Origin of the sequence: Myxococcus sp. CA051A (assembly GCF_013336705.1) — a bacterium.
GTDB lineage: Bacteria > Myxococcota > Myxococcia > Myxococcales > Myxococcaceae > Myxococcus > Myxococcus llanfairpwllgwyngyllgogerychwyrndrobwllllantysiliogogogochensis.
On sequence record NZ_JABUMS010000018.1, the window covers coordinates 1 to 163,521 of the forward strand.

The window sequence follows — 163,521 nt, forward strand, 5'->3', positions numbered from 1 at the left end:
CTCATGGTGCGAGTGCATGCCTACCTCAACGCGCGGAATGCACAGCGCTCTGCCTGTCCATCCCTGCGTCGAGCCGACCTCAGGCGTGCCTCCTGACGTCGTGCGGGAATCGAGATCGTTGGTTTAGGGCTTCCATGTCGGCCAATGCGTCGGCGGGGATGACCAGGAGGTCCGCTCCGGAGCGGAGCGCCGCGACGTCGAAGGCCTCCACGCGGCTGTCGGCGGGGTTCTCGGTGAGGGATTCGACGTGGAGCGTCTGCGTGATGCCCAGGGCGCGCGAAAGGGCCTGGAGGTGCGAGGTCTGCTCGGGCGCCGAGCCGGTGGTGAGGGCGATGAGCTCGGAGGGCAGGGCGCAGCGGGAGAGAAAGGTCGCCACCGAGCCGAGTCCCCGTCCATCTGGAGCGATGGCCACGGCCATGCGTGACGGGGCCCTGGGCGCGGTGGCGGGGGCCTTCCCGATGTTGAGCACGGGGACGTGCTCGCGCAGCGAGAGCGTGAGCATGGCGCTGACCCGGGCACGAGGGGACGTGTCGAGGTGGGGACCGAGGACGACGAGCTCGGCGCCGTGCTTCGTGGCGGCCTCGATGAGTGAGCGGGTATCGAGGTGGGTTTCGAGTGCGCCACTGACCTGGAGTGTGGGGCTCCAGGCGTGCAGGGCGTGTCGAAGCCGGTCCAGGACGGTGAGGCTCGCGGGAGGAGGGGCCTCCAACTCGCTGCGCTCGGGGACCAGGCCGTACAGATAGACGGCCTCGGGCGCGGCGCTCAGCCGTCGAACCGCGTGGAGCACCGCCTCGGACTCCGAGCCGGCATCGAAGACGACCACTAGACGACGGAACATGGCGCGCGCGGTTCCCAGGACAGCCTGTCGCCCGCCTTCACCGACTCACGGCTCCAGCGGTCGACCGAGGAACCATTATGCCGGGATTGAGCCGTGGTGGCGCCCTTCGATGGAGGGCGTCGAGGTTTTGGAGTGGGGGCCGGGGTTCGAACTCCCGATGCCGCGCTTTCCTGGGATTTGTCGTATGGAATTGCAGGCGGATTGGAATTGATTGCCTGAGGCAACGAGTCTGTGATTTGCGTGGGGATTTGTTGGTCTTCGGATTCATGGCCATTCCATCGCGTTGCAAGAGGCGTCCGTTGATGGCGCTCGTCGTGGCGAGTGTCATGCGTTGTGGAGACGGGGTGTTCGAGAAGGAGGTCCATGGGGAAGCGGGGACAGTCCCTCGCTCATTGGTGGACTTCGCGGTGGGCATCTCGGATTCGGATGCGGAGACGTTCACCCATCCGGCCTGGGGCGGGCTCAACGTGAAGCGGGCGCGAGTCGTCGTGCCCTATGACGTGGCGCAGCGACCTGTGAACGACGCCCGGAGACTGAAGTTCGAGGCGTGGTTGCAGGCGACGGCGGCGAAGGCCGTGGAGCCCTACGTGACGCTCGGACCGAGCGATCTGCGCAAGGCGGCGAATGGGAAGTTCCTGGCGCCCACGGACGTGGAGTTCCGCGCGGCCTTCGAGTCATTCCACGCGACGTACCCGGCCATCACCCTGGTGGGAGCCTGGAACGAGCCGAACTTCCCGAACTCCGTCCTGCAGAGCGGAGTCCCGTTGGATCAGCCCACGTGTGCCAGTGAGGACCTGGAGAACTGCGGGCCGCTGAGGGCGGCGTTCTACTACCGGCTCGTCGTGAGCATCTGTCCGGACTGCACGGTGGCGGCGGGGGAGTTCGACGCGACGCCGAACGACCCGTACTGGGATCGCTATCGCATCTTCCTGCGGAGCCACCGGCCCAACCTGTGGAGCATCCATCCGCACCATGATGCCAATCGCTATCAGGCGAGCGGTGCGCACTGCGTACCGGGAGACCAGGGCTGCACGACGCGGACGTTCGTGAACTGGCTCGGGGGGCTGGATGCGAGCTGGGACGTGGGGCACATCTGGCTGACAGAGGTGGGCGCATTCTACCGGAACGCGGATGGGCAGGTGTTCGGTGACGTGTCCCAACGAGACACCACGAAGTTCATCCTGCGACTGCCGAACCTGAGCGGGCGAATCACCCGCATCTACTATTACAACTCCGCGAACCAGTGCTCGACGGCGGCCAACTGCGCCATGCAGGACCGGGGCATCATCGCGCCAGAGCCCTGGGATGGAAGCCCCCTGGGGTATGACACCGCCGGCCGCATCCGACCGTCTTATGCCGTGCTGAGGGACAGGGACACCAACGGGCCCTGAACGCCAGCGTGACAAGGGGCTTGAAAGGCCACACAGCAAGGACAGTAGGGTGCCGCCTCCCCCGCGTCACCCCGGAGACTGTCCATGAAGCGATGTCAGTGGTTGGGTCTTGGCGTGGCCTTGGTCGCCCTGGTCCTGGCGGGCTGCAATGATACGCAGTCAGAAGAAGTCCAATCGTCAGGGATTGAGCAGTCCTCGGCCGTATTCGCCCTGGCGCCCGCGCGTGTGCCGAAGTCGGTGGGCAAGAAGGTCTACGCCCACTTGATGCCGTGGTTCGAGACCCAGGCCTCATCCGGCAATGGGTCCTGGGGCATCCACTGGACGATGGCGAACCAGAACCCCAACAACGTGGATGGCTCCGGCCGGCGGCAGATTGCCGCGCACTACTACCCGCTGATTGGCCCCTATGCCTCCGGGGACAAGGACGTCATCGAGTACCAGTTGCTGCTGATGAAGTACGCCGGTGTGGACGGCGTCCTCATCGACTGGCCCGGCACGGTGAATGCCTGGGACTATCCGAAGAACAAGCAGAACTCCGAGGCCCTCATCGCCCGCACCGCGGCGGTGGGCCTGGACTTCGCCATTGTCTACGAGGACCACAACATCCAGCTCGCGGCGAACGCGGGCATCATCACCGACAAGCTCGCTGCGGGGCGGGCGGACATGGGCTACCTGAGGGACCACTACTTCCCCCAGGGCAACTACATCCGGGTGAACAACGCACCGCTGCTGCTCGACTTCGGTCCGCAGACATTCCAGACGCCGTCGGACTGGACGAACCTCTTCGCCTCGCTGTCACCCAAGCCGGCGTTCCTCACGCTCTGGTACGAGTCCCAGGAGGCGGGCGCCAACGCGAGCGGCGAGTACGCGTGGATCTACTCGGACTTCATGGCGGGGCTGAATCACTTCTACGCCAACCGTCCCCTGGGCCTGAAGATGGGCGTGGCCTACCCGGGCTTCCACACGTTCTACAGCTCGGGCGGCTGGGATGGCCCCACCTGGAGCATTCCCCACAACGGGCTGGGCTCGTTCCAACAGACGCTGGACGCGGCCCTCGGGAGCAGTGTCGGCCATATCCAACTCGCGACGTGGAACGACTATGGCGAAGGCACCATGCTCGAACCAACGCGTGAATTCGGCTACGGCTTCCTCACCACACTCCAGCAGCGGCTGGGCGTGCCCTATTCACAGCGCGAGCTGGAGCTCATCAACACCCTCTACCAGCAGCGCAAGCAGCACGCCGGCAACGCGGCGAGGCAGGCTGAACTGGACCAGGCCTTCCAGCACCTCGTCGCGCTCCAGGTCGCCCAGGCGGAGGCCATCCTCAATGGTGGCTCCACGCCCACGACGGTTCCGCTCACCAACCCCAGCTTCGAGTCAGGCATGACGGGCTGGTCCACGTGGTCTCCCAATGGCACGGAGTGGGCGGCCTTCAGCGAGACGTACAACGGGGCTCAGTCCGGGGCCTATCACCTGACCCACTGGGGCACGGCGGCGTACGAGGCGTGGACGTACCAGGTCATCACCGGCCTTCCATCCGGCAGCTACAAGGTGAGCGCGTGGGTGCGAAAGGGCGGCGACTTCGGGCTCGCGCGCCTCCAGGCGAAGACGTGTGTCTCGTGCGAGCCGGTCTTCACCTCGCTCGGGACGTATGGCTCCTGGACGCGGGTGGAGACGCCGAGCATCTCCGTGACCGGAGGCACGCTGGAGCTGGGCTTCCACACCCAGGCCCCGGCGATGAACGGCGCCAACTTCATCCACATGGATTCCATCGAGCTGCGCAGGCAGTAGAGCGTGTACCTTGGCTTATCGGCATAGGCAGCAAGTCAAGAAATTGCTGGATGTGGTGCAACTCGGTGGCTAAAGTATCGACTCCCCCAAGGTTGAAGAGGAGTTGCCATGTCGATATCGCAGCGCATCTTGTTGGGCTGTGTCCTGTTCTTCGCGCAGGGCGCGTTGGCCGCGCAGGGGCAGATCCTCGCGCGACCCCAGGCGACGGTGCCGGGCATCAGCTACGGCTACTGGGAGTATCTGCCGCAGGGCTATGACGACAATGCAGGGGCGAGCTATCCGCTGGTGATCTTCCTGGGGGGCCAGGGGCAGGAGGGGGATGGAACGGCCTCGGTGGCGGGCTTGGAGAAGCTGATGGCGGTCACGGCGCCGCCTCGGCTCATCCGGAACGGCCGGCACTTCCCGTTCATCCTCATCTCGCCGCAGCGGTTCAATGCCTGGTGGGGCGACAATGAGATTGACGCCATCCTCGAGTTCGCGAAGACGCGCTATCGCGTGGACCCGAACCGCATCTATCTGACGGGGCTCTCGGCGGGGGCCATCGTCACCTGGTCCTACGCGGTGGCCTTCCCGCAGAAGCTCGCGGCGATTGTGCCTATCGCGGGGAACGGCAACGGGATTCCCATTTGCAACATGTGGAATGTCCCGGTGTGGGCCTTCCATGGCACGGCGGATGGGACGGTGTCTCAGTGGGGGTCCATCGACCCGGTGAACAAGCTGAACAACGTCTGCAATCCGGTGGCGAGCCCGCCCGCACAGCTCACGCTGTATCAGGGCGTGGGGCACGACTCGTGGTCCCAGACCTACAACGGTTCAGCGGGTCATGACATCTACACGTGGATGTTGAGTCACTCTCTCTGAGCGGTTGTCGGAGGCTCGTGGTTGGCGTCCGCTAGTCCTTCCACAGCATCTTCCACGGATGCTTGCGCAGGTCCGTCACCAGGGTGCGCAGCTCGTTGTAGAGCGTCGGGTCCTTGAGGACGGCGCCAGCGGTGCCTTCTCCAGCCTCTATCCTCGCCAGCACGCGGTCCGCCCGGGCCGCGATGCTGTCCAATTGCCCCACGGCGGCCGTGAGCTTCTCCAAGGCCAGTTTCACGCGCTTCCCATCCTCCGGGCCCAGCTCGCCCGTGACGGCCGCCAGTCCATCCAGCGTCGTCCCCGCGGACTTCGTCAGTCCCGGTAGTTCGCTGCGCAGCACCGCCGCCGAGGCCGCCGCGTCGTCCAGCAGCCGTGCCGCCTTGCCCCCCGGCTGGAGTGACTCCCTCGCGAGCTGAGCCAGCTGCCTCAAGTCCTTCGACGCCGCCGCCAGCTCCGAGGCCAGCACCTTCACGTCGCCCTTGTTCTCCGTGAGCAGCTCATCCAGCGTCTTGGAAAGCCGCGAGATGTTGGTCACCAACCCCGTCACCGCCTCCGGGTCCTTCTCCAGCATCCCAGACATCGTCTCCACGAACTTCGAGAGATGCTCCGCCAGCAAATCCAGACGCGGTGCATCCGTTCCCCGCAAGGCCTCGCCCTCGGGCCTGCCTCCCGGCTGGGTTCCTGGATTCAATTCCAGATAGGGCTCGCCCAGCAGGCCCACCGAGGCCACCGTCACCCGCGCATCCGAGCGCAGCGCCGCCAGCGACTCCGGTGTCACCGCCAGCTCCATGCGCACGGGCAAGGGCTGTCCGCTCGAATCCCTGCGCTCCGGCTGCAGTCGAATCGCCTGCACCCGGCCCACCTGGACGCCGCCCAGCTTCACCGGCGCGCCCTCCACCACGTTGCCCGTGTGCCCGAAGTCCACCGGGAGCACCGTGGACGACCCGAGGCTGAGCTCACCCATCAACCACAGCAACACCAGCACGCCCACCACCGCCGCCAGCACCAGGGCGCCCACCTTCAATTCCAACCGTCGCTCATCCATCCGTCGCACCCTCCATGAACGGCGCCGTCAACACCCGCAGCTCGGGCGCGGAGGACTCCAGGAAGCCCTCCGGCGGCCCCAGGTACGCACACCGACCTCCCGCCACCACCAACACCTGGTCCGCCAGCCCCTTGAGCTGTCGATAGTCGTGTGTCACCACCAGCCCTCCCAGTCCCCGCGTCTTCAGCGACGCGATGACCTCTTCCACCTGCGTGGCCGCTCGCCGGTCCAACCCGGTGGTCGGCTCGTCCAGCAAGAGATAGCGCGGCTTCAACACCAGCGCCCTCGCGATGGCGGCGCGCTTCTTCGCCCCAGGCCCCAGCTCCGGCGGCAACCGGTCCGCCCACTCCAAGAGCCCCACCTGCGCCAGCGCCGACTCCACCGCGTCCTCCGGGGCCTTCGGGTCCGCCAGCCGCACGTTCTCACGGAGGGTCCGCCAGTCGAGCAGGGCAGGGCCTTGCACCAGATAGGGCGCGCGGCGCCGCAGCCGGACCAGCTCCCGCTCCGGCTGCGTGTCCACCCGCTCGCCCCACAGCTCCACGCTGCCGGAGTCCGGTTGCAACAAGCCCACCGCCATCCGACACAACACGCTCTTGCCCGAGCCGCTCGCCCCCGCGATGAACGTCAGCTCGCGCGTCGACACCTCCGCCGTCACGCCGTCCAGCACGCGCCGACCTCCCTCGAACGCGACGCACACGTCCGTGAAGCGCAGCGTGTCCTCGGTGCGGGTGGGGGAGTCGTTCGCGCTCACAGGCGTAGCAGTTGGAATGCGAGGGAGACACCAAAGTCAATCAACAGACACCCCAGGCTCGCGGCCACCACGCCCTGCGTCGTGGCTTCTCCCACCGCCTCCGCGCCACCCCGGGCTCGCAGCCCCGCCACCGCCGCCGCCAGGGGAATGTACAGCCCACACGCCACGGCCTTCATGCCCGCCGCCAGCAAATCCCAGCCATCCACATACCTGGGGTCCATGAAGGCCCGACCGTCCACGCCGAAGACGAGGCTTGCCACCAGCGCCGCCGACAGCGTCGCGGCCACCGTCCCCAAGGTGCTCAACAGCGGAACGCCCAGGAGCCCCGCCACCACGCGCGGCGCCACCAGGTCCGCATATGGGTCCCCCGCGGACATCTCCAGCGCCTCCACCTGCTCGTTCACGCTCATGGTGGACAGCTCCGCCGCATGGCCCGCCCCCGCGCGCGACGCCGTCAGCAGCGCGGACACCACCGGCCCCAGCTCTCGAATCAGCAGCTCGAAGTACGCCGGTCCGAGCACCGCCACGTTGCCCACGAACCGCCGCGCCTGGCTGTTGGCGATGGTCACCAGCACCGCGCCGAAGAAGGCCATGCCCGACATCACCAGCCACACGCTGCGCCCCCCCAACTCGTGGAGCTGCACCGCGCACTCGCGCCAGGACACGCCCTCGCGAGCCCCAGCCCGCACCGTGCGCGCGAAGAGCACCACCGGGGCTCCGAAGAACGACAGCACCCGGTTCATGCCATCCACCCCGCGAGGACCAGCGTGAGCACGAAGTCGATGACGAAGATGGCGGCGCACCCTTGCACCACCGCGCTCGCCGCCGCGCGTCCCACCGCCTGGGCGCCCCCGCGCGCCGACAGCCCCACCGTGGTGGACACCAGCGAGATGGCCAGTCCGAAGGCGCCCGTCTTCACCACGCCTCCCAGGATGTCGAGCGGACTGAGCATCTGCGCGAACGTCCCGAAGAAGATTCGCAGTGGCAGGCCCAGCGTGAAGAGCGCCGCCACGGACTCGAAGAGGATGGCGACCAGGAACGTGAAGGTGCTCATCGCGAGCATGCTCAATTCCATCGCCACCACGCGCGGCGCCACGAGGATGGCGAAGGGGTCCAGGCCGATTCCGCGCAGGCCCTCTATCTGCCCACTCACCTGCATGGTGGCCAGCTCCGCCGCGTTCCTCGCGCCAATCCGCGCGGACATGATGAGGCCCAGCAGCAGCGGACCGAACTCCCACAGCACTCCATAGCCCGCGGCCCACCCGAGGAACGCCCGCGCGCCGAAGCGCTGGATGTAGAGCCCCGACTGCAACACGACGATGACGCCCGCGAGCGCCGCCGTGGCCAGCGCGAGGGGCAGGGAGTCGTACCCGAACTGCACCAGCGCTCGTGCCAGCTCGCGCCGCTCCAGTCGCGGGAGTCCGAGCACCGTGCGCGCCGCCACCAGCGCCAGCGCTCCGATGCCTCGCACTGCCCCCAGGCCCAGGCTCCCCGCGCCGCGCACCGTCTTCAGCCCGGGGCTCTCGACGCGCGGCGGTGGGCTCACGGGAGCACCTCGTCCTGTTCGCGCTCCAGCTCCGGCGCGGGAGGCCCGTCGTACACCAACCGCCCACCTCGGAGATACAGCCAGCGGGGCAGGGGAAGGTCCAGCGGCGCCTCGGGTGCGGCGACAATCAACGTGCCGCCCCGGGAGACCTCCAACAGCACGCGTGCCACCTGCCGGGCCGTCCCCGGGTCCAGGCCCGCGAAGGGGTCGTCCGCGAGCAGCACGGAGGGCCGCGCCGCCAGCGCCCGCCCGATGCCCGCGCGCTTCTTCATTCCACCGGACAGTCGCTCCGGTAGCGTGTCGGCCGCGTCCTGCAAGCCCACCGCGCGAAGCACCTCGTCCGCGCGCGCCTCGGCCTCGCGCTCCGGCACATGTCGCCGGACGAGCGGAAGCAACACGTTCTGCCGCACCGTCATCGAGTCGAACAGCGCGTCCGTCTGGAACACCATGCCGAAGGATGCCTGCCGCTCACGTCGCGCGGCGGAGGACAGCCGCGCCACGTCCTGCCCATCCCACAGCACCTGCCCGCGAAACGCGGGGACCAGGCCCGCCAGCGACTTCAGCAGCGTCGTCTTCCCCGCGCCAGAGCGCCCCAGCAGCAGCGCCTGGGTCCCCGGTGGCAGCGCACAGCGCACGTCCGAGAGGACCGTCCGCGCGCCGTGCCTCACTGTCAGGGCTTCAGCGCGCAGGTCCATGGGCTCGCTCTCTCACGGCGTCCAGCGCAGCAGGGTGCCGCGGTGCCCCGTGGCCCACACGTCCCCGGGCCCCGAGCCACCCAGCGCATTCAGCGTCGCCGGCGACTGCGTGGCGGTGCTCCAGGTCGACCCGTTGAAGAAGTGGACGTCGTTCACCTCCGAGGACACCGCGTAGAGGGCGGTGCGGCCGAAGGCCACCAGGGCCCGGAGATCAGGCGTGACCCCGCCCGTCACCGTCAGTGACGGCAGTCGCGTCCAGGTGTCTCGCGAGCGCTCCAACAGCAGCGCGCCGTCGCCCACCACATACGCCAGCCGAGGCGTCAGGACCCGGACATCGTTCAGGAAGCCGGTGGCATCCGAAACGCCCAGCTCTTCCTTCGTCCACGTCGTCCCGCTCGTCGGCGCACGAAAGGCCACGGGGCGGGGCTGTCCCTCCACCGTCTCCGCGCCCACCGCGAGCAGCGTCCGCTCATCCAGGCCATGAATGGCCCTCAGGTTGGAGGCCACCTCCGTGAGGACCGTGGGCTGCTCCTGCGTCGCGCCTCCGTCGTCGTAGCGCCAGCGCAGGACGCGGCCCTGGCTGGTGACGGCATACAGGGTGACGATGTTGTCCGTGGGGCTCTCGAAGCCGACCAGGCCGTTGATGGCGCCGGCATGGCCACTGGAGAAGCTTTCGCACGGCTCGGCCTCTTCACCGGGCCTCAGCGTCGCGAACCGACCCGCGCGGGAGCCCAGGAAGACGCGGCCATTGCTCGCGGCCCACGCCGACTTCCACTCGCCCTCACAGTTCGTCACGGGCGTGACGGCGTCGTCTTCCACGTGAAGCACACGGCTCGCCACGCCCGCCAGCCATCCGTGCCTCCTCGAATACACGGCCACCGCATCGAACCGCGCGCTCGCGTCACCCAGCTCCTCCCGCGCATCCCACGCCGTCGAGGCACAGCCCGTCACCCCGTCATCTGTCTGGCCATTGCAGTCGTTGTCCAGGCGGTCGCACTGCTCGGTGAGGCCCTGTCGCGCCAGGGCGGAGCCCTCGTCACAGTCGGTGTCCTCCCGCGTCGCGCCCGGCTCGGGCGGCATACAGCCGGGCCCCACCGACTGTCCGGCCTCTCCATCTCCGTCGTCGTCCGCGAAGTACGCCACCGGTTGCTCGCTGCTGGCGCACGCGGAGGCGGAGGGCCCCGCGCAGGCCAGCACCCCGGAGCAGCCCAGCGGCGTCGTGCACGCCATGCCCACGGAGAACCCATCGCTGTCCGCCACGCCGTCGCAGTTGTCGTCCCTGCCGTCGCAACGAAACTCCGCCTGCCCGGGGTGGATGTCGCCGGCCGTGTCGTCACAGTCCCCACCGCGCGTCGTGAAGCCCGTGGGTGTGATGCAGGCAAGGACCCGCGGGCCCCCGTCATCGCCATAGCCATCCGCGTCCGCGTCCGGCCAGAACGGAGTCTCGCGCGGGGCGTCGTTCTCTCCTGCAACACAGTTGTTGTCGACACCGTCACACAGTTCGGTGGCCCCGGGGTGGATGGCCGGGTCTGTGTCGTCGCAGTCCGTGCCAGGGTAGGGCGGCTTCGCGGCGAAGGCTCCATCGCCGTCCAGGTCCTCCGCGCGCAGGTCCAGGCCCAGGTCGGTGACATCCCGGGTCGGAAACCGGGCCTCCGCGGACTGGCTCGCGATGACGGGCCCGGCACACGAGCCCTCGTGCGCCACGGCGGTCACTCGCAGGTCACGACTCCATCCCGGATGATCCTGGATGACGCCGAGGCGCGTGTCGCTGAGTCGCTCCTCGTCCACTGGCACCGCGCCCGATGCGGTGTGCGACGCGTCGTGCACGTCCACCACCGTGAGCGTCAGGCACTTTGGCCGGAAGGTCGCATACGTGATGAAGACCCTCAGCGCGGGCGCGCTGGCGGGGGTCTCCGTCTTGCAACCCGACAACGCAAGTGTCAGCAGCAGTACACCCACCTGGAATAAACGCATCGCCCGTGCATTCCCCGCCGCGTCGCGGCGCCCGCTGTCGTGACGTACCGCCGTAGAACCCAAGGACATCCGGAACTCCCCCATAGACCGCCGCGCTGGCCATCGTCCAGAAGCCCCCGTCGCAGGGTGCATCCTTTCGCTCGTCGGGCCCCAGCGCGCGCCACCCCGTCACCCATCTGGCCCGAGCCCCGCCTCCTCGCTCATGTCCCCTGTTCGAACCGCCCTCTTCGCGCCCCTCTGTGCCTGGCTGGCCTTGTCTCCAGCCGAGTCCCAGGCGGCCCAGAGCGATGCACCCGTGGCACCCACTCCCTCGCGCGGCGCTGCGGATTCCGCACCCGAGGCTGCGAATTCCGCACGGCCCGCTGCGGAATCCGCACCCGTCGCGCCAGGCACGGCGGCGCCCGCGAGTCCTCCCGCGGACAGCGCGCCGCTGACGCTGGAGCGAGCGGTGTCGATGGCGGCCGAGCGCAACGAGTCCGCGCTCGCGGCCCAGCAGCGCGCCACCGCCGCCGACGCTCGCCTGTCGCGCGCCCGTGCGTTCTTCTTCCCGGAGCTGACGGCGACGGGCACCTATACGCGCCGCTCCAACCAGTCGACGCGCGAGGTGGGCGGGCAGCAGGTCGTCCTCCAGCGCTACAACGCCTTCGGCGCCAACATCGTCGCCCGCGTCACGGTCTTCGACGCGCGCGGCTTCCCGCTGTACCGGGCCGCGCGCCTGGACGGCGAGGCGGCGGGGCTGGAGGCCGTGGAGGCCCGACGTCAGATTTCGTTCGAGGCCGCCAACGCCTTCCTCATCACCCTCCAGGAGCAGCAGGTCTTCCAGGCCGCCGAGCAGCGCATCGCCTTCGCGAAGCAGTCGCACGCGGACGCGTCGGCCCGGGCGAAGGGGGGGCTCGCGAGCACCAACGACGTGACGCGCGCCGAGGTGGAGGTGGCCACCGCGGAGGTGGAGCTCATCAGCGCTCGCAACCTGGCGCAGACGAGCCGCCTGGAGCTCGGCTATCTGCTGGTGGAGTCGGTGGAGGGCGCGCTCGTCATGCCGCAGACCCTGCTCGACGACGCGGCCCGGCCGCTCGCGACCCACGACTCCATCATCCCTGGCGCGGTGGAGCGCCGCCCGGACATCCTCGCCTCGCGTCTGCGGGTGGAGTCGCTGGAGGCGAATGCGCTGGAGCCGCTGGCGCGACTGCTGCCCTCGCTGGGCGTGGCCGCGACGTACCGGCTCACCAATGAAGGCGGCCTGACGGGCCGCACCGGTGATGGCTTCCTGTCGGCCGACCTCGTCTGGAACCTCTTCGATGGCGGTGAGCGCTACGCGGAGCGCCGTGAGCGGGTGGCCCTGGCGCGCGCGGCGGAGCTGGAGCAGCAGGCGGGCACGCGGCGCGTGGACGTGGACATCCAGCGGGCCCGCGTGGCCCTGGAGAACGCGCGGGCGGCGCTCACCCAGAGCGAGCTGGCGACCCGCGCGGCGCGGCAGAACGCGGAGGAGCAGGGCATTCTCTACCGCCAGGGATTGTCCACGGCGTTGACATTGGCGGATGCCTCCCTCCGGTTGTTCGAGGCGGAGGTGGCCCTGGCGCGCAGCCGGTATGCGCTGGGCGTGGCCCTGCTGGGCCTGAGGGCGGCAGTCGGACTTGATCCCCTGGGGAAGGAACCGTGAAGGCGATGCGACGCGCAGGAACGCTGACGCTGGCCGTGGCCATGCTGGCCATGGGTGCATGCAAGAAGGACGCGGAGGCGTCGAAGGGCGCGGAAGCGGCCCCGGCCGGGAAGGCGGGCGGTCGTCCCGGCGGCGGAGGTCCGGGGGGCCGTGGGCCCATCCAGTTCCCCGTCGAGGTCGCTCCCGTGGAGGCCCGCGACGTCGAGTACGTCGTCAACGCGGTGGGCTCCGTGGAGGCCTTCGAGCGGGTGCAGATCACCGCGCGGGTGCCCGGCGCCGTGGAGCGCGTCCTCTTCATGGAGGGGCAGACGGTGAAGAAGGGCGATGTGCTCGCGGAGATCGAGCCCGCGCGCTACGCCATCGCCGTGCGCGCGGCCGAGGCCTCGTTCGCCAAGGCGCGTGCCTCGCTGGCGGAGGCCCAGTCCGGCGCTGCCCGTCGCACCGCCGTCAATGAGGCCAGCCCGGGCCTGTTGCCCGCCGAGCAGTTGGACACCTTCCAGGCGCGAGCGCGCACGGCGGAGGCGGACGTCGCCTCGGCGCGGGCGGCGTTGGACCAGGCCCAGCTCAACCAGCGCGACGCATACGTGCGCGCGCCCATGGACGGCGTGCTCCAGACTCGCACCGTGCAGACGGGCCAGTACGTGCAGCCCGGCATCGTGATGGCGACGCTCCTGCGCAAGGACCCGCTGCTCTTGCGCTTCACGGTGCCGGAGGCGGACGTGTCGCGGCTGAAGCCGGGCCTGCCCGCGCGGTTCTCGGTGCGCTCGGAGGGCGGCTCGTACATGGCGAAGATCACCCACGTGGCGGAGGCCGCCGACGAGGCCAGCCGCATGGTGCCGGTGACGGCCGAGGTGTCCGCCGAGGACGCGCACCGGTTGCGGCCGGGCGTGTTCGCCTCCGTCGCGGTGCCGGTGGAGACGCGCGGTGGCAGCCCGGTGGTGCCGCAGACGGCGGTGCGCGCCAGCGAGCGCGGCTTCATGGCGTTCGTGGTGGAGGGTGACAAGGCCCGCGAGCGCATCCTGGAATTGGGCATGCGCACGGCGGACGGCCGGGTGGAGGTCCGTGAGGGCCTCAAGGCGGGGGAGCGACTGGTGGTGCGCGGCGGCGAGGCCCTGCGCGACGGCGTGGTGGTTCGCGTGGCCGAGGAGAAGAAGCCCGCGCTGACGGCCGAGCCTCGCATCGAAGACGCCGGCGGCGGCGAGGGAGCTGGGCGATGAGCCTGACGGAAGCCTGCATCAAGAAGCCGGTCCTCGCCTGGATGATCATGGCGGCGACCATCGTCTTCGGCGTGGTGGCGTCGCAGCGCATCGGCATCAGCCAGTTCCCGGACGTCGACTTCCCCACCATCAACATCAGCGTGACGTGGGAGGGCGCCAACCCGGAAGCGGTGGAGAGCGACGTCATCGAGGCCATCGAGGAGGCGGTGACGCAGGTGGAAGGCGTCACCAGCATCACCTCCAACGCCCGGCAGGGCGGCGCCAACATCACGGTGGAGCTGGACCTGTCGCGCAACGTCGATACGGCGCTCGCGGACGTGCAGACGAAGGTGAGCCAGGCGCAGCGCCAGCTCCCCGAGGACATCGACCCGCCCATCGTCACCAAGACGAACCCGGAGGACCAGCCCATCATCCAGGTGGGTGTGTCCGGGCCCTTCTCGCAGCAGGTGGTGAGTGACTTCGCGCGCTACCGCGTGAAGGAGAAGCTCCAGACGGTGCCGGGCGTGGGTGAAGTCCAGATTGGCGGCTCGCTGGAGCGCAACGTCCGCATCTGGGTGGACTCCGGCAAGCTGGACTCGCTCGGCCTTACGGTGATGGACATCACCGCCGCGCTCCAGCGGGAGCACGTGGAGCTGCCGGCGGGTCGCATCGAGACGTCGGGCCGCGAAGTCAACGTGCGCGTGCTGGGCGAGGCGCTGGACCTGGAGACGCTGCGCAACATCGTCATCCGGGAGCAGGGCGGCCAGCCGGTGTACCTGCACGACGTGGCGTTGGTGGAGGACGGCTTCGAGGACATCCGGCGCATGGCGCGGGTGAATGGCATCCCCGCGCAGGGCCTGGGCATCAAGAAGCAGCGCGGGGCCAACGCGGTGTCGGTGGCGCAGGGCGTGCGCGCGGAACTGGCGCGCATCCAGAAGGAGGCCCCGGAGGGGATGGACGTGGCGGTGCGCTTCGACTCGACGCAGTTCATCGAGGAGAGCGTCCACGAAATCGAGTTCGAGCTGCTGCTGGCCTGCATCCTCACCGCGTTCGTGTGCTGGGTGTTCCTGGGCTCGCTGTCGAGCACGATGAACGTGGTGCTGGCCATTCCCATGTCGCTGTTGGGGACGGTGGCCGTCATCTACTTCCTGGGCTTCACGCTCAACACCTTCACGCTGCTGGGTCTGGCATTGGCGGTAGGCATCGTCGTGGACGACGCCATCATGGTGCTGGAGAACATCTTCCGGCACGCGGAGGAAGGGAAGGACCGGGTGCGCGCCGCGCGCGAGGGCACCGCGGAGATCACCTTCGCCGCGCTGGCGGCGACGATGGCCGTCATCGCCATCTTCCTGCCCGTCGTGTTCATGAAGGGCATCATCGGCCGGTTCTTCCTCCAGTTCGGCGTCACGCTCTGCGTGGCGGTGCTGCTGTCGTACGTGGAGGCCATCACCCTGGCGCCGGCGCGCTGCGCGCAGCTCTTGAAGACGTCCCGCGAGGGGCGCAGCAAGATGGGCGTGTGGGTGGACAAGGGCTTCAGCAAGCTGGAGCACGCGTATGGGCGGGTGCTGGGCTGGGGGCTGAAGCGGCCCTGGCGGGTGCTGGGCGGGGCGGTGGTGATTCTGGCCGCCAGCGTGTTCGCGTTCCGCGCGCTGCCGGGCGAGTTCGTCCCGTCGCAGGACCAGAGCCGGTTGATGGTCCGCCTGCAGACGGCGGTGGGCAGCAGCCTGGAGGAGTCGAATAAAATCTTCCAGCGGGCGGAGGCCTTCGCCTCGTCGCGCCCGGAGGTGCTCAGCGTCTTCGCGGTGGTGGGCGGAGGCGGTGGCAACACCAGCGCGAACGGAGGCTTCATGATGCTGACGCTGAAGCCACCCGACGAGCGCATGCCGCAGGCGGAGTTCCAGCAGATCCTCCGCAAGGAACTCAACAGCTACCCGGGTCTGCGCGCGGTGGTGCAGGACCTGTCGCAGGCGGGCTTCACCGCGCAGCGCGGGTTCCCGGTGGAGTTCAGCGTGCGCGGCTCGGACTGGGACCAGCTGGTCAAGGCGAGCCAGGAGATGCGCGAGAAGGTCCAGGCGAGCGGCAAGGTGGTGGACGTGGACACCGACTACCAGTTGGGCATGCCGGAGCTGCGCATCACCCCGGACCGGGCGCGCGCGGCGGACCTGGGCGTGCCGATTCAAGCGGTGGCGACGACCATCAACGCGCTGGTCGGCGGCGTTCGCGTGGGCAAGTACAGCACCGGAGGTCGGCGCATCGACGTGCGCATGCGCCTGTTGGCCGGGCAGCGCTCCAGGCCGGAAGACCTGGCGATGCTCAAGGTGCGCACGGCGAGTGGTGCGCTCGTCCCCCTGTCGTCGCTGGTGACGCAGGAGGAGCGGCCGGCGCTGCAGGCCATCACCCGCAGGGACCGAGAGCGCGCCATCAGCATCTTCGCCAACGTGGCGCCGGGCTCCAGTCAGGAAGAGGCGCTGGCCACGGTGGAGCGGCTCGCGAAGGACCTGCCTGGAGGCGTGCGCGTGGTGCCGGGCGGCGCGAGCGTGGCGTTCCGCGACTCGATGAGCAGCCTGTTCTTCGCGCTCTTCCTGGGGATTGGCGTCGCGTACATGGTGCTGGGAGCGCAGTTCAACTCGTTCCTGCACCCCGTCACGGTGCTCACGATTCTCCCACTGTCGGTGGCCGGCGCGTCCTTCGCGCTGCTGGGCACGGGCAGCACGCTGAACATCTTCAGCATGATTGGCTTGTTGCTGCTGATGGGCATCGTGAAGAAGAACTCCATCATCCTGGTGGACTACGCGCTCCAGCAGCGGGAGCTGGGGTTGGACGCGGTGGAGTCGATGCTGCGCGCCGGCCCCGTGCGTCTGCGGCCGATTCTCATGACGTCCACGGCGACGATGATGGCGGCGGTGCCGGCGGCGCTGGCGCTGGGAGCGGGCAGCGAGACGCGCGCGCCCATGTCCATCGCCGTGCTGGGTGGCCTCTCCGTCTCCACGGTGCTCAGCCTCGTCGTGGTGCCGGCCTTCTACGTGGTCGCCGACCGCATGAAGACGCGGCTGGCCACGTGGCGGGGCAAGCGTCCGGATGACGAGGTCGGCGGTCCCACGGCACAGGCGCGGCCCGGGGGCGAGGAGCCTCGCCCGGCGGCGCACGGCTGAGGTCAGGGGCTCGCGGTTTCACGCCGCGAGCCTCTTTCACCCAGGCGCTGGCGAGGGGGCAGGCGCCGTCACGGCGTCTGGCTGAAGCACGCGCGCACCGTGGACATCGTCAAGGGTACGTCGGTGGATGGGCAGGCGAGTCCACGGCGAGCAAGGAGATGACCCCATGGCGCACGAGACCGAGCTTCCTCCCTCCATCACCCCGGTGAAGGAGCGCGACGAGTCGCTGGACCTCCAGGCGTTCCTCGACGAAATCGGCAACAGCCGCGAGGTCAGCGTCAACAAGGTGGACGCGCGAGACGCGGCGCACGCGGTGCTCTGCACGCTGGCGCGCCGCCTGTCCGACGGCGAGGACGTGAAGCTGATGCGCGCGCTGGGCCCCGACATCGGCGACATCGTCGGGGAGTGCACCATCCTCCGGGGCCCGTCGCATGCGCGACGCATGCACCGCGACGAGTTCATCTCCGACGTGGCGGACCACCTGAAGATTCCGGTGGACCAGGCGGACCGGGTGATGAAGGTGGTGTTCACCGCGGTGAGAGACCGCATCCCGGAGGACGAGGTGTCCGCGGTGGCCTCCCAGCTCCCGGCGGACCTCGCGGACAGCTTCCGCCGGCCGGTGTAGCCAGCGGAGTCGCCGGTACCGGGCTTCCCGTCTCCAGGAAGCCCGGCGCGGCTCACGGTCTTCAGGCCGGCCTGGCGAGCGCCGCGTCGATGGCCTGGACCAGGCGCGGGTCCTCCGCCGTCACGTCCGGGGCGAAGCGCGCGGCGACGCGACCATCGCGGCCAATGAGGAACTTCTCGAAGTTCCACTGCACTTCCGGAATCGGATTCGCGTCGATGCCGTAGCCCTTGAGCTTCTGGCGCATCGGCCCTTCGCCCGTCGCGTCGGGGACCGCGCTCGTCAGCTCGCGGTACAGCGGGTGCTTGTTCTCGCCCACGACGGAGATCTTCGAGAACAGGGGGAACTTCACGGCGTAGGTCAGGTCGCAGAAGTCCTTGATCTCCGCCTCGGTGCCCGGCTCCTGGCCCAGGAAGTTGTTCGCGGGAAAGCCGAGCACCTCCAGCCCCTGGGCGTGCTTGTTCTCGTAGAGCTTCTCCAGGCCCTCGTACTGCGGGGTGAGGCCGCACTTGGAGGCGACGTTCACCACCAACAGCACCTTGCCCTTGAACTGGCCCAGCGTCAGGGCGGCGCCGTCGATGGACTTCAGCGGGATGTCGTAGAGGTTCTGGCTCATATGGGCGCAGAGCCTCTTACTTTGGCCCCGCGCCCGTCAATCGCCGCCGTGAGATGTGTCGCCCCGCCTATACGCGGGTGACGCTGAGTCGCGCGAAGTAGTGCCAGGTGGAGCTGACGCCCTGCGCGGTCGTCGACTTGTGCCTCTGGACGATTCGCTCCGCGGATTCTCCACTCTGGTGCTCCAGGATGAGCCGGGCCTCCACGGTGGTGGAGAACCAGGCGCGCACCATGCTGGGAATCGCGTTGGCCGTGCAGATGCTGCCGACGACGAGCACCCGGGGGTCGTCATTCGGGATGGTCTCCGAGTCGCCCCCAGCGAGGCGCAGCCGGCAGTACCCACCGTTCGCGGTGGGTGACTTGTTCGTCACCATTCCGTCCTCCTCCTGTCCGGTGAGGTAGACGACGCTCGAGTAGCCGGAGATGTCGTACGTCCCCGGGGGAACCGTGATGACCCCGGTCCCCAGGTCCAGCCGGATGGAGCGCTCGGGCGAACACGACTCCACGCGGGTGAACACCCGGGTGTTCATTCCGGGCTCCAGCGTCTTCGTGTCTGGCGAGTCCTCGGCGAAGACGGCGAACACGCGCGAGTAGTTCACCGGGGAGGAGGTCCACTGGTAGGTCTCCTCGGTCTTGCCTCCCTCTCCGTCCAGGGTGAGCACCTGGATGTTGTCGTCGCTCCGGCCGCCGGTGAGCCACCGGTCCTTCGCGCCGCCCACCTTCAAGTAGACCGCCCGGCCTCGTTTGACCTCGCCGCTGCCCACCGCCGTGCGACTCTGCATCACCGTCCACTGGTAGCTCGACTCCTTGTCGCCGCCCTCACCGTCGAGCGAGGAGACCTCTCTCTGGCCCTCGCTGCGTCCTCCCGTCAGCCAGCGGGGCTTGTCGCCGCCCACCTTGAGATAGACGATGTCGCCGTAGCGCAGGGGGCCGCTGCCCACGGTGTCGCGGGTCTTCATCAGGGTCCACCGGTAGCTGGACTCCAGGTCGCCGCCCTCGCCATCGCGGGTGTACACCCGCTTGTTGCCGTCGCTCCGGCCGCCGGTGAGCCACCGGTCCTTCGCGCCGCCCACTTGAAGATAAAGGGTCTCTCCATAGATGAGTGTGTCGGTGGTGGGGATGAGCTCCGGAGCGGGGAGGGGCTTCATGGGACCGATTCGTGGGGACTCAAGGCTGGCTTTCTCAGACACGGCATCCTCCTGTGGGTGCGCTGAACGATGACATACGCCATGAGGCAGCCCGCCCACTGATACGAAGCGATACAATGAGAGACGAAGCGGCTCGCTCGCCAACGGATGCAACGGAAGGGGTATGCTTCAGGGGACGCATTCCTGGCACGGGCACTCTCATGGAACTGAAAAGTCAGACGTCGACCCCGCGTGTCTTCATCGTGGATGACGATACGCAGCTCACGGCGATGGTCGCCGACTACCTGCGGATGCATGGCTTCACCGCGGAGTGTGAGGTCAGCGGTGACCGGGCGGTGCCACGGATTCTCGCCGCGCGGCCCGACCTGGTGGTGCTCGATGTGATGCTCCCAGGCAAGGATGGCTTCACCGTCTGCCGGGAGCTTCGGGGGGCCTATCCAGGCCCCATCCTCATGCTGACAGGGAGGGGCGCCGAGGTGGACGAAGTCGTGGGGCTGGAGAGCGGCGCCGACGACTACCTGCCGAAGCCAGTCAGCCCCCGCGTGCTCCTGGCGCGGCTGCGGGCGCTCTTGCGCCGCACGAGCACGGCGCCCGCGACGGAGCCTGGCCCCGTTCGCGTCGGCGAACTCACGGTCGACCCGGCTCGCAGAACGGCCCATCTGCGGGGGGCGGCGCTCGACCTGACCTCGGGCGAACTGGACGTGCTGTTCCTGCTGATGACGCATGCGGGGCAGGTCGTGAGCCGGCAGCTCATGTACCAGCGGCTTCGGGGCGTGGAGCAGGATGACATCGACCGCTCCGTGGATCTCCGCGTCTCGCGTCTGCGTCACAAGCTGCGCGAAGCCTCCGGCGAGGCGGACGTCATCAAGACGGTCCGTGGGGTCGGCTACCTCTTCACCGTGAGCTGACCCGTGGACCGACTCTTCCTTCGCGTCTATCTCCACATCTTCGCGGGCGTGCTCATCGCCGGACTCGCCGCCAGGGCGTTCGTGATTCCGAGGATCAACGCGCAGCTCGCGCGGAACCTCGAAGTCTCCCTGGCGGTGCCCGTCGGGCTGATGGCCGAGCTGTTCGAGGCGCGCTACCGCGAGCACGGCGACTTCGGAGGTCCCGCCGAGGAGGCCTCCAAGCGCTTCGGCGTGCCAGTCGCGCTCATCCCCCAGGCACGGACCCCGCTCGACGCCGAGGGAGCCGAGCGGCTCGCGCGCGGGCAGGTCATCCGGGAGGGGCCGGTGTTCGCGTCGATGCTCTATGCGCGCATCGAAGGGACGAACCACGTCCTCCAGGTGGGGCCGCTGCCGCTCATGTTCCCGCTGGGCGGTGCGCGAGGCGGCGCGCTCCTCCTGTTGTTCGTGGGCGGGCTCTCCCTGGGCATCTTCGCGCTCCTTCGCCCCGTGCGCCGTCAGCTCCTGGACCTGCGGCGAACCGCCGAGGCGCTCGGCAGGGGAGAGCTCGGCGCGCGAGCCCAGGTCGGCTCACGGGACGTCATCGGCGCCCTCTCGGCGGCGGTGAACCACATGGGCGCGGAGCTCCAGCGCTCCATCACCTTGCGAGACGAGCTCCTCCACAACACCTCCCACGAGCTTCGGGCCCCGAGCCAGCGGCTGCACTTCAGCCTCGCGCTCGCGAGAGAAGCGTCAGAGCCCGACGCGCGGGAACAGGCCTTCGACCGGGTGGAGCGCAGCCTGTCGGAGCTCGATGCGCTCATCGACGAGCTGCTGACCTATGCGCGCCTGAAGGCGCACGGCGCGCGCAAGGAGGCCCGGGTGGATGTGCGTCCTGTCCTCGCCGCGCTCTGCGAGACCCTGACCCTGCTGCCACACAAGGCGGTGCTGGCCGCCCCGGGGCCGGACGAGGAGCCGCTCGTCGTTCGTGTCGAGGCCCGGCTCATCGAGCGCGCGACGTCGAACCTGATTCTCAATGCCCTGCGCCATGCGAACTCCCGGGTCCAGGTCAGCCTGAGCCGGGAAGGGCGCGCGATTCACATCCATGTCGACGACGACGGGCCTGGGATTCCGCTCGCGGAGCGGGAGCGGATCTTCGAGCCGTTCCATCGACTCGACGACGAGCGCCACGGCTTCGGGCTCGGGCTCGCCATCGTGCACCGCATCGCGGAGGTGCATGGAGGGAGCGTCCGTGCCCTGGGCTCGGCGCTGGGGGGCGCACGCTTCACGCTGTCGTTTCCAGCGTGAAGCGCGGCCCGAACCCGGGGCGGAGCCTTGCCCCTACTTCTTCGCGCTGCTGCGCAGGTAGCGATAGAACTCGGAGTCGCTGCCCAGGAAGAGGGACGTGGAGCGGTCCACGACCTGGGGGTAGGCCTCCAGGGTGCGCATGAACTGGTAGAACTCCGGGTCCCTCCCGAAGGCGTCCGCGTAGATCTTCGTCGCCTCGGCGTCGGCGGTGCCGGTGATCTCCTGCGCCTTGCGGTACGCCTCCGAGCGGATCTCCTTCAAGTCCCGCTCCCGCTGTCCGCGCACTTCGGCCGCGCGGCCCATGCCCTCGGAGCGCGAGCGCTCGGCGGTGCGGCGCCGCTCGGAGATCATGCGCTCGAACACCTTCACCTGGACCTCGTCGACGTAGTTGATGCGGCGGATCTGCACGTCCACCAGCTCCACGCCGAACTCCTTGACGATCTCCGCGGCGCGGTCGCGAATCTGCCGGGTGAGCTTGTCGCGTCCCTGGGAGACCTGCTCCAGCGACTCTCCGCGCTCGGCCTCGGTGGTGTACTCGTCGTCCTCGAACGGCCGGTTGGTGGAGCGCACCGCCTCAATCAGCGCGAACGAGGCGATGGTGTTGCGCGTCTCGCCGTCGATGATGTCGTCGAGCCGGGACTGGGCATTGCGCTCGTCGCGCAGGCGCTGGAAGAAGCGCAGCGGGTCCACGATGCGCCAGCGGCCGAAGGTGTCCACCCAGATGTACTTCTTGTCCTTGGTGGGGATCTGGTTCGGGTCCCCGCGCCAGTCCAGCCAGCGCTTGTCGAAGCGGTTCACCGTGTCGACGAAGGGCTGCTTGAAATGCAGTCCCGGCTCGGTGATGGACTGGCCCCGGGGCTGGCCGAAGCGGGTGATGACGGCCTGCTCGTGCTCGCTCAACGTGTACGTGCTGGAGAAGCCCAGCACGACGGCGAGCGCGGCGACGACGACGAGAATCAGTGCGACGCGGCTCATTGCTGGGCCTCCTTCAGCTGCGCTGCACCCGCGGAGACGGAGTCCGCCCCGTCCATCCGCAAGAGGGGCGTGAAGCCCTTGAGGTTCTCATCCATGACCACCTTCTGCCCGGCGCCCTGGAGCACCTGGCTCACCGTCTCCAGGTACATCCGGCGACGGGTGACCTCTGGCGCCTTGCGGTACTCCTCGTAGACGCGGGTGAAGCGCTCGGCCTCGCCCTTGGCGCGGTTGACGCGTTCAATCGCGTAGCCCTCCGCGGAGCGCAGCGCCTCCTCGGCCTCGCCCTTGGCGCGGGGGATGGCGCGGTTGCGCTCGGCGTAGGCCTCGTTGATGGCGCGCTCCTTCTCCTGGATGGCCTGGTTGACCTCGTTGAAGGACGGCTTGACGGGGTCGGGCGGGTTCACGTCCTGGAGGACGACCTGCTGGATGTCCACGCCCGTCTCGTAGCGGTCCGCCAGGTCCTGGAGCAGCAGCTTGGACTGGGTGGCCACCGTCTGGCGGCCCGTGGTGAGGACCTCGTTGACGGAGTGGTCGCCGACCACCGCGCGCATCGACGCCTCGGAGATATCGCGGAGCATCCCCTCCACGTTCTTCACCTTGAAGAGGTACTTGTACGGGTCCTTGATCTTGTACTGGACGATCCACTCGACCACGGCGACGTTGAGGTCACCGGTGAGCATCAGGGACTCGCGCTTCAGGTCCGACGTGCTCGCCGAATACGACGTGGCGCGCGAGTTGACGGACTCGGTGCGGAAGCCGAACTCCGCCTTGAGCTGCCGCTGCACCGGAACCTTGACGATGCGATCCACCCAGAACGGCAGCCGGAAGTGGGGACCCGGCTCCACCGTGCCCACGAAGCGGCCGAGCCGGAGGATGACGCCAACCTCGTCCGGCTCCACCTGCGCGTAGCTGGTGAGCAGGCCCACCAACGTGACGAGCGCAATCGAGCCCAGCAGGAGCCGACGTCCGAGGCCGCGACTCAGCCTCTTCTGCAGCTCACGCAGGACGTCCGCGGGGTCCCGCCCGTTCGGGTCGGGGTTCAACACTCGAGGATCCCATGCCATCCCTCAGTCTTTGGACTGCAAAGAATCTACTTGCAAGGAGAACCGGGGCGGCGAGTGAAACGGGCCCGGAATCCTGGTTCATTCGTGACCCCTTGCCTGCCGAGCACCTATGGTCCGTCCCCGCGCCCATGGTCACCCTCGACGCCCCGGCTCCCGACTTCGAAGCCCTCACCACTCAGGGGCAGCGCCTGCGCCTCTCCGCGCTGCGAGGGCGCCCCGTGGTGCTCTTCTTCTTTCCGGCCGCCTTCACGCCCGTGTGTACCCAGGAGGCGAAGCATTTTGGCGAGGCGCTTCCGCAGCTGCGGGCTCTTGGCGCCGAGGTGGTGGGCGTGTCCACGGACACGCACCAGGTTCAGTGCGACTTCGCCGCGGCGACGGGCGCCGAGTATCCGATGGTGGGCGACCCGAGCGCGGGCATCGCGCGCGGCTACGACGTGGTGTGGCCGCTGCTCAAGCGCGTGCAGCGGGTGACCTTCGTCATCGATGCGCGGGGCATCATCCGAGGCATCTTCCACCACGAACTGCGCGTGGAGCACCACGTTCGCATGGTGGTGCGCGCCGTCCAGGGCCTCGCCACGGCGGGCTGAACCGCGCGGCGGCTCGGCCTTCGACTCCGGAAACGACACCGGCCTCGCGGCCGGGATGAACCCGGAGCCGCGAGGCCAGGAGCGGACAGGGCTCAGTAGTTGAGGTTGACCGCGAAGTGGAACGTGTCACCGGACGCGTTGTCCACGTCCGCGCGGAAGTCGAAGTTGGTGCCGCTGCGGTAGTACCAGAGGTAGCCGCCCGCGCCGACGTTGCGGATGACCTGGTCCCTGATGTTGAGCGTCACGTTGCCGGAGGTCGGGCACACGGCGGTCTTGTGGTAGTCCACTCCGCCGCGCTGGGCGTAGGCGCCACCGCCCCAGTTGGTCAGGCACATCTTCCAGTCGTAGGCCGCGTTGCAGAAGTTGTCCTGGAACCAGGTGATGTCGCACGGGCCGTAGGCCGCGGCGCTCGTGCTTCCGGCGGCCAGGCCGTCCTTGAAGATCGACTCACCGCGCTCGGTCGCACCCTCGGCGTCGCGGGGGGACGTGCGCATCAGCTCGTAGCGCTGCTGGGCGATGCCGAGCGCCTGGGGCACGTCGCTGCGGCCGGTCAGCTTGCTCCACGCCGCGGCGGGGCCAATGCCGTCGATGGCCGCCGGGGGGTTCGGGTAGACGCCGGCCTCCATGACCATCACCTCGCCGTCCGCCAGCTCGAGGAACTCGACCACGTTGCCGTTGTCGCGCTCCACGCGCGCCAGCACCGACGCGGGCGTCTCCGTCTTCTCGGTGGTGGTGGCGGCGTCCTCGATGCCGCAGCCGGCGGCGAGGACCATCATCATGACTCCAGGGACGATACGCTTCATGGGACTTCTCCCGAGCAACGCGCCTGGCGCCGCTCATGTTGTTGTGGGTGGGATGCAAGTGCGCGCCGCGAAACCGCATGCGGACCGTGTCGGCGTGCTCCCGGTCCATGAGCAATGGCCGTGCCGCACGTGCTCTCAGAGGGAAGCGCGAGGAATCAGGGGCACGTGAGCGCAACGCCGGCCGGCAAGTCCTGCCGTGTCAAAGGCAGTCCTTGCTCGTGCCTGTCGCTCCGCTGGAAATGCAGTGGTGGACAAGTGCGGGCGCGGGCATGGGGCGTCCCGGAGGGAAGTAGGGCAGACTTGGTGGGTGATGGCCCCGGCGCCACGGATGGCGCGGTGGGTGGACGGGCAGCGCCCGTACCAGGGGCCGGGAGTCAGGCCAATGAAGCACAAGGAAGCCAGGATGGTGTCCGTCAACGGCCCCGCGGGTCGGTTGATGGCGACAGTCGAGGGCGACGGCGGCATCCCCGCCATCTTCGTGCACGACATCGCCGGGGACCGGTCTCACTGGGCGGAGACGCAAGCGGGGCTCGCGACGCGCAGCGTGGCCTTCGACCTTCGCGGGCTGGGCGAGAGCAGCGGCTCCCACGGTCCCTTTGGCGTGGAGGCGGCGGTGGAGGACGTCGTCGCGGTCGCCGACGCGCTGTCCCCCGAGAAGTTCGTCCTGGTGGGGCATGGCTTCGGAGCCGCGGTGGCCGGTGCCTTCGCCGCGTACTACCCCGAGCGGCTGGCCGGGCTCCTCTATGTCGAAGCGCCGGGAGACCTGCGCCGCATGCCGAAGCCCGAGGCGGAGGCCTGGCTCGACAACTTCAGCGCCGCGAAGTACGGCGCCTTCCACGAGCACTGGCTCACGCCCCAGCTCCTCGCCGCGAAGGACTCCACGCGCGTGTTGGTGATGAAGACGATGCGCACCTCGCGTCGCGAGGCCATCGCCGGGAACCTGGAGTCGCTGCTCGCGCATGACCCGGACGCGGCGTTCGAGCAGTTCAAGGGCCCCACCCACGCGCTGGTGGCGGCCACGGGGCCGGAGACGCTGGTGGGCCAGCGGGCCGACCTGTCACGCACCGTGGCGCCGCACGCCAGTCACTGGCTGATGTTGGACTCGGCGAAGTGGTTCCACACGGAAGTGGTCCGCTTCCTCGGTCAGAGTCGGCACCACCCCTGAGCCACGCGGGGCCGGGCCCGCTCGTCTCGGGTGCGTCGTCGCTCTACACTGCCTCCCTCCTGGAGGAACGATGCACCTGAAGAGACTTCACCGGTCGGCCGTGAGCGCCGTGTTCTCGCTGGCCACGGGCTTCGCGCTCGCCAGCGTGGCGGGCTGTTCGAGCGAGGATGCGCCGGGCGTGGACGTGCCCAACCCGCTGACCAACCCCAAGGATGGCCCGCCCGCCGGCAATCCGAACGCGGAGGCCACCTGCACCGTACCCGCGGAAGCGGGGCTCGCTGACAGCTCCAGGCCGACCACCGTTGTCGGCACGGGAACGCCCGCGAGCTGTACCAGTGCCGCCTTTGTCGAGGCCGTGGCCCGGGGCGGGGTCATCACCTTCGACTGTGGCCCGGAGCCGGTGACGATCACGCTCGACAGGACGGCGAAGGTCTTCAACGACAAGGGGCCGGAGATCGTCATCGACGGCAAGGGGCTGGTGACGCTCAGCGGAGCGGGCAGGCACCGCATCCTGTACATGAACACCTGTGACCAGAAGCAGGTGTGGACGACCTCTCACTGCCAGAACCAGGACCACCCACGGCTGACGCTCCAGAACCTCACGTTCGTGGACGCCAGCTCCAAGAGTGAGTCGGAGTTCGACGGAGGCGGGGCGGTCTGGGGGCGCGGTGGGCGGGTGAAGGTCATCAACTCCCGCTTCTTCAACAACGCGTGCGCGGATGTCGGGCCCGACGTTGGAGGTGGCGCGCTCCGGGTGTTCAGCCAGTACGAAGGGCGGCCCGTCTACGTGGTGAACACGACCTTCGGCGGCAAGCAGGGCTTCGGCGGAGTCTGCTCCAACGGTGGTGGCATCAGCAGCATCGGTGTGTCGTGGACGGTCATCAACAGCCTCTTCTCCCACAACCGGGCCATCGGCAACGGCGCGAATCCCGCCACTCCAGGCACCCCGGGAGGGGGCAGCGGCGGCGCCATCTACAACGACGGCGACAGGATGACGCTGTCCCTGTGTGGCACGCGAATCGAGCACAACGAAGTCAACGCGCATGGAAGCGCCATCTTCTTTGTCAGCAATGACCATTCAGGCGACATCCGCATCGACCGCTCGGTCATCCAGAACAACCGGGGTGGCTCATGGTACGTGACGTATCCCCAGATATCGAATCACTCGGATACGCCGATCGCCGTCACGAACTCCACGATTGAGTGACGGAATGGCTGTCAAGGTGCGGGCGAGAGTGCGGGCAACCATTGACACCAGTGAGCAATTGACTGGGAGTGAACAGTGTGCTTTTTCTCGCACTGCCTCGAGGCCATCAAAGGCTCATCAAAGGATCGTCCCAAATGTCAGTGGTTTCGAAGCTGCCCGCTCCGGCTGCCCCGCCCCCGGCTCAACCTTCCGGTACCGTCACGCTCTACAAAGACGCGGGTTGGGTGGGCTCGCCCTACTCAGTCAATACCCGTGATTACCTCAAAGACACACGCCATTCCATCGCCGGGTCGAGCCTTCACGACGAAGCGACCTGGATTGCGTTCAATCTGCCGGTAGGCACCGTCATGACCCTGACGGATAACTACGTCGCCCCGGCCAACGGCAATGTCTATGACCTCATCAACTGCGGCAGGGTGGTCGACCTCGTGGGAACAGGCCAGACCGAGGCCGTGGATCTCACGAAGATCAACCTGAACGATTGCATTTCGGCGTTCTTCTGGCACACGCCCGACCTGAGCGCCGGCGCCATCGAACTCTACGAATCCGCCGCCTTCGCGGGGAACCGCACCGTCCTGTTCCTCTCGGAGTGGGGCGCGGGAAAGACCTACGCCCTGGATGGCTGGTACATCAAGGATCGCGCGAGTTCCGTGCGCTGGCCCGCGCTGGTGGACGCCCAGATGGCCTCGTTGTTCAACAACAACGACGGCTCGGGGGCGGCCTATGGGAACATCAAGGCGTGGGGCAGCTTCTCGGAGGTGAGCAATCTCAAGGAGGTCGGATTCAACGACGCCGTCTCCAGTTTCTCCTGGAACAACCTCCTCCCGAAGCAGTCGTTCGTCAAACCGGTGGACATCGTGGTCCCCGACTCCGTCGGGAAGAGGGTGTCGGACAGTCTGCATTGGCCAAACGACTCCTCCGCGGTCCAGAAGCAGACCCTCTCGGTCGACGTCACGGACGAGCAGACGACAACGGTGACGGCCACCAACCAGTACACGGCGGGCATGCAGTTGAGCTATTCGCTCTCGGCCAAGAAGACCCAGGGAACGAATGAGGTGACCAAGGAGTGGACACTCAGCGTCGGCTTTGTCTATTCGCATACTGATGAATCGTCGTTGACCAAGACGCAAAAAACGACGCTCGTGGTCACGGTTGAGTTGAATGTGCCCCCCTACTGCATCTTCGACGCGACGCTGTGGGTGCAGCTGGGGCAACTGCCCCCTGGCACGACCTACAAGACCACGGCCGAGCGCTGGTATGACCAGGAGCTCAAGGGAAGCGTGTACGATCCTGCGAACGGCTACTGGAAGCGCACGGAGTCCGTCACCTTGCAGATGGGCGGAACCCTGGCCGTCAGTCAGACCTGTGAAACCAAGGAGAGCGCTCTCCCCGAGAAGCCGCCGGTCACCGCGCCATAGCATGCAGGCGTCGTGAATGGCTGATGGCCGCGCCGCTCCGAGGAGGGGCGCGGTGGACTTCCCGGCATTGATTCGCTAGGAACCGTCAGTCCATGAACTCAAGAATAAGCAGTGCGACTGTTTTATGGGCAGGAGTGCTGGCCGCAATCGCGCTCACCGGATGTACGAAGGAGGGTGAGCGCGAGAGCCGCGTGGGGACCGTGTCGCAGGCCGCGACGTCACCGGTGAGCGTGTCGGAAGCGGTGGCGATCACCAGCCAGGGCATGACGCAGAACGGCTCGGCGCACCGCAACGAGGCGCTGCTCGGGGTGTTCCAGACCGAGGACTACGAGGTCGAGGCGCTGCTGCGCTTCCCTCAGCTCGGGGTGCCGCAACGGGCCGTGGTGCAGAGCGCGACGCTCCGGTTCGCCGTGGAGACCTATACCGACGACTTCGCGATTCGTGGCTCGTATGTGCAGGCGCCCTGGAACCTGGTGGCTGGAGACCTGGGGTGGCAGTTCCGGGATGAGGACCTGGCGTGGGACCGGCTGGGCGCGGTGGGGCAGGGGACGGACCTCGTCGCCGGCTCCTCGTTCCAGGTCACCACGTTTCCGAGCACGGTGAGCGTGCACAACGTGCCGCTCGATGTCGCGGTGGTGCAGTCGTGGGTCGATGACCCTTCGACGAACCAGGGTGTGATGCTGGCGAACTCGAAGGTTGGCAAGGTGGCCAAGCTGTTCACCAGCCTGGCGACCCAGCCGGAGCGCCGGCCGATCCTCACCATCGAGTACACCCCTCCCGTGCCGAACAGCGACACCACGCCACCGACGGTGGCAATCACCTCGCCCGCGGGAGGCGCGACGGTGGAGGGCGTGGTCGCAATCACCGTGGCCGCGAGCGACAACGTAGGCGTGGCGAACGTGCAACTGCGCATCGACGGCCGCAACCTCGCCTCATCGCAGCTCGACACCCGCTTGTTCCGCAATGGCGACCACGTGCTGACCGCGCACGCGCGAGATGCCGCTGGCAACCTCACCACCTCGGCCTCCGTGCGCATCACCATCGACAACGAGCTCGTCGACACGGGTCCTCCGCAGGTTCAGGTCACCGCGCCGGTCGCGAGTGAGACGGTGAGCGGGCCCTTCACGGTGCGGATGAGCGCGGTCGACGACATTGGCGTCACCCGGGTGCATGTCGAGCTGGATGGCACCCAGGTCGGTGAAGCGGACGTGGCCGCCCCCTGGTCGGTGACGCTCGACACCGAGACGCTCCAGCCCTATGGGCTTCGGCAGTTGACTGCGGTGGCGCGCGACGCCGCTGGCAACGTCGCCAGCTCGGCGCCGGTCGCAATTACCGTGAGCGCGCCTCCGCCCGATACCATTCCTCCCGAGGTGCAGATCGTCTCGCCCGCGAGTGGCGTGACAGTGGGCGGCACCATCCAGATCAAGATCGACGCCTACGACAACGTGAGGATCGCCGGCGTGCAGTTGAGGGTGAACGGCCAGAATGTGGGCCGCGAGGACCTCAGCTATCCGTATTGGATCAACGTCACCACCACGCAGGTGGGCGATGGCACCTTCCCGGTGACGGCGGTGGCGCGGGATCGCGCCGGCAACCTCACGACCTCCGCGCCCATCACGCTCACCATCGCCAACGGGCCTCCGGTAGTCCTCGCCATTCCCGTGGCGCACCCTCGCGTCTGGTTCACCGCGTCCCGGCTGGCCCGCGCCCAGGCGTACTTCGCGCAGCACCCGTACACCCCGGTGGCGAACGTGCAAGGCCCCGAGCAGGCCATCGACGCGGCGATGCATTCGCTCATCACCGGCACTCCGGCGTCGTGTCGTTCCGCGATCACCTGGGCGGTGCAGACCGAAATCCCCATCAGCGAGAACACGGTGTCGAGCGATCCGGCCCGTTGGTACGGCGAGGCGGTGATCCTCACCTATGACTGGTGCTTCGCGCACCTGTTGCCGGCGGAGCGCACGACCTTGATTGCGCGCTGGAACCTCGCGATCGAGGCGCTCAACGACAACCCGTGGGGCGGCATCGGCATGGAGGGCAACAACTACTACACGGGCTACTTCCGCAACTCGCTCCTGTGGGCGATTGCCAGCTGGCATGAGAACCAGCCGTACGCCAACAACCTCCTGCAGTACGCGATGAGCTCGCGCTGGGACTTCTCGCTCCGGCCCTACCTGGACGGCCCGGCCGCTGGCGGCGCGCCGCACGAGGGTTCGACGTACGGCCGCCGGACGTTCGGCTACATGACGGTGCCGTTCACCACGCTCGGCCTGTATGGGCACGACATGTGGAACCAGACGAACTACTTCATGGAGTCGGTCTTCTGGTCCATCTACTCGACCACGCCGGGGCGCAGCCGGATGGGACAGTTCCAGCTGTTCGAGACCTTCCCGTACAACGATGACGAGCGCTGGTTGACCCGGTGGGACTCCAGCAACACCGCGCAGACGCTGCTGGGCAGCTACTTCGCCCCACTCATCGAGGAGTGGTCAGCCCAGCCGATCGCCGGCTATGCCAAGCGCTTCCTCGAACTCACCGGTCACCCGATTGACGACCGTCTGATTCGATATGTCTACAGCGCCACCGTGGCGGCGGTGCCGTCGAGGGACCTCGCGGAGCTGCCGCTCGACTACCACGCGCCTGGCCTGGGCATGGTGTACGCGAAGACGGCGTGGGCGCCCGATGCGACCATGATCAACCTGCAGTTCGGCATGACGGCCAACGCGGGCCATGCCCACCGTGACGCCGGCAACTTCCAACTGTGGCGGGCCGGCGAGTTCCTGACCCGGGAGACAGTCGGCTACGCCAACTCGATTGTCGGCTACGCCGGGGGTGGCGCGGTCGACGTCGAATCGCCCGTCGCGCACAACACCCTCCTGTTCGAGGGGATGGGCACGGTCGGCTACTACCATCACGTGCCCCAGATGCTGCGGCTCCACTCGACGCCGGTGGTCAACTACGCCGCGGTCGACCTGACCGGTGTGTACGACTTGAACGACGAGTGGGCCCACCGCGAGGCCGAGGTCGGCAACCCGTACGCGGGCAGGGTGGTGCGGGAGACGCTGTTCGTCCGTCCGCTCGACACCTTGATTGTGTTCGACCGGCTGGAGAGCGCGAGCGACAACGCCGCGGTCGACAAGACCTTCGTCATCCACTTCCCGGAGAACCCGGTGCTCACGGGCAACACATGGTCGGCGAACAGTGGCGGTCAGTCGGTGAGGGTCAGCACCCTGGTTCCGGCCACTCCGACGCGGCGAATCGTGGACGAGCGCGGTCCGGTGCGCCCCAACGGCACCTACCCGTATCCCGTCGGCCAGTTCCGTGGGGAAATCGAGACCAGCGGGCAGGTGGTCAGCCACTTCCTGCATGTGGTGCAGGCCAGGGATGCGGCCAGTGGTGCGAACCTTCAGCTCACGCTCAACGAGACGTCCACCGCGTACACGGTGACGCTGGTCCATCCAACTCGGGGGAGCGCGGTGGTCACCTTCGAGAAGGGAATCGTGAGTACAGGCGGAAGCTTCGGCTTCGCCGCCACGGGCGCGGTCACCCAGTCGCCGCTGCGCGCTGGCGTCCAGGTGATGACCGTCACGCCGAGCGGGCCGGTCTGGGGACCGTGACCTGAAAAGAACCGGGCATGGAAGTGGCCGATACCTGTAGTTTCATCTCGATCGGAAACCAACATGGCCCGCAAATTCATGCCGTTCGCAATCATATCGATACTCGCGCTGTCATCCCTTGTGATGGCGGCGCCGAGTACCCCTCAAGCGCCCCCCGCTCCACAACAAGCCCCCAAAGCCCCCAGCAAGAGCCCGCAACAAAAGAAGCCCCCTCAAGCCACGGAGACAAAGGCCAAGGCAAGCCCGCCCCCTGCAACGGGCAGTGGCGACTATGACCCCCGGTGGGCGCAAGGAGCCATGCCCGCATGCCATGCGGCATGCCAGAGACAACACAGGACCTCCGCCAGAAAAGTCATTCCTGATATGACCGTGGTCGATGTGGAGAAGTGCGACAATGTCCAGTGCGAATGCGCGAACGATATGAATGTGCGCACCCATCTCCCGGATGGCTCATTCTGCGTCAGATATATGATTGTGACGCCGCCCCCCAAGCCACAGTATGGCGCTTGCAGGCAAGGCCAGTGCTACGTCAAATAGCGGATTCCCGATTCGCAGAAGGGGTCAAAGGCCATGCGTCACCATCAAGCCTTGTTCAGCTTGCTCATCCTACAGCCTCTCGTCGTTGCCAACGCATTCGGCCAACAGCCCTACCAGAACGCCGCGCTCTCCCTCCACAATCAGTACCGCGCGAAGCATGGCAGCCCCGCCTTGAAGTCGGATGCCACCCTGATTGCCAGCGCGGAGAAGTGCGCGAACTACTATGCGGCGAAAAAGACGATAGACCACACATGTCCTTTCAAGAACGGTGCGGGTGAAAACCTGAGTGGTGGCGCGGGTTCGTGGTCCCCGGGCGACTTCACAGCCATGGGTGTCAAGATGTGGTACGATGAAGTCAGGTATTACGACTTCACGAAGCCTGGTTTCTCCATGAACACCGGCCACTTCACGGCGGTGGTCTGGAAGAGCAGCACAAAGCTGGGGTGTGGCGTTGCGACGAAAGATGGCTATACGGCCATGGCTTGTTTGTATAGCCCTCCGGGAAACATGATGGGGCAATTCCCGGCCAACGTCCTTCGCTTGCGGTAGTCCAGCACCCATGCGGCGCGGTCACCGGGAGCGGAGGCCCACGCCTCCGCTCCCAGACACCGGACGTCATGACGTCACGAGGCCTCACCTCACCTCGCCTCACCCCAGCTGAACACGCGTCGGAGAGAACCCCGACCTGCCGTTTCCGAACTGTTCGTAGAGGTTGTAGCCCCACCCGCAGCCCAACCTCTCCCGGTCGGAACCGCTCTCGTCATCCGTGGGCTGGAGGATCCAAGCAGGTCCGCTCCTCTTTGGCCGGATTTCACGCGCCGCTTGAGGCCCTCAATCGTCAGGGGAGCTTCTTCCACACTCGTTGAATGTGCCAGTCAGTTGAGGCTCATTGCGCTGATAGCAATAGATCGCCTCGCTCGAGGCCTCATCGCATGCCGAGCTATGCGCAATCTCTCCTGACGGCAGCGTGACCGTTGACCCGCAGCTCTCGACCGACTCTTTCACCCGGAGCTTTCGCGGGAACTCCTTGCCCTCCGCGCTGACGCTCACGTTGGAGTTCGTGCTACCAGAAAAGTCACTGCCGCTACCCCACTCGATGCCGAAGATCTTCTTCAGGGAACCGTCCTGGGCCTCCCAGTAGGAGAACTCGGAGGTGCAGAAACGAGGACAAGCTACCAACTCGACCCTGATGACCTTTCGCACGGGGTCGGTGAGGTTCTCGAACGCAAAGACAATCTTGGTGGGCGCATAAGATATCGACGACTCTGGCTTTCCTGGCAAGAACGGCATGTTGATGGAACAATAGGCGTTCTTCTCCGCGAGAGGATGGAGCACTGCTCCAGCGATGAACTGCTCCTGGCCGCACATCGTTCCCCGAGCCTGGAGAACGACATCCTCAGTTTCCGCAGACACGATGCGGGCACGGAAGACATCGAGCACCACGGATGCAGGGTCGTCCGCATCGCATGAGGAGTACATGTCCCACCTGGTTTCGAGGTGAAGTGGTTCGAGAAGCTTCTTCACCTCGGCAGACCGCGTCGCGGCGCCCAGCTGCTTCTTCAACGCCTTGGGCAACACCGTGACTTGCTGCTCCAGGGGACAGCCCCAGGGCTTCGGTGGTGCCGCCACGACAGCGCCCGTTCCCGCATCCCCGCCGCCCGTGCCAGCAGCCATGGTCGGCGGCGTCTGGGCAAGCCCCGCCAGCGGGCTTGACGCGACAAGGAGAGGCAGCAGTCGCAGTCGCGCCTGATGACGCCCCCACGAGACTGCGGTCAGCACGCGAGCCGTCGGTGATGGACTCCAGTCACGACACTTCAATCCCAACATGACCCATCCTCCTGTGGAGTTGATGCCAGGGAGCTGACTCTATGACCACGTTCCGGTCCATGGAGCCCCTTCGAGATCCGCAGTGACGGTGCAGGCGCTGAATCTATTCAGTCTGGAGCTCCAGCTTGCTCCGCCCCAAGATTTCTTGAGACCTCTCACTGGGGGATGGCTCCCCCTGGCGGTGGATGCGCTCGGCGAGCCTTGAGCCTCCGTCGTGCTCGCGTCAGGCCCTCCTTGCGGTGCCTGAATCAGCTTCGTCATGGCCCTGCGTCTCATCCGCGACGAGTGGCTGTGGCTGGCCGGCGCGCGCCCTGGAGCGATTCCCAAACATCCGCGACGTCTGCGAGAAGAGGTAGAACGCTTCATCCTTCCGCTGCGGCGAAGCCACAGACGGTGTCCCCGTGCGGTGAAATTCAAGATGAGCAGCTGCCCTCGGAAGCGTCCCCGCTCGGTCCGTCGAGCACGCTCCCGCAGGCCCCTACGTCGCGGCCTTCCCTAAAGTGAACGGCATTGGGTTTAGGGTCGCGGAGTCAACGTTATGGGTGCATGCATCGATGATCTGGAAACCAGCCAGCGGGTAGCCGTACATGAAGGCTTGGTACGCAATCGTCGGTGCTTCTTTGGGGTGCAGAGGTGTCACGGTCGTTTGGACTCGCAGTGGAGGGGTGGACAATTCGAGCACCGTTCTTCGAGTCCTGGGCGCGCACGTTCCTCCCCGTTTGGCGTCAACCATCCCGCAGTGCTGAAGCGGAGGTCAACGCGGTGAGTGCCGGCGCCCTCCAAAGGGCGTGCAATGCCACTCGGCGCTACTTCCTGGGCTGCTTCTTCAAGAACCGGCTCAACCGCACCTTGCCCAGTCCGCGCCCGCCGAACAGGTACCAGGTGATGGCCGCGCCGAAGAGGCCCGCCGCCAGGGCGATGCCCACCGCGCCGAGCACCGGGATGTTCCCATACATCCACGGCTTCGGCGCGAAGGAGATGAACGCGCCCACGATGAAGCCACACGCGCACAGCCCCATGAAGGCAATCACCGCCGCGCTGCGCAGGTTCTCGTTCAGCTTCTCGAACTGGTCCGCGCGCACCGTCACGGTGAACTTGCCGGACTCCATGTCGAGAAGAATCTGCGACAGCTGCGTGGGCAGGTCCTGAGCCATCGACTGCAGCCGCAGGAGCGTGCGCATCAGCCCGCCCTGCAGCTGCGTCGGGTCATACCGCCCCGCCAGCAGCTCCTTCGCATACGGCAGCGCCACCTCGATGATGTTCATCTCCGGGTAGAGGCTGCGCAGCATTCCCTCGGTGGAGATGGAGGCGCGGCTGAGCAGCGCGTACTCCTTGGGAATCCGGATGCGGTACTTCACCGCCAGGTCCAGCAAGTCCCGCAGCAGCGTGCGCGCATCCACCTGGCCCAGCGTGGTGGGCAGGTGCGAGCCGAGGATGCTCTCGATGTCGTTGCGGAAGCCCACCAGGTTGGCTCGCGCGTCCGGCACGCCCACGCGGTAGAGGATGCGCGCCACCGAGTCGCTGTCCTTCAGCGCCACGGCCAGACACAACATCACCAGCGTCTCCTGCATCGGCCGCGTCAGCCGTCCCACCACGCCGAAGTCCAGCAGCGCCAGCCGGTTGCCCTCCAGGAGCAGGAGGTTCCCCGGGTGCGGGTCGCCGTGGAACAGCCCGTCGTCGAACAGCTGCCGGAAGCTCGCCTCCAGGATGTTCTGGGCAATGGCCTTCCGGTCCTCCTCGGCCAGCGTCTCCGGAGCAATCTTCACGCCCCGGATGAACTCCAGCGTCAGCACCGTGCGGCTGGAGAGGGACGCGTACACGCGCGGAATCTTGAGATAGGTCCGCTCCCGGTGGTTCTCCAGGAACGCGCGGACGTTCGTCGCCTCGTTGATGAAATCCAGCTCCTCGTGGATGGCCCGGTCGAACTCGTCGACGATGCCCGTGGGCGTGTAGATGCCCGTCTCCTCCACCACGGCCTCCAGCAGCCGCGCCAGGCTGCGCAGCACCCCGAGGTCGGAGTCGATGCTCGCGGCGATGCCCGGCCGCTGCACCTTCACCACGACTTCCTCTCCCTCCAGCGTCACCGCGCGGTGCACCTGGGCAATGGACGCCGCCGCCAGCGGCGTCTCGTCGATCTGCTTGAACAGCTCGCTGGCTTCCTTGCCCAGCGACTCGCGAATCTGGGAGAGCACCTGCTCCAGGGGAATCGGCTCCACGTTGTCCTGGAGCAGGGCCAGCTCCTCGACGAACTCGGCCGGCAGCAGGTCCGCGCGCGTGGACAACACCTGGCCCAGCTTCACGAAGGTGGGGCCCAAATCGTTCAGCAACATCCGGAAGCGGCGCGCGGTGGAGGCGCGCTGGGCCTCGGGAGAGACCTCCACCTTCTCCTGGCGACCCAGGATGCGCCACAGGCCCGCGCGCTCGAGCACCTCGCCAAAGCCATGCCGCGCCGCGATGACGGTGATCTGCCGCACACGGTTGAGGTCCTGGAGAATCACGGGAGGTTCTATCTCCTTGCTGCGACGGTACGACGTTATGCCTGTGCCACCGGCTTCGCCACGAAGCGCAACAGGACATAGCCCACCACCGCGGACAGCAGTGAGCCGACGAGGATGCCCAGCTTGGCCTCGTTCAACAGGTCTGGCTGCCCCGCGAAGGCCAGCCCCGCGACGAACAGGGCCACCGTGAAGCCGATGCCCGCCACCACCGACACGCCGTGGAGCTGCCCGAGTCCCGCGCCTCCAGGCAAGGTGGAGACCCGCAGCTTCACCGCCGCCAGGGTGAAGAGGAAGATGCCCACCTGCTTGCCCACGAAGAGGCCCGCGATGATGCCGAGCGGCAGGGGCGCGAGCAGGTCCTTCCACCCCATACCCTCCAGGGAGATGCCCGAGTTGGCCAGCGCGAACAGCGGGACGATGCCGTACGCCACCCACCCGTGCCACAGGTGCTCGAAGCGGTTGAGCGGCGGCTCCAGCTCCTCCAGCCGGTCCTCGATGTAGAGCAACTGCGCGCTCCGCATCGACTCATCCTCGGCGTTCTGGGTGCAATCGCGGATGTACGTGGAGAGCTCCTCCAGCACGTTCCGGCCCGGTCGGGTGGGGCGCGAGGGGATGCACAGGCCCACCACCACGCCGGCCAGCGTGGCGTGGATGCCGCCATGGTGCATCGTGTACCAGAGCGCCACGCCGCCCAGCAGCCAGACGATGCCGTTGCGGACATAGAAGCGGTTGAGCGCCATCAGCAGGGCAACCACCGCGGCGGCGGCGAGCAGCCACTCGACGTGCAGTCCCGTGCCGTAGAACAGGGCGATGACGAGGATGCCGCCAATGTCGTCGAAGATGGCGAGCGCCGTGAGGAAGACGATGAGCCCATGTCCCACGCGCGCCTTCACCAGGGTGAGGCAGCCGATGGCGAACGCGATGTCCGTGGCCATGGGGATGGCCCAGCCCGCCATGGCCGGGGTTCCCGCGTTGATGGCGACGTAGAGCGCGGCGGGCACCACCATGCCGCCCAGCGCGGCGATGAGCGGCAACATCGCGCGAGACATCGTGCGCAGCTCCCCCGCGCTCAGCTCGCGCTTCACCTCCATGCCCACGAGGAAGAAGAACAGCGTCATCAATCCGTCGTTGATGAGCTGCTGAAAGGTGAAGGACGCATGGGTGCCCGCCACCCCGAGCTCCAGGCGGGCGTCGAACAAGCCGACGTAGGACGAGGCCCACGGGGAGTTGGCCCACACCATGGCGACCACCGAGCACAGTGCCAGGAGGATGCCGCTGCTGGCCTGGAGGCGGAAGAAGGCCTGGAGTGGGGCGATGGCCACCCGGAAGAGCGCGGGCACGGGCGCCGGTGCGCGGGTCCGGGGAGAGGGCGTGGTCGAAGGTGTCTCCATGGTGGGGGGCAAGATGCCCGCGCCTTCCCGTGGGCGCACCCGTTTTCGGACGAGGGCCCGCCGAAATGTCACCCATGCGTGCTAGGGAACTCGGCGGGTAGGGTGAGCCGTTCGTTGATCCACGGGGCGGGGGCATGAGAGAAGGGCGGGGATGGCCGTGACGCAGCAGTTGAAGGCAGCCAAGGCAGCAGCAGTGGAGCTTCCCGTGGACCCGACGCCGGACGTCGGCTCGGAAGGGGAGAAGGCGAGCGACGGCTCGGGCGCGAGGGAGATCGCGTCCCTGACGCCGATGATGCGCCAGTACCTCGAGGTGAAGGCGCTGCACCCGGACTCGGTGCTCTTCTTCCGGCTCGGGGACTTCTACGAGATGTTCTTCGAGGACGCCGTGCGGGCCTCGGAGATCCTCCAGATCACCCTCACCGCCAGGGCCAAGGGCGCCGACAAGGTGCCCATGTGCGGCATCCCCTACCACTCGTCGCGCCGCTACATCGCGCGCCTCATTGGCGAGGGCCTGAAGGTCGCCATCTGCGAGCAGGTGGAGGAGGCCGGCACCGGGCCCGGCATCGTCCGCCGCGAGGTGACGCGGGTCATCACCCCCGGCATGGTGCTGGACGAGGAGGTGCTGGAGCCTCGGGACAGCAACTTCCTGGCCGCCGTGTGCTGGAGCGAGCGCGGGTGGGGGGGGGCGCTGCTGGAGGCGTCCACCGGTGAGTTCCTCGCCATGGAGGCGGCGTCGGCGGCGGAGCTGGCGGAGTCGCTGTCGCGCGTGGAGCCCCGGGAGCTGCTGGTGCCTGGCGGGCAGCGTGACTCGGCGGAGGTGGCGCAGCTGTGCGCGCGGCTGCCTCGCATGCCCGCCATCGCGGAGAGCGAGGCCGCGGCGTTCGAGCCCACGCGCGCGGCGGGGTTCCTGCGCACGCACTTCGCGGTGCAGTCGCTGTCCGCCTTTGGCCTGGATGACTCGCCCCTGGCCACGAGCGCCGCGGGCGCGGCGCTGCGCTACCTGAAGGACACGCAGAAGACGCCCGCGGCCCACGTGGACCGGCTCAGCCGCCAGGAGCGCTCCGGCAGCCTGCTGATGGACGAGTCCTCGCGCGCCAACCTGGAGGTGCTGCGCTCGCAGCGGGATGGGGGGCGCAAGGGCTCGCTGCTCGGCGTGTTGGATAGGACGGTGACGAGCATGGGGGCGCGCAAGCTGGCGCGCTGGCTGGCCTCGCCCCTGGGCTCGCTGCCGGAGATCCACGCGCGGCTGGACGCGGTGGAGGAGCTGTCCGCGCGCAGCGTGTGGCGCGAGGAGCTGACCGGCATCCTCAAGGAAGTGGCGGACCTGGAGCGGCTGACGGGCCGGCTGTCGCTGGGCGCGGGCAACGCCCGAGACTTGCGCGCGCTGGGATTGTCGCTGGCGCAGCTTCCCCGGCTGGGCAAGGCCCTGGCTCGGTGCCAGACGGCGCTGCTCCAGTCGCTCGCGGGGCCGCTGACGGCGCTGCCGGAGCTGGCGGACCTGCTGGCGCGCGCGGTGGTGGACGAGCCTCCCGTGGTGTTGAAGGAAGGCGGCCTCATCCGCCAGGGCTACCACGCGGAGCTGGACAAGCTGGTGGAGCTGTCCACGTCCGGCAAGGACATCCTGCTGAAGATCGAACAGCGCGAGAAGGAGCGGACCGGCATCGGCTCGCTGAAGATCCGCTACAACAAGGTCTTCGGGTACTACCTGGAGGTGACGAAGTCGAACCTGCACCTGGTGCCGGCGGACTACATCCGCAAGCAGACCACGGTGGGGGCGGAGCGCTTCGTCACCCCGGAGCTGAAGGAGCACGAGGAGCTGGTGCTCACCGCGGAGGAGAAGCGGTGCGCGCTGGAGCTCCAGCTGTTCGAGGAGCTTCGCGCGAAGGTCGCGTCGGCGGCGCCGCGCATCCGTTCCGCGGCGGAGGCGGTGGCGGCGGCGGACGCGCTGCTGTCCTTCGCGCGGTGTGCTTCCGAGTATGGCTATACGCGGCCGGAGGTCGACGCGTCGGAGGTGCTGAGCATCACCGCCGGGCGGCATCCGGTGGTGGAGCGGATGCTGGGGGCGGGGGAGTCCTTCGTTCCCAACGACGTGCGGATGGACCCGGAGGACGCGCAGCTGTTGGTCATCACCGGTCCGAACATGGCCGGCAAGAGCACGGTGATGCGGCAGGTGGCGCTCACGGCGCTGATGGCGCAGGCAGGCTCGTTCGTCCCCGCGAAGGCGGCGCGCATCGGCCTGTGTGATCGGATTTTCACGCGCGTGGGCGCGGCGGACAACCTGGCGCGCGGTCAGTCCACCTTCATGGTGGAGATGACGGAGACCAGCCACATCCTCCACCACGCCACGCGCAAGAGCCTCATCATCCTGGATGAGATTGGACGCGGGACGTCGACGTTCGACGGGCTCTCGATTGCGTGGGCGGTGGCGGAGCACCTGCATGACCACGTGAGCGCGCGCACGCTGTTCGCCACGCACTACCACGAGCTGGTGGACCTGGCGCGCGAGCGGACCCGGGTGAAGAACCTGTGCATCGCCGTGAAGGAGCAGGGCGGCAAGGTCATCTTCCTGCGCAAGCTGATTCCCGGCGGGGCCAGCCGCTCCTACGGCATCGAAGTGGCGAAGCTCGCGGGCCTGCCCTCGGAGGTCGTGGGGCGGGCGCGGGAGCTGCTCCAGAACCTGGAGTCAGGCGAACTGGACGAGGCGGGACGTCCCCGAGTGGCGGTGCGGCAGAACCCGAAGCGCGCGGTGTCCACGGCGCAGCTCGGACTCTTCGGAGAGCCGGCGCCCGTAGCCCCGGCCGCCCCGGCGCTGCCTGCCTCGCACCAGCAGGCGCTGGAGACGCTCAAGGCGGTGTCCGTCAACACGCTGACGCCGCTGGACGCGCTCAACCTGCTGGCGAAGCTCCAGCGCGAACTGGAGGGCTGAGCGACGCGCGGTCAGCCCATGATGTTCTTCTTGTTGTGAAAGAGCGGGTCGCCCAGGCGGCACACGTTCTTGCCTTCGAACTTCACGTCGAAGGAGTACATCATGAACTCGCAAGGCCCCTTGGTGGCGCTGCTGGCCACGCCGCCGCCCGCGGTGCCGGCCTCGTTGCCTGACGAGACGCTGTAGGTGGCCCCCTTCACCATGGGCATGTGCCCTTCGATGGTGACTGTCTTGGGGCCATCCGCCGCGTCCGCGGAGCGACCCACGTTCGGGTAGGGGATGGGGACCGGGCCGGCGGGAGACGGGGTCTTGCAGACGTCTGGCAGGACGATGCTCTGTCCCTTGCTTCCACCATGGGTGACGCCTCGACCGTTGACGAAGGTGGGCACGGAAAGGTCCTTTCTCGAAGGGGCGCGAGTGTCGTAAGCCGTCAGGCGCTCACGAATTCGTGGGGTTCCAGGAAGCGGAGATGGGGGAAGGCCTTTGACTCCAGCACGCGCTTGACGTCCTCGTGGACGAGGACCGCGCTGACGTTCTCCGCGAGCCGAAACAGCTTGAGGCCACGGGGCTTGTCACCATCAATGGCCAGGTGGTCGATGCTCGCGTCGATCAGGCGGGAGCTGTCAGGAGTGTGGAAGACGGTCTCCGCGAGGTTCGCGGCCCTCACCAGCCCGATGACATTGAAGACCTTGTAGCCCCGGTGGACGACGGTTCCATCCTCGCTCTGGATGACGGCGTCATAGACGTCGAGGCTGTCCACACCTGCCTCGAGCAGCGCCGCATGGAACGCATTGCTCATGAGGTTGGCCGTATTGAAGTAGTCCAGCAGTTCTCCCTGCTCATTGCCAGGGATGATTCCGACGACGATGAGTTGTGAGGGCGGACGCTGGAAGGGTTTGCCGGCCCACCATCGGTCTCGAAGACTCAGGTTTGGCACGGGATAGATGAGCATCATGTCGTGGCTGCTCGACTCGAGAATGTAATATTTCGGGATCGCTTGCATCGTGACGGCTCAGAGAATCCTGGTGACGCTGCCCTTGGCCTTGGACCTGGTGAACTTCCCGATGCCTACCATTTCATCCGCATAGTCTTGAGTGAGGGAGTCCGTATAAAGTGGGGGGCGCCAGACGGACTTCGTCAGGAGTCCGCGGAGGCTCTCGGAGAGCGAATTCAGGCGTGCGGTGAGTCCCAAGGGCGGCGCGAACCTGTCCTCGTTCTCAGCCTTGCTCTCCATCGCGATGGAGCACGACTCGGTGGCCATCACCGCCAGGCGCTCGCCAATCGACTGAAGAATCGCTCTTGCCTTGTCCGAGTATGGTTTGTGACGCATGTGGAACTGCCTGCCACCGGAGGCTTCGATGGCGGCCGCGACGTAGGCGGGTTTGAATGCTTCTGTCTCTTCGCCCAACACGTCATCCTTGCGCTTCTTGAGGTATTTGAGTCCCAGGTCCGCGGGCCATTCGTTGCAGTTGGAGAGAGCGTAGGGGCTTGGTAACCATTCCCCATTCTCGGCGGCGTTGACGTCGTAGCCAATGGAATATCCCTTCTTGATGTAGCTCGACATGGCTGGCCCTCCCTTGTCAGGGAGGTAGTCCGCGATGCAGTTGTCGTCTCCCATGAAAGGAACGACGGAGGACCCCTTGAGCGACTCGTTTCCCGGGATGAGGTGATGGGGTGCGTACTGGAGGGGGTATTCCTCCTCCTCCTTGTCCTCCGCGTAGGTCTGAATCAGCTTCGGGCGTTTGACCGTTCCATAGGTCACGACCTCCCCCTTCTTGAACAGCAGGGAGACCTTGTCCGCTGCGGGCTCGAGGTTCTTGGCTGCCTTCATCTTCCTGCCCAGCACGCCGCCGTCCGTCGCCGCCATTCCTCCCACGGCGTCATCATCGGGGTTCTGCAGCAACATCTTCTGGGAGTGCGCGTCGCCTTGCTCGTGCCAGGGGCAGGTCTTCTCGTTGTGCACCTCCTCCGAGACGAATTCCGAGACGGCCACTTCTTCACCGATCTCCATGGTCCTCCTCCTTCCAAGTTCCAGTTCAGGTGGGCTGCAGGAGCGCCGCCGCACGGCCCTCAAGGTCGGAGGTGCTCCAGACCAGGGTGGGGCCCTTCACGTGCCCGGCGCGCAGGCGCTCCGCGGCGAGCACCAGCATCAGAGGTCCCAACGCCGCGCCGGCGTCGCCCACGCAGTCCGCGGGATGTTCGATGCGATGTGCCTCCTGGAAGCGCTCCGCGTTTCGCAGGTAGGCCACGCCCCATTCCTTGCTGGGCAGGCTCTCGCCATTGAAGCCCGCGAACACGCACTGCACCTTGGGCGCGTTGCCCGGCATCCCCGCGAAGAGCGCTTGAACCGCGTGGGCCAGACCGTCTCCAAGATAGGGCTCCTCGGAGTAGCGGTGCCCCTGCTCCGCGCCGACTCCCACGTGGGTGATGCGGGCCACGGGCTCGAGGCCGGAGCGTCGCGCGCCACCAGGAGTCGACAGGAGCAGGAAGCTCGCGGCTTCTCCCGGAATGAAGCCGTCCGTGCCCCGGGGGCGCAGTCTGTCCTCCGAGTCCAGCACGGCCAGCCTCCGGGGATGGTTGAAGGTGTCCAGCCCACCGACGATGACGGTGGAGGCCTGTCCCGTGGACAGCAGTCGCATCGCGTCGCGCAGGGCCAGGAGGCCGCCCGCTCCGCCGTGCCTGTACACCCGGCTGCTGGCGACATCGAGCCGCACTCCCGATTGCCGGGCGAGCTGCTCCATCATCACCCGTGAGGAGGGGAGCTGAATCCCCCACCGGTCCTCGGGGAGGGCCAGGAGCAGGGGCGCCGCACCCGTGAGCCCCGCGCAGGCCTCGGCGAGCGCGTACGTGGACAGGCGCAACAGGCGAATCCAGGTGTTGGAGAGGCGCGTCCCGTCGACCTCCAGGGGCGGCAGGTAGTGCTCGGCGAGGAACGACACCACCTGCCGTTCATGGGCACGGTTCAAGAGGCCCGCCTCCGCGAACCGCACGAGCCCCGCGCGGACGGACGTCGCCGTGGTGGGCACATCGAGCCCCACCGGGGTGGTGGCTCCCAGCCCCACGACCTCCACGCCAGGCATGGCGCCGCTCACGAGCGCGCCCCCGTCATGCGCTTCACCGCGAGCGTCACCTGCTCGACCTTCAAGGCGCGCTTGTCGCAAGGAACGCATCCGCGCCACGTCAACGAGAAGCGGTGCTGGTCTGGCTCCAGGAGCAGGGTCTCGATGTGGAGGCGCGGCTTCTCCTCCTTGCCGGCGATGCGCACGGAGGCTTCCAGGTCCACCTCGGGCACATGGAAGCGCTGCACGCCTTCGGGCGCCGCGTTGATGAGCTCCACGGGCTCGCCGCCCTTCAGCCAGGTCGGGTAGATCTGTCCCTCGGGGGCGGCCTGGAAGAAACGCGTGTCGAAGTCTCGCGGGAGATAGGGCGCGCGATGCTTCTTCCAGGCTTCGTCATACGTCCCCGCGAACCCCATGCGCGGCTGCCAGGACGGAGCGACGAAACCCACGCCGTGTGGCGGTGTCTTGTCGGACAGGCTGGTGAGGGGGAAGCCGGGGTGCGTGAGGTTGGGCAGCGGCGTGCCGTTCATCTCCTTGACGGCGCGCTGTCCCCGAAAGCCCACGCCCACCGGGTTTCGCATCTCCGCGAGGAAGCCGTGAGGGCCCGTCTGGTGACGGCCTCCGTAGGCGCGCTCCCATGTCAGGGGCACCCGCGTCGTCGGAATGGGCGTCGTCGCTGATGCGCCCAGCAGGCCCGCCTTCCAGGTCCTGTCTCCGTGGACCTGCACCAGCTTCTTGAGAGTACCCACCGACATGGACAGGCCAAAGTCCGACGCCGGACGTCCCTTGGGTGCGTGGGCGTCTCCGACGAGGACGACGTCCGTGCCGCGCTTCATGAGGTGTGATTCGCCCGAGTACTTGAGGCTGGTCTCTCCGGGAGGGCCCCAGTGCTCGTCCACGTGCGCGACGGCCTGCTGTGTCTCGGCGACGTGGAGCCCACTGGAGGTCATGGCGAAGGTCGCCTTGAGGACCACGTACAGCGTGTCCACGCCCTTCTCGTCTGGAAACAGGTAGAGCGCCGACGCGAAGGGGGTGGTGTTCTCGAGTTGCAGCATGGCGGTGTTCCCCTGGCTGGCATGCTCATCGCGTCGTGAGTCGCGGGCGGCCCATCCTGGCGGCTGTCAGGCCCGTGGCCAGGGTCGCGGTCTGCCGGTTCGCCCACGTCCGCGTGTCGAAGCGCACGGCGCCCTGGGTCTGGACCGCCAGGTCGAGCGCGAGCTGTTCGCGCCCGCGCATGGGCTCGGTGGAGAGGGCCTTCCACGCGACCTCGGGGGAAAGGGGCTGGCCCCGCAGGTAGCGCGTCTTCGGGGAGAAGCGGTCCTTCTCCTTCACCCACCACCGGGCGACGGCGGCCGCGTCCGGGAGGGGCAGGGTGGCTTCAGGGGAAGGGACGAGGTCCGCGTCCAGGTCGTCCTCCTCGAGGGGCGGGAGGCCGTTCTCCTCGTCGTCCTTGGCGGGCCGTGCGAAGTCGCCTTCCAGCCGCAGCCCCGTCACGCGAGAGAAGGCTTCGCCCGCGAGGCGAGCGGTCCTGTCGTGCTTCATGGCCTCCAGACAGAGCTCCGCGGCGTGACGCCAGCCGGAGTGACCCAGCGCCCACAGGGCCGCTGACTCCAAGGCGGGCACGTCCAGCGCGGCGGCCATCCGGGACACGTCCTCGGCGTGACCCGCCGCCGCGAGCACCGCGAGGACCCGCGCGGCTTCGGGCGCCGTGCTCGCGACGGGCTTGCGGAGGGCCTGGAGCGCGGCGGGATATCCCAGGGCCAACGCCGTCTCACCGGCGGCGATGCGCACGTCGGAGCTTTGCGCGCCGAGGGCTGATTCCAGCAGGGGGCGCGCCGCTGGAAGGTCTTCACGGAGCGCTCTCAGGGCCGCTGTCTGGATTTCGGCGGACTCGCTGCGCAGCAGTGGCAACAAGGCCTCGGCCCCCAGCGCTTCGCCACGAAGACTCAGGAGGCCCACCGCCGCGGCCTGGAGTCCTGGTGTCGCTTGAAGCTCACGACGTCGCAGGAATTTCGAGACCTCGGCGGTGGGTGCCAGGCGCAGCGCCTTGAAGAGGGCTGTCTGTCGCGGACCTGGCGCCTCCGAGAAGAATGGGAGGAGCCAGTCCAGCGGCGCGCCCGTCGCCATCAGCGCGAGGGCCGCGACGAAGACCTCCTCGGGCCGGGTGCTCTCCAGCCAGGGAATGAAGAGTCGCTCGGGGGCTTCCGGGCCCGCGCACGCCAGCCCGTCCAGATGGGCCATCAAACGGGCCTCGGGCCCCTGCGCCACTTCGTGCAAGCGATAGTCAGGAGAATGGCGGGCCCGCTGCCATTGACTCGCGAGAAAGGCAGCCTCCTCCAGGTGTTCCTCCATGATGTCCCACATGACGGGGCATCGGCGTGGAGCCGCCATCAATTCACCTTCACCGCGGCACCCTTGATGCGCTGGACGCCTGACGCGTGCGATTCAATCTGGGTGCCTCGGATGACGACACGTCCATTCCGACGCAGGGTGATGCTGGCCTCGCCGCAGAGCAGCAAGATTTCGTCCTGGCCTTCGAGGACGATGCGCTGGCCATCCACGCTGGCGGAGACAGGCAGCGCGGGGACCTTGGCTTCCACCGAGCGCAGGAGGTTCTTCCTCGGCTCCAGGAGTCCCATGAGGATGGGGCGGCCGGGCAGTCCTCCCTCGAAGGTGAGGAGGACCTCCGTCTGAGGCGCCACCTCCTCCAGGTGTGTCGTGCTCGCGCCCGCGAGCGGGCACCGGGCCGGAGGGATTCCCCTCGAAGTCCACCAGCGGAAGGCCCTCCTCCGACATGCCCGTGAGGCGTCCCACGTGAGGGGTCGAAAAGAGGGCTGAGGACGGGCGAAGGATGACGACCTCCGCGGGGGCGGCGGATGCGTTTCGACGCTTCATGAAGACAAGCTATCAAAACCTGACAATGCAAAGTTGGACTTCCTGTAAAATCGAGCCTTTCTGGTGCTTGGCCTTGTTGGCATTCAGGGCTGTCTCGCGGCCCACATCGAGAGCAGGGGGGCTTCCCGGATGCGGGAGGCGTGACGAGATCTGGGGGTCTATGAGGCTGGCCTCCATCATCATCGGAATCGGTATCGCGGGCTGCGCGGCCCGGGGCGTCCAGGCAGGGCCGGAGAGCGTTCCGGCCGAGGGTGGTTCAGGGCGCGACGTGCTCGTGTTCGAGGGCATGTGCGACGCATCGGGCGCGGTGGCGCTGGGTGGCTCGTTGTTCGTGGTGGGCGACGACGAGGACAACGTCCTCCGCGTCTATGACGCCCGGCGCGGCGGCGCCCCGGTGCGCAGCGTGGACCTGTCACCGGAGTTGGAGCTGCCGGCCCACAAGAAGAAGGCCCCGGAGGCGGACATCGAGGCCGCCACGGGCCTGGGCTCGTACTCCTTCTGGCTCACGTCCCACGGCCGCAACAGCTCCGGGAAGAAGGCGCCCAGCCGCCTGCGCTTCTTCGCCACCGAGGAGAAGGAAGGCCTGCCCCAGCTCGTGGGCCGTCCCTACACGCAACTGCTGGATGACCTGCTCGCGGCGCCGCAGCTCGGCGCGTTCCGGCTCGCGGACGCCGAGGGCCTGGCCCCCAAGGCTCCAGGTGGGCTCAACATCGAGGGCATGACGGCGATGGCTGACGGCGCGTCCATCCTCATCGGCTTCCGCAGTCCCGTGCCACAAGGCAAGGCGCTGCTCGTTCCGCTCCTCAATCCGAAGGAGATGGTGCTGGAGGGCGCCTCCGCGCGCGTGGGTGAGCCTCGGCTGGTGGACCTGGGAGGAATGGGCGTCCGCTCCATGTCCTGGTGGCGCGGGCGCTATCTCATCATCAGCGGGGGCACGGATGGCGGGGGCACCTCGCACCTGTTCACCTGGGCTGGCGGAGACGATGCGCCCGTCCTGGCGAGCGACGTGGACCTGGCGGGCTTCAACCCGGAGGCCTTCTTCACACCCGAGGACGCGGAGGAGATTCTGCTGCTCAGTGACGATGGCTCGAGGCCGCTCGACGGCGTGGCGTGCAAGAAGCTCAAGGACCCCGCGCGCAAGCGCTTCCGCGGCATCTGGGTTCGCCCGGGGGAACAGGGCTGACGAGCGTCCTCCCTCATTGACGGGCCCACGGCGGCGTCGCGAGAATCACCGCTTTTCCGCCGGGGAGTCTCCGTGAATCGTGTCTCTGGTCTGCTGGCGTTGCTCTGCGTCTGTGTCTCGTCGGCCGCGCTCGCGCAACGCAAGGAACTCACCCCCGCCACACCGGAGGCGACGTGTGAACTCACCCCCGCGCTGCGCCTCACCATGCTGGGCGGCGGCTCTCTCGACCTCAAGGAGCCGGCCCTCTATTTCTTCTCACGCTCGCGCAGCCAGGTGCAGGTGTTGGTCTCCCAGCCGGAGGGCGCGACGGAGCCTCGGCTCGAAGCCGTGGGCTTCTGGCATTTGAAGTCGGAATGTCTCATCTCCGTCGACGCCAAAGGGGTCCAGTACGGCTCGAAGCTGGATTGCGAGGACGCGGAGATCGAGGCGAAGGTGAAGGGCTCGGAGGTCACCATCCAGACGCCCGAAAAGGACGTCTTCAAGGTGACCCTTCCGTCCAAGGAGAGCGCCTCGCTGGGCCTGCGCATCACCCTCGTCGCCGAGGGCAACTTCCGGCGTGTGTGGGGCAGCCTGTGTGGGGAGTACAAGAATCCCCCCGCCACGGTGCCTGGCAAGGCGGATGAGTTGCGTCAGCTCAAGCGCCACTCGACGTTGAGCCAGGACTACAAGACCGGTACCAACAGCATCTTCCACATGGTGGGGGAGGCCCAGAAGCGCGCCCGAGGCGAGTAGCGCGCGGATACGCGGATCACGTGTAGGCTGTCGGCCCAATGCAGCTGGCCATTCCTCATGCACCTCGAAAGGTGCGACTGACGCAGGTTCCCGGCGCGGTGGGTCGTCTCGCGCGAGATGCCGTGCTCGGGCTGGCCTTCATGGCGTTGCTCGGCGCCGGGGCCACCTGGGCGGGCCGCTTCTTCGTGGAGGAGCACGGCTTCAACGCGCGGGCGGAGGAAGTGGACGGGGTGCTGGTCGCCACGCGGCTCCCCCCGACGGACAAGCGCGACGGCGCCGAGGGCCTGCTCGAGGTCCTCTACACCTTCCAGAACGTGGAGCACTCCGTGTCGGACGTCCGCACCTTCGCGGAGTACGCGGAGGGGCTGGGCCATGGCGCGGTGGTGAAGCTGCTGGTGGACCCGGCCGCGCCGGGCCGTCCCCGTGAAGCCGGCTTCGCGCGGACCCGTGCCTCCCGCATGGGGTGGCTGCCGTTTGGGCTGGGGCTGGGCGCGCTCGGGGCGGCGGCCATGTTCACCCGCGAGGCCCGGCGACTGGTGCGCTCGGAAGTGGAGCCGCTGCGACTGGGCGCGCTGGTGTGGCTCACGCCGGATGCGCCCTTTCCGGAGGCTCGGGGCGAGGTGGTCTTCCCCGCCCACTACTTCCGGCAGGACGTCAAATTAGAGGTCCGCGCGCGGGTGCGTCCGGGCCGGGCGCCGGTGCGCAACGGGACGAAGGTGCTCGCGGCGGTGGTGCCTCGGGAGCCCGGCTGGGCGCGGGTCATCGACCAGGACCTGGCGGGCGTGCTCGGCTGGCTGCGCTGAGCTGACGGGTAGGGCCGAAAATTTGCCGGTGACGTGGGGCCGTGTGACACACGCCTGTAGCTCCCAGTTCGCCGGAGGTTCTTCATGTGCCCACGCCTTTTGCTCGCGCTGCCCATGCTGCTGTTGCTCGTCCCGGGCACGGTGGGGGCCGCGAAGCGGGATGAGGCGGAGGCCGCGTACCAGGGGGCTCGCCGCGCGTACTACGCGCTGAAGGACGACGCGGCCCGGCGCAAGCTGCGCCACCACTGGCTCAACGTGGTGCACAAGTTCGAGGCGGTGGCGAAGAGCCACCCCAAGTCCGAGCGCGCGCCCGACGCCCTCTTCACCGCGGGCGAGCTGCTCCAGGAACTCAGCCGCATCTCCTTCGTCGAAGAGGACCTGAAGTCGGCCATCGCCGACTACGACAAGCTGAGCCGCGACTACCCCAAGCACCGGCTGGCGGACGACGCCGCGCTGGCGCTGGCACGCATCCACGTCCACCGGATGGACCGGCCCGAGGACGCGCGCCGCGTCCTGGCGGACATGCTCGCCATCAACAGCAAGGGCGACCAGGCGAAGGAGATGAAGACGCTGCTGGCTTCGTTGCCGACGCCCAAGGGCGCTCCCGTCGCTCCCGCTCCGTCGCGCGGCAAGCCCGCCACGCCGGCGCCGAACAAGACGCCCGTGCAGGAGGAGAAGGCCACGGCGGTCGCTCGGGTGGAGACGCCTTCGGAGCGCCCGGCGTCCGCGCTGGTGGGTGCCATCGAGAAGCTGGCCCGCGAGCCGTCCCCGATGATTCCCCGCCTGGACCCCAGCACTCCCGTGGGCGGTGAGTCGTCCGGTGAGGGCAAGGGGCTGGATGAAGCCGTCGCCGCCGCGCTGGCCGCGAAGGAGCAGTCCTCCAAGGCCCCCGCTGTCGCCGTGGCGTCGAAGCCCGTGGTGGCTCCGGTCGAGGTGGCCTCGTCGAAGGTCTCCACGCCGCGTCCGCAGGAGCGTCGCCCGGAGGCCGAGCCCGTCCAGGCCATGTCGACCGTCGCGGAGAAGCCGAAGGCCGAGGTGGCGCCGAAGAGCATCGAGGTCGCCGCCGCCGCGGTGGTCGAGCCGCCCAAGCCCATTACCCGTCCCGTGGATGACGAGGTCGCGCAGGCGCGGCTCAAGGCGGTGGCGAAGCAGTCGCGCCGGGCGGAGCTGACGTTGGCGGAGCAGCTGGGCCTCAAGGTGCGGCGCGTGGTCATTGATCCGGGACACGGCGGTCACGACACGGGCGCCATCGGCAAGGAGGGGACGCGCGAGAAGGACGTGGCGCTCTCCATCTCCCTCAAGCTGGCGGACGAGCTGCGCGAGCGCGGGTTGGAAGTCGTCCTGACGCGAGAGGATGATCGCTTCATCCGCCTGGAGGACCGCGCGAAGTTCGCCAACACGGAGCGGGGTGACTTGTTCATCTCCGTCCACTGCAACGCGGCGACGAGCCGGAAGCTGCGCGGCATCGAGACGTACACGCTCAACACGTCGGCGGACCGGTACTCCATCCGGCTGGCCGCGCGGGAGAACGCGTCGTCCGAGAAGGGCATCAGCGACCTCCAGTTCATCCTGGCGGACCTGGCGACGAAGGCGAACACCGAGGAGTCCTCGCGGCTCGCCAACCAGGTGCAGCGCAGCCTGGTGACGTCCCTGTCGACCAAATACACGGACATCAAGGGGCTGGGCCACAAGGAGGCCCTGTTCTACGTGCTGCTCGGCGTGAAGATGCCGGCCATCCTCGTGGAGACGGCGTTCCTGTCCAACCTGGACGAGGAGAAGCGCCTGGCCACCAGCGCCTACCAGACGGACGTGGCCAAGGCGATTGCCCACGGTGTCGAGGAGTTCCTCGGCGACCGCAGCCGCGTGGCGAAGATCGACTGACGGTGCTGGCGACGGGGCGGGGTTCCCACGTCGCCAGCGCGCGAGTCGAGAGTCTTCAGCGGAGCGCGCGCGTCAGGAGCACCGTCGCCGCGAGGCACGCCACCGTCCGCACGTGATTCCACGCGGTCCAGCTGGACACATAGCGTGCCCAGTGGAGCGCGGCGTCCGCGCTGTCCGGGTTCAGCGCGGCCAGCGCGTCGTTGCGCGGCACGTTGAACGCGGCGGTCACCCCGAAGCAGCCGACGAGGAAGATGGCGCCTCCCAGGAGCCGCTCTCGCGAGTGAGGGTCACTCCAGGTGCCTGGCGAGGACAGCACCAATCCCGCGCAGGTCAGCGCGGTGCCGATGAACGCCGCGATGAACAGGCCCGACACCGCCGAGACGTTGATGGCCTGCATCGCGGCGATGCCCCGCGCCGCGGGCAACCGTGCCAGGCCGTTCATCACGAACGTCGAGAAGGCGAAGAACACGCCCGCCATCAGCCCGCAGCCGAGCACGGACACCCACGTCAGGATTCGCAGCACCGTCTCCATCATCCGTCCCGTCTCCATTCACTTCGTCGTGGCGGCGAGCGCGAGCTCTTCCACGAAGTCCTCGAACCGTGTCGGTGTCGTGTTGTGCGCGGTCCGCCCCGCACGAGGCCTGACGCGTCCTTCGTTGAAGGCGAGGGTCATCTCGACATAGAGCCCGGCGAACGTCTCTGACATTCCGGCCTGCACGAGCGCCTGGGTCATCTCCGCGGGGGCGAGCCGGACATACTCGAGCCCAGGCTTGCCCAGGCGCGCTCCGAGTATGTGGGTGGCCTCGCGATAGCTGAGGTCCCTGGGGCCCAGCAGCTCCCGAATGGTGAGGCCCTTCCAGTCCCGATGCAGCATCGCCTTCGCCGCGACGTCGGCGATGTCCCGGGTCGCAATCATCGGAACGGCGAGGTCCGGCTCGACGGAGTCCGCGTTGACGCCCTGGTGCTCGATGACGGCGAGCGCATCGAAGAAGTTCTCGAAGAAGGACACCGGACGCAGCAGCAGCACGTTCGTGTCCGCAAGCGTCTTCAGGCGCTCCTCCTGCGCATGGAGCGTGGCGAGCAGCCCCGTCCCCTCCCGTTGCTCCGCGCCCAGGCTGCTCAAGGCGACGACGTGTCGCACGCCGCTGTCCCGGAGGGCCTGGACAATGGCCTCGCCCTTGCGCCGCTGGTCCCCGTGGTAGTCCGGCGACTCCCGGTCCGCCGGCAGCAGCGTGTAGACGGCCTCAGCGCCGGCAAACGCCTTCGCCAGGAACGCGGCGTCGCCCGGGTCTCCCACGAGCACCTGCGCGCCGCGCGCGGCGAGCTCCGCCAGTCGACTCTCGGAGCGGCCCAATGCTCGGACGTCCTGCCCGGCCGCGAGCAGCAACTCCACCACCTTCTTGCCGGTGTTCCCGGTCGCTCCCATCACCGTCAACATGTGTGCTCCCTGGGGCCTTGAGCCCCGTGGCATTGGCTTGCCTGGAGTCCAATATCGGGGCACAGGAAAGGACTCTCAATGATGCGAAGTCGATGATTCATGCTCGTTCGTCCAGGTTGGGGTGGACGACGGGGAAGGTGGGGGCGGATACTCGGGACATGAAGAACCTGATGCCCTCGGTGGACTCGCTCGGCGAGGCCCTGCACTTCCTGCGGATGAGCGGCACGTTCTATTGCCGCTCGGAGCTGACGGCGCCGTGGGGGCTCGCGCTGCCGGTGATGAAGGGCAGCCTGATGTTCCATGTCGTGACGTCGGGACAGTGCTGGCTCGAGGTCGATGGTGTGGAAGACCAACTGCTCCAGCCGGGCACGTTCGTGCTCTTGCCCCATGGGGAGGGGCATCGTGTGTCGAGCGAGCGAGGGGGGCCGACGCGGAAGCTGGAGGAGCTCCCCGAGGAACTCGTGAGCGAGCGCTACTCCGTCCTGCGGCACGGTGGAGGAGGGGCACCCACGACGCTCATCTGTGGGGTCGTGCGGTTGGACCATCCCGCCGCCCGGCACCTCGTCACGCTGCTGCCGAGCGTGATCCGCGTGGAGCCTTCGGGCTCACCCCGCATGGACTGGCTCCAGAGCACGTTGCGCTTCATCGCCGACGAGGCGAAGGAGTTGAGGCCCGGAGGCGAGACGGTCATCACCCGGCTCGCGGACGTGCTGGTGGTCCAGGCGCTCCGAGAGTGGATGGCCCAGGGTTCCGGCGCGCGCACGGGCTGGTTGGGGGCGCTGCAGGACCCTGAACTGGGGCGCGCGCTCGCGCTCATCCACCGCGAGCCGACGAGTCCGTGGACGGTGGCCTCGCTGGCCTCGCGGGTCGCGATGTCCCGTTCGGCGTTCTCGGCGCGCTTCACGCGGATGGTGGGCGAGCCGCCCATGCACTACCTCGCGCGGTGGCGGATGTACGTCGCGCATACGGCGCTGAAGGAGGAGCGCCCCGGGCTGGCCGAGCTCGCGGAGCGCATGGGGTATCAGTCCGAAGCGGCCTTCAGTCGCGCGTTCAAGCGCTTCATGGGCGTGTCACCCGGAGCCGTGCGCAGGGGCGACGCGACGTCGCTCCCGTCCCTGGGCATGTCCGCGTGAGTCGCGCGCAGGTGGGACTCAACCCACGCGACGGATGCCGAGGTGGACGTGGTCGTTAGTGGTCGGGCACCTTCCAGACCAGCGGCACCGTTTCAGTCCCCGACATCATGCGGGCGGGACGACGTTGGACCGCCTCGCGTACCCTGGTGAGCCACTCACATCGAGCGCGACGACGTCGGACTCTTCCAACTGCCGCTCAAGCTGCTCAACAACACGTTCGCTTACAACCACTACACTCGCTGTTGCTCGGGCGAAATCGGTCGATGGTGGAACAGCCAGGCGCCGCCTCTCGGGCGGCGGAAGGACCCAGCTGGCACGTCCACAGGTCGTGCACGGCTTGTGGCGGTCCTCGCCAACCAGCTTGCCGCCCGGCATCACCTGCAACTCGAACAGTTCGCCGTCGCTCCGAGCACGCCGGAAAGTCGCTGGCACCGAAACAGCTCCGGTCAGTCCGTCGAGACACCGCACGACGTCCGGTCGCACCAGCAGTGTCCACGGCATGTGGACGCTCACGGGACCGAACCGTCCCTGTGCCCGCCCCGTCAACGGGCCAAAGCCCGACCCCGGCGTCACCACCGCGCCGCGCGGCACCAGCGGCAACACGCTCGCGCGCAGCGCCGTGAATTCGGCCCACGGGACGCACCGTGGGCGCTCAAGGGCCTTTGCTCCCCCACCGAGCTTCGACAAATCCACTGCTGGGTAGTCGTAGCCTCCTCCTCCCCACGTGTTGCCGCATGTGGGGCACGAAACGCCGGGCAGCTGCCAGCGCCTGCCCATGTCGTACCCCCCACTCCACCGCACCGTTTCGCGTTCCTGCAGTGTGTAGTACCGCATCACTCATTCTCCGGCGGAGTACAGCCGCAGGGTCTGCCAGTACGTCATTGGCATTCCGATGAGCCCATACTTTGAAATCATCCGCGCCCCCTGCTTGAAGTGGTCGTCGCGCGTGGCCGTAAACCTGTTTGCATCAATCCACTTCCTCCAGTCCCGATTCCACGGGCCACCATTCTCGCCCGCGTGGACTCGATGGTGTTCATCGACCGCGACCAGCAGAGTGTACTGGTGGATGTTGATGCCGACGAACTCGAAGTACCCAGCGAAGGCGCGGGGGAAGATGTGGTGACGTTCCTTCGGCCTCCTCGTCCACTCGGCGATGGCCTTCCGCGCCGCCTTGACGCTCGGCAGCTCCTCGCGCTGGTACCATGGGATGACGAAGACGGGCTGCCGCCCTGGTAACGGCACTGCGCCACCCCAGTACCGCTGAATGCGGGCTGTAGCGCCGCCAGTCTGCGCGGGTGGAAACCGCAGCGCGAGCGGAGGCGACGCGAGGTCCTCGCATCGGAACAGTCCACACGCCTCCTCGCCACAGGCGGGCGCATAGCACCCGCCTTCCTCCCCGGACGCTGCCGACCTGGCGCAGGAATCCGAGGAGTCCTCCACGCCATTGTCGAGCAACGCTGCGTCGCCGACCTGCTCCGGCATGGATGCGCATGCGGTCATCAGGACCGCCATCCACGTCACTGCCTTCAGACTCATGGGCTCCCCCGCGCCGATCCGAGGCCGCGCTTTGGCAGACGATGACGCAACCGCTTGCAATTGTGCAGCCGCGTCCACCTCGACTCCGTCCGACCTCCAACATTCTTTTTCGGGGCAGATGCGCGCGTGCTTGATTGAAGTTGCCCCGGTTCCGCAGGGCGTCCCGAGGTTTCGCCATCAAGCGGCGGCGCGGTGCCGTGCTCGATTCGACCCGGGCCTCGACCGCCAGCGCAATGTCATCGAGCGCGCTTTCGGGCACCTCAAGGACAAGCAAACCACTGGCACGCGCTACGGCAAGCTCGCCGTCAACAACCTTGCCATGGTGCAGATGGCGCTCATCTTCTCCTACTTACGCCGCTTGCATCCGTCAGACATGACCTGGCGCCCCACGGCTCGCGGTGAACGGGGGGACAGGGGGCCCTTGACGCGGAAGCTCCACCGTGAAGGTGGACCCATGTCCGGCCTCGCTCTCGACCCGAACCGACCCGCCCAGCCTTTCGACGAGTTGGCTCACGATGTGGAGGCCCAACCCCAGACCTCCGTAATGTCGCGACGACACCGCACGCTCGAAAGCCCGGAAGATTCGTGTCTGTCGCTCCGGTGGGATTCCAATTCCCTGGTCCCTCACTTCCAGCAGTGCTGTCGCGGCGTTGCCTTCGACCGCGATGTCGATGGGCCTTCCTTCGCCGTACTTGATGGCGTTGGCGAGCAGGTTGGTGACGATTTGATCGAGCCGTGAGCGGTCCCACACGCCAGGCATCGGCGTGTCGGCATGCACTCGAAGCCGGGCTCCCGAGGTGGCCAGCTCGGGGGCGAAGCGCGCCGCGATGTCGCGGACCAGCGCCGCGAGGTCCACCTCCTCGAGTTCGAGGTCGAGCCGCCCCGCATGGATGCGTGAGACATCAAGCAGCGTGGTGACGAGCTTGGCCATCCGCTTCGCCTGTCGCTCGATGGTTTCGAGCGAGTGGGCCACGGTTTCCATCGGCGCGGCCCGGAGCGTCCCCAGCCGGGCGAGGCGCAGCAGGCCCTGCACGGACAGTTGAAGGGACGTCACCGGGGTCTTCAGCTCGTGGGACGCAATGGAGAGGAACTCATCGCGCAGGCCGATCGCCGTCTGGGCCTGCTGATAGAGCCGGGCATTGTCCACGGCCATCGCCGCGCGGCGGGCAAGCTCCTGGGCGAGGACCAGCGACGCCGGGCCGTACTGGCAGCCCTCGCACTCGCGGGCGAGCGTGAGCGCGCCGAGCGTCCGGCCCCGGGCGAGCAGCGGCACTGAAATCCAGGACTGGAACGGGACGTCTCCCGAGGGCGCCGAGGTGTCTCCCATCGGGAAGAACGCCGGCTCACCGGTGCGCAGCACCTTGCCAGGGCCCTGCGCTGCCTTGAGGTCGGGTGGTGGCGGATAGACCTTCGCCGGAGACCTGGCGAGAAGCGCTTCGGATTGGGCCTGCGTGATTCGCCGGACCGTGTGATCCGGCTCCAGGAGATCGAACGCGCACCAGTCCGCGAACCGCTGGACGGTCAGCTCCGCCACGCTCCGCAAGGAGTCCTCGGGGGCCAGCGAGCCGGCGAGCATTCCGGAGGCCGTCGCCAGGAACGCGGATCTCCCTTCCTGCTCCTCGGCCCTGGCGCGTGCCTGCTGCTCGCGTTGGAACGTCTGGTCGCGCTCCTGCTCGGCCCGGCGCTGCTCGGTGATGTCGATGCCGGTGCCAATGACATACTCAATCTCTCCCGTCTCGCCACGCAGCACGTTGCTGGCCCAGGAGATGAGGCGCCGCTCTCCGTCCCGCGTCAGCCAGAAGCTCTCGTATTGTTCGTTCCCCATGCCCGAGGCCAGCACGGCGAAGTCCGTCTCGACGCGCGCGGCTTCCTCGGGAGGCTGGAGCCGCTTCCAGAAATACGCACCGCGGAGCTCCTCGAAGGAGAAGCCCGTCACCTCCTGGCACGCCCGGTTGAAGCGGACGATGCGCCCTTCTGGATCCAGCACAATCACCAGCGCGCGGGCCGTATCCAGGACCGTGGAGCTGAAGTCGCGCTCACGTTGGAGCTCCCGCTCCGTGCGCTGTCGAGCGGTGATGTCCCGGAAGTAGACGGCCCTCCCATAATAGACACCGTCCTCGCTCACCACCGGGGCGTTGTACTGCTCGAACACCCGGCCATCCTTGAGCCGCAGTTCGTCCTGTCCCGACGCGTTCTCGTGTTCGGAGAAGGCGCGGGAGCGCGCGGTGAACCGTGCGGGCTCTTCCACGCGCTCCGCCATCGCGCGGAGCAAGGCCTCGCGGGAGGCGGATTGGATGTCTTCTTCCAGTCCCCACATCTGCGCGAAGCGGCGGTTGTGCGTGAGCGTCCCGCCGCCAGGGGAGGAGATCAGGATGCCCTCGACGGAGGCTTCGCTCAGGGACTCCCACAGCGTCTTCTGCTGGTGGAGGTCGCGCTCGCTGTCCAGGGTGCGCGCGAAGAGTCGCCGGTGGACGAGCGCGGTGCGGAGGACGCCGCCGAGGCGCTCCACCATGCCCCGGTACTGACGCGGCAGCCGAGGCTCCTGGTCGAAGTACAGCAGGAGCACGCTGGTTCCGCGTCCCGCGTCTGTCGTTCCGGGGATGACGGGCACGGACCAGCACGCGAGTCCCGGCGAGGTCAGCTCCGGGTAGGGCAGGTCCACCGAGGCGGGGCATGGCGCCAGGGGCTGCTCCAGGGGCCCCGGAATCGGCAGGCGGCGGGAGGCGGCGGAGAGGCCGCTCGCGCCCAGCAGATGGACCCGCCCCCGCGCATCCTCCTGGAGCCAGAGGGCCACGGTGCAGCTCAAGCGCTCCGCGAGACGGTCCAGGAACGTGTCCGCGGACTTGTTCGGATCGAACAGGTCGAGCGCCGCGACGGTGAGCTCCTGGAGCACACTCAGGAGCGCGAGGCGTTCCTCGGTGAGCTTCTGGTCCGTGTTCGCCTCGTGGTCCACCATGTCCCGCATGGGTCCATCACCCCGGAAGGGCGAGCACCACCGCCGTCTTGTTGTGGAACTGTGGAACGCCTCCCCCCAGGGCCCCCACCTCGCCGAGCGTGAGGCAGCCCACGACCGGGGTGTCCTCCCCGAGTGCATCCTGGAAGCGCGCCAGTTCGTCGCGGAACTCCTCGCCCAGGATGTGGTACCGGGAGATGCAATCGAACACCACCGCGCCGCCCAGCGTGCCTGAGGTGGCTTCCCGCGCCAGGGTGGCGGCGCGGGCCGCGGCGTCGAGCAGGTCCGCGCGCTCGCCCTCCATCACCCGGACCAGCGAGCCGTCCGGAACCTCTGCGACGCAGCGGACAGCGCCGTCGGGCTCGACGGCGAGCGGGTCTCGAATCACGAACTCCCCATTGGCCTGGGGAATCCCCAGCGGGTGCGTCATCGCGAAGCGCGCGAAGCCCTTTTCGTCGAGCACGTCTCCTCGACTCGCGGCGGTGCGCCGGTAGACCTCGAACGCGCACTCGTACTCGAGCTCGACAGCGGTCGCTCCTCGGGCCTTCGTGACCTGGGTGGGTGGGCCGTACGGATGCCACCCATGCTGAATCCCGACGCCGATGGGGGCCAGGGTGTCGAGGGCAATCACCACCACCTGGTCCCGGTAGGCCTGGCCCTCGGTGAACTGGGCCGCCTTGACGAGCTGGAGGTTGTTGCCAGCGCCGCCACCCACCCAGCCGATGCCCGCGCCTGCTTCCTGCTGAGCCCCTCGTACGACCTCGGTGGGGTTTCCGCTGAGCGCGTCTGGGAGGATGATCAACGCGCGCCGATGTTCAGGGGGCTTGGGGGGCAGCTTTCCGACGGCTTGCGCCACCGCGGAGCGTCCGGCCAGCCTGGGGGCCTCGCTGACGGGCCCGCCCATTCCCACGCCCACCTGGAAGTCCTTCCCGCGGAAGAGCGCGACCACCAGCCCTTGGAGCAACAGCTCGGCTCCCGCGAAGACGCCCGCCGCGCTGCACCCGGCCCAGGGAATATCCCCCAGCTCCCGCTGAACCGCGGACGCCAGGGACGCCGCGTCGTACTGGTCCGTGCACAGGACGAGGGCGAAGCGCGCGTCATCCCCTTCGCGAAGCGCCTCCTGGATGGCTTCATGGGCGGCGGCTTCGCAATCGGGTGAGTTGCTCTTTCCGATCTGGATCCACATGGGCTCTGGAATCGATATTCATTCGCGAGCGCGCTTGCAGGACCCGGCGGCTTCGCATGCCTCGCCTGGAAGGCGGGTGCCGACCAGGGTGGTGCGGAGAACGCCAGCCGGCCAGTCGGGCCCGTGGTGGCACTCCCACTCTCCGGACGGTTCTGGTGGCGGACCGGCCTGCTGGAGCGTCATCCCTGTCGAGATGCATCTCAGAAACAGTTGGTATGCGCATGCTGTAAACATCGCGTCAGACGCAATTCGCGGTTCCGTGCGTGCCGGTGTCGCCGCCGGGGCAGAGAATGAGGGGACCACCCGGCAGTCTGGGGGGAGCAGTCCACCCCATGATCCTGTCGCACCGGGCATGAGCGACCTGTTTTCACAGGGGTGGGCTGCGCCCCCTGGTTGGTCTGACGCTTGCTTTGCGATTCAGGTTGCACAACCGGAGGGTCGCGCCGGGCATCCCGTCTCACGGCGGCAATTACAGTCATTCCGCAGAGTGAAACAACGCATATCTCATAATCCAAGAAAGACAGCTAAGACTTGAAGATCAGATTATTCACGAATAGTCTCGTCGAAGTTTCGAAGTTGAAACAACGAGGAGAACTCAACGTGAATCCTGATTCGAAGTGCAACGCGGTGGCGTTGGTGTGTCTCGCCTTGATGGGCTGCGGAGACGCGGTGCCTGAGGGCGGCGCACCTCCAGGCTCACCCCCTGAAGTGGTCGACTCGACACTCGCCCCGGAGGGATGGGAGACGGTCGCGAATCAGTATCAGTCGTTCACACTGACCCAGCCCTCGACTGTCCGGTTCGGACTCGGCGAGACCTGGGTGACGAAGGAGCTGGCCGCGGGCAGTGTGTATTGTTTCTTCAATCCGGACCCCGCGCCTGGCAAGTTCAAGACGTGCCAGCGCAAGACGCAGCAGAACCCGGTGCCGGAGCCGGCGCTCAGCCCCGCGTGTGCCACGTTCTACCCCTCGGGTTTCGCGCTCTCCAGCGTTCGTCAGGCCCCGGCGGTTCCCGCCTTGGCGAAGCCCGCGAAGGGTGTCGCGGTTTCGGAGCCGACCTACAAGACGTGTCTCGTACGCGCCACGGACCATACCGCTGACGGCGTCTCCGGCTTTGCCCGGAACGACTACTCCCGCCGTCAGGCCTTCAACTCGAACAGTACGAAGCAACTCGTGTATGCCCTCGACGGGTACTGGCATGTGTATGACGCGAACACCCGCGCGCGCCTGAAGCAACTGTCGGGGCCGGCCGGGGACGCGGAGCCGCAATGGCACCCGACAAACCCGGACCTGCTGTACTACCTGCCCACCAACGGCATCGGGATGAAGCTCCACGAGCTGAACATCGCGACCGGGGCGACCCGCGTCGTGGGTGACTTCGCCGCGAGGCTGAAGGCCCGGTGGCCGGCCGCGATGGCGGCCTGGACGAAGGCGGAAGGTTCCCCCTCGGCGGATGGTCGCTACTGGTGCTTCATGGTCGATGCGACGGACTGGGTGAGCGCGGGCGTGTTCACCTGGGACCGCGACACCAACACCATCCTGGGCATGTACGACACCCACGGCGACCGGCCCGACCACGTGAGCATGTCCCCCAGCGGGAACTACTGTGTGGTGTCCGGCGACGGGGCGGGGGGAACGGCGGCGTTCTCGCGTGACTTCAGCACGAGGACCCCGTTGCTCGGCATCTCCCAGCATTCGGACCTCGCGCTGGATGTCAATGGCGAGGATGTCTACGTGGCCATCGACTATGGCTCCAACGAGGGGGACGTGTTCATGGTGAACCTGCGCACGGGCGTGCGCACGGCGCTGTTCGCGACCTACCTGAGCGGCACCGCGACGGCGTTGCACGTCTCGGGCAAGGCGTTCGCCAGGCCGGGCTGGGTGGTGGTGAGCACCTATAGCGACGGTGGTGGCTCACTGCAGTGGCTGCACCGCAAGCTGCTGGCCGTGCAGCTCAAGGCCAATCCGACGGTCTACACGCTCGCGCACCACCGCTCCTCGCCGAACGGCTACTGGACGACGCCCGTCGCCAGCGTCAACCGCGACTTCACGCGGGTGGTCTTCAACTCCAACTGGGGCAACGGCAGCGATACGGACGTCGACACGTACGTGGTCGAGCTGCCGGCGAACGCGCTGCAGTAACGACGCGGCGCACTTGGGGCCCCCGCGCTCGAGCGGGTAGGGGGCCCGCTTCTTCAGTCCGAACCCTTGGCCCACGCGTGTCCGCGCGTGGCGCGGTGCCGTGGTCTCCACTCAACGAGGAGCGTTCAACATGAGTCCTGCATTGAAGCATGACGTGATGGCATTGGTGTGTCTGGCGTTGATGGGTTGCGGCGGCGGAGCGGACGAGGGCGGTGTGCCTCCTGGCTCACTCCCCGGGGCGGTCGACTCGACGCTCGCCCCGGAGGGATGGGAGACGGTCGCGAACCAGTATCAGTCGTTCACGTTGACCCAGCCGTCGACCGTCAGGTTTGGACTCGGCGAGACCTGGGTGACGAAGGAGCTGGCCGCGGGCAGTGTGTATTGTTTCTTCAATCCGGACCCGGCGCCCGGCAGGTTCAAGACGTGCCAGCGCAAGATTCAGCCGGTGCCGGAGCCGGCGCTCAGCCCCGCGTGTGCCACGTTCTATCCCTCGGGGTTCGCGCTCTCCAGCGTTCGTCAGGCCCACCCGATTCCCACCTTGGCGGAGCCCGCCAAGGGCGTCGCGGTGACGGAGCCCACGTACAAGACGTGTCTCGTACGGACCACCGACCACGCCGCGGATGGCGTCTCCGGCTTTGCCCGAAACGACTACTCGCGCCGTCAGGCCTTCAACGCGAACAACACGAAGCAGCTGGTGTACGCCCTGGACGGGGCCTGGCATGTGTACGACGCCAACACCCGTGCGCGGCTGAAGCAGCTGTCGGGTCCGGCTGGGGACGCGGAGCCGCAGTGGCACCCGACGAGCCCGGACCTGCTGTACTACCTGCCCACCAACGGCGTCGGCATGAAGCTCCACGAGCTGAACGTCACGACCGGGGCCACCCGCGTCGTGGGGGACTTCGCCGCGCGGTTGAAGGCCCGCTGGCCGACGGCGAACGCGGCCTGGACGAAGTCGGAGGGCTCTCCCTCCGCGGATGGTCGCTACTGGTGCTTCATGGTCGACACGAGCGAGTGGAGCAGTGTCGGCGTGTTCACCTGGGACCGCGACACGAACACCATCCTGGGCACGTATGACACGCTGGGCGAGCGTCCCGACCACGTGAGCATGTCCCCCAGCGGGAACTACTGCGTGGTGTCTGGCGACGGTGCGCGGGGCACGGCGGCGTTCTCGCGCGACTTCAGCGCGAAGACCCAACTTCTCTCGAAGTCCGAGCACTCGGACATCGCGCTGGATGCCAATGGCGATGACATCTTCGTGGCCGTCGACTACCAGTCGAACGCGGGCGACGTGTTCATGCTGAACATTCGCACGGGTGTTCGCACGGCGTTGTTCCCGACGTACGTGAGCGGCACCGCGACGGCGTTGCACATCTCCGGCAAGGCGTTCGCCAAACCCGGCTGGGTGGTGGTCAGCACCTATGCCGACTACGGTGGCGCCCAGCAGTGGCTGCACCGCAAGGTGATGGCCGTGCAGCTCAAGGCCAATCCGACGGTCTACACGCTCGCGCACCACCGCACCGCCTCGAACGGCTACTGGACGGAGCCGGTCGCCAGCGTCAACCGTGACTTCACGCGGGTGCTCTTCAACTCCAACTGGGGCAACGGCAGCGACACGGACATCGATTCGTACGTGGTCGAGCTGCCTGCGAGCGCGTTGCCGTAGGAATACGGCGCATGGCTGCGAGGCGGCTTCCTTCCGAGGAGGCCGCCTCATTCGTCAGTGCTTCGCCCAGGCCCATGCTCGAAGGACTGACCTACAGCCCCAGCTCGCTCATGGGGATGCGGTACATGTCCCCGGTGCCGCCCCCGATGCCTTTGAGCGAGCCCTCGTCCCGAGGCGTGTCGAAGCGCTCGCCGACGTCCCCCATGAAGGGGCGGGTGCTGCTGAAGTAGAGCCACTTCCCGTCGGGAGACACGCTGTGGTTGTACTCACTCGCGCGCGTGTTCAGCCCTTCACAGAGGCGCCGCGCGGGCTCCCAGTTGCCGTTCACCCGGTGGCTGAGGAACAAATCGTACCCTCCCAGCCCGTCCGCGCGGCGCAGGGCGCTGAAGAGCAGATAGCTCTCGTCCGGAGCAATCCAGGGCTCCAGCTCGTGGACCGTGGAGTTGATGGCCGCGCCCAGGTTCTCTGGCGGTTGGTATGCGCCGTCAACCCAACGGGAGACCCAGAGATCGCTCCCTCCGAGGGTGCCCACGCGCTCGCCTCCGAAGTAGAGATTGCCGTTGGCGGCGACCGCGGGTGACCACTCGTCGAGGCTCGCGTCATTGACGGGCGCGGGCAGTCTTCGTGCGTCTTCCCATTCGCCGTTCGTGCCCAGGGACGCGGCCCAGATGTCATACGACGCGCGCGGACCGGGCTCGCCGGGCTGGGGTCGATTGGAGATGAAGTACACGGTGCGCCCATCGGGCGACAGGTGGGGATCCGCGTTGCTCCACTGGTCCGCGAAGCGAGGGAGCACGGGTCGTGACCAGACCCCGTCCTCCCCGAGCCGCGTCTCGTACATCGTGTACCGCTCGAAGCTGTCGTCGGCCCTCCCGAAGAGGACGCGGCGCTGGTCTGGCGAGAAGGCCATGAAGAAGTCCCAGGCGCCCGTGGTGAAGAGGCCCGCGCCGTAGAGCTTGGGCGTACAGGCGGCGCGAGGCGTCGCCATGCTTCCCGAATGGGCGCCACATGCCAGCGTCGTGAGGCTCAGCACTCCGAGAACCCCTCGCATCCACTGCCTTCCGGTCATCGTCAGTCCCTCCTGGACGTGCATTCCGTCGTTGGGAGGTCAGCGGTAGCATCCGGGCATGAGGCGAAACTTTGGGAATCTTGCGTCGGCTCCGTCCACGCTGCCCGGGCGCCCTGGTGGCTATCACCTGCTCGGGCAGGGTGAGGCCTTCGACGTCAGGGACTGTGTCTGTCAGGAGGGCGCGGGGAGCCCTGCCTTCGGCGGTCAGCATCCTCGCGTCCGGATCAGCGTGGTGTTGTCAGGCGTCTTCCACGTCCGTGCTCGCGAGGGGGCCGCCGTGGTGGGTCCCGGAGCATTGCTGCTGGGAAACCGCTCCGCCCCGTACGAGTACCGACATGTCGATGATGGGGGAGACCGCTCCATCGTGTTCGACTGTTCGGAGTCGCTGTTGGAGGATGCGTTGCGTTCGCTGGGGCGCCACGCGCATGTCGAGCATCCCTTCGAGCGGGTCTGCATCCCCGCTTCGGTCGCCTCGGCGGAGGCCGTCCTGCTCACGCATCACGCCCTGGCGAGTGGAGAACCAGAGGCCCTGCGTGAGGCGGCGCTGACGGTGATGGGGACGGCGCTGACGCTGGGGTGTGAGCCGGGGGAGGCGTCGCTGGCGGTCTCGGAGCCGCAGGCGCGCCGGATTGCGCGGAGCCTGCGCTACATCGAGACCCACAGCGCGGAGGACTGTTCCCTGGAGACCCTGGCCCACGTCGCGGGGCTCGCGAGCTTCCACTTCCTGCGCGTGTTCCGGGCGATGACAGGGCAGACGCCGCGACAGTTCGTCATCGCCACGCGGCTTCGAGCGGCGGCGACGGCTCTGCGGATGACGCGCGCTCGAGTCACTGACGTCGCCCTGGAGGCCGGCTTCGGTGACCTGTCCCACTTCACGGCGAGCTTCACGCGAGCGTTCGGCGTCTCGCCTCGAGCCTATCGCTCGCGTGCAGGGGATTGACGGACAGTCCCGCCGCCGCCAGGGAACGGTTGGCACCCTCGGCGCACTCGCCCGTGGTACCACCCGGGTGATTCTCTTCGAGGAGCCTTGGTGAACCGTGTCCGTCCCCTGGATGAGTGGGTATCCCGCCTTTCCACCTCGAACCCGAAGGACGTGGCGGCGGCACTCGAAGTGCTGGGCGAGGCGCTCTGCGCGGACGATGAGGCGGTCCGGGAGCGAGCGGCACAACTGCTGGTGAAGGAGCTGGCCCGGGCTGGCTCGGCCGCCCACGGTCCCATCCTCCGCCTGCTCCAGACGTCCTGGTGGCCGCCGCAGGTGCAACTGGCCGAGCCCGCGCTGGAGGCGGTGCTGACCGCGGTGGCTCGAATCGACGTTGATGCGCCCGAGCTGGATGAAGCGGCGCTGCTCATCGCGAACCTCTACCGGGCAGCCCCGTTGCCGCTGAGCGCGCTGGAGGGAGCCCTGGGCCACGCGAAGGCCTCGGTCCGTCGAGTCGCCGCGGGCTGTGTGGGCCGCGTGGGCAAGGCGGCGGTGTCGTTGCTTCCTCGCCTGCTCACGGTGTTGGACGACTCGGAGTCCGTGGCGGGGGCCGCGCTGGAGTCGCTGGGCTCGCTCGCCTCCGCCGCGCCGGAGGTGGCCCTGCCCGCGTTGTTCGACCAGGTGAGCCGGGCGGAGGGGACGCGGCAGTACCTGGCGCTGACCTCGCTCCGGAGCCTGGTGGAAGAGGGCCGCCGAGAGGGCAAGCCCGCTCCGGAGCTGGCCTCCCTGGAGCCCGTCTTGCTGAAGACGGCCGAGGACCCCCAGCCGCCCGTCCGCCTGGAGGCGGTGTCCCTGCTGGGCCTGGGGCGCCTGTCCTCGCTGTCCACCGTGGCCGCGCTGCGCAAGCGCCTCCAGGATGAGAGCCCCGCGGTGGCTGCCTGCGCCGCCGTGGCCCTGCTGCGCGTCGGGGCGCCTCCCCAGGAGGCTGCCTCGCTCCTGGCAGCCCAACTGGCGTCCGCCGAGAACCCGGACAAGGTCGGCGCCGCGCTCAGCGCGCTGGAGGGCGTGGAGCCCGCCACCCTCGGCCGCATCCGCGACACGCTGGCGGCGGCGGCGCGGGGCGCGAAGGGGCTCGTCGCCGAGGCCCTCCATGAGCTGCTCCCGCGCAATACTTGATGGAAATGCCTTCCGGCGGAGAATGCATGAATTTCATGATAAAATGGAATTCAGGCGCTCGGGTTGGGATTGACTGAACGGGCGTCCTTCGCGTTCGCGCGGAAAGGCACCCATGTTCAAGTCCCTTGGCTGTGTCCTGTTGGCGTCTCTCCTGGTGGGCTGTGTCGGCACCGAGTCCAACCTGGAGGACGAGGCGTCCTTCGAGGAGAGCTCCGAGCAGGCCATCTGTGGCATTGGCTGTCCGCCCGGGCAGCATCCCACGGCCTATTACTGTGATCGCTTCGCCTGTGGCGCGCTGGCCTGCAACTTCAACAACTCGAACGCGACGACGTGCGCGGTGACGCCCAACTGCGGAACCATCACGCAATGCGGGCTGGGGTGCCCCGCGGGCTTCTCCGCCATCGCGTTCGTCTGCAACCTGAGCTGCGGCTTCTGCGGTGGGGGAACGGTCAACGCGACGCAGTGTCAGTCCAACACCAGTCCCCAGGGGTGTCCCTGTGCCGCCCTTCCGGTGGGGAGCGCGGTGGACCGGGGCGCGGCGGGAGGGCTGCACTACCTGGAGCTCTACTACTCCAACTTCACCAGCTCGAACCCGAGCATCGGGACGGCGAGCTTCAACTCGCTCAGCTGCGTCAACGGATTCTCGGTGGGGCAGATTGTCTGCAATGGCTCGCCGGTGAGCGCCACGGTGACGTACTCCGACACGCAGCAGCTCAACATCGCGATTCCCGCGTCGAGCGTGGCTCGGAGCTGCGTCGCCCATAGCTCCAGCACCAACTCGCAGTACATCCGCTTCGCCTTCACGGTGCCCGGAACTCCGTAGCCCGGCGCTGGCGCCAGGAAACACCGCGGGCCCGGGGCGTCCTGTTGGAGCGCCAGCCGGGCCCGCTTCCGCTTTCTATCGGCGCGTCGCGCGTCAGCGCAGCTCCTGGGAGAACCGCTCGCGATACCGCCCCTGGAGCGACTTCAGCGCTTCCGTCATCCCCACGGCACGGTACTGGTCCGCCAGGAGTCGCCACGCCTCCATGTGCTGGGGCTCCAGCGTCACGACGCGCTCCAGGTGTGTCCGTGCTTCCTCGCGAGGGCCGGACGTGGAGGCCAGCCAGCCGAGGATGAAGTGCGCCTGCACCGCCTCCTCGTGCGCGGCCACCGCCCGCCGACATGCCGCTCGCGCGGGCCCCGACCTGCCCGCGCGCATGTGGACCTCGCAGTCGAGTACGTGCTGCACCGCCGCGCGCGGGAACTCCCGCTTCAGCCAGGCGAGCCGCGCCTGCGCCTTCGTCGCCGGCCCCTTGTCCAGGTACACCTCGACGTCCTTCACCGCGCGGATGAGCTCTCCCTCCCGCTCCACCGCGACACCGCTCACGGTCGCATCGACCGGCAGCGCCATCCATCGTCGCGTCTGCAGGGCCCACGTCCGCAACGGCTCGGTCCGGGACCCATTGCCCATCTTCTGGGTGGCCTGCTCGGCCCAGGTGAGCGCGGAGGACTGCTTGAAGAGCGCCGCGAGGTCTCCCCAGGCTTCTGGCGGCGTTCCTGGGTTTGCCTCCATCCGCTGCCGCGCGCGCACGAGGTGGCCTTGCGCCTCCAGGTGCCGCTCCTGGTGGAGCTCCAGGACGGCGAGCTGAAGCAGGGCGGCGGCCTGGTCGGGGAACTTCTCGGCGGCGGACTCGCACTTCTCGCGGGTCGCCGGCAGCTTGGGGGCGACCCGCGTGTCCAGGTAGCAGGCAAGACCTTGGAGGTGGGCGTCCTCCGGGTATCGTCGAGCGAGGGGCTCCATCTGCTGGGCGGCGACCTCGACACGCCCCTCTTTTTCGAGCGCGAGGATTTCGTTGAGCCGACGCCGGTCCTCCGGCGACAGGGTCGTCTTGGGCTCGTGCTGGACCAGCGGCGCCTTGCCTTCGCGGACCTTCGCGAGCCAGTCGACCACGGCCTGCTTCTCCGGACCTTCCCAGTCCGGCGAGGTCGTCGAGGCCAGTTGCCCACCCAGCTCGGTCGCCCAGGCCCGCGCGGCTTCGTCATCTCGACGACCCGCGGACGCATGGCGAAGGCTGGTGGCGAGCAACGCCAGGGTCTGCGACGCGAAGGCCGCCTGATTCGGCGCGTAGCTCGGGAACATCATCCAGTGCGAGCTGCGCACGTGGAAGGCCCCCAGCGTGTGCGCCCACTCATGGAGGAAGACGGACGTCTCCTTGTGCGCCTTGCGCTGCTGGTAGAGCGTCTGCTGTTCGTCCGCCGGCAGGTGGATCAGCGCTTCCATCATGGCGCGGACCTCCTCCGGGTTTCCCATCTCGCGCAGCACACAGTGGCGCCCGAACATCCGGGCCATGCCCAGCTCATGCTGCGCGGAGGAGAAGAACTTGAGCGAGGAGACGAAGCCCACCACCAGGTCCACGTCCTCACCCGGGTCCGCCAGCTCCAGCGCGGCCAGGGAGCCCTCCAGCTCGCCCTCGACGCCGCGATGCGCCCACTCGCGCGTCGACTCGAGCTCGAAGACAACGCCCAGCGGCCCTCGCACCACCGCGCTCGCGCGTTGCAACTGGGACACGATGCTGCTTCGCCAGCGAATCACCTGTTCCCGGTAGTCCGCATCCGCGTAGACTCGGACCCGAACCTTCCGAACCGGACCCGCCGAGGACTGCGACGAAGTCTCCAGCTTCGCTGGAGCGAGGGTCTGTGCATGTTCCCGCGCGTAGTCCACGGGGCGCTTCACACACGACACCCCCAGGACACAGACCCATACCGCAAGCAGGGCGCAACGCGCCTTGAATCCCATCACACGACCTGTGCTCATTCAGTCCCCACCCTCGAAGCGCGCCAGGACCCCACCTGCCTCCCAGCGCCAGCTCACGACGCGGGAGGGAGTGCGAGCCTTGGCGGCGCGGCGGCGGCGGATGCTAGCACTCCATGAAAGTGACAGTCCCTCGTTCTCGCGGGGGTGCGCCCCGAGGCTCCGTCCGAGTCTTTCGAGCCCCCATGAACTCACCCACCGTCTCAGGCAGCCCTCACCGTCTTCGTGCCGAGGATGAGAACACCCCAGAGGGGCCCGACCCGGTCAGTGGATGCGGAGGGTATCCAGGAAGGGCAGGGAGATGGGCAATCACAGTCTTCGATTGAAGCCCGTGAGCGCACGCCTTTTGGCAGACAGCCCGTCACCGCTTGAGTCGGTTCCAGCCACCACTCCGAGAGGACCGGGGCCGCGGATGGCTCGTGGACTCCAGGTGTGTTCGGCCTGTGCCACCAGTCCGGCCCTCACCCTCGCTGCGCGCAGGTGCCACCGGCAGTGGGGGCTCGCGGGCCCTGTCGGAGTGCGTCGTGCGATGACGCCGCGCGCTGATTTCAACGCCGTGAGTCAAGTGCTCAGTGCGCCATGACAGAACCATGACAAAGGCATGGAGTCGCCATGGACCTTCCACCTAGACCGCCGCAGTAGGTTGGCTCCACTCGCTGACCTGCAACGGGGCTTCTTCCATGCGTGTCATCTCCCCAGGCCTCCTCGTGGCGGCCGTGACGGAACTCTCGCTGTCGAGGAGCGCGAAGCTGGTCCGGCTCAAGGACGTCATCGCCTGGTGTGAGTGGAACGGCGTGGACTACGAGGGGCCGGGCGGCAAGCAGCAGGCGCTCTGGGACGCGGACCGCGAGGAAGCCCAGGGGCACCGCCGCCTGCTCAAGTTCAAGAGTGGTGAGTGCAAGCAGTCACGCGCGGGCTGGGCGCTCATCGCGCACGGAGACAAGGCGCGCGAGGCCGCGGCACAGCTCACCTGGCGCGAGCAGCTCTGGGACGGAGAGAAGTGGGACTGGCTCGGCGGGAGCGCCCCTGTCGTGGCCCGCCGCCCCAACGCGAGGCGGGAGCGGTCGAGCAACGAGTCCAACACGGAGCACCTCGTCGATCAGCCTCGCCTCCTGGTCGGCTGACACGCCTCATCGGCGGGAACTCGCCACCTGCTGGTCCAGAGGCAGGCCCCCGGGACGAAAAGGGGAGGGTGCTCGCGGGCGTCGCGGCTACTTCGCGCGTCTCCACTTCACTTCGCCGACGGCGCCCGTTCCACCGGTCGTCGGCGCGGGGACGATGTACTTCAGCTCGTCGCCCGTCAGCGTGAAGGTGCGCCGCTGCTGCGTTCCCTCCCAGTTCGGGAACGAGGCGTGGTCGATGTGGAAGGTGACGGTGCGCTCCACCTCGTTCACCGAGTACCGACCGAAGTGGGAGTTGGTCCCGCGCACGGTGGCTTGATTCTCCTCCGGTGTCCCCTGGTTCTTGTCGCTGGATGCGAACCGGGCGCGTCCCGCTCGGAGGATCTGGATGGAGTAGCGCCCCTGGCCATCGAACATGAGGAGGCCCTGGGGCTCGGCACCGTAGAGCTGCACGCGTTTCCCATCCGGGAGCACGTTGTCGACCAGGACGAGCGTCCAGGACCCCACGAGCTGCTCCTTGAAGGACTTCTCCCCGGCGTCCGCCTCGCGTGAGGGGAGCAACACCGCCAGGAGCAGCAGGGACACGGTGGGGAGGGCGCGCAATGGGCTTCGAGTCATCGGGTTTCGTCCGTTCACATCAGCACCCCGCCGCCGTCCACGCTGAGGACGGTGCCGGTGAGGAAGGGGTTGGTCATGGCGAAGAGGGTGGCGGCGGCCAGGTCCTCCGTCCTCCCCACGCGGCGGGCAGGAGCCTTGCTGGCGTAGTCCGCGAAGAGCCGCTCGCGGGCCTCGGCGCCGAGCCGGTCCCAGAAGGAGCCGGAGTCCACCACGCCCGGAGAGATGGCGTTGAGCCGCACCGGTGCCAGCTCCACGGCCATGGCCTTGGTGAAGGCTTCGAGCCCTCCATTGACCAGGCTGGTGATGGAGGTACCGACCGCGGGCTTCCAGGCGCGGAACCCGGAGAAGAAGGTGAAGGAGCCCTCCGGGGAGATGCGCGGCGCGGCATGTTTCACCAGGAAGAGGGGAGCCCAGAGCTTCGCGGCGAAGGCTCGCTCGATGGCGGCGGCGCCCAGTCCGGAGAGGGGTCCGACGGCGCCCTGGCTCACGGTGCTCACCAGATGGTCGAAGGAGCCCACCCCTTCACAGAAGGCCGCCACCTCTGCTTCCACCGTGGCGTCCAGGACACGGACCTCACGGGGGCCCTTCATCAACTCCGAGGTGGCCTCCAGTGTCTCGCGCTTGCGGCCCGCCAGCACCACGTGGGCGCCTGCCTCGGATGCCACGATGGCCACGCCCCGGCCGATGCCTGAGCCAGCCCCAACGACAATCACCTTCCTGCCTTCCAACTGCATGGGTGCGCCTCCGCGTCGGATGAACTCCGTAACCCGATAAGAAGGTTACGGACGGAGGTATGTTCGAGAATCCGTAACCTGTCAATGGGGTTTCATGGCGCTCGTTTCGAGCGGCGCCGTGGCGCGGTCGCGGACTTCCGCCAGGGACAGGTACCCGTACGGGGAGTCGTTCTTGTGGCGTGCGTGGCCCGGCGCATGTCCTGGCCGGCCGCTCCCGTCAGAGGGCGGCTTTGTCACATCGCGGGAGGTGTGCGTCCTGGAGGAACGCCCTGCCTGCGCGCTGCGTCCCTCGCGCACGCGACGCGAGGACGTGCCTGCACGACACCTGACGGGAGGCCGCGTGGCGCTTCACTTGCACTGGGCCGCGGTTCCTCTCGCGAAAGACCTGCCTCGGTGCATCTCCTGCGACACGTCGTCGACTGCGCGCTGTATTCCCTCTGCCTCACGGGCCTCGCGCTGCTGTCGCCGAGCAACACGGGCTGTGGCGCGGCCCCCTCGGACTCATCGTCCCCAGGGGTCCACGCCTCGCCCGGCACTCAGAGGGTGGCGCTCGACACGGCGTCAGTCCTCACGGCCCTCGCCGATGTCCGTCCCTCCGCGTTCGCTCCGAGCACCCCCCGTGCGTGTCGCGGGAGGGTGCCTGCACACCAGACTTCCCTGCGCGCGGTTGTGAAGCGCGCGAATAGCGTACGACTGCGAAGGTCTGCTCAGTTGCAGCCCTGGCTGGTCAGCCAGTCCACGCCCCGGGTCCGCGTGGCCGTGCCGCTCGTACCGCCGCCGTCCGTGTTCGAAAAGGACAGGGACACGCTGGCGCCCGAGGACTGGTTCCTGAGTTCCATCGTCATGTTGTTGGGGATGAGCGTGGTGGAGTTCGGGTAGTTCGCGCCGATGGTGTAGCGGATACGGCCGCTCGGGAGGCTCCCGCACTTGGCCATCTTGTTCTCGAGCTGCACCCAGTTGCCACGGTTGAAGTTGGCATCCTGAGGCACCAGGTTCGCCCGCCCGCCCCAGCCCCCGAGCTGCGAGCCGATGAGGTGTCCCCCGTCATAGTCGTTGCTGGAGTTCTCCGCGTCGCCCCACTGCCCGACGGTCGTCTGACAGGAGTCGACGCGCGGCGCGGCGGTGATGGGCGGCAGGTTCTTGTACGCCCGGCTCGGCCGGCCCGCCGTGTCGATGAAGTAGTACTCGCCGTCGAAGTTGTGCCAGATGTTCCGGTCGGCCGACGGGAAGTACTTCGGGCAGTCGCGGATGGCTGCCTGTGAGACTTCCCCGTGGATGACGTAGCCGACGCCGTACTGCTTGAGCGCCTCCCGGATTTCCTCCTCCGTGTGGTGCTCGAAGAACTCCATGAGACCGCTCGGGCCGCCGAAGTCCTGCTCGAGCTGACGGGCGGCATCGTCGCCGCCCAGGTCCGTGTCAGTGACTCCGCAGCCGCCAGACATCAGGACAAACACCGCCGCAACGAAGAGCTTGTTCAGTGCGCGCATTCTCTTGGGTCCTTTCTGAGTCGGTTTCACTGTTTCGTTGACTTGTTTACCAAGAAAGGGAGAGTTGCAATACGTGAATTTCTTGCGAACTGCGGCCGCGTGGCTCCACGGAGAAGGGGGGGGCCGGCGAACTCCCGGCCCCCTCGGAGTCAGCGCACTACCAGATGCAGGACGGAATGCCGGGGAGCAGCGGGAACGAGGAGAGCGCGCCATCCGGCACGACGCCATCCGCGGTGACTCCGGTCACTTCGCCCTTCCACATGGTGGGAGAGCTGGAGCGATACCCCATGTAGTACACGGTGCTGCTCGAGCGCTCGCGGAGGAGCGTTCCGCAATACACCTCGTTGGTGTACTGACCCACCGTGCCCAGGGGAACGACCTTCACGGCGGACGAGCCGCCGAAGTAGGCGAGGTCCGCGGGGGTGGTGACGGGGAACACCGCGCCCGCGACGAAGAGATAGATGTCGCTCGACGTGCGGTCCTGGATCAGCGCGCTGTACACGAGCATGGGGAAGACGTCCCGCGACCCGGTCGGGACGTTGTTGACGCTCGTGGTGTCATCCCAGAAGCCCAGCTCCGTGGGATTCGGAACCCACCAGTCCTTCGCGCCCACCACGACGTAGATGGCTGTCTCGCTGAGCTCGCGGATCAGCGTGCCGTCTCTGGGAATCACTTCATAGGTGTTGATGGTGGCCTGGGGCTGCGTCACCGAGGGGGCGAAGACGTAGTGGATCCACTCCCCAGCGGGAATGAGGAATCTCGCGCCACCCGCCACCACATAGCGGTTCGTGGTGTCGGAGGCGCGAAGGACATGACCGTCAGCGTAGGGCGCATAGCCCGCGAGTGCCTGGGCACCGAAGAGGCCCAACCCCAGGGCGATCAAGCGAGGAATGAATGCAAGGAACGAGGCAACGCGCACAGGGATTCTCCGTTCAAGACGTGTGTGCCGCCGAGAGGGGCCGGCCCGACTCGATGACAAAGGGGATACGCCGCCAGCCTTTGGCTTCGGTCGTATCCCTTTCACGGTTTGTCGATGTGCGAGGTGCTTCCGCGATTGCTGAAAATTCGTCCCTGACGAGACCTGGCCGCTACTCGCCCACCGCGACGTAGCGCTCATCCTCGTCGTAGTTGCGCTGGTTGCCCGCCGCCACGGTGTCCGCCAGCTTCGCCCCCTCCGGGGTGAGCGTGTTCTCCGTCACGTCCAGGTGCTTGAGGTGTTTGAACGCCTCGGCATTGTCCGCGAGCACCTTCGCGCCCAGGTCAGACAGACAGCCCATGGACAGGTCCAGCTTCTCGAGCTGGGGGAGCACCTTCGCGGTGGGCAACGCCTTCGCCAGCTCGTCCGTGAACTCCGCGTTGCACAAGCCCAGGGCCTTGAGGGCTGGCAATGGACTTGACGACCGCCAACGGCAGACTCCCTGTCTCGAGGGTGAAGTCGCGCAGCTCTGGCAGGTCCATTTCGCCCAGGTCCAGGGCCGCGCCGCGCAGCCGCAGCGAGCGCAGGTGGGGCAGCGCCGCGTAGAGCCCCGAGACACCGTTCAGGTAGGTCCAGGAGATTTCCAATTCCCTGGGGTAGTCGAAGTCGCCGAGGAAGAGGCTCTGAATCGTCGATGAGCCTTTGGCCTGGATGATGGCCTGGGTGACGTCTTCGTAGTCGTTCCCCCCGTCCGCCGTCACGATGCCGACGGTGAGTGACTTGAGGAATCGCGCGGAGGGGTGGGCAAGCAGCGTCGACACCGTCTCCGATACATCGAGCGTGGAGTTGAATTCCTTGCGACCCACTCTCGCGGCGCGGATGAACCCCAGGTGCCACTCCAGCGAGAGTTCCTCATCGGCCCACGGTGTCGCCAGCGAGCCGAGCAGCAGCGCCTGGTGCTTCTGGATGAGCGCCGTTACCCGGCGCTTGAGGTCGCTGGCCTCCGCGCCTTCGGCCTTCGATGCCGCGTGCTGGAGCGCGATGAGTTCACCGCGTGGGTCGCCCTGGCTCTGGAGCCAGTCTCCATAGACGAGGTACGTTTCTACGTTGTCCGGGTCCTTGAGGAGGGTGGCTTCGAACTCCGGATTGGATTTGCCCTCCGGCGTGCTCTCGCTGAGCTCGTTGGAGCTTGCTTCCTCGACCTCGTCCCGCGCCATGGCTGTCCACTCCCGCGCCGAACGTGGCGCGCCTCGGACCAGACGCTAGTGAGGTGGACCGTCACATGGCGAGGAGAACAGCGCCCCGGTGAGATATCTGGCGCCATTCTCCTCATGACCGCAGTCACCGTCGGGGCGCCTGCTGCGTGCCTCCTGGAGCCAGCACCTCCCTGGGAAGTCCATGGGTTGCGAGGCCGTCCTGGGGAGGCATGTATGGGCCTCCGGGTGGCATCGTCGTGCCTGCGCACCCGGAGGGGAGCTACAGGCGGCTCAGGGGATGACGATGTGCGAGTGCATGCCGCGCCCGTCATATGGCGTGGCGCCGCAGCGGGCACGGGCCCAGTCGCCATTCACCGCGGAGCAGATGCGGAAGGCCTGGATGTTGGAGGAGGGCACGTTGATGCCGGGCGTGTCGCAGCGCCCCAGGTAGGTCCAGGAGAGGCTCTTGTTGACGGAGGTGACGCCGATGCAGGGGCCAATCCACGCGCCGGTGTCTCGTCGCTGCACGTCGATGGAGTACTGAGCGGTGGTCTCCTCCTCGCTCCAGCTCAAGTCCACGAAGGGCGTGTAGCCACCCGGCAGGTCCAGGGTGACGTCGTCGGAGATGCCGTCATAGGCCCGCTCGACGAAGGGGCCCCAGACGTTGTTGTTCGAATAGAAGATGCGGAAGGCGGCGATGTCGCCTTTGGTCACCACGCGGTCTCCAGCGCTGCGGCACACCCCGTCGAAGACGGTCTTGTTGGCCTGTCCCAGGACGGCCACGGAGAGGCACGGGCCAACCACCGTGCCGTCGCGCAGCACGACGTCGAGCGAGTAGCTGTACCCGGTCAGCTTGTTCCACCGGACGTTCACCTGGTTGAGCGAGTGCAGCGAGCCGTCCGGCTTGAAGGCGACGCGTTGTTTGTACGTGCTGCGCGAGGTGAGGTTGCCCGAGGCGTCGAAGGCGCCGACGTGGAAGATGTTGAAATACTCACCCCGGCGCTCGACGATGACGTTGTGGCCGTGGCTCTGCACCAGCCTGCCAGCGGTGTTGCGCAGGGGCTGGGAGAGTCGCCGCACCGCCCGTGCTCGCGTGAGCTGGGGGATGGAGTCTCCCATCACATAATACATGGCGTACTGGCTGTTGTACCAACCACCGCTGAGGAGCAGGTAGTACTGGCCGTTGCGCTTGAAGACCTCGGGGGCCTCGTTGATGCCTTCCTCGTAGGCGGGCGTCGAGAAGATGGCCGGGCCCGCGTGGTTGTAGACGGTGCCGGGGGCGGCGGTGTTGAAGGAGGAGATGTTGTTGCCCCGGTCGAACCAGACATAGAAGAACCAGCGGCCCGATGTGTCATTGAACGTGGCCGAGTCGATGCGGATGTTCCGGTTGCAGCCCTGAGGCAGGCACCCGGTGCCGGTGGAGGTGCGAGGCCAGGTGGTGTTGGCGTTGATGGGCTGGGGCGCGCCGAACTGGAGGTTCAGGTCGGGAGCGGTGGCCACGAAGGTGGTCACCTCCTGGCCGGACGGAGGACACGCGGCGCCGTTGGGGACCCGGTGCGCCGAGAAGTACAGCTGGTACACGCCTTCGTATTTGCCGAGGTCCGGGGCCCAGAGGAAGCAATAGTCATACACGGGGTCGGCCACGGACGGGTCATAGGAGCGCTTGAGCTGGAAGCTCGTCAGGTCTCGCGTCTCGTAGATGGGTAACTGCCACCCGTTGCCGGTGCCGGACAGGAAGAACAGGTCATCGTGTTCCTTGTAGACGTCGGGGTCCGCCATCCCCGGGACGAGCAGTGTGCGCCGTCCGTAGTCGCCACCGCGCGTGGCGCAGGCGGCGTCGGTGAAGCCCTCGTCACAGATGCAGCGCGCGGTGCCTGCCTCGTCACGACAGACGCCATGACCGCTGCAGGTGACGCCGTCGCAGACGCCAGCGAGGGCGTGCGATGTCGAGTGAGCCTCTTGTTTGGGCTCCAGCTCCGGTGACGATTCACCCCCACATCCGACGAAGACCAGGAAGAGCGCGGACAGCGGGACGACGACACGTGCGATGTGCATGGACTTCCTCCTGGGAGCAGCGTCGCAGGAAGGAGGCATCGGATCATGCATCTGTAGAAAGAGCGCCTCTCGTCATCCCGCTCGGTCCACGGGACGCCCCGGACGTCGGGTGTGATCCCACGCTCCTCGGGCATGAGATCAGACCTTCTCGAAGAAGGCGATCAGGCGGCTCGTCACCTCTTCGCCTTCGTCTCCACACGAAGGGACGTGCGGGCAAGACGCCCAAGGACGTCTGCGTCGTCGGGGCGCTGCCCACCTGCGGGCGACTCAGCGTCGAATCTGTGATGGGTTTGTGCTGACTCATGCATGGTTTTGGCTGTGCGAAGCTACGGGCATTGTGCCGAATCGGCAGGAATCTTACCGCGGTCATGAATTGGCAATTGACAGGCCACCGTCGGGGCGTTATGAATTTCACTGCGGGTGAATAAAAACAGCCCGCGTTCAACGTCAGTCTAGCTTGGTGCCCGCGAGCTCCGCGCAAGCCGTCGCGAGGCCGTGGTGCGTCCTTTCAGGGGGGAACTCAATGAAACACAAATCAATTTCGCTCGTCATCATGATCACGGGGGCCGGTTTGCTCGGCCTCATCGGCGGTTGCAGCCCGATTTCCGTCGAAGACAATGACGCGTACGTCGGTTCGGCCGACTCCGCCCTCACCGCCGACCAGTGCGATTACTTCGACGTCAATGGTAAAGTCCATATCTGCCACAAGACCAGCTCGACGACTCATCCCTACACAATCGTCCGTGTTAGCGAGCAGGCGTGTATCAACGCGCACAGCGCTCACGACGGCGACTACGTCACCAGCCTCGACCCGACCTCGCCGATCTACGACCCGACGTGCAGCGGCCAGGGCTGCCTGTCCGTGAACGCGCCGTGCGACGCCACGGTCCCCTGTTGCGACGGCCTCACGTGCCAGAGCGGCACCTGCGTCGACGTCAACGAGTGCGTCGCCGGTACCGACAACTGTAGCGAAAACGCCACCTGTACCAACACCGTGGGCTCCTTCACCTGCGCCTGCAATGCGGGCTACGAGGGCGACGGCGTGACCTGCACCAACATCGACGAGTGCGCCGCAAGCCCCTGCCTGAACGGCGGCACCTGCATCGACGGCGTGGGTAGCTACACCTGCGAGTGCGCGCCTACCTACGAGGGGCCCAACTGCCAGGATTGCTCCGGCACCCTCGGGGACTGCAACGGGGACTCGTCCGACGGCTGCGAGGTGAATCTCCAGAGCGACGCCGATAGCTGTGGCGCCTGCGGCATCGTGTGCGCGACGGGCCAGATCTGCTCGAACGCCACCTGCCAGGCCGCCCCCCCCGGCCAGGTCCCCGGCACGCCGGTCAGCACCCCCGCGAACCACAACCCGCTGGCCCCGGCGGTCGCCGATGTGAATGGCGACGGCAAGCTCGACATCCTGGTGGCCAACGCCGAATCGGGGTCGATCCTGTTCCCCTCTGGCTCGCTTTCCGTTTTCCTGGGGAACGGCGACGCCAGCGTCCAGCCGGAGGTCAACTACGGGAGCGCCTCGCTCTCCAGCAACGCGGTCGTGGCCGTGGACGTGGACGGCGACGGGTGGCTCGACGCCGTCACCGTCAACGGACAGACCAACCTGCTCCTCATCAACGGAAACATCAGCGTGTACAAGAACCTGGGCCCGAGCGCGCCCGGGACCTTCGGCGCGCCCACGAGTTTCACCACCGGCACCCCGGGCTCCGTCCACCTCTGCACCGGGGACTTCAATCACGACGGGGTGGCTGACATCGCCACGACAAGCGTGACCCTGAGCCAGGTGAGCGTGCTCTTCGGTACCGGCGCGGGCAGCTTCGGCGCGCCGACGTTCATCGGCATCCCGAACACCGGCGGCGCGCAGTCGACCATCGCCTGCCGTGACCTGAACAGCGATGGCTTCTCCGATATCGTGGTGACGAGCCCCGCCAGCGCACGCCTGTCGATCCTCATCAACCAGGGCGACGGCTCGTTCGCCGCACCCGTCGCCTACAGCAATTCCGCCAGCGGCCAGACGGCGGGCATCGCCTTCGGCGACGCCAACGGCGACGGCACGCTCGACATCCTCTCGAACGGCGCGGCCGGCCGGTTCCTCTTCTTCTTCAGAGGGAACGGCAATGGCACCTTCGCGAGCGGCGTTCAGTCAACCGCCGCGGCCAATACGGCCGCCAACTCGGCGCTGGGCGTCGTGGCCGATGACTTCAATGGCGATGGCAAGCTCGACGCCTACATCCTCGTGACAGCGGCCTCGGGCGGCGTCCGCCCGATGACCGGCAACGGCAACGGAGGCTTCACCGCGGGCGCCGTCGTCACGACCGGCGCCTCGCCTGGCCTCAACGCCATCGCCACCGCGGACATGGACGCGGATGGGTACGCCGATCTCATCCTGACCAACAGGGGCTCCGGCACCGTGACCGTGGTCCCGAACGGACTCTGAGGAGCTGTCCGCGATGCCGCAATGGGGCGGTGTGCCCTGATCTCAGCGCGGTCTCGATAGGAGAATCGGTGCGCCGCGTGTTTCGCGCGCGGCGCACCGGGTGAGAGTCCCCTGTTCGAGGAGCTCCGCAATCGGCCGGCCTCCTGAAAGCTGCTGACGGGCAACCGGATACGGTAGGACCGGGCATGCAGCGCGCCGCAATCCGATTGTGCTCACCACGGGCATCGCGAAGAAGGGTGAACGCTTGGTGGGGGTGTCCCCTCGGTATGCGTGCGAGCTCGAGAGCGGAGGCTGGAGAGGGGTGCCCGCGAGAAGTAGGGTGGGCGCATGCTCAAGATCGACAGCTTTTCGCGAGTCGACAAGATGGCGCGCGGCATCACGCGTGACCTGCGCGTGAACTGGGCGCTCGAAGAGATCGGAATGCCATACGAGATCGTGGGCATGGATCACCCCAACCACGACCTGGACTCACCGGAGTTCCGCGCGAAGAACCCGTTCGGGCAGCTTCCCGTGATCGACGACAACGGCGTCGTGGTCACCGCCATCTTCCGGGCCATCCGCTCCTTCGGGGTGCGTCCCGCTGGCAGACGGCCGCTGACTTTCGGTGGCGCTTCCCCATGCTTCTGGCGGCCGGTAGCGATGGATGGCTCGACGCCAACTGACTCCAGCCAGTGGACATTCTTCGCGGAGAAGTAGCCTGCGTCCGCGCTCAGCTTTCGGGGCACCGCTTCGAGGTGGGCGGCTGCCCGGTCCAACATTGAGCATCCTCATCCCCGGCCGGGCAAGCCCTCGCTACGAATACCGCGACAGGCTCTTCGCTGGATGAGCACGTATCCTGGAGAGTTCATTCCGTCGGCGGGAATCCATGTCTGGCAATGCAAGTCATAGGCCTTCATCCGTTCAAGGAGCGCGTCCTTCACCCTGTTCTCGTGGCCCGTGTTGACTTGGATCTTGAACCAGCTCTTGGCCATGATGTCTCGCTCTCCTGAGCGGTTCCGCCGCACGCAACGCGGACTCCTCCCGCACTGTTAATCATGCAGCCTTGGAAAGTGCGCCTCTCGGTCAACGGGACGCCCCGGGCGTCGGGTGCGGTCCCACGCTCCTCGGACATGGGCTCAGACCTTCTCGAAGAAGGCGACCAGGCGGCTTGCGACGAGCTCACTGTCGAGGTCACGGTCGATGCTGACCCTGACCACGAAGCCTTGAACGGCCGTGACGACGGCGTCGGAAATCTCGTCCGCGGCAGTGTCCGGATTCCTCGTTCTTGCTCGCGCGGGAGCCTGACACCAGGGTAGCAACGCTGACCGCACGAGTGCGCGAAACTCGATCACACTGTCCCGAGCGATCTCTTCAATCTCCGCGTCGCGAGGCACGTCCGCCCATATCTGAAGGAGGGTCTGCGCGTGCGCCTTGTCGCTCCTCGACCGCAGCAGGTGCGCGAGGACGCTGGCGGGAGTGCGCTCCGCAGGCAGCTCGTCACTCACCGTCGCGACCAGCTCGCTCAGCGCCATCGAGGCGGCGAAGCGCAAGAGCTCGGCCTTGCTCGAGAAGTGCGAGTAGACCGAGCCGGCGGATGAGCCCGCCTCGCGGATGATGTCCGCCATCGAGGTGCTGGTGACGCCCTGACGAGCAAAGCAGCGCATGGCTGCAGCCGCGATGCTCTCGCGCCGCCGCTGCCTCGAACCTTCGCTCAGCTTGGGCATGACGGAAGATTAATCCCACTCACGACAGATTCGTCACACCTCCGTTCGACTTGACAAACAGAATGAACGTTCTTTATGTCGAGGAGGTCGGGAGCGCGGATATCCATGTCCGGGGCCCGAAGGGCGAGGACCGGCACGGGGCTGGTCCCTGGTTGAAGAGACACGAGGAGTTCGTCATGAGCGATGACCAGAAGGTGTTCGTACCGTCCCAGCCGCTGAAGCCGGGCGCCAGGTACGGCGTCTTGAGTGGGTTCGAACCAGGCACGCGAACCCTGCCGGCCGGATTCAAGATCGCGCCCCCGTTCCAGTCGGTGCCGGTCGAAATCGTCCTCGAGAAGGACGTTGCCGTCACCTTGAGGGACGGCGTGAAGATCTACGTCGATGTGCTTCGCCCCGCCGGAACGCAGAAGGTGCCGGTCATCGTGGCATGGAGCCCGTACGGGAAGGGCCAGGGGACCTCCCCGAGCGTGATGGGCATCTTCCAGATGGTCGGGCTCGACAACGGGATTGTGTCGGGGCTGGAGAAGTTCGAGGGGCCGGACCCGGCGTACTGGTGCGCGCGGGGCTACGCGATCTGCAATCCCGACATTCGGGGCGTGGCCGAGTCCGACGGGGACAGCGTCATCTGGGATCGCCAGGAGGGACGCGACTGCTACGACCTGATCGAGTGGCTGGCCGTCCAGGAGTGGTGCACCGGTAAGGTCGCGATGAGCGGGACGTCCTATCTCGCGGTGTCGCAGTGGTTCACCGCCGCCGAACAGCCCCCGCACCTCGCGGCGATCAACCCCTGGGAGGGCGTCAGTGACGTCTACAGGGACCTCGTCCTGCGCGGCGGCATGCCTGACACGGGGTTCGCGAGGCAGCTGCAGGACAACAGCTACTGGGGCAAGGGGCGCAAAGAGGACATCCTCGCGGAGGCCGAGCGGTATCCCCTCATGACCGAACTGTGGGAGAACAAGATCCCGCGCTTCGACCAGATCACCGTTCCGGCATACGTGGTGGCCAGCTACTCGAACACCCTGCACACGGCGGGCACGTTCCGCGCATGGCGCCGGATGGCCTCGAAGGAGAAGTGGCTCCGCATCCACAACTCCCAGGAGTGGCCCGACTACTACGACGAAGCGAACAGGGAGGAGCTGCGCCGCTTCTTCGACCGCTACCTGAAGGGCGAGGACAACGGGTGGGAGCAGACGCCGCGCGTCCGGTACTCCGTCCTGGATCTCGAAGGCGGCGATCAGGTCGCGGTCGGTGCGGGCGAGTTCCCCCCGAAGGACGTCACGCCGACGAAGTACTACCTCGACGGCCGCTCGCGCGCCTTGACCACGACAGCCCCGAGCGCTGAAGCGACGGCGGTCTACGACGTGAGCTCCAACCCCGATGCGGTGTCGTTCATCACGCGCTTCGACAAGGAGACCGTCCTGGTCGGCTACCCGAAGGCGTACCTCTGGGTCGAAGCACGCGGCTCGGACGACATGGACCTCTTCATCCTCGTCCAGAAGCTCGATGCGTACGGCACGCCCCTGCAGCAGTTCACTGTGCCCAACCAGAGCGCGCTGGTGCAGGACATCACCGAGCGCGGCGCATCGATTCTCCGGTACAAGGGCTCGGACGGACGCCTGCGTGTCTCTCTGCGCCACCTGGACGAGACGCTGTCGACAGATGCGGTGCCCGCCCACAGCTTCGACAGGGTCGAGAAGCTCTCACCTGGTGAGGTCGTCGAGGTCGAAATCGATCTGCTCCCGATCGGCCTCGCGTTCCACTCCGGCGAACAGCTCCGCTTCGTCATCAGCGGCAGGAGCCTTCTGGGAACGATGATGCCCGGAATCCGCGAGTACACGCCTGCCAACAGCGGACAGCACGTCGTCCACACCGGCGGCAAGCACGCCTCCTATCTGCAACTGCCCGTCCAGGCGAGGCGTCAAGGAACGGCAGTCAAGGGGTGATCGACCCAACGAGAGACGATGGCTTTTGGCTGTCGACCTCGTGTCCGTTCCCACTGTCTTGCTTTCAAGCTTCGGCCCGGACCTGGTCCGTGGGGTTGAGTCCCGCTGACTCAGGTGCAGCGGAAGCACCACGGGCCCGGGGCGTCCTGCTGGAACGCCATCCGGGCCCGCGCTGTGATTCACCTTCGGGGGCTCGACTCGAGCCCCAATACAAATCAGCTCAGCGAGGGCGCTTGCTCTCCTGGAACGTCACCTCGAGCGGGACTTCCTTGCCCTCGCGCAGCACTCGCGCCTCCACCGTCTCACCCGGCTTGGAGGAGTTGAGCACGAACATCAGGTCCTCCACGCCGCCGATGACGTGCTTGCCCAGTCGCACGAGGATGTCACCCCGCAGCATTCCAGCCTGGTCCGCCGCGCCTCCCGCGCGCACTCCCGCGAGCAACATGCCCTTCTGCCCGTTGGGCGGGCCCGCATAGTCAGGCACCGTGCCCAGCGACGCGTTGAAGCTGCGCAGGTCTCCGCGCGGAGTGGGGGAGGGGACCTTGCGGTAGGTCAACGCCGCCGTCCCATCCAGGCCCACCGTCACTGCCGACACGATGCGCGCCACCTGCGCGGTGCCCACCGCGTTGATGCCCTCCACCGTGTCCGTGGGCTTGTGGTAGTCCGAGTGCGCTCCCGTGAAGAAGTGCAGCACCGGCACGCCCGCCGCGTAGAAGGGCGAGTGGTCGCTCGGGCCGTACCCGTCACCGCTCGGGTTGCAGGTGACGCGAGCCTCGTCGCACGCGCGCGCGAGCAGCGGCCCCCACTCGGTGGCGGACTCGGCGCCCAGCACCGACAGGCCACCGGACCGCAGCCGGCCCACCATGTCCAGGTTCAGCATCGCGGTGACCTGCTTCATCCCCGCGTCCCCCTGCTGCCGGGTGAAGTGCGTGGAGCCGAGCAGGCCCGTCTCCTCACCCGAGAACGCGAGGAAGAGCACGTCGTGCTTCAGCTCCGCGCGGCGCTCCTTCAGCGTGCGGGCAATCTCCAACAGCGCCGCGACGCCCGAGGCGTTGTCATCCGCGCCGCCATGCGCCTCGTGCCGGTCCGGCATCAGCGAGCCACGTCCACCGAAGCCCAGGTGGTCATAGTGCGCGCCCACCACGACGAGGCCCGGCAGCTTGCCCTCGCCCGCCTCCAGCACCGCCGCGACGTTGAAGGCCGCGCGCTGCTCGAACTCGAGCTTCACGTCCACCTGCGCGTCCACGCGCTTGCGCGACAGCAGCGAGCCCATCACCGGCTCCATCGCCGCGCGCTTCACCACGACGACCGGGAGCCCCGCGTCGCCCACGCCCTCGGGATGCAGGACGGGCAGGGTCGCCTCGGGAGGCATCCGCCACTCCTTGGGCGCGGGCGTAGGGGCCTGGGGCCAGTCCACGACGATGAGCGCCTTCGCGCCACGCTGCGCCGCCTGCCAGGCCTTGTAGCGGAGGTCACCGAAGCGGCGCTGCTTGTCCGTGTCGGAGAACTCGGGGGCGTCCGGGACGAAGCGGCGCACCACGACAATCTTCCCCTTCACCGACAGCTTCGCGTAGTCGTCCACCTTGAGCGACGGCTCCACGATTCCGTAACCCGCGAACACCAGCGCGCCCTGCGCCTGTCCCTGTCCGGAGAAGCCGAGCACCGTGTACGCATCCGTCGGGAGCACCGTCTTCCCGAGTCGCACCTGAGTCCCAGCCCCGGGCTGCACGGCGGTGGTGACGGGGAACGCCTGCCGGAACGTCCCGGTGTCACCCGCGGGCGTCAGACCCAGCTCCTGGAACCGCGTCTCGATGAGTCCTCCGGCGGCCTCAAGGCCCTTCGTGCCGATGCCCCGACCCTCCTGTGCGGGCGCCGCGAGGAAGGAGACGTCCTCGCGAATGCGGTCCGCGGCGGCCGACGGCGCACCCGAGGCCGGCTTCACGTCATCCACCCAGCGGGCAATGAACAGGTTGGTGTCGCTCTTTCCCTGCGCGGTGGCGCGGTTGCTGGAGAAGGCCAGCCACTTGCCGTCCGGCGAGAACATGGGGAAGCCGTCGAAGCCCGGCGCATACGTGATGCGCTCCAGGTTGGAGCCGTCCACGTCCACCGCCCAGATGTCGAACTCGCGGCCCTTGGGGTCGCCGTGGTTGGACGCGAACAGGATGCGCCGGCCATTGGGGTGGAAGAAGGGCGCGAAGGCGGCGCCGTTCAGCCAGGTGATCTGCTTCGCCTCCGAGCCGTCCGCGTTGGCCACGTACAGCTCCAGCTTCGTCGGCCGCACCAGTCCGCGCTTGAGCAGTCCCTGGTAGTCGTCCAGGGCCTTGCCGGCCTGCGGACGCGACGCACGCCACACAATCTTGGAGCAGTCCGCGTTGAAGAACGCGCCGCCGTCATAGCCGGGCGTGTGCGTCAGTCGCTTCACGTTCTTCCCGTCGCGGTCCATCCGGTACAGCTCCAGGTCGCCATCCCGCACGGACGTGAAGATGATGGAGCCATCCTTGCCGCAGACGGTGCCCTCCGCGTCGTAGCCCGGCGTCTCCGTCAGTCGCATCAGCCCGCTGCCATCCGCGTTCGACTTGAAGATGTCGTACGTGTCGTAGAGAGCCCAGACGTAGCCCATGGAGTGGTCGGGCTTGGGCGGGCACGCCTCGCCACCCAGGTGCGTGGAGGCGTAGATGACCGCCTGGTCGCCGGGCAGGAAGTGCGCGCACGTCGTCGCGCCCTGGCCGCTGGAGACCGGCGTCACCGTGGCGGCGGCGCCGCTCGCGGGGTCCACCGCCATCCGGTAGATGCGGTCACAGCCCATGCCCTCGTGCCGGGCCTGGAGCGAGAGCTGCTTGCCGTCGAAGGACCAGTAGGCCTCGGCGTTCTCTCCGCCGAAGGTCATCTGCCGCAGGTCCGCAAGCCGGACTTCTTCCGGGAGCGCGGGCACCTGGGGCGCGGTGCCAGCGGGGCCGGAGCTCGCCGCGGTCTCGGAGGTCGACGGCGACGTGTTGGAGGGAGTGGCGCAGGACACCAGGGCCAGGAAGGACAGGAGTGCACGCTTCATGGGGCGCGACCATGTCAAAGGCCGCGCCCACACTCAACGGCCGGCTGTTCCTTCTCGCGGCCCTACTGGAGCACCGCGAGCAGGTCTCCGCCCTGGACGGAGGCCTTCAGCGTCGTCGCCACCTCCGCGACGGTGCCCGCGCGAGGGGCGCGCACCACCGTCTCCATCTTCATCGCCTCCAGCGTGACGAGCGGCGCACCCGCGTCCACCTTGGCCCCCGCCTTGATGTGCACGGCGATGACCGTGCCCGGCATGCTCGCGGCGACGTGGTTGGGATTGGCGCGGTCTGCCTGACGGCGCGACTCCACGCGAGCCGCGCGGCTGCGGTCCCTCACCTGCACCGTGCGGTTGTGGCCGTTGAGCGCGAAGTAGACGGTGCGCAGGCCGTCCTCGTCCGGCTCGCCCACCGCGGACAGGCTGATGACCAGCGTCTTGCCCGGCTCCAGGTCCACCCAGATCTCCTGGCCCACCTCCATGCCGTAGAAGTAGTTGGGCGTGTCGAGGATGGAGACGTCCTCGTAGCGCGCGGCATCGTCCAGGTAGCCCGCCATGACGCGCGGGTAGAGCGCGCTGGAGATGGCGTCCACGCGAGACAGCGGCTGGCCCGTCTTCTTCGACAGCTCGGCGCGCAGGGCCTCCAGGTCCAACGCGGGGAGGCTCGCGGACGGGCGGCCCTCCACGCGCGGCAGGCCCTTGAGCACCGCGGCGCGCAGGTCCTCGGGGAAGCCGTTGGGCGGTTGGCCCAGCTCGCCCCGGAAGTAGCCCACCACGCTGGAGGGGAAGTCCAACCGGGGCGCCTCCGCGATGAGCTTCACGTGCGTCAGCGTGGCGGCCTCCGCCAGCGTGGGCGCGCGCACCATCAGGTCGTTCTTCAGGAGGAAGATGGCGAAGTCGCCCACCATCTTCGACGACGGCGTCACCTTGGGGATGTCACCCACCAGCACGTTGACCAGCGCGAAGGCGTCCTTCACGTCGTTCCATCGGCTGAGCAGGCCCATCTCCGCGACCTGCGGCCGGAGGTTGGAGTACTGACCGCCCGGAATCTCGTGGTAGTAGACCTCGCTCGTCGTGCTCTTGAGGCCGCTTTCGAAGGGGGCGTAGTACTCGCGCACGTCCTCCCAGTAGTTGGCGAGCGGCTGCAGCCGTGCGTTGGCCAGGCCCGTCTCACGCGGATGGCCGCGCAGGGCGCTCACCAGCGCGTTGAGGCTGGGCTGACTGGTGAGGCCCGCCATGCTGCCCAGGGCCACGTCGACGATGTGGACCCCGTGCTCGATGGCCTCCAGGTAGCTGGCGATGCCATTGCCCGCGGTGTCGTGCATGTGCAGGTGGATGGGCAGCTTCGTCACCTCGCGCAGTCGGTCCATCAGCATGGCCGCCGCGCGCGGACGCAACAGGCCCGCCATGTCCTTGATGCACAGGAAGTGCGCGCCCGAGTCCTCGATGCGCTTCGCCAGGTCCGCGTAGTAGTCGAGCGTGTACTTCTTGCGCTTGGGGTTGGCGACGTCGCCCGTGTAGCAGATGGCCACCTCCGCCACCTTGCCCGTCTTGATCACACGGCGGATGGACACGTCCATGCTGCCCAGGTCGTTGAGGCTGTCGAAGATGCGGAAGACGTCCACGCCCGCCTCGGCCGCCTCGTCGATGAACGCCTCCACCACGTTGTTCGGATAGCTGGTGTAGCCCACGGCGTTGGCGCCACGCAGCAGCATCTGGAGCAGCAGGTTGGGCGCCGCGGCCTTCAGCGCCCGCAGCCGGGCCCACGGGTCCTCGTTGAGGAAGCGGTACGCGGTGTCGAACGTCGCGCCGCCCCAGCTCTCCAGGCTGAACAGGTCCGACGCCAGGTGCGCCGTGGCGGGGGCCACCCGCAGCACGTCCCGGGTGCGCATGCGCGTCGCCAGCAGCGACTGGTGCGCGTCCCGCATCGTCGTGTCCGTCAGCAGCACGCGCTTCTGCGCGAGCACCCACTCGGCCAGTCCCCGAGGACCCTTCTCCGCGAGAATCTGCGCGGTGCCTCGGGGCGGAGGGCCGGGAGGCGCCACCGGCAGGCGCGGCTCCATGAACTGCGTGGGCTTGAGCCGCTGGTGGCTCTTGATGGTGGGGTGGCCGTTGACGATGACCTCGGCCAGATAGGTGAGCAGCTTGCTGGCGCGGTCTCTCCGGGGCGCCAGGTGGAACAGCTCCGGCGTCTCGTCGATGAAGCGCGTGTATGTCTTGCCCGCCTGGAAGTCGGGGTGGTGCAGCACGTTCTCCAGGAACGGGAGGTTCGTCTTCACGCCTCGGATGCGGAACTCGCGCAGGGCGCGCTGGCCCTTCATCACCGCGCCCTGGAAGGTGGGCGCGTAGGCGATGACCTTCACCAGCATGGAGTCGTAGAACGGGGAGATGTGCGCGTTGGTGTAGCCGTTCGAGCCATCCAGGCGGATGCCGAAGCCGGTGGCCGCGCGCCAGGCGGTGATGACTCCCGCGTCCGGCATGAAGTTGTTGGACGGGTCCTCCGTGGTGACGCGCAGCTGTACCGCGAAGCCTCGTGGCTGGATGGACTCCTGCGAGGGGATGCCCACCTCGGGCGAGTCCAGCGCGTGGCCCTCCGCGATGCGAATCTGGCTTTGCACCAGGTCCACGCCCGTCACCTGCTCCGTGACGGTGTGCTCCACTTGGAGTCGTGCGTTGCACTCGATGAAGTAGAAGTGGTCGTCGCCGACGAGGAACTCCGCCGTGCCCGCGCTGCTGTAGCCCGCCTCCCTCGCCAGCCGCACCGCCGCGTCGCAGATGGCGTGCTTGAGCGCCGGGGCCAGGTTGGGCGCGGGAGCGATCTCGATGACCTTCTGGTGCCGCCGCTGCACCGAGCAGTCGCGCTCGTGCAGGTGGACCAGCTGCCCATGCAGGTCTCCGAGCAGCTGCACCTCGATGTGCCGCACCCGCTCCAGGAACTTCTCCAGGAACACGGCCGAGGAGCCAAAGGCGCTCTTCGCCTCCGAGCGCGCCGAGGCGAGCGCCGCCTCCAGCTCCTTCTCCTCGCGCACCACGCGCATGCCGCGCCCGCCGCCGCCGTGGGCCGCCTTCACGAGCACCGGGCCGCCGTGCGTGGAGAAGAACTCCCGCGCGCGGGCCAGCACCTGGGCGTCGTCACCCTCCAGCGTCGTGCCCGGCACGGTGGGCACGCCCACCTGCTGCGCGAGCGCCTTGGCGGCGACCTTGTCTCCCATGGTCCGCACGACGGCGGAGCGGGGGCCGATGAAGCGGATGCCGCGGCGCTCGCAGGCCTCGGCGAAGTCGGCGTTCTCCGACAGGAAACCGTAGCCCGGGTGGATGGCGTCCACCCCGGCTCGCTCCGCCACGTCGAGGATTTCGTCGATGCCCAGGTAGGCTTCCACGGGGCGCTTGCCGTGACCGACCCGGTAGGCCTCATCGGCCTTGTGGCGGTGCTCGTGCGTCCGGTCCTCGTCGCTGTAGATGGCGACGGTGCGGATGCCAAGCTCGTTGCAGGCGCGAAACACGCGGATGGCGATCTCACCGCGGTTGGCGCACAGCACTTTCTGGATGGGTCGGATGGGGGCGGAAGCCATGGCTGGGTAGAGGGGATAGGGCGCTTCCCCCTCCCAGCGCAACTGGCCCGTTTCGGGACGTCGGTTTCAAGTCAGTGCATGGCGGTCTTGACGGTGCGGAGCCGACCGGAACAAATCGGGGGTCATGGACACCTCTGCTCCTTCGCCCTCCGTGCGCCGCAAGGCCGGCCCTCGGGGATTGCCCGTGCTGGGTAGCTTTTTTCCCATGCTCCAAGAGCCGCTGGCCCTGGCCAACAAGCTCCACGCCGAATACGGCGACGTGTCCCTGGTTCGCGTCTACGGCTACCCCATCGCGTTCCTGAGGAACCCGGTGGACGTGAAGCGGGTGCTCATCGACGAGCCCCTGGTCTTCCCCAAACCGCGCATCGTCAATCCCTTCAATGGCAACGGGCTCACCGTGAGCCAGGGGGACGTCTGGAAGCGGCAGCGACACATGGTTCAGCCCATGTTTCACAAGGAGAAGGTCCGGCAGTGGGCGGGCATCTTCAGCGACGAGCTGTCCAAGGGCGTGCGGCGGTGGTCCGACCTGGGCGCCAGGGGCGAGTCCTTCGACATGTACACGGAGGCGGCCCGCCTGATGTTCGGGGTGATGTGGCGCACGTGCTTCGATGAGACGCCGCGCGAGGAGTTCTTCGCGAGCATCATGGATGCCATCGACGTGTTCGGTCGTCGGCGAGGGCCCTGGGGCACGCTGTACTTCAAGCTGCTGCCCCGGCTCGACCCGAACCCCGAGCGGATAGGCACGGCGCTGTGGCTCATCAACGGGTGGATCTACGCGCGGCTCTCCCGGCGGCGCGAGCGGGGGACGCAGGACGGAGACATCACCCTGCTGTCCGCGCTCGTGGAGGCGCGGGCCCGGGACACCAGCGAGCCGATGGAGGACAAGCAGGTGCGCGACGAAATCGTCAACCTCTTCGGCGCCAGCTTCGAGATGATCGCCACCTCCCTGACGTGGGCCGTGCACGCGTGTACGCAGCACCCGGAGGTGACGCGCGCCATCCGCGAGGAGGTGAGCTCGGTCTGTGGCAGCGAGCCGCCGAAGTACGAGGACGTGGCGAAGCTGACGTATACGAACCGCGTCGTGCAGGAGATCAATCGGCTGAACCCGCCCGCGTGGACCATCCTCCGGGAGACGGCGGGCGAGGTGGAGGTGGGCGGGGTGCTCCTGCCCAAGGGCACCCAGCTCCTCATGTGCCCGTACGCCATCCACCGGCACCCGGACCACTGGAAGGACGCGGACACGTTCGACCCGGACCGCTTCCTCCCAGAGCGCATGACGGGAATGCACAAGTGCGCCTACGTGCCCTTCGGGGCGGGGCAGCGCATCTGCGTGGGCCAGCACATGTCCCAGGTGGACACGGTGCAGACGCTGGCCACGCTGCTCCAGCAGTGCGACGTGGAGTACCTGGGGAAGAACCCCGTGGAGTGGCAGACGCGGCTGACCTTCGTGCCCAAGCGGGGAATGCCCATGCGGGTGAGCGCCCGCAAGGGCTGACGCCCCGGTCCGTCAGGAGGGCTGGGAGCGCGCGGCGGCCTCGGTGGCCGCGTCCGGCCCGGCCTCCTCGAAGTCGAGGTCGCGGTGGAAGGTCTCTTCGATTCGCGTGAGCGCGATCAGCGCGAGTCCGAAGCAGATGCTGCCCACGGTGATGGCCGCCATGGGCACGGAGATGTAGCCCTTGAGGACGGCGAAGCCGCTGGCGGCAATCGCGGCGGAGCCTCGCACGAAGTTGGGCACCGTCGTCGCCACCGTGCCGCGGATGTTGGTGCCGAACTGCTCGGCCGCCATCGTCACCAGCACCGCCCAGTAGCCCACCATGATGCCGATGAGGAAGCTGAGGAGGTACACCGTCGTGCTGGTGAGCCCGGGCACCAGCCCGTAGACGAGCATCAGCAGGAAGCCACCCACCAGGTTCAGCGCCACCGCGCGCTTGCGGCTCTTGAGCCACTGGCTGAACAGGCCGGCGAGCAGGTCGCCAATCGTCAGGCCGATGGAGCCATAGAGGATGGCGTTGCCCGCCGTGACGGTGCCCTGCACGTTGAGCCCCGCCGTCAGCTCCGGCGCGAAGGTGAAGAGGATGCCGGTGGTGAAGTAGATGGGGACGCCAATCAGGATGCAGCAGATGTACTTGAGGAACCGGCCCCCCTGGAGCAGCAGGAAGGGGTTGGCGCGCGACGGGTCCGTCTTCTTGGTGAACAGCTCCGACTCGGAGACCTTGAAGCGGGCGAACAGCAGCGCCAGTCCCATGATGCCGCCGGTGAAGTAGGCCGTCTTCCAGTGCAGGTGCTGGCCCACGAAGGCCGCCGCCACGATTCCCAGCATGCCGAGCGTCGCGACGATGGTGGTGCCCAGGCCGCGCTTCTCCTTGGGGAGCGACTCGGCGACAAGGGTGATTGCCGCGCCCAGCTCGCCCGCCAGGCCCACGCCGCCCAGGAAGCGGAACACCGCGTAGCTCGTCACGTCCCAGGCGAAAGCGTTGGCCAGGTTCGCGAACGAGTACAGCAGGATGGAGCCGAACATCACCGACAGCCGGCCGCGCTTGTCGGCGAGCACGCCCCACAAGAGGCCGCCCACCATCATCCCCACCATCTGGCAGTTGTAGATGAGGATGCCCTTCGACAGCACCTCCTCCGGACTGGTGATGCCGATGTCCCGGAGCGACGCGGCGCGCACCACGCCGAACAGCGTGATGTCGAAGAGGTCGACGAAGTAGCCGAGCCCGGCCACCAGCACCGTCAGGTTCAGGACCGAGCGCAGCTCACGCAGGAATTTCATGGGCGCGATTCAATGGGTTTGGTTCGTCGCGAGCAAGACCGATTCTTTCGACGCAGCGCGTGCAACACGGGCTGGCTTGCAATGCGCCGGAAAATATGAACCGTGATTCAGGTCTCATCCCCGGGAGGGGCGGTTTCGTCCCTCGCCAGGGCGGTTTCGTCACATCCCGCGCCAGGGGTTGCCCCGGGGTCGGTATCTCCCTGGTCCACCGGGGGCCTGGAGTCACAGGGCCGCCGGATGGCCGCGCGCACCTTCGCGCTCGCGGAACGAGGGGAGACACCATGAGATTCTTGAACGCGGTACGAGGAATGTTCCTGGCGAGCGCGCTGGTGCTCGTGGGCTGCCAGGGTGGGGAGCCGGGCGAGGATGCCCCGACGGACGCTCCGGGGAGCCAGGAGCAGCAGCTCACCAACTGCACCAGCCTGGTGCCGGTGATGACGAGCAACTCGGCGCCCTCGGGCTTCGTCACGAGTTCGGGCGTGTACGGCTCGAATCCGGCCGCCTACGAGCCCTGGAAGGCGTTCGACAACGCCACCACCTTCTGGCTCTCCACGGCCAACCAGACGCCCGCATGGCTGGGGTACGAGTTCGGCAGTGGCGTGATGAAGACGGTGCGCCGCTACGCCATCTCCTACTCCAACGGCTCCATCACCACGCGGTCCCCGAAGAACTGGACGCTGGAGGGCTCCAACGGCAGCACCTGGGTGGTGGTGGACACGCGCACGAACGTGACGGGCTGGACCAACGAGCGGCGCGAGTACGACGTGGCCCACCCCGGTCAGTACAAGAAGTACCGGCTGAACGTGTCGGACGACAACGACAACCGCGCGGGCATCGTCGTCCTGTCCATTGGTCGGCTGGAGCTGTACCAGTGTGACGCGTTCCCCACGGTGGTGGACCTGTGGACGAAGACGTCCGGCGCCCCGGGTGGCTTCACCCGCATCCATGACCTGGCCGGCGACCCGGCAGGGCGTACGTACTCCACGGGCATGACGACGGTGGGCGTGGAGGGGCAGCCCATGGCTGGATTGATGGACGGCTTCCTCACGGCCCGCGACTGGAACGGCAACCTCCAGTTCCACAAGCAGCTCGGCGTGGCGGGCACTGTCACCCTGGGCTACGGCATCGCGCGCAACCGGTCGTTCGAGGAGATCTACGTCGCGGGCTTCACGGATGGCGCCCTGCCGGGCGCGACGAGCAGCGGGGGCCGGGACGCGTTCATCACCCGCTACCGCTACACCGGCGTGTTTGGCTGGACGCGGCAGATTGGCCTGGCGGGAGCGCAGACGGAGGGCTACGGCGTGTCGCTCGACTCGGCGGACAACGCCTTCCTGGTGGGCTCCACCAACGGCAACCTGGATGGCAACGTGCGCACCGGCAACTACGATGCGTTCGTCACCAAGTACAACGCGACGGGAGTGAAGCAGTGGACCCGCCTGCTGGGCGTGGCGGGGAAGACGACCCACGCGCGGCGTGCCTCCGCCGACAACTCCGGCAACGTCTACGTCTCCGGCTGGACGGACGGCAACCTGGACGGCCAGACGCTGACCGGGCCTCAGGACGCCTTCATCACCAAGTACGACGCGGACGGCGTGAAGCAGTGGACGCGGCTGGCGGGTGCTCCCGCCACGGCCGTGTGGCTCTACGGCTCCACGCTGGATGCGAACGGCAACGTGTACCTGACGGGCTACAGCGGCGGTGGCATGGATGGCGTGCCCAACGTCACCCCGGCCATCGACGTCTTCATCGCGCGGTTCAACCCGGCGGGTGTCAAGCAGTGGGTGTGGGAGCTGGACTCGGGCTCTGGCTCGTGGGGCATGGGCATCTTCGCCCATGACGACGGCATCTACGTGACGGGAGGCGGGGTGGCGGACGTGACGCAGACGACCGACACCACGGGCGGCATGGTCCACAACTACGTGGCGAAGGTGGACTTCTCCGGCACGCTCCAGTGGATCAAGCAGCAGCCCACCGCGGTGCTCAACGGCGTGGAGAAGGACGTGCGCAGCATGGGTGTCGTGGTGGACCAGAACGACAACATGTACGTCGGCGGCTACCTGGACGGGAACTTCGAGGGCAACACGCTGCAGGGTGCCCCCGACTCGTTCCTGACGAAGATCGCCCCGTAGCCAGGGCACTGGAGGCGCGGCACGCGGGACAGGTGCCGCGCCTTCATTCCTCGTCGCTGGCGCGGATGTTGACCACGAGGACGCGCGCGACACTGGCCTGTTCCCCATTGGGGTCGATGGCGCGGTAGGCGGCCAGCCGCTCACGTGCTTCGTTGTAGCGGCGCAGGCGGACGAGGGCGGCAATCTCCGCTTCGCGTGCGTTCCTGGCGTAGGTCTTCTCGATGGCGGAGGCTCCGCCTCCCCACGTTTCGTAGAAGGCCCGGCAGGCCACCAGGGTCTGGGCATTCACGTGATGGGTGGCGGGCTTGAAGCAGCGGTTGTAGTCGCGCTCCATCCGCACGGAGACGGCGGGCTGTCCCTTCCGCTCGAGCTCCTCGATGCGCCGGGCGAAGAGGAGTTCCTCGGTCGCCAGCCCCTCGATCATCGCCTTGTGGGATTGCTCGTTGGCGGCGCGGGCCAGGGCGGAGGCTCGCATCATGGAGTCGACGCCGTCGGCCATCAGGCTCTGGGGATAGGTCCGCAGGAAGGTGTCACCGGCGTCCCGCGCGGCGTCCAATTGATCGAGCTTGCCGAGCGCGATGATGCGAAACCACAAGGCCGTCTCGGCTGGGAGGCGAAGTTGATACAGCGGAAGCCCCAGCGGCAGGACCCGCTCGGTGTCCTGGACCAGCGTGCGCCAGCGGCCCCGGATGTAGTTCGCGTCCAACAACCGCAACGCGGCCGAGGAGCGCTCCTCGGAGGCGCGTTGGGGGTCCAGCATCATGGCCCGCAGCTCCGCGTCGGCGGCCTCGCGACCGGGGGTGGCGCGCAGGGCGTGCTCGGCAAGCCGCTTCTCCAGACGAGAGAGCTCTTCTCGGGCGTACTCGAAGCTCGGGCTGCCCGCCAACGTCGCGCGAAGAAGCCACGCGCGCTCGTCCTCGGTGGGGGCCTGGAGTGCCCGACCATAGGTCTCCAGGGCCAGCACCGCTTCTCTCCCCGAGGGACGCTTCGCGCGCGGCTTCACCGGCGAGCCGATCAGCCGGGCCGCCACCTGGTCCTGCAGCGAGAAGATGCGGTCCACGGGGCCCGTGACTTTCGCCGTGTCCAGCACGACGCCGGTCTCCACGTCGATGAAGCGCGCGTTGATGCGCACCTGTTGCTCCGCGCGCTGGATGCTGCCCAGCACGACGGTGCGGGCTCCGACGAGGCGGCCCACGCGGACCGCTGTCGACTCCGTGGACTGCTTTCGCTCCTGGAGGTCCAGCTCGGCGAGGGCGGCGTCGAGCTGCTCGCGCTCCACCAATTGGATGCGTCCGCTGGCGCGCAGGTCGGAGATGAGCGTCTCCGTCATGCCACGCGCGAGCCAGTCCAGCGAGGTGTCCGTGTTGAGGTTGCGGAACGGCATCACCGCCGCGGGCCCTGGCGGAGGCTTCGCGGGTGCCGCCGCGTGCGCCAGGTGGGAGCACAGGAAGAGGAGCAGCAGCAGCGCGTGTGGGGCCTTCATGGTCTCAGCCTCGCGGGCAGGCGGGGCAGCAGCGCGCGCACCTCGGCGGTGAGCGCGTCCTGGACCTCGAAGGGCTTGCTCGCGGGCCCCTCCACGCGCGCCGTGTCGAGTACTTCACCGGTCTCCACGTGGACGAACCTCGCGGAGATGCGCAGCACGGCGCCCGCTTGCTGGAAGCCGCCGAGCACCACCACCTCCGCGCCGACGATGCGACCCAGGCGGGCCCGGGTCTCCGGGTCCACCCGCGCGCCCTGCGTGAAGTCCTGCTCCTCCATCGGGAGGTCCAACTGCCCGCGCTCGATGAGTCGCATCCCGGGTTGGTGGCCCACGTCGGTGACCACTGCTTCGGACAGGGCCAGTTCGAGGGGCGTGAGTGAGGTGTCTCCACTCAGGTTGCGGAACTTCAACACGCAGACCCGCACGGGACCCGTGGGGGCGGGAGGCGGAGGCTCGCGCGCCGGCGCGGTGTTCCCGGTCGGGGTGGCGGTGAGGGGGGGCGTGGTGCTGGGACGGAGCAGGAACGCGGCCACGCCGGGGACGGCGAGTCCCAGGGCGATGAGCAAGGCCGTGCCGATACCCGTGACACGGAGCCCTCGCGCGGCCTGGCTCGGAGGAGGGGCGGTGTCGGGTGTGTCGTCCAATGCGTACAGAGTGCCGGCGCGCACATGGGAGGACGGTGGAGACGGCGGGCGTGTTTCATCGGGCTCGTGGCCCGGAGTGGTCCTGTTCACGGAGCGCGAGCAGCATAGCCGAAGCACGTGTTTCGCTTCGCGGGGGGCTCTCGAAACCAGGCGCTTCCGCTACGCTGCGTCACCGTGGCCGCGAGGGATGCCGTGAACCAGGGGGAGGCGCCGGACGCGCGAGCCCCGACGCGTGTCCTGTCCCCTCGGCGCGTGTGGATGTTCGGCATGGGCGCGGGATTGCTCGCCGCGCTGCCTCATGCGGTGGGCGCGTATGCACACGAGCCTCGGGACTTTGGCTTCAAGCTGGCGCTGGCGATGGTGCCCTACAGCGTCTGGGCGCTCCTGGGGCCTCTCATCCTGGCCACTTTTCGCCGTGTAACGCGCGATGCGACTCCTGGGATTCGCGAGGTGGGGCCGCTCATCGCCATCGGGAGTGGTTTCGTCCTGGTGCATGCGCTCCTGCTCGCCCTGGTGCGCTCCGGGCTCGAACAGTGGGCCGCCCGGGGCGTGGCGTTCAGCGAGGGGCTGCGAGCGCTCCTTCTGGAGCGGGGAGCGCTGGGATATTTTGAGTACCTGCTGTTTCTCGCGGCCTGGGCGGCGCTGAACGCGGTCCGTCGGGCGCGGGAGCGGGAGCTGGCGGAGTCCCGGTTGATGGCGCGGCTGGCCGAGTCCCGCCTCCAGTCCCTGCGCGCGCAGTTGGATCCACACTTCCTCTTCAACACGCTGAACGCTGTCGTCGGGTTGGTTCGCCAGTCGCGCAACCCGGAGGCCGTGGAGGCGCTCGTGGAGCTGGGGGATTTGCTGCGGGCCAGTCTGGAAGGACGCGGGGACCACGAGGTGCCGCTGTCCGAGGAACTGGAGCTGGTCCGCCGCTACCTGGGCATCGAGCAGCTTCGCTTCGGTGGACGGCTGGAGTCGCACCTGGAGCCGGAGCCAGAGACGTTGATGGCTCGGGTTCCCGCGCTCGTCCTTCAGCCACTCGTCGAGAATGCCATCAAGCATGGGACTTCGCGGCGTGCGTCTCGAGGGCACGTGTGGGTGCGGACCTGGCGCCGGGGGGACAGGCTGGTGCTCGAGGTGCGGGATGATGGGCCGGGACTTCGCGCGGGTGGGGCAGGGGGCACGGGGATTGGCGTGGCGAACACCCGGGCGCGCATCCAGCAGCTTTATGGCGAGCGGTATGGCCTGACGCTGGAGGATGCGCCGGGTGGGGGCGTGATTGCCCGTGTGGAGCTGCCGTTCGTGGTTTTGAATGCGTGAGGGGGCAATCGTGGAAGGTGGCTGGCGAGTGCTGGTGGTGGATGACGAGCCGCTGGCGCGGGACAACGTGAGGCACCTGCTCGCGCGGGCGCCCGACGTCACGTCCATCCGGGAGTGCGAGGGAGGCCAGGAGGCCGTGGAGGCGATTCTCCGCGACCGCCCGGACCTGGTCTTCCTGGACGTGCAGATGCCGGAGGTGGACGGCTTCGAGGTGCTGCAGGAGGTGGGACCGGAGCGGATGCCGCCCGTCATCTTCGTGACGGCGTTCGACCGTTACGCGGTGCGGGCGTTCGAGGCCAATGCGCTCGACTATCTGCTCAAGCCCTTCAGTGACGGGCGTTTCCAGGAGGCGCTGGAGCGGGCGCGCAGGCAGCGGGCCACGGGGCGAGACAGGGCGCTGCTGGAGCGACTGTCCTCGCTGCTGGAGACGTACCGGACACCGGCCCCTGCTGGCGTGGAGGCGGGTCCGTCCGATGCGCCCTTCCTGGAGCGCATCGCGGTGAAGACGGACGGCAAGGTGCTGCTCCTGCCCGTCGCGGAGCTGGACTGGTGCGAGGCGGAGGGCAATTACGTGGTGCTGCACTCGGGAGGACGCAGTCCCATGCTGCGCGAGACGCTCAACCGCGTGGAGCAACTGCTGGACCCCAAGTGCTTCGTCCGCGTGCACCGCTCCACGCTGGTCAATGTGAACCGCATCCGCGAGCTGGAGCCCGACGTGGACAAGGGCTGGGTCGTGGTGCTGAGGGATGGCACGCGACTGCGACTGAGCCCGGGGCGGAAGCCGGCGGTGGAGGCCCTGCTGCGTCAGTCATTCTGACCCGCACGGGCACCGTGGGCTCGTATGTCGTGGATCTCCACGATGGAACGCCGGACATCCAAGTGGCTAGCGTCACATGGATGCAAATACAATCGATCTGGCTGTCGCGTGGTGGGGTGATCCTGTCCTTCGTCGCCCTGGCTGCCTGTGGCGCGGGCACTCCGGTCCAGGAGGACGCTGTCCTGGAGAGTTCAGAAGGGGAGGTGAGCTGTAACATTTCGCAGCTGTGCGCCAATGGGACGTCCATCTCTTGCACCTCCACGCAAGACGTCTGTTCCTCGGGGACGGATAGCGGTGGTTGGGTCCAGTGTGATGACCGGCGGACCTACTGCCCGCAAGCGTGTACCTGCGGCGCGGTTCGGCACGTGAGCTCCAAGGTCGCGCGTGGGGTGCGCTGCCAGATTGCCTTCATGAGCGCGCGGGATGCGCTCGAGGTCCGGATGAATACGACCTGCCCATCGGGCGCCTGCAATGTCTTGGAGGAGGAACTGGACTGCAGGCGCGTTGGCTCGAACCCCGCCGACGGATACGAAGCGGCGATGCGTGTCACGTACTCCTGCAAGGAGCCCGCGAACTGCCAATAGCGGGGGCGGTCCGGCTCGGGCGAGCGCGTGGCTTGCCCGAGCCCTGTGAAGCGAGACGTTTCGCCGGGCTTGTCAGTCCGTGGACTGAGCGCCTGAGTCGGACGTGTCCGCACACATGTCGGACGAATGCTCCGAGTTGGAGGCGCAGCCGTCGCTGGTGTTGCCATCGACCAGATCCGCCAGCCAGCCGCGAAAGCCCGTGAGGTCGCTCAGGCTGCTTCCATAAATGTCGATGGCCGCTGCCGCGGCCGCCTCTCGACGTGCCTTCGCGAAGCGGTAACCGAGAACGACTGCCCAGCCTGCTCCCAGGAGCGACAACACGACAGCCAGCACTACGGCGGCTTGGAGCATCAGTGTCATGTCCACCTCCTGGGGCTTGAGTCTATCCATTCTCCCCGTTGCAAGGCAAAAGCACCCACGAGGGGCAGATTCGATGAGGAGCCCCTCATGGCCTCTCAAGGTCAGCCAACGGGTGAGAGGGATGCCTGAGCCTTGAGCCAGTCCGCCACGGTCCTGGTCGCGGGCTTGACCTGTGAGTACTTGGGGAGCACGACCCAGTATGCGGTGCCGAGCTCCACGCTCAGGTCACCCAGCGGGCGGAGGAGTGCTCCGGAGGCCACGTCATCGGCCGCGAGTTGATGGCGCGCCAGGGCGACGCCTTGTCCCAACAGGGCCGCTCGCAGCACCAGGTCCGATGACGCGAATCGAGGGCCACCGTGAACGTCGAGCGAGGCGGGGCCATGGGCCGCCTTCCAGCGCTCCCATGGGGTCTCCGGGTCCCGGTCATGGAGGAGGCGCAGGCGCGTGAGGCCGTCAGGCTTGTCCGGGCGGCCAGACTTCTTCCAGAGCGCCGGGCTCATGACCGGGTAGAGCGAGTCTTCCATCAAGGGCTCGCAGTCGACATCCCGCCAGGGGCCACGGCCCATCCGAATCGCGAGGTCGGCCTCACCAGTGCCCAGGTCGATGATCCGCGAGTCCACGACCACGGACACTTCGATGTGGGGATGCGCTTCCTCGAGGGCGGGCAAGCGCGGCAGGAGCCACCGTGCCGCGAAGGAAGGTGTGGTGGAGATCGTCACCGAGCCCTCGGAGCGCGTCTCACGAATCGAGGCGACGGCCCGCGCGATTTCACGGAGCCCGGAGAGGGTGGCCCGCCCCAGTGCCTCGCCCTGTGGCGTGAAGGTGAGGCCTCGCCGTCCGGCCGGTGGATGGATGATGGGCACGCCGAGCCAGGCATCGAGCTCCGCCAGATGCCGGCTGACGGCGGAGTGCGCGATGCCCAACTCGCGCGCCGCCGCCCGCACCCCACCACTGGCGTAGACGACCGCGAAGGCGCGGAGCGCGTTGAGTGGAAGCTCCTTCATGGTCTGGAATCTAGACCATTCATCGCCACCTTCAGAACACCCTGGACCGTTACTTTTCAGCGCATGAACGGATACGTCGGCGCGACCTGGAATGGTCCCTGTTGCAGGCCAGATGGAGGAACGACATGGACGCGCTGATGGGCGTGGCCGGTCTCGTCGCCGTGTCGGCCATCACCCCGGGGCCCAACAACATGGTGGTGATGAGGGCAGGCGGGCGTGGCGGCGTGGTGGGGGCGCTGCCGGCCATCGCGGGCGTCGTGCTCGGCACGGCGGTGTTGCTGACGCTGTTGATGACCAGTGTCGGCGTGGCCTTCGCGGCGGACCCTCGGGTGGGAACAGCCATCACTCGCTGCGGTGGCCTGTACCTTGTCTGGCTCGGCGCCCGACTCATCGCGGGGAGCCTGGGTAGAGGCGCCAGCGGCGGCGACACTCCTACACGCACTTCGTCCGACGGCTTCATCGGTACTTTCGTGCTCCAGTTCCTGAATCCGAAGTCCTGGGTGACGGTGCTGACGGCGGCCTCGGCGGTGCGAAGCGGAGCCTCGGCGGCCGTCGCCTTCATTCAGCTCGTCGTGCTCTTCACGGTCATCCCCGTGGTGTGTCTGCTTCTCTGGTCCACCCTGGGCTCGTTGATGTCGACCGTGCTGGCCCGGGAGTCCTTTCGTCGCGCGTTCGATGCCGTGATGGGTGGGCTCCTGATTGCGTCCGCTGTCCTGCTCGTATCGGGCGCGTAAGGTCATGACGATTGTGGCGAATCAGACGATTGTCTTCGGCCTCGACTTGATGCGCCGCAACTCCATGGTGAATGCATGGCCGTGGCAGCAGGAGCAGTGCAAATGGCTGATATGGCGGCCATCTCTTCCGCGTTCATTCCATCTGAGAGGCGTCACTCTCACCTCAAGGAGCGTGAATGAATCCGTCAAGAGGCACTGGCATTTTCCGTGGTGTGTGTTTGCTGGTGGCTGCCATGCTGGTGCAAGCATGTGGTGGCTCGGTCGCGGAGGAGTCCGACCCCAGCTCCGCGCGGTCAGTGCAGGCCGCGGGAGTGATGAAGTCTGGGTTGGATTCAGAGGACATCTACACGAGGCTCCTGTCCGTCCCCGGCCTCACGGTGGTGAGCGAGCAGGTCTCTCCCTTTCCGGGCACGCGCTTCTTCCAGTTCTACTTCGAGCAACTGGCGGACCATCGCAACCCCAACGGGGAGCGGTTCCAACTGCGCGGCACACTGCTGCACCGCTCCGTGGCCGCGCCCGTGGTGCTGTACTCCGGTGGCTACGGACTGAACTCACGACCGTTTCAGTACGAGCCCACCGCGCTGCTCGGTGCCAACCAGCTTTCGCTGGAGCACCGCTTCTTCGGTCCCTCGCGACCGGCTTCCAATGACTGGACGCTGCTCAACATCCGGCAGGCCGCCGGCGACTACCACCGCATCATCCAGGCCTTCAAGCCGCTCTACACCGGCCATTGGCTCACCACGGGCGGCAGCAAGGGCGGCATGGCCGCCGTCTACCACCGCTACTTCTATCCGGACGATGTGGATGCCACCGTGGCGTACGTGGCGCCCAACATGCACGGGTTGGATGACGGGCGCTTCGTCCGCTTCCTCGACCAGGTCGGGGACGAAGACTGTCGGGAGCGGCTTCGCGCCTTCCAGCAGGATGCTTTGGCGCGCCGCGAAGAGTTGCTCCCCTTCGTGGAGGAGTTGACCACCTCGACGGGCGCGACCTTCGAGTTGATTGGATTGGATCGGACCCTCGAATTCGCCGTCGTCGAGATGCCCTTCTATTTCTGGCAGTACGGCAACGCGTCGGCGTGCGAGTTCATCCCCGCGCCGGGTGCTCCGGCGGAAGCAGTCTTCGCCTTCCTCGATGCGGTCGTCAGCGTGAGTGGTTCCTATGGGGACGCTGATCTCGATTACTACGCGGCCTACTACTACCAGTCCGCCACGGAGCTTGGCTGGACCGGCTACCCCACGAGGCACTTGCGCCGCCTGCTGCGCTACCCTCGCGAGGACGTGCCCACCGCGTACCTGTCCTTTCCCGTGGAGGAGCGGTTCGACCATGGCTTGATGCGCCGCGTGGAGCACTGGGTGCGCCGCGAGGGTGAACGGATGCTGTTCCTTTATGGAGACAATGACCCATGGTCCGCTGGCGCCTTCGAGGTGCGGGAGCGCAACGATTCCCTCCGCTTCGATGTCCCGGACTCCAACCACGCCAATGCACGCATCACCCGACTGCCCGAGGCGGAGCGCACACGGGCCTTGTCGCGCCTCTACACCTGGATGGGCGTCACGCCGCCGGCCGTCGGCGCTCAGGGCCTGGCCACCGAGGCCGCGGGAGACGTCGCTCCCCTGGTCGAGGAGCGCTCCCGGCTGTAGTGCCGGGGACGTGAAGACTGACGTCACGGGGCCTGGGCCCCATTCCTCGCGCCTGGATTCCCGGCCTTGGAGTGGGGCCCAATGGAACACAACAGGACAGAACAGTGCGCCTGGAATGAACTGGTCAACGGTTCGTCGCGCGATGTGGGGGGATGCGGCGTAAATCGAATAGCTCTTGCATGGACGGTGGGGCGTCAATCCGCTGGATGTCAGACGGAGGGAGCGCACATGAAGCCGTTCTGGATTCGTCCGCATCTCACAGTCGCTGGAATGGGGTTGCTCCTGATGTCCATGGGAGCGGCCGACGCACAGGAGACATCGGGGCGAGGCCTCACCAGCTATATGCCCGTGGACCAGACGGAGCCTTTCGCCGAAGTCATGTCGCGGATGAAGGCGGAGAAGCCCAAGGTCACCGCGCGCCATCAGCAGTTGCTCACACAGCGCTATGACCTGGGAAACCGCCCTGCCCAGGGCGTCACCATGTCTCGTGGGAAGGCCGTCCAGGAAGGCGTCCGCGTGAAGCTCCCGCAGGGCGTCACCTGGGCCTCCCTCGCCGCCATGAGTCCGGAGGCGGTCCGCGAGAAGGGCGTCTTCCCCGGGGGCCTCATGCCGCTGCCCCATCCGAATCATCCGGAAGGCGGCATGCTCTTCCCCAAGTTCCACATCGATGAAATCAAGCGGCAGGAGGGCAGGGACCTTACGCGGTTCGACCTCGACTTCGACCTGCCGGACCACCTGCTGCCGGAGTTCCCTCCGCCCATCTTCCTCACCACGCGCCCGGACCTGGGGGATGTCTCGCAAGGCAAGCTGGTGACGATCATGAATGTCCAGGAGCTGTTCAACGGCCTCCTGAATCCGAAGCAGCTGGAGGGACTCCGGCTGCTTGTCACGCCGTTCCCTCAGCAGCAGTTCAATCAGACCGCTGACCGTCGCTCAGAGTTGCCCAGCCGGGGCGTGACGTGCTTCGACTGCCACGTCAATGGCCACTCCAATGGCGCCACGCACCTGGTGGGAGACATCCGTCCCCAGGAGTTCAGACACCGCATCGAGACGCCGACCCTCCGTGGGGTGAACATCCAGCGTCTGTTCGGCTCGCAGCGAGCCCTCAAGACGGTGGAGGACTTCACCGAGTTCGAGCAACGCGCTGCCTACTTCGACGGAGATCCGGTCATCGCCACGAAGAAGGGCGTCAACATCCTGGAGCGAGGCAGCCAGGTGCACTTCATGGCGGAGGTTCAAGCGCTCCTCGACTTCCCTCCCGCGCCCAAGCTGCGCTTCGACGGGAAGCTGGACCCGAAGAAGGCCACCGAGTCGGAGGTGCGCGGCCAGACGCTCTTCTTCGGCAAGGCACAGTGCTCCGTGTGTCACACGCCGCCGTATTACACGGACAACCTGATGCACAACCTGCGGGCGGAGCGCTTCTACAAGCCACGCCTGGTGAACGGCGCGATGATGGGCGCGGACGGCCCCATCAAGACGTTCCCGCTGCGCGGCATCAAGGAGTCTCCGCCCTATCTCCATGATGGGCGGCTCTTGACGCTCGAGGATACGGTGGAGTTCTTCAACCTCGTGCTGGAGACCCGGCTCAACGAGCAGGAGAAGAAGGACCTGGTCGCATTCATGCGCGTGCTCTGACGCTCGCGACAAGCGGCGCTTCGTGCCGTGGCGAAAGGGTGGGCCGGGTCAATGCCTCGGCCCACGCATTCGGGCGACAGCCGCGTCGAGCCGCTCGTCATAGGCCGCCGCGAGGTCGTTCAGGGCCTGCGCGCAGTCCCCGACATATGAGGGACCATGCATGAGGCCGAGCGTTCGCGGACGCAGCGCCGCCAGCGCACGGAGCGTGGGCCCGGTCGCGGGAGTCAGACAGGTTGCGAGGGCGCGGTCCTCGGTCGCGAGCGCGGGCCCGACGAGGTCCTGTTCCGTCAGGGCCGGCGCGTCGCCCAGCGCGGTGAACAAGTCCCCACACAACAGCGTCCCGGTCGACTCCTCGAGGAGCAGTCCGGCATCCCAGCCGTGCGGCACGTGGGGTGTCTCGATTCGCCGCAGCCGCTTGCCGCCCAGGTCGAGGACCTCGCCGTCCTGGAGCGGGCGTGGCGCTCTATCCGCGAGGTCGTTCACCGATACGAGGCAGCCCAGTGCCCCATGCGCGACCTGGGCATGCGGCGCGGTGGCCAGCCAGGAGTTCATCGCCCCGCACTCGTCTGCCTCGACATGCCCGAAGGTGAGCCAGCGCAGCCGCTCGGGCGGGAGCACCCGCTGTACCGCGGCCGATACCGAGGGGAACAGCGCCCGCGGCCCCAGATGGAACAGCAATGGCTCCTCAGCCTCGATGAGGAACTGGTTGAAGAGAATGTTGGAGCTGCTGACGTAGGTGGACAGCCGATAGATATTCGGCGCGATTTCAGTCACCTGGGTCTCCACCTGATACCTCCTTGTCCAACCACCCCGACGTGGGGATGGCCGCAGCGAAGCACATGCCGTGGGCTGGCAGGCTCACACGCGGGTCCATGAGTCCTGTCCCGCCCGAACACTGTCGTGCCGAAGGCTCCCTTCATTTTTCAGAGGCGCTCGCGATGGCGGATTCAGGCCCACGCGGCTCAGTGAACGGCAATACCTACATGCCCTCATGTTCAGTGAGTCCAATGGCCTGTTCTGGCCAGGCGAACTGTCGCATCCGCCGGTGATATCGGGGGCGACGCCCGCCTGAACAGATGTCTGGCTCCACCTCGTCACGGGTTCTCGCCCGAAATGGAGGGGAATGCCTACATGAACGCGTCTTCAGGCATTTCCGACCCCATCAGCATAGGGTTCTGGCCCAGATTGGCGCGCAGTGCCTACCTGAACGCATCCTCAGGTATTTTTGTACCCATGCTCGCAGGGCAACGAACGCAGGCGAGCCGACCTGTCGAGGGCGTCGAGCCGTCAGGACAAGCGCTCTCGACGGGAGCGCGATTACACCGCGCCCCCGAAGCAATCGCTATCAAGTCAGGGATTGATTTGTCTGTGATTACACAATGACAGACGCGAAGTCTACTCGCCCGAACGCTGGCGGTTGAGCCGGTCGTAGTGCCGGTAACCCAGCTTGTCGAGCGCGTGCGGCGGCGCGAGGCCGATGTCGACCAGCGTCTTGATGTCGTACGTGCCCGTGAGGACAGGGGGCGCGTAGCTCCGGATCGCCGTGGGCGTACGGAACTTCTCCAGCGGGAAGAGGACCTTGCTGGTGTGCACGTGGATGAAGTGCGCGGCGGACTGGCGCTGCCAGCCGGAGACGCCCGGCGCGGTGATGACGTGAGGCGTCGCGAGGAACGTGCCGCCCGTGAGGATCTCCAACTGCTGGCCCACCTGCGCCACGATGCAGCCCGCGGGCGCGGTGCCACGCACCTTGTGGCCCTGCGGCTCCTCGGGAGTCGCGCGCGTGCGCAGATACAGGCCGCTCTTGTCGTCGGGGCTCGGCGCCGCCTTCCCGTCGGGGCCGAGAAACCGCCCACCGGGCAGCAGCGTGAGGAGGTTGAAGTCCGTGTGCTCCTCGCCCCAGACGATGTCCGTGTTCACCTGCTCCGGCTTGAGCGACAGGTACTGGAGCGCGCGGGTGATGTGCGGGGCCTTCTCGCAGAGGGACGTGAAGGTGTCCGTGGGGAGTCCCAGGGCCATGGCCGAGCCGCGCAGCAACTGGAGGCCCGCCTCGTGGAGCGAGCGGCCCAGGGTCATGATTCCTTCCTGGAAGTACGCGGGCGCATCCGAGGGCCACACGTTCTCCGGATACAGCTCCGGGAACTCCATCGCCGCCACCTCGTCGTTGGGGTAGGGCGCGACGAAGTAGCACTCCTTGAAGTCTGGCTGGCCGTTGCCGGCGACGGCGACCTCGGTGTTCGGCGGCGTCCAGCCGCGCTGGTACCAGAGGTCGGCTCGGCCGTAGGGCTTCTTCTCCTCGGCGGGGCGCGCGATGAAGGCAGCGAAGGCGTCGTAGTAGCGATGGAGCGCCTGCGTGTCGACGCCGTGATTCTTGATGTAGACGAGACCGAAGACACCAAATGCCTCGCGCAGCGCCATCGCGGCGCGCTCGATGCGGGGCGCATCTCCCGAGGCGAGGTCTGCGAGGTCGACAGTCGGGATGTTCAGAGAAGAGGTCTCGGCCATGGTTCCCCCAGGTGTATCGCTCCTCGCGGCCAAAGGGGAGGGCCTCGTGGGCTTCTCTCCCTGGGTGCAAATTCTGCGTCCCTCCCCAGGGGCAGGTCACTCCCGGAGTCGGGCACCCGCCGCGCCGCTCAGCGCACCACGGGCAGGGGGAAGCTGAACGGCTTGCCGTCCGAGGCCATGGCATGGCCAGACACCTCGGCGGCGCCGTGGCCCCGGCGCTGGGGCCTGAAGGTGGCCTGCGGGTCCCGGGCGGAGGCCTTGCCCCCGTGGAAGATGGCGAAGCGGGCCGTCACCGCGCCCGCGGTGGTCAGCAGGTCCGCCGCCACCTGCTTCCAGCGCCGCCGCCCCGGGAGCGCGTCCACCACCAGCCCCGCCACGGAGCAGGCGCGAGAGGCCTTCCACAGCGCCCCCGACAGGCCTTCGTCCAGGGGCCGGGCGACCTCCGGCGCGCGTCGGGCGTCGCGCTCCACCGCGTACCCCATGGCCAGCTCCGCCGCCTTGCCCGCGAGCCGGTACGGACGCAGCACCCCCGCCTCTCTCGGCGAGTGGGGGAGGAGGGACAGCAGGCTGCCCGCGCTCGCCGTCGCCGAGGCCATGAAGAACAGGGGCAGGGTGCGCCGCGTCGCCTGCCACAGCGGTATCGCCGTGTTGTTCAGCAGCACGGCCGTGTAGCCCGCGAGCGGCATGCCCAGCAGCGCGGCCGAGTAACCGGACACCTTTCCCACCGCCCCGAGCACTCCGCGAGAGCGTCCCAACACCAGCCCCACGGTGTTCAGTCCCCCCGACAGCGCGAGCACCCAGGAGCCCACGCTCATGGGCGAGGTCGGCCGGAACACGCGCAGCATGTGGAGGAAGCGCTCGGGCCGCCCGAGGTCCGCGATCAACAGTCCCGCGCTCAGGATGTCACCGACGGTGCCCAATTGACGGCACCGCCTCGCGAGCGGATCCAAGGCCTTCTCGCCGAGCACATCGATGGCCAGCCCCATGAGGCTCGCCGCGCCAGCGACGCCGCCCACGAACAGATAGGCGGGGACGGTGGCAATCCAGACCGGCTGCTTGAGGACCGGGAGCCCGTGGTAGCTGGGCGCATCGGGCGAATCCACGCCGGAGCGGGAGGGAATCGACGACAGCAGCGCGCGCGCGGGGTTCGCGCCGTCCAGGTCCGTCACGCGTTGCTGAGCGCCCTCTCCGAGCAGGGTCCCCAGCGAAGGGTTCACGTTGCGCCCGTCGCTCCGTCGCTGGAGCGTGTCGAGGAACGACGGCCCCTCTTTCCCTGACGAACTCATGGTGTGCCCCGGCGACCGAACAGCACCGCGCCCACGGCCACCGCGGCCATGCCGAGCGCGCCCACGGCCACGGCGCCCCAGGCCTCCCGGGCCTTCATCGTCGGGACCACGGGGTCTGGCGGCAGGTTGTAGACCTCCGGCTTGTCCACGAGCAGGAAGAAGGCGTTGAGCCCGCCCGTCCCCGGTTGGTTCGCCGCGTCCTTGCCGTAGAGATACGCGCTGATGATTCCCTGCTCGTGCAGTTGGCGGACCCGGTTCTCCGCGCGCTCATGCAGCACGTCCAGGTCGCCATAGGCGATGGACTCGGTGGGACACGCCTTGGCGCAGGCGGGCGTCATGCCCTCACCCAGTCGGTCGTAGCAGAGCGTGCACTTCCAGGCGCGCCCGTCATCCGGACGCCGGTCGATGACTCCGAAGGGACACGCCGTCACGCAGTAGCCGCAGCCGTTGCAGATATCCGGCTGCACGTAGACGGTGTCGAACCCGGTGCGGACGATGGCGCCCGTGGGACAGGCCTCCAGACACCCGGCCCGCTGGCAGTGCTTGCAGACGTCGGAGACCATCAGCCACGAGAAGTCCCCGACGCCGGTGTCGTGGCCCGGAAGGGGCACCGGTCGCTCCACGAAGGCCACGTGTCGCCAGGTCGAGCAGCCCAGGTCTCCGGTCTGGTCATAGGACATCCCCGTGAAGTGGAAACCGTCGTCGGGGAGCTGGTTCCATTGCTTGCAGGCCACCTCGCACGCCTTGCAGCCGATACACACCGTCGAGTCGGTGAAGAATCCCTTGCGGCTCATGGGCTATCGCTCCTCGTCCTTCTTCTTCTCCTGCCAGGGCGCATGGTCGACCTCGCCCGCGCGGAGGCTGTCGCGTCGATGGAGTGTCAGTCCTTCGGGCAGGGCGGGTTGGGTGGTGCCCGTGGCGGCTCGGGCCCTCGTGGCCTGGCGTCCCTCGACCACGTCGCAGGTGAGGGCCTTGGACTCCTGGATGTCCACGTTGGGGTCGGCCACCAGCGGAAGCAGCTCGTTCGCGCCGTCCCCTCGGATGCGCCCCGTCACGCCCCAGTGGTACGGAATGCCCACCTGATGCACCGACGTGCCGTTGAGCTTCATGGGCCGCAGTCGCTCGGTGATGAGCACCCGGCACTCCAGGTCTCCCCGCGCCGTGCGCAGCGTCGCCCAGCCTCCGTTGCTCAGGCCGCGCTCGCGGGCCAGCTCCGGTGACACCTCGCAGAACTGCTCCGGCTGAAGCTCGCTCAGCCACGACAGCCAGCGGCTCATGCCTCCCGCCGTGTGGTGCTCCGTGAGGCGGTACGTGGTGAGGATGAACGGGTAGCGAGGATCTCCCCAGGCGCGATGGTAGGGGTTGCCCTTGCGAGACCACTCCAGCCGCGTCGGGTTGCACTGCTGCCCATAGAGCGCGTTCTTCACGGGCGACTCCATGGGCTCGTAGTGCGCGGGTAGCGGACCATCCATCATCCCGCTCGGCGCGAAGAGCCACGCCTTGCCGTCGGCCTGCATGATGAACGGGTCATCGCCCGCCAGGGCCTCCACGCCGGATGCGCCTGGAGATGGGCGGTAATCTGGTGGGAGGTCCACGAGGAAGTCCGGCACGTCCTCGCCGGTCCACCGTCGCTGGGCTTCGTCCCACCAGACGTACTTCTTGCGCTCGCTCCAGGGGCGGCCCTGGGGATCCGCTGACGCGCGGTTGTAGAGGATGCGTCGGTTGGCGGGCCACGCCCAGCCCCACTCGGGGGCCACCCAGGTCTGCTCGTGTCCGGGCTTGCGGCGGGCCGATTGGTTGACGCCATCCGCGTAGGCGCCGGAGTAGATCCAACAGCCGCACGCGGTGGTGCCGTCGTCCTTCAACGCCGTGAAGCCGCTGACGGGCCGGCCATCCTGGAGCGTGTAGCCGTTGATCTCCCGGAGGACGGCCTCCGCGCCAGGCTCTTCCCGTGCGCCCCGCGTGGGGTAGTCCCACGTCAGTTCACGGAGGGCCTGGTCCTTCGTCTCGCGCGAGTCGGCATACAGGCGCTTCAGCCGACGGCCCAGGTGGAACATGAAGTGAAGCTCGCTGCGCACGTCCTCGCGCGGCTCCACCGCCGCGTGATGCCACTGGAGCATCCGCTGCGTGTTGGTGAAGGAACCGTCCTTCTCCGTGTGCGCGGCCGCGGGGAAGAAGAAGACCTCCGTCTGGATGTCCGCCGTCTTCACGTCGCCGCGCTGGATTTCGGGAGCGGTGCGCCAGAACTCCGCCGTCTCGATGAGCGTGAAGTCGCGCACGACCAGCCAGTCGAGCTGGCGCAGTCCCTTGCGCTGGAGCGCTCCGTTCATGGAGCCCACCGCCGGGTTTTCGCCCATGACGAAGTAGCCCCGCACGCGGCCATCGGCCATGTCGGCCACCGTCTGCATGTGTGAGTGGTTGCCAGTAAGGCGCGGCAGGTGGCGGAAGCCGTACTCATTCTCCCGCGTCGCCGCGTCACCGAACCACGCCTTCAGCAGCGAGACGACGTACTTGGGGAAGTTGCTCCACCAGCCCGTGCCGGAGGTGTGGGACTTCAGGTAGTCGTCCAGGTGCGGGGACGGCTGGGCGTTCGGCATCGGCAGGTAGCCGGGCAGCAGATTGAAGAGGGTGGGGATGTCCGTGGAGCCCTGGATGGACGAGTGGCCTCTCAGCGCGAGGATGCCGCCACCAGGCCGTCCGATGTTGCCCAGGAGGAGCTGGAGGATGGTCGCGGTGCGGATGTACTGCACGCCCACCGAGTGCTGCGTCCACCCCACCGCGTAGCAGAACGCCGTGGTGCGCTCGCGTCCGGAGTTGGCGCAGAGCGTCTCCGCGACCTTCAGGAACTGCTCCTCCGGGACACCGCACACCTTCGCGACGATGGCCGGGGTGTAGCGCTGGAAGTGACGACGGAGGACCTGGAAGACGCAGCGCGGGTGCTGGAGCGTGAAGTCCTTCGCCGCGTCCTTGAGCCGCGTGGCGTGGGGCTCTCCCTCGCCGGCGCCGGGCTCCGCGTACAGCTCCTTGTGGCCCGCCGCGGGCGCGGGGCCCTGCACACCCTCGTAGCCCCACGAAGTGACGTCGTACTTGTTCTCCTCGGGCACGAAGCCGCTGAAGAGGCCGTCCAGGTCCTCGGTGTCCTGGAAGTCCTCGCGGACGAGGTTGGCGGCGTTGGTGTAGTGGGCGACGTACTCCTTGAAGTAGCGCTCGTGCTCCAGGACGTAGCGCACCAGTCCGCCCAGGAACGCGATGTCCGAGCCGACGCGGATGGGAACGTGCTGGTTCGCCATCGCGCTCGTGCGAGTGAAGCGCGGGTCGACATGGATGATGGTCGCGCCCCGGGCCTTGGCCTCCATCACCCACTGGAAGCCCACCGGGTGACACTCGGCCATGTTGGAGCCCTGAATGAGAATGCAGTCAGAGTTCCGCAGGTCCTGCTGGAAGGTCGTGGCCCCGCCACGCCCGAGCGTGATGCCCAGACCGGGCACCGTGGACGAATGTCATATTCGAGCCTGGTTCTCCACCTGGACGATTCCCAGCGAAGTGAAGAGCTTCTTGATGAGGTAGTTCTCCTCGTTGTCGAGCGTCGCGCCACCCAGGTGCGCGATGCCCAGCGTGCGCTGGACGCTCAGCCCGTTGACGTCGGTGGACTCCCACGTCGCGTCGCGCGTGTGCTTCACGCGCTCGGCGACCATGTCCATGGCGCGCTCCAGGGGGATGCGCTCCCACTCGGTGCCGCCGGGGCGACGGTAGAGGACGTGCTGGACGCGGTGGGTGCCGGTGACAAGCTGGAACGTCGCTGAGCCCTTGGGGCACAGCCGCCCGCGTGAGACGGGCGAGTCGGTGTCCCCTTCGATGTCGATGATGCGCTCGTCCTTGACGTACACGTCCTGGCCGCAGCCGACGGCGCAGTAGGGACAGATGGATTTGACGACGCGGTCGGCGCGGGCCGTGCGCGCCTCCAACCGCCGGCCGCGCTCGGACATCGCCGTCTCGCCCAGCGCGGTGAGGTCCTTGCGCGCGAGCTGCCGGAGCACGGGCCAGCGCAACAGCAGGTCGAGGACTCCCACGGTGGACCTCCCGAGTCGGGGCCGCGAGGTGGCGCGACTTGCCGAGGATGGTGGAGGTCGAGGCTGCCCGACGCAGCGCCTCGCGGGGAGTTCGTGAGAGGGCGTCGTCGGGCTCCGGACGATTCCCGTCGCGGGATGTCGCGTGGTGGATGGGTGGGGCACGGGGCCTCACCCTGGGGGGCGGTGTCCGCTCAGGGGGCGCGGGTGAGGGTGATGGGGTAGGTCCGCGTGTCGCGGCGGATGAGGAGCGTGGCGGGACTGCCGGGTGCGCCCAGCTCCCGCTCGCGTGCCTCTCCGGCGGTGACGACGGTGGCTCCGTCGATGGACTTCACCACGTCCCCTGCGCGGATGGCGTCTCCGTGAAGGCCGTCCTGGACTCCTCGCACGAGGACCTCGTCTCCATCCATGCTGAAGAAGACACCGAGGCGACCGGGCTCGACTCGGGGAGGCCCCAGCTTCCAGTCGCCCACGTCCAGCGCCTTGCCCGCGGTCAGCTTGAGGGTCTTCTCCGCGCGCTCCGTCTTCTGGCTCCACGCGATGAGCCGGTGCTCACCCGGCGCGACGTCCTCCACACGGAAGCGACCATCCGCTCCGGCGGGGGGAGAGGTGAGTCCGTCCACGTCCACGAACGCCGCCGCGAGGGGCGCGCCAGTCGCATCGACCAGCCGTCCGGAGATGACGCCTCCGGCCTCGACGATGATGTCGACCTGGGTGGTCTTCCCCGCGACGCTCGTGGCCTCCGCCTTTCCGGCCCGGCCATCCGGCAGCGTCACCGAGACGGCCACCTGTCCCGCCGGAACGTCCTCGACGACGAAGCGAGCGCCCGCGAGCTCCAGCTCCTGACGCGAGAGGAAGTCGTCCTCGCTCTTCGTCGATGACACCACCAGCTTGAAGCCGTCGATGTCGCGTCCTCCCGCCGAGCGCACCGCTCCCGCCAGTCGCCCGCCGGGTTGGAGCTGGATGACCAGGGTCCTCTGCGTGTCGGGCACGGAGAGCAGGTCACCCCGTCGTCCGCCATTCGTCGCCCAGATGTGCAGGGCCTTGGTGCCCAGCGAGTCCGCGACGATCAGGACCTGTCCCGAGGCATCCGTCATGTCCTCGAGGAGAATTTCGCTGCGGCCCGCCTCGCTGCCCATGACGGTCGCCGAGACACTGGGCGCGCCGTTCGGTTCGAGCACCGTGACGGCGAGGGCTCGTTTCGCCTCGCGCACCCGCAGGTCCACGCGCTGCATCTGGCCGGCGGCCACCTCCACCACCTTCTCCTGGTCTCCGCTCTGATTGCCTGCCTCGGAGAGCCACGCTGCGACGTGATACGTGCCCGCGCGAACGCGCATGGACCAGGCGCCATCCGCCGCCGCGGAGATTTGGTGCGCCTCCGTACGCGCGTCCTTGACTCGCAGCGCGTAGACGGTGACGGGGCCCGTTGGAGCGCGTCCGTCCTCCATCTTGACGGTTCCCTCGAGTGTGCCTTCGCTCGACAACTGGATGCGGACCTGGCTTGTCTGCCCGGGGTTCACCATCACCCGCTCGCGCACGTGGGTCTGGCTTCCAGGATGCTTGACCGCCACGTGGATCTCCCCGGGCGGGACGTCTTCGAGCGTGAAGGCACCTTGGGCATCCGTTACCGCCGTCAGGGCGCCTTCCACGGGGGCCATGCGCCAGCGTCGCTCGGGCGTGGCGTGGATGCCCGCGAGCGGCTTTCCCTGCTCATCCACCACCGTGCCTTCGATTCGCCCATTCGCATCCAGCTCCGCGAGCAGCTCGAAGCGCTGCCCGTCGAGCACGGTGACGCCGTCGCGCTTGAGCGAGCGGAAGCCCCTGGCCTGGACATTCACGGTGTACGCACCCGGGGCGAGGTTGCCCACCTGGAACCGTCCGTCCGCACCGGAGAGCGCGCTGCCGACCTCGGCGGGCGCCGCGTCGAACGAGAAGGCCAGGGCGCTCGGTGTGAGGGAGATGTTCGCGCCGGCGATGGGCTCCCCAGTGCCCTTGCGACGCACGACTCCCGAGAGCGAGGCCGCCGTCCCCAGGCGGATGCGCACGTCACGCACCGTCATCCCCGCGCCCACGACGACGCGCTCGGGGGCCGTGCCCGTCAGGTCTCCATGTCGGGCGGTGACGCGATAGACGCCGGGCGGGACGTCGAGCGAGAAGCCACCGCCCGCGCTCGACTCGGCTTCGAGCGTCTCGCCCATGCCGGTCGCGGTGATGCGTGCTCCGGGCGCGGGCTTGCCATCCGGAAGCTCCACGAAGCCCTCGATGAAGGCCGACCCGTCCAGCTCGACGAGGAGTCCCGAGGTGGGGACCAGGACCCGCGCGAGTCGTCTGGCGGCATGTCCTGGAGCGAGGGCTTCGAGCTGGTACTCACCGGGCGCGAGGCCCTCGGCGCGGAAGACGCCGCGCGCATCGGCGGAGGTGACGTAGCGCTCCTCCTCGGGAACGAAGGCGGTGTCCCTGGCGGCCGAGGACAGCAGCGTGCGTGGGGTGAGGATGAGCTGCGCGAGGGGCACGGGCGCCTTGGACGCGCGCTCCACGACGGTGCCCTCCAGGATGGCTCCGGTCCCGAGCACCAGTCGCACCTGCGTCCGCGCTTCGCCCCGAGGGCGGGTGAAGGCCGCGCGAGCGGGGGCGCGTCCCGAGGACTTCGCGGCGATGAGGTAGTGCCCCGGTCGCGCGGGAAGTCGAAGCGTGCCCGAGGCATCGGTGGTGCCCTTGCCCGCGATGAACCACGCTGGACGGCCCGTCGCCGGGACACGCGGTCCCTGGAGGTAGAGCGTGACGTGGGCGCCCGCGAGGGGACCTGTGCCATCGAGGACCTCGACGTACACGGTGCCCTCGTCCTCGCGCATCGGGTCGGTGACGGGGGGCGTGCCCGACTCCGCCGTGGGCGTCCGGGCCGTCGTGGTCCCCGTCGAGGCTCCCAAACTCGTTGGCGCCTTCGCAAGCGGAGGTGCATCCAAAGCAGGGGCGGCTGAAGTGCCAACCGGAGCGGGGCTCCCGCGCAACCAGAGGACCGCGCCCACGAGGACCGCGAGGAGTGCGACCACGAACAGTGTTTTTCGGTTCATTTCGTCTCCAGGGGCGACATCCTGGATCCATACGGCCCGTGAATTCCAGGGGCGCTCATGTCCCGGGGCGCGCGGCTCGGGCGCCGTGTTGTCGCGGTGCGGAGGCGTCCGCGCGTGATACCTGTCGGGCGCGTCGGCGCGGAGGACGGAAATGGAACCGGTTCGACATGTCCGGGTGAAGGTGTGCTGCATCTCCTCGCGGGAGGAGGCACGGCTGGCGGTGTCCTGTGGCGCGGCCGCGCTGGGGCTCGTGTCGAAGATGCCGAGCGGCCCGGGTGTCATCGACGAGGGGCTCATCACGGAGCTGGCCAGCCAGGCGCCCCCTGGCATTTCCACCTTCCTGCTCACGTGCGAGGAGGACGCCGACCGTCTCGTCGCGCAGGCCCGCCGCACCCGGGTGAACACGGTGCAGGTGGTGGACCGGGTGGGCACCGCGGTGCTCCGTCACGTGCGGGCCTCGCTGCCCTCGGTGAAGCTGGTGCAGGTGGTCCACGTGGTCGATGCCACCTCCGTGGACGAGGCGTGTGACGTGGCGCGTGAGGTGGATGCCTTGTTGCTCGACTCGGGCAACCCGGCCCTGGCCGTGAAGGAGCTGGGCGGCACCGGCCGCGTGCATGACTGGGCCTTCAGTCGGCGCATTCGCGAGGCGGTGTCGGTGCCCGTGTTCCTGGCTGGCGGCCTCAATCCGGAGAACGTGGGCGAGGCGATTCGCGCCGTGGGCCCGTTCGGGCTGGATGTCTGCAGTGGGCTGCGCACGGGCGGGCACCTGGATGAGGAGAAGCTTCAGCGGTTCATGCGCGCGGTGCGGGCCGCCGAAGGCTGACGCGCGTACGAGTCCAGGGCCCACCGCCGGACAGCGGGCCCGTGCCTCGGGGCGATTCTGGAAGGGAGAGGGCGTGCCTATCTCGTCCCGCTGATGCGCGGGCACGGGCCTTCTCCGGGCGGTTCGCGCGAATCCCCAGCGAGGTATGCCATGACGGATCGTCCCGCGACGCTCGTGCTCTCAGGTGGTGGCGGCAAGGGTGCCTTCCAGGTGGGCGCGGAGCGGGTGCTGCGCGAGGTGCATGGCTTTCGATGGGAGCGCGTCTTCGGCGTGTCGGTGGGCGCGCTGAACGCCGCCGTCATCGCCCAGAACGAATATGAGCGACTCACGAACCTCTGGATGAACCTCCGCGAGTCGGACGTGTACCGGAAGTTCCCGTGGCTCGTCGTCGCACTGCGGCTCGGGGTGCTCAACAAGCTGGGGTTCTACGACAACACACCCTTGAGGGACCTCGTCGAGCGCAACCTCGCCGGACGTCCCTTCGCCATTCCCGCGCACGTGGGTCGCGTCTCGCTCACCTCGGGCCTGTACGAGCTGGTGTCGAGCGATGCGAGCGACTTCATCCCGGCCGTCTGGCAGAGCGCGACAATGCCCGTCATCTGGGAGCCCATCGGTCCTCAGGCCATCGTCGACGGTGGGCTGCGCAACGTCACGCCGCTCGGCGATGCGCTCGGCTATGCACCCACGGAGATTGTCGTCATCGCCTGCTCGTCGTCCCGCATCGAGCCGATGCGCTATCCCTCCAACATCCTGGACGTGGCCCGGCGAAGCCTCACCGACATCACCCTCAACGAAATCCTGATGAACGACGTGGACGTGTTCGTCCGCATCAACGACATGGTCAGGCAGGCCCACGAGCAGGGCACCACGCTCCTGGCTCCGGATGGAAAGCCGTATGTCTATTGCCGCATCACGGTCATCGAGCCGACGGCGCCCATGGGAGACACGCTCGACTTCTCACCGGAGATGACGCGCATGCGCATCCGTCACGGTGAGGACCGCGCGCGCGCCATCATGCGGCCCACCGGAGTGGGTCCTGGGGAGCGCATGCCTCCGCGCATCGCGGCGCAACTGGAGCCCGTGCTCCATTCGTGAAGAAGCGTGTCGTCGCCGTCCGGCTGTGACGAATCCGTGTCCCCTCGTTACGATGGGCTCCGCGCCGTGGAGTCAGCGGGCGTGGGAGGCACACCGTGGGCGAGCTTCAGAGGACGGCGCAGGCGCCTGCTGGCGCGGAGGAGTCCCCGGCCACGGAGCGCATCAAGGCCCTGGTTCCCCGGGCCCTGTCCGCGTCATCGGCGGAGGAGGGGGCGCGACTGGGGGATGACCTCAATGCGCTCCTGCTCCGACTCCCCTCGGAGCCCGAGCGCGACGCGAGCGCGGCGCTGCTGCGCAGGCTCCTGGATGACGGCGCGCTGGTGGGACTGGGCACGGAGAAGATGCCCGCGAGCATCGCCGCCACGAAGGCCTTGCTGGACCTGGGTTATCCGAGCGCACTCGAGGTCGACCCCCAGCACCTGGAGGCCCTGCGCCGTTGGGAGCGCGAGCGCACCGGTCTGCCGTGGCTCACCATCCTGGTGACGCTGTTTCTCGTGGTCATCGCGCAGGTGGCCGTCGTCACGCTGGGGGCCCCCGTCAACAGACCGTTCGACCCGATGATGTATCACCCGGATGCCGTGGCCCTTCAGCTCCCACCCGAGCCGCGCTGGTTCACTGGCTACGTGGGCCTGGTGAAGGACACGTCCCTCAAGGTGCTGGGCCTCCAGTTCCTCGCGGGGGCCACCGCGTTCCTCTTCACCGTGGCAGCGGGGCATTGGCGCAAGGGCCGGGTCCTGGCGCGCCGGGCCTTTCTCTCGCTCTCCGTGCTCGGGGGACTGGTGGCCGTCCTTCAGCTCCCCGCGGGGCCCTGGCTGAGCCTCGCCACGTCCATCGCCGCCGTGGGTGCCTTCATCTCGGCCGCAAGGCTGAAGGCCCCCTGAAAGGCCCTCGGGGGCCCGGTTGTGACGTCTCTGTTGGACACCGGGTCGGAGACCTGGAGTACACGGGGAGCATGACCTACAACTTGATGCGGTTTATACCGCTTTCCGTTCTTCCCCTGATGCTGAGCTGTGGCGTTCCTTCCGAGGAGGCGGCGCCCGCCCTCCTGGAGACGCAGGCGCAGGCCCTCGCGACGGGCACGCCGGCGTCCACCGGGGTGCTGGCCTTCCTCAACAGTCGCTCCACGACGTTGGCGGTGTTGGACTTCGAGGTTCCGCTCAACGCGCTCACCGCGCAGAGCATCATCGCCCACCGCAACGGTCCGGATGGTGTGGAGTTCACTGCGGATGATCGCCACTACGTCTCCATCGAACAGGTGGATGCGATTGCCCAGGTGGGCCCGGCCGCGCTGGCCACGCTGGAGGCCTACGTCCGTGGGACGGGCCGCGTGGAGATGCCCCTGGACGAGCAGGTGGGCACCTTCCACGGCGTGGCCTTCAACCTCGCCGAGGCCCGGCGGGTCGTCGCCGCGGCGAACACGGAGAGCCTGGCGGCCCTCCAGAACACCGTGGGACTGAGCGCGAGTCAGGCGCAGGCCATCGTCGCCGCGCGTCGCATCGACCACATCGTGGAGCTGTCGCGGGTGGCGTTCATGAATGGCGCCGCGCTCCAGGGGCTCAAGAATCATGTCGCCCTGGCTCCCGACGGTGATCCATGCACGGGCCCGGCGACGTGTCAGGCCGGCCTGTCGTGTCAGGGGTTGGCGTTCGGAGGCCCCATCGCCTACGGGCGCTGCCGGAGCAACGCGCCGATCGCGGGTGACAGCGACAGCTGCTCGGTGATGCGTCCGTGCCAGCCGGGGCTGGTGTGCTCGGGCTCCGAGTCCGGCTCTCCCGAGGGCATCTGCCGTCCGGCGTGGATGGCGGGCACCTTCACGAACTACTCGGACCTGGCGCTGCCCGGCTCGACGGTGCAACTGGTGTCGGTGGTCGGCGTGGTGGGCCTCGCCACCGTGCCCGAGGACATCACCGTGGTGCTGGACCTGCTGCACTCCTCGTCGTCCAACCTGGTGCTGACGCTGGAGGACCCGGGTGGTGAGACAGCCCTGCTGTGGAACGGGCCCACCGAGGGCAGGCCCCCGTCCCGCATCCCGGTGACGCGTGGAATCCCGCGCGATGGGACCCTCAACGGCAAGTGGAAGCTGCACATCTCCAACCCCGCGGGGCAGGGGAGCGGCACGCTGCGAGAGTGGTCCGTGAAGCTCACCAGCCGCTTCGACTGACGTCGCGTCGTCACCACCGGGAGGCCGTGAAGAACCCGCGCGGCCTCCCGGCCGTCGCCGCGTGACTCACTCGCGAGACGACGCGCGGGTCGAAGCCGAAGTCGACGAACGACACGGATGCAGGGAACCTTTGATGCCGCGCGGGTGTCCGCGTCGCGCGGCGTCACCAGGTGGCTGGAACACCATCGCTCTTCGGGGGCGTGCGCGGCATCGTCGTCGAGCCGCCGAGGCCGGGAACCGTTGTCTCGTCTCGCGCATCTGATTCGGGCGAGGTGGCCTCCGACTCCTCGGTGAGTTCCTTGTAGAAACGACGCCCGATGAAGACGCCCAGCACCAGCGAGACGACGAGACCGGCGGCGGACACCGCGGTCATCACCGTGCGCCCCTGGGCCAGCCCACTGCCGAACTGCGCGGTGAGAAAGGTCCCTGGAATGGTGCCCAACATCACGCCCGCGACCGAGGGCCAGAACCGCGCGCCACTCGCCGCGGCGGCCACCAGCATGACGTCGGTGGGACACAGCGGGTTGATGCACGCCATGAAGGCGAAGAGGAAATCGTGGCGCTTGGCCGCGCGCACCAGCGCTGGATATTTGCCCCCAGCCAGGCGCTTCATCGGCCGAGTCCCCAGCTTGCGTGCCAGCACGAAGAGCAACATGGCAGACAGGAAGCTGCCCGTTAGTGAATAGAGGGTCGCTGCGAGCGTCCCGAACATCATTCCGCCCACGGCGGTCAAGAGCTGCCCGGGCAGTAGCGTCAGGGGGCGCACGGCAAGAAACGCGATGTAGGCCAACGGCGCGGCTTTACCCAGAGGGGACAGCAGATCCGCGATGTAGCGCTGATCGATGAAGTCCGGTCCGAGCAGACGGAGCATCAACAGTCCACCGACGGACACGAGCATCGGTGCCAGGACTCGGAGCCATGTCTTCGCCACCTGCGCCACGCAACGCCTCCCTCGGGCGCCCTGAAGCGCGCGCCGCGGGCATGAAGGTGAGTGCCGGTCCGGGAATCGGCAATGCAGAGGGAATTGTTTTCAACAAGAGAGCGTCCTGCCGGGCATGCCTCCGCCCGGAAAGTAAGCAGGGCGAGCTTGTCCAACCGCATGAAACCATTGGGGTTTTGGTGTGGTGGGTCAGGCGAGAACGGCTGGCGGTGTACGGAGCTTGCTTGCATCGGGGCGCTTCCGTCCCAAGGTTTCAGGCAAGGGGCATCGAGGCGCGGGATGGGGGCAGGCAGCCAAGAGAGGAGAGGGCGCAATGTCGGACAAAGACAACAAGGGCAGCATGACGGTGGCCGAGGCGGGACGTAAGGGTGGAGAGACGGTCCGAAACGAGCGGGGTCGCGAGTTCTACGAGACCATCGGTCGCAAGGGCGGAGCCACGGTGAAGGCCGAGCGGGGTCGCTCGTTCTACGAGGAGATCGGCCGCAAGGGCGGCGAGACGGTGAAAGCCGAGCGCGGCGCGAAGTTCTACGAGGAGATCGGCAAGAAGGGCGGGGACCGCGTCAAGGCCACCCGCGGGCCGAACTTCTACGAGGAGATTGGCCGCAAGGGTGGGCAGAAGGTGAAGAAGCTCATCGAGGAGGGCAAGCGCGCGGCTCGTGCGGCGATGGCGGCCCAGGAAGGCGCGGCACCGGCGCAAGAGGGAGCCGCACCGACGACTCCAACGACTCCTGCGACCCCGGCGGCTCCTTCCGGTGAGACGGCGGGCCCCGGCCAGAACGAGTAGCGTGGCGCCTGGCGCGCGGACCCGCTAAGACGGCCGCGTGTACCTGGTCATCACGTTCCTCGAGCAGATGGAAGGGACCGAGCGAGCCATCCGTCGGCTCCGGGAGTTTGGAATCCCGGAGCCGCTGGTGGTCCGAGCTCGGAGCGCGGCCGCGGCGTTGTCCGCCGAGGTGCCCGTGTTCGCGGGGCTGCGAAGTCTGGCCCTGGGCGCGGACGAAGACCGCGTGTTGCTGGTGAGCATGTTGCCCGCCGTCTCCGCCGAGGAGATGGAGCGGATGATTCAACGGGTGCAACTGGAGATGGATGCGGACGATCCACCCATGGGCCGCCTGGTCGCCCTGCCGGTGATCGCCGCGCCGACCCACCGCCGCTCGTGACGTGAAGTCGCGGCCGGTGTAAGCAAGTCTCGTGCAAGCGCTGCTCGTCTTTCTCGCCATCGCGGCGCTGTCCCTGCTCGCCTCGAGTCCGGCGTTGGACTCCGCGCGATTCCCGGCGCTGGCGCGGCTGGCGGCGGGCGGGTTCCTGTTCCTGCTCTTCGGCGTCGTGCTGGGGCCGTCGGTGGTGGGGGTGTTGTCGGTGGAGGACCTGCGCCTCTTGCGGCCGGTGATGGCGCTGGGGCTGGGCACCGCGGGCGTCATCCTGGGGTTGAACCTGGAGCCCCGGCTGCTGCGGCTGTTGCCCCGGCCGGTGTACTCGGCGGCGCTGGCGCACGCGGGGACGGCGTTCCTCTTCGTGGCGGTGCCGTTATTCGTGCCGCTGCTGTTGACCTTGAGGCCTTCGTTCCATGCGGCGGTGGGAGCCGCGTCGCTCCTGGGCGCGGCGGCGAGCCTGTCCTCGGGGCACTTCGCGGTGCTGGCGTACCGGGGTGGGCGGATGGACCGCGCGCGGGGCCTGGGCGTGGCGCTGCTGACGATGCTGGATGACGCGGTGGGGCTCGTGGTGCTGGCCCTGGCGCTGCTCCTGGGCGCGGCGCCCACGGTGGGCGAGGGGCTGGGGCTGGTGTGCCTGGCGCTGCTGCTGGGCATCCTGTGTGGCGCGCTCCTGGCGTACCTCACCCACGCGCTGAAGGACCCGGCGGAGCTGGCGACGGTGACGCTGGGAATGGTGGCGCTCGTGGGCGGCGCCGCGGCGTATCTGCGGGTGTCCGCGCTGCTCGCGGGCGTGGCGTGCGGGGCGACGCTGGCGCTGGTGGGAGGGCGGACGACGGAGCGGGTCGCGCGGGCCCTGGGGCGGGTGGAGCGGCCGGTATTCCTGGTGCTGGTGTTCCTGGTCGGCTGCGGGGTGTACACGCGCGACTGGGCGGCGTGGGCGCTGGTGCCGGGCTTCGTGGGGCTGCGCTTCCTGGGGAAGGTGGTGGGCGGCACGTTCGCGCAGCGCCTGGCCCAGGGCGTGTTGGAGCTGCCACCCCGGGTGGGCTACGCGCTCATCGCCCAGGGCGGCCTCGCGTTGTGTCTGGTCGCCGAGTACCAGCTCCTCGTTCCGGGTGGACTGTCGCGCCGCGTGCTGGACGTGGTGGTGGTGGGCGCGGTGGTGAACGAGCTGTTGGCCGGTCAGGCCTTTCGCCAGGTCACCGCGCCGTTGCCCCGCCCGCGGCCCGTGACTCCTCCGGACGTGGGGGTGGCGACATGAAGAGCGCGGTGTTGCGGCTGCTGTTGTTGATGGGGCTGTTGGCCATCATCAGCCGGGCCCAGGTGTTGCGCGCGGACTCCGGCACGCCGGTGACGCTGGCGGCGGGGGCGCTGCTTTTGTGCGGCCTGTTCGCGGGCAAGGTGGCCAAGGGGATGGGGTTGCCCCGGCTCACGGGGTATCTGTTGGTGGGCGTGGCGGTGGGGCCGTATGTGCTGGGCTTCATCCCGGGCGAGGGCGTGAAGGGCCTGGACCTGGTGAAGGGGCTGGCGGTGAGCCTCATCGCGCTGGTGGCGGGCACGGAGCTGCGCCTGGGGCTCATCCGCCGTGTCGGCGCGCGGGTGGCGCTTTTGTGCGCGGCCGTGTGTGGCGTGACGTTCGTCGTGTGCTTCGGGGCGACCATCGCGCTCAAGCCCCTGTTGCCCTTCCTGGCGCCCCTGACGCTGCCGCAGGCGCTGGCGGTCAGCGCGTTGATGTCCACGGTGGTGGTGTCGTTCTCGCCCACGGTGACCATCGCCATCGTCCAGGAGACGAGCGCGCGGGGCTCGTTCACCGAGTTCCTGATGGCGCTGGTCATCATCGGCGACCTGTTCGTGATGGTGGCCTTCGCGCTGGCGGCGGGACTCACGCGCGCGAGCTTCGGCGGCGGCCTGGACGTGGCGGGGCTGTTGAGCGGGGTGGGGTGGGAGCTGTTCGGCTCGGTGGTGGTGGGGGGCCTGCTCGCGGTGGCGATGCTCGTCTACATGCGGGGCGTGAAGCAGGAGTTGCCGCTGTTCCTGGTGGGCCTGTCCTTCGCCGCGGCCGAGGGTGGCACGCGCCTGCACCTGTCGCCGCTGCTGGTGTCGCTGGCGGCCGGGGCGCTCATCGCCAACCTGGATGAGCGCGAGGGTGAGCGCATCCACCACGCGATTCAACGCGCGGGCCTGCCGGTGTTCGCGCTCTTCTTCGCGGCGGCTGGCGCGGGGCTGAAGCTGGATGCGTTGGTGACGGTGGGGCCGGCGGCGCTGCTGCTCGTCGTGCTGCGAGGCGCGGCCATCTGGTTCGCTTGTCGACGCTTCGCGCCCAAGGAGGACCCTCGGTTGAAGAGCCACCTGTGGATGGGGCTCATCTCCCAGGCGGGCGTGACGTTCGGGTTGGCGGCGCTGGTGTCGAGGACGTTTCCCTCGTTCGGCCCGCATGTGGAGGTGCTCATCGTGGCGATGATCACCGCGCACGAACTCGTGGGCCCGGTGCTCACGCGACGTGCACTGACGGCCAGTGGCGAAGTCAGGACGGACGAGGCGCCGGGAACCGCGTAGGCTCGACAGCCCCACGCAGGAGGCAGGAAGGACATCATGGCCGCACCCATCCTCGAGGTGGACATGGAGCACCCCTCACCGCGCCACATCCAGCGCGCCGTGGAGGTGCTCGAGCGCGGCGGGCTCATCGCCTATCCGACGGACACGTACTACGGCATGGGCTGTGACCTGGGCTCGAAGCGGGCCATCGAGCGGCTCTACCAGCTCAAGGGGCGCGACAAGAAGAAGCCCCTGTCCTTCCTGTGCCCGGACCTGTCGGACGTCGCTCGCTACGCCCACGTCAGCAATTTCGCGTATCGAACAATGAAGGGTCTCACCCCGGGTGCGTTTACCTTCGTCCTCGAAGCGACGCGATTGGTGCCCGATTTGATGATGACCAAGCAGAAGCAGGTCGGTATCCGGGTCCCGGATGCCCCCCTGGCTCGCGAACTGGCTCGGGCACTGGGGCGCCCTCTGGTGACGACGTCGGTGAGCAATACTCAGGGTGAGCCGCTCACGGACGCACGGGAGATCAAGGAGGAGTTCGGCCACGGGCTGGAGCTCATCCTTGACGGGGGTGTGACGTTGAACGAACCGTCGACAGTGGTTTCACTCATCGGCGATACGCTTGAAATCCTCCGGCAGGGCAAGGGTAGGCTGGAGGACTGAAACTCGAACAAGAAGAGGGGGGCCACCGTGGAATCAGGGGCCGCGGAGCCAGCGCGAACGGACATGTCACACCAAGTCCCTTCGCCTGTGAGGTTGCTATTGCTGCTGTTGTTTCGTCCGGTGGACCTGCACTACAGGCTCCGGGCGGCGGGAATCCTCGCGCCAGGGGGGCGCATCGGCCAGTTGTGGCGAGAGCAAGGTGAGGGTGGACGCGCCGCGGGGCTCTATGTCCGGCGGATGTTGCTCTTGTTGGTGGTGGGCTCGCCGCTGATGACGGCGCTGGTGGGGCTGGGGCTGTACTGTGCCGGCATTCCACTTCGCGGCGGCTGGGCGGTGTCCGCGTTGTGTTGTTCGGCCGTGGGCCTGGCGCTCGCACAGGTATCGGGACTCGCGGCCGGGGTGCTGTTGGGCTCGCTGGCCAGTCTGTCCATGCTGGTGGGGTTGCACGCCACGGCGGCCGGGGCCTTCGGACCGGTGCTCGGGGGCGGGGCGGGAATCGCGGTGGGGGCCTGCCTGGGCATGGTGTCCGGGCTGTCGGTGGGGAGCATCGCGAGCATCTCCGGTGGACGAGGCCCGTCCGTGTGGCGGGTGCAGACGGCGGCCATCATCACCAGCCTGGTGCCCATGCTGGTGTGGAGCCGTCAGGCCAATGTGTCCTTCGCGGGCGCGGTGGCGGCGGCGGCGCTGGTGGTCTTCCTGGTCAGCGCGTTCCGACTGCCGCTCTACGCGCTGGAGGTGCTGGCTTCGGCGGTGGCCTACGCCGTGGAGCGGTGGACGGGGCGCCCGACGCTGCAGTGGGTTCCCGTGCGCCACCACAACCTGAGCTATCTGCCGCATCCGTTCCTGGGCAGACACCTGGCGCTGGCGGTGCGCTCGCGGCCCGCGGAGGTGCTCGCGGTGGCGGATGCCTGCCTGCGCTCGCCGGGGAACATCCTGGTGGGCTGGCCGTGGGTGGTGCAGGCGCTGGAGCGCGCGTCGACGGAGGGCGCGGGCGGGCCGCATCCCTGAGTCCGGGGCCCGTGGGGTCGGCTGGCCTGGGGCCTGGGTGTCGTGACACGTACGTCGCCAGATTGCCTCCGCGCGGGGCTCCGCTAGCCTGGGGGGCATGGAAGGATTGCTCGACGCGTTCATCGCCTTCATCCGCGCGGAGCGTGGGCTGTCCGGCAAGACGGTGGACGCCTATGCCTCGGATCTCACCGTCTACTTCGAGGACCTGCGCGCACGGGGCGTGGAGGATGCGACGCGGGTCCGGCAGGAGGATGTGACGGCGCACCTGTCGTCGCTGTCCAAGGGCGGGCTGGGCAAGCGCAGTCAGGCACGGCACCTGGCCGCGCTTCGGAGCTTCCACCGCTTCCTGGTCGCCGAGCGACTGGCGGACAAGGACCCGACCGAGGATGTGGACACGCCGCGCTCGGCGAAGAGGCTGCCGTCGTTCCTGACGCTGGAAGAGGTGGAGCAGTTGCTGGCCGCGCCGGACGAGCGGACACCTGCGGGGCTGCGCGACAAGGCGATGCTGGAGGTGCTCTACGCCACGGGCCTCCGCGTCAGCGAGCTGTGTGGGCTGGGCGTCAACGACGTGCAGTTGAGCGCGGGCTACCTGGTGGCGAAGGGCAAGGGCTCCAAGGAGCGCGTGGTGCCGTTGGGGCGCGTGGCGGTGGAGAAGACGCAGGAATATCTGGGCAACTCCCGCCCGGCGATGCTCGGTCGGCGTGAGTCGCGGGCCCTGTTCGTGACGCCCCGGGGTTCGGGCTTCACGCGGCAAGGGTTCTGGAAGCTGCTCAAGCGGTATGCGCTGAAGGCGGGCATCCTCAAGCCCCTGTCCCCCCACAAGCTGCGGCACTCGTTCGCCACGCATCTGGTGGAGCGCGGGGCTGACTTGAGGGCCGTGCAGCAGATGCTCGGACACGCGGACCTGGCCACCACGCAGATCTACACCCACGTCAACAGCGCCCGCCTGCGCTCCGTCTACGACGAGTTCCATCCGCGCAGCGACGTGTTCGTCCCCAAGCCGAAGAAGCGGAAGACGGCGTCGTAACTCCGCGCGTTCCGGGACGTGGCGGCCGGGGTGGACCCGACATGTCAGACCGGCCGGTAGACTGCCTACGTACGAGGTAGACACCCTTCAGGGTAGGGTGTTACGGATGGAATCCCAGAGGTTCCATCGACGGAGGTGGGCGTGGGACGGGGCAAGGGTCGGAAGCCGGCGACGTACGAGGACATCGAAGCGCTGCCGGTGGGGTGGGTGGGGGAGATTGTCGAGGGCTTGCTGTACGCGTCGCCGCGCCCGGCGGTGGGACATCTGCACGTGGCATCACGGCTCGGGGCATTGCTCGTTCAGCCCTTCGACTGGGCACGGGGTGGTCCCGGGGGCTGGTGGTTCCTGGACGAGCCGGAGATTCATCTGGGGCCGAATGTCGTGGTGCCGGACCTCGCGGCCTGGCGACGCGAGCGGGTTCCGGATCCCCCGGACCCGGAGACCCCGTGGCTCTCGCTGGCTCCCGACTGGGTTTGCGAGGTGCTGTCACCTTCGACGCGAAGCACGGACCGCGTTCGCAAGCTGCCGCTGTACCACCGGAGCGACGTGCGCCATGCATGGCTCATCGACCCGTTGCGGTGTTCCCTCGAAATCTATCGGAGCGGGAACCGGGGCTGGGACCGCGTGGGCCTTCATGAGGGGCCCGTCGTGATTCGTGAGGAGCCCTTCGAGGCGGTGCCGCTCGACCTGGGATTGCTCTGGCTGCCACGTCGTGGCGTGACGGGACCCAAGGGCGATGCTGCGACTCCTCCTTAGGCTGTCTCCGCCGTGGGTTTGAAGACTTGAGGTTTGGGTACCGCGGATGGAATCCCAGAGGTTCCATCGATGGAGGTGGGCGTGGGACAGGGCAAGGGTCGGAAGCCGGCGACGTATGAAGACATCGAAGCGCTGCCGGTGGGGTGGGTGGGGGAGATTGTCGAGGACTTGCTGTATGCGTCGCCGCGTCCAGCGGTGAGGCATCTGCAAGTGGCATCACGACTCGGGATCCTGCTGGGGATGCCCTTCGAGTTGGGGCCGGGGGGGCCGGGAGGCTGGTGGTTCCTGGATGAGCCGGAGCTGCACTTCGGGCGAGATATCCTCGTCCCGGATCTGGCGGGCTGGCGTCGGGAGCGGCTTTCGGAGCCACCGCATGATGTGCCCTGGCTGACGCAGGCGCCGGATTGGGTTTGTGAGGTGTTGTCTCCCTCGACGGAGACTAAAGATCGGCTCCGCAAGCTGCCCGTCTATCACCGTGAAGGCGTGCGGCATGTGTGGCTCATCGACCCCGCGCGGCGCTCGCTGGAGGTGTATCGCCATGGCTCCGGGGGCTGGGAGCCGGGAGCGCGCCATGTGGGCGACGTCATCGCGCGCGTGGAGCCGTTCGAGGCCGTTGCCCTGGCGCTCGACCTGCTCTGGTTGCCCCGGCGCGAGGCGGAGCGCGGCGAGCGCACTCCGTCCACGCGTTGAGGGACTGGCTCAGGTGCCCACGTTGACGGCGGGGATTCCAAACGGCTCCGTGCTCGTGCGCCGCGCTTCGGCGGATGCCTCGGCTTCGGGCAGCGGGGCGACATGAATCAGCCCGCTGGCCATCAGCCGGTGCACCGAGCGCGACGCGGCCAGCTCACCCATGGCCGCGGTGCGCAGGGCCTGCCGGATGCTCCGGCTGCCGCGCAGCTTCGAGTACAGGTAGAGGTCATCCGCCGTGAGCTGCGATGGGGTGGGGCGGGGAATCGGCTCGAAGACGAGCCTGCCGTCCAGCGCGAAGAGTTCGTCGCTCAGGGCCAGCGTCAGCCGCACCTCGGCCTCGCGATACAGCGCGTGGGCCTCGGGCACGGGGCCTCGCTCCAGAATCTGGGCGGCCAGTGCCACCGCGTGGTCGTACTTCCCCGTCTCCAGGAAGCGCTTCACCAGGGTCAGGAGATCAGCCAGCTCCGCGGCCTCGCCCACCTTCGGGCCCTTGGCCATCCGGGGTGACAGCGCACCACGACGGTACAGGTGCAGAATCCACCGTGCCGCGAACAGTGGGGCCTCCTTCGCCGTGGCCAGCATCTCGCTCAGGGTGGCGCCACCCGCCGCCAGCTCCAGCAGCTTGTCCTCCTCCTCGGAGAACGTCTCCACGGCGAACTCGCGGAACACCCTGAACGTGGCGTCCAGGTGCGGGAAGACGTCGCGGAACATCGTCCACTCGCGCAGCCGTGTCACCGCGTCCCGGTGCAGGCCGTTGAGCGAGAGCTTCAGTCCCACGGCTCGGGAGGTGGGAGGCAGCTTCGGCGTGAACTCCACCTCTCCCGACTCCCAGCCGTAGCAGTCGAAGAGGGCCTCGCGCGCCTTGTGCTCCATCGCCTCGATGAGCCTGGGCAGCTCCACGAAGCAGCGCTGCACCAGGAAGGTGCCGTACGGCGTGCCCGCGCCCTCCGCCGCCTCGAAGGCCGCCGCCGCTCGGGGCGCGTCCAGGATGCGCAGGTTCACCAGCACCTGCGCCAGGTGCTCCCGAGGGTCATTCGAACTCTCGCCCACCAGGAAGCCGTCCTTCACCTGGAAGCAGCGTTGGATGGCGCCTCGCTCCACCCTCAGCGTGCCCTCCACCCCGGCACCCGAGAACAGCGGCGGCATCACCATCTGCAGGCGATAGCTGGCGAGACTTCCCTTGAATGACTCCATGCCGGTTCGTCCTCCCGAGGTGAGGCTGCTCGCAGGTGAGGCGCTCAGGGTACCGCTCCACCCACCGCCGCTCAACCGCAAGCCCTTGGAATCCCTCAGGATTTATGTGCGGGTCGGAATTTTTCAGGCTGGGGCGCGGCGGGCATTCAGCAGGCAACGGACGCCAGCACTCCTGAACGGAAGGTTGCAGGGGCGCGGCGGGTATGCGAACCACCCACGCTCAATGATTTCAGATTCAGGAAGTGAATCTGACCCTTTTGACTCGCGATTCGGAACCCAGACATGCGGACCCTCTCAGGCGTGCAGTCCTCCGGAAAGCTGCACATTGGCAACTACTACGGCGCCATCCGCCAGTTCGTGCAGCTCCAGGATGTGAGCGAGGCGTACTACTTCATCGCCAACCTGCACGCGCTCACCACCGTGAGGGACGCGAAGCTCGCGCTGGAGCTCACGCGCGAAGCCGCCCTGGCCTACCTGGCGCTCGGAGTGGACCCGAAGAAGGCCGTCCTCTTCCGTCAGAGCGACGTGCGCGAGGTGCTGGAGCTCAACTGGATTCTGGGCACCGTGGTGCCTCACTCGCACCTGGAGCGGGCCCACAGCTACAAGGACAAGGTCGCCCGGGGCATCTCTCCGGACTTCGGCCTCTTCGCCTACCCGGTGTTGATGGCCGCGGACATCCTGCTCTACGGCACGGACACCGTCCCCGTGGGCAAGGACCAGATTCAGCACGTGGAGTTCGCCCGCGACTGGGCCGTGAAGTTCAACACCGAGTACGTGAAGGGCTATGACCCGGCGGACCCCGAGGGCAAGGAGCGCGGGCACACGCCCGGCATCCTCAAGCTGCCCTCCGCCCTCGTGCAGGAGTCCACCCAGACGGTGCCCGGTATCGACGGCAGGAAGATGTCCAAGTCGTACGGCAACACCATCGACCTGTTCGGCGAAGAGAAGGACATCAAGAAGCGCATCATGTCCATCAAGACGGACTCGACTCCCGTGGAGGCGCCCAAGCCGGTGCCGGGAACGGAGCGCTCGGCGGACGCATCCATCGTCAGCGAGGTCCCTCTCTATGACTTGCTCAAGCTGATGCTTCCGGAGTCCGAGTTCGCCGAGGTGGACGCTTCCTGGAGGGCGGGAGGGAAGGGCTACGGGGACTTCAAGAAGCGGCTCCTGGAGGCCTACCTGACGACCTTTGGCCCGGCCCGTCGGCGGTACGCCGAGCTGGTGAGCGACCCGGCCGAACTGGAGCGCATCCTCCAGGACGGCGCGAATCGCGCTCGGGAAGAGGCCTCCCGGTTGATGGACAAGGTCCGGCGCGCGGTGGGCATCCCGTGAGGTCCTGGGCCTGAACGGGTGTTTACCGCCGTTTGTTTGACCCACCTAAAAGCCACTGTTAAGGAGGTGTGTCCCCCGGCTCGCGCTCGAGGCCGGCGGATTTGAGCCCTTGCGTGATGACGAGCCGCCACCGAAAGCCAGAAGGGCAGCCAGGTTCCGCCGGTGAGTGACGGCCGTCCCACTTCGGCCGACGAGGGCCTCCGCGACGGCGAACCGCCCCGCACCCCGGGCGACGCCTTCCGCGTCGCGCTGCCCAATTTCGAAGGGCCGCTGGACCTGTTGCTCCATCTCATCAAGGAGCATCGGGTCGACATCTTCGACATCCCGCTGGCGCTCATCACCGAGAAGTATCTGGAGCACCTGGAGCGGATGCGGGAGATCAACCTGGACATCGCCGGGGAGTTCCTGGTGATGGCGTCCACGTTGGCCCACCTGAAGAGCCGCATGTTGCTGCCGCGCCAGGACGCGGTGGCCGTGCCCGAGGGCGGCGAGGCCCTGGCCGCGGTCGAGGAGCCGGAGGACCCGCGCGCGGAGCTGGTGCGGCGGCTGCTCGAGTACCAGAAGTACAAGGACGCCGCCGAGCACATGGCCATGCAGGACATCCTCGGCCGCGACGTCTTCGCGCGCAGCGTGCCGGTGGAGGCGGTGCCCATCCCGGAGGAGGAGGTCGGCCTCCAGGAGTTCAGCGTCCTCAAGCTCATCGAGGCGTTGGACCGGGTGCTGGAGCGCCTGCAGCCCAAGGTGCAGCACGAGGTGGTGCGCGAGCGGGTGACGCTCTCCGAGGCCATCCTCCGCATCGCCCAGCGCCTGCACCCCCATGGGCAGGTCCTCTTCGAGAGCCTGTTCACCGAGGAAACGACGCCGACGCGCCAGGAAATCGTCATCACCTTCCTGGCCATCCTGGAGATGGTCAAACGCCGGCTCATCCGTGTGGTACAGGACGAGTCGCTCGGCCCCATCCTGTTGTTGCCCAACGGGGACGCCCTGGAGCGCTTGGTCCCCACGGAGGTCGACGAGAGTGACTACCGGTAGGAAAGGCCCCCGTGCCTCGGACGAGGACGTTCCAGTCGCGTCCGGAGGTCCCAGTCCGTTCTCAGAGGAAGAGCTGGCCGCCGTCACCGGGCCTGGACTGGCGGACGAGCTGGACGAAGTCGAGGCCGCGGCCATCGAGGAGGACCAGGACGGCGTCACGCCAGACCTGGAGACCTCCTTCGAGAAGCTCGTCTCCAAGAGCCGCAAGCTGTCCCAGGACCGCATCCGCACCGTGGTGGAGAGCGTGCTCTTCGTCGCGGAGCGGCCGCTGTCCGTGGACGAGCTGTGGCAGGCCACCGGCATCGAGCGGGAGCTCATCGCCGAGGCCCTCAACCAGCTCTCCGGCATCCACCGGGACGGAATCAGCGGCATCGTCCTGTACGAAGTCGCCGGGGGCTGGCAGTTCCGCACGGACCCACACTCGGGCGAGTACGTGCGGCGCTACCTCCGGGTGAAGCCGCAGCGCCTCACCCGCGCGGCGGTGGAGACCCTGGCCATCATCGCCTACCGGCAGCCAGTCACTCGGCCGGAACTCGAGGATATCCGCGGGGTGGATTGCGGCGCCGTCCTCAAGGCGTTGATCGATCGCAAGCTGGTGAAAATCCTGGGCAAACGCGAAGAGGTGGGGCGCCCCATCCTCTATGGGACTACTCGCGAATTCCTGGAGTTCTTCGCCTTGAAGGACCTGTCAGCGCTGCCCACGCTGCGGGAATTCCACGAACTCACGCAGGAGCATCGCGAAATCGTGGAGAAAGAAGTACGACCGGCGCCGGCGGCAGCGGGAACGGTGGAAGCGCTATCGGACCCGGGATTCACGAAGCGGATGGAGAAGAACGCGGCGGCCAGCGAGGCGGCGCTTGAGGACCTGGAACACGCCATCGAGGCGGCTGAGCGGACACAGAAAGCCAGCTCCAGCGTCCTGGACACGCCCCCGAAGCCCGAGACGGGCGCCGAGGGGCCGAAGCCCGAGTGACGGGCAGCAATGGAAGAAGGGGAAGTAATGTCGGCAGAACGACTACAGAAGTACCTGGCCCGCGCGGGAGTTGCTTCGCGCCGGCACGCAGAAGAGCTGATCACCGCGGGCCGAGTGGCCGTGAACAACACGACGGTGACGGAGCTGGGGAGCCGAGTGGAGCCGGGCACGGACCTGGTCTCGGTGGACGGAAAGCTCGTCACCCCCCCTGAAGAATCCTCTTACTTCCTGCTCTACAAGCCCGTGGGTGTGGTGACGACCCTGTCGGATCCCCAGGGTCGGCCGACGGTGGCCAACTACCTGGAGGAGACGGGCAAGCGCCTGTTCCCGGTGGGACGCCTGGACTACGACGCCGAGGGAGCGCTGCTCTTCACGGACGATGGCGCGCTGGCGCACAAGCTGACGCACCCGAGCTTCCAGGTGCCTCGCACGTATCTGGCGAAGGTGAAGGGCGAGCCCGACATCCTGACGCTCGACAAGCTGCGTGGTGGCGTGCGGCTGGAAGACGGCATGGCCACGCCGGTGTCGGTGGGCGTGTTCGAGTCCGCCGAGAAGAACACCTGGTTGAAGATCGTCGTGGCGGAAGGCCGTCCGCACCTCATCAAGCGGCTGTGCGCCGCGGTGGGGCACCCGGTGGTGCGCCTGTTCCGTCCGGCCTACGCGGGTATTGGCGTGGAAGGATTGCGGCCGGGAGCGCTGCGTCCGCTGAAGAAGGCCGAGGTCGAGCTGCTGAACGATGTGGCCGAGGGCCGTGTCGCGCCTCCGACGGCGGAGCTGCGGCTGCCGCCTCGGCGTCATGGGCGCGCGGCGCCGGGCTTCAATGAGTCGGACGAGGACGAGCTGTCCATGGACGATGACGCTCCCGCGCCTCGGAAGGCGGCGGGTGAGCGTGGGGCTCGCAAGGCACCGGCGGGGGCTGGAGGGGCGGCGTGGAAGCCCGTGGTGGATGGTGGCTCCGGGCTGGCTCGCTTCGGGCGTCCGCGAGGGGCCGCTGCCGAGGGTCGCGGTGCGCGGCGCTCGGGTGGTGACGAGGGTGAGCGCCCGTCGCGTGGCGCGGGTCGGCCGGCGCGCAAGGAGTGGGGCGCGGGTGGGGCGGATTCACCGCGCTCACGTGGGCCTCGCGCGGAAGGTGGCGCGGATCGCGGTCCGCCGCGTCGTGCGCCAGCTGCCGGTGGTGCGTCGCGCTTCGGTCGTTCGGCCTCGGGAGACGAGGGGCGTCCGGCGCGCAAGGAGTGGGGCGCGGGTGGAGAGGACAGTCCGCGCACTAGCAGGAGCGCTGGCGCTGGTGAAGGCCGCCCCGCACGCAAGGAGTGGAGCGCGGACGGTGAGTCGGCTCGTGGTCCCGCGCGTCGTGGCGCGGTCGGTGATTCGAAGCCGCGTTTCGGTGGTGATTCGAAGCCGCGTTTCGGTGGTGACTCGAAGCCTCGTTTCGGTGGCGAGGGCAAGTCGCGCTTCGGTGGTGATTCGAAGCCTCGTTTCGGTGGCGAGGGCAAGCCGCGCTTCGGCGGTGACTCGAAGCCGCGTTTTGGTGGTGAGGGCAAGCCGCGTTTCGGCGGTGACTCGAAGCCCCGTTTCGATGGCGAGAGCAAGCCGCGCTTCGGCGGTGACTCGAAGCCCCGTTTTGGTGGTGAGGGCAAGCCGCGCTTCGGTGGTGACTCGAAGCCTCGTTTCGGTGGCGAGGGCAAGCCACGCTTCGGTGGTGACTCGAAGCCCCGTTTCGATGGCGAGAGCAAGCCGCGCTTCGGTGGTGACTCGAAGCCTCGTTTCGGTGGCGAGGGCAAGCCGCGCTTCGGCGGTGACTCGACGCCCCGTTTCGATGGCGAGAGCAAGCCGCGCTTCGGTGGTGACTCGAAGCCTCGTTTCGGTGGCGACTCGAAGCCTCGTTTCGGTGGTGACTCGAAGCCTCGTTTCGGTGGTGACTCGAAGCCTCGTTTCGGTGGTGACTCGAAGCCCCGCTTCGGTGGTGACTCGAAGCCTCGTTTCGGTGGTGACTCGAAGCCCCGCTTCGGTGGTGACTCGAAGCCTCGTTTCGGTGGTGACTCGAAGCCTCGTTTCGGTGGTGACTCGAAGCCTCGTTTCGGTGGTGACTCGAAGCCGCGCTTCGGCGGCGAGGGCAAGCCTCGCTTCGGTGGCGCTGGTCGCTCGGAAGGCGAAGGCCGTCCTCGTTTCGGCGGCGGTGCGTCGCGCGGAGCAGGGCGTTCGGCTTCGGCCGGCGAAGGCCGTCCTCCTCGCCGCGAGTGGAGCGGTGGAGACAAGGGCGCTCCTCGTGGCCGTCCCGACCGCAAGCCCCGTGATTCGGAAGGCTCGGGTCCTCGTGGACGCAGCGGCGGCTTCGGCGCGAAGCCGGGCGGCAAGGGTCCTCGGGGGGCAGGCGGCCGGACAGAGGCCCGCGCCTGGAAGCCGTATGACGACAAGGGCGCGCCCCGCGAGCGAGTCGTCCGCGCCGGGTCCCGGGGCCTCGCCCCCGAAGGCGCCCGCAAGTCCGAGGGTTTCCAGGACTGGGGCAAGAAGAAGGAAGCCGGTTCCCGGCCCCGCTTCAGTACCCAGGGGCCCAAGGGGCGGGCGGGCTCATCCTCGAAGGGGCCTCGCCGGCCTTACTGACGCACCACACAGCACAGCGGATTGGGCGGCAGGGGGGTCGTTGATATAACCCCCTGCGACTTTTCCACCGTTCGCCTTACCGGAGACCGATGCGAACCGGCACCCGCCCCTTCCTCCTCATGCTGGTCCTGGTCCTCGGTTGCAATGGCAGCCGAGACCAGCTCCTCGCGGATCTCCAGAGTCCACGTCCGGAGGTCCGCGCCCTGGCGGTGAAGAAGCTCGCCGGGCAAGGCAATCCGGACGACCTCGTCCTCTTCACTCGGGCGGCCAAGGATCTGGCCGCCATTGTCCGCGCCGAGGCGGCCGTCGCGCTGGGGGAGAGTCAGGACCCCCGCGTGGTGGACCTGCTCGGCGAGCTCCTGGAGGACTCCGACGAGGAGGTCCAGGGCCGCGCCGCCATGGCGCTCTCCAAGGTCAAGAACGACAAGGCCAAGGCCTACCTCACGCTCCAGTACGGGCGCCGAGGCCGCGCCACCCGTCAGGTCATCGTCCAGGCCTTGAAGAACGCGAACGTCCCAGGCGCCATGGCGGAAGTCGTCGCCGCCGAAGCCAAGGGACAGTGGGATCGCAATCTCCTGACGCTCACCGAGGGCGCGCTGCCCGAGCGGGTCGGCGCCGCCGAGGAGCTTGGCAAGAGCGGTCGCCCGGAGGCCGTGAATCGTCTGTTGCCGCTGGTCCGCGACAGTCAGGTCATCCTCGCCGCCGCCGCCGTGCGGGGCCTGGGAGACGCCGGTGACAAGCGGGCCGTGGGTGCCATCGCCCTGCTGCTGGACGAGAGCTTCCCCGAGCTGCGCGAGTCCGCGATCATCGCGCTGATGAAGTTGCAGGACCCGGCCGCCGCGCCCCGCCTGCAGGCCGTGGCGGTGGAGAAGAGCGCCGTGAGTCCCATGGCCATCGACGCCATCCTGTCCTTCCCTCGCACGCCCGAGGCGGACACCGCGCTGTGCGCCGTCGCCCTCGATGGCGCGCCAGCCGAGGCGCTCGCCGCCGGCCGGGCGATGCGCTCGCGGGGCGGCTGCCCGATGGACCCCATTGGCGAGCGGCTTTCGCGTCCCGCCACCGCCGCCAGTGGGCTGCAAGCAGTCCTCGGATTGGGGCCCGCGGCCCTGCCGCTGCTTCCCAAGGTGGCGCTGTGGCTCAACCAGAACGACGCGGTGCTGCGCCTGCTCGCGGTGGAGGCCGTCACCGCCGTGGGCGACGCTTCCGTCGTGCCCCAGCTCCAGAAGCTCTATGAGCAGGAGGTGAAGGGCCTGGAGGCCCTGCGCACCGACTGGGTCGCGCAGAAGCTGCCGGAGAACTACTCGAGCGCGTTCGACCCCTCGGCGCCGTCTTCCCCGCACGTCCCCGGTGCGGCGCCGGATGAGCGTGCGGCCCGTCACGCTTCGCTTTTCGAGCGCGTCAAGGCGCTCAATGCCCAGCGGGCTCGCGACTCGGGTCGTCCGGTGGTCAAGCCTCGCGTGCCCACCGAGCTGTTCGATGACGTGGAGGCGGAGCGTCTCGTCCCTCTGGCGACGCTGCTGCGTGCGCTGGGCTCGCTCCGTGCACCGGGCGCGCTGGAGCTGCTCAAGGGCTACAGCCAGGACTCGAGCATCCCCCTGCGTACCGCCGCGCTGGTGGGCCTGACGCACCTGGGCCCCGAGGGCGTGGCAGTGGCGCGTGACGGACTCCTGGAGCCCGAGCGCGATCTCCAGAAGGCGCTCGCGCAGGCCCTCGCGGAGGCTGGCGACGCGGGTCCGGCGGCGTTGATGGAGATGCTCCCGAAGATGGGTGGAGAGAAGCTGCTGGTGTTGGATGCGCTGACGCGGGGCTCGGGCGTGCCCGCCTCGGCGTCGGCGGTGCTCCAGACGGTGGTGAAGGAAGGCGGCCCGGAGGCCGCGCTCGCGGCGGGGCTGCTCGGTCGCATCCAGGCGAAGGATGCCGTGCCCACGCTCATCAAGGCGCTGGACGAGACGAACAGCGTCGCGCGGCGGGACGTGTTGCTGGCGCTCGGGACGCTGGGTGATTCGCAGGCGGCCGACGCGGTGTCGCGAGACCTGTTCCACGACCTTCCGGAGATTCGCGCGGCGGCGGCGACGGCGCTCAAGCGCATGGGCGCGACGAACCAGTCGGAGTCGCTGGATGCGCTCAAGAGCGACTACTTCCGCACCGTGCGCGACGCGGCGGGGGCGGCGCTGGCGAAGGGCGGCACCGCTGCCGAGGGAGCCAGGTGATGGAGGCGCGCAAGCTCAAGGACAGGGCCGCTGAAGCCTTTACCAAGGGCCGCTTCTCCAAAGCCGCGGAGTTGTACGAGGACTTCTGCAAGCTCGATCCGAAGGACCACCAGTCGCGCCTGCGTACGGGGGATGCGTGGGCCAAGGCAGGTGAGCGCGAGCGCGCCATCTCCGCCTATCAGGCCGCCGCCGAGGGCTTCGCGAAGGAGGGCTTCCTCCCGCGAGCCATCGCCGCGAGCAAGCTCATCCTAGAACTGGACCCCAGCCATCAGGGCGTCCAGCAGATGCTGGCGAACCTCTACGCGCGCCGGGGAACTCCCGCGGGTGCCCGGGCCCGTGGGCCCATGACGAGCGCGCTCTCCGCGCCGCCACCGCCCGAGCGTCCCGTGGCGGCGGTGTCCACGCCGCCGCGCGCCGGGACACCGTCCGCGCTGGAGGCAGGGGAGGGCTCCGTCAACCTCTCCGCTGAACTCCCCGCCGAGCTGGCGCTGTCCGTGGAGGACGCGCCCACCCCAGGCTCCACCGACACGTCGGAAGAGGTTGTTCACTCGGTGAGCATGGGCCTCTCGCATCCGGATGCGGAGGCTTCCGTCGCGGCGGCCTCTCCGGGCGAGGAGCACGAGGGCATCGACATCGCGTTGGGCGAGCCCGAGTCGTCTCCCTCCGTGCCCGCCGTCACCATCGCGAATGCGCAGGGCGTGTCAGCGGCGTCCCCATCGACAGGTGTCAGCGCGATTCCCGCCGGGGCCGTCGTCACCAGCGCGCATGCGCGGGGCGAGGCAGCGTCGGCGCCTGCCGCCGTGTCCGCCGAGACTTCCATCGCCAGCGCGCAGGAGAACAACGGCACTTCGCTGCCTCCCGGTCTGGCACCGCGCGCCACGCAGCGAGTGCGTCCGCCCGTGCCGGAGACGCCCATCGCTGCCAGCACGGACGCCCTGACGTCGGGCCCTCGCTCGCCCGTGAGCGGCAAGTGGAAGGCGCTCTCTTCGCCCATCGGAGAAGCGGGGTCGACGGATTCCACCTCGATGCCTCGGACGCCGACGGTCATCGACCCGCCCTCCGCGCCTCCCGGGTTGCGCCCTCGTCGCGCGGAGGCCACGCCTCACGCGGGTGCAACGGCGGTGCCCTTCCGAGAGGTGTCGCGGGAGCTCGGCGCGTCGCTGCGCGCGGTACCGCCCAGTCCGTCGTCCTTCACCGAACTGGAGATGGAGGCGGACTCCCTGCTGCACGCCGTGGAACTGGCGGCACAGGCGGGGCTGCACCAGCGCGCCGAGGAAGTCGGCGACGGAGAGGAAGAGGTCTTCAGTCTCACCGAGGAAGTCCTCACCGACGCGCCCTCACTGGACGCGCTCCCCACCATCCCCCTGTTCTCGGACCTTCCGCGCGACGCCTTCATCGAGTTGTTCGAGCGCTGCCCTCTGCGCCGCTTCAGCCTGGGCGAGCGCATCCTCGACCAGGGCAGCCACGGCGATGCCTTCTACGTCATCTGTGAAGGCCAGGTGCGCGTCTTCCGGACGGAGTCAGGTCGCCGCGTGGATCTGGCCGCGCTGGAGGGCGGAGCCTTCTTCGGTGAGATGGCCATCCTGTCCGGGGCCCCTCGCACCGCGTCCGTCGAGGCTGGCACCGAAGATACACAGTTGCTCGAGATCTCCGCGCCCGTGCTCGCCTCGCTCTCGCGGAGCCATCCCCAGGTGGCGGCGGCCCTGAAGAAGTTCGTGCGGCAGCGCCTGCTCACCAACGTGATGAACACCTCGGCGCTGTTCCGTCCCTTCAACCGGAAGGACCGTCGCACGCTGGTGGAGCGCTTCCGGGCCCGCGACATCGAGCGCGGCGAGGTCGTCATCCGGGATGGCGACCGGACCGATGGTCTCTACGTCCTGCTCTCCGGCGAGGTGGAGGTGCACAAGGACGGGCACTTGCTGACGCGACTGAAGGAGGGAGATCTGTTCGGAGAAATCTCCCTCCTCCAGAAGACGCCCGCCACGGCCACCGTGACGGCCGCGCGTCACACCACGCTGCTGCGGCTGCCGCGCGAGGACTTCGACGCGCTCATCTCCAGCCACCCGCAGATCCTCGTGCTCATCTCCGAGCTGAGCGACGAGCGCCTGCGCCGCACCGAGCAAGTCCTGGGGACGAACCTCTCCGGCACCTTGAACTCGCTGGATGGCGAAGAGGAACTCATCCTGGTCTGAGGCGCGCGGGCTTCAGCGCACCTTGGCCAGGTAGTCGTCGCGGGTGACCAGCCCCCGCGTCTCCAGCAGCTCCAGCATGGCCCTCAACGAGCGCGCCTGCTGAGCGACCATGCGCTCCAGGTCCGCGACCTGCTGCGTGAGGATATCCACGCGCTGCGTGAGTTCGCTCTCCCGCACGGGCGCCGGTGTCTGACTGGCCGTCGAGCGCGACGCGCCCGCCATCTCCATCGGCTCCGAGGGCGGCGCCAGCTCGAAGGTCTGCTCGTCGAGATTGAACGACAGCGGCGACGCCGTCGCGGAGGTGATTTCCCCGTGGTAGTGGCGGCGGATGGCTCGCTCGATGGACGACGCGGCGGCCACCACCACCTGGATGCGCTGGCCCGTGTGGAAGGCCAGCTCCTGGAGGGACTCCACATTCGTCGGGTCCGAGGTGGCCACCGTCAGCAGCTTGTTGGCGGGGTCTGCCGCGGTCGGGAAGACGGTGTAGCGCTCGGCGATATCCGCGCGCAGCGCCTGGAGGGCCACGGACGAGGGCGCCAGGCCATCCAGCTCCACCGTTGGAATGGAGAGCTGGCGCGAGAGCGCGTGGACCATGGAGCTCTCGTCCACGAAGCGCATCTGTACCAGCGTCAGGCCCAGCCGTCCGCCCCACTTGCGCTGCTCGGCGAGCGCGGAGCGCAGCTGGGTCTCCGTCAGGAGGCCGGCGTCCATGAGGATTTCCCCGAGCCGGCGCTTGCGGCCAGGGGGCGAAGGCGGGGGTGCCACGGAAGAAGGATTCACCCCCCCAGCATACCAGTGGCCGGGGACGTCCGGCCCCCGAGGAGCCTGCCGAGAGGTGGGGAAGGGGCGGGCACCCCCGCAATGGGGTAAATGTCAGGGCATGACGCGAAGCCTCCTCCCGTTTCTCACGCTGGCGCTCGTCGCCGGCTGTGCGTCGCAACGGCTGGCCGGCGCGGACCTGGACCGCGTGCGCCGCCCTGCGTTCATCTCCCGCATCGAGGACGGCGCGGGACCTCGCAGCTTCGTATTCCGTGAAGACGCCGCATACGGCGACAAGCTCAAGAAACTCGAGCCCGTGGAAGCGGACCGACGGCTCACGGTGAAGCTCCAGCAGGCGGTGACGCGCTTCGAAATCTCGGAGCGGCTGCGAGTGAATACGCTGACGCAGCTGCCGCGCGAGGCGCCGTGGACGGCGACGGTGGACCCGGCGCGCGTGGCTTCAGTGCTGGAGAGCTTCCTGGTGGAGGAAGTCCCGGCGAACGCGCCGGACTACGACATGGTGGCGCCGCTGGGCGCGGACACCGTCGTCGAGTTCGTCGTGCAGGAGTACGGCATGCGCAGCAAGAAGGGCCACGCGGGCGCCTTCCTGCGCGGGTACGGGCGGATGTTCACGCTGGATGGGCGCTCGGAGGTGTGGCGACACCCGTTCTCCGTGGACCAGGTGGAGTCCGGTGCCGCGCACCTGGACCCGTTCAAGGTGGGCAAGGACCCCGACCTCTTCCGTCAGGCGATGACCCTCATGCTGGACCAGGTGGCGCTGGACTTCGTGAAGGACCTGACGCCGAGAGACAGGCGCGGGGGCCCGACCCTGCCCGACCACCCCATCTCTTCATCGCCGGACAATGTCGCGCCGGTGATGGTGGAGCCCCCGAAGCCGCCCGAGTCGGACCTGGCCCCGGGTGAGTTGCCGGACCCCGACCCGGACCCGACCTAGCGTCGGCGCGGCACTCCAGGGCGGCCCTAGAAGAGGGCGTGCTCCAGGAGGAGCACGGCGAGCCCGACCACGAAGCTGATGAGCGTGACGGGCACCCCCACGCGCAGGTAGCGCAGGAAGCTCATGTCCACCTTCTCGCGCGCCGCCTCGAAAACGATGAGGTTGGCGACGCTGCCCACCAGCGTGAGGTTGCCCGCGAGCGTGGAGCCCAGCGCCAGCACGTGCCAGCCGAGCTCCACGTTCTGGAGCGCGGGCACCCATGAGCGCGCGAGCATGACGAAGGGCACGTTGCTGAAGATGTTGGACGCCACCAGCGTCAGCCCCGCGAAGCCCAGCGTCTCCCTCCACGAGGGCCCCGTCATCAGCGGCGCGAACAGCAGGCGGATGTCCTCCGCCCAGCCGTCCTTGTTCACGCCGTAGACGACGACGAAGAGGCTGGCGAAGAACAGCAGCAACACCCAGTCCACGCGCTCCAGCGCCTCGCGAGGCTCCCTGCGGGACAGTGCCATGACCAGCGCGGCGCCCGCGAGCGCGCTCCAGCTCATGGGCAGGCCCGCGAAGAAGGCCACGACGACGCCCGCCATGACGGTGAGCGTCAGCGCCAGCAGCCCCCGGTCCACCGGCGGTGGCGGAGGATGGGGCTCGAAGCGCGTCGACGTCAGCTCCTTGCGGAAGATGAAGACGAGCGCGCCCGCGACGATGACCGTCGACAGCAGCGCGGGCAGGGCCATGTACGCGGCGAAGCTCGCGTACGAGATTCCCGACGCGCCCTGGATGAGCATGTTCTGCGGATTGCCGGTGAAGGTGGCCACCGAGCCGCTGTTGCTGCCCATGCACACCGCGAGCAGGTAGGGCACGGGCGGCAGGCGCGCGTCCTCCACCGTGGCGAGCACCAGGGGCGTGAGCATCAAGCACACGGTGTCGTTGACGAGGAAGGCGGACAGCGCCGCGGAGATGAACGTCACCGCCAGCAGCAACAGCCGGGGCGTGCGAGCCCGCCGCACCGCCCACGCGCCCGCCGTGCGGAAGAAGGCCGCCTGGGACATGTAGGCCGCCAGCAGCATCATCCCGAGCAGCAGGACGATGGTGTCCGCGTCGATGGCGTGTCGAGCGGGGTTCTCGCTGTGGTTGAAGACCTCGGCGGGAGTGACGACCCCGAGGACGACCATCAGCACGGCGCCCAGGAGCGCGCCTCCAGGGCGGTCCAGCTTGATGAAGGGGAGCCGGGCGCCGGCGATGAAGACGTAGGTGAACAGGAAGATGGCGAGGGCCACGGGCGGCGCACCCTAGCCGAGCGCCGTCCCGCGCGCCCTGGGCGCGTTCGCGTTGTCCGGGCGGGTACACGCCTGTACAGTGCCCGACCCATGAAGTTCGAGAAGGAAGAAGGGGCCTTTGGTGGCCCCCGCCGCACCCCCTGGAACGCCCCCCGGGGCCTGGACACCGTGCTTCAGCAGTGGAAGGCGGACAAGGGGCTGGGGCCCTGCTTCTCGCTCGACGAGGCGACGCCCGCCCGGGTGGGCTCCTTCGCCCCCATCCCCGACGAGGTGGCCCCCCAGGTCCGCGAGGCCCTTCGCCAGCGGGGCGTCGAGCAGCTCTTCTCCCATCAGGCCGAGGCCTTCCGCCTGGCCCGCGCCGGCAAGAACCTGGTCATTGCTACGCCAACGGCCTCCGGCAAGAGCCTCTGCTACAACCTGCCGCTGTTGGATCGCTTCGCGCGGGAGCCGCAGGCACGGGCCCTGTACCTGTTTCCCACCAAGGCGCTGTCGAGAGACCAGGAAGAGTCCCTGCGCGCGTTCATGCGCGAGGCGGGGCTGTCCCACGGCGCCATCACCTTCGACGGCGACACTCCGGCGGATGCGCGTCGAGCGGCTCGGGAGCGCGGGGGCGTCCTTCTCACCAACCCGGACATGCTGCATACGGGCATCCTCCCGCATCACGCGAGCTGGGCGCGCCTGTTCTCCAACCTGCGCTACGTCGTCATCGACGAGCTGCACACGTACCGCGGTGTCTTCGGCTCGCATCTGGCCAACGTCCTGCGCCGGCTGCGACGCGTGGCGCGCTTCCATGGCTCGGACCCGGTGTTCATCGCGGCCTCGGCCACCATTGGCAATCCCCAGGCACATGCACGGCGGATGCTCGGGACTGACGTCGAGCTCGTCTCGGAGAGCGGCGCCCCGTCCGGAGAGCGGCGGGTCATGGTCTTCAACCCGCCCGTGGTCAACGCGGAGCTGGGCATCCGCGCCAGCTATCTGAAGACGTCGGTGCGTCTGACGGCGGACCTGGTGCGCGCGGGCGTGTCCACGCTGCTGTTCGGCCAGTCGCGCAACAACATCGAGGTGATGCTCAAGTACCTGCGGGACAGGTTCGTCGAGGAGAAGTTGGACCCGTCGCTCATCCAGGGCTACCGGGGCGGCTACCTGCCGGGCACGCGCAGGGCCACGGAGGCGGCGCTGCGCGCGGGTGACGTGCGCTGTGTCGTCGCCACCAACGCGCTGGAGCTGGGCATCGACATCGGCTCGCTGGATGCGGTGGTGTGCGCGGGCTACCCAGGCTCGGTCGCCGCGCTGATGCAGCGCTTCGGTCGAGCGGGGCGTCGAGGCGCGGGCAGCCTGGCCCTGCTCGTGACGTCGAGTGCCCCGCTGGACCAGTACCTCGCGGCGGACCCGCGTTTCCTCATCGGCGCGCCGGTGGAGCATGCGCGCATCGACCCGGACAACGTGGAGATTCTCGTCCAGCACCTCAAGTGCGCCTCCTTCGAGCTGCCCTTCGAGGAGGGCGAGCCCTTCGGGGACGTGCCGCCGGAGTCCACGGCGGAGGCGCTGGGGTTCCTCGCGCAGCACGAGGTGGTGCATCCGACGGCCGGGGAGGGTGGCCGGCGCGTGTTCCACTGGTCTTCGGATGCGTACCCGGCCAACCACGTGTCCCTGCGCAGCGTGGGCTGGGACAACGTCGTCATCATCGAGCGCGGCACGGACCGGACGCTGGCGGAGATGGACTTCCGCTCGGCGCACACGATGCTGCACGAGCAGGCCATCTACCAGCACGAGGGTGAGCAGTATCAGGTCGAGCAGTTCGACTACGACAACCACAAGGCCTTCGTCCGCAAGGTGGCGCCGGACTACTTCACGGACGCGATGACGTACGTGCGCGTGAATGTCATCCAGGAGGACCAGAGCGCGCCCATGGGCCCGGAGCTCCAGGCCGGCATGGGCGAGGTGAGCGTCATCGAGAAGGTGGTGGGCTACAAGAAGATCAAGTACCACACGCATGAGAACGTCGGTTACGGCGACGTGGCGCTCCCGGAGATGCAGATGCACACCACGTCGCTCTGGCTGACGGTGCCGGAGTCGGTGGTGCGCTCGATGAATTCACCGCGCCCGGCCGTCATCGACGCGCTCCGCGGCGTGGCCACCGCGCTGCGGACCGTGGCGTGCGTGGGGTTGATGATCGACCCGAGGGACGTGGGCAAGACGCTCGGCAGCCGCGACGACGCGGACGGGCCTCCGCGCAAGGACGGTGGCGTGGGGTTCGACCCCACCATCTTCCTCTACGACAACGTGCCCGGCGGCGTGGGCCTGGCCGCGCGGCTGTTCGACCAGCGGGACGAGCTGCTCGTGCGCGCGCGGCGCCTGCTGGAGTCCTGCGCTTGCGAGGAGGGTTGCCCTGCCTGCATCGGTCCCGCCTCGGGCGTCATGCCCGGACAGGCTCCGGTGGATCCGCATCCGCGCAAGCGACTGGGGCTGGAGCTCCTGTCGGTGCTCGGTATCGCTGGCGTGCAGTAGACGGAGACCCGGCGCGTGGACCTCAAGCGAAAGCTGGCGCGACTGACGGGGGTAGGCCCGGGAGGCAAGCCCGCGACGAATCGCGTGGCCACGCTGCCCGAGCCTCCTCCTCGCGCGGAGGACCTGGCGCGAGTCGATGGGCCGCCTGTCACGCCCGTCGATGGTGTGACCTCGGAGGCTTCGTCACCCACAAGTCCGCCCGAAGACGGCGCGGCCACGGCGCGGCGGGGTGTCCCAGAGGCTCCGTCGGACACCGAGCCCTCCTCTCCGAAGGACCCTCGCATCGAGGCCCTCCGGCGGATGCTCGCGGACTGGTCCGAGCGTCAGGGGCAGACGGCCGCGCGCCGAGGCCCGGCTCCCGCGAAGCCTCGTCCGGGACCGCTTCCCGTCATCCCCCAGGAGACGCCGCACGGGACGGTCCATGTGTCGGAGACCCTGCTGTCCTCGGAGCATCGGCATGGCACCGCGCCTGTGGCCGGGGCGCTGGATGTCGAGGGGGCCCTGGTCGCCCGGCTCGCGCTGCACGAGGAGCTGGCGGGGGTGGACTTCCAGCGGATGCTCTTCCTGGACACGGAGACCACGGGGCTCGCCGGCGGCACCGGCACCGTGCCCTTCCTCGTGGGGCTCGCGTGGTTCGAGGGCCGCTCGCTGCGCGTCCACCAGCTCTTCCTGCGCAAGCTGGGCGAGGAGGCCCCCATGCTGCGCGTGCTCGCCGCGCGCATGGCCATGTCGTCGTGCCTGGTCACCTTCAACGGCAAGAGCTTCGACTGGCCGCTCTTGCGCACGCGCTTCGTGCTCAACCGCGTCGCGACGCCCCCGGAGCTGCCGCACCTGGACCTGCTGCACTGCGCTCGCCGCGTCTTCAAGCACCGGGGGGCGGGCACGCGCCTGGTCCACGTGGAGGAGCAGGTGCTCGGACACCGCCGCGTCGACGACGTGGACGGCTCGCTGATTCCGGAGCTGTACTTCCGCTATCTGCGCGGCGGGGACGGCTCGGCGCTGACGCCCGTGTTGGAGCACAACGCCAACGACTTGCTCCTGTTGGCCGCGCTCCTGGGAGAACTGGTGCGCCGCTTCCGGGCAGGGGACGGCACCGCCGTGCTCCCTGGTGAGGACCCCCGGGATCTCCTGGGCTTCGCGGGAGTCGCGCTCCGGGCGGGAGACCATGCTCGGGCGCGGGCCTTCGCCCAGGCGGCGACGGGTGGCTCCGGCACGGTGGGGGTGGAGGCCCATGCCCTGGCATCCCGGCTGGCCCGCATGGCGGGGGAGCCCCTCGTCGCGGCCGAACACCTGCTCCAGGCCCTGGTCACGGCTCGAGGATTCCAGGCGGCGACGCTGCACCTGGAACTCACCAAGCTGTACGAGCACTCCCTCAAGGACCTCGCGGGCGCGCTGAGCCACGCGCGCTTGTCGGCGGCGGCGGAGTTGCCGGAAGACCACCGGCGCCGCATCGTTCGTCTGGAGGGTCGCATCGAGCGGAGTACTCGGAGCCGCGCGCTGGACCTGAGTGCCCGACCACCGCGCTCAGGCCCCTGAAAACCCTTGCGTCCGGTTTCGGGCGAGTGGGCTCGCTCCCATGCCCACCCGCAGGTCGACCGAGCACATGATGGGAGCGTTGGACCCCGGCCTGCGCTAAGAGAGGCGCCATGAAAATCACGAAGGACAGTGTCGTCTCCATCGACTTCCGGCTCCACCTTGGCGATGGGAAGATGGTGGACGAGAGCGAGCCTGGAGATCCGCTCGTCTATCTGCAGGGCCACGAGGAGGTCGTCCCCGGTCTGGAGAAGGCCCTGGAGGGCAAGGCCAAGGGGGACTCCCTGTCAGTGGTCATCCCCCCCGAGGATGGTTACGGGCCGCATGACCCCGAAGGCATCGAGGAAGTTCCCCGGGGAGAGTTCCCGGAGGGCCTGGAGCTGACCGAGGGCGGCATCCTGACCGCCACGGACCCCGAGGGGGACGAGGTGGACTTCCTCATCAAGGAGATTCGCGGCGACACCGTGGTGGTGGACTACAACCACCCGCTCGCCGGCAAGACGCTGCACTTCGACGTCACCGTGCGCGAGGTCCGCGCCGCGACGGCCGAGGAGCTGGAGCACGGCCACGCGCACGGCCCGGACGACGCCCACTGACAACCCGGGCGGGAAGGACGGGCCTTCCGGCCCTTGCTTCCCACCCGTTCCGCGAGGCCACGCGGTGTGGCCTCGCGAGCGGTTCCTGCTCAGCGCGGCTGGGACGACTTAGCGCCCGCCCAGCAGGTCCGAGTTGAAGGCGAACCCGAGGAGCATGAACGGCATGGCCTCCTGCCGGCTCGGGTGCTTCAGGTACCAGGCCACCATGCCGAGCACCGTGGGGCGGTTGAACATGGTCCCCTCGTCGGTGTTGAAGGCATACGAGGCGACCGGGCCCACGCGCATGTGGCTGTTGTCGACGGTGGTGTTGCCGGAGACGCCCTGGTCCTCGTTGTAACGGGGCCAGACGGCGCTGAAGCGCGCCCCCACCATCCACTGCCCGGACAGGTAGACGACGTCCGAGTCGTTGGTGAAGACCCAGCCCTTGCCGGCCAGAAGCGAGTCCAGCATCGGGTCGTAGAACGTCGTCGCGCCATCGCGCAGCGTCAGGTTCCAGTACTCCAGGCTGAACTTGGCGCGCACCGCGATGGGGCCGACCTTCGCCTGGAGCGTCGGCTCCACCAGGAAGTGGTGGCCGCTGGTGCTGTAGGCGTTGTCCTCGCGCAGGTCCAGGGCGTCATCCGAGAAGTCCTGCAGCGGGTTCGGATACGACTGGAGGAAGCCCATGGTGCCCAGGAAGCGCGTGTACTCGTAGCTGGCGCGCACGTTGAGCAGGGCGATGGGCTGGATTTCGAACTGCGGGCCCACCTTGAGCGAGGCGGGGTTGGCCTTGATGAGGGCCGCGGCGTTGACGAACGTGTCGCGCATCACCGGCGACTCGCTGTCGAACAGCCGCTTCTGGATGACCAGGCGGTTCTGCGTCTCCAGGCCAATGGGGTTGACGCGGAAGAGGTTGAAGCTCGTCAGGTACAACCGGACGTTGGGGATGGGGCGGGGCAGGGGAAGCGGGGACGGCTGATTGGCCGGCGTGACCTCCGGTGGCTGCGGCGTACCCGGCGTCGGAACGTCCGACGGGGTGGGGGTGGCGGCGCTGGGCTGCTGCGCGGCTGCGGGAGACACCAGGCCCAGGCTCAGGCAGAGCGTGCAAAAGGACAGCGATAGACGCTTGAGCATCATCTCGACACTTCCTCGGGAGTGAGGGGGGACCGCGGCGAGGCAGACCGCGGCTCAGCGGTTCAAGAACGACTGGGAGAGGCTTCGGGACTCGTCTGTTCGTCCGTGTGGCGACGCGTCACCGCGTAGCCGAAGATGGCCGCCGTGAAGTACATGACGATGCTGTAGATGGCCGGAGGGATGGCCATGGTCGCGTTGCCGAGCAGCAGCGGACTCATGGCGATGGTCATCGCGAGGATGCCGTTGTGGATGCCAATCTCCATGCCGATGGCCACGGCCTGACGACGCGGCAGGCGGAACAACAGCGGCGTGACGTAGCCGATGGCCATGCTCAGCACGTTGAAGCTCAGCGCGGCCAGCCCCACCTGCTTGAAGTACGCGCCGATGTGCGCGCGCTCCTGGTAGACGGCGGCGGCGATGACGACCGCCAGGAACGCGGCGGACATCAGGCGGATGGGCTTGTCCAGGGACTGGGCGATGCCCGGCTTGCGCGAGCGGATGAGCATGCCGATGCTCACCGGGCCCAGCACGATGATGAAGACCTGGAGCACCTTGGAGAACTGCATGGGGACCGCGCGGTCCTCCCCCATGAAGTGCATCAGTGACAGGTTGACGATGAGGGGCAGGGTGACGAGCGTCAGCGCGCTGTTCACCGCCGTCAGCGTGATGTTGAGGGCGACGTCACCGCGGGCCAGGTGGCTGAAGAGGTTCGCCGTCGCTCCTCCAGGAGACGCCGCGAGCAACATCAGCCCCACCGCCAGCTCGGGTCCCAGGCCGAAGGCATGGGCGATGAGCGCGCAGCCGGCGGGAAGCACCAGCATCTGGCACACGAGCCCCACAATCACCGCTCGCGGGTAGACGATGACGCGCTTGAAGTCCGCGAGCGTCAGCGACAGTCCCAGGCCGAGCATGATGACGGCCAACGACAGTGGAATCAGTACCGCGGTGAATACGTTTGACTGCATTCGCCCCCCGCCAATTTTCGGGCGTTTCGTCGCCCGCGCCGCGCTGATGTCTCAAGTGCAATCAAGCGTGGCGCAAACGGGTGTCTCGCTTCAAGCCACCCCCTGGCGATTTGCGACGACGCGCACTCGGCCATGACGCCGGGCGTCATTCATTTGTCACATCGATGGAAAGCTACACCTGTACGCGTGTTACCAGGGCCGTGCGGGGATGGTGTCACGGATTGCTCAGGGGGGTGTCCTGTTTGCCATCCGGGGTGTTGGTGCGCGCGAAGCGGCGGAAGAAGCTGTTGTCGTTCCAGCGCGGTCGCTCGGGCGCGTTGGCCACGGTGCGCGTCAGGTCGGTGAGCAGCTGGACGAACTTGATGGCGCCGTCCTTGTGGATGGGCTGGCGCAGGTCGTCCGAGGGGGCGTGGTAGTGGCGCGTGTACCAGTCCTTGAAGGTGCGCTCCTCGGGGGAGCCCGGCGCGTAGCCGAACTTGAAGGACAGGGCTGGCACGCCCTGGCGGATGAAGGCGTACTGGTCGCTGCGGATGAAGGTCATGCTGCTGGGGTTGGGGTCGGGCTGGAGCTTCACGCCGTGCGCCGTGGCGACCTCCCGCAGGGGCGCGAGCAGCGTCGATTCGTCCTGGCCGTAGGCCACCACGCGGGTGAAGTCGAACAGCGGCAGGAACATGTCCAGGTTGAAGTTCGCGACGATGGCGTCGCGGGGCACGGTGGGGTGCGCGGCGAAGTAGCGCGAGCCGATCAGCCCCTTCTCCTCACCCGTCACCAGCACGAAGAGGATGGAGCGCTGGGGCTTCTGGGCCTGGAGCGCGCGGGCCACCTCCAGCACGGCGGCCACGCCCGTCGCGTTGTCCATGGCGCCGTTGTAGATGGCGTCGCCGTTGATGGGCGCTCCCACGCCCACGTGGTCCAGGTGCGCGGTGAGGACGACGTACTCCTTGGCCAGCACCGGATCGCTGCCCGGAAGCACGCCCACGACGTTGACGGATGTCACGGGAGTGGAGACCCACTCGGCGCTCGACTGGAGGCGCGTGGGCAGCTCGAAGCGCGGCAGCGGCTTGCTCGCGTCCGCCAGCGCGAGCAGCTCCTTGAACGAGTGCGGGCTTCCGGTGAACAGCTTCTCGGCGTGCTCCGGGTTGAAGGAGACGCTCACCTGGAGGCCGGACGTGTCGTCCAGCGAGGTGTCCGCGAAGTTCATCGCCGGCTGGAGGCGCGACAGGGCGGAGCGGGACCAGGGCGTCTCCATGTTCTTCGGATTCAGGAGCACCACGGCGCCCACGGCGCCCGCCTTCTTCAGCGCCTTGACCCGCTCCGCAGCGGAGCTGTGGTGGGCCCTCAGGGGGCCGGGGATGTGAGCGGGGCCTCCGTAGATGAAGACGGCCAGCTTGCCCTGGAGGTCCACGCCCGCGAAGTCGTCATGGTTCGCCTCCGGGATGGAGAGGCCATGGCCCACGAACACCAGGGGGGCGTCCAGCTGACCCGACTCGCCCTGGCGCGGGGAGATGAGGGCCTCGCGACCGACGACGAGCGGCGTGCGCTTGCCCTCGCGCACCAGCGTCAGCCGCGAGCGCGCATCCACCAGTCGCCTCGACACCAGCGCCACCTCCTGGAGGTAGCCCTCGCCAGCGCCGGGCTTCACGCCGAGGCCCGCAAGCTGCTCGGCCACGTACGCCGCGGCCTCGCGGTGGCCTTCGCTTCCCGTGTCGCGCCCTCGCAGGCGGTCGTCCGCGAGGAACTGGACGTGGCTCCACCAGCGCTTCACTTCGGGGGATGGCTCCGCGGCGGGGGCGAGCGACGGCAGCAGCAACAGCGAGGTCAGCAGGACGGAACGGGGCAAGGGAGCGCTCGCGGGAAGAGGGGAGACTGTTTCCTCAACGGCTGGCGGAGCATGCCATTCCTTCCGCGCCCGGCCAGGGCGTCCTCCGGCGCACGGCGGGCTCACGCGGGGCGAGACAGGCGCGGCCGGGGTCGGCTAGGAGGGGCCTCCATGAGCCGAGTCCTGGACGAACTGCTGGAACTCCTCAAGCTGGAGGTCATCGAGGAGAATCTGTTTCGCGGGAGGAGCCAGGACCTGGGCTTCCGCCAGCTCTTCGGTGGGCAGGTGCTGGGGCAGGCGCTGTCGGCGGCCAGCCAGACGGTGGAGCCCGCGCGGCATGTCCACTCGCTGCATGGCTACTTCCTGCGCCCCGGCGACGCGAGCCTTCCCGTCGTCTACACGGTGGACCGGGTGCGCGACGGCGGAAGCATCAGCACGCGGCGCATCGTCGCCATCCAGAAGGGACAACCCATCTTCACGATGATGGCGTCCTTCCACGGAGACGAGGTCGGTTACGCGCACCAGGCCCCCATGCCGGACGTGCCGCCCCCGGAGAGCCTGCCCACGGACCTGGAGCTGCTGCTGCGTCAGGCGGACAGGATTCCGGCGCGGCTGCGCGAGAAGATCCTCTGCGACAAGCCCATCGAGATGCGACCGGTGGCGTACATGGACCCGTTCAATCCGGTGCCGGACGAGCCGAGCAAGGCGGTGTGGATTCGCGCCGACGGCGAGCTTCCGGAGGACCCCCAGGTCCACAAGTACGTGCTGGCGTACGCGTCCGACTTCAACCTCATCAGCACCGTGCTGCTGCCGCACGCGGCCAGCTTCTTCCAGCCGCAAGTCATCGGCGCGAGCCTGGACCACGCCCTCTGGTTCCATGGTGACCTGAAGGTGAATGACTGGCTGCTCTACGTCATGGACAGCCCGTGGGCGGGCAACGCGCGAGGCCTGGCGCGAGGCTCCGTCTACACGCGCGACGGACGCCTCGTCGCCTCCGTGGCGCAAGAGGGACTGCTGCGCATCCTCAAGGGCGACAAGGCGAAGTAGCGCGGGGGTGCCACCGCTCCGTGAGTGACTCGCGCGGTGATTGCCGCGCGAGGCAGGTCGCGAGCGACGACGTGCGGCACACGCGCCTCGCCCTCGGGATTCCAGGTAGGCTCCGCGCGACGGTGGACACGGAGGTCGTGACGATGCGCGCGGTGGTGTACCAGCACGAGGAGCACGAGGGCGTGGGACTTCTGGGGCCGGCGCTGACGAAGGCGGGCTTCACCCTCGTCAACCGCTTCCGCTCCGCGCGTCACGACGACGTGGACGCGGAGCTGGTGGTGGTGATGGGCGGCCCCATGGGCGTCTACGAGGCGGACCAGCACCCGTTCCTGCGCGAGGAGCTGGCCATCCTCCGCGAGCGACTGGCCAACGAGCGCCCGTCTCTGGGCATCTGCCTGGGCGCGCAGTTGCTCGCCGACGCGGCGGGCGCCGAGGTCTTCGCGGGAAAGAATGGCTTCGAGGTGGGCGTAGGCCCGGTGCGTTGGACCGCGGAGGGCGTGCGCGACACGGTCATCGCCGGCGTGCGCCCCCGCACCGTCGTCGCGCACTGGCATGGTGACACGTACAAGGCCGTGCCCGGCGCCACGCTGCTGGCCTCCACGGACCGCTACGTGCAACAGGCCTTCCGGCTGGGCGCGTCGTTCGGTTTCCAGTTCCATCTGGAGCTGACGGCTCGGGAGATGGGGCGCTGGCTGGAGCTGGGCGCGGAAGACCTTCGCCAGCGCGGCAAGGACCTCGCGGAGCTGAAGGCGCAGCTGCCCAAGCTGGAGTCCGCCGAGCGGGAGAACACCGAGCTGCTCCAGCGGCTCGCGGAGCACTTCGCTCAAACAGTGCGCTGAGGCTCTCGCCGCGCCCTCCGACAGCGCGGCACCTCGCGAGGACCTGGAAATTCGCGGAGGAACTGGGGGCTTTGCCCCTGGGTCCAGATGGCTCCAAGCGAGCGGGTTCGGACCTGGAGGGTGAGGGCCCCTCTGCCTTCCTGTCTCACGGGTGATGTCTCATTCATGTATCGTCTGGCGAATCCGCCGGCGCAGAGGGGGAAGTCAGTCTCGCCGATACAGCGTGCGGATGCGTTGAGGTGGGGATGTGTTGTTTCGGCATGATGCTCACGGTGCTCGCGGGGATGCCCCCGGACGGCATCGCGCAGCTCGAGAAGGTGGAGCGGCTGATGCCGGCGCTCCAGCGGATGGCCGTGGACCCGGAGCTGGTTCAGGCGGTGCTCGCCCAGAACGCGCGCGGGGCTTCACTGGTCTCCATTCGCGCGGATGATGACGCGTGGCTCGCCACTCCGGCGATGACGCCCTTCAAGCAGCGCGTGCTCGACGCCGCCTGCTCACGGGTGCTTGCTCGCCACCGTATCTCCCTGGGCCGCGACAAGGTTGCGGAGGCGTTCGTGATGGATCGCCAGGGCGCGCTGGTGGGCGCCACTCGGCGGACGTCCGATTACTGGCAGGGTGACGAAGACAAGTTCCGGGTGCCGTTCAAGCAGGGGCGGGTGCTGCGCGAGCACCCCTTCTTCGACGAGTCCTCGCAGGCCTACGTCATCCAGGTCTCCCTTCCTGTCCGCGACCGTGGCCGTGTCATCGGCGCCGTCACCGTCGGAATCTCCCTGCTGGACCTCTGAAGACTCACGCGGACCGCCATGCGCCTGCTCGACGCCCTCTCCCTCCGCACCCGCCTGACGCTGGCGGTCTCCCTGCTCACGCTCTTCGCGTTGCTGCCGCTCAACATCCTCGGCCGGCTCTTCATCTCCGACAACCTGCAGGAGCAGATCCACGCGACCTTGAGGGTGGAGGCCCAGGGCCTCAGGGACCTCGTCGAGTCCACGCTGGCGGAGCGCGAGGCCAACGTCCGGAGCTGGTCGGAAGACGCCATCCTCCGCGGCGCGCTGCTCTTCGACACCTTCGACAAGAGCGACGCGGTGCTCGTTGCCCTGGAGAAGCGTCACCCGACCTTCGCGGGCCTCGTGCTCTTCACCGAGGACGGCCGCGCCGTGTCCGCCAGCGAGGCGCGGCTTCGCAAGGCCTACGAGGGACATGAGGGCGAGGTGCGCGCCTCTGCCTGGTTTCGCGCCGCGCTGAACGGGACGCTGGACACCACGGGCTTCACGAAGGTGGACCCGTTCTTCGAGCGGACGGTGCTGCCGCTCGCGGTGCCCGTGCTGAGCCCCATCAGTGGCGCGCGCATCGGTGTGCTCCTGGCCGCCTACGAGTGGAGCCAGGTGGGGCAGGTGGTGGCCCCCGCGCTGGAGCGCTCCCGGGCCCGAGGCCAGCGGAGCTTCGCGCTGGAGATACTCGGCGCGGACGGCATGAGCCTCTTCGACACGCACGAGCGCGACCTCTCGCGTCCCGATGATGTCGTCAGCGTGGAGTCCATCAACGAGAACGCGGTCCGTGACGTCGGCGATGGCTGGCGCTTCGTGGCCACGGTGGACCCGGAGGACGCCTACGCGCCGCTGGAGCAAGCGAGCAGGGGGGCCATCGCCCTGACGGTGCTCTCGCTTGTCGTCGCGGGCGTGGGGGGCTGGCTCCTGGCGCGCGGGGCCACCGGCCCCATCGCCCGGCTGAGCGAAGTGGTGGGCCGCGTCGTGCGCGAGGGCGACCTCACCCAGCACGTGGAGGTGTCCAGCCGCCGCGACGAGGTGGGGCAGTTGGCCGCCTCCTTCTCCCAGATGATGGAGCACCTGCGCGAGTCCACGCGTGGCCTCCAGCAGGGCACCAAGGTGTTGGGACAGACGGTGGCGGAGCTCACCGCCGCCGCCGCGCAGCAGGAGCGCACCCTGACGAAGCAGGCCGCGGCCCTCCAGGAGACGCAGGTGACGGCCCAGGAGATCAAGCAGACGTCACTGATGGCCGCCGAGCGCTCCCAGGCCGTGCTCGGCGTCACCGCGCGAGCCCGCGAGGTGGGGCGCTCCGGCGAGGCCACCGTCTCCGCGAGTCTCCAGGGATTCGAACAACTGCGTGAGCAGGTGGGCCGCGTGGCCGACAGCATCTCCGCCCTCAACGAGCGCACCCAGCAGATTGGCGGCATCACCCAGACGGTGAAGGACCTGGCGGACCAGTCCAACATGCTCGCGCTCAACGCGGCCATCGAGGCCGTTCGCTCCGGCGAGCATGGCAAGGGCTTCAGCGTGGTGGCGCGCGAGATTCGCAGCCTCGCGGACCAGTCCATCACCTCCACTGCCCGCGTGCGGGAGATCCTCGAGGACATCCGCCAGTCCATCCAGGGCTCCGTCACGCTGGCCGTGCAGAGCCAGGGCAGCGCTGAAACCGGATTGGACCAGGTCCGTGCCAGCGGCGACAGCCTCCGCGAGCTGACCGGCATCATCCAGGACAACGCCTCCGCCGCTCAGCAGATCGCCGCCGCCGTGACGCAGCAGAACGCCGGCGTCGCCCAGATCTTCATCGCCGTGACGGACCTGTCCCGGATGATGGAAGAGTCCATGCAGGGTTTGCAGAGCGCTCAGCGGATTACCGCGTCGCTGCGTGACGTGGCCGCACGGATGGAGACGGTGGCGGCCACATACCGCGTCTAGTCATTGTTGAGGGGGTAACACTCACAGTGGTTTGCGGGAGCGCACTCCAAGTAAACATGAATTATGCGCAACCCGGGGATTCCTGGAGCCATTCCGGTTCCCTGGAGTCCCCGTTCCGTTGGTCCTTCATCTGAAGGAGCACCGCATGCGCAGCGTCGTGAAAGCCGCCGTATTCATGGCAGTGATGGCGACGTCCCAGGCGTGGGGATTCGACCCCCCCGCCGCACCCCCCAAGGGCTCACTGGCGAGCCAGGCGTTCTTCAAGCCTGAGCTGTCGCTGGCCAGTGGTCAGGTGCCTCTGAACGAGGCCCTGCCCAAGCTGAGCCCTGATGTGGCGAAGGTCTGGGACGACTTCTTCGCTCGTAACGGGAACAACTTCGAGATCTACGTCGACTCCGTCACGGGTACCGCAGCAAACATCCAGGGCGCCATTCCGCTCATCCCGGGCAATGGCGTGGGCAACAAGCTGACGCTGGGCAGCCTGGGCAGGCAGCTCGGGCGTTCGGTGGACAAGGTGGATGGCGGCGTCGTCGCCGACCTCGTCTACAAGTTCGTGGAGGCCAACCGCGACGCGGTGGGCGTGGACATGCTCCAACTGGGCCAGGCCCGGGTGGATCAGATCACCCCGGACCTGTGGCAGGTCTCCATCGTCCAGCAGCACCAGGGCATCCCCGTCCGGTATGGACGGCTGGCGGCCACCATCAGCCACGGTAACCTGATTCTGCTGGGCACCGAGTCGTGGACGAACGTGGGGCTCTCGCCCATGCCGCTGGTGGACGCGGACCGGGCGATGGTCGTCGCGCACGAGCGCTTCGGCCTCTACGAGAGCCCGGCCGACGTCTGGCAGGCGCCCAAGCTGGAGGTCGCGCCGGTCTCCGTTCCGGGCGCGGGCTTCGGCAAGGGCATGGGCCACCAGCTCGTGTGGACGTACGGCTTCCAGCTCCAGAACGAGAGCGAGCGCTGGAAGGTGACGGTGGATGCCGCCACCGGTGACGTGCTCGCACTGGAGGACGACAACCACTACTTCGACCAGTCGGTGAAGGGCGGCGTCTACCCGTTCACCAACACGGGTTCGCCCCCGGGTTGCCCGGCGGGCTCGTTCTGCGGCGTCCTGCAGCCCAACTACCCCATGCCCTGGGCCAACGTCGGGACGAACGTCTTCACGGACGGCTACGGCGTTTACGACTACACGGCCGGGACGACGACCACGACACTCGCGGGCCGCTACATCCGGATCGTCGACACGTGCGGCGCCATCAGCGGCACCGGCACGGGCAACATCAACTTCGGGAACGGAACCGTCACGTGCCCCACGCCCACGAGCGGCAACACCGCGGCGACCCGCAGCGCGTTCTATGAGCTGAACCGCATCAAGGAGCTGGCCCGTGGCTGGCTGCCCACCAACGCGTGGCTGCAGGCGTCCATGACGGCCAACGTCAACATCAACAACACCTGCAACGCCTTCTGGAACGGCTCCACGGTCAACTTCTACCGCAGTGGTGGTGGCTGCCGGAACACGGGTGAGATTGGCGCCGTGTTCGACCACGAGTGGGGCCACGGCATGGACGACAACGACACGGCCGGCACGCTGAGCAACTCCAGCGAGGCCTACGCCGACATCGCGTCCATGTACCGCCTGCCGTTCAACCCCGCCGCCACTCCCACCAGCGGCCAGTCTCCCGCGTCGTGCGTGGGCTACGGCTTCTTCCAGACCCTCAACAATGGTTGCGGCATGACGGCGGATGGGACGGGTTACAACGTGAACGAGGCGCAGGCGGGGGCCGCGTGGTGCGCGACCAACTGCTCGGGTGTCCGCGACGCTGACTACGCGGCCCACAACCCGCCGACGCCCACCACGCCGCAGAACTTCGTCTGCCCCCGCTGCTCCACCGGCACGGGGCCGTGCGGCCGGCAGACGCACTGCGCCGCGTCTCCGGTGCGTCAGGCGGCGTGGGACTTCATCGCCCGCGACCTGCGGTCCGCTCCGTTCAACTACGACTGGAACACGGCCCAGAACATCGGCAACAAGGTGTTCTACCAGGGCAGCGGCAACATCGGCTCGTGGCACGCCTGCAACTGCACCGCGGGCACGTCGGATGGCTGCGCGGCCACCAACGGCTACAAGCAGTGGCTGGCTGCGGATGACGACAACGGCAACATCAACGATGGCACGCCGCACATGACGGCCATCTACGCCGCGTTCAACCGCCACAACATCGCCTGTGCCACGCCGGTGGCTGTGAACAGCGGCTGTACGGGCGGCCCGACGGCGGCGCCGACCGTTTCGGTGACGCCGGCCACGGGTCAGGTGTCGCTGAGCTGGGGCGCCGTCAGCGGCGCGACGCAGTACTGGGTGATGAAGTCCGACGGCATCAACGGCTGCACGTACGGCAAGGCCCGCGCGGCCACCGTGACGGGCACCAGCTACGTGGACACCGAGGTGCTCACCGGCCACAACACCTGCTACTCGGTGGTGGCCGCGGGCAGCAGCGCCGCCTGCTACGGCGCGTCCAGCACCTGCACCTGCGTGAGCCCGCTGTAGTCCGGCGGCTCACCGGGACATCACCGGCACGGCGGGAGCGCGCTGGAGTGGGGCGCTCCCGCGGTTGACGGCAAGTGGTTCCGAGGCGGCCTTCTCCATGGAGGCCGCCTCTTCATGCTGATTCCGTGTGACGCGAAGGAGCACGACATGCACAGCGTCGTGAAAGCCGCCGTATGTATGGCAGTGATGGCGACGTCCCAGGCGTGGGGATTCGCCCCCCCCGCCGCACCCCCCAAGGGCTCACTGGCGAGCCAGGCGTTCTTCAAGCCTGAGCTGTCGTTGGCCAGTGGTCAGGTGCCTCTGAACGAGGCCCTGCCCAAGCTGAGCCCCGATGTGGCGAAGGTCTGGGACGACTTCTTCGCTCGTAACGGGAACAACTTCGAGATCTACGTCGACTCCGTCACGGGCACCGCAGCGAACATCCAGGGCGCCGTTCCACTCATCCCGGGCAAGGGCGTGGGCAACAAGCTGACGCTGGGCAACCTTGGCAGACAGCTCGGGCGTTCGGTGGACAATGTGGATGGCGTCGTCGTCGTCGACCTCGTCTACAAGTTCGTGGAGGCCAACCGCGACGCGGTGGGCGTGGACATGCTCCAACTGGGCCAGGCCCGGGTGGATCAGATCACCCCGGACCTGTGGCAGGTCTCCATCGTGCAGCAGTACCAGGGCGTGCCGGTCCGGTATGGGCGACTGGCGGCCACCATCAGTCACGGTAACCTGATTCTGCTGGGCACCGAGTCGTGGGCCAACGTGGAGATTGCCCCCATGTCGCTGGTGGACGCGGACCGGGCGATGGTCGTCGCGCACGAGCGCTTCGGCCTCTATGAGAGCCCGGCCGCCGTCTGGCAGGCGCCCACGCTGGAGGTCGCGCCGGTCTCCATTCCGGGCGCGGGCTTCGGCAAGGGCCTGGGCCACGAACTGGTGTGGACGTACGGCTTCCAACTCCAGGATGAGCATGAGCGCTGGAAGGTGACAGTGGATGCGGTCACCGGTGAAGTGCTCGCGCTTGAGGACGACAACCACTACGCCTCGGTCAACGGTGGTGTCTATCCGTACACCAACACGGGCGTGCCCTCGCCATGCACCGCGGGCTCGTTCTGCGGCTCGATGCAGCTGCGCTACCCCATGCCCTGGGCCGATGTCGCGCCGGGTGTCTTCGCGGATGGCTATGGGGTGTTCAGTCCTCCCCAAATCGCGACCACGACGCTGACGGGCCGCTACCTTCGCGTCGTTTCCACCTGTCCACTCAGCGTCAGCGCCACGGGCCCGGGGGGCGACATCTCTCTGGGGATAGTCGATGGTGTTTGCGGAACTCCCGACGGTGGAAACACCAGGGCGACCCGCACCGCGTTCTACGAGCTGAACCGCATCAAGGAACTCGCCCGTGGCTGGCTGCCCACCAATGCGTGGCTGCAGGCGTCCATGACGGCGAACGTCAACATCAACAACACCTGCAACGCCTTCTGGAACGGCTCCACGGTCAACTTCTACCGCAGCGGCGGTGGCTGCCGGAACACGGGTGAGATTGGCGCCGTGCTCGACCATGAGTGGGGCCACGGCATGGACGACAACGACACGGCCGGCACGCTGAGCAACTCCAGCGAGGCCTACGGTGACATCGCGGCCATGTACCGCCAGCCGTTCAACCCCGCATCCACAGCGACCACCGGCAGGTCACCTGCCTCGTGCGTGGGGTACGGCTTCTTCCAGACCCTCAACAATGGTTGCGGGATGACGGCGGATGGGACGGGCTACAACGTGACCGAGGCGCAGACCGGGGCCGCGTGGTGCGCGACCAATTGCTCGGGCGTCCGCGATGCCGACTACGCGGTCCACAACCCGCCGACGCCCACCACGCCGCAGAACTTCGTCTGCACCCGCTGTTCCAACGGCACGGGCCCGTGCAGCCGGCAGGTGCATTGCGCCGGGTCTCCAGTACGTCAGGCGGCGTGGGACTTCGTCGCCCGCGACCTCCAGCTCCCTCCGTTCAACTACGACTGGAACACGGCGCAGAACATCGGCAACAAGGTGTTCTACCAGGGCAGTGGCAACGTCGGCTCATGGCACGCCTGCAACTGCACCGCGGGTACGTCGGATGGCTGCGGGGCCACCAACGGCTACAAGCAGTGGCTGGCAGCGGATGATGACAACGGCAACATCAACGATGGCACGCCGCACATGACGGCCATCCACGCCGCGTTCAGCCGCCACAACATCGCCTGTTCTACGCCCGCGCCGGTGAACAGCGGATGTACGGGTGGCCCGACGGCGGCGCCCACTGTCACCGTGATACCGACCGCTGAACAGGTCTCTCTGAGCTGGAGCCCCATCAGCGGCGCGACACAGTACTGGGTGATGAAGTCGGACGGCGTCAACGGCTGCACGTACGGCAAGGCGCGCGTCGCCACCGTGACGATCACCAGCTACGTGGACACCGAGGTGCTCACCGGCCACAACACCTGCTACTCGGTGATGGCCGCGGGCAGCAGCGCCGCCTGCTACGGCGCGTCCAGCACCTGCACCTGCGCGAGCCCGCTGTAGTCCATCGCGGCGCCCCAGGGCGTCGGCGCGGAGGGGGCACGCTGAAAAGGTGCTCCCCACCGTTGACGGCGCATTCATTCGAGGTGGCTTCCCTGCAGGAGAGGCCACCTCGTGGGTTCGCACTTCCGCACCTGGCCAATGCTGAGTCCTGTTGGTCCTTCATCTGAAGGAGCACTGCATGCGCAGCGTCTTGAAAGCCGCCGTATGTATGGCAGTGATGGCGACGTCCCAGGCGTGGGGATTCACCCCCCCCGCCACTCCTCCGAAGGGCTCACTGGCAAGTCAGGCGTTCTTCACGCCTGAGCTGTCCTTGGCCAGTGGGCAAGTGCCGCTCAAAGAGGCCCTGCCCAAGCTGAGCCCGGATGTAGCGAAGGTCTGGGACGACTTCTTCGCTCGCAACGGGAACAACTTCGAGATCTACGTCGACTCCGTCACGGGCACCACGGCGAACATCCAGGGCGCCGTTCCGCTCATCCCGGGCAATGGCGTGGGAAACAAGCTGACGCTGGGCAGCCTGGGCAGACAGCTCGGGCGTTCGGTGGACAAGGTGGATGGCGTCGTCGTCGTCGACCTCGTCTACAAGTTCGTGGAGGCCAACCGCGCTGCGGTGGGCGTGGACATGCTCCAACTGGGCCAGGCCCGGGTGGATCAGATCACCCCGGACCTGTGGCAGGTCTCCATCGTCCAGCAGCACCAGGGCGTGCCGGTCCGGCATGGACGGCTGGCGGCCACCATCAGCCACGGTAACCTGATTCTGCTGGGCACCGAGTCGTGGACGAACGTGGCGCTCTCGCCCATGCCGCTGGTGGACGCGGACCGGGCGATGGTCGTCGCGCACGAACGCTTCGGCCTCTATGAGAGCCCGGCCGCCGTCTGGCAGGCGCCCACGCTGGAGGTCGCGCCGGTCTCCATTCCGGGCGCGGGCTTCGGCAAGGGCCTGGGCCACGAACTGGTGTGGACGTACGGCTTCCAACTCCAGGATGAGCATGAGCGCTGGAAGGTGACAGTGGATGCGGTCACCGGTGAAGTGCTCGCGCT

General features: G+C 68.1%; 125 protein-coding genes and 2 pseudogenes. 67 read left to right on the top strand and 60 right to left on the bottom strand.

Annotation, left to right across the window (positions count from 1 at the left end; translation table 11 throughout):
* Nucleotides 1–79: 79 nt before the first annotated feature.
* Nucleotides 80–838: a hypothetical protein gene (locus tag HUA74_RS36470; protein ID WP_174458271.1), complete on the bottom strand. Its 759-nt coding sequence runs from the start codon at nucleotides 836–838 to the stop codon at nucleotides 80–82.
* Between the two features lie 302 nt (nucleotides 839–1,140).
* Here HUA74_RS36470 and HUA74_RS36475 point away from each other — a divergent pair, with 302 nt between their 5' ends.
* The 3 genes from HUA74_RS36475 to HUA74_RS36485 all read left to right on the top strand — a co-directional run bounded on the left by HUA74_RS36475 (nucleotide 1,141) and on the right by HUA74_RS36485 (nucleotide 4,881).
* Complete coding sequence (locus HUA74_RS36475) at nucleotides 1,141–2,229, top strand: hypothetical protein (RefSeq protein WP_174458272.1); 1,089 nt, start codon at nucleotides 1,141–1,143, stop codon at nucleotides 2,227–2,229.
* Nucleotides 2,230–2,313: 84 nt separating this feature from the next.
* Complete coding sequence (locus tag HUA74_RS36480; protein WP_174458273.1) at nucleotides 2,314–4,020, top strand: glycoside hydrolase family 71/99-like protein; 1,707 nt, start codon at nucleotides 2,314–2,316, stop codon at nucleotides 4,018–4,020.
* 108 nt (nucleotides 4,021–4,128) lie between these two features.
* Nucleotides 4,129–4,881, top strand: a complete 753-nt coding sequence (locus tag HUA74_RS36485) for a dienelactone hydrolase family protein (protein ID WP_174458274.1) — start codon at nucleotides 4,129–4,131, stop codon at nucleotides 4,879–4,881.
* A gap of 31 nt (nucleotides 4,882–4,912) precedes the next feature.
* Here the strand turns inward: HUA74_RS36485 and HUA74_RS36490 are convergent, their stop codons facing one another.
* The 6 genes from HUA74_RS36490 to HUA74_RS36515 are packed head-to-tail and all read right to left on the bottom strand — an operon-like array spanning nucleotide 4,913 to nucleotide 10,889.
* Nucleotides 4,913–5,923, bottom strand: a complete 1,011-nt coding sequence (locus HUA74_RS36490) for an MCE family protein (protein ID WP_174458275.1) — start codon at nucleotides 5,921–5,923, stop codon at nucleotides 4,913–4,915.
* A complete protein-coding gene (locus tag HUA74_RS36495; protein ID WP_371817362.1) occupies nucleotides 5,916–6,674 on the bottom strand; it encodes an ATP-binding cassette domain-containing protein in 759 nt (252 codons plus the stop codon). Before HUA74_RS36495 ends, HUA74_RS36490 begins: the two co-directional genes overlap by 8 nt.
* Nucleotides 6,671–7,417, bottom strand: a complete 747-nt coding sequence (locus tag HUA74_RS36500) for an ABC transporter permease (RefSeq protein WP_141646129.1) — start codon at nucleotides 7,415–7,417, stop codon at nucleotides 6,671–6,673. Before HUA74_RS36500 ends, HUA74_RS36495 begins: the two co-directional genes overlap by 4 nt.
* Nucleotides 7,414–8,220, bottom strand: a complete 807-nt coding sequence (locus tag HUA74_RS36505) for an MlaE family ABC transporter permease (RefSeq protein WP_371817363.1) — start codon at nucleotides 8,218–8,220, stop codon at nucleotides 7,414–7,416. Before HUA74_RS36505 ends, HUA74_RS36500 begins: the two co-directional genes overlap by 4 nt.
* The gene (locus HUA74_RS36510) at nucleotides 8,217–8,915 is read right to left on the bottom strand and encodes an ABC transporter ATP-binding protein (RefSeq protein WP_174458276.1); all 699 of its coding nucleotides are present in this window, start codon (nucleotides 8,913–8,915) and stop codon (nucleotides 8,217–8,219) included. Before HUA74_RS36510 ends, HUA74_RS36505 begins: the two co-directional genes overlap by 4 nt.
* Nucleotides 8,916–8,927: 12 nt before the next feature.
* Nucleotides 8,928–10,889, bottom strand: coding sequence for a putative metal-binding motif-containing protein (locus HUA74_RS36515; RefSeq protein WP_174458277.1), 1,962 nt, complete (start codon nucleotides 10,887–10,889; stop codon nucleotides 8,928–8,930).
* A gap of 202 nt (nucleotides 10,890–11,091) precedes the next feature.
* Between HUA74_RS36515 and HUA74_RS36520 the strand changes: the two genes are divergently transcribed.
* The 4 genes from HUA74_RS36520 (at nucleotide 11,092) to HUA74_RS36535 (ending at nucleotide 17,522) form a co-directional block, all read left to right on the top strand.
* Nucleotides 11,092–12,549 carry a TolC family protein gene (locus tag HUA74_RS36520; RefSeq protein WP_141646131.1) on the top strand — a complete coding sequence of 486 codons (1,458 nt, stop codon included), beginning with the start codon at nucleotides 11,092–11,094 and terminating at the stop codon, nucleotides 12,547–12,549.
* Between the two features lie 5 nt (nucleotides 12,550–12,554).
* Nucleotides 12,555–13,766, top strand: coding sequence for an efflux RND transporter periplasmic adaptor subunit (locus HUA74_RS36525; protein WP_174458278.1), 1,212 nt, complete (start codon nucleotides 12,555–12,557; stop codon nucleotides 13,764–13,766).
* Entirely contained in the window at nucleotides 13,763–16,897 is a 3,135-nt protein-coding gene (locus HUA74_RS36530) for an efflux RND transporter permease subunit (protein WP_174458279.1), read from the top strand. The genes HUA74_RS36525 and HUA74_RS36530 overlap by 4 nt, the downstream gene beginning before the upstream one ends.
* Before the next feature lie 166 nt (nucleotides 16,898–17,063).
* Nucleotides 17,064–17,522 (top strand): DUF2267 domain-containing protein, encoded by a 459-nt coding sequence (locus HUA74_RS36535; protein WP_141646807.1) that lies wholly within the window; start codon nucleotides 17,064–17,066, stop codon nucleotides 17,520–17,522.
* A 61-nt stretch (nucleotides 17,523–17,583) separates the two neighbouring features.
* Here HUA74_RS36535 and HUA74_RS36540 read toward each other — a convergent pair whose 3' ends face one another.
* Entirely contained in the window at nucleotides 17,584–18,135 is a 552-nt protein-coding gene (locus HUA74_RS36540; RefSeq protein ID WP_174458280.1) for a glutathione peroxidase, read from the bottom strand.
* A gap of 67 nt (nucleotides 18,136–18,202) precedes the next feature.
* A complete protein-coding gene (locus HUA74_RS36545; RefSeq protein WP_174458281.1) occupies nucleotides 18,203–19,282 on the bottom strand; it encodes a hypothetical protein in 1,080 nt (359 codons plus the stop codon).
* Between the two features lie 200 nt (nucleotides 19,283–19,482).
* On the opposite strand from HUA74_RS36545, the gene HUA74_RS36550 reads away from it, so the two are divergent.
* The gene (locus tag HUA74_RS36550) at nucleotides 19,483–20,190 is read left to right on the top strand and encodes a response regulator (RefSeq protein ID WP_174458282.1); all 708 of its coding nucleotides are present in this window, start codon (nucleotides 19,483–19,485) and stop codon (nucleotides 20,188–20,190) included.
* A 3-nt stretch (nucleotides 20,191–20,193) separates the two neighbouring features.
* Nucleotides 20,194–21,474: an ATP-binding protein gene (locus HUA74_RS36555; protein WP_174458283.1), complete on the top strand. Its 1,281-nt coding sequence runs from the start codon at nucleotides 20,194–20,196 to the stop codon at nucleotides 21,472–21,474.
* Nucleotides 21,475–21,507: 33 nt separating this feature from the next.
* Here HUA74_RS36555 and hflC read toward each other — a convergent pair whose 3' ends face one another.
* Nucleotides 21,508–22,449: a protease modulator HflC gene (gene hflC / locus HUA74_RS36560; protein ID WP_141646802.1), complete on the bottom strand. Its 942-nt coding sequence runs from the start codon at nucleotides 22,447–22,449 to the stop codon at nucleotides 21,508–21,510.
* Nucleotides 22,446–23,513 carry an FtsH protease activity modulator HflK gene (gene hflK, locus HUA74_RS36565; protein ID WP_141646801.1) on the bottom strand — a complete coding sequence of 356 codons (1,068 nt, stop codon included), beginning with the start codon at nucleotides 23,511–23,513 and terminating at the stop codon, nucleotides 22,446–22,448. The genes hflC and hflK overlap by 4 nt, the downstream gene beginning before the upstream one ends.
* A gap of 128 nt (nucleotides 23,514–23,641) precedes the next feature.
* Between hflK and HUA74_RS36570 the strand changes: the two genes are divergently transcribed.
* Nucleotides 23,642–24,100: a peroxiredoxin family protein gene (locus HUA74_RS36570; protein ID WP_174458284.1), complete on the top strand. Its 459-nt coding sequence runs from the start codon at nucleotides 23,642–23,644 to the stop codon at nucleotides 24,098–24,100.
* A 92-nt stretch (nucleotides 24,101–24,192) separates the two neighbouring features.
* Here HUA74_RS36570 and HUA74_RS36575 read toward each other — a convergent pair whose 3' ends face one another.
* A complete protein-coding gene (locus HUA74_RS36575; RefSeq protein ID WP_174458285.1) occupies nucleotides 24,193–24,903 on the bottom strand; it encodes a hypothetical protein in 711 nt (236 codons plus the stop codon).
* A 382-nt stretch (nucleotides 24,904–25,285) separates the two neighbouring features.
* Between HUA74_RS36575 and HUA74_RS36580 the strand changes: the two genes are divergently transcribed.
* The 5 genes from HUA74_RS36580 (at nucleotide 25,286) to HUA74_RS36600 (ending at nucleotide 33,396) form a co-directional block, all read left to right on the top strand.
* A complete protein-coding gene (locus HUA74_RS36580) occupies nucleotides 25,286–26,068 on the top strand; it encodes an alpha/beta fold hydrolase (RefSeq protein WP_174458286.1) in 783 nt (260 codons plus the stop codon).
* Nucleotides 26,069–26,138: 70 nt separating this feature from the next.
* The gene (locus tag HUA74_RS36585; protein WP_174458287.1) at nucleotides 26,139–27,275 is read left to right on the top strand and encodes a hypothetical protein; all 1,137 of its coding nucleotides are present in this window, start codon (nucleotides 26,139–26,141) and stop codon (nucleotides 27,273–27,275) included.
* Nucleotides 27,276–27,415: 140 nt separating this feature from the next.
* The gene (locus tag HUA74_RS36590; protein WP_174458288.1) at nucleotides 27,416–28,693 is read left to right on the top strand and encodes a hypothetical protein; all 1,278 of its coding nucleotides are present in this window, start codon (nucleotides 27,416–27,418) and stop codon (nucleotides 28,691–28,693) included.
* Between the two features lie 191 nt (nucleotides 28,694–28,884).
* Nucleotides 28,885–32,310, top strand: coding sequence for an Ig-like domain-containing protein (locus tag HUA74_RS36595; RefSeq protein WP_371817364.1), 3,426 nt, complete (start codon nucleotides 28,885–28,887; stop codon nucleotides 32,308–32,310).
* A gap of 570 nt (nucleotides 32,311–32,880) precedes the next feature.
* Entirely contained in the window at nucleotides 32,881–33,396 is a 516-nt protein-coding gene (locus tag HUA74_RS36600; protein ID WP_174458290.1) for a CAP family protein, read from the top strand.
* A gap of 282 nt (nucleotides 33,397–33,678) precedes the next feature.
* Here the strand turns inward: HUA74_RS36600 and HUA74_RS36605 are convergent, their stop codons facing one another.
* The 3 genes from HUA74_RS36605 to nhaA form a co-directional block, all read right to left on the bottom strand.
* On the bottom strand, nucleotides 33,679–34,674 hold the full coding sequence (locus tag HUA74_RS36605) for a hypothetical protein (protein ID WP_174458291.1): 996 nt from the start codon (nucleotides 34,672–34,674) through the stop codon (nucleotides 33,679–33,681).
* Nucleotides 34,675–35,480: 806 nt separating this feature from the next.
* Nucleotides 35,481–37,172: an AarF/ABC1/UbiB kinase family protein gene (locus HUA74_RS36610; RefSeq protein ID WP_141646792.1), complete on the bottom strand. Its 1,692-nt coding sequence runs from the start codon at nucleotides 37,170–37,172 to the stop codon at nucleotides 35,481–35,483.
* Nucleotides 37,173–37,207: 35 nt separating this feature from the next.
* Nucleotides 37,208–38,563 (bottom strand): Na+/H+ antiporter NhaA, encoded by a 1,356-nt coding sequence (nhaA, locus tag HUA74_RS36615; RefSeq protein WP_174458292.1) that lies wholly within the window; start codon nucleotides 38,561–38,563, stop codon nucleotides 37,208–37,210.
* Between the two features lie 151 nt (nucleotides 38,564–38,714).
* Between nhaA and mutS the strand changes: the two genes are divergently transcribed.
* Nucleotides 38,715–41,489: a DNA mismatch repair protein MutS gene (gene mutS / locus HUA74_RS36620; protein ID WP_174458293.1), complete on the top strand. Its 2,775-nt coding sequence runs from the start codon at nucleotides 38,715–38,717 to the stop codon at nucleotides 41,487–41,489.
* An 11-nt stretch (nucleotides 41,490–41,500) separates the two neighbouring features.
* Here the strand turns inward: mutS and HUA74_RS36625 are convergent, their stop codons facing one another.
* The 8 genes and pseudogenes from HUA74_RS36625 to HUA74_RS46945 all read right to left on the bottom strand — a co-directional run.
* The gene (locus HUA74_RS36625; protein WP_174458294.1) at nucleotides 41,501–41,878 is read right to left on the bottom strand and encodes a DUF4150 domain-containing protein; all 378 of its coding nucleotides are present in this window, start codon (nucleotides 41,876–41,878) and stop codon (nucleotides 41,501–41,503) included.
* A gap of 41 nt (nucleotides 41,879–41,919) precedes the next feature.
* On the bottom strand, nucleotides 41,920–42,444 hold the full coding sequence (locus HUA74_RS36630) for a hypothetical protein (RefSeq protein WP_174458295.1): 525 nt from the start codon (nucleotides 42,442–42,444) through the stop codon (nucleotides 41,920–41,922).
* 57 nt (nucleotides 42,445–42,501) lie between these two features.
* Nucleotides 42,502–43,500 (bottom strand): hypothetical protein, encoded by a 999-nt coding sequence (locus HUA74_RS36635; protein WP_141644636.1) that lies wholly within the window; start codon nucleotides 43,498–43,500, stop codon nucleotides 42,502–42,504.
* A gap of 25 nt (nucleotides 43,501–43,525) precedes the next feature.
* A complete protein-coding gene (locus HUA74_RS36640; protein ID WP_174458296.1) occupies nucleotides 43,526–44,569 on the bottom strand; it encodes a beta-ketoacyl synthase N-terminal-like domain-containing protein in 1,044 nt (347 codons plus the stop codon).
* Between the two features lie 8 nt (nucleotides 44,570–44,577).
* A complete protein-coding gene (locus HUA74_RS36645) occupies nucleotides 44,578–45,603 on the bottom strand; it encodes a DUF2169 domain-containing protein (RefSeq protein WP_174458297.1) in 1,026 nt (341 codons plus the stop codon).
* Nucleotides 45,604–45,628: 25 nt separating this feature from the next.
* Entirely contained in the window at nucleotides 45,629–46,912 is a 1,284-nt protein-coding gene (locus tag HUA74_RS36650) for a TIGR02270 family protein (protein WP_174458298.1), read from the bottom strand.
* A 26-nt stretch (nucleotides 46,913–46,938) separates the two neighbouring features.
* Nucleotides 46,939–47,304: a DUF6484 domain-containing protein gene (locus HUA74_RS36655; RefSeq protein ID WP_371817368.1), complete on the bottom strand. Its 366-nt coding sequence runs from the start codon at nucleotides 47,302–47,304 to the stop codon at nucleotides 46,939–46,941.
* A pseudogene (locus tag HUA74_RS46945) lies at nucleotides 47,291–47,443 on the bottom strand (hypothetical protein); the annotation flags it as partial. The pseudogene HUA74_RS46945 and the gene HUA74_RS36655, both read right to left, overlap by 14 nt.
* 160 nt (nucleotides 47,444–47,603) lie before the next feature.
* Here HUA74_RS46945 and HUA74_RS36660 point away from each other — a divergent pair.
* From HUA74_RS36660 to HUA74_RS36675, 4 genes are all read left to right on the top strand, one after another.
* On the top strand, nucleotides 47,604–48,626 hold the full coding sequence (locus HUA74_RS36660; RefSeq protein ID WP_174458300.1) for a DUF3616 domain-containing protein: 1,023 nt from the start codon (nucleotides 47,604–47,606) through the stop codon (nucleotides 48,624–48,626).
* Nucleotides 48,627–48,698: 72 nt separating this feature from the next.
* A complete protein-coding gene (locus tag HUA74_RS36665; RefSeq protein ID WP_174458301.1) occupies nucleotides 48,699–49,358 on the top strand; it encodes a hypothetical protein in 660 nt (219 codons plus the stop codon).
* A gap of 38 nt (nucleotides 49,359–49,396) precedes the next feature.
* Complete coding sequence (locus tag HUA74_RS36670) at nucleotides 49,397–50,161, top strand: DUF3592 domain-containing protein (RefSeq protein ID WP_174458302.1); 765 nt, start codon at nucleotides 49,397–49,399, stop codon at nucleotides 50,159–50,161.
* A gap of 84 nt (nucleotides 50,162–50,245) precedes the next feature.
* The gene (locus HUA74_RS36675) at nucleotides 50,246–52,042 is read left to right on the top strand and encodes an N-acetylmuramoyl-L-alanine amidase (protein ID WP_174458303.1); all 1,797 of its coding nucleotides are present in this window, start codon (nucleotides 50,246–50,248) and stop codon (nucleotides 52,040–52,042) included.
* A 55-nt stretch (nucleotides 52,043–52,097) separates the two neighbouring features.
* Here HUA74_RS36675 and HUA74_RS36680 read toward each other — a convergent pair whose 3' ends face one another.
* Together HUA74_RS36680 and HUA74_RS36685 are read right to left on the bottom strand one after the other, a co-directional pair.
* Nucleotides 52,098–52,577, bottom strand: a complete 480-nt coding sequence (locus tag HUA74_RS36680; RefSeq protein WP_174458304.1) for a DUF1772 domain-containing protein — start codon at nucleotides 52,575–52,577, stop codon at nucleotides 52,098–52,100.
* A 15-nt stretch (nucleotides 52,578–52,592) separates the two neighbouring features.
* Complete coding sequence (locus tag HUA74_RS36685; RefSeq protein ID WP_174458305.1) at nucleotides 52,593–53,480, bottom strand: NAD(P)H-binding protein; 888 nt, start codon at nucleotides 53,478–53,480, stop codon at nucleotides 52,593–52,595.
* Between the two features lie 158 nt (nucleotides 53,481–53,638).
* Here HUA74_RS36685 and HUA74_RS36690 point away from each other — a divergent pair, with 158 nt between their 5' ends.
* A complete protein-coding gene (locus tag HUA74_RS36690; protein WP_174458306.1) occupies nucleotides 53,639–54,613 on the top strand; it encodes an AraC family transcriptional regulator in 975 nt (324 codons plus the stop codon).
* Between the two features lie 105 nt (nucleotides 54,614–54,718).
* Here the strand turns inward: HUA74_RS36690 and HUA74_RS36695 are convergent, their stop codons facing one another.
* The 4 genes from HUA74_RS36695 to HUA74_RS36715 all read right to left on the bottom strand — a co-directional run bounded on the left by HUA74_RS36695 (nucleotide 54,719) and on the right by HUA74_RS36715 (nucleotide 60,288).
* Nucleotides 54,719–55,447, bottom strand: coding sequence for a double-CXXCG motif protein (locus tag HUA74_RS36695; protein ID WP_174458307.1), 729 nt, complete (start codon nucleotides 55,445–55,447; stop codon nucleotides 54,719–54,721).
* A gap of 3 nt (nucleotides 55,448–55,450) precedes the next feature.
* Entirely contained in the window at nucleotides 55,451–56,149 is a 699-nt protein-coding gene (locus HUA74_RS36700; protein ID WP_174458308.1) for a TIGR02269 family lipoprotein, read from the bottom strand.
* A gap of 367 nt (nucleotides 56,150–56,516) precedes the next feature.
* On the bottom strand, nucleotides 56,517–59,114 hold the full coding sequence (locus HUA74_RS36710) for an ATP-binding protein (RefSeq protein ID WP_254625419.1): 2,598 nt from the start codon (nucleotides 59,112–59,114) through the stop codon (nucleotides 56,517–56,519).
* A gap of 7 nt (nucleotides 59,115–59,121) precedes the next feature.
* On the bottom strand, nucleotides 59,122–60,288 hold the full coding sequence (locus HUA74_RS36715; RefSeq protein WP_174458309.1) for an FIST signal transduction protein: 1,167 nt from the start codon (nucleotides 60,286–60,288) through the stop codon (nucleotides 59,122–59,124).
* Between the two features lie 600 nt (nucleotides 60,289–60,888).
* On the opposite strand from HUA74_RS36715, the gene HUA74_RS36720 reads away from it, so the two are divergent.
* Both HUA74_RS36720 and HUA74_RS36725 read left to right on the top strand, forming a co-directional pair.
* Complete coding sequence (locus HUA74_RS36720; RefSeq protein ID WP_371817365.1) at nucleotides 60,889–62,427, top strand: hypothetical protein; 1,539 nt, start codon at nucleotides 60,889–60,891, stop codon at nucleotides 62,425–62,427.
* A 130-nt stretch (nucleotides 62,428–62,557) separates the two neighbouring features.
* On the top strand, nucleotides 62,558–64,090 hold the full coding sequence (locus HUA74_RS36725) for a hypothetical protein (protein ID WP_174458310.1): 1,533 nt from the start codon (nucleotides 62,558–62,560) through the stop codon (nucleotides 64,088–64,090).
* Between the two features lie 91 nt (nucleotides 64,091–64,181).
* Here HUA74_RS36725 and HUA74_RS36730 read toward each other — a convergent pair whose 3' ends face one another.
* Nucleotides 64,182–65,078: a Xaa-Pro aminopeptidase gene (locus HUA74_RS36730; RefSeq protein WP_254625420.1), complete on the bottom strand. Its 897-nt coding sequence runs from the start codon at nucleotides 65,076–65,078 to the stop codon at nucleotides 64,182–64,184.
* A 139-nt stretch (nucleotides 65,079–65,217) separates the two neighbouring features.
* On the opposite strand from HUA74_RS36730, the gene HUA74_RS36735 reads away from it, so the two are divergent.
* From HUA74_RS36735 to HUA74_RS36745, 3 genes are all read left to right on the top strand, one after another.
* Nucleotides 65,218–66,099 (top strand): AraC family transcriptional regulator, encoded by an 882-nt coding sequence (locus HUA74_RS36735; RefSeq protein ID WP_174458312.1) that lies wholly within the window; start codon nucleotides 65,218–65,220, stop codon nucleotides 66,097–66,099.
* Between the two features lie 90 nt (nucleotides 66,100–66,189).
* Nucleotides 66,190–67,254: a HEAT repeat domain-containing protein gene (locus HUA74_RS46950; RefSeq protein ID WP_174458313.1), complete on the top strand. Its 1,065-nt coding sequence runs from the start codon at nucleotides 66,190–66,192 to the stop codon at nucleotides 67,252–67,254.
* A 112-nt stretch (nucleotides 67,255–67,366) separates the two neighbouring features.
* Nucleotides 67,367–68,077 carry a hypothetical protein gene (locus HUA74_RS36745; protein ID WP_174458314.1) on the top strand — a complete coding sequence of 237 codons (711 nt, stop codon included), beginning with the start codon at nucleotides 67,367–67,369 and terminating at the stop codon, nucleotides 68,075–68,077.
* A 93-nt stretch (nucleotides 68,078–68,170) separates the two neighbouring features.
* On the opposite strand, the gene HUA74_RS36750 is transcribed toward HUA74_RS36745, so the two are convergent.
* Nucleotides 68,171–69,967 carry a matrixin family metalloprotease gene (locus HUA74_RS36750; protein ID WP_174458315.1) on the bottom strand — a complete coding sequence of 599 codons (1,797 nt, stop codon included), beginning with the start codon at nucleotides 69,965–69,967 and terminating at the stop codon, nucleotides 68,171–68,173.
* A 758-nt stretch (nucleotides 69,968–70,725) separates the two neighbouring features.
* Between HUA74_RS36750 and HUA74_RS36755 the strand changes: the two genes are divergently transcribed.
* Nucleotides 70,726–71,169 (top strand): hypothetical protein, encoded by a 444-nt coding sequence (locus tag HUA74_RS36755; protein ID WP_174458316.1) that lies wholly within the window; start codon nucleotides 70,726–70,728, stop codon nucleotides 71,167–71,169.
* Between the two features lie 87 nt (nucleotides 71,170–71,256).
* On the opposite strand, the gene HUA74_RS36760 is transcribed toward HUA74_RS36755, so the two are convergent.
* The 7 genes from HUA74_RS36760 to HUA74_RS36785 form a co-directional block, all read right to left on the bottom strand.
* Nucleotides 71,257–71,784: a lipocalin-like domain-containing protein gene (locus HUA74_RS36760; RefSeq protein WP_217443664.1), complete on the bottom strand. Its 528-nt coding sequence runs from the start codon at nucleotides 71,782–71,784 to the stop codon at nucleotides 71,257–71,259.
* A gap of 14 nt (nucleotides 71,785–71,798) precedes the next feature.
* The gene (locus HUA74_RS36765) at nucleotides 71,799–72,518 is read right to left on the bottom strand and encodes an SDR family oxidoreductase (protein WP_174458317.1); all 720 of its coding nucleotides are present in this window, start codon (nucleotides 72,516–72,518) and stop codon (nucleotides 71,799–71,801) included.
* A gap of 707 nt (nucleotides 72,519–73,225) precedes the next feature.
* A complete protein-coding gene (locus HUA74_RS36770) occupies nucleotides 73,226–74,005 on the bottom strand; it encodes a DNA/RNA non-specific endonuclease (protein WP_174458318.1) in 780 nt (259 codons plus the stop codon).
* Between the two features lie 157 nt (nucleotides 74,006–74,162).
* Nucleotides 74,163–74,924: a hypothetical protein gene (locus HUA74_RS36775; RefSeq protein WP_174458319.1), complete on the bottom strand. Its 762-nt coding sequence runs from the start codon at nucleotides 74,922–74,924 to the stop codon at nucleotides 74,163–74,165.
* 169 nt (nucleotides 74,925–75,093) lie between these two features.
* Nucleotides 75,094–75,282 carry a hypothetical protein gene (locus tag HUA74_RS46150; protein ID WP_254625421.1) on the bottom strand — a complete coding sequence of 63 codons (189 nt, stop codon included), beginning with the start codon at nucleotides 75,280–75,282 and terminating at the stop codon, nucleotides 75,094–75,096.
* Nucleotides 75,266–76,138, bottom strand: coding sequence for a TIGR02996 domain-containing protein (locus HUA74_RS36780; protein ID WP_254625422.1), 873 nt, complete (start codon nucleotides 76,136–76,138; stop codon nucleotides 75,266–75,268). The genes HUA74_RS46150 and HUA74_RS36780 overlap by 17 nt, the downstream gene beginning before the upstream one ends.
* A gap of 270 nt (nucleotides 76,139–76,408) precedes the next feature.
* Complete coding sequence (locus HUA74_RS36785; protein ID WP_254625423.1) at nucleotides 76,409–78,172, bottom strand: family 43 glycosylhydrolase; 1,764 nt, start codon at nucleotides 78,170–78,172, stop codon at nucleotides 76,409–76,411.
* A 523-nt stretch (nucleotides 78,173–78,695) separates the two neighbouring features.
* On the opposite strand from HUA74_RS36785, the gene HUA74_RS36790 reads away from it, so the two are divergent.
* The gene (locus tag HUA74_RS36790; RefSeq protein ID WP_174458320.1) at nucleotides 78,696–80,615 is read left to right on the top strand and encodes an FG-GAP-like repeat-containing protein; all 1,920 of its coding nucleotides are present in this window, start codon (nucleotides 78,696–78,698) and stop codon (nucleotides 80,613–80,615) included.
* A 327-nt stretch (nucleotides 80,616–80,942) separates the two neighbouring features.
* The gene (locus HUA74_RS36795; protein WP_174458321.1) at nucleotides 80,943–81,311 is read left to right on the top strand and encodes a glutathione S-transferase N-terminal domain-containing protein; all 369 of its coding nucleotides are present in this window, start codon (nucleotides 80,943–80,945) and stop codon (nucleotides 81,309–81,311) included.
* A 71-nt stretch (nucleotides 81,312–81,382) separates the two neighbouring features.
* Here the strand turns inward: HUA74_RS36795 and HUA74_RS36800 are convergent, their stop codons facing one another.
* Together HUA74_RS36800 and HUA74_RS36805 are read right to left on the bottom strand one after the other, a co-directional pair.
* Nucleotides 81,383–81,586 carry a transcription termination/antitermination NusG family protein gene (locus HUA74_RS36800; protein WP_174458322.1) on the bottom strand — a complete coding sequence of 68 codons (204 nt, stop codon included), beginning with the start codon at nucleotides 81,584–81,586 and terminating at the stop codon, nucleotides 81,383–81,385.
* A gap of 144 nt (nucleotides 81,587–81,730) precedes the next feature.
* On the bottom strand, nucleotides 81,731–82,318 hold the full coding sequence (locus HUA74_RS36805; protein WP_174458323.1) for a TetR/AcrR family transcriptional regulator: 588 nt from the start codon (nucleotides 82,316–82,318) through the stop codon (nucleotides 81,731–81,733).
* A 176-nt stretch (nucleotides 82,319–82,494) separates the two neighbouring features.
* Between HUA74_RS36805 and HUA74_RS36810 the strand changes: the two genes are divergently transcribed.
* Complete coding sequence (locus HUA74_RS36810; protein WP_174458324.1) at nucleotides 82,495–84,261, top strand: CocE/NonD family hydrolase; 1,767 nt, start codon at nucleotides 82,495–82,497, stop codon at nucleotides 84,259–84,261.
* Between the two features lie 220 nt (nucleotides 84,262–84,481).
* Here the strand turns inward: HUA74_RS36810 and HUA74_RS36815 are convergent, their stop codons facing one another.
* Together HUA74_RS36815 and HUA74_RS36820 are read right to left on the bottom strand one after the other, a co-directional pair.
* Complete coding sequence (locus tag HUA74_RS36815; RefSeq protein WP_174458325.1) at nucleotides 84,482–87,310, bottom strand: M20/M25/M40 family metallo-hydrolase; 2,829 nt, start codon at nucleotides 87,308–87,310, stop codon at nucleotides 84,482–84,484.
* Nucleotides 87,311–87,372: 62 nt separating this feature from the next.
* On the bottom strand, nucleotides 87,373–90,876 hold the full coding sequence (locus tag HUA74_RS36820; protein ID WP_174458326.1) for a pyruvate carboxylase: 3,504 nt from the start codon (nucleotides 90,874–90,876) through the stop codon (nucleotides 87,373–87,375).
* A 124-nt stretch (nucleotides 90,877–91,000) separates the two neighbouring features.
* On the opposite strand from HUA74_RS36820, the gene HUA74_RS36825 reads away from it, so the two are divergent.
* Complete coding sequence (locus HUA74_RS36825; RefSeq protein ID WP_174486445.1) at nucleotides 91,001–92,371, top strand: cytochrome P450; 1,371 nt, start codon at nucleotides 91,001–91,003, stop codon at nucleotides 92,369–92,371.
* 12 nt (nucleotides 92,372–92,383) lie between these two features.
* Here HUA74_RS36825 and HUA74_RS36830 read toward each other — a convergent pair whose 3' ends face one another.
* Complete coding sequence (locus tag HUA74_RS36830) at nucleotides 92,384–93,649, bottom strand: MFS transporter (RefSeq protein ID WP_174458328.1); 1,266 nt, start codon at nucleotides 93,647–93,649, stop codon at nucleotides 92,384–92,386.
* Between the two features lie 281 nt (nucleotides 93,650–93,930).
* Between HUA74_RS36830 and HUA74_RS36835 the strand changes: the two genes are divergently transcribed.
* Nucleotides 93,931–95,778, top strand: a complete 1,848-nt coding sequence (locus HUA74_RS36835; RefSeq protein ID WP_174458329.1) for an SBBP repeat-containing protein — start codon at nucleotides 93,931–93,933, stop codon at nucleotides 95,776–95,778.
* Between the two features lie 43 nt (nucleotides 95,779–95,821).
* Here the strand turns inward: HUA74_RS36835 and HUA74_RS36840 are convergent, their stop codons facing one another.
* Together HUA74_RS36840 and HUA74_RS36845 are read right to left on the bottom strand one after the other, a co-directional pair.
* Complete coding sequence (locus tag HUA74_RS36840) at nucleotides 95,822–97,261, bottom strand: FlgO family outer membrane protein (protein WP_174458330.1); 1,440 nt, start codon at nucleotides 97,259–97,261, stop codon at nucleotides 95,822–95,824.
* Nucleotides 97,258–97,902: a CsgG/HfaB family protein gene (locus HUA74_RS36845; protein WP_174458331.1), complete on the bottom strand. Its 645-nt coding sequence runs from the start codon at nucleotides 97,900–97,902 to the stop codon at nucleotides 97,258–97,260. The genes HUA74_RS36840 and HUA74_RS36845 overlap by 4 nt, the downstream gene beginning before the upstream one ends.
* Nucleotides 97,903–98,094: 192 nt before the next feature.
* Here HUA74_RS36845 and HUA74_RS46955 point away from each other — a divergent pair, with 192 nt between their 5' ends.
* Complete coding sequence (locus HUA74_RS46955; protein ID WP_174458332.1) at nucleotides 98,095–99,204, top strand: histidine kinase; 1,110 nt, start codon at nucleotides 98,095–98,097, stop codon at nucleotides 99,202–99,204.
* A complete protein-coding gene (locus tag HUA74_RS36855) occupies nucleotides 99,197–100,021 on the top strand; it encodes a LytTR family DNA-binding domain-containing protein (RefSeq protein WP_174458333.1) in 825 nt (274 codons plus the stop codon). The genes HUA74_RS46955 and HUA74_RS36855 overlap by 8 nt, the downstream gene beginning before the upstream one ends.
* 656 nt (nucleotides 100,022–100,677) lie before the next feature.
* On the opposite strand, the gene HUA74_RS36860 is transcribed toward HUA74_RS36855, so the two are convergent.
* Together HUA74_RS36860 and HUA74_RS36865 are read right to left on the bottom strand one after the other, a co-directional pair.
* Nucleotides 100,678–100,965 (bottom strand): hypothetical protein, encoded by a 288-nt coding sequence (locus HUA74_RS36860; protein ID WP_174458334.1) that lies wholly within the window; start codon nucleotides 100,963–100,965, stop codon nucleotides 100,678–100,680.
* A 101-nt stretch (nucleotides 100,966–101,066) separates the two neighbouring features.
* Nucleotides 101,067–101,969 (bottom strand): LysR substrate-binding domain-containing protein, encoded by a 903-nt coding sequence (locus HUA74_RS36865; protein ID WP_174458335.1) that lies wholly within the window; start codon nucleotides 101,967–101,969, stop codon nucleotides 101,067–101,069.
* A 125-nt stretch (nucleotides 101,970–102,094) separates the two neighbouring features.
* Here HUA74_RS36865 and HUA74_RS36870 point away from each other — a divergent pair, with 125 nt between their 5' ends.
* From HUA74_RS36870 to HUA74_RS36880, 3 genes are all read left to right on the top strand, one after another.
* Complete coding sequence (locus HUA74_RS36870; RefSeq protein WP_174458336.1) at nucleotides 102,095–102,703, top strand: LysE family translocator; 609 nt, start codon at nucleotides 102,095–102,097, stop codon at nucleotides 102,701–102,703.
* Nucleotides 102,704–102,936: 233 nt separating this feature from the next.
* Entirely contained in the window at nucleotides 102,937–104,346 is a 1,410-nt protein-coding gene (locus HUA74_RS36875; RefSeq protein ID WP_254625424.1) for a S28 family serine protease, read from the top strand.
* A 228-nt stretch (nucleotides 104,347–104,574) separates the two neighbouring features.
* Nucleotides 104,575–105,981 (top strand): cytochrome B6, encoded by a 1,407-nt coding sequence (locus HUA74_RS36880; RefSeq protein WP_174458337.1) that lies wholly within the window; start codon nucleotides 104,575–104,577, stop codon nucleotides 105,979–105,981.
* A 48-nt stretch (nucleotides 105,982–106,029) separates the two neighbouring features.
* Here HUA74_RS36880 and HUA74_RS36885 read toward each other — a convergent pair whose 3' ends face one another.
* From HUA74_RS36885 to HUA74_RS36910, 6 genes are all read right to left on the bottom strand, one after another.
* A complete protein-coding gene (locus HUA74_RS36885) occupies nucleotides 106,030–106,767 on the bottom strand; it encodes an MBL fold metallo-hydrolase (protein ID WP_174458338.1) in 738 nt (245 codons plus the stop codon).
* Between the two features lie 609 nt (nucleotides 106,768–107,376).
* The gene (locus tag HUA74_RS36890; protein WP_141647991.1) at nucleotides 107,377–108,483 is read right to left on the bottom strand and encodes an isopenicillin N synthase family oxygenase; all 1,107 of its coding nucleotides are present in this window, start codon (nucleotides 108,481–108,483) and stop codon (nucleotides 107,377–107,379) included.
* Between the two features lie 128 nt (nucleotides 108,484–108,611).
* The gene (gene nrfD, locus HUA74_RS36895; RefSeq protein WP_174458339.1) at nucleotides 108,612–109,769 is read right to left on the bottom strand and encodes an NrfD/PsrC family molybdoenzyme membrane anchor subunit; all 1,158 of its coding nucleotides are present in this window, start codon (nucleotides 109,767–109,769) and stop codon (nucleotides 108,612–108,614) included.
* Nucleotides 109,766–110,563, bottom strand: coding sequence for a 4Fe-4S dicluster domain-containing protein (locus tag HUA74_RS36900; protein ID WP_174458340.1), 798 nt, complete (start codon nucleotides 110,561–110,563; stop codon nucleotides 109,766–109,768). Before HUA74_RS36900 ends, nrfD begins: the two co-directional genes overlap by 4 nt.
* Nucleotides 110,564–110,566: 3 nt before the next feature.
* A complete protein-coding gene (gene fdh, locus HUA74_RS36905) occupies nucleotides 110,567–113,839 on the bottom strand; it encodes a formate dehydrogenase (protein WP_371817366.1) in 3,273 nt (1,090 codons plus the stop codon).
* Between the two features lie 191 nt (nucleotides 113,840–114,030).
* On the bottom strand, nucleotides 114,031–116,763 hold the full coding sequence (locus HUA74_RS36910; RefSeq protein ID WP_254625425.1) for a carboxypeptidase regulatory-like domain-containing protein: 2,733 nt from the start codon (nucleotides 116,761–116,763) through the stop codon (nucleotides 114,031–114,033).
* A 295-nt stretch (nucleotides 116,764–117,058) separates the two neighbouring features.
* On the opposite strand from HUA74_RS36910, the gene HUA74_RS36915 reads away from it, so the two are divergent.
* The 4 genes from HUA74_RS36915 to HUA74_RS36930 all read left to right on the top strand — a co-directional run bounded on the left by HUA74_RS36915 (nucleotide 117,059) and on the right by HUA74_RS36930 (nucleotide 120,986).
* Nucleotides 117,059–117,730, top strand: coding sequence for a phosphoribosylanthranilate isomerase (locus tag HUA74_RS36915; RefSeq protein ID WP_174458342.1), 672 nt, complete (start codon nucleotides 117,059–117,061; stop codon nucleotides 117,728–117,730).
* Between the two features lie 150 nt (nucleotides 117,731–117,880).
* The gene (locus tag HUA74_RS36920; RefSeq protein ID WP_174458343.1) at nucleotides 117,881–118,825 is read left to right on the top strand and encodes a patatin-like phospholipase family protein; all 945 of its coding nucleotides are present in this window, start codon (nucleotides 117,881–117,883) and stop codon (nucleotides 118,823–118,825) included.
* Between the two features lie 95 nt (nucleotides 118,826–118,920).
* The gene (locus HUA74_RS36925) at nucleotides 118,921–119,706 is read left to right on the top strand and encodes a hypothetical protein (protein ID WP_174458344.1); all 786 of its coding nucleotides are present in this window, start codon (nucleotides 118,921–118,923) and stop codon (nucleotides 119,704–119,706) included.
* A 71-nt stretch (nucleotides 119,707–119,777) separates the two neighbouring features.
* Nucleotides 119,778–120,986: a proprotein convertase P-domain-containing protein gene (locus HUA74_RS36930; protein ID WP_174458345.1), complete on the top strand. Its 1,209-nt coding sequence runs from the start codon at nucleotides 119,778–119,780 to the stop codon at nucleotides 120,984–120,986.
* Nucleotides 120,987–121,149: 163 nt separating this feature from the next.
* Here the strand turns inward: HUA74_RS36930 and HUA74_RS36935 are convergent, their stop codons facing one another.
* Entirely contained in the window at nucleotides 121,150–121,857 is a 708-nt protein-coding gene (locus HUA74_RS36935) for a TVP38/TMEM64 family protein (RefSeq protein WP_217442127.1), read from the bottom strand.
* Nucleotides 121,858–122,239: 382 nt separating this feature from the next.
* Between HUA74_RS36935 and HUA74_RS36940 the strand changes: the two genes are divergently transcribed.
* The 9 genes from HUA74_RS36940 (at nucleotide 122,240) to HUA74_RS36980 (ending at nucleotide 129,762) form a co-directional block, all read left to right on the top strand.
* Entirely contained in the window at nucleotides 122,240–122,710 is a 471-nt protein-coding gene (locus tag HUA74_RS36940; RefSeq protein ID WP_141648802.1) for a general stress protein, read from the top strand.
* Nucleotides 122,711–122,747: 37 nt separating this feature from the next.
* A complete protein-coding gene (locus tag HUA74_RS36945; RefSeq protein ID WP_141648803.1) occupies nucleotides 122,748–123,086 on the top strand; it encodes a hypothetical protein in 339 nt (112 codons plus the stop codon).
* Nucleotides 123,087–123,117: 31 nt separating this feature from the next.
* Nucleotides 123,118–124,338, top strand: coding sequence for a cation:proton antiporter (locus tag HUA74_RS36950; protein WP_174458347.1), 1,221 nt, complete (start codon nucleotides 123,118–123,120; stop codon nucleotides 124,336–124,338).
* Nucleotides 124,335–125,633, top strand: a complete 1,299-nt coding sequence (locus HUA74_RS36955; RefSeq protein ID WP_174458348.1) for a cation:proton antiporter — start codon at nucleotides 124,335–124,337, stop codon at nucleotides 125,631–125,633. Before HUA74_RS36950 ends, HUA74_RS36955 begins: the two co-directional genes overlap by 4 nt.
* A 36-nt stretch (nucleotides 125,634–125,669) precedes the next feature.
* A complete protein-coding gene (locus HUA74_RS36960; protein ID WP_141649487.1) occupies nucleotides 125,670–126,281 on the top strand; it encodes an L-threonylcarbamoyladenylate synthase in 612 nt (203 codons plus the stop codon).
* A 63-nt stretch (nucleotides 126,282–126,344) separates the two neighbouring features.
* The gene (locus HUA74_RS36965) at nucleotides 126,345–127,289 is read left to right on the top strand and encodes a hypothetical protein (protein WP_174458349.1); all 945 of its coding nucleotides are present in this window, start codon (nucleotides 126,345–126,347) and stop codon (nucleotides 127,287–127,289) included.
* A gap of 97 nt (nucleotides 127,290–127,386) precedes the next feature.
* Nucleotides 127,387–128,316, top strand: coding sequence for a site-specific tyrosine recombinase XerD (gene xerD / locus HUA74_RS36970; RefSeq protein WP_141649342.1), 930 nt, complete (start codon nucleotides 127,387–127,389; stop codon nucleotides 128,314–128,316).
* A 135-nt stretch (nucleotides 128,317–128,451) separates the two neighbouring features.
* A complete protein-coding gene (locus tag HUA74_RS36975) occupies nucleotides 128,452–129,072 on the top strand; it encodes a Uma2 family endonuclease (RefSeq protein ID WP_174458350.1) in 621 nt (206 codons plus the stop codon).
* 69 nt (nucleotides 129,073–129,141) lie between these two features.
* On the top strand, nucleotides 129,142–129,762 hold the full coding sequence (locus HUA74_RS36980; RefSeq protein ID WP_174458391.1) for a Uma2 family endonuclease: 621 nt from the start codon (nucleotides 129,142–129,144) through the stop codon (nucleotides 129,760–129,762).
* 9 nt (nucleotides 129,763–129,771) lie between these two features.
* Here the strand turns inward: HUA74_RS36980 and HUA74_RS36985 are convergent, their stop codons facing one another.
* Nucleotides 129,772–130,956, bottom strand: a complete 1,185-nt coding sequence (locus HUA74_RS36985) for a DUF4388 domain-containing protein (RefSeq protein ID WP_141649433.1) — start codon at nucleotides 130,954–130,956, stop codon at nucleotides 129,772–129,774.
* A gap of 282 nt (nucleotides 130,957–131,238) precedes the next feature.
* On the opposite strand from HUA74_RS36985, the gene trpS reads away from it, so the two are divergent.
* From trpS to HUA74_RS37015, 6 genes are all read left to right on the top strand, one after another.
* Complete coding sequence (trpS, locus tag HUA74_RS36990; RefSeq protein WP_174458351.1) at nucleotides 131,239–132,288, top strand: tryptophan--tRNA ligase; 1,050 nt, start codon at nucleotides 131,239–131,241, stop codon at nucleotides 132,286–132,288.
* 162 nt (nucleotides 132,289–132,450) lie between these two features.
* Nucleotides 132,451–133,320, top strand: a complete 870-nt coding sequence (locus HUA74_RS36995; RefSeq protein ID WP_141649324.1) for a ScpA family protein — start codon at nucleotides 132,451–132,453, stop codon at nucleotides 133,318–133,320.
* Nucleotides 133,307–134,293 carry an SMC-Scp complex subunit ScpB gene (scpB, locus tag HUA74_RS37000; RefSeq protein ID WP_174458352.1) on the top strand — a complete coding sequence of 329 codons (987 nt, stop codon included), beginning with the start codon at nucleotides 133,307–133,309 and terminating at the stop codon, nucleotides 134,291–134,293. Before HUA74_RS36995 ends, scpB begins: the two co-directional genes overlap by 14 nt.
* A 27-nt stretch (nucleotides 134,294–134,320) precedes the next feature.
* Nucleotides 134,321–136,894 (top strand): pseudouridine synthase, encoded by a 2,574-nt coding sequence (locus HUA74_RS37005; protein WP_174458353.1) that lies wholly within the window; start codon nucleotides 134,321–134,323, stop codon nucleotides 136,892–136,894.
* 89 nt (nucleotides 136,895–136,983) lie between these two features.
* On the top strand, nucleotides 136,984–139,104 hold the full coding sequence (locus HUA74_RS37010; protein WP_174458354.1) for a HEAT repeat domain-containing protein: 2,121 nt from the start codon (nucleotides 136,984–136,986) through the stop codon (nucleotides 139,102–139,104).
* Nucleotides 139,104–141,296 (top strand): cyclic nucleotide-binding domain-containing protein, encoded by a 2,193-nt coding sequence (locus HUA74_RS37015; protein WP_174458355.1) that lies wholly within the window; start codon nucleotides 139,104–139,106, stop codon nucleotides 141,294–141,296. Before HUA74_RS37010 ends, HUA74_RS37015 begins: the two co-directional genes overlap by 1 nt.
* A gap of 12 nt (nucleotides 141,297–141,308) precedes the next feature.
* Here HUA74_RS37015 and HUA74_RS37020 read toward each other — a convergent pair whose 3' ends face one another.
* The gene (locus tag HUA74_RS37020) at nucleotides 141,309–142,007 is read right to left on the bottom strand and encodes a general secretion pathway protein GspE (RefSeq protein ID WP_141649295.1); all 699 of its coding nucleotides are present in this window, start codon (nucleotides 142,005–142,007) and stop codon (nucleotides 141,309–141,311) included.
* A gap of 169 nt (nucleotides 142,008–142,176) precedes the next feature.
* Between HUA74_RS37020 and HUA74_RS37025 the strand changes: the two genes are divergently transcribed.
* A complete protein-coding gene (locus HUA74_RS37025) occupies nucleotides 142,177–143,010 on the top strand; it encodes a hypothetical protein (RefSeq protein WP_174458356.1) in 834 nt (277 codons plus the stop codon).
* 26 nt (nucleotides 143,011–143,036) lie between these two features.
* Here the strand turns inward: HUA74_RS37025 and HUA74_RS37030 are convergent, their stop codons facing one another.
* A complete protein-coding gene (locus HUA74_RS37030) occupies nucleotides 143,037–144,284 on the bottom strand; it encodes an SLC13 family permease (RefSeq protein ID WP_141649094.1) in 1,248 nt (415 codons plus the stop codon).
* A gap of 90 nt (nucleotides 144,285–144,374) precedes the next feature.
* Here HUA74_RS37030 and HUA74_RS37035 point away from each other — a divergent pair, with 90 nt between their 5' ends.
* The 3 genes from HUA74_RS37035 (at nucleotide 144,375) to HUA74_RS37045 (ending at nucleotide 148,921) form a co-directional block, all read left to right on the top strand.
* Entirely contained in the window at nucleotides 144,375–146,792 is a 2,418-nt protein-coding gene (locus HUA74_RS37035) for a DEAD/DEAH box helicase (protein WP_254625426.1), read from the top strand.
* 15 nt (nucleotides 146,793–146,807) lie between these two features.
* Entirely contained in the window at nucleotides 146,808–148,328 is a 1,521-nt protein-coding gene (locus HUA74_RS37040; RefSeq protein WP_174458357.1) for a ribonuclease H-like domain-containing protein, read from the top strand.
* A gap of 110 nt (nucleotides 148,329–148,438) precedes the next feature.
* On the top strand, nucleotides 148,439–148,921 hold the full coding sequence (locus HUA74_RS37045) for a peptidylprolyl isomerase (RefSeq protein WP_141649092.1): 483 nt from the start codon (nucleotides 148,439–148,441) through the stop codon (nucleotides 148,919–148,921).
* Between the two features lie 108 nt (nucleotides 148,922–149,029).
* Here the strand turns inward: HUA74_RS37045 and HUA74_RS37050 are convergent, their stop codons facing one another.
* The 3 genes from HUA74_RS37050 to HUA74_RS37060 all read right to left on the bottom strand — a co-directional run bounded on the left by HUA74_RS37050 (nucleotide 149,030) and on the right by HUA74_RS37060 (nucleotide 152,839).
* Entirely contained in the window at nucleotides 149,030–150,037 is a 1,008-nt protein-coding gene (locus tag HUA74_RS37050; RefSeq protein WP_254614779.1) for a hypothetical protein, read from the bottom strand.
* Between the two features lie 59 nt (nucleotides 150,038–150,096).
* Nucleotides 150,097–150,999 carry a bile acid:sodium symporter family protein gene (locus tag HUA74_RS37055; RefSeq protein ID WP_141646594.1) on the bottom strand — a complete coding sequence of 301 codons (903 nt, stop codon included), beginning with the start codon at nucleotides 150,997–150,999 and terminating at the stop codon, nucleotides 150,097–150,099.
* Nucleotides 151,000–151,213: 214 nt separating this feature from the next.
* Entirely contained in the window at nucleotides 151,214–152,839 is a 1,626-nt protein-coding gene (locus HUA74_RS37060) for a M28 family metallopeptidase (RefSeq protein WP_174458358.1), read from the bottom strand.
* Nucleotides 152,840–152,989: 150 nt separating this feature from the next.
* Between HUA74_RS37060 and tesB the strand changes: the two genes are divergently transcribed.
* The 7 genes and pseudogenes from tesB to HUA74_RS37095 form a co-directional block, all read left to right on the top strand.
* Nucleotides 152,990–153,865 carry an acyl-CoA thioesterase II gene (tesB, locus tag HUA74_RS37065; protein ID WP_174458359.1) on the top strand — a complete coding sequence of 292 codons (876 nt, stop codon included), beginning with the start codon at nucleotides 152,990–152,992 and terminating at the stop codon, nucleotides 153,863–153,865.
* A gap of 143 nt (nucleotides 153,866–154,008) precedes the next feature.
* The gene (locus tag HUA74_RS37070; RefSeq protein WP_141646595.1) at nucleotides 154,009–154,704 is read left to right on the top strand and encodes a glutamine amidotransferase; all 696 of its coding nucleotides are present in this window, start codon (nucleotides 154,009–154,011) and stop codon (nucleotides 154,702–154,704) included.
* A gap of 260 nt (nucleotides 154,705–154,964) precedes the next feature.
* Nucleotides 154,965–155,489 carry a PDC sensor domain-containing protein gene (locus HUA74_RS37075; RefSeq protein ID WP_254625427.1) on the top strand — a complete coding sequence of 175 codons (525 nt, stop codon included), beginning with the start codon at nucleotides 154,965–154,967 and terminating at the stop codon, nucleotides 155,487–155,489.
* A gap of 18 nt (nucleotides 155,490–155,507) precedes the next feature.
* On the top strand, nucleotides 155,508–157,400 hold the full coding sequence (locus HUA74_RS37080; RefSeq protein ID WP_174458361.1) for a methyl-accepting chemotaxis protein: 1,893 nt from the start codon (nucleotides 155,508–155,510) through the stop codon (nucleotides 157,398–157,400).
* Between the two features lie 145 nt (nucleotides 157,401–157,545).
* Entirely contained in the window at nucleotides 157,546–159,942 is a 2,397-nt protein-coding gene (locus HUA74_RS37085; RefSeq protein WP_174458362.1) for a hypothetical protein, read from the top strand.
* A 114-nt stretch (nucleotides 159,943–160,056) separates the two neighbouring features.
* Nucleotides 160,057–162,483, top strand: a complete 2,427-nt coding sequence (locus HUA74_RS37090; protein WP_174458363.1) for a hypothetical protein — start codon at nucleotides 160,057–160,059, stop codon at nucleotides 162,481–162,483.
* Nucleotides 162,484–162,793: 310 nt separating this feature from the next.
* Nucleotides 162,794–163,521 (top strand): annotated as a pseudogene (locus HUA74_RS37095) (endopeptidase); the annotation flags it as partial.

What these genes read in the sequence shown, in the direction of transcription:
- HUA74_RS36470 (WP_174458271.1), bottom strand. Translation starts at nt 838, where the DNA reads ATGTTCCGTCGTCTAGTGGTCGTCTTCGATGCCGGCTCGGAGTCCGAG.
- HUA74_RS36475 (WP_174458272.1), top strand. Translation starts at nt 1,141, where the DNA reads ATGGCGCTCGTCGTGGCGAGTGTCATGCGTTGTGGAGACGGGGTGTTC.
- HUA74_RS36480 (WP_174458273.1), top strand. Translation starts at nt 2,314, where the DNA reads ATGAAGCGATGTCAGTGGTTGGGTCTTGGCGTGGCCTTGGTCGCCCTG.
- HUA74_RS36485 (WP_174458274.1), top strand. Translation starts at nt 4,129, where the DNA reads ATGTCGATATCGCAGCGCATCTTGTTGGGCTGTGTCCTGTTCTTCGCG.
- HUA74_RS36490 (WP_174458275.1), bottom strand. Translation starts at nt 5,923, where the DNA reads ATGGATGAGCGACGGTTGGAATTGAAGGTGGGCGCCCTGGTGCTGGCG.
- HUA74_RS36500 (WP_141646129.1), bottom strand. Translation starts at nt 7,417, where the DNA reads ATGAACCGGGTGCTGTCGTTCTTCGGAGCCCCGGTGGTGCTCTTCGCG.
- HUA74_RS36510 (WP_174458276.1), bottom strand. Translation starts at nt 8,915, where the DNA reads ATGGACCTGCGCGCTGAAGCCCTGACAGTGAGGCACGGCGCGCGGACG.
- HUA74_RS36515 (WP_174458277.1), bottom strand. Translation starts at nt 10,889, where the DNA reads ATGCGTTTATTCCAGGTGGGTGTACTGCTGCTGACACTTGCGTTGTCG.
- HUA74_RS36520 (WP_141646131.1), top strand. Translation starts at nt 11,092, where the DNA reads ATGTCCCCTGTTCGAACCGCCCTCTTCGCGCCCCTCTGTGCCTGGCTG.
- HUA74_RS36525 (WP_174458278.1), top strand. Translation starts at nt 12,555, where the DNA reads ATGCGACGCGCAGGAACGCTGACGCTGGCCGTGGCCATGCTGGCCATG.
- HUA74_RS36530 (WP_174458279.1), top strand. Translation starts at nt 13,763, where the DNA reads ATGAGCCTGACGGAAGCCTGCATCAAGAAGCCGGTCCTCGCCTGGATG.
- HUA74_RS36535 (WP_141646807.1), top strand. Translation starts at nt 17,064, where the DNA reads ATGGCGCACGAGACCGAGCTTCCTCCCTCCATCACCCCGGTGAAGGAG.
- HUA74_RS36540 (WP_174458280.1), bottom strand. Translation starts at nt 18,135, where the DNA reads ATGAGCCAGAACCTCTACGACATCCCGCTGAAGTCCATCGACGGCGCC.
- HUA74_RS36545 (WP_174458281.1), bottom strand. Translation starts at nt 19,282, where the DNA reads ATGAAGCCCCTCCCCGCTCCGGAGCTCATCCCCACCACCGACACACTC.
- HUA74_RS36550 (WP_174458282.1), top strand. Translation starts at nt 19,483, where the DNA reads ATGGAACTGAAAAGTCAGACGTCGACCCCGCGTGTCTTCATCGTGGAT.
- hflC (WP_141646802.1), bottom strand. Translation starts at nt 22,449, where the DNA reads ATGAGCCGCGTCGCACTGATTCTCGTCGTCGTCGCCGCGCTCGCCGTC.
- hflK (WP_141646801.1), bottom strand. Translation starts at nt 23,513, where the DNA reads ATGGCATGGGATCCTCGAGTGTTGAACCCCGACCCGAACGGGCGGGAC.
- HUA74_RS36570 (WP_174458284.1), top strand. Translation starts at nt 23,642, where the DNA reads ATGGTCACCCTCGACGCCCCGGCTCCCGACTTCGAAGCCCTCACCACT.
- HUA74_RS36575 (WP_174458285.1), bottom strand. Translation starts at nt 24,903, where the DNA reads ATGAAGCGTATCGTCCCTGGAGTCATGATGATGGTCCTCGCCGCCGGC.
- HUA74_RS36580 (WP_174458286.1), top strand. Translation starts at nt 25,286, where the DNA reads ATGAAGCACAAGGAAGCCAGGATGGTGTCCGTCAACGGCCCCGCGGGT.
- HUA74_RS36585 (WP_174458287.1), top strand. Translation starts at nt 26,139, where the DNA reads ATGCACCTGAAGAGACTTCACCGGTCGGCCGTGAGCGCCGTGTTCTCG.
- HUA74_RS36600 (WP_174458290.1), top strand. Translation starts at nt 32,881, where the DNA reads ATGCGTCACCATCAAGCCTTGTTCAGCTTGCTCATCCTACAGCCTCTC.
- HUA74_RS36605 (WP_174458291.1), bottom strand. Translation starts at nt 34,674, where the DNA reads ATGTTGGGATTGAAGTGTCGTGACTGGAGTCCATCACCGACGGCTCGC.
- nhaA (WP_174458292.1), bottom strand. Translation starts at nt 38,563, where the DNA reads ATGGAGACACCTTCGACCACGCCCTCTCCCCGGACCCGCGCACCGGCG.
- mutS (WP_174458293.1), top strand. Translation starts at nt 38,715, where the DNA reads ATGGCCGTGACGCAGCAGTTGAAGGCAGCCAAGGCAGCAGCAGTGGAG.
- HUA74_RS36630 (WP_174458295.1), bottom strand. Translation starts at nt 42,444, where the DNA reads ATGATGCTCATCTATCCCGTGCCAAACCTGAGTCTTCGAGACCGATGG.
- HUA74_RS36635 (WP_141644636.1), bottom strand. Translation starts at nt 43,500, where the DNA reads ATGGAGATCGGTGAAGAAGTGGCCGTCTCGGAATTCGTCTCGGAGGAG.
- HUA74_RS36640 (WP_174458296.1), bottom strand. Translation starts at nt 44,569, where the DNA reads ATGCCTGGCGTGGAGGTCGTGGGGCTGGGAGCCACCACCCCGGTGGGG.
- HUA74_RS36645 (WP_174458297.1), bottom strand. Translation starts at nt 45,603, where the DNA reads ATGCTGCAACTCGAGAACACCACCCCCTTCGCGTCGGCGCTCTACCTG.
- HUA74_RS36650 (WP_174458298.1), bottom strand. Translation starts at nt 46,912, where the DNA reads ATGTGGGACATCATGGAGGAACACCTGGAGGAGGCTGCCTTTCTCGCG.
- HUA74_RS36660 (WP_174458300.1), top strand. Translation starts at nt 47,604, where the DNA reads ATGAGGCTGGCCTCCATCATCATCGGAATCGGTATCGCGGGCTGCGCG.
- HUA74_RS36670 (WP_174458302.1), top strand. Translation starts at nt 49,397, where the DNA reads ATGCAGCTGGCCATTCCTCATGCACCTCGAAAGGTGCGACTGACGCAG.
- HUA74_RS36675 (WP_174458303.1), top strand. Translation starts at nt 50,246, where the DNA reads ATGTGCCCACGCCTTTTGCTCGCGCTGCCCATGCTGCTGTTGCTCGTC.
- HUA74_RS36680 (WP_174458304.1), bottom strand. Translation starts at nt 52,577, where the DNA reads ATGATGGAGACGGTGCTGCGAATCCTGACGTGGGTGTCCGTGCTCGGC.
- HUA74_RS36685 (WP_174458305.1), bottom strand. Translation starts at nt 53,480, where the DNA reads ATGTTGACGGTGATGGGAGCGACCGGGAACACCGGCAAGAAGGTGGTG.
- HUA74_RS36690 (WP_174458306.1), top strand. Translation starts at nt 53,639, where the DNA reads ATGAAGAACCTGATGCCCTCGGTGGACTCGCTCGGCGAGGCCCTGCAC.
- HUA74_RS36695 (WP_174458307.1), bottom strand. Translation starts at nt 55,447, where the DNA reads ATGCGGTACTACACACTGCAGGAACGCGAAACGGTGCGGTGGAGTGGG.
- HUA74_RS36700 (WP_174458308.1), bottom strand. Translation starts at nt 56,149, where the DNA reads ATGAGTCTGAAGGCAGTGACGTGGATGGCGGTCCTGATGACCGCATGC.
- HUA74_RS36710 (WP_254625419.1), bottom strand. Translation starts at nt 59,114, where the DNA reads ATGCGGGACATGGTGGACCACGAGGCGAACACGGACCAGAAGCTCACC.
- HUA74_RS36715 (WP_174458309.1), bottom strand. Translation starts at nt 60,288, where the DNA reads ATGTGGATCCAGATCGGAAAGAGCAACTCACCCGATTGCGAAGCCGCC.
- HUA74_RS36725 (WP_174458310.1), top strand. Translation starts at nt 62,558, where the DNA reads ATGAGTCCTGCATTGAAGCATGACGTGATGGCATTGGTGTGTCTGGCG.
- HUA74_RS36730 (WP_254625420.1), bottom strand. Translation starts at nt 65,078, where the DNA reads ATGGCGACGCCTCGCGCCGCCTGTACGCCCAAGCTCTACGGCGCGGGC.
- HUA74_RS36735 (WP_174458312.1), top strand. Translation starts at nt 65,218, where the DNA reads ATGAGGCGAAACTTTGGGAATCTTGCGTCGGCTCCGTCCACGCTGCCC.
- HUA74_RS36745 (WP_174458314.1), top strand. Translation starts at nt 67,367, where the DNA reads ATGTTCAAGTCCCTTGGCTGTGTCCTGTTGGCGTCTCTCCTGGTGGGC.
- HUA74_RS36755 (WP_174458316.1), top strand. Translation starts at nt 70,726, where the DNA reads ATGCGTGTCATCTCCCCAGGCCTCCTCGTGGCGGCCGTGACGGAACTC.
- HUA74_RS36760 (WP_217443664.1), bottom strand. Translation starts at nt 71,784, where the DNA reads ATGACTCGAAGCCCATTGCGCGCCCTCCCCACCGTGTCCCTGCTGCTC.
- HUA74_RS36765 (WP_174458317.1), bottom strand. Translation starts at nt 72,518, where the DNA reads ATGCAGTTGGAAGGCAGGAAGGTGATTGTCGTTGGGGCTGGCTCAGGC.
- HUA74_RS36770 (WP_174458318.1), bottom strand. Translation starts at nt 74,005, where the DNA reads ATGCGCGCACTGAACAAGCTCTTCGTTGCGGCGGTGTTTGTCCTGATG.
- HUA74_RS46150 (WP_254625421.1), bottom strand. Translation starts at nt 75,282, where the DNA reads ATGGGCTGTCTGTCTGACCTGGGCGCGAAGGTGCTCGCGGACAATGCC.
- HUA74_RS36780 (WP_254625422.1), bottom strand. Translation starts at nt 76,138, where the DNA reads ATGGCGCGGGACGAGGTCGAGGAAGCAAGCTCCAACGAGCTCAGCGAG.
- HUA74_RS36785 (WP_254625423.1), bottom strand. Translation starts at nt 78,172, where the DNA reads ATGCACATCGCACGTGTCGTCGTCCCGCTGTCCGCGCTCTTCCTGGTC.
- HUA74_RS36790 (WP_174458320.1), top strand. Translation starts at nt 78,696, where the DNA reads ATGAAACACAAATCAATTTCGCTCGTCATCATGATCACGGGGGCCGGT.
- HUA74_RS36795 (WP_174458321.1), top strand. Translation starts at nt 80,943, where the DNA reads ATGCTCAAGATCGACAGCTTTTCGCGAGTCGACAAGATGGCGCGCGGC.
- HUA74_RS36800 (WP_174458322.1), bottom strand. Translation starts at nt 81,586, where the DNA reads ATGGCCAAGAGCTGGTTCAAGATCCAAGTCAACACGGGCCACGAGAAC.
- HUA74_RS36805 (WP_174458323.1), bottom strand. Translation starts at nt 82,318, where the DNA reads ATGCCCAAGCTGAGCGAAGGTTCGAGGCAGCGGCGGCGCGAGAGCATC.
- HUA74_RS36810 (WP_174458324.1), top strand. Translation starts at nt 82,495, where the DNA reads ATGAGCGATGACCAGAAGGTGTTCGTACCGTCCCAGCCGCTGAAGCCG.
- HUA74_RS36815 (WP_174458325.1), bottom strand. Translation starts at nt 87,310, where the DNA reads ATGAAGCGTGCACTCCTGTCCTTCCTGGCCCTGGTGTCCTGCGCCACT.
- HUA74_RS36820 (WP_174458326.1), bottom strand. Translation starts at nt 90,876, where the DNA reads ATGGCTTCCGCCCCCATCCGACCCATCCAGAAAGTGCTGTGCGCCAAC.
- HUA74_RS36825 (WP_174486445.1), top strand. Translation starts at nt 91,001, where the DNA reads ATGGACACCTCTGCTCCTTCGCCCTCCGTGCGCCGCAAGGCCGGCCCT.
- HUA74_RS36830 (WP_174458328.1), bottom strand. Translation starts at nt 93,649, where the DNA reads ATGAAATTCCTGCGTGAGCTGCGCTCGGTCCTGAACCTGACGGTGCTG.
- HUA74_RS36835 (WP_174458329.1), top strand. Translation starts at nt 93,931, where the DNA reads ATGAGATTCTTGAACGCGGTACGAGGAATGTTCCTGGCGAGCGCGCTG.
- HUA74_RS36840 (WP_174458330.1), bottom strand. Translation starts at nt 97,261, where the DNA reads ATGAAGGCCCCACACGCGCTGCTGCTGCTCCTCTTCCTGTGCTCCCAC.
- HUA74_RS36855 (WP_174458333.1), top strand. Translation starts at nt 99,197, where the DNA reads ATGCGTGAGGGGGCAATCGTGGAAGGTGGCTGGCGAGTGCTGGTGGTG.
- HUA74_RS36860 (WP_174458334.1), bottom strand. Translation starts at nt 100,965, where the DNA reads ATGACACTGATGCTCCAAGCCGCCGTAGTGCTGGCTGTCGTGTTGTCG.
- HUA74_RS36865 (WP_174458335.1), bottom strand. Translation starts at nt 101,969, where the DNA reads ATGAAGGAGCTTCCACTCAACGCGCTCCGCGCCTTCGCGGTCGTCTAC.
- HUA74_RS36870 (WP_174458336.1), top strand. Translation starts at nt 102,095, where the DNA reads ATGGACGCGCTGATGGGCGTGGCCGGTCTCGTCGCCGTGTCGGCCATC.
- HUA74_RS36875 (WP_254625424.1), top strand. Translation starts at nt 102,937, where the DNA reads ATGCTGGTGCAAGCATGTGGTGGCTCGGTCGCGGAGGAGTCCGACCCC.
- HUA74_RS36880 (WP_174458337.1), top strand. Translation starts at nt 104,575, where the DNA reads ATGAAGCCGTTCTGGATTCGTCCGCATCTCACAGTCGCTGGAATGGGG.
- HUA74_RS36890 (WP_141647991.1), bottom strand. Translation starts at nt 108,483, where the DNA reads ATGGCCGAGACCTCTTCTCTGAACATCCCGACTGTCGACCTCGCAGAC.
- nrfD (WP_174458339.1), bottom strand. Translation starts at nt 109,769, where the DNA reads ATGAGTTCGTCAGGGAAAGAGGGGCCGTCGTTCCTCGACACGCTCCAG.
- HUA74_RS36900 (WP_174458340.1), bottom strand. Translation starts at nt 110,563, where the DNA reads ATGAGCCGCAAGGGATTCTTCACCGACTCGACGGTGTGTATCGGCTGC.
- HUA74_RS36915 (WP_174458342.1), top strand. Translation starts at nt 117,059, where the DNA reads ATGGAACCGGTTCGACATGTCCGGGTGAAGGTGTGCTGCATCTCCTCG.
- HUA74_RS36920 (WP_174458343.1), top strand. Translation starts at nt 117,881, where the DNA reads ATGACGGATCGTCCCGCGACGCTCGTGCTCTCAGGTGGTGGCGGCAAG.
- HUA74_RS36930 (WP_174458345.1), top strand. Translation starts at nt 119,778, where the DNA reads ATGACCTACAACTTGATGCGGTTTATACCGCTTTCCGTTCTTCCCCTG.
- HUA74_RS36935 (WP_217442127.1), bottom strand. Translation starts at nt 121,857, where the DNA reads ATGCTCCGTCTGCTCGGACCGGACTTCATCGATCAGCGCTACATCGCG.
- HUA74_RS36940 (WP_141648802.1), top strand. Translation starts at nt 122,240, where the DNA reads ATGTCGGACAAAGACAACAAGGGCAGCATGACGGTGGCCGAGGCGGGA.
- HUA74_RS36955 (WP_174458348.1), top strand. Translation starts at nt 124,335, where the DNA reads ATGAAGAGCGCGGTGTTGCGGCTGCTGTTGTTGATGGGGCTGTTGGCC.
- HUA74_RS36960 (WP_141649487.1), top strand. Translation starts at nt 125,670, where the DNA reads ATGGCCGCACCCATCCTCGAGGTGGACATGGAGCACCCCTCACCGCGC.
- HUA74_RS36965 (WP_174458349.1), top strand. Translation starts at nt 126,345, where the DNA reads ATGTCACACCAAGTCCCTTCGCCTGTGAGGTTGCTATTGCTGCTGTTG.
- xerD (WP_141649342.1), top strand. Translation starts at nt 127,387, where the DNA reads ATGGAAGGATTGCTCGACGCGTTCATCGCCTTCATCCGCGCGGAGCGT.
- HUA74_RS36980 (WP_174458391.1), top strand. Translation starts at nt 129,142, where the DNA reads ATGGAGGTGGGCGTGGGACAGGGCAAGGGTCGGAAGCCGGCGACGTAT.
- HUA74_RS36985 (WP_141649433.1), bottom strand. Translation starts at nt 130,956, where the DNA reads ATGGAGTCATTCAAGGGAAGTCTCGCCAGCTATCGCCTGCAGATGGTG.
- trpS (WP_174458351.1), top strand. Translation starts at nt 131,239, where the DNA reads ATGCGGACCCTCTCAGGCGTGCAGTCCTCCGGAAAGCTGCACATTGGC.
- HUA74_RS37005 (WP_174458353.1), top strand. Translation starts at nt 134,321, where the DNA reads ATGTCGGCAGAACGACTACAGAAGTACCTGGCCCGCGCGGGAGTTGCT.
- HUA74_RS37010 (WP_174458354.1), top strand. Translation starts at nt 136,984, where the DNA reads ATGCGAACCGGCACCCGCCCCTTCCTCCTCATGCTGGTCCTGGTCCTC.
- HUA74_RS37015 (WP_174458355.1), top strand. Translation starts at nt 139,104, where the DNA reads ATGGAGGCGCGCAAGCTCAAGGACAGGGCCGCTGAAGCCTTTACCAAG.
- HUA74_RS37020 (WP_141649295.1), bottom strand. Translation starts at nt 142,007, where the DNA reads ATGGACGCCGGCCTCCTGACGGAGACCCAGCTGCGCTCCGCGCTCGCC.
- HUA74_RS37025 (WP_174458356.1), top strand. Translation starts at nt 142,177, where the DNA reads ATGACGCGAAGCCTCCTCCCGTTTCTCACGCTGGCGCTCGTCGCCGGC.
- HUA74_RS37035 (WP_254625426.1), top strand. Translation starts at nt 144,375, where the DNA reads ATGAAGTTCGAGAAGGAAGAAGGGGCCTTTGGTGGCCCCCGCCGCACC.
- HUA74_RS37045 (WP_141649092.1), top strand. Translation starts at nt 148,439, where the DNA reads ATGAAAATCACGAAGGACAGTGTCGTCTCCATCGACTTCCGGCTCCAC.
- HUA74_RS37050 (WP_254614779.1), bottom strand. Translation starts at nt 150,037, where the DNA reads ATGATGCTCAAGCGTCTATCGCTGTCCTTTTGCACGCTCTGCCTGAGC.
- HUA74_RS37055 (WP_141646594.1), bottom strand. Translation starts at nt 150,999, where the DNA reads ATGCAGTCAAACGTATTCACCGCGGTACTGATTCCACTGTCGTTGGCC.
- tesB (WP_174458359.1), top strand. Translation starts at nt 152,990, where the DNA reads ATGAGCCGAGTCCTGGACGAACTGCTGGAACTCCTCAAGCTGGAGGTC.
- HUA74_RS37070 (WP_141646595.1), top strand. Translation starts at nt 154,009, where the DNA reads ATGCGCGCGGTGGTGTACCAGCACGAGGAGCACGAGGGCGTGGGACTT.
- HUA74_RS37075 (WP_254625427.1), top strand. Translation starts at nt 154,965, where the DNA reads ATGATGCTCACGGTGCTCGCGGGGATGCCCCCGGACGGCATCGCGCAG.
- HUA74_RS37080 (WP_174458361.1), top strand. Translation starts at nt 155,508, where the DNA reads ATGCGCCTGCTCGACGCCCTCTCCCTCCGCACCCGCCTGACGCTGGCG.
- HUA74_RS37085 (WP_174458362.1), top strand. Translation starts at nt 157,546, where the DNA reads ATGCGCAGCGTCGTGAAAGCCGCCGTATTCATGGCAGTGATGGCGACG.
- HUA74_RS37090 (WP_174458363.1), top strand. Translation starts at nt 160,057, where the DNA reads ATGCTGATTCCGTGTGACGCGAAGGAGCACGACATGCACAGCGTCGTG.